General features: G+C 63.4%; 211 protein-coding genes, 1 other RNA gene and 2 pseudogenes (2 of these 214 only partly in view). 85 read left to right on the top strand and 129 right to left on the bottom strand.

Going from position 1 to position 223,323, the window contains the following annotated elements:
- The 8 genes from pcaD to pcaR form a co-directional block, all read right to left on the bottom strand.
- Positions 1-474: the 5' portion of a 3-oxoadipate enol-lactonase gene (gene pcaD, locus ACNFIC_RS17180; RefSeq protein ID WP_138219983.1), read on the bottom strand. 318 nt of this gene lie to the left of the window's left edge; the window shows 474 of its 792 coding nt (coding positions 1-474); it begins with the start codon at positions 472-474; its stop codon lies off the left edge, out of view.
- An 11-nt stretch (positions 475-485) separates the two neighbouring features.
- Positions 486-1,838, bottom strand: coding sequence for a 3-carboxy-cis,cis-muconate cycloisomerase (locus ACNFIC_RS17175; protein ID WP_138219982.1), 1,353 nt, complete (start codon positions 1,836-1,838; stop codon positions 486-488).
- Between the two features lie 9 nt (positions 1,839-1,847).
- Complete coding sequence (locus ACNFIC_RS17170; RefSeq protein WP_416781489.1) at positions 1,848-3,137, bottom strand: MFS family transporter; 1,290 nt, start codon at positions 3,135-3,137, stop codon at positions 1,848-1,850.
- A gap of 157 nt (positions 3,138-3,294) precedes the next feature.
- Positions 3,295-4,500, bottom strand: a complete 1,206-nt coding sequence (gene pcaF, locus ACNFIC_RS17165) for a 3-oxoadipyl-CoA thiolase (RefSeq protein ID WP_171030961.1) — start codon at positions 4,498-4,500, stop codon at positions 3,295-3,297.
- Positions 4,497-5,276 carry a CoA-transferase subunit beta gene (locus ACNFIC_RS17160; protein ID WP_138219979.1) on the bottom strand — a complete coding sequence of 260 codons (780 nt, stop codon included), beginning with the start codon at positions 5,274-5,276 and terminating at the stop codon, positions 4,497-4,499. Before ACNFIC_RS17160 ends, pcaF begins: the two co-directional genes overlap by 4 nt.
- A complete protein-coding gene (locus ACNFIC_RS17155; protein ID WP_138219978.1) occupies positions 5,273-6,133 on the bottom strand; it encodes a CoA transferase subunit A in 861 nt (286 codons plus the stop codon). Before ACNFIC_RS17155 ends, ACNFIC_RS17160 begins: the two co-directional genes overlap by 4 nt.
- A 164-nt stretch (positions 6,134-6,297) precedes the next feature.
- Entirely contained in the window at positions 6,298-7,644 is a 1,347-nt protein-coding gene (locus ACNFIC_RS17150; RefSeq protein ID WP_416781488.1) for an MFS transporter, read from the bottom strand.
- Positions 7,645-8,198: 554 nt separating this feature from the next.
- Positions 8,199-9,068: a pca regulon transcriptional regulator PcaR gene (pcaR, locus tag ACNFIC_RS17145; RefSeq protein WP_205884549.1), complete on the bottom strand. Its 870-nt coding sequence runs from the start codon at positions 9,066-9,068 to the stop codon at positions 8,199-8,201.
- Positions 9,069-9,595: 527 nt separating this feature from the next.
- On the opposite strand from pcaR, the gene ACNFIC_RS17140 reads away from it, so the two are divergent.
- Together ACNFIC_RS17140 and ACNFIC_RS17135 are read left to right on the top strand one after the other, a co-directional pair.
- Positions 9,596-9,796: a hypothetical protein gene (locus ACNFIC_RS17140; RefSeq protein ID WP_138219976.1), complete on the top strand. Its 201-nt coding sequence runs from the start codon at positions 9,596-9,598 to the stop codon at positions 9,794-9,796.
- Positions 9,797-10,112: 316 nt separating this feature from the next.
- Entirely contained in the window at positions 10,113-11,585 is a 1,473-nt protein-coding gene (locus tag ACNFIC_RS17135; protein WP_138219975.1) for an inorganic phosphate transporter, read from the top strand.
- Between the two features lie 81 nt (positions 11,586-11,666).
- On the opposite strand, the gene ACNFIC_RS17130 is transcribed toward ACNFIC_RS17135, so the two are convergent.
- Positions 11,667-13,142 (bottom strand): helicase HerA-like domain-containing protein, encoded by a 1,476-nt coding sequence (locus tag ACNFIC_RS17130; RefSeq protein ID WP_416781487.1) that lies wholly within the window; start codon positions 13,140-13,142, stop codon positions 11,667-11,669.
- A gap of 172 nt (positions 13,143-13,314) precedes the next feature.
- Here ACNFIC_RS17130 and ACNFIC_RS17125 point away from each other — a divergent pair.
- The 5 genes and pseudogenes from ACNFIC_RS17125 to ACNFIC_RS17105 form a co-directional block, all read left to right on the top strand.
- Positions 13,315-14,331, top strand: a pseudogene (locus tag ACNFIC_RS17125) (cache domain-containing protein); the annotation flags it as partial.
- Positions 14,332-14,424: 93 nt separating this feature from the next.
- On the top strand, positions 14,425-15,189 hold the full coding sequence (locus tag ACNFIC_RS17120) for a methyl-accepting chemotaxis protein (protein ID WP_416781538.1): 765 nt from the start codon (positions 14,425-14,427) through the stop codon (positions 15,187-15,189).
- 186 nt (positions 15,190-15,375) lie between these two features.
- The gene (locus tag ACNFIC_RS17115; RefSeq protein WP_138220048.1) at positions 15,376-16,497 is read left to right on the top strand and encodes a glycosyltransferase family 4 protein; all 1,122 of its coding nucleotides are present in this window, start codon (positions 15,376-15,378) and stop codon (positions 16,495-16,497) included.
- The gene (locus ACNFIC_RS17110) at positions 16,490-17,245 is read left to right on the top strand and encodes a DUF2334 domain-containing protein (RefSeq protein ID WP_416781486.1); all 756 of its coding nucleotides are present in this window, start codon (positions 16,490-16,492) and stop codon (positions 17,243-17,245) included. The genes ACNFIC_RS17115 and ACNFIC_RS17110 overlap by 8 nt, the downstream gene beginning before the upstream one ends.
- Positions 17,242-18,234, top strand: coding sequence for a lysylphosphatidylglycerol synthase transmembrane domain-containing protein (locus ACNFIC_RS17105; RefSeq protein WP_416781485.1), 993 nt, complete (start codon positions 17,242-17,244; stop codon positions 18,232-18,234). The genes ACNFIC_RS17110 and ACNFIC_RS17105 overlap by 4 nt, the downstream gene beginning before the upstream one ends.
- A gap of 141 nt (positions 18,235-18,375) precedes the next feature.
- Here the strand turns inward: ACNFIC_RS17105 and purU are convergent, their stop codons facing one another.
- Positions 18,376-19,227, bottom strand: coding sequence for a formyltetrahydrofolate deformylase (purU, locus tag ACNFIC_RS17100; protein ID WP_138219969.1), 852 nt, complete (start codon positions 19,225-19,227; stop codon positions 18,376-18,378).
- A gap of 301 nt (positions 19,228-19,528) precedes the next feature.
- Between purU and mvaT the strand changes: the two genes are divergently transcribed.
- Entirely contained in the window at positions 19,529-19,906 is a 378-nt protein-coding gene (mvaT, locus tag ACNFIC_RS17095; RefSeq protein ID WP_138219968.1) for a histone-like nucleoid-structuring protein MvaT, read from the top strand.
- Positions 19,907-19,983: 77 nt separating this feature from the next.
- On the opposite strand, the gene sbcB is transcribed toward mvaT, so the two are convergent.
- The 3 genes from sbcB to ACNFIC_RS17080 form a co-directional block, all read right to left on the bottom strand.
- Entirely contained in the window at positions 19,984-21,414 is a 1,431-nt protein-coding gene (sbcB, locus tag ACNFIC_RS17090; protein ID WP_416781484.1) for an exodeoxyribonuclease I, read from the bottom strand.
- Between the two features lie 62 nt (positions 21,415-21,476).
- Entirely contained in the window at positions 21,477-21,836 is a 360-nt protein-coding gene (locus ACNFIC_RS17085) for a PilZ domain-containing protein (protein WP_138219966.1), read from the bottom strand.
- A gap of 124 nt (positions 21,837-21,960) precedes the next feature.
- On the bottom strand, positions 21,961-22,347 hold the full coding sequence (locus ACNFIC_RS17080; protein ID WP_138219965.1) for a tetratricopeptide repeat protein: 387 nt from the start codon (positions 22,345-22,347) through the stop codon (positions 21,961-21,963).
- 181 nt (positions 22,348-22,528) lie between these two features.
- Between ACNFIC_RS17080 and pyk the strand changes: the two genes are divergently transcribed.
- Positions 22,529-23,983 carry a pyruvate kinase gene (gene pyk / locus ACNFIC_RS17075; RefSeq protein ID WP_138219964.1) on the top strand — a complete coding sequence of 485 codons (1,455 nt, stop codon included), beginning with the start codon at positions 22,529-22,531 and terminating at the stop codon, positions 23,981-23,983.
- Positions 23,984-24,050: 67 nt separating this feature from the next.
- Here pyk and ACNFIC_RS17070 read toward each other — a convergent pair whose 3' ends face one another.
- On the bottom strand, positions 24,051-24,971 hold the full coding sequence (locus ACNFIC_RS17070; RefSeq protein WP_138219963.1) for an iron-sulfur-binding ferredoxin reductase: 921 nt from the start codon (positions 24,969-24,971) through the stop codon (positions 24,051-24,053).
- Positions 24,972-25,325: 354 nt separating this feature from the next.
- On the opposite strand from ACNFIC_RS17070, the gene ACNFIC_RS17065 reads away from it, so the two are divergent.
- A complete protein-coding gene (locus tag ACNFIC_RS17065; protein WP_138219962.1) occupies positions 25,326-26,849 on the top strand; it encodes a fumarate hydratase in 1,524 nt (507 codons plus the stop codon).
- Positions 26,850-26,902: 53 nt separating this feature from the next.
- On the opposite strand, the gene ACNFIC_RS17060 is transcribed toward ACNFIC_RS17065, so the two are convergent.
- A complete protein-coding gene (locus ACNFIC_RS17060; RefSeq protein ID WP_416781483.1) occupies positions 26,903-27,775 on the bottom strand; it encodes a carbon-nitrogen hydrolase family protein in 873 nt (290 codons plus the stop codon).
- On the bottom strand, positions 27,772-28,362 hold the full coding sequence (locus ACNFIC_RS17055) for a GNAT family acetyltransferase (protein WP_416781482.1): 591 nt from the start codon (positions 28,360-28,362) through the stop codon (positions 27,772-27,774). The genes ACNFIC_RS17060 and ACNFIC_RS17055 overlap by 4 nt, the downstream gene beginning before the upstream one ends.
- Before the next feature lie 115 nt (positions 28,363-28,477).
- On the opposite strand from ACNFIC_RS17055, the gene ACNFIC_RS17050 reads away from it, so the two are divergent.
- Positions 28,478-28,876, top strand: coding sequence for a nuclear transport factor 2 family protein (locus ACNFIC_RS17050; RefSeq protein ID WP_138219959.1), 399 nt, complete (start codon positions 28,478-28,480; stop codon positions 28,874-28,876).
- Positions 28,877-28,921: 45 nt separating this feature from the next.
- Here ACNFIC_RS17050 and ACNFIC_RS17045 read toward each other — a convergent pair whose 3' ends face one another.
- From ACNFIC_RS17045 to ACNFIC_RS17020, 6 genes are all read right to left on the bottom strand, one after another.
- Complete coding sequence (locus ACNFIC_RS17045; protein ID WP_138219958.1) at positions 28,922-29,500, bottom strand: DJ-1/PfpI family protein; 579 nt, start codon at positions 29,498-29,500, stop codon at positions 28,922-28,924.
- A gap of 236 nt (positions 29,501-29,736) precedes the next feature.
- Positions 29,737-30,894, bottom strand: a complete 1,158-nt coding sequence (locus tag ACNFIC_RS17040) for a phospholipase D-like domain-containing protein (RefSeq protein WP_138219957.1) — start codon at positions 30,892-30,894, stop codon at positions 29,737-29,739.
- 1 nt (position 30,895) lies between these two features.
- Entirely contained in the window at positions 30,896-31,489 is a 594-nt protein-coding gene (locus ACNFIC_RS17035; protein WP_138219956.1) for a YceI family protein, read from the bottom strand.
- Between the two features lie 44 nt (positions 31,490-31,533).
- Positions 31,534-31,830: an amidase gene (locus ACNFIC_RS17030; protein WP_138219955.1), complete on the bottom strand. Its 297-nt coding sequence runs from the start codon at positions 31,828-31,830 to the stop codon at positions 31,534-31,536.
- Positions 31,827-32,903, bottom strand: coding sequence for a serine hydrolase domain-containing protein (locus ACNFIC_RS17025; protein ID WP_138219954.1), 1,077 nt, complete (start codon positions 32,901-32,903; stop codon positions 31,827-31,829). Before ACNFIC_RS17025 ends, ACNFIC_RS17030 begins: the two co-directional genes overlap by 4 nt.
- A gap of 54 nt (positions 32,904-32,957) precedes the next feature.
- Positions 32,958-33,845, bottom strand: coding sequence for an acyl-CoA dehydrogenase (locus tag ACNFIC_RS17020; RefSeq protein ID WP_138219953.1), 888 nt, complete (start codon positions 33,843-33,845; stop codon positions 32,958-32,960).
- Between the two features lie 135 nt (positions 33,846-33,980).
- On the opposite strand from ACNFIC_RS17020, the gene olsB reads away from it, so the two are divergent.
- Both olsB and ACNFIC_RS17010 read left to right on the top strand, forming a co-directional pair.
- Positions 33,981-34,736: an L-ornithine N(alpha)-acyltransferase gene (olsB, locus tag ACNFIC_RS17015; protein WP_138219952.1), complete on the top strand. Its 756-nt coding sequence runs from the start codon at positions 33,981-33,983 to the stop codon at positions 34,734-34,736.
- Positions 34,736-35,524: a lysophospholipid acyltransferase family protein gene (locus tag ACNFIC_RS17010; protein ID WP_138219951.1), complete on the top strand. Its 789-nt coding sequence runs from the start codon at positions 34,736-34,738 to the stop codon at positions 35,522-35,524. The genes olsB and ACNFIC_RS17010 overlap by 1 nt, the downstream gene beginning before the upstream one ends.
- Positions 35,525-35,575: 51 nt before the next feature.
- On the opposite strand, the gene ACNFIC_RS17005 is transcribed toward ACNFIC_RS17010, so the two are convergent.
- Positions 35,576-36,151 carry an ACP phosphodiesterase gene (locus ACNFIC_RS17005; protein ID WP_138219950.1) on the bottom strand — a complete coding sequence of 192 codons (576 nt, stop codon included), beginning with the start codon at positions 36,149-36,151 and terminating at the stop codon, positions 35,576-35,578.
- A gap of 144 nt (positions 36,152-36,295) precedes the next feature.
- On the opposite strand from ACNFIC_RS17005, the gene ACNFIC_RS17000 reads away from it, so the two are divergent.
- Together ACNFIC_RS17000 and ACNFIC_RS16995 are read left to right on the top strand one after the other, a co-directional pair.
- Entirely contained in the window at positions 36,296-36,598 is a 303-nt protein-coding gene (locus tag ACNFIC_RS17000; protein ID WP_416781481.1) for an ArsR/SmtB family transcription factor, read from the top strand.
- 17 nt (positions 36,599-36,615) lie between these two features.
- On the top strand, positions 36,616-37,665 hold the full coding sequence (locus ACNFIC_RS16995) for an alkene reductase (RefSeq protein WP_138219948.1): 1,050 nt from the start codon (positions 36,616-36,618) through the stop codon (positions 37,663-37,665).
- Between the two features lie 102 nt (positions 37,666-37,767).
- Here ACNFIC_RS16995 and ACNFIC_RS16990 read toward each other — a convergent pair whose 3' ends face one another.
- The 3 genes from ACNFIC_RS16990 to ACNFIC_RS16980 all read right to left on the bottom strand — a co-directional run bounded on the left by ACNFIC_RS16990 (position 37,768) and on the right by ACNFIC_RS16980 (position 40,610).
- Positions 37,768-38,589 carry an ATPase gene (locus ACNFIC_RS16990; protein ID WP_416781480.1) on the bottom strand — a complete coding sequence of 274 codons (822 nt, stop codon included), beginning with the start codon at positions 38,587-38,589 and terminating at the stop codon, positions 37,768-37,770.
- An 85-nt stretch (positions 38,590-38,674) separates the two neighbouring features.
- Positions 38,675-39,670 carry an NAD-dependent epimerase/dehydratase family protein gene (locus ACNFIC_RS16985; RefSeq protein ID WP_138219946.1) on the bottom strand — a complete coding sequence of 332 codons (996 nt, stop codon included), beginning with the start codon at positions 39,668-39,670 and terminating at the stop codon, positions 38,675-38,677.
- A 49-nt stretch (positions 39,671-39,719) separates the two neighbouring features.
- The gene (locus ACNFIC_RS16980; RefSeq protein WP_138219945.1) at positions 39,720-40,610 is read right to left on the bottom strand and encodes a LysR family transcriptional regulator ArgP; all 891 of its coding nucleotides are present in this window, start codon (positions 40,608-40,610) and stop codon (positions 39,720-39,722) included.
- Between the two features lie 90 nt (positions 40,611-40,700).
- On the opposite strand from ACNFIC_RS16980, the gene ACNFIC_RS16975 reads away from it, so the two are divergent.
- The 9 genes from ACNFIC_RS16975 to ACNFIC_RS16935 all read left to right on the top strand — a co-directional run bounded on the left by ACNFIC_RS16975 (position 40,701) and on the right by ACNFIC_RS16935 (position 54,073).
- Complete coding sequence (locus ACNFIC_RS16975; RefSeq protein WP_416781479.1) at positions 40,701-41,300, top strand: LysE/ArgO family amino acid transporter; 600 nt, start codon at positions 40,701-40,703, stop codon at positions 41,298-41,300.
- A 241-nt stretch (positions 41,301-41,541) separates the two neighbouring features.
- Positions 41,542-42,138, top strand: coding sequence for a superoxide dismutase (locus tag ACNFIC_RS16970; protein ID WP_012274023.1), 597 nt, complete (start codon positions 41,542-41,544; stop codon positions 42,136-42,138).
- 268 nt (positions 42,139-42,406) lie between these two features.
- Positions 42,407-44,458: a putative bifunctional diguanylate cyclase/phosphodiesterase gene (locus tag ACNFIC_RS16965; RefSeq protein ID WP_138219943.1), complete on the top strand. Its 2,052-nt coding sequence runs from the start codon at positions 42,407-42,409 to the stop codon at positions 44,456-44,458.
- Positions 44,459-44,620: 162 nt separating this feature from the next.
- Complete coding sequence (locus ACNFIC_RS16960) at positions 44,621-45,955, top strand: imelysin family protein (RefSeq protein WP_138219942.1); 1,335 nt, start codon at positions 44,621-44,623, stop codon at positions 45,953-45,955.
- 178 nt (positions 45,956-46,133) lie between these two features.
- Positions 46,134-47,555: a di-heme oxidoredictase family protein gene (locus ACNFIC_RS16955; RefSeq protein ID WP_416781478.1), complete on the top strand. Its 1,422-nt coding sequence runs from the start codon at positions 46,134-46,136 to the stop codon at positions 47,553-47,555.
- Between the two features lie 19 nt (positions 47,556-47,574).
- Positions 47,575-48,639: an imelysin family protein gene (locus ACNFIC_RS16950; RefSeq protein ID WP_138219940.1), complete on the top strand. Its 1,065-nt coding sequence runs from the start codon at positions 47,575-47,577 to the stop codon at positions 48,637-48,639.
- Between the two features lie 2 nt (positions 48,640-48,641).
- Positions 48,642-49,739, top strand: coding sequence for a DUF1513 domain-containing protein (locus ACNFIC_RS16945; protein ID WP_416781477.1), 1,098 nt, complete (start codon positions 48,642-48,644; stop codon positions 49,737-49,739).
- Between the two features lie 166 nt (positions 49,740-49,905).
- Positions 49,906-51,030, top strand: a complete 1,125-nt coding sequence (locus ACNFIC_RS16940) for an efflux RND transporter periplasmic adaptor subunit (RefSeq protein WP_416781476.1) — start codon at positions 49,906-49,908, stop codon at positions 51,028-51,030.
- Positions 51,031-51,040: 10 nt separating this feature from the next.
- On the top strand, positions 51,041-54,073 hold the full coding sequence (locus tag ACNFIC_RS16935; RefSeq protein WP_416781475.1) for a multidrug efflux RND transporter permease subunit: 3,033 nt from the start codon (positions 51,041-51,043) through the stop codon (positions 54,071-54,073).
- Positions 54,074-54,970: 897 nt separating this feature from the next.
- On the opposite strand, the gene ACNFIC_RS16930 is transcribed toward ACNFIC_RS16935, so the two are convergent.
- From ACNFIC_RS16930 to colR, 5 genes are all read right to left on the bottom strand, one after another.
- On the bottom strand, positions 54,971-55,201 hold the full coding sequence (locus tag ACNFIC_RS16930) for a hypothetical protein (protein WP_138219936.1): 231 nt from the start codon (positions 55,199-55,201) through the stop codon (positions 54,971-54,973).
- Positions 55,201-55,899, bottom strand: coding sequence for a lipopolysaccharide kinase InaA family protein (locus tag ACNFIC_RS16925; RefSeq protein WP_138219935.1), 699 nt, complete (start codon positions 55,897-55,899; stop codon positions 55,201-55,203). The genes ACNFIC_RS16930 and ACNFIC_RS16925 overlap by 1 nt, the downstream gene beginning before the upstream one ends.
- A gap of 8 nt (positions 55,900-55,907) precedes the next feature.
- Entirely contained in the window at positions 55,908-56,588 is a 681-nt protein-coding gene (locus ACNFIC_RS16920) for a class I SAM-dependent methyltransferase (protein WP_138219934.1), read from the bottom strand.
- Positions 56,589-56,695: 107 nt separating this feature from the next.
- Positions 56,696-58,024, bottom strand: coding sequence for a sensor histidine kinase (locus ACNFIC_RS16915; protein ID WP_138219933.1), 1,329 nt, complete (start codon positions 58,022-58,024; stop codon positions 56,696-56,698).
- On the bottom strand, positions 58,014-58,697 hold the full coding sequence (gene colR, locus ACNFIC_RS16910; protein ID WP_003255215.1) for a two-component system response regulator ColR: 684 nt from the start codon (positions 58,695-58,697) through the stop codon (positions 58,014-58,016). The genes ACNFIC_RS16915 and colR overlap by 11 nt, the downstream gene beginning before the upstream one ends.
- A gap of 180 nt (positions 58,698-58,877) precedes the next feature.
- Between colR and ACNFIC_RS16905 the strand changes: the two genes are divergently transcribed.
- Complete coding sequence (locus ACNFIC_RS16905) at positions 58,878-59,606, top strand: phosphatase PAP2 family protein (RefSeq protein WP_138219932.1); 729 nt, start codon at positions 58,878-58,880, stop codon at positions 59,604-59,606.
- 161 nt (positions 59,607-59,767) lie between these two features.
- Here the strand turns inward: ACNFIC_RS16905 and groL are convergent, their stop codons facing one another.
- From groL to ACNFIC_RS16880, 5 genes are all read right to left on the bottom strand, one after another.
- Complete coding sequence (groL, locus tag ACNFIC_RS16900) at positions 59,768-61,408, bottom strand: chaperonin GroEL (RefSeq protein ID WP_138219931.1); 1,641 nt, start codon at positions 61,406-61,408, stop codon at positions 59,768-59,770.
- A gap of 48 nt (positions 61,409-61,456) precedes the next feature.
- Positions 61,457-61,750, bottom strand: a complete 294-nt coding sequence (locus ACNFIC_RS16895; protein ID WP_003260750.1) for a co-chaperone GroES — start codon at positions 61,748-61,750, stop codon at positions 61,457-61,459.
- Positions 61,751-61,999: 249 nt separating this feature from the next.
- Positions 62,000-62,461, bottom strand: coding sequence for an FxsA family protein (locus tag ACNFIC_RS16890; RefSeq protein ID WP_138219930.1), 462 nt, complete (start codon positions 62,459-62,461; stop codon positions 62,000-62,002).
- Between the two features lie 66 nt (positions 62,462-62,527).
- On the bottom strand, positions 62,528-63,259 hold the full coding sequence (locus tag ACNFIC_RS16885) for a HugZ family protein (protein ID WP_138219929.1): 732 nt from the start codon (positions 63,257-63,259) through the stop codon (positions 62,528-62,530).
- A gap of 127 nt (positions 63,260-63,386) precedes the next feature.
- Positions 63,387-64,394, bottom strand: coding sequence for a DUF481 domain-containing protein (locus ACNFIC_RS16880; RefSeq protein WP_138219928.1), 1,008 nt, complete (start codon positions 64,392-64,394; stop codon positions 63,387-63,389).
- A 153-nt stretch (positions 64,395-64,547) separates the two neighbouring features.
- On the opposite strand from ACNFIC_RS16880, the gene ACNFIC_RS16875 reads away from it, so the two are divergent.
- Both ACNFIC_RS16875 and ACNFIC_RS16870 read left to right on the top strand, forming a co-directional pair.
- Positions 64,548-64,901: an MGMT family protein gene (locus tag ACNFIC_RS16875; protein WP_138219927.1), complete on the top strand. Its 354-nt coding sequence runs from the start codon at positions 64,548-64,550 to the stop codon at positions 64,899-64,901.
- A gap of 43 nt (positions 64,902-64,944) precedes the next feature.
- Entirely contained in the window at positions 64,945-66,486 is a 1,542-nt protein-coding gene (locus ACNFIC_RS16870) for an AmpG family muropeptide MFS transporter (protein WP_138219926.1), read from the top strand.
- Positions 66,487-66,585: 99 nt separating this feature from the next.
- On the opposite strand, the gene ACNFIC_RS16865 is transcribed toward ACNFIC_RS16870, so the two are convergent.
- From ACNFIC_RS16865 to ACNFIC_RS16855, 3 genes are all read right to left on the bottom strand, one after another.
- On the bottom strand, positions 66,586-67,845 hold the full coding sequence (locus ACNFIC_RS16865) for an MFS transporter (RefSeq protein ID WP_138219925.1): 1,260 nt from the start codon (positions 67,843-67,845) through the stop codon (positions 66,586-66,588).
- Between the two features lie 171 nt (positions 67,846-68,016).
- Positions 68,017-68,856: a mechanosensitive ion channel family protein gene (locus ACNFIC_RS16860; protein ID WP_138219924.1), complete on the bottom strand. Its 840-nt coding sequence runs from the start codon at positions 68,854-68,856 to the stop codon at positions 68,017-68,019.
- 116 nt (positions 68,857-68,972) lie between these two features.
- A complete protein-coding gene (locus tag ACNFIC_RS16855; RefSeq protein WP_138219923.1) occupies positions 68,973-69,458 on the bottom strand; it encodes a YajQ family cyclic di-GMP-binding protein in 486 nt (161 codons plus the stop codon).
- Positions 69,459-69,560: 102 nt separating this feature from the next.
- On the opposite strand from ACNFIC_RS16855, the gene ACNFIC_RS16850 reads away from it, so the two are divergent.
- The 3 genes from ACNFIC_RS16850 to ACNFIC_RS16840 are packed head-to-tail and all read left to right on the top strand — an operon-like array spanning position 69,561 to position 73,100.
- On the top strand, positions 69,561-70,478 hold the full coding sequence (locus ACNFIC_RS16850) for a putative 2-dehydropantoate 2-reductase (protein WP_416781474.1): 918 nt from the start codon (positions 69,561-69,563) through the stop codon (positions 70,476-70,478).
- A gap of 35 nt (positions 70,479-70,513) precedes the next feature.
- Positions 70,514-72,535, top strand: coding sequence for an ATP-binding protein (locus ACNFIC_RS16845; protein ID WP_138220047.1), 2,022 nt, complete (start codon positions 70,514-70,516; stop codon positions 72,533-72,535).
- A 1-nt stretch (position 72,536) separates the two neighbouring features.
- Complete coding sequence (locus tag ACNFIC_RS16840; protein ID WP_138219921.1) at positions 72,537-73,100, top strand: cob(I)yrinic acid a,c-diamide adenosyltransferase; 564 nt, start codon at positions 72,537-72,539, stop codon at positions 73,098-73,100.
- Between the two features lie 61 nt (positions 73,101-73,161).
- Here the strand turns inward: ACNFIC_RS16840 and ACNFIC_RS16835 are convergent, their stop codons facing one another.
- The 4 genes from ACNFIC_RS16835 to secA all read right to left on the bottom strand — a co-directional run bounded on the left by ACNFIC_RS16835 (position 73,162) and on the right by secA (position 78,954).
- Positions 73,162-74,106: a Nudix family hydrolase gene (locus ACNFIC_RS16835; RefSeq protein WP_416781473.1), complete on the bottom strand. Its 945-nt coding sequence runs from the start codon at positions 74,104-74,106 to the stop codon at positions 73,162-73,164.
- Positions 74,103-74,735 (bottom strand): glutathione S-transferase family protein, encoded by a 633-nt coding sequence (locus ACNFIC_RS16830; protein WP_138219919.1) that lies wholly within the window; start codon positions 74,733-74,735, stop codon positions 74,103-74,105. Before ACNFIC_RS16830 ends, ACNFIC_RS16835 begins: the two co-directional genes overlap by 4 nt.
- A 93-nt stretch (positions 74,736-74,828) precedes the next feature.
- Positions 74,829-76,046 (bottom strand): bifunctional glutamate N-acetyltransferase/amino-acid acetyltransferase ArgJ, encoded by a 1,218-nt coding sequence (gene argJ, locus ACNFIC_RS16825; RefSeq protein WP_138219918.1) that lies wholly within the window; start codon positions 76,044-76,046, stop codon positions 74,829-74,831.
- 172 nt (positions 76,047-76,218) lie between these two features.
- Positions 76,219-78,954: a preprotein translocase subunit SecA gene (secA, locus tag ACNFIC_RS16820; RefSeq protein WP_416781472.1), complete on the bottom strand. Its 2,736-nt coding sequence runs from the start codon at positions 78,952-78,954 to the stop codon at positions 76,219-76,221.
- Between the two features lie 318 nt (positions 78,955-79,272).
- Between secA and ACNFIC_RS16815 the strand changes: the two genes are divergently transcribed.
- Positions 79,273-79,728 (top strand): DUF721 domain-containing protein, encoded by a 456-nt coding sequence (locus ACNFIC_RS16815; RefSeq protein ID WP_416781471.1) that lies wholly within the window; start codon positions 79,273-79,275, stop codon positions 79,726-79,728.
- 61 nt (positions 79,729-79,789) lie between these two features.
- Here ACNFIC_RS16815 and lpxC read toward each other — a convergent pair whose 3' ends face one another.
- The 18 genes from lpxC to rsmI all read right to left on the bottom strand — a co-directional run bounded on the left by lpxC (position 79,790) and on the right by rsmI (position 99,227).
- Complete coding sequence (lpxC, locus tag ACNFIC_RS16810) at positions 79,790-80,701, bottom strand: UDP-3-O-acyl-N-acetylglucosamine deacetylase (protein ID WP_138219914.1); 912 nt, start codon at positions 80,699-80,701, stop codon at positions 79,790-79,792.
- A gap of 112 nt (positions 80,702-80,813) precedes the next feature.
- A complete protein-coding gene (ftsZ, locus tag ACNFIC_RS16805) occupies positions 80,814-82,010 on the bottom strand; it encodes a cell division protein FtsZ (protein ID WP_003251871.1) in 1,197 nt (398 codons plus the stop codon).
- 55 nt (positions 82,011-82,065) lie between these two features.
- Positions 82,066-83,334, bottom strand: coding sequence for a cell division protein FtsA (gene ftsA / locus ACNFIC_RS16800; protein WP_138219913.1), 1,269 nt, complete (start codon positions 83,332-83,334; stop codon positions 82,066-82,068).
- A 14-nt stretch (positions 83,335-83,348) separates the two neighbouring features.
- Positions 83,349-84,218 (bottom strand): cell division protein FtsQ/DivIB, encoded by an 870-nt coding sequence (locus tag ACNFIC_RS16795; RefSeq protein WP_138219912.1) that lies wholly within the window; start codon positions 84,216-84,218, stop codon positions 83,349-83,351.
- Positions 84,219-84,224: 6 nt separating this feature from the next.
- On the bottom strand, positions 84,225-85,181 hold the full coding sequence (locus tag ACNFIC_RS16790) for a D-alanine--D-alanine ligase (protein WP_138219911.1): 957 nt from the start codon (positions 85,179-85,181) through the stop codon (positions 84,225-84,227).
- The gene (murC, locus tag ACNFIC_RS16785) at positions 85,178-86,626 is read right to left on the bottom strand and encodes a UDP-N-acetylmuramate--L-alanine ligase (protein WP_138219910.1); all 1,449 of its coding nucleotides are present in this window, start codon (positions 86,624-86,626) and stop codon (positions 85,178-85,180) included. Before murC ends, ACNFIC_RS16790 begins: the two co-directional genes overlap by 4 nt.
- A complete protein-coding gene (gene murG / locus ACNFIC_RS16780; RefSeq protein WP_138219909.1) occupies positions 86,619-87,698 on the bottom strand; it encodes an undecaprenyldiphospho-muramoylpentapeptide beta-N-acetylglucosaminyltransferase in 1,080 nt (359 codons plus the stop codon). Before murG ends, murC begins: the two co-directional genes overlap by 8 nt.
- Positions 87,688-88,902 (bottom strand): putative lipid II flippase FtsW, encoded by a 1,215-nt coding sequence (gene ftsW, locus ACNFIC_RS16775; protein WP_138219908.1) that lies wholly within the window; start codon positions 88,900-88,902, stop codon positions 87,688-87,690. The genes murG and ftsW overlap by 11 nt, the downstream gene beginning before the upstream one ends.
- Positions 88,899-90,245 (bottom strand): UDP-N-acetylmuramoyl-L-alanine--D-glutamate ligase, encoded by a 1,347-nt coding sequence (gene murD / locus ACNFIC_RS16770; RefSeq protein ID WP_138219907.1) that lies wholly within the window; start codon positions 90,243-90,245, stop codon positions 88,899-88,901. Before murD ends, ftsW begins: the two co-directional genes overlap by 4 nt.
- Positions 90,246-90,251: 6 nt before the next feature.
- Entirely contained in the window at positions 90,252-91,334 is a 1,083-nt protein-coding gene (gene mraY / locus ACNFIC_RS16765; RefSeq protein WP_138219906.1) for a phospho-N-acetylmuramoyl-pentapeptide-transferase, read from the bottom strand.
- Positions 91,334-92,701, bottom strand: a complete 1,368-nt coding sequence (locus ACNFIC_RS16760) for a UDP-N-acetylmuramoyl-tripeptide--D-alanyl-D-alanine ligase (protein WP_138219905.1) — start codon at positions 92,699-92,701, stop codon at positions 91,334-91,336. Before ACNFIC_RS16760 ends, mraY begins: the two co-directional genes overlap by 1 nt.
- Positions 92,694-94,181, bottom strand: coding sequence for a UDP-N-acetylmuramoyl-L-alanyl-D-glutamate--2,6-diaminopimelate ligase (locus tag ACNFIC_RS16755; RefSeq protein ID WP_138219904.1), 1,488 nt, complete (start codon positions 94,179-94,181; stop codon positions 92,694-92,696). The genes ACNFIC_RS16760 and ACNFIC_RS16755 overlap by 8 nt, the downstream gene beginning before the upstream one ends.
- Positions 94,181-95,911 carry a peptidoglycan D,D-transpeptidase FtsI family protein gene (locus tag ACNFIC_RS16750; RefSeq protein WP_171030959.1) on the bottom strand — a complete coding sequence of 577 codons (1,731 nt, stop codon included), beginning with the start codon at positions 95,909-95,911 and terminating at the stop codon, positions 94,181-94,183. The genes ACNFIC_RS16755 and ACNFIC_RS16750 overlap by 1 nt, the downstream gene beginning before the upstream one ends.
- Positions 95,911-96,204 carry a cell division protein FtsL gene (gene ftsL / locus ACNFIC_RS16745; protein ID WP_054899260.1) on the bottom strand — a complete coding sequence of 98 codons (294 nt, stop codon included), beginning with the start codon at positions 96,202-96,204 and terminating at the stop codon, positions 95,911-95,913. Before ftsL ends, ACNFIC_RS16750 begins: the two co-directional genes overlap by 1 nt.
- A complete protein-coding gene (gene rsmH / locus ACNFIC_RS16740) occupies positions 96,201-97,148 on the bottom strand; it encodes a 16S rRNA (cytosine(1402)-N(4))-methyltransferase RsmH (protein WP_416781470.1) in 948 nt (315 codons plus the stop codon). Before rsmH ends, ftsL begins: the two co-directional genes overlap by 4 nt.
- On the bottom strand, positions 97,145-97,600 hold the full coding sequence (mraZ, locus tag ACNFIC_RS16735; RefSeq protein ID WP_004575120.1) for a division/cell wall cluster transcriptional repressor MraZ: 456 nt from the start codon (positions 97,598-97,600) through the stop codon (positions 97,145-97,147). Before mraZ ends, rsmH begins: the two co-directional genes overlap by 4 nt.
- A 309-nt stretch (positions 97,601-97,909) precedes the next feature.
- Positions 97,910-98,269: RNase P RNA component class A (rnpB, locus tag ACNFIC_RS16730), an RNA gene on the bottom strand.
- A 67-nt stretch (positions 98,270-98,336) separates the two neighbouring features.
- Positions 98,337-99,227, bottom strand: coding sequence for a 16S rRNA (cytidine(1402)-2'-O)-methyltransferase (gene rsmI / locus ACNFIC_RS16725; RefSeq protein WP_416781469.1), 891 nt, complete (start codon positions 99,225-99,227; stop codon positions 98,337-98,339).
- A gap of 206 nt (positions 99,228-99,433) precedes the next feature.
- Here rsmI and ACNFIC_RS16720 point away from each other — a divergent pair, with 206 nt between their 5' ends.
- The 5 genes from ACNFIC_RS16720 to ACNFIC_RS16700 all read left to right on the top strand — a co-directional run bounded on the left by ACNFIC_RS16720 (position 99,434) and on the right by ACNFIC_RS16700 (position 103,195).
- Positions 99,434-101,251, top strand: a complete 1,818-nt coding sequence (locus ACNFIC_RS16720) for a penicillin-binding protein activator (protein WP_416781468.1) — start codon at positions 99,434-99,436, stop codon at positions 101,249-101,251.
- Complete coding sequence (locus tag ACNFIC_RS16715) at positions 101,251-101,622, top strand: YraN family protein (RefSeq protein WP_416781467.1); 372 nt, start codon at positions 101,251-101,253, stop codon at positions 101,620-101,622. Before ACNFIC_RS16720 ends, ACNFIC_RS16715 begins: the two co-directional genes overlap by 1 nt.
- Before the next feature lie 88 nt (positions 101,623-101,710).
- Positions 101,711-102,304, top strand: a complete 594-nt coding sequence (locus ACNFIC_RS16710; protein ID WP_138219899.1) for a phosphoheptose isomerase — start codon at positions 101,711-101,713, stop codon at positions 102,302-102,304.
- Entirely contained in the window at positions 102,301-102,879 is a 579-nt protein-coding gene (locus tag ACNFIC_RS16705; protein WP_138219898.1) for a BON domain-containing protein, read from the top strand. The genes ACNFIC_RS16710 and ACNFIC_RS16705 overlap by 4 nt, the downstream gene beginning before the upstream one ends.
- A 100-nt stretch (positions 102,880-102,979) precedes the next feature.
- A complete protein-coding gene (locus ACNFIC_RS16700) occupies positions 102,980-103,195 on the top strand; it encodes a YgdI/YgdR family lipoprotein (protein ID WP_138219897.1) in 216 nt (71 codons plus the stop codon).
- 50 nt (positions 103,196-103,245) lie between these two features.
- On the opposite strand, the gene ACNFIC_RS16695 is transcribed toward ACNFIC_RS16700, so the two are convergent.
- The 7 genes from ACNFIC_RS16695 to rplM form a co-directional block, all read right to left on the bottom strand.
- Positions 103,246-103,662, bottom strand: a complete 417-nt coding sequence (locus ACNFIC_RS16695) for a ClpXP protease specificity-enhancing factor (protein WP_416781466.1) — start codon at positions 103,660-103,662, stop codon at positions 103,246-103,248.
- Between the two features lie 11 nt (positions 103,663-103,673).
- Complete coding sequence (locus ACNFIC_RS16690; RefSeq protein ID WP_416781465.1) at positions 103,674-104,297, bottom strand: glutathione S-transferase N-terminal domain-containing protein; 624 nt, start codon at positions 104,295-104,297, stop codon at positions 103,674-103,676.
- 119 nt (positions 104,298-104,416) lie between these two features.
- Positions 104,417-105,196 (bottom strand): cytochrome c1, encoded by a 780-nt coding sequence (locus tag ACNFIC_RS16685; RefSeq protein WP_416781464.1) that lies wholly within the window; start codon positions 105,194-105,196, stop codon positions 104,417-104,419.
- A complete protein-coding gene (locus ACNFIC_RS16680; RefSeq protein ID WP_138220045.1) occupies positions 105,196-106,407 on the bottom strand; it encodes a cytochrome b in 1,212 nt (403 codons plus the stop codon). Before ACNFIC_RS16680 ends, ACNFIC_RS16685 begins: the two co-directional genes overlap by 1 nt.
- A complete protein-coding gene (petA, locus tag ACNFIC_RS16675) occupies positions 106,407-107,000 on the bottom strand; it encodes a ubiquinol-cytochrome c reductase iron-sulfur subunit (RefSeq protein WP_138219893.1) in 594 nt (197 codons plus the stop codon). The genes ACNFIC_RS16680 and petA overlap by 1 nt, the downstream gene beginning before the upstream one ends.
- Positions 107,001-107,262: 262 nt before the next feature.
- Positions 107,263-107,655 carry a 30S ribosomal protein S9 gene (gene rpsI / locus ACNFIC_RS16670; RefSeq protein WP_003260797.1) on the bottom strand — a complete coding sequence of 131 codons (393 nt, stop codon included), beginning with the start codon at positions 107,653-107,655 and terminating at the stop codon, positions 107,263-107,265.
- Positions 107,656-107,669: 14 nt separating this feature from the next.
- Positions 107,670-108,098, bottom strand: a complete 429-nt coding sequence (gene rplM / locus ACNFIC_RS16665) for a 50S ribosomal protein L13 (protein ID WP_138219892.1) — start codon at positions 108,096-108,098, stop codon at positions 107,670-107,672.
- Between the two features lie 261 nt (positions 108,099-108,359).
- Here rplM and ACNFIC_RS16660 point away from each other — a divergent pair, with 261 nt between their 5' ends.
- Complete coding sequence (locus tag ACNFIC_RS16660; RefSeq protein WP_416781463.1) at positions 108,360-109,400, top strand: NADP(H)-dependent aldo-keto reductase; 1,041 nt, start codon at positions 108,360-108,362, stop codon at positions 109,398-109,400.
- 259 nt (positions 109,401-109,659) lie between these two features.
- Complete coding sequence (locus ACNFIC_RS16655; RefSeq protein WP_171030958.1) at positions 109,660-110,556, top strand: GlxA family transcriptional regulator; 897 nt, start codon at positions 109,660-109,662, stop codon at positions 110,554-110,556.
- 140 nt (positions 110,557-110,696) lie between these two features.
- Here ACNFIC_RS16655 and zapE read toward each other — a convergent pair whose 3' ends face one another.
- The 3 genes from zapE to ACNFIC_RS16640 all read right to left on the bottom strand — a co-directional run bounded on the left by zapE (position 110,697) and on the right by ACNFIC_RS16640 (position 113,972).
- Positions 110,697-111,791, bottom strand: coding sequence for a cell division protein ZapE (zapE, locus tag ACNFIC_RS16650; protein ID WP_138219890.1), 1,095 nt, complete (start codon positions 111,789-111,791; stop codon positions 110,697-110,699).
- 171 nt (positions 111,792-111,962) lie between these two features.
- A complete protein-coding gene (locus tag ACNFIC_RS16645; RefSeq protein ID WP_138219889.1) occupies positions 111,963-113,312 on the bottom strand; it encodes a tryptophan--tRNA ligase in 1,350 nt (449 codons plus the stop codon).
- 24 nt (positions 113,313-113,336) lie between these two features.
- Positions 113,337-113,972, bottom strand: coding sequence for an alpha/beta hydrolase (locus ACNFIC_RS16640; protein ID WP_138219888.1), 636 nt, complete (start codon positions 113,970-113,972; stop codon positions 113,337-113,339).
- Positions 113,973-114,107: 135 nt separating this feature from the next.
- Here ACNFIC_RS16640 and ACNFIC_RS16635 point away from each other — a divergent pair, with 135 nt between their 5' ends.
- A complete protein-coding gene (locus ACNFIC_RS16635) occupies positions 114,108-114,545 on the top strand; it encodes a YhcB family protein (protein ID WP_138219887.1) in 438 nt (145 codons plus the stop codon).
- Positions 114,546-114,621: 76 nt separating this feature from the next.
- Here ACNFIC_RS16635 and ACNFIC_RS16630 read toward each other — a convergent pair whose 3' ends face one another.
- Positions 114,622-115,812, bottom strand: a complete 1,191-nt coding sequence (locus ACNFIC_RS16630) for a methionine gamma-lyase (RefSeq protein WP_416781462.1) — start codon at positions 115,810-115,812, stop codon at positions 114,622-114,624.
- 127 nt (positions 115,813-115,939) lie between these two features.
- On the opposite strand from ACNFIC_RS16630, the gene ACNFIC_RS16625 reads away from it, so the two are divergent.
- Positions 115,940-116,419 (top strand): Lrp/AsnC family transcriptional regulator, encoded by a 480-nt coding sequence (locus ACNFIC_RS16625; protein WP_138219885.1) that lies wholly within the window; start codon positions 115,940-115,942, stop codon positions 116,417-116,419.
- Between the two features lie 155 nt (positions 116,420-116,574).
- Here ACNFIC_RS16625 and cysN read toward each other — a convergent pair whose 3' ends face one another.
- The 3 genes from cysN to ACNFIC_RS16610 all read right to left on the bottom strand — a co-directional run bounded on the left by cysN (position 116,575) and on the right by ACNFIC_RS16610 (position 120,319).
- Entirely contained in the window at positions 116,575-118,476 is a 1,902-nt protein-coding gene (gene cysN, locus ACNFIC_RS16620) for a sulfate adenylyltransferase subunit CysN (RefSeq protein ID WP_416781461.1), read from the bottom strand.
- 16 nt (positions 118,477-118,492) lie between these two features.
- Positions 118,493-119,410: a sulfate adenylyltransferase subunit CysD gene (gene cysD, locus ACNFIC_RS16615; protein WP_416781460.1), complete on the bottom strand. Its 918-nt coding sequence runs from the start codon at positions 119,408-119,410 to the stop codon at positions 118,493-118,495.
- A gap of 150 nt (positions 119,411-119,560) precedes the next feature.
- Positions 119,561-120,319 carry a Nif3-like dinuclear metal center hexameric protein gene (locus ACNFIC_RS16610; RefSeq protein WP_138219882.1) on the bottom strand — a complete coding sequence of 253 codons (759 nt, stop codon included), beginning with the start codon at positions 120,317-120,319 and terminating at the stop codon, positions 119,561-119,563.
- 271 nt (positions 120,320-120,590) lie between these two features.
- Between ACNFIC_RS16610 and algW the strand changes: the two genes are divergently transcribed.
- Positions 120,591-121,751, top strand: a complete 1,161-nt coding sequence (algW, locus tag ACNFIC_RS16605; protein WP_416781459.1) for a Do family serine endopeptidase AlgW — start codon at positions 120,591-120,593, stop codon at positions 121,749-121,751.
- A 393-nt stretch (positions 121,752-122,144) separates the two neighbouring features.
- Here algW and ACNFIC_RS16600 read toward each other — a convergent pair whose 3' ends face one another.
- The 4 genes from ACNFIC_RS16600 to ACNFIC_RS16585 form a co-directional block, all read right to left on the bottom strand.
- On the bottom strand, positions 122,145-122,909 hold the full coding sequence (locus ACNFIC_RS16600) for an amino acid ABC transporter ATP-binding protein (protein ID WP_138219878.1): 765 nt from the start codon (positions 122,907-122,909) through the stop codon (positions 122,145-122,147).
- Positions 122,910-122,919: 10 nt separating this feature from the next.
- The gene (locus tag ACNFIC_RS16595; protein ID WP_138219876.1) at positions 122,920-124,017 is read right to left on the bottom strand and encodes an amino acid ABC transporter permease; all 1,098 of its coding nucleotides are present in this window, start codon (positions 124,015-124,017) and stop codon (positions 122,920-122,922) included.
- Positions 124,018-124,027: 10 nt separating this feature from the next.
- Positions 124,028-125,206, bottom strand: a complete 1,179-nt coding sequence (locus tag ACNFIC_RS16590) for an amino acid ABC transporter permease (protein ID WP_138219874.1) — start codon at positions 125,204-125,206, stop codon at positions 124,028-124,030.
- Between the two features lie 67 nt (positions 125,207-125,273).
- On the bottom strand, positions 125,274-126,302 hold the full coding sequence (locus ACNFIC_RS16585; protein ID WP_138219873.1) for an amino acid ABC transporter substrate-binding protein: 1,029 nt from the start codon (positions 126,300-126,302) through the stop codon (positions 125,274-125,276).
- Positions 126,303-126,639: 337 nt separating this feature from the next.
- Here ACNFIC_RS16585 and ACNFIC_RS16580 point away from each other — a divergent pair, with 337 nt between their 5' ends.
- Both ACNFIC_RS16580 and rhlB read left to right on the top strand, forming a co-directional pair.
- Positions 126,640-127,296 carry an alpha/beta hydrolase gene (locus ACNFIC_RS16580; protein WP_138219871.1) on the top strand — a complete coding sequence of 219 codons (657 nt, stop codon included), beginning with the start codon at positions 126,640-126,642 and terminating at the stop codon, positions 127,294-127,296.
- Between the two features lie 92 nt (positions 127,297-127,388).
- Positions 127,389-128,837 (top strand): ATP-dependent RNA helicase RhlB, encoded by a 1,449-nt coding sequence (gene rhlB, locus ACNFIC_RS16575; protein WP_416781458.1) that lies wholly within the window; start codon positions 127,389-127,391, stop codon positions 128,835-128,837.
- Positions 128,838-128,893: 56 nt separating this feature from the next.
- Here rhlB and moaE read toward each other — a convergent pair whose 3' ends face one another.
- From moaE to moaC, 3 genes are read right to left on the bottom strand one after another with little or no spacing between them, the layout of a single operon-like run.
- Positions 128,894-129,340: a molybdopterin synthase catalytic subunit MoaE gene (gene moaE / locus ACNFIC_RS16570; protein ID WP_138219867.1), complete on the bottom strand. Its 447-nt coding sequence runs from the start codon at positions 129,338-129,340 to the stop codon at positions 128,894-128,896.
- 2 nt (positions 129,341-129,342) lie between these two features.
- A complete protein-coding gene (gene moaD, locus ACNFIC_RS16565) occupies positions 129,343-129,588 on the bottom strand; it encodes a molybdopterin converting factor subunit 1 (RefSeq protein ID WP_138219865.1) in 246 nt (81 codons plus the stop codon).
- Positions 129,588-130,058 (bottom strand): cyclic pyranopterin monophosphate synthase MoaC, encoded by a 471-nt coding sequence (gene moaC, locus ACNFIC_RS16560; protein WP_416781457.1) that lies wholly within the window; start codon positions 130,056-130,058, stop codon positions 129,588-129,590. The genes moaD and moaC overlap by 1 nt, the downstream gene beginning before the upstream one ends.
- Positions 130,059-130,360: 302 nt before the next feature.
- Here moaC and ACNFIC_RS16555 point away from each other — a divergent pair, with 302 nt between their 5' ends.
- Positions 130,361-132,778, top strand: coding sequence for a TonB-dependent receptor plug domain-containing protein (locus ACNFIC_RS16555; protein ID WP_416781456.1), 2,418 nt, complete (start codon positions 130,361-130,363; stop codon positions 132,776-132,778).
- Positions 132,779-132,850: 72 nt separating this feature from the next.
- On the opposite strand, the gene ACNFIC_RS16550 is transcribed toward ACNFIC_RS16555, so the two are convergent.
- Both ACNFIC_RS16550 and ACNFIC_RS16545 read right to left on the bottom strand, forming a co-directional pair.
- The gene (locus ACNFIC_RS16550; RefSeq protein ID WP_138219860.1) at positions 132,851-134,245 is read right to left on the bottom strand and encodes a PhoH family protein; all 1,395 of its coding nucleotides are present in this window, start codon (positions 134,243-134,245) and stop codon (positions 132,851-132,853) included.
- Between the two features lie 365 nt (positions 134,246-134,610).
- Positions 134,611-135,729: a polysaccharide deacetylase family protein gene (locus ACNFIC_RS16545; RefSeq protein ID WP_416781455.1), complete on the bottom strand. Its 1,119-nt coding sequence runs from the start codon at positions 135,727-135,729 to the stop codon at positions 134,611-134,613.
- A gap of 137 nt (positions 135,730-135,866) precedes the next feature.
- Here ACNFIC_RS16545 and yaaA point away from each other — a divergent pair, with 137 nt between their 5' ends.
- A complete protein-coding gene (gene yaaA / locus ACNFIC_RS16540) occupies positions 135,867-136,646 on the top strand; it encodes a peroxide stress protein YaaA (protein ID WP_416781454.1) in 780 nt (259 codons plus the stop codon).
- Between the two features lie 17 nt (positions 136,647-136,663).
- Here yaaA and ACNFIC_RS16535 read toward each other — a convergent pair whose 3' ends face one another.
- The 7 genes from ACNFIC_RS16535 to ACNFIC_RS16505 form a co-directional block, all read right to left on the bottom strand.
- On the bottom strand, positions 136,664-137,899 hold the full coding sequence (locus tag ACNFIC_RS16535; RefSeq protein WP_416781453.1) for an efflux RND transporter periplasmic adaptor subunit: 1,236 nt from the start codon (positions 137,897-137,899) through the stop codon (positions 136,664-136,666).
- Positions 137,892-139,340: a TolC family protein gene (locus ACNFIC_RS16530; RefSeq protein WP_416781452.1), complete on the bottom strand. Its 1,449-nt coding sequence runs from the start codon at positions 139,338-139,340 to the stop codon at positions 137,892-137,894. Before ACNFIC_RS16530 ends, ACNFIC_RS16535 begins: the two co-directional genes overlap by 8 nt.
- A complete protein-coding gene (locus tag ACNFIC_RS16525) occupies positions 139,333-140,508 on the bottom strand; it encodes an ABC transporter permease (protein ID WP_416781451.1) in 1,176 nt (391 codons plus the stop codon). Before ACNFIC_RS16525 ends, ACNFIC_RS16530 begins: the two co-directional genes overlap by 8 nt.
- Entirely contained in the window at positions 140,498-141,172 is a 675-nt protein-coding gene (locus ACNFIC_RS16520) for an ABC transporter ATP-binding protein (protein ID WP_138219848.1), read from the bottom strand. The genes ACNFIC_RS16525 and ACNFIC_RS16520 overlap by 11 nt, the downstream gene beginning before the upstream one ends.
- Positions 141,172-141,960 carry a hypothetical protein gene (locus tag ACNFIC_RS16515; RefSeq protein WP_416781450.1) on the bottom strand — a complete coding sequence of 263 codons (789 nt, stop codon included), beginning with the start codon at positions 141,958-141,960 and terminating at the stop codon, positions 141,172-141,174. The genes ACNFIC_RS16520 and ACNFIC_RS16515 overlap by 1 nt, the downstream gene beginning before the upstream one ends.
- Before the next feature lie 36 nt (positions 141,961-141,996).
- Positions 141,997-142,785 carry a hypothetical protein gene (locus tag ACNFIC_RS16510; RefSeq protein WP_416781449.1) on the bottom strand — a complete coding sequence of 263 codons (789 nt, stop codon included), beginning with the start codon at positions 142,783-142,785 and terminating at the stop codon, positions 141,997-141,999.
- Positions 142,786-142,874: 89 nt separating this feature from the next.
- The gene (locus ACNFIC_RS16505; RefSeq protein ID WP_416781448.1) at positions 142,875-143,306 is read right to left on the bottom strand and encodes a hypothetical protein; all 432 of its coding nucleotides are present in this window, start codon (positions 143,304-143,306) and stop codon (positions 142,875-142,877) included.
- Positions 143,307-144,213: 907 nt separating this feature from the next.
- Between ACNFIC_RS16505 and ACNFIC_RS16500 the strand changes: the two genes are divergently transcribed.
- The 14 genes from ACNFIC_RS16500 to ACNFIC_RS16435 all read left to right on the top strand — a co-directional run bounded on the left by ACNFIC_RS16500 (position 144,214) and on the right by ACNFIC_RS16435 (position 162,002).
- A complete protein-coding gene (locus ACNFIC_RS16500) occupies positions 144,214-145,530 on the top strand; it encodes a nucleotide sugar dehydrogenase (protein WP_138219843.1) in 1,317 nt (438 codons plus the stop codon).
- 71 nt (positions 145,531-145,601) lie between these two features.
- The gene (locus tag ACNFIC_RS16495) at positions 145,602-147,083 is read left to right on the top strand and encodes a glycosyltransferase family 2 protein (protein ID WP_416781447.1); all 1,482 of its coding nucleotides are present in this window, start codon (positions 145,602-145,604) and stop codon (positions 147,081-147,083) included.
- Between the two features lie 35 nt (positions 147,084-147,118).
- Complete coding sequence (locus ACNFIC_RS16490; protein WP_138219840.1) at positions 147,119-148,285, top strand: alginate biosynthesis protein Alg44; 1,167 nt, start codon at positions 147,119-147,121, stop codon at positions 148,283-148,285.
- A 147-nt stretch (positions 148,286-148,432) separates the two neighbouring features.
- A complete protein-coding gene (gene algK, locus ACNFIC_RS16485; protein ID WP_138220042.1) occupies positions 148,433-149,833 on the top strand; it encodes an alginate biosynthesis TPR repeat lipoprotein AlgK in 1,401 nt (466 codons plus the stop codon).
- Positions 149,830-151,308 (top strand): alginate export family protein, encoded by a 1,479-nt coding sequence (locus tag ACNFIC_RS16480; RefSeq protein WP_416781446.1) that lies wholly within the window; start codon positions 149,830-149,832, stop codon positions 151,306-151,308. The genes algK and ACNFIC_RS16480 overlap by 4 nt, the downstream gene beginning before the upstream one ends.
- An 18-nt stretch (positions 151,309-151,326) precedes the next feature.
- On the top strand, positions 151,327-152,886 hold the full coding sequence (algG, locus tag ACNFIC_RS16475) for a mannuronan 5-epimerase AlgG (RefSeq protein WP_138219836.1): 1,560 nt from the start codon (positions 151,327-151,329) through the stop codon (positions 152,884-152,886).
- Between the two features lie 13 nt (positions 152,887-152,899).
- Entirely contained in the window at positions 152,900-154,345 is a 1,446-nt protein-coding gene (locus ACNFIC_RS16470) for an alginate O-acetyltransferase (RefSeq protein ID WP_416781445.1), read from the top strand.
- A 7-nt stretch (positions 154,346-154,352) separates the two neighbouring features.
- Positions 154,353-155,456, top strand: coding sequence for a mannuronate-specific alginate lyase (locus ACNFIC_RS16465; protein ID WP_416781444.1), 1,104 nt, complete (start codon positions 154,353-154,355; stop codon positions 155,454-155,456).
- Positions 155,457-155,673: 217 nt separating this feature from the next.
- Positions 155,674-157,131 (top strand): MBOAT family O-acyltransferase, encoded by a 1,458-nt coding sequence (locus ACNFIC_RS16460; protein WP_138219833.1) that lies wholly within the window; start codon positions 155,674-155,676, stop codon positions 157,129-157,131.
- A gap of 10 nt (positions 157,132-157,141) precedes the next feature.
- Positions 157,142-158,299: an alginate O-acetyltransferase gene (locus ACNFIC_RS16455; RefSeq protein ID WP_138219831.1), complete on the top strand. Its 1,158-nt coding sequence runs from the start codon at positions 157,142-157,144 to the stop codon at positions 158,297-158,299.
- A 20-nt stretch (positions 158,300-158,319) separates the two neighbouring features.
- Positions 158,320-158,967, top strand: coding sequence for an alginate O-acetyltransferase AlgF (locus tag ACNFIC_RS16450; protein ID WP_416781443.1), 648 nt, complete (start codon positions 158,320-158,322; stop codon positions 158,965-158,967).
- 35 nt (positions 158,968-159,002) lie between these two features.
- Positions 159,003-160,457 carry a mannose-1-phosphate guanylyltransferase/mannose-6-phosphate isomerase gene (locus ACNFIC_RS16445; RefSeq protein WP_138220040.1) on the top strand — a complete coding sequence of 485 codons (1,455 nt, stop codon included), beginning with the start codon at positions 159,003-159,005 and terminating at the stop codon, positions 160,455-160,457.
- A 149-nt stretch (positions 160,458-160,606) separates the two neighbouring features.
- Positions 160,607-161,071, top strand: coding sequence for a multidrug transporter (locus ACNFIC_RS16440; RefSeq protein ID WP_138219828.1), 465 nt, complete (start codon positions 160,607-160,609; stop codon positions 161,069-161,071).
- A 118-nt stretch (positions 161,072-161,189) separates the two neighbouring features.
- Entirely contained in the window at positions 161,190-162,002 is an 813-nt protein-coding gene (locus tag ACNFIC_RS16435; RefSeq protein WP_138219826.1) for an SDR family oxidoreductase, read from the top strand.
- Between the two features lie 20 nt (positions 162,003-162,022).
- Here the strand turns inward: ACNFIC_RS16435 and ACNFIC_RS16430 are convergent, their stop codons facing one another.
- The 4 genes from ACNFIC_RS16430 to ACNFIC_RS16415 form a co-directional block, all read right to left on the bottom strand.
- On the bottom strand, positions 162,023-163,423 hold the full coding sequence (locus tag ACNFIC_RS16430) for an efflux transporter outer membrane subunit (RefSeq protein ID WP_416781442.1): 1,401 nt from the start codon (positions 163,421-163,423) through the stop codon (positions 162,023-162,025).
- Between the two features lie 134 nt (positions 163,424-163,557).
- Entirely contained in the window at positions 163,558-164,619 is a 1,062-nt protein-coding gene (locus ACNFIC_RS16425; RefSeq protein ID WP_138219822.1) for an HlyD family secretion protein, read from the bottom strand.
- 28 nt (positions 164,620-164,647) lie between these two features.
- Positions 164,648-166,189, bottom strand: a complete 1,542-nt coding sequence (locus ACNFIC_RS16420; protein WP_138219820.1) for an MFS transporter — start codon at positions 166,187-166,189, stop codon at positions 164,648-164,650.
- A gap of 126 nt (positions 166,190-166,315) precedes the next feature.
- The gene (locus tag ACNFIC_RS16415; RefSeq protein ID WP_138219818.1) at positions 166,316-167,221 is read right to left on the bottom strand and encodes a LysR family transcriptional regulator; all 906 of its coding nucleotides are present in this window, start codon (positions 167,219-167,221) and stop codon (positions 166,316-166,318) included.
- A gap of 231 nt (positions 167,222-167,452) precedes the next feature.
- On the opposite strand from ACNFIC_RS16415, the gene ACNFIC_RS16410 reads away from it, so the two are divergent.
- Together ACNFIC_RS16410 and ACNFIC_RS16405 are read left to right on the top strand one after the other, a co-directional pair.
- Positions 167,453-167,908 carry a universal stress protein gene (locus ACNFIC_RS16410; protein WP_416781441.1) on the top strand — a complete coding sequence of 152 codons (456 nt, stop codon included), beginning with the start codon at positions 167,453-167,455 and terminating at the stop codon, positions 167,906-167,908.
- Positions 167,909-168,012: 104 nt separating this feature from the next.
- Entirely contained in the window at positions 168,013-168,555 is a 543-nt protein-coding gene (locus ACNFIC_RS16405; RefSeq protein WP_416781440.1) for a hypothetical protein, read from the top strand.
- Here the strand turns inward: ACNFIC_RS16405 and ACNFIC_RS16400 are convergent.
- From ACNFIC_RS16400 to ACNFIC_RS16380, 5 genes are all read right to left on the bottom strand, one after another.
- On the bottom strand, positions 168,472-169,251 hold the full coding sequence (locus ACNFIC_RS16400) for an RHS repeat-associated core domain-containing protein (RefSeq protein WP_416781439.1): 780 nt from the start codon (positions 169,249-169,251) through the stop codon (positions 168,472-168,474). The genes ACNFIC_RS16405 and ACNFIC_RS16400 overlap by 84 nt on opposite strands.
- 80 nt (positions 169,252-169,331) lie before the next feature.
- Positions 169,332-170,198, bottom strand: coding sequence for an HlyD family secretion protein (locus ACNFIC_RS16395; RefSeq protein WP_138219812.1), 867 nt, complete (start codon positions 170,196-170,198; stop codon positions 169,332-169,334).
- Positions 170,199-170,208: 10 nt separating this feature from the next.
- Positions 170,209-170,409 (bottom strand): DUF1656 domain-containing protein, encoded by a 201-nt coding sequence (locus ACNFIC_RS16390; RefSeq protein WP_008097766.1) that lies wholly within the window; start codon positions 170,407-170,409, stop codon positions 170,209-170,211.
- Complete coding sequence (locus ACNFIC_RS16385) at positions 170,399-172,576, bottom strand: FUSC family protein (RefSeq protein ID WP_416781438.1); 2,178 nt, start codon at positions 172,574-172,576, stop codon at positions 170,399-170,401. The genes ACNFIC_RS16390 and ACNFIC_RS16385 overlap by 11 nt, the downstream gene beginning before the upstream one ends.
- Positions 172,573-174,099 carry an efflux transporter outer membrane subunit gene (locus tag ACNFIC_RS16380; protein ID WP_416781437.1) on the bottom strand — a complete coding sequence of 509 codons (1,527 nt, stop codon included), beginning with the start codon at positions 174,097-174,099 and terminating at the stop codon, positions 172,573-172,575. Before ACNFIC_RS16380 ends, ACNFIC_RS16385 begins: the two co-directional genes overlap by 4 nt.
- Before the next feature lie 180 nt (positions 174,100-174,279).
- On the opposite strand from ACNFIC_RS16380, the gene ACNFIC_RS16375 reads away from it, so the two are divergent.
- From ACNFIC_RS16375 to ACNFIC_RS16365, 3 genes are all read left to right on the top strand, one after another.
- On the top strand, positions 174,280-175,227 hold the full coding sequence (locus ACNFIC_RS16375; RefSeq protein WP_138219806.1) for a LysR family transcriptional regulator: 948 nt from the start codon (positions 174,280-174,282) through the stop codon (positions 175,225-175,227).
- Between the two features lie 290 nt (positions 175,228-175,517).
- Positions 175,518-176,549, top strand: a complete 1,032-nt coding sequence (locus ACNFIC_RS16370; RefSeq protein ID WP_416781436.1) for a GNAT family N-acetyltransferase — start codon at positions 175,518-175,520, stop codon at positions 176,547-176,549.
- A 306-nt stretch (positions 176,550-176,855) separates the two neighbouring features.
- On the top strand, positions 176,856-177,830 hold the full coding sequence (locus tag ACNFIC_RS16365; RefSeq protein ID WP_416781435.1) for a 2-hydroxyacid dehydrogenase: 975 nt from the start codon (positions 176,856-176,858) through the stop codon (positions 177,828-177,830).
- Between the two features lie 21 nt (positions 177,831-177,851).
- Here the strand turns inward: ACNFIC_RS16365 and ACNFIC_RS16360 are convergent, their stop codons facing one another.
- The 4 genes from ACNFIC_RS16360 to ACNFIC_RS16345 all read right to left on the bottom strand — a co-directional run bounded on the left by ACNFIC_RS16360 (position 177,852) and on the right by ACNFIC_RS16345 (position 181,656).
- Positions 177,852-178,790: a glycosyltransferase family 2 protein gene (locus ACNFIC_RS16360; RefSeq protein ID WP_416781434.1), complete on the bottom strand. Its 939-nt coding sequence runs from the start codon at positions 178,788-178,790 to the stop codon at positions 177,852-177,854.
- Positions 178,787-179,158 (bottom strand): GtrA family protein, encoded by a 372-nt coding sequence (locus ACNFIC_RS16355; protein ID WP_138219791.1) that lies wholly within the window; start codon positions 179,156-179,158, stop codon positions 178,787-178,789. Before ACNFIC_RS16355 ends, ACNFIC_RS16360 begins: the two co-directional genes overlap by 4 nt.
- The gene (locus ACNFIC_RS16350; RefSeq protein WP_416781433.1) at positions 179,152-180,657 is read right to left on the bottom strand and encodes a glucosyltransferase domain-containing protein; all 1,506 of its coding nucleotides are present in this window, start codon (positions 180,655-180,657) and stop codon (positions 179,152-179,154) included. Before ACNFIC_RS16350 ends, ACNFIC_RS16355 begins: the two co-directional genes overlap by 7 nt.
- A gap of 96 nt (positions 180,658-180,753) precedes the next feature.
- The gene (locus ACNFIC_RS16345) at positions 180,754-181,656 is read right to left on the bottom strand and encodes a DMT family transporter (RefSeq protein ID WP_416781432.1); all 903 of its coding nucleotides are present in this window, start codon (positions 181,654-181,656) and stop codon (positions 180,754-180,756) included.
- Positions 181,657-181,855: 199 nt separating this feature from the next.
- Here ACNFIC_RS16345 and ACNFIC_RS16340 point away from each other — a divergent pair, with 199 nt between their 5' ends.
- The gene (locus tag ACNFIC_RS16340) at positions 181,856-182,734 is read left to right on the top strand and encodes a helix-turn-helix domain-containing protein (protein ID WP_138219785.1); all 879 of its coding nucleotides are present in this window, start codon (positions 181,856-181,858) and stop codon (positions 182,732-182,734) included.
- 133 nt (positions 182,735-182,867) lie between these two features.
- Here the strand turns inward: ACNFIC_RS16340 and ACNFIC_RS16335 are convergent, their stop codons facing one another.
- From ACNFIC_RS16335 to ACNFIC_RS16310, 6 genes are all read right to left on the bottom strand, one after another.
- Positions 182,868-185,270 carry a TonB-dependent siderophore receptor gene (locus tag ACNFIC_RS16335; protein ID WP_416781431.1) on the bottom strand — a complete coding sequence of 801 codons (2,403 nt, stop codon included), beginning with the start codon at positions 185,268-185,270 and terminating at the stop codon, positions 182,868-182,870.
- A 126-nt stretch (positions 185,271-185,396) separates the two neighbouring features.
- The gene (locus tag ACNFIC_RS16330) at positions 185,397-186,368 is read right to left on the bottom strand and encodes a FecR family protein (RefSeq protein ID WP_416781430.1); all 972 of its coding nucleotides are present in this window, start codon (positions 186,366-186,368) and stop codon (positions 185,397-185,399) included.
- Positions 186,365-186,928, bottom strand: a complete 564-nt coding sequence (locus ACNFIC_RS16325) for an RNA polymerase sigma factor (RefSeq protein WP_416781429.1) — start codon at positions 186,926-186,928, stop codon at positions 186,365-186,367. The genes ACNFIC_RS16330 and ACNFIC_RS16325 overlap by 4 nt, the downstream gene beginning before the upstream one ends.
- A 3-nt stretch (positions 186,929-186,931) precedes the next feature.
- Positions 186,932-187,255, bottom strand: coding sequence for a DUF3325 domain-containing protein (locus ACNFIC_RS16320; protein WP_138219779.1), 324 nt, complete (start codon positions 187,253-187,255; stop codon positions 186,932-186,934).
- On the bottom strand, positions 187,255-188,829 hold the full coding sequence (locus ACNFIC_RS16315; RefSeq protein ID WP_416781428.1) for a PepSY-associated TM helix domain-containing protein: 1,575 nt from the start codon (positions 188,827-188,829) through the stop codon (positions 187,255-187,257). Before ACNFIC_RS16315 ends, ACNFIC_RS16320 begins: the two co-directional genes overlap by 1 nt.
- A complete protein-coding gene (locus ACNFIC_RS16310) occupies positions 188,826-189,131 on the bottom strand; it encodes a DUF3649 domain-containing protein (protein WP_138219775.1) in 306 nt (101 codons plus the stop codon). The genes ACNFIC_RS16315 and ACNFIC_RS16310 overlap by 4 nt, the downstream gene beginning before the upstream one ends.
- Positions 189,132-189,365: 234 nt before the next feature.
- On the opposite strand from ACNFIC_RS16310, the gene ACNFIC_RS16305 reads away from it, so the two are divergent.
- The 5 genes from ACNFIC_RS16305 to ACNFIC_RS16285 all read left to right on the top strand — a co-directional run bounded on the left by ACNFIC_RS16305 (position 189,366) and on the right by ACNFIC_RS16285 (position 194,129).
- Positions 189,366-189,860 (top strand): sigma-70 family RNA polymerase sigma factor, encoded by a 495-nt coding sequence (locus ACNFIC_RS16305; protein ID WP_138219773.1) that lies wholly within the window; start codon positions 189,366-189,368, stop codon positions 189,858-189,860.
- Complete coding sequence (locus tag ACNFIC_RS16300) at positions 189,857-190,786, top strand: FecR domain-containing protein (protein WP_416781427.1); 930 nt, start codon at positions 189,857-189,859, stop codon at positions 190,784-190,786. The genes ACNFIC_RS16305 and ACNFIC_RS16300 overlap by 4 nt, the downstream gene beginning before the upstream one ends.
- A gap of 101 nt (positions 190,787-190,887) precedes the next feature.
- Entirely contained in the window at positions 190,888-193,200 is a 2,313-nt protein-coding gene (fecA, locus tag ACNFIC_RS16295) for a TonB-dependent Fe(3+) dicitrate receptor FecA (RefSeq protein ID WP_416781426.1), read from the top strand.
- Positions 193,201-193,371: 171 nt separating this feature from the next.
- The gene (locus ACNFIC_RS16290) at positions 193,372-193,719 is read left to right on the top strand and encodes an HPF/RaiA family ribosome-associated protein (RefSeq protein WP_138219767.1); all 348 of its coding nucleotides are present in this window, start codon (positions 193,372-193,374) and stop codon (positions 193,717-193,719) included.
- Between the two features lie 125 nt (positions 193,720-193,844).
- Complete coding sequence (locus tag ACNFIC_RS16285) at positions 193,845-194,129, top strand: DUF3509 domain-containing protein (RefSeq protein WP_138219765.1); 285 nt, start codon at positions 193,845-193,847, stop codon at positions 194,127-194,129.
- Positions 194,130-194,148: 19 nt separating this feature from the next.
- Here the strand turns inward: ACNFIC_RS16285 and ACNFIC_RS16280 are convergent, their stop codons facing one another.
- Positions 194,149-194,454, bottom strand: coding sequence for a hypothetical protein (locus tag ACNFIC_RS16280; protein WP_138219763.1), 306 nt, complete (start codon positions 194,452-194,454; stop codon positions 194,149-194,151).
- Positions 194,455-194,564: 110 nt separating this feature from the next.
- On the bottom strand, positions 194,565-195,035 hold the full coding sequence (locus ACNFIC_RS16275; protein ID WP_138219762.1) for a phosphate-starvation-inducible protein PsiE: 471 nt from the start codon (positions 195,033-195,035) through the stop codon (positions 194,565-194,567).
- 241 nt (positions 195,036-195,276) lie between these two features.
- Between ACNFIC_RS16275 and ACNFIC_RS16270 the strand changes: the two genes are divergently transcribed.
- The gene (locus ACNFIC_RS16270; protein ID WP_138219761.1) at positions 195,277-195,540 is read left to right on the top strand and encodes a YebG family protein; all 264 of its coding nucleotides are present in this window, start codon (positions 195,277-195,279) and stop codon (positions 195,538-195,540) included.
- A gap of 43 nt (positions 195,541-195,583) precedes the next feature.
- Here ACNFIC_RS16270 and ACNFIC_RS16265 read toward each other — a convergent pair whose 3' ends face one another.
- Positions 195,584-196,603, bottom strand: a complete 1,020-nt coding sequence (locus ACNFIC_RS16265; protein WP_138219760.1) for a Glu/Leu/Phe/Val dehydrogenase family protein — start codon at positions 196,601-196,603, stop codon at positions 195,584-195,586.
- Positions 196,604-196,726: 123 nt separating this feature from the next.
- On the opposite strand from ACNFIC_RS16265, the gene ACNFIC_RS16260 reads away from it, so the two are divergent.
- Complete coding sequence (locus ACNFIC_RS16260) at positions 196,727-197,533, top strand: SirB1 family protein (RefSeq protein WP_138219759.1); 807 nt, start codon at positions 196,727-196,729, stop codon at positions 197,531-197,533.
- Here ACNFIC_RS16260 and maiA read toward each other — a convergent pair.
- The 3 genes from maiA to hmgA are packed head-to-tail and all read right to left on the bottom strand — an operon-like array spanning position 197,527 to position 200,770.
- The gene (gene maiA, locus ACNFIC_RS16255; RefSeq protein ID WP_138219758.1) at positions 197,527-198,159 is read right to left on the bottom strand and encodes a maleylacetoacetate isomerase; all 633 of its coding nucleotides are present in this window, start codon (positions 198,157-198,159) and stop codon (positions 197,527-197,529) included. The genes ACNFIC_RS16260 and maiA overlap by 7 nt on opposite strands.
- A 13-nt stretch (positions 198,160-198,172) precedes the next feature.
- Positions 198,173-199,465, bottom strand: coding sequence for a fumarylacetoacetase (gene fahA / locus ACNFIC_RS16250; RefSeq protein ID WP_416781425.1), 1,293 nt, complete (start codon positions 199,463-199,465; stop codon positions 198,173-198,175).
- 3 nt (positions 199,466-199,468) lie between these two features.
- Positions 199,469-200,770 carry a homogentisate 1,2-dioxygenase gene (gene hmgA / locus ACNFIC_RS16245; RefSeq protein ID WP_416781424.1) on the bottom strand — a complete coding sequence of 434 codons (1,302 nt, stop codon included), beginning with the start codon at positions 200,768-200,770 and terminating at the stop codon, positions 199,469-199,471.
- 198 nt (positions 200,771-200,968) lie between these two features.
- Between hmgA and ACNFIC_RS16240 the strand changes: the two genes are divergently transcribed.
- A complete protein-coding gene (locus ACNFIC_RS16240) occupies positions 200,969-201,751 on the top strand; it encodes an IclR family transcriptional regulator (RefSeq protein ID WP_416781423.1) in 783 nt (260 codons plus the stop codon).
- A gap of 273 nt (positions 201,752-202,024) precedes the next feature.
- Here ACNFIC_RS16240 and ACNFIC_RS16235 read toward each other — a convergent pair whose 3' ends face one another.
- The 4 genes from ACNFIC_RS16235 to ACNFIC_RS16220 form a co-directional block, all read right to left on the bottom strand.
- Entirely contained in the window at positions 202,025-202,933 is a 909-nt protein-coding gene (locus ACNFIC_RS16235) for an SDR family oxidoreductase (RefSeq protein ID WP_416781422.1), read from the bottom strand.
- 117 nt (positions 202,934-203,050) lie between these two features.
- A complete protein-coding gene (locus ACNFIC_RS16230; protein ID WP_138219753.1) occupies positions 203,051-203,956 on the bottom strand; it encodes an alpha/beta fold hydrolase in 906 nt (301 codons plus the stop codon).
- A 173-nt stretch (positions 203,957-204,129) separates the two neighbouring features.
- A complete protein-coding gene (locus tag ACNFIC_RS16225) occupies positions 204,130-204,816 on the bottom strand; it encodes an LrgB family protein (RefSeq protein WP_138219752.1) in 687 nt (228 codons plus the stop codon).
- A complete protein-coding gene (locus tag ACNFIC_RS16220) occupies positions 204,806-205,192 on the bottom strand; it encodes a CidA/LrgA family protein (protein ID WP_416781421.1) in 387 nt (128 codons plus the stop codon). Before ACNFIC_RS16220 ends, ACNFIC_RS16225 begins: the two co-directional genes overlap by 11 nt.
- Before the next feature lie 100 nt (positions 205,193-205,292).
- On the opposite strand from ACNFIC_RS16220, the gene ACNFIC_RS16215 reads away from it, so the two are divergent.
- A complete protein-coding gene (locus tag ACNFIC_RS16215) occupies positions 205,293-206,171 on the top strand; it encodes a LysR family transcriptional regulator (RefSeq protein WP_138219750.1) in 879 nt (292 codons plus the stop codon).
- A gap of 49 nt (positions 206,172-206,220) precedes the next feature.
- Here the strand turns inward: ACNFIC_RS16215 and ACNFIC_RS16210 are convergent, their stop codons facing one another.
- Positions 206,221-206,676, bottom strand: coding sequence for a flavodoxin (locus ACNFIC_RS16210; protein WP_138219749.1), 456 nt, complete (start codon positions 206,674-206,676; stop codon positions 206,221-206,223).
- Positions 206,677-206,881: 205 nt separating this feature from the next.
- Here ACNFIC_RS16210 and ACNFIC_RS16205 point away from each other — a divergent pair, with 205 nt between their 5' ends.
- The 5 genes from ACNFIC_RS16205 (at position 206,882) to ACNFIC_RS16185 (ending at position 209,598) form a co-directional block, all read left to right on the top strand.
- Positions 206,882-207,499, top strand: coding sequence for a hypothetical protein (locus tag ACNFIC_RS16205; protein WP_138219748.1), 618 nt, complete (start codon positions 206,882-206,884; stop codon positions 207,497-207,499).
- A 151-nt stretch (positions 207,500-207,650) separates the two neighbouring features.
- On the top strand, positions 207,651-208,217 hold the full coding sequence (locus ACNFIC_RS16200; protein ID WP_416781420.1) for an antibiotic biosynthesis monooxygenase: 567 nt from the start codon (positions 207,651-207,653) through the stop codon (positions 208,215-208,217).
- A gap of 7 nt (positions 208,218-208,224) precedes the next feature.
- Entirely contained in the window at positions 208,225-208,956 is a 732-nt protein-coding gene (gene folM, locus ACNFIC_RS16195) for a dihydromonapterin reductase (protein WP_416781419.1), read from the top strand.
- A gap of 10 nt (positions 208,957-208,966) precedes the next feature.
- On the top strand, positions 208,967-209,260 hold the full coding sequence (locus tag ACNFIC_RS16190) for a DUF1244 domain-containing protein (protein WP_138219745.1): 294 nt from the start codon (positions 208,967-208,969) through the stop codon (positions 209,258-209,260).
- The gene (locus tag ACNFIC_RS16185; protein ID WP_138219744.1) at positions 209,257-209,598 is read left to right on the top strand and encodes a HopJ type III effector protein; all 342 of its coding nucleotides are present in this window, start codon (positions 209,257-209,259) and stop codon (positions 209,596-209,598) included. The genes ACNFIC_RS16190 and ACNFIC_RS16185 overlap by 4 nt, the downstream gene beginning before the upstream one ends.
- 27 nt (positions 209,599-209,625) lie before the next feature.
- Here ACNFIC_RS16185 and ACNFIC_RS16180 read toward each other — a convergent pair whose 3' ends face one another.
- From ACNFIC_RS16180 to ACNFIC_RS16160, 5 genes are all read right to left on the bottom strand, one after another.
- Positions 209,626-210,534: an alpha/beta fold hydrolase gene (locus ACNFIC_RS16180; protein WP_416781418.1), complete on the bottom strand. Its 909-nt coding sequence runs from the start codon at positions 210,532-210,534 to the stop codon at positions 209,626-209,628.
- Between the two features lie 443 nt (positions 210,535-210,977).
- Positions 210,978-212,189 carry an enoyl-ACP reductase FabV gene (gene fabV, locus ACNFIC_RS16175; protein ID WP_205884548.1) on the bottom strand — a complete coding sequence of 404 codons (1,212 nt, stop codon included), beginning with the start codon at positions 212,187-212,189 and terminating at the stop codon, positions 210,978-210,980.
- 177 nt (positions 212,190-212,366) lie between these two features.
- Positions 212,367-214,043, bottom strand: a complete 1,677-nt coding sequence (locus ACNFIC_RS16170; RefSeq protein ID WP_416781417.1) for a phosphoethanolamine transferase — start codon at positions 214,041-214,043, stop codon at positions 212,367-212,369.
- Between the two features lie 16 nt (positions 214,044-214,059).
- A complete protein-coding gene (locus ACNFIC_RS16165) occupies positions 214,060-214,596 on the bottom strand; it encodes a cytochrome b/b6 domain-containing protein (RefSeq protein WP_138219740.1) in 537 nt (178 codons plus the stop codon).
- Positions 214,596-214,862: a PepSY domain-containing protein gene (locus tag ACNFIC_RS16160; RefSeq protein WP_416781416.1), complete on the bottom strand. Its 267-nt coding sequence runs from the start codon at positions 214,860-214,862 to the stop codon at positions 214,596-214,598. Before ACNFIC_RS16160 ends, ACNFIC_RS16165 begins: the two co-directional genes overlap by 1 nt.
- A 149-nt stretch (positions 214,863-215,011) precedes the next feature.
- Between ACNFIC_RS16160 and ACNFIC_RS16155 the strand changes: the two genes are divergently transcribed.
- The 4 genes from ACNFIC_RS16155 (at position 215,012) to ACNFIC_RS16140 (ending at position 219,390) form a co-directional block, all read left to right on the top strand.
- Entirely contained in the window at positions 215,012-215,677 is a 666-nt protein-coding gene (locus ACNFIC_RS16155) for a response regulator (RefSeq protein WP_416781415.1), read from the top strand.
- On the top strand, positions 215,674-217,029 hold the full coding sequence (locus tag ACNFIC_RS16150) for an ATP-binding protein (RefSeq protein WP_416781414.1): 1,356 nt from the start codon (positions 215,674-215,676) through the stop codon (positions 217,027-217,029). The genes ACNFIC_RS16155 and ACNFIC_RS16150 overlap by 4 nt, the downstream gene beginning before the upstream one ends.
- Positions 217,030-217,154: 125 nt before the next feature.
- On the top strand, positions 217,155-218,333 hold the full coding sequence (locus ACNFIC_RS16145; RefSeq protein ID WP_138219736.1) for an acetyl-CoA C-acetyltransferase: 1,179 nt from the start codon (positions 217,155-217,157) through the stop codon (positions 218,331-218,333).
- A gap of 100 nt (positions 218,334-218,433) precedes the next feature.
- Positions 218,434-219,390: an arsenic resistance protein gene (locus tag ACNFIC_RS16140; RefSeq protein WP_138219735.1), complete on the top strand. Its 957-nt coding sequence runs from the start codon at positions 218,434-218,436 to the stop codon at positions 219,388-219,390.
- A 292-nt stretch (positions 219,391-219,682) separates the two neighbouring features.
- Here the strand turns inward: ACNFIC_RS16140 and ACNFIC_RS16135 are convergent, their stop codons facing one another.
- Together ACNFIC_RS16135 and ACNFIC_RS16130 are read right to left on the bottom strand one after the other, a co-directional pair.
- On the bottom strand, positions 219,683-220,258 hold the full coding sequence (locus tag ACNFIC_RS16135; protein ID WP_416781413.1) for a histidine phosphatase family protein: 576 nt from the start codon (positions 220,256-220,258) through the stop codon (positions 219,683-219,685).
- Between the two features lie 12 nt (positions 220,259-220,270).
- On the bottom strand, positions 220,271-221,155 hold the full coding sequence (locus tag ACNFIC_RS16130) for a homocysteine S-methyltransferase family protein (RefSeq protein WP_416781412.1): 885 nt from the start codon (positions 221,153-221,155) through the stop codon (positions 220,271-220,273).
- A 118-nt stretch (positions 221,156-221,273) separates the two neighbouring features.
- Here ACNFIC_RS16130 and ACNFIC_RS16125 point away from each other — a divergent pair, with 118 nt between their 5' ends.
- Together ACNFIC_RS16125 and ACNFIC_RS16120 are read left to right on the top strand one after the other, a co-directional pair.
- Positions 221,274-222,095 carry an ABC transporter substrate-binding protein gene (locus tag ACNFIC_RS16125; RefSeq protein ID WP_138219732.1) on the top strand — a complete coding sequence of 274 codons (822 nt, stop codon included), beginning with the start codon at positions 221,274-221,276 and terminating at the stop codon, positions 222,093-222,095.
- The gene (locus ACNFIC_RS16120; RefSeq protein WP_416781411.1) at positions 222,092-222,913 is read left to right on the top strand and encodes an amino acid ABC transporter permease; all 822 of its coding nucleotides are present in this window, start codon (positions 222,092-222,094) and stop codon (positions 222,911-222,913) included. Before ACNFIC_RS16125 ends, ACNFIC_RS16120 begins: the two co-directional genes overlap by 4 nt.
- Positions 222,914-222,956: 43 nt before the next feature.
- On the opposite strand, the pseudogene ACNFIC_RS16115 reads toward ACNFIC_RS16120, so the two are convergent.
- A pseudogene (locus ACNFIC_RS16115) lies at positions 222,957-223,323 on the bottom strand (5-methyltetrahydropteroyltriglutamate--homocysteine S-methyltransferase) (its annotated part continues 677 nt past the right edge of the window); the annotation flags it as partial.

Raw genomic sequence — 223,323 nt, 5'->3', positions numbered from 1 at the left:
GGTGAACCAGCGAGCGATAGAGGCATCGCGCAGGTCGCGCATGGCCTGCTGGCCGCCCTTGAGCACAGTGTCGATACGGGTGTTCCACACCTCGTCGTTGGCGATCTTCGCGGCGGTGTTGCACAGCGTCAGGCTGTGCAGACGATCACCGGCGTTGATCCCCAGCCACTGGCCGATCAGGCCACCCATCGACAGACCAACGAAGTGCGCATGCGCGATATCCAGCGCATCAAGCAGCGCCAGGACATCGCGGCCCAGCTGTTCGATGCTGTAAGGGCCTTCGCTGACCTGCGAGCCACCATGCCCACGGGTGTCATAGCGCAGCACGCGAAAGTGCTCGCTCCAGGCGGGAATCTGCGCGTCCCACATGCCCAGGTCGGTGCCCAGGGAATTGGAAAGCACCAGTACCTGCGCATCGGCCGGGCCATCTATTTGGTAGTTCAATACGCCATCGGCCAATTGCAAAAGCGCCACAGCGGTCTCCTTCAGGCAGTCAAACGTTGATGTTCAGACACGGCCCGCGCCACCCAGACGCGGGCCTGACCGAGGTAATGAGCGGGGTCGAGCAAGCGGTCGAGTTCTTCGGCACTGAGTTCTGCGCTGACCTGCGCGTCATCGCCCAACACCGCGCGCAAATGGCGTTGTTCAGCCACCGCGCGCTGGCAACATTGCTCCAGCAGGTGGTGCGCACGATCACGCCCCAGACGCTGGGCCAGCACGATACTGACCGCTTCGGCCAGCACCAGGCCTTGGGTCAGATCGAGGTTGCGGCGCATGCGCGCAGCGTCCACCTCCATGCCCTCGGCAATCTGCTGCGCCTGTTGCAACGCGCCGGACACCAGACAGCAGATCTCCGGCAAGGTCTCCCATTCGGCATGCCACAGGCCCAGGCTGCGCTCATGCTCTTGGGGCATGGCCGCGAACAGCGTCGAGATCAGCCCAGGCACACGGGTGGCGGCGCCGATCAACACCGCCGCCCCCACTGGGTTGCGCTTGTGCGGCATGGTCGAGGAGCCGCCCTTGCCCGGTGCCGACGGCTCGAACAGCTCGCCGGCCTCGGTTTGCATCAGCAAGCTGACATCGCGGCCGAACTTGCCCAGGCTGCCGGCGATCAAGCCCAGCACCGAGGCGAATTCCACCAACCGGTCACGCTGGGTGTGCCAGGGTTGCTCGGGCAGCTTGAGCTTGAGCTGCTCGGCCAACGCCTCGGCTACCGGCAGCGCCTTGCTGCCTAACGCCGCAAGGCTGCCGGAAGCACCGCCGAACTGCAGCACCAGCAGGCGCGGGCGCAACTCGCTGAGGCGCTGGCGATGACGGGTCAGCGCGCCCAGCACACCGGCCAGCTTCATTCCCAAGGTAACGGGGGTGGCATGCTGCAGCCAGGTGCGCCCCACCAGTGGCGTGTCGGCGTGCAGCAAGGCTTGACGCGCGAGGGTATCGGCCAGCTTGGCCAGGGCGCCCTCGATCAGCCCCAAAGCATCGCGCAGTTGCAGGATCAGCCCAGTGTCCATGGCGTCCTGGCTGGTGGCGCCCAGGTGCACGTAGCGTTCGGCCTCGGGCACGCCGCTGGCGATCACCTTGCCCAGCGCCTTGACCAGCGGGATCGCCGAGTTGCCCGCCGTGGCGATGGCCTCGGCCAGGGCACGGGTATCGTAGCGCTCGGCCTTGCACCCCGCCTCGATGGCCGCCACGGCACTTTGCGGCACCAGCCCTGCGGCCGCTTCGGCGCGGGCCAGGGCTGCTTCGAAGTCGAGCATGCCCTGTAGCCGGCCACGATCGCAGAACACCTCGCGCATGGCGGGCGCGGTGAAGTAGGCGTCGAACAGTTGGTTGCTCATGCAACGTCCTTAATGGTCATGGTGCAGGTACTCGGCCTGTTTCGGCAGGCGCAGGCTGAACAGGAAGGCGATGGCCATCATGGCCGTCACGTACCAGTAGAAGGTGTTCTCCATGCCCAGGGTCTTCAAGCCCAGGGCCACGTACTCGGCCGAACCGCCGAAGGCCGCGTTGGCCACCGCATAGGCCAGACCCACCCCCAGCGCACGCACCTGCGGCGGGAACATCTCCGCCTTCACCAGGCCGCTGATCGAGGTGTAGAAGCTGACGATGCACAGCGCCACGCTGACCAGCAAGAAGGCCATGAACGGGCTGCTCACGGTCTTCAGCGCCATCAGCAACGGTACGGTGAAAAGCGTGCCCAGCGCGCCGAACAGCAGCATCGAGTTACGTCGGCCGATCCGGTCGGAGAGCATGCCGAACACCGGCTGCAAGATCATGAACAGGAACAGCGCCCCGGTCATCACGAAACTGGCGCTCTTGGCGTTCATCCCAGCAGTGTTCACCAGGTACTTCTGCATGTAGGTGGTGAAGGTGTAGAAGATCAACGAGCCGCCAGCGGTGTACCCCAGCACGGTAACGAACGCCGCTGCGTGGTTGCGGAACAACCCCTTGATGGACCCGGCCTCTTTGTCCTGGCGGGTTTCGGCGCTGCTGGTCTCGTGCAGCGAGCGGCGCAGCATCAGCGAGATCAGCGCCGCGATGGCGCCGACCACGAACGGGATGCGCCAGCCCCACGCGCGCAGCTCCTCTTCACTCAGCAATTGCTGCAGGATCACCACCACCAGCACTGCCAGCAACTGGCCGCCGATCAGGGTGACGTACTGGAACGAAGCGAAGAAACCGCGCTGGCCACGCAGCGCCACTTCACTCATGTAGGTGGCGGTGGTGCCGTACTCGCCACCCACCGACAACCCCTGGATCAGCCGCGCCAGCAACAGCAGCACCGGGGCCAGGGTGCCGATGCTCGAATAGGTCGGCAGACAGGCGATCATCAGGGAGCCGAAGCACATCATCAGCACCGAGATCATCAGGGAATTCTTACGCCCATGGCGGTCGGCCAGACGGCCGAAAATCCAGCCGCCGATGGGCCGCATCAGGAAACCTGCGGCGAACACCCCAGCGGTATTGAGCAACTGCACGGTGGGATCGTCTGAGGGGAAGAACGCCGGGGCGAAGTAAATCGCGCAGAAGGCATAGACATAGAAGTCGAACCATTCCACCAGGTTGCCCGATGAGGCACCGACGATGGCGAAGATGCGTTTGCTGCGTTCTTCGCCGGTGTAATAGCTTGAAGTCATGGGGGTTGCTCCTGGAGGGTACTAGGTAAGTCTAGACATACCTAGTAACACACTCGTTCCGCTTGGGGGCTGGCCATTAGCCTTGGGTCTAACGAGTCCGGCCTCATCGCGTGCAAGGCGCATCAGTGCGCCTTGCACGCGATGAGGCCGATACGGGTCAAACCCGTTCGATGGCCAGCGCCAAGCCTTGGCCAACGCCCACGCACATGGTCGCCAGGCCTTTACGCCCACCGCTCTTCTCCAACTGGTGCAGCGCCGTCAGTACCAGGCGCGCCCCACTCATGCCCAGCGGATGGCCAAGCGCGATGGCGCCGCCGTTGGGGTTCACTTGCGGCGCATCGTCAGCTACACCCAGCTCGCGCAGTACCGCCAGGCCCTGGCTGGCGAAGGCTTCATTGAGTTCGATCACGTCGAAGTCGCTCACCGCAACGCCCAGGCGCTCGGTCAGCTTGCGCACCGCCGGGACCGGGCCGATGCCCATCACCCGAGGCGCCACACCGGCACTGGCCATGCCCAGCACGCGGGCACGCGGGGTCAGGCCGTGCAGCTTCACCGCTTCGGCCGATGCCAAGATCAGCGCGGCGGCACCGTCGTTGACGCCCGAGGCATTGCCAGCGGTGACGGTCTTGTCAGAGCCATTGACCGGCTTGAGTTTGCTCAGCGCCTCCAGGGTCGTATCTGCGCGTAGGTGTTCGTCACGCTCAACGACGGTCTCGCCTTTCTTGTGGGCGATACGCACCGGCACGATTTCCTCGGCGAAGAACCCCGCAGCCTGTGCAGCGGCAGCCTTCTGCTGGCTGCGCAGGGCGAAAGCGTCCTGGTCGGCGCGCGAGACCTGATAGTCGTCGGCGACGTTGTCAGCGGTCTCGGGCATCGAGTCCACGCCGTACTGGGCTTTCATCAGGGGGTTGATGAAACGCCAGCCGATGGTCGTGTCTTCGAGCTTCATGTTGCGCGAATAGCCGCTTTCGGCCTTGCCCATGACGAACGGCGCGCGCGACATCGACTCGACGCCGCCGGCAATGGCCAACTCCATCTCGCCGCTGGCGATGGCGCGAAAGGCCGTGCCGATGGCATCCATGCCCGAGGCGCACAGGCGGTTGAGGGTCACCCCGGGAATGCTCTCGGGCAGGCCGGCCAGCAGCAGCGCCATGCGCGCGACGTTGCGGTTGTCTTCGCCAGCCTGGTTGGCGCAGCCGAAGAACACCTCGTCGAGCTGCGCCCATTGCACGCCTGGGTTACGTTCGATCAGCGCCTTGAGCGGCACCGCCGCCAGATCGTCGGCGCGCACGCCGGCCAGCGCACCGCCAAAGCGGCCAATCGGGGTACGGATGGCATCGCAGATGAATACGTCACGCATCAGGCTTCTCCTGCCACTTGCCCATGGGCAGCGGCGGTGCGGGCTTCGAGGTCGCGCAAGGCGGTCAGCTCGACATCGCTCGGGGCAGTGGTTTCTTGCACGTCATCGGCAAAGCGTATCGCCCAGCCGGTGGCGTTAATGATCTGCTCACGGGTCACGCCAGGGTGAATCGAGGTCACCACGAACTCGTGGGTGTCGGCTTCCGGCTCCATGATGCACAGGTCGGTGATGATGCCGACCGGCCCATCGCCCGGCAGGCCCAGGCGCTTGCGCGAATCGCCGCCCTCGCCGTGGCCAACCGAGGTGATGAAGTCGAGTTTGTCGACGAACGCACGCGGCGACTGCTTGAGGATGATCAGCACTTGCTTGGCGGAACCGGCGATCTCAGGCGCGCCACCGGCACCGGGCAAGCGGGTTTTCGGTGCGAAGTAGTCGCCCACCACGGTGGTGTTGATGTTGCCGAAGCGGTCGACCTGGGCAGCGCCAAGGAAGCCGACATCGATACGCCCACCCTGCAACCAATAGCGGAAGATCTCGCCGGTAGGCACCACGGTATCGGCGGTCTCGGCAAGCTCGCCGTCACCGATCGACAGCGGCAACACGCTCGGCTTGGCGCCAATCGGGCCGGACTCGTAGATCAGCACCACGTCGGGCGAGGACGTCAGGCGCGCCAGGTTGGCAGCCTTGGACGGCAGTCCGATACCGACGAAGCACACAGCGCCATTGCGCAAGCGACGGGCCGCCGCGACGGTCATCATTTCGGAAGTGGAGTAGCTCATTGCGCGGCCTCCGCGGTGCTGGCCAGCTTGGCCTGGAATTCGGTGAAGTCTTGGGTGCCACGGATGTAGGTATCGATCCAGGCGCTGAACGTCTCGCGGTTGCGGGCGATCGGGTCCCAGGCCTGGTAGAAGCGGTTGTCACGCTCGTAGTAGCCGTGGGCGTACGAGGGGTGAGCACCACCAGGCACCAGGCACACCGCGCTCAGGGCCCAGGTCGGCAACACGCAGGCATTCATTGGCGCGTTCAGGTCATCGACGATTTCCTCGACGGTGACGATGCAGCGCTTGGCAGCCAGGGCCGCTTCCTTCTGCACGCCCAGGATGCCCCACAGCAGCACGTTGCCCTTGCGGTCGGCTTTCTGCGCGTGGATCACAGTCACGTCCGGGCGCACCGACGGCACTGCCGCGAGCACCTCGCCGGTGAACGGGCAGGTGACGCTCTTGATCAGCGGGTTGACCTTGGGCAGGTCGGAACCTGCATAGGCGCGCAGCACCGCGAATGGCAGGCCCGAGGCGCCAGCCACATAGGCGTTGGCGAGGTCGGCGTGGCTGTGTTCTTCGATCTCGATGGCATGCGGCCAGTGTTTCTCGACCGCATCGCGCAGGCGATGCAGTGAGCCCACGCCAGGGTTGCCGCCCCAAGAGAAGATCAGCTTGCTCGCGCAGCCAGCACCGATCAGTTGGTCGTAGATCAGGTCCGGGGTCATGCGCACCAGCGTGAGGTCGCGCTTGTCCTGGCGGATGATCTCGTGGCCGGCTGCGGTCGGGATCAAGTGCGTGAAGCCTTCGAGAGCGACGCAGTCGCCATCCTGGATGAACTGCTTCACAGCCTCGTGAAGCGAGAGAATTGCTGCCATTGGAGACTCCTGGTCAGAACGAGTCGGGTCGATGAGCAGCGGGCCGATGCGTCGCTGCGATGCGTTCAGATTAAGGAGGCTGGCGGGACTCCGACAATCCGATAATCGCACTTTTGTGCGATTATCGAACCATTTGTTGCCCTGTTAACCACCCTCCCGCAGGGTCAGGTCGCGTCGGCGTGACTGACCAGCCCCTTGACCACAACCCCGACCGCAGCCAGCGCAGCCGGCACCAGCAGCGCGGTCAACACCTGCTCGAAGTTCCAGCCGAGGCCCAGCAGGGTCGCCCCGCTCCAGGCCCCGAGGATCGCACCGAAGCGTCCGATGCCGAGCATCCACGACACACCGGTGGCGCGGCCCTGGGTGGGATAGAAACGTGCCGCCAGCGAAGGCATGGCCGATTGCGCGCCGTTGACGCACATCCCTGCGACCAGCACCAAGGTTGCCAGCAGGGTGATGTTGCCCAGGCTCTGGCCTACCGCGTAGGCGAACACCCCAGCCAGCAGGTAGAACACGCCAATGACTTTGTGTGGGTTGAAGCGGTCCATCGCCCAGCCCACTGCCACCGCACTGAGCACGCCGCCAAACTGGAACAGCGCGCCGATGAACGCAGCTTGCTCCATGCTCGCGCCACTGTCGCGCATCAAGGTCGGCAGCCAGCTGGTCAGCAAATAGACGATCACCAGCCCCATGAAGTACGTCAGCCACAGCAGCAAGGTGCCCACGCCATAGGTGCCCGAGAAAATCACCGCGAACACGTTGCGCGTTGCCACCGCCTTTTGCTCGGGTACACAGAAACCCGAAGCCTGCGCCACCAGCGCTGGAGCGATCGGCGCCAGGGTCTTGCGCACTTTGTCGGTACCGCGGTTACGCACCACCAGAAAGCGCGCCGATTCCGGCAGCCAGACCAGCAGTACCACCGCCAGCAGCAACGGCAGCACACCGCCGATCACCAGCAGGCTGTGCCAGCCATAGGCCGGAATCAACTTGGCCGAAATGAAGCCACCGCCAGCCATGCCCAGGTTAAAGCCGCAGAACATGCTGGTCACCAGCAGCGACTTCAGGCGCTCAGGGGTGTATTCGGAAAGCAAGGTGGTGGCATTGGGCATACCCGCACCCAACCCCAGGCCGGTCAGAAAGCGCAACACCAGCAACTGGTCAACGTTGCTGGCGTACGCCGATGCCAGGCTGAAACCGCCAAACACCAGCACCGCGCCCACCAACACGCCTTTGCGTCCGAAACGGTCAGCCAGCGGCCCCGAGCCCAAGGCGCCGAACACCATGCCGATCAGCGCGGCGCTCATCACCGGGCCCAGACTTGCGCGATCGATACCCCACTCCTGGGACAACGCCGGCGCGATGAAGCCCATGGCAGCGGTATCCAGGCCATCGAGGAAAACGATCAGGAAACACAGGATCACCACCCGCCACTGGTAGCGGGAAAGCGGTTGGTCGTTGATCAATGACTGGACGTCGAGGTAATTACCGACAGTGGATTGCGGTTTGTTCATTGTTGTTATCCGGATGAAGGGCACAGGCAGGCAACTGCGTGCTACCGACACGCAGAAACGAGAAGTGATCAGGAATGCTTGGCCGTCGCTCAGCCGTCGTGCAGCGCGACTGTTCGCGGGTGCGGCCGCGACAGCGAATGATGTGTGTTCATCGAGAAGCCCTTGGGTGGCCTGTTGTTATTGTCGGGTCGGCAAAGCCGACACGTGACAAGACATTAATCAGCAGACCGAGGCTGTGCAATTCGTTGCAAACGAGATTGTGCGTTTATCGAACAGCAATGCTGCGCGGCGTTCGATTTCGGTGCAGGGCAACGGGGGATTCGGGCGTTGCGCGGGCCTGTAGGTTTTCCTGAGTGCCGGGCCACCGCGAAGCGGTCTACGCGGTGGGTGGCACCGGCCTTGCCGGTGTTCGCGGCTAAAGCCGCTCCCACAGCGGTACGCGGCGCGCTTACGAAATCAGTTTTCTGCGCGACAGCGCAGCCCAAAAGGCTGGGTAATCTCCCACAGGGATTGCGCCCATTTCTAAAAATGTGGCAAGACAATAATCAATGCGATCAGCCAAACAACTGATGGCAGAGGTCGCGGCTGGCCGCCAAAAGGATCGGCAAGAAGCGCTGCTCCAATTCGGTGCGGCTGACCCGGCCAACGTGAGTGCTGACGTTCAAGGCTGCCAGTACCTGCCCGGAGGCATCGTAGATCGGCACGGCAATCGAGCGCAGCCCCTGCTCCAGCTCCTGGTCCACCACGCACCAGCCCTGCTCGCGGACCTGCTGGATGCAGGCGAACAACGATGCGTGATCGTGCAAGGTACGACTGGTACGCGCCTTGAGGTCAGCGCGCTCCAGGTACTCGTGCAAGCTCGCGTCGTCCAGCGCTGCCAGCAGGATGCGGCCCATGGACGTGCAATAGGCCGGCAAGCGCCCGCCTACCGACAGGTCAACCGATATCAGCCGCTCGACCGTGGCCGAACGGGCTATATAAAGGATGTCGTCGCCTTCGAGGGTGGCCATGTTGGCAGCTTCGTGCAGTTGGTCGCTGATGCGGTCCAGGTAAGGCTGCGCCGACACCGCCAGTGGCGTGGACGATAGGTAGGCGTGCCCCAGGGTCAGCACCTTGGGCAGCAGCGAATAGGTGCGGCCATCGGTGGTGGCGTAACCCAACTTGATCAGCGTGTGCAGGCAGCGACGCACGGCAGCCCGAGGGATCTCGGTGCGGTGGCTGATCTGGGCGATGGTCAGGTGGCGTTTGCGCTCCTGGAAGGCCTGAATCACCGCCAGGCCCCGGGCCAGGGAAGTCATGAAATCCGGGTCACCGGTAAACGCCTGGATGCGCTTGGCCGGCGATGCCACGATCGGCGGGGCCAACGCAAGACTGGTGCTGCGCACCGGCTCGTTCGCCATTGGGCCAGTGGTTTCTTCGTTCATGGGCACGCCTCAAGAAATCGGGTCACTTGTGCGATTATCGAACGAACGGCCGATAATCGCAATTGACCGCCGACACTTTTACTTATACCTTTCCTCTGCCACATGTGGCTTCTTTGGAGAGACTGGTCAGGTACCCACCGTAGAAGTCCCAGGCAACGGCCTCGCCCAACCGCGAGGCCGTTTTCATTTGCATCTTCGCAACTGTAACTTTCGATCCCGCAGTTTGAACTTGTGCGTGCCCCACCGACTCTTTCAACGTATCGGGCCCGTACAACTTCACCGGCGCGCAGTTTGATGGTTTCAAGCGCATGGCCTTCGACGCGGCCATTGTTATAATCGCACACGCTGTTTGCCCCAAGCACACCACTGGCCTGGCGGCAATCAACCCTGATTCATCGCGGCACGGTCCGCGCCCGAATGTCCAGCGCCTGTTGGCGCAACGATGAGTAATCTGTCCTGGCGTCTATCGGCACACCGACGCGGTGCACCTACGCCAGTTATCAACAACAACCTGTTCAGGTATTACTGTGACGAAAGAAGAACTGCGCGCAGAACTCGAGCGCCAGGCTGAACGTTACAAGGAAGTTTACGGTGGTGAAGTCACCACCTATGCCGCACAACCCGATCCAGAGCGTAAGCCCTGGCGCAAGCGAGCGACGGTTCACGACCAGGCGTTCGCCCAAGAACTCGAGAAGATGGAAAAGGAACTGCGCCAGGACGGCGATTGAAGCAGCCCGACATCACCGTGCCATCGGCCCTGGGGCCGTTGGCGCGGACCTCTCTGGTTCCTTTAACCGTGCGGATGAAATGGAATTACACAAATTTCATACATTCGTTTGAATTCCGTCAATCCTGCAAAAACCGCAATAAATCCTTGATTTAGCTGCATTTTATAGATTTTTATCGACATTTTGAGCGCATCGCCCGGCACCGACGCGCCCTCCTGCGCACCTCATCGAGCAGCCATCGGTCTGCGGCAGGTGCATCGATTGCCATGGTTTTCTGGCATAATCTCGCCCCCCTAAGACCGCCAGAAAACCCTTCATGATCGATTTATTCAGCGGACTGGATGCCTGGGTTGTCGTGAGCCTGATGCTCGCTCTAACCTTCGTGCTCGCATTCGAGTTCATCAATGGCTTTCATGACACCGCCAACGCGGTAGCCACTGTCATCTATACCAAAGCCATGCCACCGCACCTGGCCGTGTTCTTCTCCGGCGTGTTCAATTTCCTCGGTGTCCTGCTCGGCGGTGTCGGGGTGGCCTATGCCATCGTCCACCTGCTGCCAGTCGAACTGCTGATCAATGTGAACACCGGGCACGGCCTGGCCATGGTCTTCTCGCTGCTGGCCGCGGCCATCACCTGGAACCTCGGCACCTGGTACTTCGGCATCCCGGCCTCCAGCTCGCATACCCTGATCGGCTCGATCCTCGGGGTGGGCCTGGCCAATGCCCTGATCAACGACATCCCACTGGGCGATGGCGTCAACTGGCAGAAGGCGATCGACATCGCCATGTCGCTGGTAGTCTCGCCGATGGCCGGTTTCGCCGTCGCCGCGCTGGTGCTGATCGCCCTGAAATGGTGGCGCCCACTGTCGAAGATGCACAAGACGCCAGACCAGCGCCGCAAGCTCGACGACAAGAAGCACCCGCCGTTCTGGAACCGCCTGGTCCTGGTGATTTCGGCCATGGGCGTGAGCTTCGTGCACGGTTCCAACGACGGCCAGAAAGGTATCGGCCTGATCATGCTGGTGCTGATCGGTATCGTGCCGGCCAAGTTCGTGCTGGACCTGAACAGCACTACTTACCAGATCGAACGAACCCGCGACGCCACCTTGCACATGAGCCAGTTCTACCAGCGCAACGCCGCCACCCTCGGCGAGTTCCTGGCACTGGGCAAGGCTGCGCCGACCGATTTGCCGGAGCAGTTCAGCTGCAACCCGCAGCAGACCGAGCCGACCATCGCTGCGCTGCAATCGTCGCTGCAAGGCGTGACCGACTACCGCGACCTGAGCGCCGACAAGCGCGTCGAAGTTCGCCGCTACCTGCTGTGCCTGGACGACACCGCCAAGAAAGTCGGTAAGCTGCCTGGCCTGGAAGCGCGTGAAAAGGCTGACCTCGAGAAGCTACGCAAAGACCTCACCGCCACCACCGAATACGCCCCGTTCTGGGTAATCGTGGCCGTTGCCCTGGCCTTGGGCCTGGGCACCATGGTCGGCTGGAAGCGCGTGGTACTGACCGTTGGCGAGAAGATCGGCAAGCAAGGCATGACCTATGCCCAAGGTATGTCGGCGCAGATCACCGCCGCCTGCGCCATCGGCATGGCCAACGTGTTCAGCCTGCCCGTGTCCACCACCCACGTACTGTCTTCGGGTGTGGCCGGCACCATGGTCGCCAACAAGAGCGGCCTGCAAGGCGGTACGGTGAAGACCATCCTTTTGGCCTGGGTACTGACCCTGCCGGCCTCGATGGGTCTGGCGGCTGGCCTGTTCTGGCTGGCGTCCAAGGCGATCGGCTGAGTAAAGTCGCTCAGTTGATGCGGGTCAATTGGGGTTGCAGCGCAGCTCCAATTGACTTAACCGACTGGCATTAGGTGCAGTCTACTTTTTCCTTCCCCCCAACAACGACCCCATCAGCCCACGCACCAACTGGCGCCCCAACTGATTGGCCGCCTGGCGTACCGCCGACTTGATCGCCTGCCCTGCCGCACTTTGCAAAAACTCCCCTGCCTTATCGGCAAAGCTATCCTCGTCAGCCTTGGGCTGTGGCGCGGGCTCTACCGGCTCACCCTTGCGCTGGGTAAGCATTTCATAAGCCGACTCACGGTCAATGGGTTTGTCATAGCGCCCCGCCAAGGGCGATGCGCCAATCAAAGCGCTGCGTTCGGTGGCGCTCAACGGCCCAATCCGCGACTGCGGGGGCGCAATCAGCACCCGCTGGACCATCGCCGGCGTCCCCTTGTCTTCCAGCGTGCCGACCAGCGCTTCGCCGATCCCCAGCTCAGTCAGTACCTCCAGGCTGTCGAACGCCGGGTTGGGACGAAAACCATCGGCCACTGCGCGCAGCGATTTCTGCTCCTTGGCGGTGAATGCGCGCAATCCGTGCTGAACGCGCAAGCCCAGTTGCGCCAGTACCGCATCAGGCAGATCACCGGGCGATTGGGTGACGAAATACACCCCTACCCCCTTGGAGCGAATCAACCGGACCACCTGCTCCAGCCGGTCCTGCAACGCCTTCGGCGTGCCGTTGAACAATAAGTGGGCCTCGTCGAAGAACAGCGCCAGCACCGGCTTATCGGCGTCACCGCGCTCAGGCAACTGCTCGAACAGCTCAGCCAACAGCCACAGCAAGAAGGTCGCATAGACCTTAGGGGCCTCGTGCACCAGGCGACTGGCGTCGAGCAGATGGATCCGCCCACGCCCATCACTGGCCGGCTGCAGCAGGTCTTCAAGTTGCAGGGCCGGTTCGCCGAACAGCGCTTCGGCACCCTGCTGCTCCAGCGTGGCCAAACGCCGCAGAAGAGCCTGGGTCGAAGCGCTGGTCATCAGCGCGCTGTCCTCGCCCAACAGTTGCGGATTGTCCTTGAGGTGCGCGAGCAGGGCCTTGAGGTCCTTGAGGTCGAGCAGCAACAACCCTTCGCGGTCGGCCACCTTGAATGCGGCATACAGCGCCGCCTGCTGGCTGTCGGTGAGTTCCAGCAAATTGCCCAAAAGCAGCGGCCCCATTTCGCTCAACGTGGTGCGCAAGGGGTGCCCGGACAGCCCGGCGATATCCCACAACACCAATGGGTAAGCCTGCGGCCGATGCGTCAGCCACGGCATGCTGGCGATTCGCTCGGCCACCTTACCCTGGGGGGCTCCAGCGACGCCCAGACCGCACAAGTCGCCTTTGACGTCGGCAGCAAACACCGCCACACCCGCATCGCTGAACTGCTCGGCCAAATGCTGCAACGTGACGGTCTTGCCTGTGCCGGTGGCCCCCGCCACCAGGCCGTGACGGTTGGCCAAGCGCAGGCGCTGGACAGCGGGCTGGCCGTCTGAGCACATACCTACAATCATTTCTGAATTTTCTGACATGACATTACCTCGTTCCGCTCAAGTTCTGCCCTACGACGGCCGATAGTTAGTAATGATTAATTCCTGAATTCGGTAAATACCCGTAAAGGATCGGCGGGAGCTGTTGCACGGATTATTACCCCCTGTTTGTGCGAACGACCCGATAAAAAACCTTAGCGGACGCGATCACGTCATGAATAAAAGCCTTCGTTTCAGCCACAAGATCCTTCTGGCCGCCTCACTGATCGTGATATTGGCCTTTAGCCTGTTCACCCTATACAACGACTACCTTCAGCGTAATGCGATTCGCGCCAACCTGGAGAACTACCTCGCCGAAATGGGCGACTCCACCGCCACCAACATTCGCAACCTCTTCGAAGGGCGCATCAAGCTGGTCGAGAGCGTCGCCCAGAACCTGGCGCAAAACCCACAGAACATTGGCGCCCAGTTGAACCAGAACGCCTTGACCTCAAGCTTTCTGACCATCTACCTGGGCCAGCCTGATGGCACCTTCACCGTCCGCCCTGACACCAAGATGCCCGACGGCTACGACCCGCGCGTACGCCCGTGGTACAAGGACGGCCTGAACGCCAACGGCCCGATGCTCACCGAGCCGTATATCGACATGGCCACCAACAAAATGGTGATCTCGATCATCAGCACCGCCTCGCGTTCGGTCGGTGTGGTCGGCGGCGACCTGGCCCTGGACGGCCTGGCGCAGATCGTCAACTCGCTGAACTTCGGCGGTATGGGCTACGCCTTCCTAGTCAACGACCAAGGCAAGATCCTGGTACACCCGGACCAGAACCTGGTGATGAAGTCACTGCCGGACCTGTTCCCGCAAAACACCCCGAAACTGTCCGGCAACTTGACCGAAGTCGAAGTCGACGGCCAGCCACGCCTGGTCACCTTCACCCCGGTCAAAGGGCTGCCCTCGGCCAACTGGTACATCGGCCTGTCGGTGGACAAAGACAAGGCGTTCAGCATGCTCACGGCCCTGCGCACCTCGGCGGTGATCGCCACCTTGGTGGCGGTGGTGATCATCCTCGTACTGCTCGGCCTACTAATTCGCGTGCTGCTGCAACCGCTGCACACCATGACCCGGGCCATGGAGAACATCGCCGAGGGCGAAGGCGACCTGACCCGCCGCCTGGATATCCACACCCAGGATGAATTCGGCACCTTGGGCACGGCCTTCAACCGCTTCGTCGAGCGCATCCATGGTTCGATCCGCGAAGTGTCCTCGGCCACCGAGCAGGTCAACGAAGTGGCGCAGCGGGTGATCAGCGCCTCGAACTCTTCGATGAGCAACTCCGACGAGCAGTCCAACCGCACCAACAGCGTCGCCGCTGCCATCAACCAGTTGGGGGCTGCGGCCCAGGAAATTGCCGGCAACGCAGCCCAGGCCTCGCAGCATGCCAGCTCTGCCCGTCTGCTAGCTGAAGAAGGCCAGCAGGTAGTGCAACGCAATATCGAGGCGATGAACCGCCTGTCGGATTTGATCGTCACCTCCAGCGGGCATATCGAGACCCTCAATGGCAAGACCGTGAATATCGGTCAGATCCTTGAGGTGATTACCAGCATCTCCCAGCAGACCAACCTGCTCGCGCTCAACGCCGCGATTGAGGCCGCGCGTGCCGGTGAGGCCGGGCGTGGGTTCGCGGTGGTGGCCGACGAAGTGCGCAACCTGGCCCACCGCACCCAGGAGTCGGCGCAGCAAGTGCAGAGCATGATCGAAGAATTGCAGGTCGGTGCACGCGAATCGGTCGACACCATGGGTCAAAGCCAGCGCCACAGCCAAGACAGCATGCAGATCGCCAACCAGGCCGGCGAACGACTGGGCAGCGTGACCCAGCGTATCGGCGAGATCGACGGCATGAACCAGTCGGTGGCAACCGCCACCGAGGAACAGACCGCCGTGGTCGATTCGATCAACATGGACATCAGCGAAATCAACCTGCTCAACCAGCAAGGCGTGCAGAACCTGCAAGCCACCCTGAGCGCCTGTTCAGACCTGGAGCAACAGGCCGGACGCCTGAAACACCTGGTCGGCAGCTTCCGTATCTGAGTTGTAAGCTTCAAGCTGCAAGCTACAAGAACAAGCGGATCGTGCGCGGTCTCGCTTCTTCTTGTAGCTTGTAGCTCGCAGCTGCTTCTTCCCGATCGAACAAACTATCCTTCCTCAAGGTCAACCTTCAGGCGAGTCATACCAGCCCCGTGCCGGATGACAGACCCCGAAGACGATCCCGGAGGGATGCTGATCGTGCACATTGCCGACATCACCATGTTCTACGCCCCAGCCAGCGGCGGCGTGCGAACCTACCTTGATGCCAAACACCGCCGCCTCGACGCCATACCCGAGGTGCGCCACAGTTTGCTGGTCCCCGGCGCCAGCGCCGGCCACACCGATGGCGTCTACCAGGTCCCCGCCCCACCCCTGCCCTTTGGCAACGGCTACCGCTTCCCGGTACGCCTGGCGCCCTGGTGCAACGAGCTGCGCCGCCTGCAACCGGACCTGATCGAAGTAGGCGACCCCTACCTCACCGCCTGGGCCGCCCTGGAAGCACGGCGTAAACTCGATGTCCCGGTGATCGGCTTCTACCACTCCGACCTGCCCCTTTTGGTGAGCAACCGCATGGGCAATTGGTTCACCCCGAACGTCGAAGCCTATGTCAGCAAGCTCTACGGTAACTTCGACAGGGTACTGGCGCCGAGCCAAGTGATGGCCGACAAGCTCCGACGCCTCGGAGTCAGAGCCGTGCACGTACAACGCCTGGGCGTGGACCTGGCCCTGTTCAACCCCGAGCAGCGCGACCCCGGCCTGCGCGCCGAACTCGGTATCCCCGAAAATCGCCACTTGCTGGTGTTCGCCGGGCGTGGCTCGCGCGAAAAGAACCTGCCCGTGCTGATTGAGTGCATGCGCACCCTGGGCCCGAATTACCACCTGTTGCTGGTCGGTTCGAACATGCCACTGAGCACGGCGGACAACGTCAGCGTGATCGATCACTTCTGCCCGCCTGCACAGGTAGCCCGGATACTGGCCAGCGCCGACTTGCTGGTGCATGCCGGCGATCAGGAAACCTTCGGTCTGGTGATCCTCGAAGCCATGGCCAGCGCCACACCAGTGGTGGCCGTGCGCGCCGGGGCGTTCGGCGAGATCGTGCCCCCAGACTGCGGCCGCCTGTGCCCACCCAACGACGCCCAGGCCATGGCCGATGCAGTGCGCGAAACCTTCGAAGCAGGCGTGCAGCAACTCGGTGCCCAGGCCCGCCAGCATGTCGAGCGCCATTACAGTTGGGACAACGTGGTCAACGGATTGCTCAGCCATTACCAAGCAGTGCTCGGCACATCGCCGCTGGCCCGCGCCCATGGCTGAACGACGCCCCAGCCTGATGCTGGTGCTGCACGACGTAGCACCGCAAACCTGGCCGGACTACCAACCTTTCGTGCAAGCCATCGATGCACTCGGCGGCGTGCGCATGACGTGGCTGGTGGTGCCAGACTTTCACCAGCGTAACGCGCTGGCACACTTTCCTGCCTTCTGCCGCCTGCTCGACCAGCGCTTGGCCTGCGGTGACGAACTAGCCTTGCACGGCTACTACCACGCCGACGACGGCCCGCCGCCACGCGGCCCGGTCGAGTTTTTCATGCGCCGGCTCTACACCCACGAAGGCGAGTTCTACGCCCTCGATCACGCAGCCGCCTTGCAACGCCTGCAAGCCGGGCTGGCGCTGTTCGAGCGCCAGGGATGGCCCGTGGCTGGCTTCGTCGCCCCCGCCTGGCTGATGAGCGAAGGCACCCGCCAAGCCTTGCGCCAACTGCCGCTGCGCTATACCAGCACACCCCAGTACCTGTACCGCCTGCCAGACTTCACCCCGATCGAGGCCCCAGGACTGGTATGGAGCGCGCGCAGCGCCTGGCGCCGCAGCGTCTCGAAAGTGCTCAGCGACTGGCAACGTCGGCGCTGGCAACACGCCGACACCTTGCGCCTAGGCCTGCATCCGGTGGACATGCGCCACCCCAGTGCACGTACTTACTGGCTCAACACCGTGCAAGCCTTGCTCGCCGAAGGCCGCGAGCCGCTGACCAAGTCCGCCTGGCTAGACCGCCAGATCGGTCCATGAAGCGTCTCGGCTGGCTTGGCCTGGCCCTGCTGCTGGCGCTACTGGTCCCGGCATTGCTGGGTGGCAGCGACCTGCTGGCGCGCCTGAGCAGATTCCCGCTACGCCTGCTGCTGCTGTTGCTTGGGATGATCCTGTTGTGCTGGCTGATCAACACCGCCCGCCTGCGCCTGCTGCTCGGCCAGCAAGGCACAGCACTGGGCTGGAGACGCGGCCTAGGCGTGGTCATGGCCACCGAGTTCGCCATCTGCACCACACCTGGCGGCAGTGGCGGGCCACTGACGCTGATGGCGCTGCTCGGCCGCCAACGCATCCCGGCCTCGCACAGCGGGGCGGTGTTCGCCCTGGACCAGCTCAACGATCTGCTGTTCTTCTTCTGCGCCACGCTGGCAATCGCGGGCTACGCGCTGTTCCACCACCTGGGCCACAGCCAGCAAAGCCTGCTACTGGGTAGCGCCGCGCTACTATGCACAGCCCTGGCGGGCGTGTTGCTGTCGTTGCGCCATCAGGCCCTGCTGATCCGCGCCAGCGGCCACTTGTTGCGGCGCCTGGGCGTGCCAGCGCAACGTCGTCGACGCTGGGCGCGCGCACTGCTGCGTTTCTGCCATGCCCTGGCCGAGACCTCGCGCCTCCCCAAACATACGCTTGCGCTGGTGTTCGGCCTCACCTGCGCGCACTGGGGGCTGCGCTACAGCGTGCTGTACCTGGTGTTGCAGGGCTTGGGGGGCGTGCTGGGATGGGGAGCGAGCTTTCTGGTGCAAATGCTTGCACTCAGCGCCGGCCAGTTCAGCCTGCTGCCCGGTGGCGCGGGGGCAGCGGAGCTGACTTCAGCAACCTTGCTCACGCCAATGGTAGGCAGTTCGACAGCCGCTGCCGCGATCCTGATCTGGCGCGCGGTTACCTACTACTTTTATCTGCTGGCAGGCGGGCCGGTGTTCGTGTGCCTGCTGGCGCGTCCTCTGCTGGAGCGCTGGCGGCGTCAGGCCGGTTGAGCGCCTGCCACAACGCGGCGGCACCGGGAAACTCGGTGCCATCCTCGTCGCTGAGCGCATCCGGGTCGAAACGCGCCAGGCAGCCCTCGCCCAAGGTAGGTGGCACCGAGGCGCCGGCCTTGTCACGAGGGTTGGCCATGCTCAGTCGAAAACCACGGTCTTGTTGCCGTGTACCAGCACGCGATCCTCAAGGTGGTAGCGCAGGCCACGAGCCAGCACCATCTTCTCGACATCACGGCCGAAACGCACCATGTCTTCGATGCTATCGGCATGGCTGACACGCACCACGTCCTGCTCGATGATCGGGCCGGCGTCCAGTTCTTCGGTCACGTAATGGCAGGTGGCGCCGATCAGCTTCACACCACGCAACGCGGCCTGGTGATACGGCTTGGCGCCGACGAACGACGGCAGGAAGCTGTGGTGGATGTTGATGACCTTCTCGGCGTAGTCGCGGCACAGCTGCGGCGGGAGGATCTGCATGTAGCGGGCCAGCACCACGACGTCGGCAGCGTGCGCTTCGACCAGGCGCGACACCTCGGCGAAGGCCGGGGCCTTGTCCTTGGGATCGACCGGTACATGGAAGAACGGAATGCCATGCCACTCGACCATGCTGCGCAGGTCGTCATGGTTGGAGATCACGCACGGGATCTCGCAATCCAGCTCGTCGGTGTGCCAGCGGTGCAGCAGGTCGGCCAGGCAGTGAGACTCGCGGCTGGCCATCAGCACCACGCGCTTCTTCTGCGCCGAGTCGGTGATGCGCCAGGTCATCGAGAACTCTTCGGCGATCGGCGCGAACGCTTCACGGAAGGCCTCGATACCGAACGGCAGCGACTCGGCGCGAATCTCATGGCGCATGAAGAACCAGCCGCTCTGCTCATCGGAGTGGTGGCTGGCTTCATTGATCCAGCCATTGTAGAGGGCCAGGAAATTACTGACTTTTGCCACGATGCCGACGCGGTCGGGGCAGGCAATCACCAGTCGATAGGTGCGCATGAAAAAAGGCTCCAGAACTTCGCAAAGGGGCATATTCTAACGGTCTGTCGGAAAAAACGCAGTAATGTTCGAAGCCCGGACACACGCGCCCATCGCGCGCACTCCCCCTGCACATGCCCCTGCGTCCTACAGGGACATGGCCATTGGCCGTAACACTAAGTAAATTTTTCTTAACCTAACAGCGATACGGCCATTCATTGCTATTAATTGATTCACGACTTTTTAATTGTTTACTTGAGTGTGAGGCGTGTCTATTATTGTCGGCACTGCCCCTTTTACACACGCTTTCAAGGAACTCTCCATGTCCCTGATCAACGAATACCGCGCCACCGAAGAAGCCATCAAAGAACTTCAGGCTCGCCTGACCAACCTGCAGCAAGATGGCAAACTGCAAAAAGAACTCGAGTTCGAAAAGAAGCTGCGCGAGCTGATGGCCGAAAATGGCAAGTCGCTGCGTGACGTTATCGCCCTGCTCGACCCGGAAAGCAAACTGAGCAAAGCCCCGCGCGGCGTCGCCAAGCCAGTTACTACCAAGCGTGCGCGCAAGGTCAAGCAATACAAGAACCCGCACAATGGCGAGGTTATTGAAACCAAGGGTGGCAACCACAAGACCCTGAAAGAATGGAAAGCCAAGTGGGGCGGCGACGTCGTCGAAAGCTGGGCTACCCTGCTGGACTGATCCAGGCGACTGCCGTTTCAGTTTCAACATGAAAAAACGCCGGCACTTGCCGGCGTTTTTTCATGGGTCTGCTCGCCTCACACGGCAAAGCGCGTCTTCAAATGCGCAACGTGCTCAAGCCAGGCTTGCAGCACCTGTCGTCCGGCCTCGTCGGCCTCGCCCCAGCGGCTCTGACAGGCCTGTTCGAAGTCGTCCACGGTATTCGGTGCACCCATCTGCCGATTGCTCAGGCGCTGTTCACAAAACACCTGCCAGCGTGCCTGCTCCTGTTCATTCAAGGTGTCTGCGAAGTTACGCGCGCGGTAGCGGAACAACAGTTCAGGCAAGCGCGGATCGTCGAACATCCAGTGCCCCTGACCCAATTGGGCAGGATCGGCCATACGCACTTGTTCGCACAAACGCCGGTCACGGTCCCCGATAAAACCATCATACAGCTGTTGTTCGGGGTCTTCGCTCGCGGCGCCCCCCTCTTCCTGGTAGATGATTTCCAGCTTGTCACGCCAGATGTCCTGTTGATTGGCCAATTGCTCGGCCCGTCGCTGCAGCTCGGACATATCTAGCCCCAAACGCTGCTCGTCTGCAGGACGCACCACCGATAAAGGTGCCACCACTGGGCAACGGTTGATGTGTACCAACTTCAATGGGACAGGTAATTGCCCGTCAGACATTTCCTCACGGCGCATGTACAAACGTTGACGCAGCGTTTGCGCACTTTCCTGCAACAGCGGTGAATTGTCCTGCCCAAGATCACAAACAATCAGTGCATTGCGATTACGCGGATGCCAGGCCAGCGGCAACACCACGCCGATGTACTTGCGATCCGCCGAAAAGCGCCCGGTGATATGCACCAGCGGCTGCAAAAGACGGATCTGCTCCTGCACTTTATGTTTGCTGCGCAGCTGGAACAGCCAGTCATACAACTTCGGTTGTTTGCTGCGGATCAGCCGGGCCAGGCCGATGGTCGCCCGTACGTCGGAAAGCGCCTCATGGGCATGGCCATGTTCCAGGCCATTGGCCTTGCTGAGCAGTTCCAGGCGCAGGCTGGTGCGGCCCTCCTGCTGCGGCCAGACGATACCTTCGGGGCGCAGCGCATAGGCCGTGCGTACCACATCGATCAGGTCCCAGCGGCTGTTGCCGCCCTGCCACTCGCGGGCGTAGGGGTCGAAGAAGTTGCGGTACAGGCTGTAGCGGGTGACTTCATCGTCGAAGCGCAGGGTGTTGTAACCGGCCCCGCACGTCCCCGGACGCGCCAGCTCGCTGTGCACGCGGGTCATGAACTCGGCTTCGCACAGGCCGCGCTCGACCAGTTGCTGCGGGGTGATCCCCGTCACCAGGCACGCTGCCGGGTGCGGCAGGATGTCGTCGCTGGGGCGGCAATAGAGATTGATCGGCGCCTCGATCTCATTGAGATCCAAGTCGGTGCGCACACCGGCCATTTGCAGCGGTCGGTCGCTGCGCGGATTGATGCCAGTGGTTTCGTAGTCGTGCCAGAAGATGCTGGAGCTCACGGGGTCTTCCTGTAACAAGGTCGACCAGAGTCTAGCGGCCTACCCCGGCCAGGGGCCAGCGTTCAGGCAGAGGCGTTGAGCGAATGGAAGCTGAAGAACTCGCGTAGCGAACGCACGAAGGCATCGTACTCATCAGGCGCCTGCAGCAGCATGAAGCCTGCATCGAAATGCCCAGGGTTCTCGTCTTCGCGGCACCACAGGCAACTGGCCGTCAGATTGATGAACTGCAACCCGCCACCGGCCAGCGGCACGCGCAATTGCAGCTCGAAATCCGGCCCCACCAGCACCGGCAGGTGGCTGATGATCATCAGGCCGTCTTCGGAGGCATTGCCCAAGTAACCGATCTCCTGACCGGTAAACCGGTTGAAGACCCGCAACGCGCAAGGCAATTGATGACGTTCTATTCGGCGTTCGACAAACATGGTCGTATGCACGGTCCTGTACCTGAGGCCAGGAAGACACGGTACTGGCAATGAGGATGACAACACAATCAAAGATTAGCCCACTGAAGCGGGCTGCCTACATGAAATCAATGACACCTTGGAATTAACGCCAAGGTGTAGCCTTGACCGGACTGGCGACCGCCGCCTCGCTGCCGCGCAAGTGGCCAAGCTTATCCAGGGTCTCCAGGCGCGCCTGGGCGCGGTAGGCGTATTCGTTGCCGGGGTACTGGCGGATCATGAATTGGTAGGTCTGCGCCGCGTCCACGTAGAGTTTCTGCCGCTCAAGGCACTGACCACGCAGCAACGACACTTCCGGGTGGATGAATGGCCGCGAACGGCTGGCGCGGTCGACCTGCGACAACTCCAGCATCACCCGCGCGCAGTCACCACGGTCGTAGGCACGGTAGGCGTTGTTGAGGTGGTGGTCCATGGACCAGCGAGTACAGCCGACGACACTGGCCGCCATGGTCAAAACGATCAGGGTGCGCATGGGAATTCTCCTTTGATGGGCAGTGTATCGGCCTTTTGCGTCAAATCTTCACAGCCTTTTGCAAGCATACGCCTGCCGTTCAAACGCTACCTTGGTTCAACAACAGGTAGTGCAACGGAACAATGACTACAGCGAGATTCAGGAGTAGCCTTTCGCTGCGCTTCACTATAGGAGTCTGTGCATGACCATCCGCCGTACCAAAATCGTCGCCACCCTTGGCCCCGCCAGCAACTCGCCGCAAGTGATCGAACAGCTGATCCTCGCCGGCCTGGACGTGGCACGCCTGAACTTCTCCCACGGCACCCCGGACGAGCACAAGGCCCGCGCCCGCCTGATCCGCGACATCGCCGCCAAGAACGGCCGCCACGTCGCGCTGCTGGGCGACCTGCAGGGTCCGAAGATCCGCATCGCCAAGTTCGCCAACAAGCGCATCGAACTAAAAGTCGGTGACAGGTTCACCTTCTCCACCGCGCACCCGCTGACCGAAGGCAACCAGGATATCGTCGGCATCGACTATCCCGACCTGGTCAAGGATTGCGGCGTCGGTGACGAACTGCTGCTCGACGATGGCCGCGTGGTCATGCGCGTCGAAACCGCGACCAGCGACGCCCTGCACTGCGTAGTGATCATCGGCGGCCCGCTGTCCGACCACAAAGGCATCAACCGCAAAGGTGGCGGCCTGACCGCGCCGGCGCTGACCGAAAAAGACAAGGCCGACATCAAGCTGGCTGCGGAAATGGACCTGGACTATCTGGCCGTGTCGTTCCCGCGTGACGCCAGCGACATGGAATACGCGCGCAAGCTGCGTGACGAAGCTGGCGGCAGTGCCTGGCTGGTGGCCAAGATCGAACGCGCCGAAGCGGTCGCCGACGACGAGACCCTCGACCAGCTGATCCTCGCCTCCGACGCCGTCATGGTGGCCCGTGGCGACCTGGGTGTGGAAATCGGTGACGCCGAGCTGATTGCCATCCAGAAGAAGATCATCCAGCACGCCCGCCGCAACAACAAGGCGGTGATCGTGGCGACCCAGATGATGGAGTCGATGATCCAGAACCCCATGCCGACCCGCGCCGAAGTCTCCGACGTGGCTAACGCCGTGCTGGACAACACCGATGCGGTGATGCTGTCGGCCGAAAGCGCCGCCGGCAGCTACCCAATCGAAGCTGTGCAGGCCATGGCCCGCATCTGCTCGGGCGCCGAGAAGCACCCGACCAGCCAAAAATCCAGCCACCGCCTGCACACCACTTTCGAGCGCTGCGACGAATCCATCGCCCTGGCGGCGATGTACACCGCCAACCACTTCCCCGGCGTCAAGGCGATCATCGCCCTCACCGAAAGTGGCTACACCCCGCTGATCATGTCGCGCCTGCGCTCGCACGTACCGATCTTCGCGCTGTCGCCGCACCGTGCCACCCAGGCCCGTGCCAATATGTTCCGCGGCGTCTACCCGATTGCCTTCGACCCGGCCTCGCTGCCGGCCGACAAGGTCAGCCAGGCAGCCGTCGACGAGCTGCTCAAGCGCGGTCTGGTGGAGCAAGGTGACTGGGTGATCCTGACCAAGGGCGACAGCTATCACACCATCGGTGGCACCAACGGCATGAAGATCCTGCACGTAGGTGATCCGCTGATCGGTTGATCCGCCAATCGTCACCTTCGCGGTGGTGCGGACTTGGAATGCCGCACCACCGCGATCGCTTCAGGCTTCAAACGTGCTCGGTGAACACATCCGCCAACACTTGGTTACGCGGAACCCCGGCGATGAACAGCCGCCGGGCGAAACGTTCGACACTTCCCGGTGCCCCGCACAGCAAGGCCATGGTCTGACGCGAGGTCAGGCGCAATGCGGCCAGCGCTTCATCCATCTGCTCGGCCAGCACCTGTTCCACACTCACCCCCGCCATCGACTGCAACGCTTCGGCCAGGTAGTGCCCAGCTGGCGTGCGCGCCACATGCAGCAAACGAATCTCCCCTTGGTGCCCCTGGCGCAACGCCTCGCGCAGGATGCCCCACAACGGTGCCAGCCCGGTACCGGCTGCCAGCAGCCACAGCGGCCGCGTCTGCCAATCGGGGTCATAGTGCAAGGCGCCGCCACGCAGCTCGCCAAGGCTGACCACATCCCCCAGTTGCCAATGCCGGGCCCGGTCGCAGAAAGCACCAGGACGGCTGCAATCGATGTGAAACACCAGGCAATCGTCCTCGCCCGGCAGGCTTGCCAGTGAGTACGGGCGCGCGACATCGCCACACCACAGCACCAGATGTTGGCCGGCCTGATAGCGCAACGGCCGTTGCGGCCTGAGCTGCAAGCGCAGTACGTCGCCGAACCAGTCCAAGGCGCTGACCGTGGCCGGCAGGCCATCGCGCTGCGGATCGAACACCGCCACCCGCAGGTCGCCGGCCAGTGTGCACTGGCAAGCCAGCCGCCAGCCTTCGTCGCGCTTGTCGGCGCTCAGTGCTTCGGGCTTGGCGTCCACGGGCAGGCCGTCCAGACAGCGCACCAAACAGGCGTGACAGCTGCCGGCACGGCAACTGTAGGGCACGGCGCAACCGGCATCGTTGAGCGCATCGAGCAGGTTGCTCGCGGCCGGCACCGTAAAGCGGCGCTCGCCCACGCAGAGTTCAGGCATGTTCGGGGGTTCTCCAATTTCGATTGGGGGCGCTTTGCGCCCGTTTCGCGGCACGCCGCTCCTACAGACGAACGCGATTCCCTGTAGGAGCGGCCTCGTGCCGCGAAAGGGCTGCATCGCAGCCCCAACCAGTCTAAGGGGAGTCAGGCCACCAGACAGCAAAAAGGATGCCCACCCGGCAGCCGACCATGGTCCAGACCGCCCGCAGGTGTTTCCCGCAGCGGGCCTGCGGTATACTGCCGCGCCTTTTTGCGCCGGCCGACCACCGACGCCTTGCCAGGCATGCCTGACCTAGCGGTGTGCTGCGTCGGAGTGCCTTTATACATGTTCCCGTCTTTAAGAGGAGCGCGCTGCATGACCGTGATCAAGCAAGACGACCTGATTCAGAGCGTTGCCGACGCCCTGCAATTCATCTCGTACTACCACCCCGTCGACTTCATCCAGGCGATGCACGAGGCCTACCTGCGTGAAGAGTCGCCTGCCGCGCGTGACTCGATCGCCCAGATCCTGATCAACTCGCGCATGTGCGCCACCGGCCACCGCCCGATCTGCCAGGACACTGGTATCGTCACCGTGTTCATCCGCGTCGGCATGGATGTGCGCTGGGACGGCGCGACCATGAGCGTCGACGACATGATCAACGAAGGTGTACGCCGCGCCTACAACCTGCCCGAGAACGTCCTGCGCGCCTCGATCCTGGCTGACCCGGCCGGTGCACGCAAGAACACCAAGGACAACACCCCGGCGGTGATCCACTACTCCATCGTGCCCGGCGACAAGGTCGAAGTCGACGTTGCAGCCAAGGGCGGCGGTTCGGAGAATAAGTCGAAGATGGCCATGCTCAACCCGTCCGACTCGATCGTCGACTGGGTGCTCAAGACCGTGCCGACCATGGGCGCTGGCTGGTGCCCGCCTGGCATGCTCGGCATCGGCATCGGCGGTACCGCCGAGAAAGCCGCCGTCATGGCCAAGGAAGTGTTGATGGAGTCCATCGACATCCATGAACTCAAGGCCCGCGGCCCACAGAACCGCCTCGAAGAGATCCGCCTGGAGCTGTTCGACAAGGTCAACCAACTGGGCATCGGCGCACAAGGCCTGGGCGGCCTGACCACCGTGCTCGACGTCAAGATCATGGATTACCCGACCCACGCCGCCTCGCTGCCGGTGTGCATGATCCCCAACTGCGCCGCCACCCGTCACGCCCACTTCGTACTCGATGGCAACGGCCCGGCCGAACTGGAAGCGCCGTCGCTGGACGCCTACCCGGAAATCGTCTGGGAAGCTGGCCCGAGCGCACGCCGCGTGAACCTGGACGACATCACCCCAGAAGAAGTGGCCAGCTGGAAACCGGGCGAGACCATCCTGCTCAACGGCAAGATGCTCACCGGCCGCGACGCTGCGCACAAGCGCATGGTCGAAATGCTCAACCGTGGCGAACAGCTGCCGGTGGATCTGAAAGGCCGCTTCATCTACTACGTCGGCCCGGTCGATCCGGTCGGTGACGAAGTGGTAGGCCCAGCCGGCCCGACCACTGCCACCCGCATGGACAAGTTCACCCGCCAGATCCTCGAACAAACCGGCCTGCTGGGCATGATCGGCAAGTCCGAGCGCGGCCCGACCGCCATCGAGGCGATCAAGGACAACAAGGCCGTCTACCTGATGGCTGTCGGCGGCGCGGCGTACCTGGTGGCCCAGGCCATCCGCAAGTCGAAGGTCCTGGCCTTCGCCGAGCTGGGCATGGAAGCGATCTACGAGTTCGAAGTCAAGGACATGCCGGTCACCGTCGCGGTGGACAGCCAAGGTGAGTCGGTGCACATCACCGGCCCCGCCCTGTGGCAAGGCAAGATCGCCGAGAGCCTGGCGGTCGAAGTGAAGTAACGGCGAAAAAGCTGTACGTCTTCGCGGGCTTGCCGGTGAAGACGTACAGCTGCCTACACCACTCGGTCGAACTGCTCCGGCCAGTCCCTGCGGGTGAATACCTGCCCTTGCTGTCGCACCCGCCGCACTTGCTCCAGGTCGATATCACAGACCAGCCAGCGGCTGCCCTCCGGCATCATTGACGCACTTTGCGCGATCACCCCATCCTCCGGCATGCCGTGGTCGGGCGGTACGAACAAACCTGCCTTGCCTATATTCTCATCCAACGCCGGTGACCATGCCGCCAGTCCCACGGTCGGGCTTTGCAGCACCGCGACCTGGTTCTCCAGCGCCCGCGCCTGGGCGCCGATGCGTACCCGGTGGTATCCGGCCACGGTATCGGTGCAACTGGGCGCCAGGATCAGGTCAGCGCCGCCTTCGGCCAAGGTGCGGGCCAGCAGCGGGAACTCGTTGTCGTAGCAGATCAGAATACCCAGCCGTCCCAGCGTGGTGTCGAACACTCGCACCCCCTGACCGGCACTGATGCCCCACTGCTCACGCTCGAAGCGCGTCATCATCAGCTTGTCCTGATGCCCCAGCCGCCCTTCAGGGCCAAACAGCCAGGCGCGATTGCGGTAGTAACCGTCGGCGTCCAGTACCGGTACGCTGCCCGGCTGCAGGTAGACCCCCAGACGCCGGGCAATCCCCTCGCACAGGGCCAGCCAGGGCGCGATCAACGGCTGGATGCCGGCGATGCACGCTTTGAGATCGCCGCGCTCGGCGACCGGCAACTGACCACTGAGTACCAAGCCTGCGTACTCGGGCAGCAACAGCAATTGTCCGCCCTGCTGCGCCGCCTCGGCACACAAGCCTTCCAGGTGCGCTGCATAGACGTCCCAGTGCTCATGCAGCTCGATGGCGTACTGGCAGGCCGCGACGCGGATCATACCGGCAGGGCCTTGAGCCAGAACGACATGATCTTGGGCGACTGCTCAGGCTCATCCAGATCACGCCAACTGTAGGCGGTACGCAGCGAGGGCTCATGCAGAAAGCCGCGGTTACGCCAGAAACCGTGCAGCGGCTTGTAGTCTTCGGGCCGTCGCGGATGCCCCGCCGGGCGCTCCACCGCGCAAAAGGCGCAGTAGTCGAATTCGGCGAGCTTGTGGGCATAGGATTCACGTTCGATGAAAAACCGCACCCCAAGTCCACGCCCCCGGTAGGCCGGCAGCAACACTGACTCACCGAAGTAGTAAACCGTCGCAGGGTCGCGGCCTTGGGCCAGGAACGGCTGCTGAAACTCAGGGCTTTCGTCGGCCAGCGGCAAGCAGGTGGACGCGCCGACCACCTGCTCGCCGTCCAGCGCCAGCACCACCAGGCTGCGCCCGGAGCGCGCATAGGTAGACAAGTACTCGGCCTCGTAGGCTTCGTCACCGTCGTAGAGATAGGGAAACTCGCGGAACACCGTCAGGCGCAAACGAGCGAGGTCATCGATGTAAGGCGCGATGGCAGCGCCATGCAGCAGGCGTATTTGCATGCGGGGCGGTCGTTTTGTCGATGTGGATGACGCGCTCGGCTAAGCCGGGCCTGAGGGGAAACCCTATCATCGGCTCCACATCACTCCCTTTCCCCTGCGCGACAGGTATTTCTCCATGACCGCTACCGAACTCGTCACTGCCTACTACAACGCCTTCAACGCTGGCGACATGCCCGCCTTCCTCGCGCTGCTCAGCGAAGACGTGATCCACGACATCAACCAGGGCGAACGGCAAATGGGCAAGGCCGCCTTCGCCGCCTTCATGGACAAGATGAACCGCTGCTATCGCGAACGCCTGGCCGATATCGTGGTAATGCAGAACGCCGAGGGCAACCGCGCTGCCGCCGAGTTCACCGTGCACGGCGAGTACCTGGCCGACGACGAAGGCCTGCCGCCAGCCAACGGGCAAAAGTACGTGCTGCCGGCCGGCGCATTTTTTTACATCCACTGCGGCAAGATCGCCCGGGTGAGCAACTACTACAACCTCAACGACTGGGTCGAACAGGTAGGCTGAGGCATATCGCGGGGCGCCATTGCGGCTTGCCCCGCGAAGGCGGTGTCAATGGATACGCGTCCCCAGCACCTTGAGAAACGCCGCCAGCCACGCCGGATGCGCAGGCCACGCCGGCGCAGTCACCAGGTTGCCATCGACATGCGCCTGATCCACGGCAATGTCGATGAAGCGCCCGCCTGCCAGCTTCACTTCTGGCGCACACGCCGGATACGCGCTGCACTCACGCCCCTCCAACACCCCCGCTGCGGCCAGCAACTGCGCGCCATGGCATACGGCAGCAATCGGCTTGCCGGCCTGGTCGAAGGCGCGCACCAAGTCCAGCACCTTTTCGTTCAGACGCAGGTACTCCGGCGCCCGGCCACCGGGAATCAACAGTGCGTCGTAGCTTTCGGCGCGTACCTGGACGAAGTCGTAGTTCAGGGCGAAGTTGTGACCGGGCTTCTCGCTGTAGGTCTGCTCCCCCTCGAAATCGTGAATCGCCGTGCGCACCGTTTGCCCGGCGACCTTTTCAGGACACACCGCATGCACGGTATGCCCGACCATGCTCAGCGCCTGGAACGGCACCATCGCCTCGTAGTCCTCGACGTAATCACCCACCAGCATGAGAATCTTCTTAGCCGTCATCGCATCCACTCCTTGCGTTGCAGGGGAACAATCCGAGCACAATAGTCCGCTTTGCCGGCGAGCGATATACGCCGCTAGTGCCCTGTCTCGGAAATACGTGCTCTTTTGGGGAGTGGCTTGGATGTTCGGCCAAGGCGCCGCGACGAGTCATAGCAGGGCTATGGCGAGGAGTGGCAACGCAGGCCGGGCATTCAAGACGCCGCCAAAAGTGAACAGCTTATTTCCGGGACAGGACACTAATCGCGTCGGTCCAACAGATTGGCCACCAGCCGGTCGAGCCAACCCCACACACGCTGCTTGACCCGCCGCCACAAGGGGCGTGCCTGCCACTGGAGCAGGTCGACTTCCTCGCTCAAGGCGAAGTCGCGCTCGAAGCTCGCGGCCACCGCGGCGGTCAGCGTTGGGTCGAGGGCCTCGACATTGGCTTCGAGGTTGAAACGCAGGTTCCAGTGGTCGAAGTTGCACGAGCCCACACTCACCCAATCGTCCACCAGCACCATCTTCAGGTGCAGGAAACACGGCTGGTACTCGAAAATTCGAACCCCGGCGCGCAGCAGCCTCGGGTAGTAGCGATGGCCGGCATAGCGCACTGCGGGGTGATCGGTGCGCGGGCCGGTTAGCAGCAGGCGCACGTCCAGGCCCTTTTGCGCAGCCCGGCGCAGCGAGCGGCGCACGCTGAAGGTAGGCAAGAAGTACGGCGTGGCCAGCCAGATACGCCGCTGCCCGCTGTTCAGCGCGCGCACCAGCGCATGCAGGATGTCCTTGTGCTGGCGGGCATCGGCGTAGGCTACGCGGCCCATGCCCTGCCCTTCGAGCGGGACCCGGGGCAGGCGTGGCAGGCCGAAATTCTCCGGCGGGCGCCAGGCGGTACGGCGCTGGTTGGCGTGCCACTGGCGGTCGAACAGCAACTGCCAGTCGCCGACGATCGGCCCCTCCATGCGCACCATCACCTCATGCCACTCGCTGAGCACCTCGTTCGGCTTCCAGAATTCGTCGGTTACCCCGGTGCCGCCGACCACCGCCCAGCGCTCGTCCACCAACAGCAGCTTGCGATGATCGCGGTACAGGTTGCGCAAACCCCGACGCCAACGCAGGCGGTTGTACCAGCGCAGCTCCACGCCGGCTGCCAGCAAGCGTTCGCGCAAGGCCGCAGGAAACCCCAGCGAGCCGTAGTCGTCGAACAGGCAACGCACCCGCACGCCCCGCCGCGCGGCCTGTTCCAAGGCCTCGACCACCGCCTGCGCACAGGCCCCGCCCTCGACCAGGTACAGCTCCAGGTCCACCTGGAACTCGGCACGCACGATGGCCAGGAGCATGCACGGGAAAAACTCGGGGCCGTCGATCAGCAGCTCGAACTGGTTGCCGCCGCGCCAGGGGAAGACCGGCCCCGGCATGTCAGCGGGCGTTGAAGATCAGCACCGCGCTCACCGGCACCGACGGGTTGATCGACTTGAGCCCGGCCAGCTTGCGCAGGCTTTCCAGGCCCGGCATCAAGCCAAAGTCCTCGGCACGCAGCACCAACGGTTCCAGGGTCACCACCTGGAAACGTCGCTCGTCCAGCCGAGTGGCCAGCAGCAGGGTGTTGTAGTTGTGAGTCTGCCCATGCAGGGTGACGCTCACCGGCAAGCGCAGTTCCAGTTGCGCACCGTTGGCCAGGTCGTTGATCGGGCGTAAGTCGATCTGGGCTTGCACCTTGCCCTCGGCGAAGCGCTCCACCTCGAACAGGCTATCGCGCAGGCGCTCATCACGCAGGGCGATGCCACTGCTGATCGAGTCCATCTCGATACTGACCTCGGCCGCCCCCTTGCGATCGACCGTGCCGTGCAGGACCAGGAAACGGTTGACCTCGGCGATGTTGCCGTTCTTGCCGGTGACGAAGGACAGGCGCGACGACTCGCCATCCAGGTGCCAGTTAGCCTGGGCTGGCAGGCCCACGCTGACGAGAAGGGGAAGCAGCAATGCAGGAAGCAGACGGGACGGCTTGAACATGGGAAATCCTGTAAAACAAGGCCGTCAACATTACCCGCCCGATTTCATGGCAGCAAGCGGCAGCCCTCGCGCGCACTTTGCCAGGCCGCCTCGCTGCGTCGGCCCAGGCCTTCGGCGCGAACCCGGCGCTGCGTGCTGTCCTCCTCCAGCAAGCCCAGCGGCAGGTATTGTTTTACGTAGCCACGGCAGTAGCCTTGCTCGAAGCCCATGACAAACCGGCAGGAGCAGTATTCCTTGGCCGAGTATGCCGACAGGATGCCGGGAAAGTCCGCCAGCGCCTGGCGCTCGTGCCAGGCCCAGGCCAGCAGCGCCAGCACCAGCAACAGCCCGATGCGTTTCATCGCCCCTCCTTGGCCAGCGCAGCAAGCACCTGCTTGAGCAGTGCGTTATGGCTGAAACTGGCGTCACGGTCATCGGCATAGCGCACGATCACCAGTTTCTGCGCAGGCAGCACGTACAGCGCCTGACCCCAGTGGCCCAAAGCGGCAAAGGTGTCCGCCGGGGCATCGGGCCACGGGCGCGGCTGGCCGGGCAGCGGCTGGTTGAGCCACCAATGCCCGCCGGGATTGGCCTCCCCTGGGATGGCTTCGGCGCGTGCGAACAGGGTGCGGTTGAAGGCCACCCACGCGGCGGGGACGAGCTGGCGATCACCCCAACGCCCGTCACGCTGCATCAGCAGGCCGATACGTGCCAGGTCACGGGCGCGCAGGTAAAGATAAGAAGACGCGACGTAGTTGCCGGCGCCATCGCGCTCCCAGACTGCGCCGTCGATCCCCAGCGGCGTGAACAGCGCCTGCCAGGGATAATCGGCGTACTGCTGCGGCGCAAGCATGCCGCGCAGGGCTGCACCGAGCAGGTTGCTGTCGCCGCTGGAGTAGACGAAACGTTCGCCAGGCACACGCTCGGCGGGCATGCCGGCAGCGTATGCCGCCATATCGTCACGACCACGGGTGTAGAGCATGGCCACCACCGACGACTTGAGCGGTGCGTACTCATAGTCTTCCTGCCAGACCAGGCCACTGGCCCAGTGCAGCAGGTCACGCAGGCGCAGCGCCGGGTGCGCCCGCAATGCCGGGTAAAAGCGCGAGGCAGGGTCGTCCAGCTCGAAGCGCCCTTCGCCCTGGGCCACACCCAGCAACGTGGCCAGCACACTCTTGCTCACCGACCAGGTCAGGTGCGGTGTGTCGGCGCGGGTTGGCGCGGCGTAGCGCTCGTGAACGATGCGGCCATCGCGGATGATCAGCAGTGCGTCGGTGCGAACACCGCTGCGCTCGGCGTTGCGTTCAGGGAAGGCGTAGGCGTCCACGGCTCGCCAGTCGATGGCGACGCCGTCGATTGGCCAATCCGGGGTAGGCCACTCTTCGGCGCGAACCGCGACAACTGCCAGTGCAAGCAGCAGCAACAGTATCTTCATGGTGATCGCAGGGCCCCAGGATGGGTGGTCAAATGCGCCCAATTTCTCAGGCTTTCATGACAATCCCGCTGCCGCCCAGGCCTTGGCCAGGCGTTTATCCCGCGCGGCACTGGCCAGCGCCAGCACCCCCTGGTCACGCGCCCACAACTGCCCCCACGACGCAGGGCCGGCAGCCATCGCTTTGTCGATCTCACCGCGCAGGCTATCGAACTGGGCGAACAATCCTGCCATCAACAAATGCCCCGTGGTGCTGTCGGCACACTGCCGGCTGCCCTCGGCACAGCCGGCCAGCAGGCTGATCAAACGCAGGCGCAAGGGCTGCGGCCAAGCACACTCCTGGGCAACCCCATGCAGCCACGCCACCAGGGCGGCCAGCACGTAAAGGTCTTCAAGGGTGCGGAAGGGTTTGACGTAAGCATCCCAGCCATCGCCGGCCAGCAGCTCGCAGGCTGCGCTTTCCAGTTGAACCCGCGCATGCCCGATCTCTGGCATCAGCGGCAGGATCGGCAACGCTTCAAGGGCCACACCAGGTTCGCCCGGATAGACCACCGCCAACTGCAACTGCGGCGCTTGCCCCTGCGCCTCGCTACGCGCCGCCACCAGCAACCACTCGGCCTCAAGTCCGGCGGTGACGAAATCCTTGCTGCCGGTCAGGCGCAATTGATCGAGCCGGGTGTGCATATCGGCCGGGCGCACGCTGCGCCGTTCGGTGGCGCACAGGGCGCCGAGGCTGGCCGGCGCGCTGGGCCACAGCACCCGCAACGCGGCCTGGTAGCCGACCAGGAAAGCCAGCCCAGGCGTGGCCATGGCGCGAGCCCCCAGCACGGCCAGTTCGAACGGCGAACCGGCGCCGAAGCGCTCAAGCACCGCTGCATAGGCCTCCCCCAGGCTGGCCTGGGGCGCATACCGCAAGGGGTCGTTGAGTCGTTGCAACCAGGCCATCGAGGGTCCTCCCATGGGGGCTGTCACGCAAGCATCACCAAAGATTCACGGGGGTGACACCGCACGTACCTAGGCTGACTTTGCACAACAAAGCCGACCGGCCGCAACCCTTTGGCTGGCTCATGGAGACTCGCAATGACTCGGATCGCTCGCTCTGGCGACAACAGCCCTGAACGCCGTCTGCAAGCCGAACGCCTGGTCGGCGCTGACGCCTTGCACGAAGCTCAGGCGCTGCGCTTCAAGGTGTTCAGTGGTGAATTCAAGGCCAGGCTCAAGGGCGCCGAACAGGGCCTGGACATGGACGACTACGACGTCCACTGCCGCCACATCGGCGTGCGTGACCTGGCCACCGGGCAACTGGTCGCCACCACCCGCCTGCTCGATCACCAGGCGGCCAGCAGCCTGGGGCGCTTCTACAGCGAAGAAGAATTCCGCCTGCACGGTCTGCTGCAACTGCAAGGGCCGATTCTGGAGCTGGGCCGCACCTGTGTGCACCCTGACTACCGCAATGGCGGCACCATCGCGGTACTTTGGGCAGAGCTGGCCGAGGTGCTCAACGAAGGCCGCTACCACTACCTGATGGGCTGCGCCAGCATCCCCATGCAGGATGGTGGCGTACAAGCCCACGCCATCATGCAGCGCCTGCGCGAGCGGCACCTGTGCACCGATCACCTGCGTGCCGAGCCAAAGAACCCGCTGCCCAACCTGGCCTTGCCCGGCAACGTCATCGCCCAGATGCCGCCACTGCTCAAAGCTTACATGCGCCTGGGCGCGAAGATCTGCGGTGAGCCGTGCTGGGACGAGGACTTCCAGGTCGCCGACGTGTTCATCCTGCTCAAGCGCGACGACCTTTGCCCTCGCTACGCCCGCCACTTCAAGGCGGCGGTCTGATGCTGCGGCTGCGGGCATACGCCCGCCTGTTGCGCCTTGTGCTGGTTCTGCTACTGGGCGTGGCGCTGGCCGCCAGCATCGCCCTGGCCGAACGCCTGGGCCTGCCTACCCCGCTTGAACGCCGTCAGCGCTGGACCCGCCTGTTCATGGGCCGGCTGGTGGCGGCCTTGCCGTTCGAGGTGAAAGTGATCGGCGAGGTGCCACGCCAGCCGATGCTGTGGCTGAGCAACCATGTGTCCTGGACCGACATCCCACTGCTGGGCATGCTCACCCCACTGTCGTTTCTGTCCAAGGCCGAAGTGCGCCACTGGCCGCTGGCCGGCTGGCTGGCAGAGAAAGCCGGCACCTTGTTCATCCGACGTGGCGGTGGTGATGGACAACGGCTGCGCGAGCAGATCAGTGGCCAGCTCGCCCAACAGCGCCCGCTGCTGATATTCCCCGAAGGCACCACGACCGATGGCCGCACACTGCGCACCTTCCATGGCCGCCTGTTGGCTGGGGCGATCGACCATGGCGTACCGATTCAACCGGTTGCGATCCATTACCTGCGTGACGGCCAAACTGATCCCATCGCACCGTTCATCGGCGACGACGACGTGCTCTCGCACCTGATGCGGCTGTTTGCGCAACCGCGTGGCGAGGTGCAGATCCAGCTCTTGCCGGCCATCGCCAGCCAGGGCAAAGAGCGCGCCATACTCGCCTTGCAGGCCCAACAGGCCGTGCATCTGGCGCTCTTCGGGATCGAGCACAGCGCACCGTCGGCGCAGCGCCAGGCGCGTGCTGCATGAAACGGCTCACACCGCGCGGCCAGGCGAGAGCCCCACGACAGGCCGGCTGGCCTATCCGCGCTGCGCCGCCGCGAACCTCTGCAACTGCGGATAGAACGCCCGAAAATCCGCCATCAGCGGCTCGTACAAGCGCTCAAGCTCATCCATTACCCCTGCCATGCCTTCGGGCCGCGACAAACGCCGGGCGATGCCGTTGAACACCTGTTCAAGCGTGGCGAAATCACCATAGGCGCCCAACCAATCATCCGCCGCCATGAACGGCGCGATGCGCGCCAGACGCCCAGGCAGCTCAGGTTCAGCCAACAGCACCTGGTAAAAGCGCCCGGTGAACACCGCCAGCGGTTGCTCGGCGTAATCCCCCCAATGCCGCGCCAGGCAATGGTCGAAGAACACATCCAGGACGATCCCGGCAAAACGTCGGCGCGCCTGTGGGAACCGCGCCAGCGCAGCCAGCACCAACGGGTGGCTGTCGGTGTAGCTGTCGATCTGCCGGTGCAGCCGGATAGCAGCCGCCAGCTCAGGCGCAAAACGCCCCTCCAGCGATCCTTTGACGAAATCGCCATACAGGCTGCCGAGTAGTTGTTGCGGCGCCGGGCCGCCCAGGTGCAGGTGCGCGAGGTAGTTCATGGGCGCAGTCTAGCACCGGTAAGCCCTATATCGTTATAACGCGATATAGCGATTCGCACTCAGCTCATAACGCCTTCATATTTGTATATCGCGAAATATCGATTTAAATTTCGCCCTATCGCGATACACAACGAGCCTCACCGCATGCCACTCGATCTCGACGAAATTATCAAAGCACTGGCCCACCCGGTCAGGCGAGAAATCCTCAGCTGGCTGAAAGATCCCGCCGCGCAGTTTCCCGACCAGTACCACAGCACCGAAAACGGCGTATGTGCCGGGCAGATCGACCAACGCTGCGGCCTCTCGCAGTCGACCGTCTCCGCCCACCTGGCCACCTTGCAGCGCGCGGGGTTGATCAACAGCCAGAAAATCGGCCAATGGCATTTCTTCAAACGCGACGAAGCCACCATCCAGGCGTTCCTCGAACAACTGCGCCAAGCGCTTTGACAAGGCAGGTAACCGCTATGACCACGCTTTTCGATCCGATCAAACTGGGCGACCTCGAATTGCCCAACCGCATCATCATGGCCCCGCTGACCCGTTGCCGCGCCGACGAAGGTCGCGTGCCCAACGCGCTGATGGCCGAGTACTACGTACAGCGCGCCAGCGCGGGACTGATCCTGAGCGAGGCGACCTCGGTCAGCCCGATGGGCGTCGGCTACCCCGATACCCCGGGCATCTGGAACGACGAACAGATGCGCGGCTGGCACAACGTCACCAAGGCCGTGCACGCCGCTGGCGGGCGGATTTTCCTGCAACTGTGGCACGTGGGGCGCATCTCTCACCCCTCCTACCTGAACGGTGAACTGCCGGTGGCGCCCAGCGCGATCCAGCCCAAAGGGCATGTGAGCCTGGTGCGTCCATTGAGTGACTACCCGACCCCACGCGCCCTCGAAACCGAAGAAATCGCCGACATCGTCGAGGCCTACCGCAGTGGCGCCGAGAACGCCAAGGCCGCAGGTTTCGACGGCGTGGAGATCCACGGCGCCAACGGCTACCTGCTCGACCAGTTCCTGCAAAGCAGCACCAACCAGCGCACCGACCGCTACGGCGGCTCGTTGGAAAACCGCGCACGGCTGCTGCTGGAAGTGACTGACGCAGCCATCGAAGTGTGGGGCGCCGGCCGGGTCGGCGTGCACTTGGCCCCCCGCGCCGACGCCCACGACATGGGCGACGCCGACCGCACTGAGACCTTTACCTATGTCGCGCGGGAGCTGGGCAAACGCGGCATCGCGTTCATCTGCTCGCGGGAGAAAGAAGCCGACGACAGCCTCGGGCCGCAAATCAAGGCCGCCTTCGGTGGGCCGTACATCGTCAACGAAGGCTTCGACAAGGCCAGTGCCAATGCCGCGCTGGCGGCGGGTTGGGCCGATGCCGTGGCGTTCGGCGTGCCGTTCATTGCCAACCCTGACCTGCCGGCGCGGCTGGCGGCCGATACCCCGCTGAACCCGGCGCATCCAGAGACCTTCTATGGGCGTGGCCCGGTGGGCTACATCGACTATCCGCGCCTGTGAGCGAACTCGCCGGGGCCGCGCTGCGGCCCTTCGCGGGTGAACCCGCTCCCACAGGTTTTGCGTTGACCGGTGGACGTGGGTTTAACCACGCCCGCGCCTAGTTCAGGGCCGGGCGTTGATCTGCTGTTGCAGGTTCTGGATCTGGCTTTGCAGGGTGCTGATATTACGCGTGGTCTGCCCACGGAAGGCATCGAACTCCTGCACCGAAGCGCCCCCGGAGGCTGCCGCCGGGCGGTTGTCGATCTGAGTCTTGAGCACCAGTACATCCTGCTCCAGGCTCTCGATGGCCGCGTTGGGGTTGCTCTTCTTGAGCGCCGCGACTTCCGTGCTGAGGCTCTTGAGCTCAGTCTCAAGCTTACCGCCGTCGAGCTGGCCAGACTTCAACGCCGCCAACTCACTGTTCACCGCTTTCAATTGCGCCTGCAACTGAACCTGCAATGCACTGACCGCCTGCTGCTGGGCGCGGGTATCGGCCAGCACCTGCTCCAGGCGCTTGCCCAGGTCGCCCGCCTGACCGGCGACGCCCTGTTGCTGCTTGCCCTGCTCGGCCAGGCTGGCCTGCAACTGGCGAATCTGCAACTTCAACGCTTCGCTGCCGGTATTGCTGGACGACTCGCTCGCCTCGACCTTGCCGCTGATCGCCTGCAAGCGCCCGGCGGCTTCCTCGCTGATACGCGCGAAGCTTTCCTGGGTCGCCACCAGTTGCTGCTCCATCAGCGAGATCTGCTGGAAACTCCACCAGCCAAGCCCGCCAAGGGCTATGAACGAAGCCCCCAGCAGGGCCCACAACGGGCCATTGCTGCGCGGCCGTGCAACCTTCTGCCGGCTACGCGCCACATGGGCGGGCAGTAGCTCGTCATCATCAGGGGTACCGGCGCGCAGGGGGGGCACGTCGTCGAAATCGTCGTGAGCGTCGTTACGCATGGGCATTCAACCACGGTGATAGCAAAGAGGAATGATTATAAACCGTCGAAGCGGCGCACTGGTGACCATCAGCGCCGCGTGCAGTTCAGTGATTGCCCGGTTGGGCCTGCCACCAGGCGCAAAATTCATCCAGCGCACTCCACACCTGCACACGTGGACGGTAATCCAGATACTGGCGGGCACGACTGATGTCGAGGGTGAAATCGCGACTCATCACCTGCATCGCCGTACGGCTCAGGGTCGGCTGCGGACGTCCGGGCCACAGCAGGCAGGCAGCCTCGTTGAGCGCCGCCAGGCTATAGGCCAGGCCGTAGCTGCGGTAGCGGGTCACCTGGGGCAGGTCCATGCGGCGCATCACATAGTTCACCACATCCCACAACGGCAGCGGATGGCCATTGCTGATGTTGTAGGCCTGGCCCAACGCCGCGTCATCGGCGAACAACGCATTGAACAGTGCATCATTGAGGTTGTGCACACTGGTGAAATCGACCTTGTTCAGGCCGTTGCCGATGATCGCCACACGGCCTTTGCGCTGCATTTGCATCAGGCGAGGGAAGAGGCTTGCATCGCCTGCTCCGGTGACGAAGCGCGGGCGCAGCGCCAGCACTTCGAGGCCGAACTCCTGGGCACCAAAGACCTTCTGCTCAGCCAGGTGCTTGGTCAGCGCGTAGTGATCGTGAAAACGCCGGGGCAGTTGCTCTTCGCGAATGTCCAGGCGCGAGCGGCCATTGAAGTAGACCGATGGCGAGGATAGGTGCACCAGACGGCGCACATGCTCCTTGATGCAGCCTTCGACCACATTCTCGGTCAGCACCACGTTGCCGTGATGAAAGTCCTGGTAGCGCCCCCAGGTCCCTACGGCGCCCGCACAATGCACCACCGCCTCGACGCCTTGGCACAGACGCCGCGCCAGTTCCGCGTCGCCCAAATCGCCCGGAATGAACTGCGCACCCCGCTTGACCAGATGCTCCACACCCTCGGCCCGGCGACCATTGACCCGTACTTCGAGGCCCTGCTCCAGGGCAAAGCGCGCAAAGCGCCCGCCGATGAAGCCGCTCGCGCCGGTGACCAGAATTCGCATGTGACACTCCGCCTTGCCAGATTTCAGATGCAACTGACGCTGCCCGCGCCTACAAGGGCACCAGCCAGTCGCGCGCCGCGTGGCGCAGGTGATCGGTCAGTTGGGCAAGCAGTTGCCCGCCATTGCGCCAATGATGCCAGTACAGCGGTACATCGATGGGGGTATCGGTGCAGATTTCCACCAACTGACCGCTGGCGATCTGCTCACGGGCCTGCAATTCAGGCACCAGGCCCCAGCCCAACCCGGCCTCGGTCATACGCAGGAAGCCCTCTGACGAGGGGCACAGGTGGTGCAGGAAACCGTCCTCGATGCCCAACGAAGCCAGGTAGCGATGCTGCAGGAAGTCGTCCGGGCCGTAGACGATCCCGGGAGTACGGGCCAACCGCGCCGCCTCGAAACCCTGGGGAAAATGCCGCGCCATGAATGCAGGGCTGGCGAGGGCCCGGTAGCGCATGGCCCCCAGCGCCAGGCTGCGCGCGCCGGCTACCGGCCGCTCGCTGCCGCACAGGCACGCCGCTACTTCACCGGCACGCATACGCTTGAGGCCGACCTCCTGGTCTTCGACCACCAGGTCGGTCAGCAGTCGGTGCTCGGCGCAGAATGCGCCGACCGCGCCGGCCCACCAGGTCGCCAGGCTGTCGGCGTTCAAGGCGATGCGCAAGCGTTCGGGAATGCCTTGTTCGTCCAAAGCGGGCACCTGGCGTTGCAAGTCACGCTCCAGCAGGCGCACCTGCTGCACGTGGTTGAGCAACTGACGGCCCACATCGGTGGGACTTGGCGGCGTGGCACGCACCAGCACGGGCTGGCCGACCCGCGCTTCGAGCAGTTTGATGCGCTGCGAGATCGCCGACTGCGACAGCCCCAGTACCTGAGCTGCGCGCTCGAAGCCACCCTGCTCGACCACCGCAGCCAAGGCAGCGAGCAATTTATAGTCGAACATCGATTTAACTAATGCCTGATCAGCTTTATTTGTTTTTCTTATACAGCGCGACGCCCCACACTGGCCAGCATCTTTTCGGGAGTATCGGCCATGTGGCAAAGCTATTTGAACGGCATGCTGGTCGCCTTTGGCCTGATCATGGCCATCGGTGCGCAGAACGCCTTCGTCCTGGCGCAGAGCTTGCGCCGCGAGCATCACCTGCCGGTGGCTGCGCTGTGCATTGTCTGCGACGCCATCCTGGTCGCCGCTGGGGTGTTCGGCCTGGCCACGGTGCTGGCGCACAACCCAATGTTGCTGGCGATCGCTCGCTGGGGCGGTGCGGTGTTCCTGATCTGGTACGGGGCCAAGGCGCTACGCAGTGCCTGCTCCAAACAGAGCCTGCAACACCAGCAAGACCAGGGCGCGCGCTCGCGCCGCGCGGTGCTGCTGAGCGCCCTGGCGGTGACCCTGCTCAATCCCCACGTGTACCTGGACACCGTGCTGCTGATCGGCTCGCTCGGCGCTCAGCAGGCTGCGCCTGGCGCCTACGTGGCCGGTGCGGCGAGTGCATCGTTGTTGTGGTTCTCGACCCTGGCACTGGGCGCGGCGTGGTTGGCGCCGTGGCTGGCGCGGCCAACGACCTGGCGGATGCTCGACCTGATGGTGGCGGTGATGATGTTCGCGGTGGCAGCGCAGTTGATCTTTTCTTGAGCGGCAAGTGGCGAGCTTCAAGCTGCAAGCAAAGGCGGGGGCAGCGGACACGCTTCAAACTTGCCGCTTGCAGCTCGCCGCTTGCGACTATTCCCTATAGTTGTTGCGTGGTTATGCGGCAGACCCGGTGCTATGATCGGGCCCTTGCGTCGCAAAGAGTACAAACTCGTCGACGCTTTCATACAGGCCACCCGTGAGGCCTGGCGTACACCGCAAACAGACCTGAATCAGGAGATCCACCATGGCTTTTGAATTGCCGCCGCTGCCGTATGCCCACGATGCCCTGCAGCCGCACATCTCCAAGGAAACCCTGGAGTTCCACCACGACAAGCACCACAACACCTACGTCGTGAACCTGAACAACCTGGTCCCAGGCACCGAATTCGAAGGCAAGACCCTGGAAGAGATCGTCAAGACCTCTTCGGGTGGCATCTTCAACAACGCCGCTCAAGTCTGGAACCACACCTTCTACTGGAACTGCCTGGCACCGAACGCTGGTGGCCAACCGACCGGCGCCCTGGCTGATGCCATCAACGCCGCCTTCGGTTCCTTCGACAAGTTCAAGGAAGAGTTCACCAAGACTTCGGTCGGCACCTTCGGCTCCGGCTGGGGCTGGCTGGTCAAGAAAGCCGACGGCTCCCTGGCACTGGCCAGCACCATTGGCGCCGGCTGCCCGCTGACCAGCGGCGACACCCCGCTGCTGACCTGCGACGTCTGGGAACACGCCTACTACATCGACTACCGCAACCTGCGTCCGAAGTACGTCGAGGCGTTCTGGAACCTGGTCAACTGGGCCTTCGTCGCCGAGCAGTTCGAAGGCAAGACCTTCAAGGCCTGATTTTCGCGCCTTGCAAAGAACCCGGCCTCGGCCGGGTTTTTTTTCGCCACAGATCGGTCATCCGGTGCTTGCTCAGGACGCACAGCGCGCTAACATCAATTGCTTGGAAAGCTGACGCAACGCACTCAAGTCGCATGCTCGTCCAACCGATATAGAGCCAAGGGCAACGTCGTCGACAAGCGAGTTGCCCACCACGGCAATCGGTGGATATTCTGTTGTCAAAGTTGATGGCAAAATAGTGGCATGCGCATGGATTAAGGAAACCCCATTGAAGCTGGAATTTCGCAACAGCTTGTCGGTGAAGTTGCTCAGGGTAGTGCTGCTCTCGGCGCTGGCTGTGGGCGTAGTGCTCAGCTGCGCGCAGATTGTCTACGACGTCTACAAGACCCGCCAGGCCATCAACAACGATGCCCAGCGCATCCTCGACATGTTCCGCGACCCTTCCACCCAGGCGGTGTATAGCCTCGACCGGGAAATGGGCATGCAGGTGATGGAAGGCCTGTTCCAGGACGAATCGGTGCGCATGGCCTCCATTGGCCACCCCAACGAAACCATGCTGGCGGAAAAATCCAGGCCGCTGCAGGACATGTCCATGCGCTGGCTGACCGATCCGATTCTCGGCCAGGAACGCACCTACACCACACAGCTGGTTGGCCGCGGTCCATATAGCGAGTACTACGGCGACCTCAGCATCACACTGGACACCTCCAGCTACGGCGAAGGCTTCCTGATCAATGCAGTGATCATCTTCATTTCCGGCGTGTTGCGCGCCCTGGCCATGGGCCTGGTGCTGTACCTGGTGTACCACTGGCTGCTGACCAAACCGCTGTCGAAGATCATCGAGCACCTCACCCAGATCAACCCCGACCGCCCCAGCCAACACCAGATCCCGCAGCTCAAGGGGCACGAGCGTAATGAGCTGGGGCTGTGGGTCAACACCGCCAACCAGTTGCTGGCCTCGATCGAGCGCAACACGCACCTGCGTCACGAGGCCGAGAACAGCCTGCAACGCATGGCCCAGTACGACTTCCTCACTGGCTTGCCCAACCGTCAGCAGCTGCAGCAACAACTGGACAAGATCCTGGTCGACGGTGGCCGACTGCAACATCGCGTAGCGGTACTGTGCGTCGGGCTGGACGACTTCAAGGGCGTGAACGAGCAGTTCAGCTATCAAGTCGGCGACCAACTGCTACTGGCCCTGGCCGACCGCCTGCGCGCCCACAGTGGGCGCCTGGGTGTCCTGGCACGTCTGGGCGGTGATCAGTTCGCACTGGTACAAGCCAATATCGAGCAACCTTACGAGGCCGCCGAGCTTGCCCAGAGCATCCTCGACGACCTCGAAGCACCCTTCGACCTCGACCATCAGCAGATCCGCCTACGCGCCACCATCGGCATCACCCTGTTCCCCGAGGACGGTGACAGCACCGAGAAGCTGCTGCAAAAGGCCGAGCAGACCATGACCCTGGCCAAGGCGCGCTCGCGCAATCGCTACCAGTTCTATATCGCCAGCGTCGACAGCGAGATGCGTCGTCGCCGGGAGCTGGAAAAGGATCTGCGCGAGGCGCTGCCGCGCAACCAGCTGTATCTGGTGTACCAACCGCAGATCAGCTACCGCGACCACCGCGTAGTGGGCGTCGAGGCTCTGCTGCGTTGGCAGCACCCGGAGCTGGGCATGGTTCCACCGGACCAGTTCATCCCCCTGGCCGAGCAGAATGGCAACATCATCAGCATCGGCGAATGGGTCCTGGACCAGGCCTGTCGCCAACTGCGCGAATGGCACGACCAAGGTTTCAGCGAGCTGCGCATGGCAGTCAACCTGTCCACCGTGCAACTGCACCACAGCGAGTTGCCACGTGTGGTCAACAACCTGCTGCAAGCTTACCGCCTGCCGCCGCGCAGCCTGGAACTGGAAGTGACCGAGACCGGCCTGATGGAAGACATCAGCACCGCAGCCCAGCACTTGCTGAGCCTACGCCGCTCAGGGGCATTGATCGCCATCGACGACTTCGGCACCGGCTACTCCTCGCTGAGCTACCTGAAATCGCTGCCGCTGGACAAGATCAAGATCGACAAAAGCTTTGTCCAGGACCTGCTCGACGATGACGACGATGCCACCATCGTGCGTGCCATCATCCAGCTGGGCAAGAGCCTCGGAATGCAGGTAATCGCCGAAGGTGTCGAGACCAGCGAGCAGGAAAGCTACATCATCGCCCAGGGCTGCCACGAAGGTCAGGGCTACCACTACAGCAAACCGCTGCCGGCACGCGAGCTGACCGCGTTCCTCAAGCAAGCGCAACGCAATCAGGTCTCGGCGTTGTAACGGCGGCCAGCCCATCCCCCGCATCAGGAACGGGCGTTTGCATGAAATGCACGCCCTACCCCTTTACAGCAAATGCAAATCTTTCGCATGATGTGTCGTTTTCGCGTGCCACGGCGCACGGCTCAACCATTGGTCCAACCAACACGACGCAGGAAATCCACAATGATTCGAATGCCTCTGGCCTCCGCCAGTCTGCTGGCCATTGCCATTGCCCTTGCCGGTTGCGGCGAGAAGGACGACAAGGCGAGCGCACCTCAAGCCCAGGCCCCTGCTGCCGCCAGCACCACGGCCGCCGCGCCCGGCGCTGTCGACGAAGCGGCCGGCAAGGCCGTGGTCAAGCATTACGCCGAGATGGTCTACGCCGTGTACAGCGATGCGTTGAGCACCGCCAAGCAGTTGCAGACTGCGGTCGATGCATTCCTCGCCACGCCGAACGAGCAGACCCTCGCGGCCGCCAAGCAAGCCTGGGCCGCAGCCCGCGTTCCGTACCTGCAAAGCGAGGCATTCCGCTTCGGTAACACCATCATCGACGACTGGGAAGGCCAAGTGAACGCCTGGCCACTGGACGAAGGCCTGATCGACTACGTCGACCAGAGCTACGAACACGCCTTGGGCAACCCCGCCGCCAGCGCCAACATCATCGCCAATACCGAGATCCAGGTGGGCGAAGAAAAAGTCGACGTCAAGGACATCACCCCTGAGAAACTGGCCAGCTTGAACGAGCTGGGCGGTTCCGAAGCCAACGTCGCCACCGGCTACCACGCCATCGAATTCCTGCTCTGGGGCCAGGACCTCAACGGCACTGGCCCAGGCGCAGGCGCGCGTCCGGTCTCCGACTACCTGGAAGGCAAAGGTGCCACTGGCGGTCATAACGACCGTCGCCGCGCCTACCTCAAGGCGGTTACCGAGCTGCTGGTCAAGGACCTCGAAGAGATGGTCGGCAACTGGGCGCCGAACGTCGCCGACAACTATCGCGCAACGCTTGAGAACGAGCCGGTCAACGACGGCCTGCGCAAGATGCTGTTCGGCATGGGCAGCCTGTCGCTGGGCGAACTGGCTGGCGAGCGCATGAAGGTTTCGCTGGAAGCCAACTCGCCTGAAGACGAACAGGACTGCTTCAGCGACAACACCCACTACTCGCACTTCTACGATGCCAAGGGCATCCGCAACGTCTACCTGGGCGAGTACACCCGTGTCGACGGCACCAAGATGACCGGCCCGAGCCTGTCTTCGCTGGTGGCCAAGGCCGATCCTGCAACCGACGCTACGCTCAAGGCCGACCTCGAAGCCACCGAAGCCAAGATTCAGGTCATGGTCGATCACGCCCTCAAGGGTGAGCACTACGACCAACTGATCGCCGCCGACAACGCGGCCGGCAACCAGATCGTGCGCGACGCCATCGCATCGCTGGTCAAGCAGACCGGTGCAATCGAGCAAGCCGCTGGCAAGCTGGGGATCGACAACCTGAACCCGGACACCGCCGATCACGAGTTCTGATCGTTGCGGCAGAAAACAGGCGGCCATGGCCGCCTGTTTTTTTAGCTGCAAGCTAGAAGCTAGAGCTGCGACTGGCGCGGGTTTTCTTGAGGCTTGCAGCTTGAAGCTTGCAGCTGTTTTCCCCTCCCCGGCCTGCTAAGCTTGCACGCCGGTTTTTCGCCTACGTCCAGGATTATCGATGTCCTTGCTCCGCCTAAGCCCCCTGCTACTGGCCCTCACCCTCACCGCCTGCGACGACGCGCCGCGCTTCACCCAGGCCGAGCCCGGTGAAGCCCTCTCGGGAGGCAACACAACGGTGCAACGCAACGACCGTGGTGCTTATTCGCTGCCCTCGGCCAACCTTTCGCCCGAACGACGCCTGGATTTTTCGGTGGGCAACAGCTTCTTTCGCAGCCCCTGGGTAATCGCCCCGAGCACCACCACGGCCCGCGACGGCCTCGGCCCGCTGTTCAACACCAACGCCTGCCAGAACTGCCACGTGCGCGACGGACGCGGCCACCCGCCCGCGCCAGACGACAGCAACGCGGTGTCCATGCTGGTGCGCCTGTCGATCCCCGATCAACCCTATCTCGCCGGTGAGATCGAGCGCCTCGGCGTGGTCCCGGAACCGACCTACGGCACCCAGTTACAGGACATGGCGATCCCTGGCGTTGCGCCAGAAGGCAAGGTCCGCGTGCGCTATGACAGCCACACCGTAACCTTCAAAGACGGTCATCAGGTCGAACTGCAACGCCCGACGCTGCACATCACCCAATTAGGCTATGGCCCGATGCACCCGGACACCCGCTTCTCGGCCCGGGTCGCCCCGCCGATGATCGGCCTGGGCCTGCTCGAAGCCATCCCCGAGGCCGACCTGCTGGCCCACGAAGACCCGGACGACCGCAACCGTGACGGTATCCGTGGCCGCGCCAACCGTGTCTGGGACGACGCCCAAGGCAAGACCGTGATCGGCCGCTTCGGCTGGAAAGCCGGCCAGCCCAACGTCAACCAGCAGAACGTACACGCCTTCGCCGGCGACATGGGCCTGACCAGCACGTTGCAACCGAAGGACGACTGCACCCCGGCACAAGTCGATTGTCTGGCAGCGCCCAACGGCGACGGCGTGGATGGCGAAAAGGAAGTCAGCGACAACATCCTGCGCCTGGTCACCTTCTACACCCGCAACCTGGCGGTCCCGGCCCGCCGCGACGTCGACGCCCCGCAGGTCCTGGCCGGCAAGAACCTGTTCTTCCAGGCTGGCTGCCAGGCCTGCCACACCCCCCAGTTCACCACCGCCAAGGACGCCGCCGAGCCAGAACTGGCCGGCCAGGTGATCCGCCCCTACAGCGACCTGTTGCTGCACGACATGGGGCCGGGCCTGAGCGATGAACGCACCGAGTTCGCCGCCAATGGCCAGGACTGGCGCACCCCGCCGCTGTGGGGCATTGGCTTGAGCGAGACCGTCAGCGGCCACAGCCGTTTTCTGCATGACGGCCGTGCCCGCAACCTGCTCGAAGCCGTGCTTTGGCACGGCGGCGAAGCTCAAGCGGCGCGCGACCAGGTACTGACCTTCAACGCCGAGCAGCGCGACGCGCTGCTGGCGTTCCTGAATTCCCTTTAAACCGCACAAGGAGCCGGGCATGTTCCGACCCAAACTGTTGTTCACCAGCCTTGCCGCCCTCGCCCTCGGCGCCTGCTCGCCGCAAGACCCGCAAGCGGTAACCTCTGCGGCGATCGCCAAGCAAGTGATCCTGCCCACTTACAGCCGCTGGGTCGAAGCCGACCGCAACCTGGCCGCCAGTGCATTGGCCTACTGCGAAGGCAAGACCTCGCTGGACACCGCCCGCGCCGACTTCCTCAACGCGCAGAAAGCCTGGGCAGAACTGCAACCGCTGCTGGTCGGCCCGCTGGCCGAAGGCAACCGCGCCTGGCAGGTACAGTTCTGGCCTGACAAGAAGAACCTGGTCGGGCGTCAGGTCGAGCAACTGCTCAACGGCGACAAACCGGTGGACAAGGACTCGCTGGGCAAGGCCAGCGTCGTGGTGCGTGGCCTGTCCGCCTACGAATACATCCTCTTCGACAGCAAGCCTGACGTCGCCACAGCCGAACAAAAAGCCCGCTACTGCCCGCTGCTGGTAGCCATCGCCGAGCATCAGCAAGCCCTGGCCGAGGAAATCCTCAAGAGCTGGAACAGCACCGACGGCATGCTCTCGCAGATGACCAAGTTCCCCAACCAGCGCTACGCCGACTCCCACGAGGCGATCGCCGACCTGCTGCGTGCCCAGGTCACCGCCCTGGACACCCTGAAGAAGAAGCTCGGCGCACCGATGGGCCGCCAAAGCAAAGGCATCGCGCAACCGCTGCAGGCCGAAGCCTGGCGCAGCCATTCCTCGCTCAAGAGCCTGGAGGCCTCGCTCAAGGCCGCCGAAACCGTGTGGCAGGGCGTCGACAACCAGGGCCTGCGCGCCCTGCTGGGCAAAGACCAGGCCGCCCTGGCGCAGAAGATCGACGACGCCTACGCGACCTCGCTCAAGCTGCTGGCCGACAACCAGCAGAGCCTGGGCGAGCTGTTGGCCGACCCAGCCGGCCAGCAGAAACTCAACCAGATCTACGACAGCCTCAACGTCCTCCACCGCCTGCACGAAGGCGAGTTGGCCAAAGCGTTGAACATCCAGCTGGGCTTCAATGCCAACGACGGTGACTGATCATGCTGCGACGCCAGGCCCTCAAACTCGGTAGCGTATTGCTCAGCGCCCTGACCCTAGGCGGCTGGAGCCTGTTTCGCAGCAAAGGCAACCAACCTCTGCTGCTCTCGGCGCGCGATGATGGCAACGGCAAACACTATGCCGTCGGGTTTCGCCTGGACGGCACCGAGGTGTTCAGCACCGAGGTGGCGCAGCGTTGCCACGCGATCATCAACCATCCTGAGCGGCCCATCGCCCTGTTCGTGGCACGCCGACCAGGCACCGAAAGCTACCTGATCGACCTGCGCGACGGGCGCTTGTTGCAGACCCTTGTCTCGCAGCCTGACCGGCACTTCTACGGCCATGCCGTGATCCACAAGGGCGGCGAGTGGCTGTACGCCACCGAGAACGACACCACCGACCCCGGGCGCGGGGTGCTGGGCGTGTACCGTTTCGACGGCGAGCGCCTGGTGCACACCAGCGAAATCCCGACCCACGGCATTGGCCCCCACGAAGTCGCCTGGCTGCCCGACGGCGAAACACTGGTGGTGGCCAACGGCGGCATCCGTACCGAGGCCGAAAGCCGGGTCGAGATGAACCTCGACGCCATGCAGCCGAGCCTGGTGCTGATGCAGCGTGACGGCACATTGCTGAGCAAGGAAACCCTGGCCCAGCAGATGAACAGCGTGCGTCACCTGGCCATAGGCGAGGATGGCACGATTGCCGCCTGCCAGCAGTTCATGGGTGGCGCAGAGGAAACCGCCGAGCTACTGGCGATCAAGCGTCCGGGCGAGCCGTTCAAGGCCTTTCCGGTGCCGGAATACCAGTTGCAGTCGATGGCCCAGTACACCGCCAGCGTCGCCATCCACAGCGACCTGCGCCTGGTCGCACTGACGGCGCCACGTGCCAACCGGTTGTTCATCTGGGACCTGGACAGCGGCGCGGTGAAGCTCGATGCGCCGATGCCTGACTGTGCAGGTGTAGGTGCGGTAAAAGACGGCTTCGTGGTCACCTCCGGCCAGGGGCGCTGCCGCTTCTATGACTGCCGCAAGCCGGCACTGATCGGGCAACCGATGAACCTGCCTTCCGGGTTCTGGGATAACCACCTGCATCTGGTCTGATCGCTCATGCACCTGTAGCGGCCGTGTCGCGGGGTAAGCCCGCGATACGTACGCCGGGTTTCCCTCCCCTTTTCGCAAATCTCGACAATACTTCTCCCATCGCCCATGGGCAGGATGCTCGCGCGCGTACAACCCCACCCTCACCTCGCCTCCAGGGAACCGGACCATGTTGCGCCGCCGCATGCTGATCATGTTGGCCGTCGTCCTGCTGATCGTGCTGATTCTGGGAGGCATCAAAGGCCTCTCCATCTACCGGCAGGTACAGATGTTCTCGCAGCCCAAGCCGCCGGTCAGCGTCGCCGCGGCCCACGCCGAGCTGCGCCAGTGGCAGGAACGCCTGCCAACGGTCGGCAGCCTCAAGGCCTACCAGGGCGTGGAGCTGAGCCTGGAAGTGGCCGGCACCGTCAAGGCGCTCTATTTCGAGTCCGGGCAGCCAGTCAAGGCCGGGCAGTTGCTGCTGCAACTGGACAACGACCAGGAAACCGCACAACTGGCGACCGCCGAGGCCGACCTGGGCCTGGCCAAGGTGGACTTCGGGCGCGGCAGCCAGCTGGTCGGTGACTCGGCCATCTCGCGCGGCGAATTCGACCGCCTCAGCGCACAGTACCGGCGCAATCAGGCCGTGGTCAGTCAACTCAAGGCGACCCTTGCGAAAAAGCGCATCAACGCGCCGTTCAGCGGCACCATCGGCATCCGCCAGGTGGACGTGGGGGCCTACCTGCCCAGCGGTACGGTGCTTGCGACACTGCAAGACCTTTCCAGTCTCTACGTCGACTTCAACGTGCCCGAGCAAGCCCTGCCGCAGCTTGCCTTGGGCCAGCAAGTGCAGGTACAGGTGGCGGCCTATCCGGGCCAGACCTTCCCTGCCAACATCAGCGCGATCAACCCCAAAATCGAGGAAAGCACCCGCAACCTGCTGGTACGCGCGACCCTGGCCAACCCTGATGGCAAGCTTCTGCCGGGCATGTTCGCAAGCCTGCAAGTGCTGCTGCCCGGCCCCAGCCCACAGGTGGTGGTGCCCGAAAATGCCATCACCTACACCCTCTACGGCAATTCGGTGTACGTGATCACATCGAACAAGGACGCCGCGCAAAACGCCGAAGCGCCGCTGATCGCCGAGCAGCGTACGGTGCAGACCGGCGAGCGGCGTGACGGCTGGGTCGTGGTGAGCAAAGGCCTGCATCCGGGCGACCAGGTGGTGACCGCTGGCCAGCTCAAGCTCACCCCGGGCGCCACGGTGCATATCAGCACTGACACAGCCCTCAAGCCCACTGCCTCCGGCACCGACTGAGGGACCCGGCATGGCCTTCACCGACCCGTTCATCCGTCGTCCCGTGCTCGCGTGCGTGGTCAGCCTACTGATCCTGCTACTGGGGCTGCAAGCCTGGAGCAAGTTGCAGATCCGCCAGTACCCGCAGATGGAAAACGCCCTGATCACCGTGACCACCGCCTACCCAGGAGCCAACGCCGAGACCATTCAGGGCTACATCACCCAGCCTCTGCAACAGAGCCTGGCCAGCGCCGACGGTATCGACTACATGACCTCGGTGAGCCGGCAGAACTTCTCGGTCATTTCGATCTACGCCCGCGTGGGCGCCGACAGCGACCGGCTGTTCACCCAATTGCTGGCCAAGGCCAACGAAGTGCGCAACAAGCTGCCACAGGATGCGCAAGACCCGGTGCTGAGCAAGGAAGCAGCCGATGCTTCAGCACTGATGTACGTGAGCTTCTACAGCAGCGAAATGAGCAACCCGCAAATCACCGACTACTTGTCGCGGGTGATCCAGCCCAAGCTTGCGACCCTGCCAGGCATGGCCGAGGCCGAGATCCTCGGCAATCAGGTTTTCGCCATGCGCTTGTGGCTGGACCCGGTGAAACTGGCCGGGTTCGGCCTGTCGGCCGCGGATGTGACCAGCGCGGTCCGCCGCTACAACTTCCTGTCGGCCGCCGGCGAGGTGAAAGGTGAGTATGTCGTCACCAGCGTCAATGCGCGTACCGAGCTTAAGTCCGTCGAAGACTTCGCTGCACTGCCGGTCAAGACTCGCGGTGACAGCCGGGTGCTGCTGGGCGACGTCGCACGCATCGAAATGGGCGCGGAGAACTACGACACCGTCAGCTCCTTCGACGGCACGCCGTCGGTGTACATCGGTATCAAGGCAACACCTGCGGCCAACCCGCTGGAGGTGATCAAGGAGGTGCGGCGGATCATGCCGCAGTTGGAAGAACAACTGCCCTCGACCCTCAAGGTGTCGATCGCCTACGACGCCACGCTGTTCATCCAGGCCTCCATCGACGAAGTGATCAAGACCCTCGGCGAGGCAGTGCTGATCGTTATCGTGGTGGTATTCCTGTTCCTCGGCGCGTTGCGCTCGGTGCTGATCCCGGTGGTGACCATCCCGCTGTCGATGATCGGGGTACTGTTCTTCATGCAGATGATGGGCTATTCGCTCAACCTGCTGACCCTGCTGGCGATGGTGCTGGCCATCGGCCTGGTGGTCGACGACGCCATCGTCGTGGTGGAAAACATCCACCGGCATATCGAAGAAGGCCAGTCGCCGTTCGACGCAGCGCTCGAGGGGGCCCGGGAAATCGCCTTGCCGGTGGTATCGATGACCATCACCCTGGCCGCGGTGTATGCGCCCATCGGCTTTCTGACCGGGCTGACCGGCGCACTGTTCAAGGAGTTCGCCCTGACCCTGGCAGGGGCGGTGATCATCTCCGGTATCGTCGCCCTGACCCTGTCGCCAATGATGTGCGCCCTGCTGCTGCGCCGCGAGCAAAGCGACGGCGGCCTGGCCCAGCGCCTGGACCGCGTGTTCGACCGGCTCAAACAGCGCTACCAGCGTCTGTTGCACGCCACCTTGGACAGCCGCCCGGTAGTGATGGTGCTCGCCGTGCTGATCTTGTGCCTGATCCCGGTGTTGCTGATGTTCACCCGCAACGAGCTTGCCCCGGACGAGGATCAAGGGGTGATTTTCATGATAAGCAGCTCACCGCAGACCGTCAACCTGGACTACCTGAACGCCTACACCGACCAGTTCACGCCGATCTTCAAGCGCTTCCCCGAGTACTACTCGTCGTTCCAGATCAATGGCTTCAACGGGGTGCAGAGTGGCATTGGCGGTTTCCTGCTCAAGCCCTGGAACGAGCGGGAACGCACGCAGATGCAGCTGCTGCCGCTGGTACAGGCCGAGCTTGGGAAAATCGGCGGGTTGCAGATTTTCGGCTTCAACCTGCCGTCGCTGCCGGGCACGGGTGAAGGTTTGCCGTTCCAATTCGTGATCAACACCGCAGGCGATTACCCTGCCCTGCTCGACGTGGCCCAGCGCGTCAAGACGCGCGCCCTGGCTTCGGGCAAGTTCGCCTTTCTGGACATCGACCTGGCCTTCGACAAGCCTGAGGTGATGGTCGATATCGATAGGGCCAAGGCTGCGCAGATGGGGGTTGCGATGGATACCCTGGGGAGCACGCTGGCGACCTTGCTGGGCGAGGCCGAGATCAACCGTTTTACCCTCGAAGGCCGCAGCTACAAGGTGATTGCCCAGGTCGAGCGCCCTTACCGCGCCGAACCCGGTTGGCTGAACCGCTACTACGTGAAGAACGAGCAAGGCCAGCTGCTACCGTTGTCGACCCTGGTCACCCTCACTGATCGTGCCCGGCCGCGCCAGTTGAACCAGTTCCAGCAGTTGAACTCGGCGATCATTCAGGGCTTTCCACTGGTGAGCATGGGCGAGGCCCTGGACACGGTACGCAGCATCGCCCGCGAAGAGGCGCCCGAGGGGTTCTCCATCGATTACGCAGGGACCGCCCGGCAATTCGTGCAGGAGGGCAGCGCGCTATGGGTGACCTTTGGCTTGGCGCTGGCGATGATCTTCCTGGTGCTGGCGGCGCAGTTCGAAAGTTTCCGCGATCCGTTGGTGATCCTGGTGACCGTGCCGCTGTCGATCTGTGGGGCGCTGTTGCCGCTGTTCCTGGGGGTGTCGAGCATGAACATCTATACCCAGGTGGGGCTGGTGACCTTGATTGGGCTGATTACCAAGCATGGAATCCTGATCGTCGAATTCGCCAACCAGCTACGTGAGGAAAAGGGCCTCGGGGCACGTGCAGCTATCGAAGAAGCGGCGGCGATTCGCTTGCGTCCGGTGCTGATGACCACGGCGGCCATGGTGTTCGGCATGGTGCCGTTGATACTGGCCAGTGGCGCCGGGGCGGTGAGCCGGTTCGATATCGGCGTGGTCATTGCCACAGGGATGTCAGTGGGGACGCTGTTTACGCTGTTTGTGTTGCCTTGTGTTTATACGGTTTTGGGGCATCGGGGAGGGGCCGGTTTATAAGGGTTTGTTTTTGGAGATGTATGCACATTTATTGACGATGTCGACTTTTCGGCACCTTTCCGCCCTTACGGCGGGTCCCTTTTTGAAGCATCAAAAAGGAACCAAAAAATGCTCGCTCCATCATCCGGCCCCTGCGCTGCGCTCCGGGGTTCCCTCGCTCCGGCGCCTTTCGGGCCCGCGGGCCTGCGACTTGCTACGCAAGTCTACATCTCGCGCCTTCGGCTACGCCGAAGGGTGCTGCGCACCTGGCCCTACAGACGCCTACACTCGGCCTACTGAAGTCGCAATTGGCGGCGCCTGGACTATTGCGCGCTTAGAAGCAAGAGCAAGAGCAAGAGCAAGAGCAAGAGCAAGGTCTGAAGTTTTGAGCAATTCAGGCTTTGCACAATCCTGTAGGAGCGGGCTTGTCCCGCGAGGCAAGCAACGCGGTGGATGGCCCGGCTACGCCGGTGTTCGCGGCACAAGGCCGCTCCTACAGGTGCAACGCTGGACTCAGGCTTGGCGCAGTCCTGTAACCCAGAGTTCCCACATCTGTAACTAGCGGTTAGCTGCGCAAGCCCAGGCGCCACCCGTAACTTCGCGACTTCAGTAGGCCGAGCGAAGGTGACTGGAGGGCCCAAGGTGCGCAGCACCCTTCGGCGCAGCCGAAGGCGCGAGATGTAGACTTGCGCAGCAAGTCGGAGGCCGCGCGGGCCCGCAAGTCACCGTAGCGAGGGAACCCCGGAGCGAAGCGCAGGGGCCGAATGAATGGAGCGAGGATTTTTTGGTGACTTTTTGATCCTTCAAAAAGTTACCCGCCGTAAGGGCGGAAAGGTGACTCAAAGTCAACTAAGCCAATGAGTGCGCACACAACTTTCAAACCAAACCAAACCAAACCTAGCCTAGCCTAACCAGCCATCACCCAAACGGCCGCAACCCCTGCCGCATCCCAAACAAAAACAACAAGAAATCATGATCAGGCTCGACCCGACTCTGCTCGACCTTGGCCACCCGCGGCAGCGACGCTACCCCGGGCACCTGTGCCTGACTCAACACCATCATTCTCGGCTCTTCCCAAGCCGCAAATGCGAGGGTCGTGACACCAAGCGCCGCGACCAGGAACAAACCTCGAGCGATTTCTAGTTTCATTACTCCAACCCTTTGACAGCGCTGCCAAACGCCCTCTGGTAAAAGTAGAGCAAGGTTTTCCAGTGCGCCTCGTCCAACGACGAGTGGCGACGCAACTGACGCAAATCGTTGTAGGCCGCCCGCTGACAACTGATCCGTCGACGGCACTTTTCCAGGTCCAGCAATGCCACCTCTGCCTGGGCCTGCTCACCCTCACCGATCACTTTCACGAACACGTGCTTGCCGTACAGGCAACCATGTTGCCAATGCCCCAGGTGCATGCGCGCCAGGTTATCCGCCAGATCCTTGAGCATGCGCTCGTGAACCACCGGCGCATAACGCTCGCGGGCCCCTTCGGCGAGCCAGGTTTCCAGGTCGACGAACCCATCGAGGGCTTCGCTGATCAACAGCGCATGCCACTGCTGATCGTCACTGCGCTCGGCGCCCGCGTAAACGATGCGTGGTACACGTACCCCCAATTGCTCGAAGCTGTTCAGCGCATCAAGCTCACGCAGTACCGTCGGCCGCCCGAACGGATGCCTCAGGCTGCGGTAGATATGGCCCACCTGACGCTTGGCATACAGCACTTGGCCGCTGGCGTCGCACAAGCGCTGCACGCCGCTCTCGCCGCCACGTCGCTGATTGGGCTCCTCGACCCATTCACCCTGCTGCTGCCAGTAAAACTCGAACTGCTCGGATCGTCTCTGGGCCACTGCCATCGGTTTCCTTATCCCTTTCGCAATACATAAACTCGCCACATCGCATAGAGCGGCAGAAAGTCCAGGCGCTCCTGAATTCTGAAACCTGCGGATGCGAACTCTTGCTCGACTGTGTGCGCAGGTAACACGAAGCGATTCTGGTAGCTGCCTGGCTCGCTTTTAGCGCTACGGCGCGCCTCCAGCTTACGGCGTCGCCAGGCCTTGAAGTTACCATCGACCCACAGCGACAGTATCACGCTGTCGCGGCTAACCCGTTGAAACTCCGACAAAATTTGCTTGCGGTGCTCTGCTTCGCCGATGTGGTGGAACAAGCGCATGCAGAAAATGCTGTCCACGGCGTTATCGGGCAGATCAATGGCAAAGGCTGAAGTCTGCAAAGGGCGTACCCGCGCGACCACTTCTGGCGGTTGTGCCGCGCAGGCCGTCTCGATCATCGCAGCAGAGTTGTCCGCACCGATGATCACGCGGTTAGGTTTTTCCGCCAGCAGCGGCCAGAAGCGGCCAGCGCCGCAGGGCAGGTCGAGCACTAGACCGGGCTCGCCAGCCAGCGCCAGGGCACGCCGGGCCAGCTGTTCATCACGCTTGTGCGAAAGGCGTCGGGCCAGGCCGTCCTGGTGCTTCAGAAAATACTCCTGAGCATGCTCTTGGTCGTATTTGTCTGAAAATTCAAGTTTGGTGGGGGTGCGCATAGGTATCTCCTGACTCCAGTGCGCACACCTTATTCAGGCAAGCGTTGGAATCAGGTCATGCCGATGTGAAAAAACTGTCATCCGCGCACCTTGAGTTTTACAAAAAACTACGTCAGATCCGAGGCTTGCCTGCCCCCTACGTCGCTGTGCAGCGCAGCGCGGCCTTGGCTCAAATCCACGTGGAACCGGCAGCCATGGGGCAAGGTGGTGGTCAAGGTGACCCGCCAACCCTGGTCGTCGCAGATCCGCTGTACCAATGACAGGCCCAACCCCAAACCCTCGCCACGGCGCTCGTCACCCCGTACAAAAGGCCGGAACATCGCCTCGCGCTGTTCTTCGGGGATGCCAACACCACTGTCCTCGACACTGAAACCGTCACCTTGCAAACTCAGGCGGATATAACCGCTATCGGTGTAATGCGCCGCGTTACGTAACAGGTTGCCCATGACCGACTGCAAGAACGTGGCGTTGTACAACACAGGGCTTGCACCGACCTGGCCATCGTAGTGCAGGGTCAGGCCTTTCTGCTCGATGGTGTCGCGCCACACCCCGGTCAGATCGTCGGCCACCTCGCGCAGGGTCGCCTGAGAGGCCACGGCTCCCTCGTCACGCTGCGCACGGGCCAGCATCAGGAAGGTCTTGACCAGTTCGCGCATCTCCTCGGTCGCCCGCGCGATGCGCTCCACCTGGCTGCGTGAACGGCTATCGAGGTTGGGGTTCTCGATCAGCAGTTCGCAGGAAGTGGCCAAGACCATCAGCGGCGTACGCAGCTCGTGGCTGACATCACTGGTGAACAGACGCTCACGGGTCAAGGCATCGCGCAACCGGCCCAACGTGTCGTCGAACGCCACCGCCAACTGGCCTACCTCGTCCGCCGCGTAGTCCGGCGCCAACGGAGGTGCCAAACCCAGCAACTGGTCGCGGTGGCGTACCTGCCGGGCCAGGCGAATGACCGGTGCCATGACCCGGCGCGCCAACAGCCAACCGAGAATCACCGCCAGCGCTAGGCTGAGCACGAAGCCGACCACGACCACCGCGAACAGCACCCGCTCGCGCTCTTCGAAATCGCTTTGGTCCTGCAACAGCACGTAACGGCGACCGTCGACGATCTCGACCATGGCGTGGTACGAGAGCTGGTCACGGAACACCTCATGGAAGCCCGGATTCAGGTGACGCAGGTCCTTGGGCATTTCGAACTCATCACGCCCGCCACTGAAGTAGAACAACTGGTCCGGTCGCGGACGGTGGCTCCAGTCGCTGACGCTGTCCATGCGTAGCAGACGCTGTAGGTCACCGCCGAGCACCGAGGAAATCAGGCGCTCCTCGACCAGGTGCACCGTGGCGACGATACCGAACGCGAAGGCGCCGGCTACCAGCGCGCTCATCAGCGCGAAAGCGATGATGATGCGCTGGGCAAGGCTTTGCTTAAACTCCATCGCGACCCTCGGCGAGGCGATAGCCAACGCCATGGACCGTATGCAGCAACGGTTTTTCGAACGGCTTGTCGATCACTTGGCGAAGCTGGTGGACGTGGCTGCGCAGGCTGTCGCTGTCAGGGCAGTCGTCGCCCCACAGGGCTTCCTCCAGCACCTCGCGACGCAGCACGTGGGGACTTTTCTGCATCAGGACCGCCAACAGTTTCAGGCCAACCGGGTTGAGCTTGAGCAGGCGGCCCTGACGGGTGACTTCGAGGGTGTCGAGGTCGTAGCTCAGGTCAGCGACCTGCAAGGTACGCCGTCCGCCACCCTGGGCGCGGCGCAGTACCGCCTCGATGCGCGCCGCCAACTCCGACAGCGCGAACGGCTTGAGCAGGTAGTCGTCAGCCCCGGAACGGAAGCCCTGCAGGCGATCGTCGAGTTGGTCGCGGGCGGTGAGCATGATCACTGGCGTGTCGCGCCGGGCATCTTCGCGCAGGCGCTTGCACAGCGTATAGCCATCGATGCCTGGGAGCATGATGTCGAGCACGATCAAGTCGTAGTGTTCGGTGGCAGCCAGGTGCAGGCCCGACAGGCCGTCCTGGGCGCAATCGACGGTGTAGCCTTTCATGCCGAGGTAGTCGGCAAGGTTGGCTAGAATATCGCGGTTGTCTTCAACCAAAAGAATACGCATCGAGGTCTCCTGGGCGTCGCTTCGCGCGGCGCGGCTGGCGGCAGCTTAAGGCCATCGCGCGCACTGTGCCAGTGCTGTGGAAATATCGCCGAAGTTGACAGTTTTTTCACTCATCCTTCACGGACACAGGATAGCGGCCAGACCAAAATGCCCGGTCTTTTTCTGTCCCTTGGAGTCGCCATGCAGGAAACCATCCGCCCTCGCCCGCTCAACCCATGGCTGTACCTGGGCATTCCGATCGCCACCATCCTCGCCTTGATCCTGCTTGAGTCGACCTCGATCGACATGAACATCGCCGACCTGTTCTTCGACCAGCAAGCCGGAGAGTTCATCGGACGCCACAGCTACCTGCTGGAAAACATCCTGCACGACCGGGTCAAGCAAGGTGTGATCGTGTTCGGCCTGCTGGCCGTGGTGGGCTTTATCGCCAGCTTCTTCGTTCAGCGCCTGTATGGCTGGCGTCGCGAACTGGGCTGCCTGGTACTGGCGCTGGGCCTGTCGACCGCATTCGTCACCCCGCTCAAGCAACTGACCCAGGTGCAATGCCCATGGAGCCTGACTCAGTTTGGCGGCAAGGAAACCTACAGCAAGCTGCTCGAACCGCGTCCGCCCACCGACAAGCCCGGCCTGTGCTGGCCAGGCGGCCATGCGGCCACCGGTTTCTGCCTGTTCGCATTGTTCTTCGTGCTGCGTGATCGCAAGCCACGCCTGGCCAAGGCCGCGCTGGGGCTGGCGTTCGTCGCGGGCTCGCTGCTCTCGGTGGGGCGGATGATGCAGGGCGCGCATTTCTTGTCGCACAACATCTGGACGGCGGTGTTCTGTTGGCTGATCGGGCTGGGCTGCTACTACCTGGTGCTGTATCGCCGAGGAATCGCCAAGGTGCCGGTGACCGAGCGCGGCGTGGCCTGAATACCCACGTCCCTGTAGGAGCGGCCTCGCCGGTCCGGCGCCCCGGCGAGGCCGCACCTACAGGGGGACGTGCAGCCACCGCGATTGACGGGTTGGCGCACATGAAAAAGCCCCGGCTATCACTAGCCGGGGCTTTGCTTACAACAGGGGGTAAGGCTGGCTTACATCATGCCGCCCATGCCACCCATGCCGCCCATGTCAGGCATGCCAGCAGCTGGCTTGTCTTCCGGCAGGTCGGCAACCATGGCTTCGGTGGTGATCATCAGACCACCGATCGAGGCAGCGGCTTGCAGCGCCGAACGGGTGACCTTGGCTGGGTCCAGGATACCCATCTCGATCATGTCGCCGTATTCGCCGGTAGCGGCGTTGTAGCCGTAGTTGCCCGAACCTTGCTTGACCTTGTCAGCGACAACGCTTGGCTCGTCGCCGGCGTTGGCAGTGATCTGGCGCAGCGGCGCTTCGACAGCGCGACGCAGCAGAGCGATACCGACGTTCTGGTCTTCGTTGTCGCCTTTGAGGTCAACGATAGCAGCCAGGGAGCGAACCAGGGCAACACCACCGCCAGGCACCACGCCTTCTTCAACGGCTGCACGGGTAGCGTGCAGGGCGTCTTCAACGCGGGCTTTCTTCTCTTTCATCTCGACTTCGGTGCCAGCACCGACCTTGATCACGGCAACACCGCCAGCCAGCTTGGCCAGGCGCTCTTGCAGCTTCTCACGGTCGTAGTCCGAGGAAGTCTCTTCGATCTGGGCACGGATCTGCTTGACGCGTGCTTCGATGTCGGCGTCAACGCCAGCACCGTCGATGATGGTGGTGTTTTCCTTGGACAGGATGACGCGCTTGGCGTTACCCAGGTGCTCCAGGGTGGTGGTTTCCAGGGTCAGGCCGATTTCTTCGGAGATGACCTGGCCGCCGGTCAGGACGGCGATGTCCTGCAGCATGGCCTTGCGGCGATCGCCGAAGCCCGGAGCCTTGACCGCAGCGACCTTGACGATGCCGCGCATGTTATTGACGACCAGGGTAGCCAGGGCTTCGCCTTCGACGTCTTCAGCGACGATCAGCAGCGGACGACCGGCCTTGGCAACAGCTTCCAGCACCGGCAGCAGCTCACGGATGTTGGAGATCTTCTTGTCGACCAGCAGCAGCAGCGGGCCTTCCAGCTCAGCGACCATGGTGTCTGGCTTGTTGACGAAGTACGGCGACAGGTAGCCACGGTCGAACTGCATGCCTTCGACGACGGACAGTTCGTTTTCCAGGCCCGAGCCTTCTTCAACAGTGATCACGCCTTCTTTACCGACTTTTTCCATGGCTTCGGCGATGATTTCACCGATGGAGCTGTCGGAGTTGGCGGAGATGGTGCCGACCTGGGCGATGGCCTTGGAATCGGCGCATGGCTTGGACAGGTTCTTCAGTTCGGCGACGACAGCCGCGGTGGCCTTGTCGATACCGCGCTTGAGGTCCATCGGGTTCATGCCGGCGGCAACGGCCTTGAGGCCTTCGTTGACGATGGCTTGAGCCAGAACGGTGGCGGTGGTGGTGCCGTCACCAGCAGCATCGTTGGCCTTGGAAGCAACTTCCTTGACCAGCTGGGCGCCCATGTTCTCGAAAGCGTCTTTGAGTTCGATCTCTTTGGCGACGGAAACGCCGTCCTTGGTGATGGTCGGTGCGCCGAAGCTCTTGGCCAGAACCACGTTGCGGCCTTTCGGGCCGAGGGTCGCTTTGACGGCGTCAGCCAGTACGTTGACACCAACCAGCATTTTCTTACGAGCGGAATCGCCGAATTTTACGTCTTTAGCAGCCATGATCGTTTAATCCTTGAAAATCTTTGGAGTAACGGGAAGTCGGGGAAATCAGCCTTCGATGACGGCGAGAATCTCGTTCTCGGCCATGACCAGCAGGTCTTCACCATCGACTTTCACGGTGTTGCTGCCCGAGTAAGGGCCGAAAACCACTTTGTCACCCACTTTCACGGCCAGCGCACGTACTTCGCCGTTGTCCAGGATGCGACCGGTGCCGACGGCGACGACTTCACCGCGGTTTGGTTTTTCAGCGGCCGAACCTGGCAGAACGATACCGCCAGCGGTTTTCGATTCTTCTTCGCTGCGACGGATGACGACGCGGTCATGCAGAGGACGAAGCTTCATTGTCGATCTCTCCCAAATTGTGGTTTTCATCGGCCGGTATAGACACCGGCGGGTTGATGCAATCCGGCGTTGCCGGGGGTGGCCCGCGTTGGGCGAACCACCTGAGTCATGTCTGGTGCAACCACCAGAAACCTTGCGGTGACCACTACATGAGGCCGCCTGATTCGATTACAAGGCTTGCTGCAGAAATTTTTTACTCAAGTGGGTGTCCGTGATCCAAAACCCAGACTGCCTGGCGCCCGCCAGCAATCACTGGTCGCGGCGCTCGTACTCGCCTTCGATCACGTTCGGACGCTGAGCGCCCTCGCGCGGCTGGGCCTGGAAGGGATCGTCCTGGAAGGCACGCTGGCGCATCGCTTGCGCCTCGGCACGCTGACGCAGCTTGCCGGCCACCAGGCGGCGGGTGAACGGCAGCAGGCACAACAAGCCCAGTACATCGCTGATAAAGCCCGGCACCACCAGCAGGCCGCCACCGACAGCCAACATCAGCCCTTGGAACATGTCCTCGGCAGGCAGCTCGCCACGTTGCAGGCTTTCACGCGCCCGCAGGGCCGTCGCCAGGCCGGCAAAACGCATCACCAGCACGCCCAGGGCGGAACCGGCGATGATCAGCAACAGCGCCGGGAAGAAACCGATCGCCCCTGCAACCTTGACGAAGACGAACAGCTCGAGCACAGGGAAAATCAGAAACAGCAATAGAAAGGCACGCATCAAGAATTCCTCGACGGAAGAGAATCTTCCTGTAAGACCTTCACATGGATGCGTCGTCCTGGGTTTTCAACCCTCGGTCGTCGCCGCAACCGGCCACTGTTGCGCGCGGGCCAACAAGACCAAGGCTTCGCGGACTTGTGTCGGCGTATTGCACGTTTCCGGGAAGGCCAGCCAGTAAACGGCCTGGCCGATGCGCAGGTGCATGCCTTCGCTGTCGATGCCGACCAGTTCGGCCGGCGCCGTGCGCGGCAGGCCGGTGAGTTCGACGTAGTGAGCGATGGCATTGGCATGGTCGCTGTTCATGTGCTCGACCATGCTGGCCTCAGCCTTGCCGGCGAAGGGGTTGGCCAGTGTGACCTGGTCGAGCCAGTGGATTGCGCCAAAGCCACCGATATAACGGTGGCGCACCGGCTGTAGTACCCAGAAATCGAAGTCGTGGGCCTTGTGGTAGTTGGCCGACTCAGGGAAATACCGGTAGTAACGTGCGGCAGCCGCTTCGATGGCGGCGTCCTCGGTCAGCTTGTGGGCTTCGGCCATCACGGTCAGGCGCCCCACCGCCTGAACGTCCTCGGCCTCACGCTCGCCGACCAGCAGCGAACACTTGGGGTCTTTGAGCAGGTTATGGGTGTGCTGGGCGATGCGGCTGATGAGGATCAGCGGATGGCCTTCAGCATCCAGGCAGTACGGGACCACCGAGCCGAACGGAAAACCAGGCATGGACTTGGAATGCGTCGACAGCACCCCGCGGTACTCCTTGAGCAGCAGTTCCCGGGCAGGGCGAAGGGCGTTGATACTCACGGCAAGAACCTCGAACAAGAATCAGTTGCAAGCTATAAGCTACAAGCTGCAAGAAAAAGCAAGGGCTGCGGCCCTGCAACCACCGTGCTTTTTCTTGCAGCTTGCGACTTGCAGCTCGCAGCTGCCCTTACCAGGTAACGCCGAAGCCTGCGGTGTAGCGCGTCTTGCTCAGGTCGCTGTCGTCAGTGCCCTTGATCAGGTCTTTCTCGGCCTTGAGGTTGAGCGACGCCCACTCGGTCACCTTGTAGCGCAGGCCCATTTCCGCATCCAGGGTGTAGTCGGCGACACCGCCAAATGGCTTGCCCACCTCACCGGTAGTGAAGAACTCGACACGCTTGCCGATCAGGTAACGGTTGTAATCCCACTTCAAAGACGCGGCATAGAAGTTGTCCTTGTCACCGTCGCGATATTCGAAGTCGCTGCGGTTGATCAGCGAACTCAAGGAAAATGCGCCCAACTCGTCATCCCAGAACTGGTAGCCAGGACCGGTACCGACAGTGCGTTGGCGGGCTAGGTCTTCGATCTGATCGCGCTTGTACTCCGCCCTTCCCTGCCAGAACCACTGCTCGGTAATGAAGCGGTCCAGCGCGTACTCGGCGCTCCAGTTGTTGGTGGTGGTGACATCGTCCTTGCTCTCGCGGTTGTATTCGCCTTCGGCGTTATGCCGCCAGCGCCCGTGACGCGCGGTGGTCTTGAAGCTGACGTCGTAGTCGTCGGTGTCGTTCTCGGCGCGTTTGTAGTCCATGGCCACATCGACGTTGCCCTTCCACATCAGGTCCTCGACGACCGGACGCGGCTTCATGATCTGCTGGATACTGGCCAGTTCCACGGTTTTGGGGGCCTCGCCATTGGCCAGGGTGACCTTGCCGGGCTCGGCGGCCTTGAGCGACTTGGCCTTCTCGCCGCTGTAGGCGTCCTGCTTGACCAGCAACTCCTGATCGCTTTCCAGGGTCTGCACCTGCTTCCAGTCCAGTGCGATCGAGCCGCCATACGGCGTCTGCAACACCAGCTTGCCGCCATCGAAGACCGTGATCGTGCCGGTCAGACGGTCGCCGTTCTTCATCCAGACGGTGTCGGCGAAAGCTGGGGTGCACAGGGAGGCAGCGATGAGGCACAGCAGGGTTCTGGAAGGCATAGGCGCACTACGGGTTCGATTCGGCGAAAAAAGCGGGCATTATTCGAATGCCCGGGCACTGAACATGCACAGACCCGGCCCTACCCGATGAGTTCCATTCCCATTCACTGCCACCGCCTGTCCGGTTTCATCCGCAGGCCAGGAATCGCGCCGATGCCAGCCCTCACGTCTGCGCCCACGGACAATGCCCAAGCCCGACGGATGGCACTGTATAGCGTTTTGGGCCAAGTCCCCGCAGGTAAAGTGGTCAGCTATGGCCAACTCGCCGAACTGGCAGGCCTGGGCCGCGCGGCACGCTGGGTTGGGCGAACCCTGGGGCAACTGCCAGGCGACACACGCCTGCCCTGGCACCGGGTACTGGGCGCTGGTGGGCGGCTGAGCCTGGCCGCAGGCACCCCGTCCGGCGACGAACAGCGTGCCAGGCTGCGCGCCGAAGGCGTGAATGTGTCCAATAATCGTGTGGATATAGCACGCCATGGCTGGCGTCCAATGGAGCACAGCGGTTAGAGTGCGCGCTTTGTTTTCGAAAACTTGAGGCAGATGTTGGCCCATGCCCCGTAAAACCTGGCGCGCTGCGCTCGCTGCCTATGCCAGCCCGTCAACCCTGGTGCTCTTGCTGCTTGGCTTCGCCGCCGGCCTGCCTTACATGCTGGTGTTTTCGACCCTCTCGGTATGGCTGCGCGAAGCGGGTGTGGCCCGCGAGACCATTGGCTACGCCAGCCTGATCGGTCTGGCCTATGCCTTCAAATGGGTATGGTCGCCACTGCTCGATCAATGGCGCTTGCCGCTGCTCGGCGGCATGGGCCGACGCCGCTCCTGGCTGCTGCTGTCACAGGTATTGGTGGTGCTGGGCCTGATAGGCATGGGCTTTTGCGACCCACAGAAACACTTGTCCTGGTTGATCGCCCTGGCGGTACTGGTGGCCTTCGCCTCGGCCACCCAGGACATCGCCGTCGACGCCTACCGCCTCGAAATCGCCGACGACCAGCGCCAAGCCGCACTGGCAGCCAGTTATATGGCCGGTTACCGCGTCGCCGCACTGCTGGCCACGGCTGGCGCACTGTTCTTCGCCGAGTGGTTCGGCTCGACCGGTTTCAGCTACCTGCACAAGGCCTGGACAGGCACCTACGTGCTGTTCGGCGTGCTCATGCTGCCTGCGGTCTTCACCACCTTGGTGATGCGCGAACCGCCAGTGCCGCTGCGCACCCAGCTATCTGCGGCTCGCTACGGCCTGATGCACCAGTTGGTGTCGGTGTTCGTACTGATCATCCTACTGGTGTCGGTACCGGCCAGCTTCACCCAAATGTTCAACACCGACTGGGCCAGCGTGCTGTTCGGCGATGCCACCGTGCTCGATCTGCTGCTGGAAGACCGCGCGTTCCTGCGCCTGCTGCTGTACGCCCTGTTGACCTGGGCGTGCCTGTCGTCGCTGGGCCGCCGTGGCCTGGCCCCAGTGCTGACCCCGGTCAACGACTTCATCGTGCGCTACCGCTGGCAAGCCCTGCTGTTACTAGGCTTGATCGCCACCTACAGGATGTCGGACACCGTGATGGGGGTCATGGCTAACGTCTTCTACATCGACATGGGCTTCACCAAGGATCAGATCGCCAGCGTGAGCAAGATCTTCGGCCTGATCATGACACTGCTCGGTGCCGGTGTCGGCGGCTTGCTAATCGTGCGCTTCGGCATCCTGCCAATCCTGTTCATCGGCGGTGCGGCCTCGGCAGCCACCAACATCCTGTTCGTAATGCTCGCCGACATGGGCCCGAACCTGCAGATGCTGGTGGTGACCATTTCGCTGGACAACCTCAGCTCAGGCCTGGCCACCTCGGCCTTCGTCGCCTACCTGTCGAGCCTGACCAACTTGAAGTTCTCGGCGACGCAATACGCGCTGCTGAGTTCGATCATGCTCTTGCTGCCGCGCCTGATCGGCGGCTACTCCGGGGTGATGGTAGAGAAATTCGGCTACCACAATTTCTTCCTGATCACCGCCCTGCTAGGTGTGCCGACACTGATCCTGATCGCACTGCACTGGCGCCAGCAGAGCGGTCGGGGCAAGCCGGCAGCCGCCCCGACAGCCGAGAAAAACTGACGCTGCAACCAGCGCCGCCCCTGTAGGAGCGGCCTTGTGCCGCGAAACGAGGGCGCAGCCCTCCCGGCAATCGTGCATGAGGCCGAATTCCTATGGCCGCTACGCGCCCGGTTTGCGGCGCAAGGCAGCGCCTACAGCCCGTTGCCTACCAACGACGAACCACAATGGCCAGAGTGCCAGAGCCCCGGCAAGCCCCGCAGCCACGGCGAAGTGCAGCAAGCTCGCGCCCGCCCCCACCATCGCCAGCAGCGCACCGCCCAGGCCCAACAAGGCAATGGTGATCATCCCCAACATCGCCGAAACCAGGCCCTTGCTCTGCTCGCTGGCAAACAGTGTCATGCGGTACAGCACCGCATTGGCCACCCCCAGCCCCAGGGCATACAACGACATGCCCGCCACCACGCTGACCACCGTCTGCCAGTACCAGGTAGCCACGACCATCAGGCACAGGCCCGCCAGGTAGGGCCACAGGGCACCGCGCACCAACGCCGGCAGCGGATAGCGCTCGGCAATACGGTTGATGATCAGGTTGCCGGCAATCAGCCCAGCGAACACCGGCAGTTGCCACAGCGCGTAGTCCATCGTGCTCAGGCCTTCGTCATGAATCAGCAGCACCGGCGACAGACCGATCCAGCCGATCAGCGGCAGGCCCACTAGCCCCAGCGCCGCGCTGCCAGCGACGAACTTGCGGTTGCCCAGCAACTGGCCGTAACCGGCCAGCAGCGGCAGCAGGTGGATCGGCGTGAATGCCAGGCGTGAACCATCCCGGCGCTCCACCCCCAAGGTCTCGGGCATCAGGCGCCACAACAGGAGCCAGCACAGCACCGCGCCCACCGCAAAGGCCACGAACAGCCAGCGCCAGTCGAGCCACTGCAACATCAAGGTGCCGACCAGCGGCCCAAGCAGCGGTGAAAGCAGCGCGATATTGGCCAACAGCGCCATCATGCGCACCGCATCGGCCTCGCTGAACGCCTCGTTGAGTGCTGGGTAGCTGACCGTCACCACGAAACCCAGGCCAATGCCCTGCAATAGGCGCAGCAGGTTGAACAGGCCGATATCGTGTACCCAGTAGGTCGCCAGGCAGGCGATGCCGAAGCACAGGCAACCAGCCAGCAACAGTGGACGACGCCCATAGCGGTCGGCCAGCGGGCCGATCAGCCACTGCAATACCACCCCGCCCAGCAGGTACAGGTTGAGGGCATGGGGGATGTACTCGGGGCTGGCCTGAAGGTCGCCGACCACAACCGGCATGGCAGGCATGACCGCATCGCTGGCCAGGTAGGTGAGCAGCTCGAACAAAGCCAGGGTCAGGCCGAACAGCAGGGCCCGAAGGGGGGTGATGTACAGCAGTGGTTTCATGGTGGGTATCGGGTACAGGCAGGTAGGGGCAGGTTATATGCCAGAAACAGCCGGGGTTGGCTGTGAACAAGTGTAAGGCGTGCAAATGCACGCGGGGCAAGCCTGCCCCCACGCAGCCTGTACAAGGCGTTGTGAGGGCGGGCTTGCCCCGCGATGAGCGCTACGCCGATGTTACTGCGCGGCCGTCTCCTGCACCACGCGAATCACTCGCTGCGGAAAAGGAATGTCGATGCCCTGGGCCTTGAGCCGGTCACGGGCATGCTCGTTGAGCATGAACATCACATCCCAGTAATCCGAGGTCTTGGTCCACAGGCGCAGCGACACGGTGATCGAACTGTCGCCCAGGGTGGAAATCACTGCCTGGGGCGCCGGATCCGACAGCACACGTGGGTCCTGCGCCAATTCCAGCAGGACCTGGCGCGCCTTCTGCAGGTCGGCTTCGTAATCGACACCAACGTCGAACACCACCTTGCGCGTTGGCTGACGGTTGGTGTTGGTGATGATGCCGTTGGACAGGCTGCCGTTGGGCATGATCACGGTCTTGTTGTCGCCGGTACGCAACACGGTATGGAAGATCTGGATGCTGTCTACCGTGCCGGAAACCCCCTGCGCCTCGATCCAGTCACCGATGCGAAACGGTCGGAACATCAGGATCAGCACGCCGCCAGCGAAGTTCGCCAGGCTGCCCTGCAACGCCAGGCCAATGGCAAGGCCCGCGGCACCGATGGCCGCGACGAACGAGGTGGTCTCGATGCCGATCATCGACGCCACGCTGACCAGCAGCAGTACCTTCAGCACGATGTTGGCCAGGGTGCTGATGAACCCCTGCAAGGCCGCGTCGGCACGCAGGCCGACCAGTTTGCCCAGGCGCGCACTGACCTTGTTGACGATCCACCAACCAATGGCCAGGGTGAGCAACGCCAACAGCAGCCGGCTGCCGTACTGCATGATCAAAGGGATCCAAGTCTGCGACTGGCGGACCAGCTGATCGACCTCTGCGTTCAAATCCATATTCATCTCCTGAGCCCTGCGGCACCTACACACTGAAGCAAGCCGCCAGTCTCGCCGGGCGGCCTCGAACCCACATGGACATCACTGCGCCATCAAGGTTCAAGGCCCACGGCCGATCAATCGCGGAAGTTGTTGAACTGCAGCGGCATATCGAATTCCTTGGTGCGCAGCAGGGCAATGGCTTCCTGCAGGTCGTCACGCTTCTTGCCGGTAACACGCACCTGCTCGCCCTGGATCGCGGCCTGGACCTTCAACTTGCCGTCCTTGATGGTGGCGACGATCTTCTTGGCCAGGTCCTTGTCGATGCCTTCACGGAACTTGGCTTCCTGCTTCTTTTCCTTGCCCGAGGGGTACGGGTCCTTGGTTTCCAGGCACTTGACGTCGATCTTGCGCTTGACCAGCGCCAGGCGCAGGATTTCGAGCATGGCTTCGAGCTGGAACTCCTCCTCGGCGGTCATGAGCACGGTCTGCTCCTTGTCCTTGAACTCGAACGTGCCCTTGCCCTTGAGGTCGTAGCGACGGTCGAGGTCTTTGATGGCGTTGTCCACAGCGTTCTGCACTTCGTGCTTGTCCAGTTCCGATACCACGTCGAACGAAGGCATTAGGTAATCTCCATAAATGAAACGCGCGCTCGGTCTGAAGATGGAGCACGCGGTATTAGATAGTTAAAATGCGGGCTCATTATAACGGGTTGCGAAACGCAGATGAGCAGCACCTGGCATATTCTCGGCGCCGGCAGCCTCGGCACCCTCTGGGCCTGTCGCCTGGCCCGCGCCGGCAAGGCGGTTCGCCTGATCCTGCGCGATGCTGCACGCCTGGCCGACTATCAAGCGGCCGGCGGGCTGACGTTGGTCGAACAGGACCTGCGCAGCCACTACGCGATTCCTGCCGAAACCTACGCGGCAGCTGGCCCTATCCACCGCCTGCTGGTGGCCTGCAAAGCCTACGATGCCGCCCCCGCCGTGGCACGCCTGGCACCACGCCTGGGCGCCGGTGCCGAGCTGGTACTGCTGCAAAACGGCCTGGGCAGCCAGGACGAAGTCGCCGAACAGGTGCCGCATGCGCGTTGCGTGTTTGCCTCCAGCACCGAAGGCGCGTTCCGTGAGGCCGACTGGCAGGTGCGCTTCGCCGGCCACGGCTTCAACTGGCTGGGCGACCCCGCCAATCCCAGCGTGCCGACCTGGTTCGACGATTTGCAGCAAGCCGGTATCCCGGCACAGTGGAGCCTCGACATCCTTGGCCGGCTGTGGCGCAAGCTGGCGCTAAACTGCGCGATCAACCCACTGACGGTGTTGCACGACTGCCCGAACGGCGGCCTGCTGGGTCACCTGGCCGAAGTCAATGCCCTGTGCGACGAGCTGGCCGAGCTGCTGCGCCGCTGCGGCCAGCCGGATGCCGCCAGCGGCCTGCACGAAGACGTACAACGGGTGATTCTTGCCACCGCGGCCAACTACTCTTCGATGTACCAGGACGTACGCCATGCGCGGCGCACCGAAATCCACTACCTGCTCGGCCACGCGTGCCGCGCCGGCAGACGTCATGGGCTGGCACTGCCAAAACTGGAACGTCTGCACCAGCACCTGGTCGACAGCCTGACGGCGCGCGGCTTGCCCAGCGCCTGAACCCACGTTCAACGGATACGGAAGCGGCCTTGCCCATGACCTTGCGCCAACGCCTGGAAAACCTCCCAGTCGGGCAAAAACTGCTGGCGGCCCTGCTGGTACTGCTGGTGACCATCCTGCTGGTGGCCAACCTGGCCTTCATCAGCGCCGCCTACTGGATTACCCAGGAGAGCATGGCGCCTCAAGCCTTGCAAACACTCGGCAAGCTGGTGTCCAACCCGCAGCTGTCGGCCCGCGCCGGCGACAGCCCCGAGCGCGCCGAAGCACTACTCAAGGCGCTCGACAGCTACACCCCACTGCGCGCCGCCGCAGTCTACGGCAGCGACGGACGCCAGCTCGCCCAACTCCAACATGGCGATGCACTGAGCCTGCCCAAGCGCTTTCGCAACGTCGACGCCTGGCGGCTCATGGAGTTTCGCAGCACCCAGCTGATCCGCCTGCCGCGCGACGGCAGCGCGCCGGCATACCTGCTGTTGGTGGCCAGCAGCGAACTGCCCAGTGCCTTCTACACCGGCACACTTTCCGCCAGCCTGGCAATCCTGGTGTTCAGCGTGGTGCTGTGGATCCTTATCGCCCGCCAGATCAAGCGCCTGATCACCGTGCCGATCAACCGCCTCGAAGAACTCACCCGCCAGGTCACTCGCGAAGAGAGCTACGCCCTGCGTGCCCAGCGTGGCAACGATGACGAGATCGGCAGTCTGGCCCAGGCGTTCAACACCATGCTCTCGCGCATCGAGGCGCGCGAGCAGCAACTCAAGAGCGCCCGCGACGAATTCCAGAGCGCGTACGACCAGGCCCAGGGCCTGGCCGAGGAAACTCGCCACACCAACCGCAAGCTGGAACTGGAAGTCCAGGTACGCAGCAAGATCGAGAAAAAACTCACAGGTTTTCAGAACTACCTCAACAGCATCATCGACTCGATGCCTTCGGCGCTGATCGCATTGGACGAGCAGCTCTACGTCACCCAATGGAATCAGGAGGCCACGGCACTCTCCGGCACGCCGTTGGACCAAGCCTTGAATCAGCCTATCTTCCTCGCCTTCGAGCCGCTCAAACCGTTCCTGCCGCAGCTCAAGGAGAGCGTCGAGAAGCATCGGGTGGCGAAGATCGAGCGGGTGACCTGGCCCAAAGGCGACGAAGCGCGCCACTATGCCCTGACGTTCTACCCGCTGACCGGCGGCGGTGGGCGTGGCGTGGTGATCCGCATCGACGACATCACCCAGCGTCTATCCCTGGAAGAAATGATGGTGCAGTCCGAGAAGATGCTGTCGGTGGGCGGCCTGGCGGCCGGCATGGCGCATGAGATCAACAACCCGCTGGGCGCGATCCTACACAACGTACAGAACATTCGCCGGCGCCTGTCACCGGAGCTACCGCGTAACCAGGAGCAAGCTGACGAGCAAGGCATCGATCTACTCAGCGTCAACCGCTACCTGGAAAGCCGCGAAGTACCGCAACTGCTCGACGGTATCCAGCAGGCCGGGGCACGCGCCGCGAAAATCGTCACGCACATGCTCAGCTTCAGTCGCCGCAGCAATCGCCAGCTGGCCCCCTGTGACCTGCCCGCACTGATCGACCAGGCAGTAGACATCGCCGGTAACGACTTTGACCTGACCATCGGCTTCGACTTCAAGGGCCAGGCCATCGTGCGTCAGTTCGACCCAGAGCTGGGGCCGGTGCCCTGTACCGCCAACGAGCTGGAACAAGTGCTGCTGAACCTGTTGAAGAACGCCGCCCAGGCCATTCACCAGCGCCCGCAGCCAAGTGAGCCTGGGCGCATCACCCTGCGCACCCGGCTCAACCCACCGTGGGCGGAAATCCAGATCGAGGACAATGGCATCGGCATGCCCGAGGCCGTGCGCAAGCGCACCTTCGAGCCGTTCTTCACCACCAAGGAGATCGGCCAGGGCACCGGGCTTGGGCTGTCCGTGTCGTACTTCATCATCACCAACAACCACAAAGGGCAGATGGAGGTGCACTCCACGCCCGGCCAGGGCACCTGCTTCACCCTGCGCCTGCCCCTGGGCCCAGCCCAGCCGAACAAGACGGAGACCTGACATGGGCAATCGCCTGACCAAGATCTACACCCGCACCGGAGACCAGGGCCAGACCGGCCTGGGCGACGGCCGCCGGGTACCCAAGGACCACCCGCGCATCGAGGCAATCGGCGAAGTGGACAGCCTCAACAGCCAACTGGGGGTGTTACTGGCGGGGCTGGCGCAGGCCGGCATCGATGAGGTACTGGAGGTGCTTGCCCCCTGCCAGCATCGGCTGTTCGACTTGGGCGGCGAACTGGCAATGCCCAGTTACCAGGCACTCGATGCGCGCGAGGTGGAACGCCTGGAGCAGGCAATCGATGTGTGGAATGACGAGTTGGGGCCGCTGAAGAACTTCATCCTGCCCGGCGGTTCGGCGCTGGTCGCCCAAGCCCATGTGTGCCGCAGCGTGGCGCGGGCGGCAGAACGGCGCTGCCAGCAATTGAATGCGCTCGAGCCGTTGGCCGGGGTTGGGTTGGCTTACATCAACCGGGTGTCGGATTTGCTGTTCGTCGCGGCGCGGATCATCGGGCGACGCCAAGGCGTGGACGAGGTGCTGTGGCAGCCGGCAGCGAAGCCTGACTGAGCCGCTCGCAGGGCAAGTCGCCTCGGTACGCCGAGTCGACTTGCCCTGCGAGCGGGGCGACTCAAGCGTCTGGCCAGAACGCCCGAATACCCGCCACCCCCTGTGCCCCAACCTGCCAGGCACGCTCACGCTCATCCGGCCCGACGCCACCGAGCAGATACACAGGATGCTTGAACGCGCCGATCAGCCGCTGCGCCGCATCCCACCCCAGCGGCGTGGCATCAGGATGGGTCTGGGTCGCCTGCACCGGCGACAGGGTGACGAAATCCACTCCCATCTGCTCGGCCAACGCCAGCTCTTCGGCACTGTGGCACGAAGCTGCCAACCAGCGCGAAACCGGGAATGGCCGACCGTTAGCTGCATATTTACGCAACTGCGCAGCCGTCAGGTGCCAGCCTGCCGAAGGGAAGTCGCCCAGCCATTCCAACGGCCCCTTGAGCATCAACTGCGCCTTGCCAGCGCACAGGCCCACCGCATCCACCGCCACGTCGCGGTACTTGGGATCGTACATGTCCGGGGCGCGCAGCTGGATCAGGCGAACACCACTGGCCACGGCCTTCTGAATGCCCTTGAGCAGCGCAGGAACCTCAAGCCCGTCCGGCGTGATCAGGTACTGATCCGGCAAGCGCGCGGCGGCGACGATAGGCTTGTTGGCCTCGGGAAACGCGTACTGGTCTAGCTCCCGCGCGGCCACCCAGGCCAGCGGCTGGCCTTCGGCGCCGTGGGGTTCGCCGGTAAAGGCGTCGACTTCGCGCACCTCCAGAAGTACCTGCTTGTCCGGGTAATCGTGACTGACCGTGATCAGCGGGCGCGAGCGCGTGACCTCGATGCCAAGCTCCTCGCGCAGTTCACGGGCCAGCGCCGCCTCGACGCCTTCGCCCTGCTCCACCTTGCCGCCGGGGAACTCCCACAGGCCACCCTGGTGCTGCGTGTCGGCGCGCCGTGCGATCAGGATGCGTGCGTCTGCACCGCGGATCACCGCAGCCACTACATGAATCCGCTTCACCCTTCACGCTCCGCCAAGCCCGCTTTCTGCCAGGCCTGGAAGGCCGGCCACTGATAGATTGCCTCAATGTAAGCGGCCGCCTCTGCCGGCACTTCGACGCGATAGGTGCGCAGACGCACCGCTACCGGGGCGAAGAACGCATCGGCAAGGGTCGGCCTGCCGAACAGGAACGGGCCGCTGTCCTTGGCGACCAGGCGGCATTCGGCCCACAGCGCGAGGATCCGGTCGATGTCCACCTGCACCTCCAGGGGAATGCTCTCCAGCGCCTGGTCACGCGACAGATCGAACGGCATGTTGCTGCGCAGGGCGAGAAAACCGCTGTGCATCTGCGCGCAGGCCGAACGCGCCTGGGCCCGGGCAGCCACGTCCTCGGGCCACAAACGGGCCTCTGGATGCTGTTCGGCGAGGTACTCGGCGATGGCCAGGGAATCGGCGATCAGACCGTGCGGGGACTTGAGCAGCGGGACTTTACCACTGGGAGAGAACGCCAGGATGCGCTGACGCGTGTCAGGCTGCTTGAGCTTGACCAGGGTTTCATCGTAGGAAGCACCGGCCAGTTCCAAGGCCAAGGCGCCGCGTAGAGACCAGGAAGACAGCAACTTGTCGCCGATGATCAAGTGATAATTCATGGGTCGGCTCCATTGAATGGGCAATTCAGGCCCTGCTGGCTGTCCAGCAGCCAATCGCGGGCAAGCCCGCGACAAGGCCTTTGGATCAATACATCAAGTACGGTACTCGGCGTTGATCTTCACGTACTCGTGGGACAGGTCGGTGGTCCAGATGGTTTCGCTGCACTGGCCGCGGCCCAGCTCGATACGGATGGTGATCTCTTCCTGGGCCATGACCTTGGAGCCCTGCTCTTCGGTGTAGCTGGGGCTACGACCGCCCTGACTGGCAATGCACACGTCGTCGAGATAGACGTCGATCAGGCTGACATCCAACTCGGGTACGCCCGCACGGCCAACGGCAGCCAGAATGCGGCCCCAGTTGGGATCGGAGGCGAACAGCGCGGTCTTGATCAGTGGCGAGTGGGCCACGGCGTAGCCGACGTCCAGGCACTCCTGGTGGTTGCCGCCGCCGTTCACCTGCACGGTGACGAACTTGGTGGCGCCTTCGCCGTCACGGACGATGGCTTGGGCCACTTCCATGCACACTTCGAACACCGCCTTCTTCAGCGCTTCGAACAGCTCGCCGCGCGCTTCGGTCACTTCAGGCACGTCGGCCTTGCCAGTGGCGATCAGCATGCAGCAGTCGTTGGTCGAGGTGTCGCCGTCGATGGTGATGCGGTTGAACGACTTGTTGGCGCCGTCGAGCATCAGGTCCTTGAGCACGGCCGGGGCGACCTTGGCATCGGTGGCGATGTAGCCGAGCATGGTCGCCATGTTCGGACGGATCATGCCCGCGCCCTTGCTGATACCGGTGACGGTGATGGTCTTGCCGGCGAACTGGAACTGGCGGCTGGCACCCTTGGGCAGGGTGTCGGTGGTCATGATGCCGGTAGCGGCTTCGGCCCAGTTGTTCTCGGAGAGGTTGTCCAGGGCGGCTTGCAGGGCGCCTTCGATCTTCTCGACCGGCAGCGGCTCACCGATCACGCCGGTGGAGAACGGCAGAACAGACTCGGGCGCAACACCCGTCAGCTCGGCCAGCTTGGCGCAGGTGCGCTCGGCAGCGGCCAGGCCCGGAGCGCCGGTGCCGGCGTTGGCGTTACCAGTGTTGGTCAGCAGGTAGCGCACAGTGCCTTGCACACGCTGCTTGGAGAGGATCACCGGGGCTGCACAGAAGGCGTTGAGGGTAAACACCCCTGCCACGCTGGAGCCTTCGGCGCAGCGCATCACGACCACGTCCTTGCGCCCTGGGCGCTTGATGCCGGCCGAAGCGATGCCAAGTTCGAAACCGGGAACCGGGTGCAGGGTAGGCAGGGGACCAAGACCAACAGCCATTAGAGCGCTCCTAGAAAAATCGGTTGATATCAAAAAGCGGGGCCGCTTCGCGCCCCATCGCGACACAAGGCCGCTCCTACAAGGTGGTTGCGATACCTGTAGGAGCGGCCTTGCGTCGCGAAAGGGCCGCAAAGCGGCCCCCGGTTATTTCAGTTTGCACAGCCTGCTCAGATCACTCGATCTGACCGTGGCAATGCTTGAATTTCTTGCCCGAACCACACCAGCACGGCTCGTTACGGCCCAGCTTCAGGTCGTTGCGTACAGGGGCGGAGGCGACGGCGACTTCAGCGCCCTCATCGGCCAACTGCTCGCCTTCAAGGCCCGGCGCTGCGGCGTGCTGGAACTGCATGCGGCTGGCCAGTTCCTCGGCTTCGCGGCGCAGGCGCGCCTCTTCTTCTGCCGGGTCTTCGCGACGTACCTGAACGTGCGAAAGCACACGGATGGTGTCGCGCTTGATCGACTCCAGCAACTCCTGGAACAGGGTGAACGACTCGCGCTTGTACTCCTGCTTCGGGTTCTTCTGCGCATAGCCACGCAGGTGGATACCATGGCGCAGGTGATCCATGGTCGACAGGTGGTCTTTCCACAGGTCGTCCAGCACGCGCAGCAGGATCTGTTTCTCGAAGGTACGCAGGGCGTCGAGACCGGCCTGGTCTTCCTTCTCGTTGTAGGCGTCGGTGATTTCCTTGAGCAGCTTCTCGCGCAGGGTCTCTTCGTAGAGGTGATCGTCCTCGTCGAGCCACTGCTGGATCGGCAGCTTCATGGCGAAGTCGCTGGCCAGGGAAGCTTCCAGGCCGGCCACGTCCCACTGCTCGGGCAGCGATTGCGGCGGAATGTGCTGGCTGATGGTGGCATCGAGCACTTCCTGACGGAACTCGGCGATGGTATCGCCGATGTTTTCTGCGGCCAGCAGGCTGTTGCGCATGTGGTAGATCACCTTGCGCTGTTCGTTGGCCACGTCGTCGTATTCGAGCAGTTGCTTGCGGATGTCGAAGTTGCGGCCTTCGACCTTGCGCTGGGCTTTCTCGATGGCATTGGTGACCATGCGGTGCTCGATGGCCTCGCCGGACTGCATGCCCAAGGCCTTCATGAAGTTCTTCACCCGATCAGAGGCGAAGATGCGCATCAGGCTGTCTTCCAGCGACAGGTAGAAGCGGCTGGAGCCGGCGTCGCCCTGACGGCCGGCACGGCCGCGCAACTGGTTGTCGATACGACGGGACTCGTGGCGCTCGGAGGCGATCACGTGCAGGCCACCGGCCTCCAGCACTTGCTGGTGACGCTTCTGCCAGTCGGCCTTGATCTGGGCGATCTGCTCGGGGGTCGGGTTGTCCAGGGCGGCCACTTCGGCCTCCCAGTTACCACCCAACAGGATGTCGGTACCACGGCCAGCCATGTTGGTGGCGATGGTCAGCGCACCCGGCGCACCGGCCTGGGCGATGATCTCGGCTTCTTTTTCGTGGTACTTGGCGTTCAGAACCTTGTGATCGATGCCTTCCTTCTTGAGCAGGTTGGACATGTGCTCGGAGGTTTCGATGGTCGCGGTACCGACCAGCACCGGACGACCCTGGGCCATGCTTTCCTTGATGTCGGCGATGATCGCGGCGTACTTCTCGTCGGCGGTCAGGTACACCAGGTCGTTGAAGTCCTTGCGCGCCAACGGCTTGTTTGGCGGGATGACCATCACATTGAGGTTGTAGATCTGGGCGAACTCGAACGCTTCGGTGTCAGCGGTACCGGTCATGCCGGACAGCTTGGTGTAGAGACGGAAGTAGTTCTGGAAGGTGGTCGAGGCCAGGGTCTGGCTCTCGGCCTGGATGTTCAGGTTTTCCTTCGCTTCGATGGCCTGGTGCAGACCCTCGGAGAGGCGGCGGCCCGGCATGGTCCGACCGGTGTGTTCGTCGATCAGCAGGATCTGGCCGTCCTGCACGATGTATTCGACGTTACGGTGGAACAGCTTGTGCGCACGCAGCCCGGCATAGACATGCGTTAGCAGGCCAAGGTTGTGCGCCGAGTACAGGCTTTCACCTTCGGCCAGCAGGCCCGCCTGGGTCAGCATGTCCTCGATGAACTGGTGCCCAGCTTCGTTCAGCTCGACCTGACGGCTCTTCTCGTCGATGGTGTAGTGACCCTCTTGAGTCACCTGGCCTTCGACTTCCTCGATGTGCTGGGTCAGACGCGGGATCAGGCGGTTGATCTCGATGTACAGCTTGGAGCTGTCCTCGGCCTGGCCGGAGATGATCAACGGGGTACGCGCTTCGTCGATGAGGATGGAGTCGACTTCGTCGATCACCGCGAAGTTCAGCTCACGCTGGAACTTCTCGTCCTGGCTGAACGCCATGTTGTCGCGCAGGTAGTCGAAACCGAACTCGTTGTTGGTGCCGTAGGTGATGTCGGCGGCGTAGGCCGCACGTTTTTCTTCCGGCGGCTGGAAGGCCGAGACGATGCCCACGTTCAGGCCAAGGAACTCGTACAGCGGGCGCATCCAGTTGGCGTCGCGACGGGCCAGGTAGTCGTTGACCGTGACCACATGCACGCCCTTGCCGGACAGCGCGTTGAGGTAGACGGCCAGGGTACCGACCAAGGTCTTGCCTTCACCGGTACGCATTTCTGCGATCATGCCTTCGTGCAGGGTCATGCCGCCGATCAGCTGGACGTCGAAGTGGCGCATGCCCATGACACGCTTGCCGGCCTCACGGGCCACGGCAAACGCTTCAGGCAACAGTTGGTCGAGCGTTTCGCCTTTGGCCAGACGCTCCTTGAACTCTGCGGTCTTGCCACGCAGTTGCTCGTCGGAGAGGGCGACCATCTTCTCTTCGAAGGCATTGACGGTGCTCACCGTCTTGAGCATGCGCTTGATTTCACGCTCGTTCTTGCTTCCAAAAAGTTTCTTTAACAAAGGCGCAAACATATCGGCAGGATCTTCCACACGTAGGGATGGAGGGCGGCCCCGTGAGTCGCCCGTGCAGCCCTAAGGCCGCATGCGAACGAGCATTCTACCCGGAAACGATGGTGAGGAAAGTGGTGGATTTCCACGATGCTGGCACAGCGCTTTTAGGGGGCTTGAATAACATAGGGGCTTTTTCCGCAAGTTCAAGGTGCGTAAAGATGAAACGTGCCGAGCATGACGTGCATCAAAAGCCCGCTTAGCGCAGACCGAGCACGATGCCCGCCCATACCCGGGGCTCAACTGATAGACTGCCGATCTTGTAACCGTCTGCGTACATTCATGGCCTACAAACCCTCCTCCGCCCACCAGCCTTCGGCGCTGTTGCGCAAGGCCCGCCCACTGCGCCTGCTGCTCAATCAGGCCGAACGCCTGGAACACCTACAGCGCCTGCTGGAAAGCCAGCTGCAACCGGCTGCCCGCGAGCACTGCCATGTGGCATCGTGGAAAGACGGCACGTTGCTGCTGGTGGTTACCGACGGCCACTGGGCCACGCGCCTGCGCTATCAGCAAAAGCGCCTGCAACGCCAACTGCAAGGCATGGAGGCGTTCGCCAACCTGAGCCGTATCATCTTCAAGGTCCAGCCACCTTTGGTGCCCGCCAAACGTGAAGGGCACGCTCCTGTCCTGTCGCAACAAGCGGCCAACAGTATTCACGCCTCTGCCGAAGGCATCAGCGATCCGAAGCTCAAGGCCGCGCTGGAACGCTTGGCAGCCCACGCCCAGGACAAGCCCTGAGCGAGCGCCCATAAAAAAGGCCACCCGAAGGTGGCCTCAATGAACTAGAGAGTGTTCGAACTTACACGGCCGCAACAGGGCGCATGTACGAGATCGGTGCCGTGCTGGCATCTTCGAAGGTAACCACTTCCCAGGCGTCAGTTTCTGCGATCAGCTTGCGCAGCAGCTGGTTGTTCAGCGCGTGCCCGGACTTGTAGCCCTTGAACTCGCCGATCAGGCTGTTGCCCAGCAGATAGAGGTCGCCGATGGCGTCGAGGATCTTGTGCTTGACGAACTCGTCATCGGAACGAAGGCCGTCTTCGTTGAGCACACCGGTCTCGTCCACCACGATGGCGTTCTCGACACTGCCACCCAACGCAAGGTTGTGCTTGCGCAGGTACTCGATGTCACGCATGAAGCCAAACGTACGGGCGCGGCTGACTTCCTTGACGAACGAGGTGCTCGAGAAGTCAACGACCGCACTTTGGGTCTGGCCCTTGAGGACCGGGTGATCGAAGTCGATCTCGAAGCTCACCTTGAACCCGTCGAACGGCAGGAAAGTGGCGCGCTTGTCGCCCTCTTCCACAGTCACTTCGCGCAGGATACGGATGAACTTCTTCGCGGCGTCCTGTTCTTCCAGGCCAGCCGATTGAATCAGGAATACGAAGGGACCGGCGCTGCCATCCATGATCGGCACTTCCGAGGCGGAGAGCTCGACGTAGGCGTTATCGATGCCCAGGCCCGCCATGGCGGAGAGCAAGTGCTCGACCGTATCGACTTTGACGTCACCGTTGACCAGTGTCGTGGACATGGTGGTCTCGCCGACATTGGCTGCGCGCGCCGGAATCTCCACGACAGGAGAAAGGTCGGCGCGACGGAAGACGATGCCGGTGTCGACAGGCGCAGGCTTGAGGGTCAGGTAGACCTTCTCCCCGGAGTGCAGGCCGACACCTGTGGCACGGATGGTATTCTTCAGGGTGCGTTGTCTAATCATGGCATTGGCCGCTTCAGCGCAAATTGCGAACAGGTATCAACAAAGGCTGGGGATAATAACAGACCCGGCCTTTGCTGAACACCAATCACCCTTATACCCCTGATAAATTCCATCAATCGGCCTGGCGACGCAGGAAGGCTGGGATATCGAGGTAGTCCAGATCGTCCTGAGGGTTGAGTTTAGCGGCTGCGGCGGCACCGGCGTGAGCCTGGTTGCGCATCACGGTCGGACGCTCCAGGTCGCGGTAGTTGACCGCTGGCTGCTCTTGGCGAACCGGGGCCGGGTTAGAGGCCTCGTAAGCCTGCTGGGCAGTTTGCAGGGTATTGTCGACGACTTTGACCGGCTTCTCGATGCGTGCACCCAGACCGGTGGCCACGACGGTGACGTGCAGCTCGTCGCGCATGTCCGGGTCGATCACAGTACCGACCTTGACCATGGCGTGGTCGGAGGCGAAGGCCTCGATGATGCTACCCACGTCGGAGTACTCACCCAGCGACAGGTCCGGTCCGGCGGTGATGTTCACCAGGATGCCACGGGCGCCCTGCAGGTTGACGTCTTCGAGCAGTGGGTTGCGAATCGCCGCCTCGGTAGCTTCACGCGCACGGTTCGGACCGCTGGCGCAGCCGGTACCCATCATCGCCATACCCATCTCGCCCATTACGGTACGCACGTCGGCAAAGTCGACGTTGATCATGCCCGGACGCTTGATGATGTCGGAGATGCCGCGCACGGCGCCGGCCAGCACGTCGTCAGCCTTGGCGAAAGCGGACAGCAGGCTTGCATCCTTGCCCAGGATGGTCAGCAGCTTCTCGTTGGGGATGGTGATCAGCGAGTCGACGCTCTCGGCGAGCATACGGATGCCTTCATCGGCGATCTGCATGCGCTTGCGGCCTTCGAACGGGAACGGACGGGTCACTACCGCAACAGTGAGGATACCCATCTCTTTCGCGACTTCGGCGATGATCGGCGCAGCACCGGTACCGGTACCGCCGCCCATGCCGGTGGTGATGAACACCATGTTGGTGCCTTGCAGCACTTCGGCGATGCGCTCACGGTCTTCCAGCGCGGCTTGACGGCCGACCTCTGGATTGGCCCCCGCACCCAGGCCCTTGGTCACGCCGGTGCCTAGTTGCAGGATGGTGCGTGCGCCAATGTTTTTCAGCGCTTGAGCATCGGTGTTGGCGCAGATGAACTCGACGCCTTCGATGCTGCTTTTGACCATGTGGTTGACGGCGTTGCCGCCGCCACCGCCGACGCCGATCACCTTGATGACCGGGCTTTGCGGGACGTTGTCTACGAGCTCGAACATTTTCCCTCTCCTTACAGTTCTCTAGTTGTCGCGCCTACCACTACTGCTTTGAAACTCAGAAGTTGCTCTGGACCCAACGCTTGAGTCGTTCAAGCACTGGCCCCTTGGGTTCATCGCCATAGCTGTTATTGCTGTTGCTGCTGTTGCTGATACCGGTCATGACCAGGTCTTCGGACTGCTTCTGCAAGCCGTAGGTGAGCAGGCCCACGCCGGTGGAATAGATCGGGTTGCGCACCACGTCGCTCAGGCCCCGAACGCTGTGCGGCACGCCAAGGCGTACCGGCATGTGGAAGATTTCCTCGGCCAGTTCCACGGCGCCTTCCATCTTCGCGGTACCGCCGGTGAGGACGATACCGGCGGGCACCAGGTCCTCGTAGCCGCTGCGGCGCAGCTCGGCCTGGATCAGGGTGAACAGCTCGTCGTAACGAGGCTCGACCACTTCTGCCAGGGCCTGGCGCGACAGCTCGCGCGGTGGACGATCGCCCACGCTCGGCACCTTGATGGTCTCGCCAGCGCCAGCCAGCTTGGCCAGGGCACAGGCGTAACGGATCTTGATCTCCTCGGCGTACTGCGTCGGTGTACGCAGAGCCATGGCGATGTCGTTGGTGACCTGGTCGCCCGCGATAGGGATCACCGCGGTGTGGCGAATCGCGCCTTCGGTAAAGATCGCGATGTCGGTGGTGCCACCCCCGATGTCCACCAGGCACACGCCGAGTTCTTTCTCATCGTCGGTCAGCACCGAATAGGCCGAAGCCAACTGTTCGAGGATGATGTCGTCGATTTCCAGGCCACAGCGGCGTACGCACTTCTCGATATTCTGTGCGGCATTGACGGCGCAGGTGACCACGTGGACCTTGGCTTCCAGGCGCACGCCCGACATGCCCAGCGGCTCGCGAACGCCTTCCTGGTTGTCGATCACGTAGTCCTGCGGCAGGGTGTGCAGCACGCGCTGGTCGGCCGGAATGGCCACAGCCTGGGCAGCGTCGAGCACACGTTCGAGGTCGGCCATGCTCACTTCACGGTCGCGGATGGCGACGATGCCGTGGGAGTTCAGGCTGCGGATGTGGTTGCCAGCCACGCCAACGAACGCCGAGTGGATGCGACAGCCGGCCATCAGTTGGGCCTCTTCCACAGCGCGCTGGATCGACTGCACGGTCGACTCGATGTTCACCACCACGCCTTTCTTCAGGCCGCGCGATGGGTGGGTGCCGATGCCCACGATCTCCAGGGTGCCGTCTTCGCCGACCTCGCCCACCAGCGCCACCACCTTGGAGGTGCCGATGTCCAGCCCGACGATCATTTTGCCGCTATGCGCGTTTGCCATGGTCCTGCCTCTCTCTAATTCTTCGCAACGGCGGGTTGGGCCGTCGTCGGTGCATTCGGTTCCCGCCAACCAACGGCAAGTCCGTTGGAATAACGCAGATCGATGCGGGCGATATTGGTGATCTGGTCTTTAAGCGATTTGTCGTAAATGGCAATGAAACGGCGCATCTTCTCCACCAGATGATCACGCCCCAGCAGCAATTCGATACCTGGCCCTGCGCTGCCGGCGCCAGTGGTCAGGAACCAGCTGCCGCGCTCGCGCAGCTCCAGGCGCGCAATGGAAAAGCCCATGGGGCGCAACATCTGGCTCAATACCTGATACTGCTGCATGACCTGTTGCTGAGCGCGCTGCGGCCCGAACAACTGCGGCAGGTGCTCGTAGTTGGCCAGCTCGCGCGGGGTGAAAGCCTGGCCCTGGTTGTTGAGCAGGGCCTCATCGCCCCAGCGCGCCACCGGCAGTTGCTCTTCGAGGCGCACCACGACCTCGTCCGGCCACACCCGACGCACTTCGGCATGGGCGATCCAAGGCATCTGCTCAAGCTCCATGCGCATCGCCGCCAGGTCCACGGTGAAGAAGCTCGCGGCCACGTAGGGGGCGATTCGCTGCTGTACCGCCTGCTGGCTGATGTAGCTCAGGTCGCCCTGCACAGCGATCTTGGTGATCGGACGGTCGGCATACGGCATCAGGCGAACCGCGCCTTCGTAGGCGCCGAAGCCTGCGGCCACCAGCAGCACCGGCCACAGCAGGCGCTTGAGGCCGCCGAAGCTCGGCCGTGGCAGGCGCGCCGATACGGGCTCGTCGGCCACCAGTCGGCTGGCACCACGCGGCACCGGCTTGCTTCGGCCGGTAACGGGTTGCTGCTGACGTATCATCGCGCCCTGCATGGCTGCTTAACCTCGCGTCGCTACGCTGTCGGCCAGGATCGCCAGCACCAGTTGCTGGAAGTCCAGGCCGGCCGCGCGGGCCGCCATGGGCACCAGGCTATGATCAGTCATGCCCGGTGCGGTGTTGACTTCGAGCAGCCAGAACCGGCCCTGCTCGTCCTGCATCACGTCCAGACGCCCCCAGCCCTCGATGCCAACGGCATCGCAGGCGCGCGCGGTCAGGTCGATCAGCTCTTGCTCCTTGACGCTGTCCAGGCCGCACGGAATGCGGTACTGGGTGTCATTGGCGATGTACTTGGCGTCGTAGTCGTAGAACACGTGAGGCGTGCCCAGGGCAATCGGCGGCAGCACCTGGCCACGCAGCACGGCGATGGTGAATTCCGGGCCGTGAATCCATTGTTCGACCAGGACTTGCGAATCGTAGTGGGCGGCATCTTTCCAGGCAGCGATCAATTCCTGTTCGCTGTTCACCTTGGCCATGCCGATGCTGGAACCTTCATGGGCAGGTTTGACGATCAACGGGAAGCCCAGTTCCGTACTGGCCTTTACACAATCGTGCTCGCTGGCCAGCACCGCATGACGCGGCGTGGGAATGCCCAGACTCTGCCACACCTGCTTGGTGCGCAGCTTGTCCATGGCCAGCGCCGAGGCAAGAATGCCGCTGCCGGTGTAAGGAATACCCAGGCACTCCAACAGGCCCTGCATGCTGCCGTCCTCACCGCCACGGCCGTGCAGGATAATGAAGGCGCGATCGATCTTTTCGCTCTGCAGGCGCGCCAGCAGGTCGTCGCCCACATCGATGCCGACCACGTCGACACCGGCAGCCGTCAGCGCCTCGATCACCGCCGCGCCGGACTTGAGCGACACCTCACGCTCGGCGCTTTTGCCACCGTACAGCACGGCGACGCGGCCGAAGGCCTTTATGTCGAGGGTGGAATGCAGCTTGTCATAGGCGCGGGTCATTTCGACTTCTCCTGCTTGGCGCCTGCGAACAGCGGGCTTTTCATCAGTTGCGGGGCCAACCCACCGACATCACCGGCACCCTGGCAGATCAGGATGTCGCCAGCGCGCAGCAGCGGCTTGACCAACGGCGCGAGTTCGGCGCCACGTTCGATGTAGATCGGGTCCAGCTTGCCGCGCTGGCGAATGCTGTGGCACAGCTGGCGGCTGTCGGCGCCGGGGATCGGCTCTTCGCCAGCCGGGTAGACTTCCATCAGCAGCAATACGTTGGCATCGCCCAGCACCTGCACGAAATCGTCGTACAGGTCGCGGGTACGGCTGTAGCGGTGCGGCTGGTAGACGATCACCAGGCGCCGGCTCGGCCAGCCGCCACGCACGGCCTTGATCACCGCGGCGACTTCGGTCGGATGGTGGCCGTAGTCGTCCACCAGCATCACGCTGCCGCCATCGACGGGTAGCTCGCCGTAGACCTGGAAGCGTCGACCGACCCCTTGGAAGCCCGACAGGCCCTGGATGATGGCCTCGTCGCTGATGCCCTCGTCGGTGGCGATGGCGATGGTGGCCAAGGCGTTGAGTACGTTGTGGTTGCCCGGCATGTTGACCGACACCTCCAGCGGCGCGCAGTCGCGGCGCAGTACGGTGAAGTGGGTCTGCATGCCCTGTTGACGCACGTTGATCGCGCGCACGTCGGCTTCTTCGCTAAAGCCATAGGTGACGGTCGGACGCTTGACCTGCGGCAGGATCTCGCGCACCACCGGATCGTCCAGGCACATCACGGCCAGCCCATAGAACGGCAGGTTGTGCAGGAACTCGACGAAAGTCTTCTTCAGCTTGTTGAAGTCACCTTCGTAGGTGGCCATGTGGTCGGCATCGATGTTGGTGACCACCGCGACCATAGGTTGCAAGTGCAGGAAGCTGGCGTCGCTTTCATCGGCTTCGGCGATCAGGTAACGGCTGGTGCCCAACTGCGCGTTGGTGCCGGCTGCGGTCAGGCGGCCACCGATGACGAAGGTGGGGTCCAGGCCGCCGGCAGCGAATACCGAGGCCAGCAGGCTGGTGGTAGTGGTCTTGCCGTGAGTGCCGGCCACCGCTACGCCGTGGCGATAGCGCATCAGCTCAGCGAGCATCTCGGCGCGCGGCACCACAGGAATGCGACGTTCCAGGGCGGTGGCGACTTCCGGGTTGGCCGGGTTGATCGCACTGGATACCACCAGCACATCGGCGGTGGCGGCGTTCTCGGCGCGGTGACCGACGAAGATCTCGGCGCCGAACGACTCCAGGCGTTCGGTGACCGGCGATGCCTTGAGGTCAGAGCCGGACACTTCATAGCCCAGGTTCAGCAACACCTCGGCAATCCCGCACATGCCCACTCCGCCGATCCCGACGAAGTGAATACGGCGGATACGGCCCATCTTCGGTTGCGGCATGGCTTTCTGGCTTTCAACCATGGGCCACCTCCAGGCAGATATCGACCACGGTGCTGGTTGCAGCAGGTTTGGCCAGGCGGCGGGCAGTACCAGCCATGGCGTTGAGTTTCTCGGGTTGCATCAGCACCTCGTTCAGGCGTTCAGCGAGTTGCGCTGCGCCAGTTGTCGCTTGTGGCATGAGGAAGGCAGCACCTTCACCAGCCAGGTATTGGGCGTTGTGGGTCTGGTGGTCGTCGATGGCGTGCGGCAACGGCACCAGCATCGACGGCAGGCCTGCGGCGGCCAGCTCGCTGACGGTCAGCGCACCGGCACGGCAGACGACCAGATCGGCCCAGCCATAGGCATGGGCCATGTCCTTGATGAACGGCTCGACCTGGGCCTTGACCCCGGCCTCCTGGTAACGCTCGGCGGTGACCGGCGCATGATGCTTGCCAGCCTGGTGGAATACCTCGGGGCGCAGGCTGGCCGGCACTTCGGACAGGGCCTTAGGCAACAATTTGTTCAAGGGTTCCGCACCCAGGCTGCCGCCCATGACCAAAAGCCGTGCACGGCGCTCGGCCAGCGGTGCGCGCTGCGCGTCCATGAACAGCTCAGGGCGCACCGGATTGCCGGTGGTACGCAGCTTGTCGCTCGCGCTGAACGTGCCCGGGAAGGCTTCGCACACCCGCGCGGCCAACGGCAGCAAGAGGCGGTTGGTGGTGCCGGCACGCGCATTCTGTTCGTGTATCACCAGCGGCACGCCGCACAGGCGCGCGGCCACACCGCCGGGGCCAGTCACATAGCCGCCGAAGCCGACCACACAGACAGGCTTGAGCGCACGCACGATGCGCCGCGCCTGAAGCACGGCCTTGACCAGGGTGAACGGTGCCTTGAGCAGCGACAGCTTACCCTTGCCACGCAGACCGCCAACCTGGATCAGGTGCAACTCAAGACCCGCCTGGGGCACCAGCTCATTCTCGATACCGCGCGCAGTGCCGAGCCAGTGCACGGTGTAGCCGCGGGCCTGGAACTCACGGGCGCAGGCCAGTGCCGGGAACACATGGCCACCGGTACCACCGGCCATGATCAGTACGTTCTTGCCGTCAGCGGCCATGATTGGTCTCCTCGGCAAAATCGCTTTCGTTGAATTCGTGCTCTTCGCTGCCGAAGTGCGTTCGACTTTCCCACTCGATGCGTAGCAACAACCCTACGCAGGCGCAGCAGATCACCAGTGAGCTGCCCCCGTAGCTGAGGAACGGCAGTGTCAGGCCTTTGGTCGGCAACAGCCCGACGTTCACGCCAATGTTGATCAGGAACTGGCCGATCCACAGGAACGCTAGGCCAAACGCCATGTAGGCCGCGAAGAACTGCTTGGCCTTCTCGGCCCACAGGCCGATGTACAACGCACGTACAGTGACGAACACGAACAGCGCGATGGTCAGCAATGAGCCGACCACGCCAAGCTCCTCGGCCAGCACCGAAAACACGAAGTCGGTGTGTGCCTCGGGCAGGTAGAATTGTTTCTGTACGCTGTTGCCCAGCCCCACGCCCAGCCACTCGCCGCGCCCGAACGCGATCAGGGCCTGGGTCAGCTGGTAGCCCGAGCCGAACTGATCCGACCACGGGTCGGTGAAGGTGATCAAACGCGCCATCCGGTAAGGCTGGGCCTGAACCAGGATCACCACCGAGACCACTGCGAGCACCACCATCAACGAGAACCGGAACAATCCCACCCCGCCCAGGAACAGCATGGCGGCGGCGGCGCCCATCATCACCACGGTGGCGCCAAAGTCCGGCTCCATCAGCAGCAGGCCGGCCATCGGCAGCAGCACGATGAAAGGCTTGAAGAAGCCCATCCAGCTTTCGCGCACCTCGGTTTGGCGGCGCACCAGATAACCGGCGAGATAGATCACCACGAAGACCTTGGCGATCTCCGAAGGCTGAACGTTGAAGAAACTGAAGCCGATCCAGCGCATCGAGCCGTTTACTTCGCGGCCAATACCGGGGATCAGCACCATGACCAGCAACCCGAACGCCCCCACCAGCATCATGAAGCCCATGCGCTGCCAGGTGGCGATCGGCACCAGCATGGTCATGCCACAGGCCCCCAGGCCAAGGGCCACGTAAACCAGGTGGCGGAACATGTGGTAGAGCGGGTTGCCTGACTGCACCGCAGCCACTTCCGAGGACGCCGAGGTGATCATCACCAGCCCCAGGCCCAACAGCGCCAGACAACCGGCCAGCAGCGGGAAATCGAGGTCGATGCCTCGGCCGCTGATCAGCGGCGATGGGTAAGGCTTGAGGATGCCGAAGATCATGCCAGCCCCTCCGCCGCCTGGGCGAACAGACGCCCGCGTTCTTCGAAGTTCTTAAACATGTCCAGGCTGGCGCAAGCAGGCGACAGCAGCACGGCGTCGCCGGGCTGGGCCAGTTCGGCGCAGCGTTGCACGGCCTCGTCCAGGGTCTGCACGCGCACCAGTTGCACGCCATCCTTGAGTGTTTCGGCCAGCCGCTCGGCGTCACGCCCCAGCAGCACCACGGCGCGGCAATGCTGGGCGACCGGTGCACGCAGCGCGGCAAAGTCCGCGCCCTTGCCATCGCCACCGGCGATCAGCACCAGTTGACCGTCGATATCGGCGCCCAGTCCTTCGATGGCGGCCAGTGCGGCGCCAACATTGGTAGCCTTGGAATCGTCGTACCAGTTCACCCCGTTGCGCTCGCGGATCCACTGGCAGCGATGGGCCAGACCCTTGAATTCGCGCAGCGCTTCGAGCATCGGCTCGAATGGCAGACCTGCGGCGTGACCCAGGGCAAGCGCGGCCAAGGCGTTGCTCTGGTTGTGCGCACCGCGAATCTTCAGCTCACGTACCGGCATAAGCGTCTGGAATTCGAACGCCAGGTATTTTTCACCGTCCACTTCACGCAGGCCGAAAGCCTTGAAGTCCGGTTGATTGAGACCAAAAGTCCAGCATGGACGACCTTCGACCGGCAGCGGACGGCTCAAGGCGTCCTGGCGGTTGACCACTACCTGGCGCGCACCACGGAAGATCCGGTGCTTGGCCAAGTGGTAGGCCGGCAGGCCGCTGTAGCGGTCCATATGGTCTTCGCTGATGTTCAGCACCGTCGCCACTTCGGCATTGAGCTGGTCTGTGGTTTCGAGCTGGAAGCTCGACAACTCCAGCACGTACAGCTCGACGTTGTCATCGAGCAGGTCCAGCGCCGGGGTCCCCAGGTTGCCGCCCACCGCCACACGCTTGCCAGCCTTAGCGGCCATTTCGCCGACCAGGGTGGTGACCGTGCTCTTGGCGTTGGAGCCGCTGATGGCCACGATCGGCGCCTTGGCGTGGCGGGCGAACAGTTCGATGTCGCCGGACAGCGTCACGCCACGCGCCGCAGCCTGCTGCAGGGCCGGGGTGGCCAAGGCCAGGCCGGGGCTCACATACAGCTCGTTGGCACGGCACAGGAAGTCCACGTCCAGTTCGCCACAGCGCACTTCCACCTGCGGGTAATCACGGCGCAGGGTGTCCAGTTCCGGCGGTTGCTCGCGGGTGTCGGCGACCGCAAAGGCAATGCCCCGGTTCGCCAGGAAGCGAACCAGGGACATGCCGCTCTTGCCGAGGCCGACAACGATGCGGAATTGGTCGGAAGCGATCAGTGACACGCTCGTTTACCTCAGTTTCAGGGTGGCAAGGCCGATCAGCACCAGGATCACCGTGATGATCCAGAAGCGCACGATCACGCGTGGCTCGGGCCAGCCCTTGAGTTCGAAGTGGTGGTGAATCGGCGCCATGCGGAACACGCGCTTACCGGTGAGCTTGAACGAAGCCACCTGGATCACCACCGACAGGGTTTCCATCACGAACACACCGCCCATGATGAACAACACGATTTCCTGGCGCACGATCACGGCGATGGTGCCGAGGGCTGCGCCCAGCGCCAGCGCACCGACGTCACCCATGAACACCTGGGCCGGGTAGGTGTTGAACCACAGGAAACCAAGGCCTGCGCCAATCAGTGCGCCACAGAACACGATCAACTCGCCCGAGCCTGGCACGTAAGGGATCAGCAGATACTCGGCGAACTTCACGTTGCCCGACAGGTAGCAGAAGATGCCCAGGGCACCACCGACCATCACGGTTGGCATGATCGCCAGACCGTCGAGGCCGTCAGTCAGGTTGACCGCGTTGCTCGAACCGACGATCACGAAGTAGGTCAGCACCACGAAGCCCACGCCCAGCGGGATGGTGAAATCCTTGAGCATCGGCACGATCAGCGTGGTCTCGACGCTGGTGGGGGCGGTCTTGTAGAGGAAGATCGCGGCACCCAGGCCGAACACCGACTGCCAGAAATACTTCCAGCGGCTCGGCAGGCCGCGGGAGTTCTTCTCGATCACCTTGCGGTAGTCGTCGACCCAGCCGATGGCACCGAACAGCAGCGTGACGATCAGTACCACCCACACATAGCGGTTGCTCAGGTCGGCCCACAGCAGCGTGCTGATGGCGATGGCGGAAAGAATCAGCGCACCGCCCATGGTTGGAGTACCCGATTTGGACAGGTGCGATTGCGGGCCGTCGTTACGCACGGCCTGACCGATCTGGCGGATCTGCAGGGTACGGATCATCCACGGGCCCAGCCACAGGGCCAGGGACAACGCGGTCAGCACCCCCAGAATCCCGCGCAGCGACAGGTACTGGAAGACCGCGAAGCCCTTGTAGAACTGTTGCAGATACTCAGCCAACAGCAGCAGCATTAATGTTTCTCCCCGCTAGGCCCGCACAATGCCGCCACGACGTTTTCCATCGCAGCGCTGCGCGAGCCCTTGATCAAGATAGTGGTGTCGCTGCCTGTCTCGGCGCCAACGGCGTCGATCAGCTCAGCTTGAGTAGTGAAATGGCGGCCATTGGCGCCGAACGCTTGGACCGCGTGAGCCATGTTGGTTCCCACTGCGTACACTGCGTCGACCTTGCCACGGGCGTAATCACCCACTTGGCGGTGGCCTTCCTCGGCCCATTGCCCCAACTCGCCGATATCCCCGAGCACCAGAACGGTGCGCCCGGAAAAGCCGGCGAGTATATCAATGGCCGCACACATCGAGGTGGGATTTGCGTTGTAGCTGTCGTCGATCACGCGCACGCCGTTCGGAGCGATCTGCGCCACGCTACGGCCCTTGACCGGTTGCACGGCTTCGAGGCCTGCGGCAATGCCACTCAGGCTCAGACCAACGGCATCTGCTGCGGCAGCGGCGGCCAGGGCGTTGCTAACGTTGTGCGTGCCCAGCAGGTTCAATTGGACCTTCACGCTGCCATCTCGGCCGTGCAGGATGAACGAGGGGCAACCACGCACATCGCGATCGATATCGCTGGCATGGAAATCAGCCTGCGGATTGTCCAAGGCGAAGCTGACGATCCGGTGATTGCCGGCGCGCTTGCGCCACACATCAAAGGCTTTGTCGGCCAGGTTGAGAATGGCGGTGCCCCCCTCGCCCAGGCCTTCGAGAATTTCACCCTTGGCCTCGACGATCTTCTCTGGCCCACCGAACTCGCCCACATGGGCGGTGCCGGCATTGTTGATGATCACCACCTGGGGTTGGGTGAGGCCGACGGTATAGCGGATCTCGCCAATGCGCGAAGCGCCCAGTTCAATCACTGCGGCGCTGTGCTCGGGGGCGATTTCCAGCAAGGTGAGCGGCGCGCCGAGGTCGTTGTTGAGGTTGCCACGGGTCGCGTGCACCGGGCCACGCGTACGCAGGATGCAGGCGAGCATCTCCTTGACCGTGGTCTTGCCGCTGGAACCGGTGATGGCAATCACGGGCTTGTCGAAAGCGGCGCGGTTCAACGCACCAAGCTGCCCAAGGGCCAGGCGGCAGTCGGCGACCACCAGTTGCGGCAACTCGACGCCTTCGATTTCGCGCTCGACCAGCGCAGCGACTGCTCCCTTGGCCTTCACGTCGGCCAGGTAGTCATGCCCATCGAAACGCGGGCCAGCCAGCGCGACGAACAGTTGGCCTTCACTGACGCTTCGGCTGTCGATGCTGACGCCGGTAAAGCAGGCATCAGGACCGACCAGACGCCCGGACAGGCCTGCACTGAGTTGGCTGAGTGTCATGGGCTTAAGCATGTGGAGCCTCCCAGGCTGCAAGTGCCTTATCGGCTTCGATCAGGTCGGAGAAGGCGTGCCGCTGGCCGTCGATCTCCTGATAATCCTCATGCCCCTTGCCAGCCAGCACGATCACATCGTCGGCAGCAGCGGTGGCGATCAGGTGTGCGATGGCCTCGCCGCGCCCAGCGACGAACTCGACACCGGCCGGGTTGGCGAAACCGGGACGAATGTCGTCGAAGATACGCAGCGGGTCTTCAGTACGTGGATTGTCGTCGGTGACCAGCACACGGTCGGCCAGACGCTCAGCCACTTCGGCCATCAGCGGGCGCTTGCCGCGATCACGGTCGCCGCCACAGCCGAACAGGCACAGCAGCTTGCCGTGAGCGTGAGGACGCAGGGCGCCCAGCACCTTCTCCAGGGCGTCCGGGGTGTGCGCGTAATCGACCACCACCAACGGCTTGGCACCGCCACCTAAGCGCTGCATGCGGCCAACCGGGCCCTGCAACTGCGCGGTGACCTTGAGAATTTCATCCAGTGGGTAGTCCAGCGCCAGCAGCGTGGCCACCGCAGCCAGCAGGTTGCTCAGGTTGAAACGCCCGAGCAATTGGCTGCGCAGGGTGCGCTCACCCTGGGCGGTGACGAGGATGGCGCGCACGCCATCGTCATCGAAGTGGGCTTCTCGGCAGTACAGCGACGCGTCCGGGTTTTCCAGGCTATAGCTGAGCAGCCGGGTCTCGATATGATCGGCAACAGGGCGGCGGGCGAAGTCGTCCGCCAGGCGGCAACCGAATGCGTCGTCCAGGTTCACCACCTGGCAGCGCAGGCTCGGCCAGGCAAACAGCTTGGCCTTCGCGGCCTCATAGGCCTGCATGCTGCCGTGGTAGTCGAGATGGTCGCGGGACAGGTTGGTCATCACCGCGATGTCGAACTCCAACGCCGCCACCCGTCCCTGCTCCAGTGCATGCGAGGACACCTCCATGGCCACAGCCTTGGCGCCGGCCTTTTTCAGGTCGTTCAGGGTCGCCTGCACGGCAATCGGATCCGGGGTAGTCAGCCGCCCGCTTTGCAGCTCGCCGTAGAAACCTGTGCCCAGTGTGCCGATCAGCCCGCAACGCTGTCCCAGCACATCGAGCGCCTGGGCCACCAGTTGCGTGACACTGGTCTTGCCATTGGTGCCGGTAACGCCGACCAGATTCAATTGGCGGCTCGGCTCACCATAAAAACGCCCCGCGATCTGCGACAGCTGGCCGATCAGGCCCTTGACTGGAATCAACGGCACGTCGGTGAGCGGCAGTACGGTCGCGCCCTGTTCTTCATAGGCGACCGCGGCGGCACCACGGGCCAGCGCGTCGGCGATGTGCGCACGGCCATCGACCTTGGCACCAGGCACGGCAAGGAACAAGTCGCCCTGGCGTACCTGACGGCTGTCCAGGGTGAGTTCACGAATCAACGGGTCGCGGCTGGCCTGGGCGAACAGCTTGCTCAATGGCATCGTCATTATCCACGCCCTCCGTTGGCGGGTACTGCTGCGGCTTGCTGGGTCGATGGCGGCGGCAGATTGTCTGGCGGCACATTCATCAGACGCAGGGTGCCCGACATCACTTTGCTGAATACCGGAGCCGAGACCAGGCCGCCGAAGTAACCGCCCTTGCCCGGTTCATCGATGACCACGACGATCGCGTAGCGCGGATCGCTCATCGGGCCGAAGCCTGCGAACAGCGAGCGGTAGGCGTTCTCGGTGTAGCCCTTGGAGCCCACGGTGGCCTTACGCGCCGTACCGGACTTGCCAGCGACGTGGTAGAACGGCACCTGCGCGCGGTATACGCCTCGCGGTGCCTCGATCACTTGCTGCAACATGCCCTGGATGGTTTCGGCGGTCTCCTTCGGGATCGCCTGCACGGCCTCCGGCGCCTTGTCGACCTTGAGGATCGACAGCGGCACCATCTTGCCGTCGTTGGCCAGCGCCGCGTAGGCATGCACCAGTTGCAGGGCGGTCACCGACACGCCGTAGCCGTACGACAGCGTTGCCGTCTCGGCCTTGCGCCATTCGCGGTGATTGGGCAAGTTGCCGACCCGCTCACCCGGGAAACCGAGGCCGGTGTACTGGCCCAGGCCCAGCTGGGACATGACCCGATAGATCGCCTCGCCGCCGATGTCGAAGGCGACCTTGCTCATCCCCACGTTACTGGAGTTGATCAGGATGCCGGTCAGGTCGAGGATCGGACCTTCGCTCTTGGAAACGTCCTTGATCGTGTAGCGACCGATCTGCAGGCTGCCGGGATACACCTCGACCTTGTCGGTCGGCTTCCAGCGACCGCTCTGCAATGCCGCACTCATGGAAATCGGCTTGACCGTGGAACCCGGCTCGAACACGTCGATGATCGCCCGGTTGCGCATGGCCGCCGGGAACATGCTGCGACGGTTGTTGGGGTTGTAGGTCGGCTGGTTGACCATGGCCAGGACCTCGCCGGTCTTGACGTCCATGATCACCAGGCTACCGGCCTTGGCATCCTGTTCAGCGATGGCGTTGCGCAGCTCGCGGGTCGCCAGGTATTGCAGGCGCAGGTCTATCGACAACGCCAAGGTCTTTCCGGCCTTGGCGTTCTTGGTTACCTGAATGTCCTTGATCAGCCGACCGCGCCGGTCCTTGATCACCTGGCGCTTGCCCGGCACACCGGCGAGCCATTCATCATACGCCAGCTCGACGCCTTCACGACCATGATCGTCAAGGTCGGTGAAACCGACCATATGGGCGGTGACGTCGCCGGCCGGATAAAACCGACGGAACTCTTCCAGGCCGTAAACGCCCGGTACTTTCAGCCCGAGCACATGCTGCCCCTGCTCCGGGGTCAGGCCACGGACCAGGTAGATGAACTCTTTGCTGGCCTGCTGGGTGAGGCGCTCGGTCAATTGCTGCGGGTTCTGCCCAAGCGCTGCGGCCAACTGTGGCCAACGGTCCTTGGAGGCCTGCATTTCCTTGGGGTTGGCCCACAGCGTAGTGACCGGCGTACTGACCGCCAGTGGCTCGCCGTTGCGGTCGGTGATCAACCCACGGTGCGCGGGAATGGGAATATGTCGCAAGCTGCGGGCGTCACCCTGCCCCTTGAGGAAGTCGCGGTCGACCACCTGCAAGTCGATGATGCGCCAGCAGATCGCACCGACCATCAGGGCCAGCAAGCCGATCACCACCCGGAAGCGCCAGGGGTAGAGTGCGCCTTCGAGCTTCATCATGGCGCGACCATCCGCACTTCGTCAGCCGCCGGCACACGCATTTTCAGCTGCTCGGAGGCCAGGTTCTCGATACGGCTGGAGGCTGTCCAGGTGCTTTGTTCGAGAATCAAACGGCCCCATTCGGCCTGGGCCTTGTCGCGCTCGTTCAATTCGCCATACAGGGTGTTCAGCAATTGGCGATTCCAGTGCGCGCTGTACGACACCGCAATCGCCGAAACGAGCACGCCGACGAACAGCAGAAGCATCAGGAAGCTTCCGCCTGGCAGAGGTTTGGCGAACAGCCGGCTCACCGAAGCTTCTCCGCCACCCGCATGACGGCGCTGCGCGACCGCGGGTTGGCCTTGAGTTCTTCATCGGAGGCGAACTGCGCCTTGCCGATCAGCTTGATCTTCGGCTCGAATACCTTGTGCTGCACGGGCAGGTTACGCGGCAGGTTATCGGCCTCGCCTTTGGCGAGCTTGCGCATGAACAACTTGACGATGCGGTCTTCGAGGGAGTGGAAGCTGATCACCGCCAGGCGACCGCCCACTTCAAGGGCGTCGATAGCAGCCTCAAGGCCAGCTTCGAGATCGCCCAGTTCATTGTTGACGTGGATACGCAGGCCCTGGAAAGCACGGGTAGCGGGGTTCTTACCCTTTTCCCAGGCCGGGTTGGCGACCTTGAGCACTTCCGCCAAGTCGGCGGTGCGGGTGAAAGGCTGCTGCTCGCGGCGCAACACCACGGCGCGGGCCATGCGCTTGGCGAAGCGCTCTTCACCGTACTCTTTAAAGACGCGGGCGATTTCTTCTTCCGCGGCGGTCGCGATGAACTCGGCGGCACTGATGCCTTGGTCCGGGTTCATGCGCATGTCCAACGGGCCGTCGTTGAGGAAGCTGAAACCACGCTCGGGATCATCCAACTGCGGCGAGGACACGCCCAGGTCGAGCAAGATCCCGCTGACCTTACCGTCCAGCCCGCGCGCCGCGACTTCCTGGCCCAGCTCGGCAAAGCTGCGCTGCACAATGACAAAGCGGCCGTCTTCGGCCGCCAGCGCTTGCCCCGTGGCAATCGCCTGTGGGTCCTTGTCGAACCCCAGCAGCCGACCTTGCGGCCCGAGCTTGCTGAGGATCAGGCGACTGTGGCCGCCCCGCCCGAAGGTGCCATCCAGATAGCAACCGTCGGCGCGCAGGGCCAGTGCCTCGACAGCTTCGTCGAGCAGGACGGTGATGTGGTTGAAGCCGCTATCTATGGTCACAGGATCAGGTCACGCAATTCATCGGGCATGGCACCCGGTTGTTGGATAGCTGCAAGGTCGGCTGCCGAAACCGCGTTCCAGGCATCCTCATCCCACAGCTGGAATTTGTTCAGTTGCCCCACCAGCATCGCCTTTTTGTCGAGCTTGGCGTATTCGCGCAAACGGGGCGGCACCAGAAAACGCCCACTGCCATCAAGCTCCAGGTCAACCGCGTTACCGATCAGCAAGCGCTGCAGGCGACGGTTTTCCTCACGCAAGGATGGCAAGGCGCGCAACTTGGCTTCTATCTGCTCCCACTCATCGAGGGGATAAACACACAAGCAGGGATCCACCGCGTCGATGGTCACGATCAGCTGACCGTTGCAACGCGAATCGAGCTCGTCACGGTACCGGCTCGGCATGGCGAGACGGCCCTTGGCATCGAGACTGACGGCATTGGCTCCGCGGAACACGGCTGCGATTCCCCACAATGGTAGCTTTTTTGTGTCAGAAAACCCACTTCATCCCACTTTCTGCCACTTGCGCACACTATAGGAATCCGTCCGCCACACCGTCAAGGCGCGTTCATAAGGAAAACCCTTACAGGACGGAGATTTAGCGCAACAAACGAAGACGGAACGAGTAACCGACAAGAAAAAGAGAGGGAAAAATCAAATGCACTCAAGCGGATAGAGTGTGAAGTTAAAGTGAATTATTAAGAGTAAGATTTTTTCGGTATTACGAAGGGGCCTCTGCTATCGATTCCAGCAGGGCAGGAAGAGGTGGAGAGTCGATCTGTAAGCCGGGTTTTGTCGAGGACAGTCATTCCTCTACGACGGCCATCACTGGACGCCTCTAGCAACCTACCCGGTTCCGACGCGGGCCACGCCGTATGGAACCCTATTTGGTCTTGCTCCGAGTGGGGTTTACCTAGCCACGGACTGTTGCCAGCCGTGCGGTGCGCTCTTACCGCACCTTTTCACCCTTACCGGCACCGAAGTGCTTAGGCGGTTATTTTCTGTGGCACTTTCCGTAGGCTCGCGCCTCCCAGGCGTTACCTGGCACTCTGCCCTATGGAGCCCGGACTTTCCTCCCCCGTTTTTTGCGGAACAAAAGACGGCAGCGACTGTCCGATCGACTCTCCGCCGCCAAGGTTACCGGCAGGCGCGGCCAAGAACAAGCGATGTGACAAAAGATGTCGCAATGCCATCATTCGGGCTTGTGTTTTTCCAGTGCCAGTTGATAAAGCAGGTTCTTGCGCACTCCGGTGATCTGCGCCGCCAACGCAGCCGCACGCTTGAGCGGCATTTCCGCCAACAGCAGGTCGAGCACGCGCTGTGCCTCGACACTGACCGCCTGCTCGCCTTCTGGCGCACTCCAGCCGGCGACCAACACCACGCACTCGCCACGCTGCTGGTTACTGTCGCCCTGGACGAACGCACGCAATTGCGCAAGCGGCAACCCCTTGAGCGTCTCGAAGGTCTTGGTCAGCTCGCGAGCCAATAGCGCCGGGCGCTCAGCCCCGAATACCGCCTCCATGTCCTCGAGGCATTCCAGGATACGGTGCGGGGCCTCATAGAAGATCAACGTGCGCGGCTCTTCCCGCACCTGCTCCAGGCGCGCCCTGCGCCCGGCCGTCTTGGCCGGCAGGAAGCCTTCGAAGATAAAGCGATCCGACGGCAGCCCGGCCGCCGACAATGCCGCGATCAGCGCACAGGGCCCCGGCACTGGGACTACCTGTACCCCGGCCGCGCGCGCCTGACGTACCAAGTGATAGCCAGGATCGGAAATCAGTGGCGTACCGGCATCGGACACCAGCGCAACATCGTCGCCGGCCAGCAGGCGAGTGATGAAGCGCCCGCCCTCGTCGCGTTCGTTATGTTCATGACACGCCGCCAACGGTGTATCGATGCCGAAATGCTGAAGCAGGCGCACCGAATGGCGAGTGTCTTCGGCGGCGATCAGGCTGACACTGGCGAGTACCTTGAGCGCCCGAGCGCTCATGTCGTCGAGATTGCCGATGGGCGTTGCGACGACATAAAGCGTACCCAAGGTGGATTTCGAAGCCCCTGCAACATCTGTCACTGCGCGCACCTGCATCGTGGATCAAAAGGCGCCATTGTAGCCCGGCCACCGGCAACAGGTCGCAAAGAACTTTGCCGCCCACCACGCCCAGGCCACCTATAGTGAACCCTCAACGTAACCGCTCGCCCGGACAACCCTTCGCGTGGCGCGAATTAGCCACACAGGCCACTGGTGCTTGGGTACAATTGGCGGCCAACTTGATCGAGTAACAGGACTATTACATGATCGCTTGCCTGCGGCTGATCTCAGCCCTCTGCCTCGCTGCCCTGCTGGCAGCCTGCGCCAGCTCGCCCTCATCCAGCCTTGGCGAGCTGCCACGCACCCCGGACGCCAGTATCGAGCAACTGCTCGACAAAGCGGCCTCCAGCAAGTCTGCCGAGGATGCAGCCCTGCTGCGCCTGAGCGCCGCCGACATGGCCTATAAACAGAAGGACTTCCCACGCTCGGCGCGGATCCTCGAACAGGTCCCGCTGGACGCGCTCAAACCGGCCCAGCAAGTCTTCGCGTCCACGCTGACCGCCGAGCTTGCCATGAGCCGCAACCAGCCCAAAGCCGCGCTGACCGCCCTGTCGCATCCAAGCCTGCAACGCATCGGCGAATTGCCCGCCGAGCAGCAAGTACGTACCTATAGCGTCCACGCTGCTGCCCTCGAAGCCGACGGCCAGGCCCTGGCCGCCGCCCAGCAACGCGTACTGCTTGGGGCTCTGCTCAGCGACCAGGCCGCGAGCACCAACAACGATGCCATCTGGACGCTGGTCGCTGCACTGCCGGCCGAGCAACTCCAGCAGCCCTCGAATGACGCCACCCTGGCCGGCTGGACTGGCCTTGCCTTCGCCGTCAAGAGCGCCGGCACGCTGGAGCAACAGCAGGCAGCCATCGATACCTGGCGCAACCAGCACCCCGATCATCCAGCCGCCAAGCAACTGCCTACCGCACTGATCAAGCTAAAGGAGCTGGCCAGCCAGCCGCTGACCAAGATCGCCCTGCTGCTGCCCCAGGAAGGTCCCCTGGCAGGCGTTGCCCGTGCGCTGCGCGATGGTTTCATGGCTGCCCACTTCCAGGCCCAGAAAGCTGGCCAGCCGGCTCCGGCCGTGCAGGTGTTCGACAGCTCGCGCATCACCTCGCTGGATGAGTTCTACCGCCAGGCCCAGGCCGCTGGCGTGCAACTGGTAGTTGGCCCGCTGGAAAAACCGCTGGTCAAGAAACTCGCCGCCTACCCGCAACTGCCGATTACCACCCTGGCCCTGAACTACGCCGACGCCGGCCAGAAAGCGCCGCCGCAGCTGTTCCAGTTCGGCCTTGCCGCCGAGGACGAGGCGCGTGAAGTCGCCCGCCGTGCCCGCGCCGATGGCATGGTCCGCGCCGTGGCGCTGGTGCCGAGCGGCGAATGGGGCGATCGCGTACTGGCCGCGTTCCGCCAGGACTGGCAAGCCAATGGCGGCACCCTGCTCGCCGCCGAGCGCATCGCCCAACCGGTCGCCCTGGCTCAACAGATCGCCGAGCTGTTCCAATTGCGCCAAAGCGAAGGCCGCGCCAAGAGCCTGCAAAGCACCGTCGGCGGGAATATCGCGGCGCAGCCGTCGCGCCGCCAGGACATCGACTTCCTGTTCCTCGCCGCCACCCCGCAGCAGGCTCAACAGATCAAGCCGACCCTGAACTTCCAGTACGCCGGTGACGTGCCGGTCTACGCTACCTCCAACCTGTACAGCGCCAGCGGTGACGTGAACCAGTACAACGACATGAACGGCATCCGCTTCTGCGAAACGCCGTGGCTGCTGGACAACACCAACAGCCTGCGCCAGCAGGTGGTGCAGCAGTGGCCACAGGCCGCTGGCAGCCTGGGTCGCCTGTACGCGATGGGCGTCGACGCGTACAGCCTCGCGCCACGCCTGGGCCAGCTCAAGGCACTGCCAGACAACCGTGTCGAGGGCCTGTCGGGTAGCCTGACCGTCAACGCCAACCAGCGTGTCGAGCGCCAACTGCCATGGGCCGAGTTCTCCGGCGGCCAGATCAAACGTCTGCCGGACACTGCGCGCTGATGCCACACCCCTCGCCAACCCGCGCGGGCGCAGCAGCCGAAGACCAGGCCCTGGACTTCCTCCAGGGCCAAGGTATGAAACTGCTCACGCGCAACTGGCGATGCAAGGGCGGCGAGCTTGATCTGGTCATGCTCGACGTCGATACAGTAGTATTCGCCGAGGTCCGCTACCGGCTGCACGCGGACTTCGGCGGCGCGCTCGGCAGTATCGATGGGCGCAAGAAGAAGCGTCTGGTGCTTGCCGCCAACCTTTTCCTGCAACATGAACCCCGCTGGGCCGCCCACCCCTGCCGCTTCGACGTTGTCGCCCTGCAGGGCCAAGGGCATGCTGGGCAACCGCTCCTTTGGCTCAAAAACGCCTTCGAGTGCTGAACCCATACCGATTTTTTTGCTCTATGTTTCGCGGGCTGGTCCTTGTTGCGCGTAGCAAAGGCCACCGCCCCTCTTAAGGTCACACCAGATGGACATGCAATCCCGAATTCGCCGGCTATTCCAGGCCAGCATCGACACCAAGCAACAGGCAATGGACATCCTGGCACCTCACATCGAGCAGGCCAGCCTGGTCATGGTCAACGCCCTGCTCAGCGAGGGCAAGATCCTCACCTGTGGCAACGGCGGCTCTGCCGGCGACGCTCAGCACTTTTCCTCGGAGTTGCTCAACCGCTTCGAGCGCGAGCGTCCGAGCCTGCCAGCCATCGCCCTGACCACCGACAGCGCCACCCTCACCTCGATCGCCAACGACTACAGCTACAACGAAGTCTTCTCCAAGCAGATCCGCGCCCTGGGCCAACCCGGCGACGTTCTGCTGGCGATCTCCACTAGCGGCAACTCGGCCAACGTGATTCAGGCGATCCAGGCCGCACATGACCGCGAAATGATTGTCGTAGCATTGACCGGACGTGACGGCGGCGGTATGGCTTCGCTGCTGCTGCCCGAGGACGTGGAGATTCGCGTGCCCTCTTCGGTCACTGCACGTATTCAGGAAGTCCACCTGCTGGCGATCCACTGTCTGTGCGACTTGATCGACAGCCAACTGTTCGGGAGTGAAGAATGATCCCCAAGCACCTCGGCCTGATAACCCTGACCCTATGCCTGAGCATTTCTGGCTGCAGTTCGGTACTGACGTCGGCCCGCGACTCACCCATCGAGGATGACCGTGGCACCCGCACCATCGGCAGCAAGATCGACGACTCGTTGATCGAAACCAAGGCGGCGGTCAACATCGCCAAGGCCAACCCGGACCTGGACACCGGCTCGCACATCGTTGTCAGCAGCTACAACGGCGTCGTGCTACTGGCCGGCCAAACCCCGCGCGCCGACCTCAAGGCCCTCGCCGAGCAGACAGCCAGCCAGGTTCAACGGGTCAAGAAAGTCCACAACGAACTGCAAGTCATGCAGCCCTCCTCGATCCTGGCGCGTAACAACGACGCCTGGCTGACCACCAAGATCAAGACCCAGATGCTGGCTGACGCCAATGTCCCTGGCTCGCGCGTCAAAGTGATTACCGAGAATGGCATCGTCTACCTGCTGGGCCTCGTGACCCAGCGCGAAGGCAACGCCGCCACCAGCGTGGTACAGGGTGTTTCCGGCGTGCAGAAGATCGTCCGTCTGTTCGAGTACATCGACTGATTTCATCATTGCCGTACAGGCCCGCCCTTACAATCTGTCGCAAGGGCGGGCCCACCCGCACTGATCCCGAAACACACCTTGAAACCCCAGGATACCCACCATGAACAAGCTCCTGCCTGCCCTGCTGATCGGCGCATTCGCCACCCTGGCCGGCTGCTCCACCCCGAGCATCATCACCCTCAACGATGGCCGCGAACTGCAGACCACCGACACCCCCGAGTTCGACCGCCATTCGGGCTTTTACGAGTTCAAGCAACTCGACGGCAAGCTGAACCGCGTCAACAAGGACCAGGTGCAGAGCATCAAGGACCTGTAAGCCCAAACGGCAGACACAAAAAAGGCGATCCAACTGGATCGCCTTTTTTGTTACTTGACCACCTTCAGGCTGGGTCGGCCACTTGGGCGCGGCGGCTCTGGCGGAACATCGTCACCTGGCTGCACATCATCGTCTGGCAGATCGCCTTCATCATCGGCAGGCTCAAGTTCGAAGACCATGCCCTGACCGTTCTCCCGAGCATAGATGCCCATGATCGCGCCGACAGGCACGAAGAGCGAGTGGGAAACCCCACCAAAACGCCCCTCGAAACTCACGGCGTCATTGTCCATGTGCAAGCTGCGCACGGCGCTAGGGGAGATGTTCAGGACGATCTGACCATCACTGGCGAAACCTTGGGGCACCTGGACTGCCGGAAAATCGGCATTGACCAGCATATGCGGCGTGCAATCGTTGTCGACGATCCACTCGTGCAGTGCTCGAACCAGATAGGGGCGACTGGAGTTCATCAACGGGTCCTCTATACCTTGCGCATTTCGCGTTCTGTAGCGGACAGGCTCGCCTGGAAAGGCTCGCGGGCGAACTGTCGCTCCATGTAATCCAGCAGCGGCTTGGCCTGCCGCGGCAATTCGATCCCCATCAGCGGCAATCGCCAGAGGATGGGCAGTAGACAGCAATCGACCAGGCTTTGCTCCTCGCTCATGAAACACGCCATCTCGCCAAACAATGGCGCCACGCCGGTCAGGCTTTCGCGCAGCTCCTTGCGCACCTGGACGCGCGCCGCTTCGCTGCTGCGCGCATCGAGCAGGGTATCGACCAGCCTGCACCAGTCACGCTGGATACGGTGAATCAGCAGGCGAGTGTTACCCCGCGCCACCGGGTACACCGGCATCAGGGGCGGATGTGGGTAGCGTTCTTCGAGGTACTCCATCACCACGGTCGACTCGTACAGCGCCAGGTCACGGTCGACCAGTGTCGGCACACTGCCGTAGGGGTTCACTTCCACCAGTTTGGGCGGCAGACGATTGGCGTCGACATCGATGATCTGTACTGCCACGCCCTTCTCGGCGAGCACCAGGCGTACCCGGTGGGAGTAGTGATCAGCGGGATCGGAATAGCAGGCTAACCTGTTGGTTGCGCCCATGTAGCGCCTCCTCGCACGGGATGCTTTGTAAAACTCTAAATGAAAACGCGCCCGGCTTCCCCTAGCAATGCTGCTTGGGGGAAGCCGGGCGCGTTCAACTACCAGAAACTACTGCGTGATCAGTGCACGTCCTTCCAGTATTCGCGCTTGAGCAAGTAGGCGAACACGAAGAAGAAAGCCAGGAACAGCAAGACATAGGTGCCGATGCGCTGACTTTCCAGTTTGACCGGGTTGGCCGAATAGGCCAGGAAGGTCACCAGGTTCTTGACCTTCTCGTCGAACTGCTCGGTGGTCAGGGTACCGGATTTCTCTTCCACGGTCAGCTGGTCGCACGCTTCATGGGTCAGCGGGCTCCCCGTCAGCGGATCGAACTGCTTCTTGCCATCGATCACCGTCTGCACCTGCTTGCAACCGATCACCTGGTTACCCTGCAGCCCAACCAACACGTTCGGCATGCCCACGTTCGGGAATACCTTGTTGTTCACCCCCCAGGGACGCGACTTGTCCTCGTAGAAACTGCGCAGATAGCTGTACAGCCAGTCATTGCCACGCACCCGGGCAACCAGCGTCAGATCCGGCGGCGCCGCGCCGAACCAGGTCTTGGCATCGTTGGGCTGCATGCCAATCTGCATGTGATCGCCGATCTTGGCGCCGGTGAACACCAGCTTCTCCAGCATCAGTTCATGCGGAATGCCGAGGTCATCGGCGACCCGCTCGTAACGCTGAAACTTGGCGCTGTGGCAGCCCATGCAATAGTTGGCGAAGGTGCGCGCACCGTCTTGCAGGGCGGCTTTGTCAGTCAGGTCGATATCGACCTTGTCCAGCTCCAGGCCTTGCTCGGCAGCGAAGGAAAGGCCAGGCATCAGTGCCAGCAACAGTACTGCAATCAACTTTTTCATCAGCCAGTCACCCTTTCCGGAACCGGTTTGGTCTTCTCAAGCCTTGTGTAGAACGGCATCAGCAGGAAGTAGGCGAAGTACAGCACCGTGCACACCTGCGACAGCAAGGTACGCCCAGGCGTCGGCGCCAGTACCCCCAAAATGCCCAGGATGACGAAGGCCACGCAGAACACCAACAGCCAGACCTTGCTCAGCCAGCCCTTGTAGCGCATGGAGCGCACGGGGCTACGGTCGAGCCAGGGCAACACGAACAGTACGGCGATGGCTGCACCCATTGCGATCACGCCGAACAGCTTGTCAGGCACTGCACGCAAGATCGCGTAGAACGGTGTGAAGTACCAGACCGGCGCGATGTGCTCAGGCGTCTTGAAGGCGTTGGCCTGCTCGAAGTTCGGTTTTTCCAGGAAATAACCCCCCATTTCCGGGAAGAAGAACACCACGGCACAGAACACGAAGAGGAACACCACCACACCCACGATGTCTTTTACGGTGTAGTACGGATGGAACGGAATACCGTCGAGCGGAATGCCGTTTTCGTCCTTTTTCTTCTTGATGTCGACACCATCGGGGTTGTTCGACCCCACTTCATGCAGCGCCAGGATGTGCAGGACCACCAGGCCAAGGATCACGATGGGCAGGGCGACCACGTGCAAGGCGAAGAAGCGGTTCAAGGTGATCCCCGAGATCAGGTAGTCACCGCGAATCCATTGGGTGAGGTCACCGCCAATCACCGGAATCGCACCGAACAGCGAGATGATCACCTGGGCTCCCCAGTACGACATCTGGCCCCACGGCAGCAGGTAACCCATGAACGCCTCGGCCATCAGCGCCAGGTAGATCAGCATGCCGAACAGCCACACCAACTCACGGGGCTTCTGGTAGGAGCCGTACAGCAGCCCACGGAACATGTGCAGATAGACCACGATGAAGAACGCCGAAGCACCAGTGGAGTGCAGGTAACGCAAGATCCAGCCGTATTCAACGTCACGCATGATGTACTCGACCGAGGCGAACGCCTCTTCGGCCGAAGGGGTGAAACTCATGGTCAGCCACACACCGGTGACGATCTGATTGACCAGCACCAGAAGCGCCAGAGAGCCAAAGAAGTACAGGAAGTTGAAGTTCTTGGGCGCGTAGTACTTACTCAGGTGGTCTTCCCACATCTTGGTGGCGGGGAAGCGCGCATCGATCCACTCCATGAACTTGCTCATCATGCTTTCTCCTGGTCGACGCCGATGACGATGACATCGTCCGACTCGTACGAGTGCGGCGGCACAGGCAGGTTCAGCGGTGCCGGCTGGGACTTGTAGACGCGCCCGGCCAAGTCGTAGTGCGAGCCATGGCAAGGGCAGAAGTAGCCCCCGACCCATTTCGGGCCAAGGTCGGCCGGAGCGACTTCAGGACGGAAGGTGGGCGAGCAGCCCAGGTGGGTGCACAGGCCGACGAGGATGAGGATCTCGGGTTTGATCGAACGCACTTCGGGATCGACATAGGCCGGTTGCACCGAGGCCTTGGACTGTGGATCGGAAAGATCGCCCTCGATCTTCTTGAGATTCCCGAGGATCTCCTGCGTTCGCCGCACGATGAATACAGGCTGGCCACGCCATTCGGCGACCATCTGTTGTCCCGCTTCGACCTTGGCAATGTTGACCTTCACCGGTGCACCGGCCGCCTTGGCCTTGGCACTGGGAAACCATGACCCCACGAACGGTACCGCTGCCCCCACTGCCCCCGCCGCCCCGACCACGGATGTCGCGGCTACGAGGAAGCGGCGCCGGCCTGCGTTGACGCCGTCATTGCTCATTCAGTCCTCTCCCATCAGCTTGCTTGGCCTGTTGAAACAGGCATCTCTTTAGGTACGTCTGTGGCACTAAAAATTGGCCGCCATGGTAAGAAACAAAACCACACACTGACAAGGTGATTACCCGCCAGACGAGCTACAACCCTCGCTTTGCTTGATCTGCGTCTATGTGGCAACGTGTCACGGACATGCTGACAGGTTAGTCGAAGCCATAAAAAAAGCCCGGTTCCAAGGAACCGGGCTTTTTTTGACTGCCGAAGCGGTATTAACGCTTGGAGTACTGAGGACGCTTACGCGCTTTACGCAGACCCACTTTCTTACGCTCGACTTCACGAGCGTCGCGGGTGACGTAACCAGCACGACGCAGAGCGCCACGCAGGGTTTCGTCGTATTCCATCAGAGCGCGGGTGATACCGTGACGGATCGCACCAGCTTGACCGCTAACACCACCACCGGAAACGGTGACGTAGATGTCGAACTTCTCAACGGTCTCGGTCAGTTCCAGCGGCTGGCGAACAACCATGCGAGCAGTTTCGCGGCCGAAGAACACGTCCAGAGAACGGTTGTTGATGGAGATGTTACCGGTGCCCGGACGCAGGAAAACGCGTGCGGTTGCGGTCTTGCGACGGCCAGTGCCGTAGTTTTGAGTCGCCGACATAATGAACTATCCCGTTAGATCTTCAGTTCTTGAGGCTGCTGAGCAGTGTGTGGGTGAGCTGCACCCGCGTACACTTTCAGCTTGCGGTACATGTCGCGACCCAGCGGGTTCTTCGGCAGCATGCCTTTGACCGCGGTTTCGATGACACGCTCAGGGGCCTTGGCGATCAGCTTCTCGAAGCTGATTTCCTTGATACCGCCCGGGAAGCCGGAGTGGGAGTAGTACATTTTGTCCGAGGACTTTGCACCAGTTACACGAACCTGCTCGGCGTTGATAACGACGATGTAGTCGCCGGTGTCAACGTGAGGGGTGTATTCTGCTTTGTGCTTGCCGCGCAGACGCAGAGCGATTTCGGTAGCCAGACGACCCAGGGTCTGACCAGCGGCGTCGACTACGTACCAGTCGCGCTTTACTGTTTCTGGTTTAGCAGTAAAAGTTTTCATTCTCTAAAGCCTCAGAGGCCGCCCAGCGAAAAATAGACGGCGAATCTTACTGGATAGTGCACAGCTTGCCAAGGGCGGGCGCGCAGCCTCACACGGACGCAAGTTGGGGGCTCGGGTCGGAGCGTCCAGTGTTCGACAAAGGTTTCCTCATTCGTGGTGGTGCATCACTTCCGCCACGCGAAGAGCTGCAGAATTATCCAGATTGCACGAAAAATATCAACCTGCTTTTATGGGCATCTTTGCCAAGGAGAGTCCTCCCCGATGCAAACCCGCAAGCTCGGCCGTACCGACCTCAACGTCAGCGCCCTGTGCCTCGGCACCATGACCTGGGGCGAGCAGAACACTCAAGCAGAGGCTTTCGAGCAAATCGCCCTGGCCAAGGGCCACGGCATCAATTTCATCGACACCGCCGAAATGTACCCGGTGCCGCCGCGCCCGGAGACCTACGCCGCCACCGAGCGCATCATAGGCAACTGGTTCGCCGCCAACCGCGACCGTGACGACTGGATCCTAGCCAGCAAAGTCGCTGGCCCTGGCAACGGCATCAGCCACATCCGCGACGGCCAGCTCAAGCACAACCGCCAGCACATCGTCGCAGCGCTCGACGCAAGCCTCGAGCGCCTGCAGACCGACCGCATCGACCTGTACCAGTTGCACTGGCCCGAACGCAGCACCAATTTCTTCGGCAAGCTCGGCTACCAGCACCTGTCCAACGACCTGTTCACCCCCCTGGAAGAAACCCTCGAGGTGCTCGACGAACAGGTCCGTGCCGGCAAGATCCGTCACATCGGCCTGTCCAACGAAACGCCCTGGGGCACGATGAAGTTCCTGCAACTGGCCGAGGCGCGCGGCTGGCCAAGGGCGGTGTCGATCCAGAACCCCTACAACCTGCTCAACCGGAGCTTCGAAGTAGGCCTGGCGGAGGTCGCGATCCGCGAACAATGCGGATTGCTGGCCTACTCGCCGCTGGCGTTCGGCATGCTCTCGGGCAAGTACGAAGATGGTGCCCGCCCAGAGAACGCACGACTGACCCTGTTCAGCCGCTTCGCCCGCTACTCCAACCCGCAAACGGTGGCGGCGTGCAGCCGCTACGTGCAGGTGGCCCGCGAGCATGGCCTGGACCCGGCACAGATGGCCCTGGCCTTCGTCACTCGCCAGCCGTTCGTGACCAGCAACATCATTGGCGCCACCACGCTTGCGCAGCTGCAAAGCAACCTCGACAGCCAACCGCTGAACCTCAGCGACGAGCTACTGGCGGCGATCGAGGCGATTCATCAGGCGCAACCGAATCCGGCGCCCTGAAGGCAGGCCAAGCTTCAAGCTGCAAGTGCCAAGACAGAGCGGTCGTACCAAGGCCAGCTTTTTTCTTCTCGCTTACCGCTTGAAGCTTGCAGCTCGCGCCAAAACATAAGACGATCCAGCCGGTGTTTGACCACTATCCCTTATAAGAACAATGACAATGATGTTTACCCAACCCCCCGCGTCGCTGCGGCGCGTCAGCATCCTGGCCATTGATAACGTGTTCGCTTCGACACTGATGCAGGCCAAGGACTTCTTCCACCTGGCCAGCCTGCGCTACAGCAAGCAACTGGGCCTGGGCCTGCAACCGATGTTCGAAATCGGCCTGGTGAGCCCGGACGGCCTGCCGGTGGACAGTTTCAGTCGTGTGCAGTTACCGGTGGACGGTGGCCTGGACGATGCCGATGTGATCATTCTCCCGGCGTTCTGGGACGACTTCGACAACCTGCTGCAACGCTACCCGCAGGTGCTGCCTTGGCTGCGCGCCCAGCACGCGCGTGGCGCTGTGCTGTGCGCCGAGGCCAGCGGGGTGTTCTGGCTGGCTGAGTCCGGTCTGCTCGATGGCAAGGAAGCGACCACCTACTGGCGCTTCTTCGCCAGTTTCCAGGAGCGCTTTCCCAAGGTCCGGCTGAATCAGGACAAGCACCTGACCGACGCCGACAACCTGTACTGCGCCGGTGGAACCACCTCAGCGTGCGACCTGTATATCTATTTGATCGAGCGCTTCTGTGGCGCCAACGTGGCCCGTGCCGTGGCCCGCGATATCCTCTACGAGGTGCAGCGCAGCTATACGCCGGGGCGCATGGGTTTTGGCGGGCAAAAGCTGCACCAGGACCTGATCATCCTGCAGATCCAGCATTGGCTCGAAGAGCATTTCGCCGACAAGTTCCGTTTCGAGGACGTGGCGCGCAACCACGGCATGAGCATTCGCAACTTCATGCGCCGCTTCCAGAGTGCCACCGGCGACAAGCCGCTGCACTACCTGCAACGGCTGCGGATCGAGACAGCCAAGGGCCTGCTGTCGAGCACGCGCAAGAGCATCAAGACGATCAGCTATGAGGTGGGCTACGACGACGCGAGTTTCTTCGCCCGCTTGTTCCGTCAGCATACGGAGCTGTCGCCGAACCAATATCGGCAGCAGTTCATGCAGGAGGCCTAGGGCCTCCTGAAGCTGCAAGTTGTGAGCTGCAAGAAAAAGCGAAAAGCCAGAGCAGATCGCGGTCTGCTCTGGCTTTTTCTTGTAGCTTGCAGCTTGTAGCTTGTAGCTTGTAGCTTCGAGCTTGCAGCTTCGAGCCGCCCTCAGGGCTTGTGCGCCCGCGCCAGGAACTCGTGGGACTGCATCTCCAACAAGCGGCTCAGCGTGCGCTGGAACTCGAAGCTCAGGCGCCCACCGGTATACAGGTCCTTCAACTCCACCTCGGCCGAGATGATCAGCTTGACGTTGCGGTCATAGAACTCGTCGACCATGTTGATGAAGCGGCGCGCGATATCATCGGTGGCTACGCCCATCTGTTCCACGTTGCTCAACAACACAGCATGGAAAATCTTACCCAGCTCGATGTAGTCGTTCTGGCTACGCGGCCCATCGCACAGGGCACGGAAGTCGAACCAGGCCACGTCGTCGCATGTGCGCAGGGCTTGGATCGGGCGGTTTTCGATCATCAGCACGTCGTTCTCGACCGCCTGGGTGCACTCCGGCGTCAACGCCTTGAAGCTCGCGCGCAAGCTCTGGTGCGCGGCATCGTCGAGCGGGAAATGGAACAGCTCAGCCTGCTCCAAGTGGCGCAGACGGTAATCCACGCCACTGTCCACGTTCACCACATCGGTGTACTGCTTGATCATCGCGATCGCTGGCAGGAAGCGCGCACGCTGCAGGCCATCCTTGTACAGGCCATCCGGCACGATGTTGGAAGTAGCCACCAGCGATACGCCGTTCTTGAACAGCTCTTCCATCAACGTACCGAGGATCATCGCATCGGTGATGTCCGAGACGAAGAACTCATCGAAACAGATCACCTTGGCTTCCTGGGAGAAGCGCTTGGCGATGAGGGTCAAAGGATTCTTCTCGCCCTTGAGGGTCTTCATCTCTTCGTGCACACGCTTCATGAAGCGGTGGAAGTGCGTACGCATCTTCTCTTTGAACGGCAGCGCTTCGAAGAAGGTATCGACTAGGTAGGTCTTGCCTCGCCCTACCCCACCCCAGAAGTACAAGCCCTTGACCGGGACCTGCTCTTTCTTGCCGAACAGCTTGCCGAACACGCCCGGCTTGTTGTTCTGCGCCGCGACCAGGTCGTCGTACAGGCGCTGCAAGTGACGCACCGCAGTTTCCTGCGCCGCGTCATGGAAAAAGTCGGGACGTTTCAGATCTGCTTGATAGCGTTCTAAGGGAGTCATGATTCGTTAGCGAGGCAACAAAAAACGGGCCGTCACTGTAGCGACCGGCCCGCCTTATAGCAATGATACATGCGGCCATTTGACTCATCGCCCGCAATACGCCTGCCCTGCAGGAGCGGCCTCGTGCCGCGAAAGGGCCGCAAAGCGGCCCCAGCACCTACCGCAGATGCGTCACTCCTGGGCCGGCTGCAGCGCGTCGCGCAGGCTCTGCACCGCCGCATCACGCGCATCGCTGCTGGCGAACTGCGGCCCCTCGGCCACTTGCTCGCCGCCCAGCCACAGGCTGAAGCCCAGGCCGTCGACGCGCACATCGACCTCACCGCCCTGCTGCAATTGCTTGCTCACCGCACCTGCGCTCTTGCCGTCGGCAAAACTGCGCGACAGCAGCAACTGTTCGCCGTCGGCGGCCAGCAGGCGGAAGCGGAAGCTGCCGTCGTCATCGCGGAAGCTCACGAAACGGGCGCTCTTGGCAGCCTTCTTCTTCACCTCAGCATTGGCCTGCACGCTACTGCGGAACGAGCGCAGGCCCACCGCTTCACGCAGTTGCTCGAGGAACGGGGTAGCGGTCTTGCGCGCCTTGGCGGCACCGGCCAGGAGGATGTCTTCCAGATCCGACGGGCGGGCAATCAACTGATGGTAGTGCTCGCGTTTTTCGGCGAGCTGCCCATCGAGCAGTTGGAACAGGCGCTGCTTGGCTTCACCCCAGCCCAAGCCTTGCAACAGCTCTTCGCGGAACTCCGCGCACTGCGCCGGGGTGGAGAAGGCTTGGAACAGGGTGAACAGGTGGGCGTTATCTGGATCTTTCGCCTCACCCGGGGCACGCGAATCGGTGACGATGCGCGAGATGGCGTCCTTCATGTCCTTGGCGCTGGTGAACAACGGGATCGTGTTGTCATAGCTCTTGGACATCTTGCGACCGTCCAGGCCCGGCAGCGTCGCCACGCTCTCCTCGATCACCGCCTCTGGCAGGGCGAAGAAGTCCTTGCCCTGGCCGAACAAGTGGTTGAAGCGCTGGCCGATGTCGCGGGCCATTTCCACGTGCTGGATCTGGTCGCGGCCCACCGGCACCTTGTTGGCGTTGAACATCAGGATATCGGCGGCCATCAGCACCGGGTAGCTGAACAGGCCCATGGTCACGCCCGCATCCGGGTCTTCACCGGCCTCGACGTTCTTGTCCACCGACGCCTTGTAGGCGTGGGCGCGGTTGAGCAAGCCCTTGGCGGCGACGCAGGTCAGCAGCCAGGTAAGCTCGGGGATTTCCGGGATGTCGGACTGGCGGTAGAACGTGACCTTGTCAGGATCCAGGCCGCCAGCCAGCCAGGTAGCGGCGATTTCCAGACGCGACCGCTGGATCCGCAGCGGGTCGTCGCACTTGATCAGCGCATGGTAGTCGGCCAGGAAGTAGAACGAGTCGGCACCGGGCTGCTGGCTGGCGAGAATCGCCGGACGGATGGCCCCGGCGTAGTTGCCCAGGTGCGGAGTGCCGGTGGTGGTGATACCGGTGAGGATGCGCGTGGTCATGGTGTTCGCTTATTCAGGCTTGGCTCAATTCGAAAGGCGCGGCAGCAGCAGATCCTTCAGATCGGTCAGCTTGCCATGGAAGAAGTGTCCGCATTCTGCCACTTTCAGCAGCTCGTGGGGGCGCGACAGGGCGTCAGACCAATCGTATACCAGCTGTGGATCGACGACCTCGTCGGTGTCAGGCTGAACCACGGTCAGGGTCACGCCCTCAGGCAGCGGGAACTGCTCGGTCAGGCGCATCACCGCCGGCGCGATCATGAACAACTGCTGTAGCGCGACACCCTCGGCCTCCAACTGGCCGGCCAGGCTCGCGGCGACGAAACCACCGAACGAGAAGCCCATCAGCACCAGTGGCAACTGCGGATGCTGCTCACGCAGCCAAGCCGCAGCCGCTTGGGCGTCGGCCACTTCACCGGCGCCCATGTCGTGGCTGCCAGCGCTCTGGCCAACACCGCGATAATTGAAGCGTAGCGTCACGTAGCCAGCATCGCGGGCGGTGCGTTGCAGGGTCGAGACTACCTTGTTGAGCATGGTGCCGCCCTGGACCGGGTTGGGATGGCAGATCAGCACCGCGCCACGGGCGTCGGCCACGTCCAGGTACAAGGCTTCCAGCGGGCCGCTCGGGCCATCGATGAACAAGGGTGTTTCGCGGATAAGCAAGGCACTACTCCGTGACCTCGGGAAGGGTCGACTCGTCTAGCTGAGGAATTCTGTTCTGATTTGCGATCGCTCGCGGTATACAGCGCAGGTCTGAGCCGTTAACGTAAAGCAAAGCCGTTTATAGAGGAAGGACTCGTGGAACACTCGCTCCTTGTTTGGTTGCTGCCGACCCTGGCACTGGTCGTCGGTGTCGTCGTTGGTTTCGCGCTGGCCCGCCTGCTGCCCAATGCGGCCCCCAGCAATACACAGCGCCAGCTGGATGACATCCAGCAGCGTTTCGACACGTATCAGAACGAAGTGGTCACCCACTTCAACAGCACTGCCTCGCTGGTGCGCAAACTGACCCAAAGCTATCAGGACGTTCAGGATCATCTGGCCGATGGTGCAAACCGCCTGGCCCTGGACGAACTGACTCGTCAGCGCCTGCTGGCCTCCTTGCATTCCGAAGCCGCCCAGGGTCAGCGCGACCGCCTGACGCCGCCGAAGGACACTGCCGAAGTGCCGCGCGACTACGCACCTAAGGTGCCAAACTCGCCGGGCATGCTCGACGAGAGCTACGGCCTCAAGCGTTGATGCAGCGATAGACCAAAAGGCCGCGCAAGCGGCCTTTTTCATGGGTCAAATTCACGATCAACCCGCACAACACCGCTCAACACACCTTCAGCGCCTGCCCCACATCCGCCAGCAAGTCCTCGATATCCTCCAACCCCACGGACAAGCGCACCAGCCCCTCCGAAATCCCGTGCTCAGCCCGCTGATCGGGCGTGTAACTGGAGTGGGTCATGCTCGCCGGATGCTGTGCCAGCGACTCGGCATCACCCAGGCTCACCGCCCGACTGAACAGTTGCAGCGCATTCATGAAGCGCCGCCCCGCCGCAATGCCACCCTTGAGCTCGAACGCGATCATCCCGCCTGGCAGACGCATCTGCCGCTGGGCCAGCGCATGCTGGGGGAAAGACGGCAGGCCTGGATAGCGAATCAGCTCGACCTGCGCTTGGCGTGCCAGGTAATCAGCCATCTGCTCGGCATTCTCGCAGTGGCGATCCATGCGCAGGGCGAGGGTCTTGATACCGCGCATCAACAGCGACGCATCGTGCGGCGACAGCACCGCGCCGGTCATGTCCTTGAGCCCCTCCAGGCGGATCCGGTCGATCAACGCCTTGCGCCCGACCACCAGCCCTGCGGTGATATCACCGTGGCCAGACAGGTACTTGGTCGCCGAATGCACCACCAAGTCTGCCCCAAGCTCCAGCGGCCGCTGCAGGTAAGGCGTGCAGTAGGTATTGTCGACCACCAGGGTCAGATCACAACCATGCACCGCCTCGGCCACGGCAGCGATATCCACCAGCTGCATGTTGGGGTTGGCTGGCGTTTCGAAGTAGATCACCCGTGTTTTAGGGGTAATGGCTGCCTTGAGTGCCTGTACATCGTTCAAGTCGACATGCCGGATCGTCACGCCGAACGCGCCGATACCGTGGTGCATGAATGCGAAGGTGCAGCCATACAGTGTACGCCCGACGATCAACTCATCCCCGGGACGCAGCAAGGTCCACAGGGTCGCGGTGATCGCGCCCATCCCCGAAGCCAGGGCCAGGGCAGCCTCCCCGCCTTCGAGCGAGGCCATGCGCTGCTCCAGCAGGGCCAAGGTGGGGTTGGAGATGCGGCTGTAGAAATGCCCACCCTCTTCACCAGCAAAGCACGCCGCGCCGTACTCGACACTGGGAAAGGCATAAGTCGCGGTCTGGTACACCGGCGGCACCAGAGCACCGCCGTGCGAAAGCGGGTCGTAGCCGTGGTGGATGGCCCGCGTGGAAAAACCAGTGGAGTGGGAGTCGTCCATGCCAACAGCCTCTGAGGGTTTGTTATAAGCTTATGCCACTAACCCGCCGCGATTTTTCCAATTTTGCCCCGTGAATCGCGGCTGCTCGGCAATCAAAACAATAAAAAACCCGACTGGAGGGCAAGACATGCCTTCGACCCTCGACCGTACCGACCGCGCTTTGCTCGCTGCCCTGCAAGACAACGCGCGCCTGACCATCGCCGAACTCGCCGACCAGGTCGCCCTGACCACATCGCCGTGCTGGCGGCGGGTCAAGCTGCTGGAGGACAACGGCTACATCACCGGCTACCAAGCCGTGCTCTCGCCCAAGTCGCTGGGCTTCGGCATCACGGCGTTCGTCAGCATCATGATGGAGTCGCACACCAAGGACATGGCCCTGGCGTTCGAGCAGCGGCTCATGGAAATTCCCGAAATCGTGGCCTGCCACAACATTTCAGGCCGCTATGACTTCCTGCTGGAGATCCTGGCGCGGGATCTGGAGTCGTTTGGCGAATTCACCCGGGAGGTGCTGCAGCGACTGCCGGGGGTGAAGGAGATCTATTCGAGTTTTTCGTACAAGGCAGTGAAGGAGCGGCGGGTGATTCCGGTATCGGAAAAGCATATTTGAGAAACCGATGCTTCGGACCTGATCCATCACCCGGTATCCGACACGCAACGTTGCGCCCAGGTAAGGCATTGCACAAGACCGGAGCCTCCCTACACTGGGAGTGGACACAAAACAAAAACCCCGCCGAAGCGGGGTTTTCATTACGACCCTAGCGGTTAGATCGCGCCACGCTGACGCAGCACATCCAGCACCAGCTTCACGCCTTCATCAACGCTGACCGACTGGGTGTCGATCACCAGGTCCGCATCCAGCGGCACGTCGAACGGGAAACTTTCGCCTGGGATGTTGTCGCCACCGGCAGCGTACAGACCTTGCGGATCACGCTCGCGGCAGACCAGCGGGGAAGCCTGGACGTAAACGGTCACCAGACGCTCCTTACCGATCAGCGCCTTGGCCTGCTCGCGGCCTTCGGCATCCGGGGCGACGAACGCGGCCAGGGTCAGCAGGCCGGCTTCGTTGAACTGGCGCGCCACATGCGCGGCGCGGCGCCAGTTCTCGGTGCGGCCCGCGCGATCCTGCGCCAGGCCTTTGTTCAGGTCGTGGCGCAGGTTCTGGCCATCGAGCACGTAGACCGCACGCCCCATGTCGAACAGCTTGCGCTCCACGGCGTAAGCCAAGGTGCTCTTGCCCGCGCCGGACAGGCCGCTGAACAGCACAGTGGCTGGCTGCTGGCCGAAACGCAGGGCGCGCTCTTCGGTGGAAACGTGGGCCAGTTTGCCGTGCTGACCACTGCTACCGTGCGGCAGTACCGCAGGCGCGATGATCATGCCGGCGCCAACGGTGCCGTTGGTCAGACGGTCGATGACGATGAACGCGCCCGTGGTGCGGTTGCTCTCGTAGCCGTCCAGGGCGATGGCGCTGTCCAGCGAAACCTTCACCCGGCCAATCTCGTTCAATTGCAGGGCACTGGCAGCGCCCTGCTCCAGGGTGTTCACATCGACCTTGTGGGTGATGCTGGCGATCGAGCCTGGTACATAGCTGGTAGCGCGCTTGATGTCGTACTTCTTGCCTGGGAGCATCGGCTCCTCGGCCATCCACACCAGCATGGCGTCGAACTGGTCGGCCACCTGCGGCACGTTGTCGGCATGCACCAGCAGGTCGCCACGGGAGATGTCGATCTCGTCTTCCATGGTGAGGGTGACCGCCTGGCCTGGGCCTGCGTTCTCCAGCTCGCCTTCGTAGGTGACGATCGACTTGACCCGGCTGCTCTTGCCCGACGGCAGCACGACGATTTCATCGCCCTTGTGCACCACGCCACCGGCGATGGTACCGGCGAAGCCACGGAAGTTCAGGTTCGGGCGGTTGACGTACTGCACCGGGAAACGCAGGTCGGTAACGTTGCGGTCGGCGGCGATCTCGACGGTCTCGAGGATTTCCATCAGCGCCGGCCCGGTGTACCACGGCGAACGCTCGCTGCGGTTGACCACGTTGTCGCCCTTGAGCGCCGACATCGGTACGAAGTGCAGGCTCGAAGGCTTGAGGTTGATGCCCTCGGCGAACTTCAGGTAGTCGGCCTTGATGGACTCGAACACCTGCTCGTCGAAGTTCTTCAGGTCCATCTTGTTGATGGCCACGACGATGTGCTTGATGCCCAGCAGGGACGCGATGTAGCTGTGGCGGCGGGTCTGGGTCTGCACGCCGTAGCGGGCATCGACCAGGATGATCGCCAGGTCACAGGTGGACGCACCGGTGGCCATGTTGCGGGTGTACTGCTCGTGGCCCGGGGTATCGGCGATGATGAACTTGCGTTTGGCGGTGGAGAAGTAGCGGTACGCGACATCGATGGTGATGCCCTGCTCGCGCTCGGCCTGCAGGCCGTCCACCAGCAAGGCCAGGTCGACTTCCTCGCCCGTGGTGCCGGATTTCTTGGAGTCGCGGGTGATGGCCTCGAGGTGGTCCTCGTAGATCATCTTGGAGTCATGCAGCAGGCGCCCGATCAGGGTGCTCTTGCCGTCATCCACGTTGCCGCAGGTGAGGAAACGCAGCAGTTCTTTACGCTCGTGCTGAGCCAGATAAGCGAGGATGTCTTCGCTGATCAAATCGGATTGGTGCGACATGGAGTAACCCTGAAAATTAGAAGTAGCCCTGACGTTTCTTGTCTTCCATGGAGCCTGCGCCATCGTGGTCGATGACCCGGCCCTGACGCTCGGAAGTACGCGTCAGCAGCATTTCCTGAATGATGTCGGTCAGCGTTTCGGCCTCGGACTCGACAGCGCCCGTCAACGGGTAGCAGCCGAGGGTACGGAAACGCACCTTCTTCTTGACGATGCGGGCTTTCTCTTCCTCGGAGAGGTGCTCGAGGATGCGCGCGTCGTCGATCATGATCAGGGTGCCGTTCTTCTCGATGACTTCACGCTCGGCAGCGAAGTACAGCGGCACGATCGGGATGCCTTCGAGGTAGATGTACTGCCAGATGTCCAGCTCGGTCCAGTTCGACAGCGGGAAGACGCGAATCGATTCGCCCTTGTTGACCTTGCCGTTGTAGATGTTCCACAGCTCCGGGCGCTGGTTCTTTGGGTCCCAGCGGTGCTTGCTGTCGCGGAACGAGTAGACGCGCTCCTTGGCGCGGGACTTCTCTTCATCGCGACGCGCACCACCGAAGGCGGCATCGAAGCCATGCTTGTCCAGCGCCTGCTTCAGACCCTGGGTCTTCATGATGTCAGTGTGCTTGGAACTGCCATGGGTGAACGGGTTGATGCCCTGCGCCACACCCTCAGGGTTGACGTGAGTGATCAGGTCCAGGCCCATGTCCTCGACCATCTTGTCGCGGAAACGGTACATCTCCTGGAATTTCCACTGGGTATCGACGTGCATCACCGGGAACGGCAGCTTGCCTGGGAAGAAGGCCTTGCGCGCCAGGTGCAGCATGACCGCGGAATCCTTGCCGATCGAGTACAGCATCACCGGGTTATCGAACTCGGCGGCCACCTCGCGGATGATGTGGATGCTCTCCGCCTCCAGCTGTTTCAAGTGCGTCAGATTGTCGACCATGGCTACTCACGTAAAACGATCTTATGGACGGCCTGCGGGCCGTGTTCGAGCGAGCCACTTTATCACAGCGCCTGATTCTATTTAGACGGCGAGCTAGATCGAAACAATCTAACCATATGACTGGGGGTTTGGCTCAGGCCCACGGAGGGCTTAGATAGGATTGGGACAGTCGATGAACAGATGCTCCAGGGCGAATCGGCGCGCTAGGTATTCGCCCAGCGCCTGCACGCCATAGCGCTCGGTGGCGTGGTGCCCGGCGGCGATGAAACTGATACCGTTCTCACGCGCGCTGTGGAAGGTCTGCTCGGAGGCCTCGCCGCTGATGAACAGGTCAACGCCAGCGGCGATGGCCGTATCGATATAGCCCTGCCCACCGCCTGTGCACCAGCCGACCCTGCGGATCATCTGCTCGCCTTCGATGAGCAGCGGCTCACGCCCCATCGCTTCCTGCACCCGACGGGCGAAGTCGCGCGCCGAGAGCGGTTCGGCCAGCGACCCTACCAGGCCGACGACCTTGGGATTGGCAGGATCCAACGGTCCTTCGACGGTAATCTCCAACTGCCGCGCCAGTTGCACGTTGTTACCGACGTCCGGGTGTACGTCCAGCGGCAGGTGGTAGGCCAGCAGGCTGATATCGTGCTTGAGCAGGGTTTTCAGGCGGCGCTGCTTCATGCCGGTGATGCAAGGGTTTTCGCCCTTCCAGAAATACCCGTGATGGACCAATACCAGGTCTGCATCCGCCTCGACCGCGGCATCCAGCAGTGCCTGGCTGGCGGTGACGCCGCTGACGATACGGCTGACCTGCGGACGGCCCTCGACCTGCAAGCCATTGGGGCAGTAGTCCTGGATCTTCGCGCTGCCCAGGTAGCGCTCGGCTTCCTCGACCAGGGTATTGAGGGCGACGGCCATGAAAATCTCCTCGAAATCTGCGTTTTTGCGGGTTTCAACACCCGTATAATGGCCGCCATTATGGGCCGTCGCCGACCTCGGGGGAACCGCTGCCAGGTTCTCCGTACACCGCGTACACTCGCCCCCATGCCACGCTTGCGGGCGCCGTGGGCCGGGCTTGCGCGATGATATCGCAAGCCGTCGCCGCCCGACTTTTTCAGGTGTATCATCGCGCGCGCTTGCGCCCTGGGCCGCACTGAAGCGGCCCGCGCCCTACTTCCAGGACTCGTTCATGTTCAAGGCTCTGCGTTACTTCGGCTGGCCCCTGCTTACCGGCGTACTGATCGCCATCCTGATCATCCAGCGTTTCCCGCAATGGGTCGGCCTGCCGAGCCAGGACGTCAACCTGCAGCAGGCGCCACAGACCACTCGCATCATGCAGGGCCCGGTGTCCTACGCCGATGCCGTGACACTTGCCGCCCCAGCGGTGGTCAACCTGTACACCACCAAGGTGGTGAACAAGAGCACCCATCCACTGTTCGAAGACCCCCAGTTCCGCCGCTTCTTCGGTGACAACCTGCCTAAGCAGAAACGCTGGGAGTCGAGCCTGGGTTCGGCGGTGATCATGAGCCCCGAAGGCTACCTGTTGACCAACAACCACGTTACCAGCGGCGCCGATCAGATCGTCGTTGCCCTGAAGGATGGCCGCGAAACCCTGGCTCGGGTCATCGGCAGCGACCCGGAAACCGACCTGGCGGTACTGAAGATCGACCTGAAGAACCTGCCAGCGATCACCATCGGCCGCTCCGACACTATTCATATCGGCGACGTCACCCTGGCCATCGGCAACCCATTCGGGGTTGGCCAGACCGTGACCATGGGCATCATCAGTGCCACAGGCCGCAACCAACTGGGCCTTAACAACTACGAAGACTTCATACAGACCGACGCTGCGATCAACCCGGGCAACTCGGGCGGCGCGCTGGTCGACGCCAATGGCAATCTGGTGGGCATCAACACGGCAATCTTCTCCAAGTCTGGCGGCTCCCAGGGCATCGGCTTCGCCATCCCGGTCAAGCTGGCCCTGGAGGTAATGAAGTCGATCGTCGAGCATGGCCAGGTGATACGTGGCTGGCTCGGCATCGAGGTGCAGCCGCTGAGCCAGGAACTGGCTGAGTCGTTCGGCATGCAGGGGCGTCCGGGCATCGTGGTGGCAGGGATCTTCCGCGACGGGCCGGCGGCGCGTGCGGGCCTACAGCTAGGCGATGTGATTTTGAGCATCAACGGCGAACCGGCCGGCGACGGACGTAAGTCGATGAACCAGGTAGCACGGATCAAGCCGACCGACAAAATCACCATCGAGGTGATGCGCAACGGCAAGCAGATCAAGTTGATCGCCGAGGTGGGGCTGCGTCCGCCACCGGCGCCGGTGACTGCGCAGGAAGAGAAGTAAGCACATTGCCTGGGGCTGCGGTGCAGCCCTGTAGGAGATCACCCAGCCCTTTGGGCTGCGCTGTCGCGCAGAGAACTGATTTCGCAAGCGCTCCGCGTACCCTGTGGGAGCGGCGGTTCGGCGCCCCGACTTGCCCGCGAAGCAGGCGACTCGGTGGATGGCACCGGCTTTGCCGGTGTTCGCGGGCAAGCCCGCTCCCACAGATTCCTTCTAAATCAACAAGTTATGTGTAGTTCTATGAGAGCGGCCTTGTGCCGCAATGGGGCGCGTAGCGGCCCCAAGGATTCAGCTTCGCAGCCAATACCCCCGGGGCCGCTTTGCGGCCCTTTCCGGCCGGTCCGGCGCCCCGGCAAGGCCGCTCCTACAGTTGATCGTGTCAGCTACCCATTCGCATCAATGCAGGATCTGGCTCAGGAACAGCTTGGTCCGATCACTGCGCGGCCGGTCGAAGAAATCATCCGGCGCGGCCTGCTCGACGATCTCGCCTTTGTCCATGAAGATCACCCGGTTCGCTACGGTGCGGGCAAAGCCCATCTCATGGGTCACGCAGAGCATGGTCATGCCGTCTTCGGCCAGGCTGACCATGGTGTCGAGCACCTCCTTCACCATCTCCGGGTCCAGCGCCGAGGTCGGCTCGTCGAACAGCATGATCTTCGGCTTCATGCACAGTGCCCGGGCAATCGCCACGCGCTGCTGCTGACCACCGGACAACTGCCCCGGATACTTGTTTGCCTGCTCTGGAATGCGCACGCGCTCAAGGAAGTGCATGGCGATTTCCTCGGCCTTGCGCCGCGGCATCTTGCGCACCCACATCGGCGCCAGGGTGCAGTTTTCCAGGATGGTCAGGTGCGGGAACAGGTTGAAGTGCTGGAACACCATGCCCACCTCGCGGCGGATGGCCTCGATCTGCTTGAGGTCGTTGGTCAGCTCCACGCCATCGACGACGATGCGCCCTTGTTGATGCTCCTCCAGCCGATTGAGGCAACGGATGGTGGTGGACTTGCCCGAGCCCGATGGCCCGCACAGCACGATGCGCTCGCCCTGACGCACGTTCAGGTTGATGTCCTTGAGCACGTGGAACTGGCCATACCACTTGTTCACGCCCTGCATCTGGATGATGCCTTCGGGGCCGGCAGGCTGCTTGATCGCTTCACTCATTTCGAAACTCCTAACGCTTGTGGCCAGTGTCCAGCTTGCGCTCCAGGTGCATGGAGTAGCGGGACATACCGAAACAGAAAATCCAGAACACCAGGGCCGCGAACACGTAGCCCTCGGTAGCCATGCCCAGCCAGGCCGGGTCTGCGGCGGCTTGCTTGACGCTGTTGAGCAGGTCGAACAGGCCGATGATGATCACAAGGCTGGTGTCCTTGAACAGGGCGATGAAGGTGTTGACGATACCGGGGATCACCAGCTTGAGCGCCTGGGGCAGGATGACCAGGCCCATCGCCCGCCAGTAGCCCAGCCCCATGGCAGCGGCTGCTTCGTACTGGCCCTTGGGGATGGCCTGCAAGCCACCGCGCACCACTTCGGCGATGTACGCCGACTGGAACAGGATCACGCCGATCATCGCCCGCAGCAGCTTGTCGAAGCTCATGCCTTCTGGCAGGAACAGCGGCAGCATCACCGAGGACATGAACAGCACGGTGATCAACGGCACGCCGCGCCAGAACTCGATGAAGGTCACGCAGACCACCTTCACCGCCGGCAGGTTGGAGCGCCGCCCCAGCGCCAGCAGGATACCCAGCGGCAAGGCGCCGACGATGCCCACAGTGGCGATCACCAAGGTCAGCATCAAGCCGCCCCATTGGCTGGTGGACACGTTGTCGAGCCCCAGCGCACCGCCGTGCAGCAGGGTGTAGGCGATGATCGGGTACAGCACCAGGAAACCCAGGCCGTATACCGCCTTGCGCGGGAAGCGCTTGATGAACAACGGCGCAGCACCGAGCACCGCCAGCCAGACGGTCAGATCGACCCGCCAGCGCAACTCTGCCGGGTAGTAGCCGTACATGAACTGACCGAAGCGTTGTTGCACGAACACCCAGCAGGCGCCTTCCTTGGTGCAATCGGCACGGGTGGTGCCCACCCAGTTGGCGTCGATGAACGCCCATTGCACCAGCGGCGGCACGATCAGCCACACCAGGTACAGCGCGAACAACGTCAGCAGTGTGTTGAGCCAGTTGGAGAACAGGTTCGCCCGCATCCAGGCGAGCACGCCCACGGTTTTCACCGGTGGCGGCATATCAGGTTTGAAAACATGGGCTGTCACGGTTGGACCCTCACCGCTCGATCAGCGCGATGCGCTTGTTGTACCAGTTCATCAGCAGCGAAATGCTGATGCTGATGGCGAGATAGACGCTCATGGTGATGGCGATCACCTCGATGGCCTGGCCGGTCTGGTTGAGCACGGTACCGGCGAACAGCGAGACCATCTCGGGGTAGCCGATACCGGCGGCCAGCGAGGAGTTCTTCGCCAGGTTCAGGTACTGGCTGGTCAGCGGCGGAATGATCACCCGCAGCGCCTGCGGGATGATCACCTTGCGCAGCGTCGGGCCTTCGCGCAGCCCCAGCGAGCGGGCAGCCTCGGTCTGGCCGTGACTGACCGAGCGGATGCCCGAGCGCACGATCTCAGCGATGAACGCGGCGGTATAGATGGTCAGCGCCAGGGTCAGGGCCAACAACTCGGGGATCAGCACCCAGCCGCCAACGAAGTTGAAGCCCTTGAGTTCAGGCATTTCCCAATGCACCGGGCTGCCGAACAGCGCGGCACACACCCCGGGGATACCCATGAACATCAGCAGGCCGACCCAGAACTTGTGGAATGGCTCGCCGGTCTGCTCGAAGCGTTGGTTGGCATAACGCACCATCACCGCGATGGCGACGATCGCCAGCAGCAGCGCCACCACGAACGGCCAGAAGCCCTCGGCCATCGAGGCGCCGGGCATATTCAGGCCACGGTTGCTGATGAAGAAGGTGTCGTCGATATTGATGCTGCCGCGCGGCCCCGGCAGGGTGAGGAACACCGCGAAGTACCAGAACAGGATCTGCAGCAGTGGCGGGATGTTGCGGAAGGTCTCCACGTACACCGTGGCCAGCTTGTTGATCATCCAGTTCGGGGACAGGCGTGCCACGCCGATGATGAAGCCCAGCAAAGTGGCCAGGATGATGCCGATGAAGGTGACCAGCAGCGTGTTGAGCAGGCCGATCAGGAACACCCGGGCGTAGCTGTCCGATTCCACGTAGGGGATCAGGTGCTGGGCGATGCCGAAGCCCGCGCTGCGCTCGAGGAAGTCGAAGCCGGAGGTGATGCCCCGGTGTTGCAGGTTGGTTTGCGTGTTATGGAACAGGTACCAGCCCAGGCCGACCACGAAGACCACCGTGACGATCTGGAACAGCCACGCGCGCACCCGTGGATCGCTCAGGGAAAAACCCTTTTGTGCGCCGATTCGATTTTGCATGAAGTGCCCCGGAAAGAAGGGATTCGAACGACCCGCGGCGGCAGGGTGCCGCCGCGGGGAGCAGCCATCAGCGCACAGGAGGCGCGTACTGGATGCCGCCGTTGTTCCACAGGGCGTTCAGACCACGGTCGATCTTCAGGTCGGTGCTCTGGCCCAGGTTCTTCTCGAACACTTCGCCGTAGTTGCCGACTTGCTTGACGATCTGCACGACCCAGTCCTTCGGCAGCTTCAAGTCCTTGCCATACTCGCCGTCACCACCCAGCAGACGGGCGACATCCGGGTTCTTGGTGGACTTGGCTTCAGCCTCGACGTTCTTCGAGGTGACGCCAGCCTCTTCAGCGTTGAGCATGGCGAAGAGGGTCCACTTGACGATGCTGAACCACTCCTCGTCGCCCTTGCGCACGACCGGGCCCAAAGGCTCCTTGGAGATGGTTTCCGGCAGCACGACGTACTCGGTCGGGGCGGCGAGCTTGGAGCGCTGGGCGAACAGCTGCGACTTGTCCGAGGTCAGCACGTCGCAACGGCCCGACTCCAGCGACTTGGCGCTCTCGTCGGAGGTGTCGAAGGTGATCGGGGTGTACTTGAGGTTATTGGCACGGAAGAAGTCCGAGACGTTCAGCTCGGTGGTGGTACCGGCCTGGATACAGATGGTCGCGCCGTCGAGTTCCTTGGCGCTGGAGACGCCAAGCTTCTTGTTGACCAGGAAGCCTACGCCGTCGTAGTAGGTGACGCCGGCGAACATCAGGCCCATGCCGGCATCGCGCGAGCTGGTCCAGGTGGTGTTACGCGACAGCACGTCGACTTCGCCGGACTGCAACGCAGTGAAGCGCTCCTTGGCGTTGAGCTGGCTGAACTTGACCTTGGTGGCATCCCCGAAAACGGCGGCGGCCACGGCGCGGCACACGTCGGCGTCGATGCCGACGATCTTGCCTTGGGCGTCAGGTACCGAGAAGCCCGGCAGACCATCGCTCACGCCACACTGGACGAAGCCCTTCTTCTTCACCGCATCGAGTGTGGCGCCGGCCTGGGCGAAGCTGGTGGCGCCCAGCGCGGCGGCAGCGGTCAGGACTGCCAGGGTGGTTTTCAACATCTTCATTCACAACCTCCAAATCGCTCTTGTTGTACGAGCCGGAATTGCACCGCACCCTTATGAGGCGCATCCGACCCCTTGTTGGCTTGTTCTTGGGTCAATTGGCGCAATGAGCTGTTCTGTGACAGCCTTCGAATCATACGAAGAGGTGTTACCTATACAGGTCCACCCATTCGCATGAGTCAAGACATAGCAAAGCGCGTACCACAGTCGAAGGCTTAAGCGATTAAGCGGGAGTCAAGTAGGAAAAGTTGTAGAGTTGCGACATCTTTTTCTGGCATTAACCCTCCCTGCCTTCTTTTTACGCACTTAATGTGAACGCACGCACTTTTTCGGAGCAGTGATGACCCAACCGTTGATTCTCGAACCCCAGCAAACCGCAGACGCATGTGTGATCTGGTTGCACGGCCTGGGCGCCGACCGTTACGACTTCCTACCGGTCGCCGAATTCATGCAGGAACGCTTGCCCAGCACCCGGTTCATCATGCCCCAGGCCCCTACCCGCGCAGTGACCATCAACGGCGGCTACGCCATGCCCAGTTGGTACGACATCAAGGCCATGACCCCGGCCCGGGCAATCGATGAAGCGCAACTGGACGAGTCGGCCGAGCAGGTCATCGCGCTCATCAAGGACGAGCAAGCCAAGGGCATCAGCCTGTCGCGGATCTTCCTGGCGGGCTTCTCCCAAGGCGGGGCCGTGGTCCTGCACACTGCTTATATAAAGTGGCAAGAGGCGCTGGGCGGGGTGATTGCCTTGTCGACCTACGCGCCGACCTTCAACGATGCCCAGCAACTGAGCGCCTGTCAGCAGCGCACCCCGGCGCTGTGCCTGCATGGCGTGCATGACCCGGTGGTGATTCCGTCGATGGGCCGCACCGCGTTCGAATACCTCAACACCTGGGGCGTGGCCGCGCGTTGGCACGAGTACCCGATGGAGCACGAAGTGGTGGTCGAAGAACTCAGCGACATCCACGCCTGGCTGAGCAAGCAGTTGCAGTGAGCCTGTAGTCCGTCGCGCCTGCCACTACGCCGCGCCCGTTTCTTGCATTACACTGCCCGGCGTACATTCCTTAATCAGTTGACGAGACGACCGTGCTCAAGGCACTCAAGAAAATATTCGCCAAGGGTGACGCCGCCGAGCCTGTCCCCGTGACCGCACCCACACCCGCTGCGCAACCGGCGCCAGCTGCCGCGCGCACGCCCGCCAAGCCGAAGCCACCGAGCAAGCCACGCGGCGAGGCAAAACCCACGCAGGCCGCGCCCAGCGAGCCGCCCGCCGCGCCCAAGCCGCGCCGTGAGCGCAAGCCCAAACCCCAAGCCAGCCTGTGGAAGCCCGAGGACTTCGTGGTCGAGCCTCAGGAAGGCAAGACCCGTTTCCACGACTTCAAGCTCTCCAACGAGCTGATGCACGCCATCCACGACCTGGGTTTCCCCTACTGCACGCCTATCCAGGCACAGGTGCTCGGCTATACCCTGCGTGGCCAGGACGCCATTGGCCGTGCCCAGACCGGCACCGGCAAGACCGCTGCGTTCCTGATCTCGATCATTTCGCAACTGCAGCAGGTGCCACCGCCCAAGGAACGCTACATGGGTGAACCGCGGGCGCTGATCATCGCCCCGACCCGCGAGCTGGTGGTACAGATCGCCAAGGATGCCGCCGCACTGACCAAGTACAGCGGCCTGAACGTGATGAGCTTCGTCGGCGGCATGGACTTCGACAAGCAGCTCAAGGCCCTGGAGGCGCGTCACTGCGACATCCTGGTGGCCACACCGGGCCGCCTGCTGGACTTCAACCAGCGCGGCGAGGTGCACCTGGACATGGTCGAGGTGATGGTGCTGGACGAAGCCGACCGCATGCTCGACATGGGCTTTATCCCCCAAGTCCGGCAAATCATCCGCCAGACCCCACCCAAGAGCGAACGCCAGACCCTGCTGTTCTCGGCCACTTTCACCGACGATGTGATGAACCTGGCCAAGCAGTGGACCACCAACCCGGCCATCGTCGAGATCGAGCCGGAAAACGTGGCCAGCGAGACGGTCGAGCAGCACGTCTACGCCGTGGCCGGCAGCGACAAATACAAGCTGCTGTACAACCTGGTGACGCAGCACAAGTGGGAACGGGTGATGGTCTTCGCCAACCGCAAGGACGAGGTGCGCCGCATCGAAGAGAAACTGGTGCGCGACGGCATAAACGCCGCTCAGCTGTCGGGCGATGTGCCGCAACACAAACGCATCCGCACCCTGGAAAACTTCCGCGAAGGGCGCATCACCGTGCTGGTGGCCACCGATGTCGCTGGCCGGGGTATCCACATCGATGGCATCAGCCACGTGATCAACTTCACCCTGCCGGAAGACCCGGACGACTACGTGCACCGCATCGGTCGTACCGGCCGGGCCGGCACCAGTGGGGTGTCGATCAGCTTTGCCGGCGAAGATGATTCCTACCAGTTGCCGGCAATCGAAGAGCTGCTGGGGCGCAAGATCAAATGCGAAATGCCACCGGATGAGTTGCTCACGCCGGTCCCGCGCAAACACCACTGATCGGCGCTCCGATTTACCCGCGAACCGGGGCCCAGCCCCGGCCATCGCTCAACAATCTACCACCGCTGCGCCGCATCCTGGTCACTCTGCTTGCCTTCGACCCACCGGGGCCCTTCCTGGGTATTTTCTTTCTTCCAGAACGGCGCCCGGGTCTTGAGGTAATCCATGATGAAGTTGCAGGCATCGAACGCCGCCTGCCGGTGCGCGCTGGCGACCCCGACGAAGACGATCGGCTCGCCCGGCTCCAACGCCCCGATCCGGTGCAGCACCTCGACCTTGAGCAGCGGCCAGCGCCCCTCGGCTTCGACCACGATCTTGGCCAACGCCTTCTCGGTCATGCCCGGATAGTGCTCGAGGAACATCCCTGCCACCTCGCGACCGTCGTTGAAGTCACGCACATAGCCGACAAAACCCACCACTGCCCCGACGCCGACGTTGGCGGCGTGCATGGTATTGACCTCCAACCCCGGATCGAAGGCAGATTGCTGAACCCGTACGCCCATGTTCAGCCTCCGGTCACCGGTGGGAAGAAGGCCACCTCATCGCCGTCCTCAAGCGGTTCGTCGAGCCTGCACAGCTCTTCGTTGCGCGCACACATGAGGTTCTGCTCGGCCAGTAGTGCATAGTGCCCGCCCTTGGCTACCAAGGTCTGGCGCACATCGTCGAGCACCGCGAATTCACCGTCGAGGCGTTCACCATCGAGCCCGAGTAGTTCGCGGTAGCGCGCGAAATACAGCACCTTGATCTTCATCAGCCCTGCACCTTGTAGTGGCCGCTCTTACCGCCCGTCTTCTCCAGCAGGCGCACCTGTTCGATGACCATGCCCTTGTCCACCGCCTTGCACATGTCGTAGAGAGTCAACGCGGCAACGCTGGCGGCGGTCAGCGCTTCCATCTCCACGCCAGTCTGCCCGGCCAGCTTGCAGCGCGCGGTGATATGCACCGTCTGCTCATCTTCGGCGACCAGCTCGACCTTGACGCTGGTGAGCATCAGCGGGTGACACAGCGGGATCAGGTCGCTGGTCTTCTTCGCCGCCTGGATGCCGGCGATACGCGCCACGGCGAACACATCGCCCTTGGGGTGTTGGCCATCGACGATCATACGCAGCGTGGTGGGCAACATGCGCACACGCGCCTCGGCGATCGCCTCGCGGGCGGTCACGGCCTTTTCGGTGACGTCGACCATGTTGGCGCGCCCCTGGGAATCAAGATGGGTCAGCACAGCTTTGCTCCTGGGAAGGGAGCCTGAAGTTTAAACCCGCCGGTCAAGTTCCCGCATAAAAATATTGCCGCCAGGCTGGGCCGGCACAGCGACACATAAAATGCAAAAATATAATTTCAAAACAACAATAAAATTACTATTTTCGATAATTAGCTTATTCCAAAAAAACCCTTCCAATGGTTTTTTTATGGGATTAAGTTCGCTTAACCAGCCGGTCCCACCTGCCGTCCCTTCCCTCGAACACGCTTTTCAGCTGCACCCTCGCCACGGGCCAGTGCCAGGCTTAATGAATGAGTTCTGACATGCCAGCAACCGCCTCTTCTATACATCGCCACACACTCACCCTGTCACTGCTACTGGCGGCCATCCCCACCGCCAGCCACGCCGCGAGCGAAGACACCCAGCTCGGCACGGTCACGGTGATTTCCACCGGCGTGCGCGGCCAGGAGCGCACACTGGCCGACAGCCCGGCGCCGATTGACGTGATCAACAGCGAACAACTGCTCAAGACCGGGCGCGCCGAGCTGTCTGAGGCGATTTCCAAACTGCTGCCGTCGTTCAACTTCGGCACCAACATCGCCGGCTACAACTCGGTGACCCGGCCCTTGAGCAACCGCAGCCTGGGTCCTGCCTACACCCTGGTGCTGGTCAACGGCAAACGCCGCCACAATGGCGCCACCGGCCAACGCGGGTCGATCGACAACAGTGGCGCCAATGCCGTGGATATCGACCTGATACCGGTCAGCGCGGTCGACCATATCGAAGTGCTCAAGGACAGCGCCGCCGCGCAGTATGGGTCCGATGCCGTGGCCGGGGTGATCAACATCATCCTCAAGTCCAGCAGCGTCGGCGGGCATGTCGAGAGCAGCTACGGCAAGCTGTTCTCCGGCCAGGGCGAAACCCTCAAGCTGGCAGGCGACCAAGGCTTCAGCCTCGGCGAGGGCGGTTTCCTGCATCTATCGGCCGATGCCCGCAAACGCGGCAACGCCTCGTGGAACGACAAGGCCGACGGCAGCGTACGGGCCTTCCAGGACCCCGCCAAGGAAGCGGCCTGGAACCGCGAGGCTATCAAGAACGGCGACCCCGACCTCAAGGCGTTCAACGTCGCCTACAACGCCGAGCTGCCGCTGGACGACCTGACCCTGTACTCGTTCTCCACCTATGGCGAGCGTGATGCCGAGGCGGCCAACTATTTCCGCCTGCCTACCGGCAGGGCAGCAGTCCCCGAGGTGTTTCCCGACGGCTACTATCCGCTGAACAACATCAAGGACCGGGACTACCAGTTCCTGTTCGGCGCCAAGGGCCTGGCAGCAGAGTGGAACTGGGACCTGAGCACCACCTACGGGCGCAACAACGTCCACCACTCCAGCGACCTGAACATCAACCCCTCGCTGGGCACTGCCTCGCCCACCCGCTTCGACAACCTGGCCACGTTCCGCTTCGAACAGTGGGTCAACAACCTGGACATCACTCGCCACTACGACAGCCTGTTCGACCTCACCTCGCCGGTACAGGTGTCGGCAGGCCTGGAGCATCGCTGGGAGCGCTTCAGCACCTTCGCTGGCGACCCAGCGGCCTACCTGACCGGCACCTACCCTGCCGCCTCCGGCGCGCAGGCGGCGGTGACCATCCGCCCGGAGGATGAAGTCAGCCTGATCCGCAACAACTATGCGGGCTACCTGGACCTGGGCTTCGACCTTACCGAACGCTGGTTCCTCGATGTTGCCGGGCGCGTGGAACACTACGATGACGACTCGGGCAATACCTTCGGCCTCAAAGTCAACTCGCGCTACGAACTGACCGACACGGTGGCTGTACGCGGTACCGTCGGCACAGGCTTTCGCGCCCCCTCGCTGACCCAGATCGGCTACACCGTGGCAGACAACCGAGTCGCCACTGACGTCAACGGCAACGTGTTGCCTGCGGTCACCCGCCTGACCCCCTCCGGCAGCGCACTGGCCAAGGCGCTGGGCGGCGATGACCTCAAGCCCGAAAAATCCCGCAACCTGGGCCTGGGCCTGACCTGGCAACCGGCGCCACGTACCAGCATCACCGCCGACGCTTACCTGATCGACATCGATGACCGCATCGCCCTGACCACCAATATCTACGACCAGGGCAACGGCGTCATCAATGCCATCCTTGCCGCCCAGGGCGTGGCGCCGGGGACCTGGGTCAACTACTACACCAATGCCTTCGATACCCGCACCCGTGGTCTGGACATCGTCGCCGACCACACCACCGCGCTCGGTGCCTGGGGCGATGTGCGCTGGAACCTGGCGTTCAACTGGAACAAGACCACCATCGAAGGCACCCGCGACACCCCAGCCGCACTGGCCAACTCCGGGGTGAACGTGGTGGGTCGAGACCGTGAAGGCGACTTGACCGAAGCCTCGCCCAAGACCAAGTGGATCATCGGCGCCAACTGGAAGATCGCCGACCTCGCCGTCAACCTGCAAACCACCCGCTATGGCGCGGTCAAGACCCTGGCCGTCAATCCCAGCGGCGACCGCAGCTTTGGCGCGAAATGGATCACCGACCTGGATGTGAGCTACACCTTCGGCGAGCACCTGACCGTCAGCCTGGGCGGCACCAACATCTTCAACGAGCGCCCGGACGATCATGCGGTGTACAGCGCCCTGGGCCTGGCGCCTTATGGCAACCCGCCCTTCTACCCAGGTGGGGGCTATTGGTACACCAAGCTTGCGTATGACTTCTGAGCAAACAGGGGCCGCGTTGCGGCCCCAGTTGGCTCAGGCCAGGCCGGGCGGAAACCGTCCGGCCTGGAAGGTCTACAGGTGCGACTCGGCGTACTCGGCCAGGACCGAGCGCGGCACACCCTGTAGGGTAATGTGCACGCCGTGGGGGAAGTCCTTGAAGCGCTCGGTCAGGTAGGTCAGGCCCGAGCTGGTCGCGGACAGGTAGGGGGTGTCGATCTGCGCCAGGTTGCCCAGACAGACCACTTTCGAGCCGGATCCTGCACGGGTGATGATGGTCTTCATCTGGTGAGGCGTGAGGTTCTGGCACTCGTCGATCAGGATCAGGCTCTGCTGGAAGCTACGTCCACGGATGTAGTTCAACGACTTGAACTGTAGTGGCACCCGTTCGAGGATGTACTCGACACTGCCGTGGGTGCTCTCGTCATCCATATGCAGCGCTTCGAGGTTATCGGTGATAGCGCCCAGCCAAGGCTCCATCTTCTCAGCCTCCGTGCCCGGCAGGAAGCCGATCTCCTGGTCCAGCCCCTGCACGCTACGAGTGGCGATGATACGGCGGTAACGCTTGCTGACCATGGTCTGCTCGATGGCCGCAGCCAGCGCCAGGATGGTCTTGCCGGAACCGGCGGCGCCGGTCAGGTTGACCAGGTGGATATCCGGGTCGAGCAAGGCGAACAGCGCCAGGCTCTGGTGGATATCACGCGGCTTGAGGCCCCAGGCCTCCTGGTGCAGCAGCGGCTCCTGGTGCAGGTCGAGCAGCAGCAGTTCGTTCTCGCGTACGCCCTTGATCCAGCCAACAAAGCCTTGTTCGTCGATGATGAACTCGTTGATGTGCACCGCCGGCAGGCTCTCGAGCAACTGCACGCGATGCCAGGTACGACCCCGTTCCTGGCGGGTGTCGACCTTGCTGACGCGGTCCCAGAACGAACCGCTGACCGAGTGGTAGCCCTTGGACAGCAAGGACACGTCGTCGACCAACTGGTCGGTGCTGTAGTCCTCGGCAGCGATCCCGCAGGCGCGCGCCTTCAGGCGCATGTTGATGTCCTTGGTGACCAGGATCACGTCCAGGTCGGCACGCTTGGCGCGCAAGTCCAGCAGCTGGTTGATGATGATGTTGTCGGCGAGGTTTTCCGGGAGCAGGCGATTGGGCTCGTTGCGCGTGCTCATGAGAATGGACAGGAAGCCCTTGGGCCCGCTCTTGCCACGCTGGATCGGCACGCCCTGCTCGACATCGCTGGGCGACGCATCACCGAGGGTCTGGTCGATCAGGCGGATGGCCTGGCGGCAGTCGGCGGCGATGGTGTGTTTACCGGTCTTGAGCTTGTCGAGTTCCTCCAGCACCGTCATCGGGATGGCGACGTGGTGCTCCTCGAAGTTGAGCAAGGCGTTAGGGTCGTGAATCAGGACGTTGGTATCGAGCACATACAGGATTGGCTGGGTGGAGGAAGGGTTGCGTCCTTGGTCATCCATACTCGGTCACCTTATGTGATAGCGACACGGCGCGAACTGCTGCACCGCAGAGTGACCGCCGTTCTCCCCGTATCCGCGTCGTTACGGGCGGGGAGCGCACCTGACAGGAGGGCCTGGATGACGCCACCTGTCTGCAGGATTCGGCTGTCTGACTCCTTGATACCGCAAAAAGCATGACCGAAAAAAGTCTTTTTACGCATTGGTGAAGTTTATTTTTCGGAATGACGAACAGGGCTTGGCGCGGGCGCCGGGCAGGAATAAAGTCAGAGGTCAGGCGATGGCGATGCGTATTTTCCAAATCCGATTACCAGGCCCTTGCGTGTGATGCACGTGAAGTGACCGAGGCTCGACACCCGCCGCCCGTGCTACTCCCGCTCCCCGTACGCCTTGCACTCCTCCCAGCCGATCCCGCTCTGCGCCGTGTGCTGCAACAGCCATTGCAGCGCAGGCTGCGCCTTGGGCAGGCCATCACGGAACTGGATCACCCCCTTGCGCCACAGCAGCATCAAAGTCAGCACCCGCTGCGCCGACGCCTGCGCGCTCAGCGGCCCGTCATCCTGTGCATCGATATCCCACAGCGACACACGCAGATCCTGGCTGGCCATGAACGCCTCGCCATCCGCGCGGCGTTGGCCATAGGGTGGGCGGAACAGCGGCACGTACTGTTCAGGCAGCTCGGCCTGCACCTGGGCCTGGCTGCGCCGCAGCGACTCCTGCCAGCCCTGCCACTGGGCATGCGAGCGGTACTCCCAGCCCTGGATGCCTACGCAGTGCTCGGCATACAATTGCGTCACGGGCCCTGTATCGCGGCGTTGCTGCAAGCGCTTGCCGAGCACGAAGAAAATGCCGTCGAGCTTCTGCCGACGCAGGTAGTCAGTCAGCACGTCGGTGCTGCCCCCCTCCGCGCTCGGCCCGCCCACGAACGTCAGCAGGAACATGCGGTCGTTGAGCGCTTCACCATTGCGCTCGCGGCTGGAGAGCTTTTCCACCTCGCTGCTGGTCTGCGGGAACACCGCCGCCTTGCGCAGTTGCTCGTTCAAATAGCGCACATGGAACTGATGGCTGGGTTCGACCCACCCTGTATAGAACGTGCCGACATCGCTGGCGAACGTAGCCGATTGCGTGCGCAGATCGGCCATCGACGTCACTGGATAGCAGAACGATGCATCCTGCTCGCAACTGCGCTGGGCCTGCTGGTAGCTGGTCCACAAGCGCTGCCACATGCGCGCGCGCAGCGCACGGATCACCGTCAGGTTGACCTGCTTCAAGCCAAGCCGGGTGGCCAGCGCCTGTTCGTCGAGCATCTCGCTCTCGTGCAGCACCCGCGCGAACGACAGGATCTCGGCCCGCGAGGCCACGTCGAACAACGCCGGGCTGTCGAGCTTTTCCGGCCACAGCTCGCGGTCGAAGCTGACGAAGTCCGCCGGGGCGGCCTGCGCGCCGACGCTGAGCAGCCCGGCCAGCAAGGCAATAGCGATACGCACGATGAACGATCTCCCTGAGAGGCATGGCGCGCACTATAGCGCGCCACTGCTTGATGGTCCGTGACTATCGTCGGCATAGTTTGGCGTTGCTCGGCCAGCCCCGTAGAATCGCCCTTACGATTACAGGAGCCGAACCGATGCTGACGGTGATTTCCCCCGCCAAGACCCTCGACTACGACACCCCGCCAGTCACCCAACGCCACACCCTGCCGCAATACCTGGACGATTCCCAGGCACTGATCGCGCAGCTGCGCGAGCTGTCGCCGGCGCAGATCGCCGAACTCATGCACCTGTCCGACAAGCTCGCCGGCCTGAATGCCGCGCGCTTTGGCAGCTGGACCCCGGACTTCACCCCGGCCAACGCCAAACAGGCGTTGCTGGCGTTCAAGGGTGACGTGTACACCGGGCTCAATGCCCAGACCCTGAGCGAAGACGACTTCAGCTACGCCCAGGACCACCTGCGCATGCTCTCGGGCCTGTATGGCCTGCTGCGCCCGCTGGACCTGATGCAGCCTTACCGCCTGGAAATGGGCACCAAACTGGCCAACGCCCGTGGCAAGGACTTGTACGCGTTCTGGGGCACGCGCATCAGCGAATGGCTGAACCAGGCCCTGGCCGAGCAAGGTGACGATGTGCTGCTGAACCTGGCCAGCAACGAATACTTCAGTGCCGTGAAAAAGAACGCATTGAAGGCCCGGGTGATCGACGTCGACTTCAAGGACCTGAAGAACGGCCAGTACAAGATCATCAGCTTCTACGCCAAGAAGGCGCGCGGCATGATGAGCCGCTTCGTGATCGAGCAACGCATCAACGACCCCGAGCAGCTCAAGGGCTTCGACGTGCAGGGCTACTACTACAGTGCCGAGCAGTCCAAGCCGGATCATCTGGTGTTCCTGCGCGACCACCCGGCCGAGTGACCTGCCCTGGGGCGGATTCACTGCCCCTCCGGCAACAGCACTTCACCCGCCGTCAGCCCGCTGACCTCGACGCCCTGCGCGACGCTTTGCCCCAGTTGCACGGGCACCGGCCTCGGCGCCTCGCCGGGGTGCGCACGAAACAGCACGTAGGCGCCACCGGCTGCGTCGCTGCGCAGCGCCTCGGCGGGCAAGGCGATGCCCTGTTCGTTGCGATACAGCAGCACGCTCACCTGCGCACTCATGCCCGGTCGAACGCCCTGCGCCGACAAGTCGGGCTGCGCCGGTAGCGTCACCAGCAGGTCGAACCATGCGCCCTGCCCTTCATCCTCGCGGGCCTGTAGCCCGAGGGACGCTACCTGGCCCGGCAACACCTGGCCGGCAAACCCTTCACCTGTGACCTGTACCGACATCCCTTCATGCAGCAGGCCCAAGTCGCCCTCCTGCACCGTAGCAGCCACTTGCAAGCGCTCAAGTTCCACCAACGCCAACAGCGGCATGCCCTGACTGAGCAACTGCCCCGCCTGCGCCAACTGCCCCGGTTGCTGGCCGTCGCCGACGGGCCTTGCCACCAGGCTGGCAAACGGCGCCACCAGCGTCGCGCGAGCGCGCAAGGCAAGCAGTGCAGCGTGGCGAGCCTGGGCGTTGGCCAGCTCCATTTCAGCGATCTGCAAGGCCTCACCTTGCCCGCGCGCGCGGGTCAGGCGCAGTTCATCGTCGGCGCTGGCCAGCTCCTGGGCTTGGGCACTGACCTGCTGCTCTAGGTTTTCCACCTCCAAGCGTGCGACGATGCCTTGCTCGTACAGCCTGCGCGTGGCCGCCAGGGTCGCCTGGTTGGCGCTCAAGGTGCGCCGCGCGGCCACCTGCGCACGCAGCGCCCGGGTGACCTCCGGGCCGGACGCCCAGGCCTGCAAGCTGCGTACCGCGCTACGCGCCTTGAGCCGCTCGGCCTCGGCCTGGCGCAGTTGGATGTCAAGTTGCGCGGTATCGAGCACCGCCAGCGTCTGCCCGGCCTGCACCCGCTCCCCCACCTGCACCGGCAACGCTTGCACCACGCCCTCGAACGGCGCCGCGACGGTAACCCGCTGCGCCGCCTCGATACGCCCGACCAACCCCAGCCGTCGCTCGAGCAGTTGCGGGGCGACCGGCAACCAACGCTGCTCCACCTGCCCCTGGCGTGGCGCAGGCCATGCCCACCACAAGCACAGCCCGGCCAACAGCACCAGCATCACGGCGACGATCCGGTATCTAGTCATCGAGCGTCACATCCCAGCTGTCCAACGTGGTGCCCAGCGTGAGGTCGAGGTCGGCCTGGGCGTCAAGATACGCAATCAACGCTTCAAGCCGTGCGTTCTGCGCATTGCGTAAGTCGCTTTCGAAGCTCAGCACCTGGAAATTACTCGACCTGCCGCTCTCCAGCTTTTGCTGCTCGATCTGCAACTTGCGCTGCGACAACGCTTCGGCACGCCTGGCAATCTCCAGCTGGCGCCAGCGCACCTGAAGGCTGCGCAGCGCATCGAGCACCTGGCGTTGCAGTTCCTGGCGCGCGGCATCGAGCTGTAACTGCTGACGGGCCTGGTTGACCTCGGCGCGCACCAGCTCCTGGCGGCGGGTCAAATCACCAATCGGGATGACCAGCTCTAGCCCCAGGTAGTGCTCCCAGGCCTTTTGCTCGCCGGGGCGCTCGCGCGACTGGCTGGTACCGGCCACCAGCGCCAGGTCCCAGCGCTGCGCATCGCGGGCCAGGTGCAGGTCGAGTGCGGCCTGCTGCCCGGCGATCAACTGCATCAGGTAGGTCGGTTGCAACGCCTCGGCCCGGGCCTGGGCCTGCTGCGGATCGATGTGTACCGGTTGCGCTTGCGTCGCCTCGGTGGCGCGCAGCGGCGTGCCCAGGTCCAGGGCCAGTGCCTGCAACAGCGCCAAGCGACTGGCTTGCAGTTGGTTGCGGCTGTCTTCCAGGGCCAGTTCCTGGCTGGCCACCTCGGCCTCGGTCTGCACGATATCGAAAGCGGCCATGCGTCCGGCCTCGATCATCGCGCGGTTGACCTCCAGCAAGCGGTTCGAACGCCCCAAGGCGTCGCTGGCAATGCGCAACTGTTCCTGGGCACGCAACAACTGGCGGTACAACGCGATGACGCCGGTAATGGTCCGCGCCACGCTGTCCTTGAGCGCGAGGCGGTTGCCTTGTTCGGCCAACTGCGCCTGGCGCAAGGGCGCCTCGGCAACCTGGGGGCCAGCGCCACGCAGCAGGGGCTGAATGAGCGTGAGGTTGGCGCCATCGCGATAGCGCGGACCGAGACGGTCGGCGCGATGCTGGCCGTACGCCCAGTCCAGGCTCAGGCGCGTGCCATAGCGCGTCAGCAGGCTGGCGGTAGGCGCAACTTCTGCGTCGCGATAGCGGTCCTGATGGTTACGATTGGCCAGGTAACGCGCCTTGAGTGCCAACTGCGGGGCGAAGCGGTCACGGGCGACTTTCAGGTCGAACTTCTGCGCGATGCGTTCGAGGTAATCGCTGCGAATCGTACGATTGTCACGCAACGCCAGGGCGATGGCATCGTCCAGGCCAAGCGCCACCTCCTCGCCCTGCGCCCTGGCATGGGCAAGCGCCGATACCGGGCCGGCCTGTCCCGGCGGCTCTTGAGCCAGCACCGCGACCGACACCCACAACAGCCACAGGCAGCCGCGCCGCTCAATCATCACGCAGCGCCGCCACCGGTTGCAGGCGCGCCGCCGCCAACGCGGGCTGCAAACCGAAGAACACACCGATGGCCAGCGCGCTGCCGACGCCCAACGGCAGCGCTTGCGGGTCGCTCACAAAGCGCCAACCCGATCCATGCGCGAAGCCCCACGCCGCCAGCACCCCAAGCAGCGCGCCGAGCACCGCGCCCAGCAACGCCAGGCAAATCGCCTCCAGCAGAAACAGCCAGGCGATATCCACAGGCCGTGCGCCCAATGCCATGCGCACGCCAATTTCGCGGCGGCGCTCGGCAACGCTCATCAGCATCACGTTCATCACACCGACACCGCCCACCAGCAAGGCGATAGCGCCCAACCCGGCCAACAGCCAGGTGAATACCTGCGACTGGCGCGCCATGCCCTCGAGCAATTGGCGCGGCAACAACATTTCGACCTGCATCGACTCAAGCCCCGCGCGCAACGCCTGCTCCAACGCGGCAGCGGCGGCCTGTACCTGGGTCGCGTCTTGCGCCAAGGCAATCACCACGCTGGGCTGGGCCTGTGCGACCAGGCGGCGCAGGCCAGGCAAGGGCATCAGCAGCGCATCGTCCACCGCCACCGGCAGCATCGGGTTGTAACCACGGGGCGCCAGGCGCCCCACCACCTCGAACACGTAGCGACCCAGCCGCAAGTGATCGCCGACCTGCGCGCCGAGGCGCGTCGCCAGATCCGCCCCGAGCACGACGTAAGTGCTGCCATCGTCATGCGCCGACAGCAGACGCCCGTCGGCCACCTCGAACCCCAGTACCTCGGCCAACGCCGGTGTGCTCCCCGCCACCATCACCGACGCGTCCTGCCCGCGCAGACGGGCGTCGGCCACGCTCATCGCCAGCGGCGCGGCGATGCGTATATACGGCACGCGGTCCAGTGCCGGCATCGCCTGCGCAGACCGGGCGCCGGCCTCGGCCGGGATCAGGTTGGCGACCATCAACTCGCTACCCATGCCCTGGAACAACTGCCTGGCGTGGGCCGCCGCGCTGTGGCCAACGTTGAGCAGCGCCACTACCGCCGCACAACCGACGGCGATGCCGAGCAGCGCCAACCAGGCCCGGCGCCCGGACAGACGCAAGCTGGCCAGGCTCTCGCCGATCCGTCGCGACCAGCTCGGGCCGTAGCGCTCAGGCCGCATGCAGCTCACGCACCCGCCCATCGCGCACCTCGAGGCGACGGGCCATCTGCTGCGCCATGCACGGGTCGTGGGTGACCATCAGCAAGGTGACGCCGCGCTCACGGTTGAGCGCCTTGAGCAGGCACAAGATATCGTTGGCGGTTTCGCCGTCGAGGTTGCCGGTAGGCTCGTCGGCCAGCAGCAGGCGCGGTTCGGTCACCAAGGCGCGGGCAATCGCCACCCGTTGGCGCTGCCCGCCAGACAGCTGCGCCGGTCGATGCGCCAGCCGCGCCTGCAAACCCACCGCCTGCAATTGCAGACGCGCCGCCGCCTGCGCCTGGAGCAGCCCGATGCCGCGATAGCACAGCGGCAGGGCCACGTTGTCCAGCGCCGTCAGGCGTGGCAGCAGGTTGAAGCTCTGGAACACGAAGCCCAGCAAGCGATTACGCAAGATCGCCCGCTGCGCAGCCGAGGCCGAGGTCGTGTCGTGCCCGTCGAGGACCACGCGCCCAGCGCAGGGTTGGTCCAGCAGGCCAATGAGATTGAGCAACGTGCTCTTGCCCGAGCCGGAAGGGCCGACGATCGCGCAACTTTGCCCGGCAGGGATGACCAGCGAGATATCCTCGAGCACGGCCTGATCGCCCAGGTAACGGCTGACGCCCTCCAGGGTGACGCTGTCGGCCATCAGTTAGGAGCCTTGCCGGGGTGATCGGCGACAGGATCGGGTTGTTCAGGGGTGACCGGGGGCTCAGCGGGTTTCCATTCGTTGGCGAGCATGTCGATCAGGGAGGTGTTGAAGGTGGGCCAGTCAACCTCAGTGCCGGAAAGTTGCAACCTGAGATTCGTTTCGTAATTGCCCAGCACCTGAGCCTCGTCAATAGCAGGCAAAGATTTGTAGTAGTCGATGATTTCCTGAGTTCCTTGATCGGTGCGCCCTGTTGACTGCCTCTCTACCTCCATTTTTTGAGTGATGTAACGCGTCCATTCACCGTGCTGTGCGCTCATTTCCAAATACGCGGCGCGACGCTCGTTGACCGTAAAATCACCACTTTCGTCATAGGTGATCACGCTTAATTGTTCACGTGTCAGACCGGCAAAAGGGTTAGTCGCCTTACCATTTGCAAAATCCGCTGCCTGCTGCGCACGCGCCAGCAGTTCGGGATCATCCGTGTTCGGCAAATAACTGTCATAAGACAGCTTGTTGAACATATAACTACCACCGGAAATCTGATCCAGGATTTTTTTCGCCAACGCTGAAAGCTCATCACGGGTGAGGTTTTGATCACGTTCAGCGGCACGTTGCGCAGCTGCACTCAGCTGCTGCGAGAGCGCTGAAAGTTTTAACTCGTCTGCACTCTCTTCAGGGCGAGGCCTTTCTGCCTGTACCGACCCCAACACCTCGGTACTCCGACGCACTACAGTTGCGCCCTGTACATGGCTTTGCGTTGCTGTGTTCAGATTGATACCGCTCATTCGTTCACACTCCTGCCACACCGGCGTCTGAAGCCGTTATTTATCCAGCACGTGCTCAGGCTGGCCGTTTTTCTCTTTGATATCAGTAGGCTGGGCGCCGAAGAGGTCTTTTTCCGCGCCCCACTCGTTGGCGAGCATATCGATCAAGGAGGTGTTGAATTCAGGCCACTCGACCTCATGCATGGCAAGCTGCATCTTGATATTGGCTTCGTAATTTCCGTACTGCGCCACTTCGATACGCGGGAGCGAGTTATAAAAATCAAGAATTTCATGCAGACCTTGGTCGTTGCGCCCTGTTTGCCGGTACTCAGCGCCCATTTTGTCGATGATGTATCTCGCCCATTCATTGTGCTGATCGGTTCGTTCGGCGCGCGCCGCCCTGCGCTCATTAATGGTAAATGCGCCGCTTTCGTCATAAATGATCAAGCTTAGCTGCTCACGGCTTAACCCTTTGAAGGGGTTGTCCCCTCGACCTGTTGCAAAGGCATTGGCCTGGCGCGCACGCTCAAGCAACTCGGGGTCATCCGTATCCGGCAAGAAGTTATCGAAAAAGTCCTTCGCGAGCAGATAAGCATCCCCTCCAATCTTATCGAGAACCTTCGACGCAAAATCCGCCAGTTCCTTGCGCGATAGCGAAGCATCCCTGGCCGCAGCGCGCTCCGCAGCAGCAGCCAATTGCTTGGCGAAGCTCGAAAGTTCAACCTCCGGCTGCGCACTTTCATCAAGTTCTTTGCTCTCAACCACGGCGCTGCTTTCTGGCGATCGCCTAACACCGGAAACGGAAGAAAATTGACTGCGCACATTAATATTTCCGATGTTTTCCAAAACCGAACCTCCTTGAAAGCAGAGTATGTAATGACTGCACTTCGCCACTCAGCAGCGAAGTGCAGGAGGTGCTACTTCAATACGGCGTATTACTTCATAGTGAACTCAACAGCCCACGAGCGATCAGCGTTGGTCCGGGTGATGTTCGCGGTACACGTTGCGCCGCCACTGGGTGTGGCGGTTTTGGTCCACTGCGGTTGAGTGATGCCACCAGGCAGTACCCGCATCTGGAAGGTCGTGCCAAAAGCACAGGTTTTGCTGCCGATGGTGTAGCGCAGCATTGCAGCGTTGACATCAGGGCTGACGACCCGTTGAACATCAAAATTGATGGGCACCCCAGGCGCTACCGTCTGCGCTGGTGGCGGTTTTGCAATCTGATAGGTACTCGTTTCGTTAGAGGTCACCAATTTCAGGGTCGCATTCTGTGTGCCCACATTCTTGAACGTCACATTGACGTTCGGCCCAGCCTGAGCCGCTCCCGCCACCAGCAGCAAACCCAGCGCAAAAGTCCCTTTCTTCATAGCTCTACCTCAAAAATTTCCTGTTCATGGATTGAGACACCCGGCACCAAAACCAATCCGCCCACTTCGCTCCCTCTCCCTGGACGAACCTGCCCGGCCTCTCAAACGGCTCGCTGGCATTCGGCGCGAGCCCGTTCGCATCCGGCGCCCCGTATGGGTGCACATCGCCCCCCATCCCGAACCCCGAACGCCACCAAAATAGCCAATTTTCAGGCGTCAAAAAACAAACATTGCGTTCCTTATAGCCAGCCGCCATAAGACCGTTCGTACGTTTTTTGACGAATTTTGAAAAATTTTTTCACATGATGGCGCGAAGCCATCTCGGCAGGGTTTTGCCCTTTATATACGGGGGTGAAACTAAGCAGTGCCATCAAAGTGAAAGTATTTCTCACTGAAAAAATATTTAGAAATCTTTCATGTGTGCGCAACCCAGTTCGGAACTTCTGCCTGGGCGCATCGCTCATAGCACCCGTAACGAGTTTCAAGCGTGCAACGTGAGAGATGACTTACAGATGACAAACGGCCGGTATCCACGACCGGTCCAGAAACTCAGGCAGGCACAACGGGAACCCCCGAAGACCGTGCCAAACAAGGAGAAACGCGCCCCTTACTAATCGTCCTAGTGGTTGATTTCAAAAGGTTTTTTACGTTTGAAAGAACAAGCACAGCAGGTCGCCAAGTGCCTCCTGCAATAAAGACGGCTGCATAATAGGGCACGCCTTTTTAATACTGGCCTTTAACTGCCAACTTAGAGTGCATAACGTTTTGCGCTCCAGATTTATTCATGCCTGCGCTCGGTGAAGTGTGTGTTCGCACTGGCACCGTGCGCCCGAAAACTGCTGGTCAATCAACCCGGTCGGCTCTTGCGAGCAAGGGCTGGCGTGATTAAACACACGAGGTGAATGCGATGCGAATCAGCATCTTTGGTTTGGGTTATGTGGGTGCAGTCTGTGCAGGTTGCCTGTCGGCACGTGGCCATGACGTGATCGGTGTGGATGTGTCGCGCACCAAGATCGACCTGATCAACCAGGGCAAGTCGCCCATCGTCGAACCCGGCCTGGAAGCACTGCTGCAACAAGGCCTGGCCAACGGCCGCCTGCGCGGCACCACCGACTTCGCCGAAGCCATCCGCGCCAGCGACGTCTCGATGATCTGCGTCGGCACCCCGAGCAAGAAGAACGGCGACCTGGGCCTGGAGTACATCGAATCGGTGTGCCGCGAAATCGGCTACGTGCTGCGCGACGCCACCCGCCGCCACACCATCGTGGTACGCAGCACCGTGCTGCCAGGCACCGTGAAGAACGTGGTCATCCCAATCCTGGAAGATTGCTCGGGCAAGAAGGCCGGCGTCGACTTCGGCGTGGCGGTGAACCCTGAGTTCCTGCGTGAAAGCACCGCGATCAAGGACTACGACCACCCGCCAATGACTGTCATCGGCGAGCTGGACAGCGCCAGCGGCGACGTACTGCAAAGCCTCTACGAAGAACTCGACGCTCCGGTGATCCGCAAGCCGATCGAAGTCGCCGAGATGATCAAGTACACCTGCAACGTGTGGCACGCCACCAAAGTCACCTTCGCCAACGAGATCGGCAACATCGCCAAGGCGGTCGGCGTCGATGGCCGCGACGTGATGGACGTGGTCTGCCAGGACAAGGTGCTGAACCTGTCGCAGTACTACATGCGCCCTGGCTTTGCCTTCGGCGGCTCGTGCCTGCCCAAGGACGTGCGCGCCCTCACCTACCGCGCCGCCAGCCTCGACGTGAAAGCGCCGCTGCTCGACTCGCTGATGCGCAGCAACGAGTCCCAGGTGCAGAACGCCTTCGACATCATCGAAAGCCACGACAAACGCAAGGTCGCGCTGCTCGGCCTGTCGTTCAAGGCCGGCACCGACGATTTGCGCGAAAGCCCGCTGGTCGAGCTGGCCGAGCGCCTGATCGGCAAAGGCTACGAGCTGAACATCTACGACCAGAACGTGGAATACGCCCGCGTGCATGGCGCCAACAAGGAGTACATCGAGTCGAAGATCCCGCACGTCTCGTCCTTGCTCAACGCCGACTTCGAACAGGTCGTGGGCGACGCCGACATCATCGTGCTCGGCAACCGTGACGAGAAATTCCGTGCCCTCGCCCAGCAGGCGCCGGCCGGCAAGCAAGTGATCGACCTGGTCGGCTTCATGACCAAGCCGACCTGCACCACCAGCCGTACCGAAGGCATCTGCTGGTAACCCCGGTCGGGCGGCGCGTCCTTCCCCACCGCGCCGCCCTCCCTACCCTGAATTCTCGACGGATGCCGAACATGCAAAGGTTCCAGACCCTGCTGCTGCAGTGCGCCGGGTGGCTGCTCTACATGAGCCTGCTCATGCTGATCGCCCTGGCTCTGCCCAGCGATATCTTCGACTCGCAGTCCAAGCACTTCATCTTCCTGGTCGGCGCTGTCGGCATCTGGCGCTACTCCATGGGCGCCACGCATTTCATCCGCGGCATGATCTTCCTGTACATCGTCTACCCCTACCTGCGCCGCAAGGTACAGAAGCTGGGCAAGGACGCCGATCCGTCACACGTGTTCCTGATGGTCACCAGTTTTCGGATCGACGCGTTGACCACCGCGCAGGTATACAGCTCGGTGATCCGCGAGGCGATCAACTGCGGCTACCCGACCACCGTGGTCTGCTCGCTGGTGGAGATGAGCGACGAACTGCTGATCAAAAGCCTGTGGGCCAAGTACAACCCGCCCGAGCACGTCACCCTGGACTTCGTACGCATCGCCGGCACCGGCAAGCGCGACGGCCTGGCCTACGGATTCCGCGCCATCTCGCGGATGATGCCGGACGATAACGCGGTTGCGGCAGTGATCGACGGCGACACCGTGCTGGAGCCGGGCGTGGTACGCAAGACCGTGCCGTGGTTCAAGCTCTACCCCAACGTCGGTGGCCTGACCACCAACGAATTCTGCGAAGTGCGCGGCGGCTACATCATGAGCGAGTGGCACAAGCTGCGCTTCGCCCAGCGCCACATCAACATGTGCTCGATGGCCCTGTCCAAGCGCGTGCTGACCATGACCGGGCGCATGTCGATGTTCCGCGCCACCGTGGTGACCAACCCCGAGTTCATCGCCGACGTCGAAAGCGACTCGCTGATGCACTGGCGCCTGGGCCGCTTCAAGTTCCTCACCGGCGACGACAAGTCCAGCTGGTTCAGCCTGATGCGCCTGGGCTACGACACCTTCTACGTGCCAGACGCGGCCATCAATACCGTGGAGCACCCGCCGGAGAAGAGCTTCATCAAGGCCAGTCGCAAGCTCATGTACCGCTGGTACGGCAACAACCTGCGGCAGAACTCCCGCGCCCTGGGCCTGGGCCTCAAGCGCCTGGGGCTGTTCACCAGCATCGTGCTGCTCGACCAGCGCGTGTCGATGTGGACCAGCCTGCTGGGGCTGACCGTGGCGGTGATCGCCAGCTTCAAGTTCGGCCTGCAGTTCTTGCTGGTGTACCTGCTGTGGATCGGCATCACCCGCCTGATCCTCACAGTCATGTTGCTGTGCTCGGGCCACAACATAGGCCCAGCCTACCCGCTGATTCTCTATTACAACCAGATCGTCGGCGCGCTGATGAAGATCTACGTGTTCTTCCGTCTCGACAAGCAGTCCTGGACCCGCCAGCCAACTGCCCTCAAGCGTGACCTCGCCAGCTTTCAACAATGGTTCAACACCTGGTCCTCGCGGACCATGACCTTCTCGGCCGCGAGCATCTTCGTCGCCGTGCTGTTCATGGTCGTGTGAGCCACCCCGGATCGGATAACAGGAACGAAATCGCCATGAATACCGCCGTGAACGTCAATGTCGTGCATGAGTCCGAAGCGCAGCGTCAGCACGCCCGGGTCCGTATCCCCGCCAAGCTGCGCTACCGCGACGCGAATAACGAGGCGCAAGAAGTAAAGGTCGACGACCTGTCCGCTGGCGGCCTGTCGTTCCACGCCAAGAGCGCCCTGCCGGTGGACCACGTGATGCGCGGTCGCTTGCAGTTCGTGGTGGACAACCTGGGCCTGTCGATGGACGTGGAGTTCCTGGTGCGTACCAGCAACCCACAAACCGGCCGTACCGGTGCCGAGTTCCAGAACCTCGAACCGCGCGACATCGCCACCTTGCGCCACATCATCACCACCCACCTGTCCGGTGAGCTGATCAGCGTGGGCGATGTGCTCAGCACCCTGCAACGCGACAACTTCACCAAGGCGCGCAAGCAGCGCGATTCCGGTTCGGGCCTGTCGGCGTTCGGCCGTCTGCGGGCGGTCACCGTGACTGCTGGGGTGTTCGCCCTGGGCCTGGTCGCCTTCGGGTTCGTCGCCAAATCGCTGTACGGCCTGTACTTCGTCAGCCACGCCGAAGCCGGCGTGGTAGCGGTGCCGACCACCCAAGTCACCATGCCCCGTGACGGCAGCGTGCAGAGCCTGGTGGAAAGCGGCGCGAGCGTGGCCAAAGGCGCACCGCTGGCCACCTTCAACACCAGCATGCTCGACCTGCTCAAAGGCCACCTGGACGATTCGCAGCTCGAGCCTGCGAAAGTCGAGGAACTGTTCGGCAAGCAACTCTCCGGCACCCTCACCAGCCCGTGCGATTGCGTGGTGTCGCGCCAACTGGTGGATGACGGCCAGTACGCCAGCAAAGGCCAGCCGGTGTTCGCCCTGGTGCCTCGCACCACCACCCCGACCATCGAGGCACGGTTCAGCTATCGCCAGTTCGACGAAGTCAAGCCAGGCACTCGGGTCAACTTCCAGATCGCCGGCGACGACGAAGTGCGCAGCGGCCACATCGTCGGCAGCCAGAGCCTGGACACCGAAAACCTGGCGTCCGACATCCGCGTGCAGATCAAGCCTGACGAAGGCCTGCCAGCCGAACTCGCCGGTCGCCCGGTTTCGGTCAACAGCGACCGTGGCCCTTCGCTGAACTGGCTGATCGACAAGGCCGTGGCCCGCGGGCTGTAAGAGGACCGATCGATGAAACCTTTCAACAGTGTTCCTGCTGTGGGGGCAGTGTCGCCTGGATCGCGGCACAAGACCGCGCCTGCCCTTATCGACTCGGTCCCTGTAGGAGCGGCCTTGGGCCTCGATCGAGCGCGCAGCGCTCGCCCGATGACATGGTGCGCCCTGGCCGCCGCCATCACCCTGGCCGGCTGCGCCGGCTTGCCCGACCAGCGCCTGGCCAATGAAGCGCTCAAGCGTGGCGATACCGCCACCGCCGAGCGCAACTACAAGGCCCTGGCCGACCTGGGCTACAGCGACGCGCAAGTGGGCCTGGCCGATATCAAGGTCGCCACCCGCGACCCGGCCAAGCTCAAGGAAGCCGAAGCCACCTACCGCGCCGCCGCCGCCACCTCACCGCGAGCCCAGGCACGCCTTGGGCGCCTGCTGGTGGCCAAGCCTGACAGCACCCAGGCCGAGCGCGAGGAAGCCGAAACCCTGCTCAAGCTGGCCGCCCAGCGTGGCGAGGGCAATACCTTGATCCCGCTGGCAATGCTCTACCTGCAATATCCGCAGAGCTTCCCCAACGTCAATGCCCAGCAGCAGATCGACCAGTGGCGCGCCGCCGGCAATCCCGAGGCAGGTCTGGCCCAGGTGCTGCTGTACCGCACGCAAGGCACCTACGACCAGAACCTGGCCGAGGTGGAGAGGATCTGCAAGGCAGCGCTCACCAGCACCGACATCTGCTACGTCGAGCTTGCCACCGTCTACCAGAAGCGCGCCCAGCCCGACCAGCAGGCCGCCCTGCTCGCCCAGCTCAAGTCGGCCTATGCACGAGGCACCGTACCGGCCAGCCGGGTCGACAGCGTCGCCCGCGTCCTTGCCGACCGCAGCCTTGGCCAGACCGACGAAAAAACCGCCAAGGACCTGCTCGAGCAGGTGGCCCCGGCCAACCCGGCGTCCTGGGTCAGCCTGGCGCAGTTGCTCTACGACTTCCCCGAGCTGGGTGACACCGACCAGCTGATGGCCTACATCGACAAAGGCCGCGAGGCCCAACAGCCACGCGCCGAGCTACTGCTGGGGCGGCTGTACTACGAAGGCCGCAGCGTGCCTGCCGACGCCGCCAAGGCCGAGCAGCACCTGCAAGCCGCCGCCCAGGCTGGCGAAGTGAGCGCCGATTACTACCTCGGCCAGCTCTACCGGCGTGGCTACCTGGGCAACGTCGAGCCGCAGAAAGCCGTCGACCACCTGCTGGCCGCTGCCCGTGGCGGGCAGAACAGCGCCGACTATGCGCTGGCCCAGCTGTTCAGCGAAGGCCACGGGATTCGCCCGATGCCCACCAACGCCTGGGTGTTCGCCCAGTTGTCGCAGACCAACCCGACGCCGCAGTCGACCGAGCTTGCCCAGCAGCTCGACCAGCAACTGACGCCTGAGCAACGCAACCAGGCCCAGCAGTTGCTGATGCAGGAACAGAAAGCCCGCGTGAGCCTGTTCCAGGGCGCCAACAGCACCCTGGCCCTGGAAGCCCTGCAAGACGATGAAACAGCGGTAGATGCCGAGGACTCGCTATGACGCTCAACCCCTTCGTGAAGGCCGGCATCGGCCTGAGTTTCGCCTTGTTGTGGTCGCTGCCGACCCTGGCTGCTGAAACCGCAGCGAAGAACTTCGGCCTGGAAGTGAAGATCACTGGCCAGTCCGAGGACGACCGTGACCTGGGCACCCGCTCCGGCGGCGACGTCAATGGCCTGGGCCTGGACCTGCGCCCGTGGGTGTACGGCGAGCGCGGCAACTGGAGCGCCTATGCCATGGGCCAGGCGGTCGCCGCCAGCGACATCATCGAGACCGACACCCTGCGCCAGAACGACGACGGCACCACCACCGACAGCGGCGACGACAGCCGCAAGCCGGACAAGAGCTACCTGGCCATGCGCGAGTTCTGGATCGGCTACAGCGGTCTGACCGCCTACCCCGGCGAGCAACTGCGCCTGGGCCGCCAGCGGCTGCGCAGCGACGATGGCATGTGGCGCGACACCAACATCGAGGCGCTCAACTGGACCTTCGACACCACACTGCTCAAGGCCGACCTGGGCGTGGCCCAGCGCTTTAGCGAGTACCGTACCGACCTCACCGAGCTGGCCCCGGAAGACAAGGACCGCACCCACCTCTACGGCAACGTCGCCACGCAGTGGACTCCCGGCCACTGGGTCGGCCTGCGCGCACACCACACGCATGACAGCGGCAGCCTCAAGGCCCCTGGGGAAACCGTCGACGCCCTGGACAAGACGCGCACCGGCGACCTCACCTGGCTGGGCCTGGAGGCCAACAGCGACGCCTACAACTGGCGTAACGACCACACCGTCAACTACTGGGGCAGCGTGACCTGGCTGACCGGTGATCGCGACCGCCTCAGCACCACCCAGGTCGGCAACGACCAGGTGGCCACCGGCAAGCAGAGCGGCGACGTCAACGCCTGGGCCACCGACCTGGGTCTGCGCCTGCGCCTGAATCCCAATTGGCAGGTCGGTGCAGCCTATGCCCGAGGCAGCGGTGGTGGCGGCGACGACGGCTCGAACAACTTCGAGCAGACCGGCCTTGAAAGCAACCGCTCCAACTTCACCGGCACCCGCTCACGCGTGCACCGCTTCGGCGAGGCTTTCCGTGGCGAGCTGGGCAACTTGCAGGCAGCCACCCTGTTCGCCAGCTGGCAGTTGCGCGAGGACTACGACGCCAGCTTCATCTACCACAAGTTCTGGCGTGTCGACGGCAAGCAGAACATCGGCTCCAGCGGCATCAACGCAGTGGTCGACGACGGCGGCGTGAACCGTCCGCTGATCCAGGGCGAAAAAGACCTGGGCCAGGAAATGGACGTGGTCGTCACCAAGTACTTCAAGCAAGGCCTGTTGCCGGCTTCGCTGAGCCAGTCGATCGACGAGCCGTCCGCGCTGGTGCGCCTGCGCGCCGGTGTGTTCAAGCCCGGCGATGCCTATGGCAAAGAGGCCGACTCGTACATGCACCGCGCCTTCGTCGACGTGATCTGGCGCTTCTGAAGCCGGGAGAGGACCGTTATGAACCTGCACCCGAACCTTCGCCACAGCCTGCTGGCCAGCGCCTTGCTGCTGGCCAGCGGCCTGGCCGTCGCTGCCGAGCCGGCGGTGATCGCCAAAGAGCTGCAACAGGCCAAGACCTACACGGTCGCCAGCGCGCCCATCGAGCCGCTGCAAATGGATCCGCCCAAGCTGCCTGACCTGTCCGGCTACACCGCCGAGGCGGTGCAGCAGAAGATCGACCGCAGCCACAAGGCCAAGGTCAGCGTGCGCCGCATGCTCCAGGAGGACACCCTCAAGGAGTTCATCGGCGGCGACAACAAAGGCGCCGAATGGGTACGCCGCCAGCACGGTATTCCCCAGGCGATTTTCGTCGACGACGGGCATATCGACCTGGTGGAACTGAGCAAGAAAGTGCCCAGCCAGTACCTGCGCGAAACCGCGCCGGGCGTGTACCTGGCGCGCCTGCCGATCGTGGTAGGACGCAAGGGCGTGCTGGAGATCGACGGCAAGGTCAAGGAGCTGCGCCTGTCCCAGGAAGGCGGATCGTTCATCGTCAACGACGGCAAGCTGTTCGTGCGCGACACCCAGGTCACTGGCTGGCGCGAGCAGGCCAACGGCCCGGCGACCTTCCGCTCGCCTGACGAATTCCGCCCGTTCCTGCTCAGCTGGGGCGGTACCGAGACGTACATCGTCAACAGCAAGATGGCCAGCTTTGGTTACAACAAGTCCAAGTCGTACGGTGTGAGTATTTCCCAGTACACCCCGAACATGGCCAAGCAGATGGGCCGCAGCGAGCCCACCGGCTGGATCGTCGGCTCTGAATTCAGCGACATGTGGTATGGCTTCTACTGCTACGAGACCCGCGATTTCGTGGTCAAGGACAGTACCTACCGCGACAACATCGTCTACGGCATCGACCCCCACGACCGTTCGCACCGCCTGATCATCGCCGGCAACACGGTGTACGGCACCAAGAAGAAGCACGGGATCATCGTCTCGCGCGAGGTCAACGACAGCTGGATCATCAACAACAAGAGCTTCGACAACAAGCTCTCGGGCGTGGTGATCGACCGTAACAGCGTCAACAACCTGATCGCCTACAACGAGATCTACCGCAACCACACCGACGGCATCACCCTGTACGAAAGCGGCGACAACCTGATCTGGGGCAACAAGCTGATCAACAACCGTCGTCACGGCATTCGCGTGCGCAACAGCGTGAACATTCGCCTGTACGAGAACATCGCCATGGCCAACGGCCTGGTCGGCGTGTACGGGCACATCAAGGACCTTTCCGACACCGACCGCGACATCGCCCTCGACCCGTTCGACACCAAAGTGTCGCTGATCGTGGTTGGCGGCGAGCTGGCCGCCAATGGTTCCGGCCCACTGTCGATCGACTCGCCGCTGTCGGTGGAACTGTACAAGGTGTCGATGCTGATGCCACGCAAATCCAGCGGTATCAGCCTCAATGGCGTGCTGGGCGAGCGCCAGGACGAAATCCTCGACCTGCTGGTGCGCCAGCAAAAGGCTGTGCTGATCGACCCGGTCGAACGCCAGACCGAAATGATCGACTAAGGAAGCCCAGACCATGACCATGAACATGATGAAACTGCTGGGCCTGTCCGCCGCCCTCCTGGCCATCAGCCAGGGCGTGCGTGCCGAGGACGTCAAGGCCCCGACCTTCAGCGCCGAGCCATGCTGCCAGCTGTGCCCTGAAGCACACGATGCCAGCCGCTACACCACCCGCTACCAGCAGAACTTCACCACCCTGGTGCAAGCCCAGGGCGACTGGCTGTTCCGCACCCGCGAAGACCTGCGCACCGAATTCGACACCACGGCGCTGGGCTACAAGCGCCTGCAGCAGGTACACGACGCATTCAAGAAGCGCGGCGTGGAACTGGTGGTGGTGTACCAGCCAACTCGCGGCCTGGTGAACCGCAACATGCTCAAGCCCGAAGAAAAAGCCGCCTTCAACTACCAGAAGGCACTGCACAACTACCAGGCCATGCTGCAGCGTTTCGCCAAGATGGGCTACAACGTCCCCGACCTCTCGCCGCTGACCAACGAGCAATTGGCCGCCGCCGACCAAGGCAAAGATTTCTACTTCCGCGGCGACCAACACTGGACCCCCTACGGCGCCGAGCGTGCGGCGAAGATCGTGGCCGATACGGTACACCGGATGCCGGCCTTCGAAGGCATTCCACGCAAGGAATTCGAGACCCACAGGTCTGGGCGAATGGGCAAGACCGGCACCCTGCACAACGTTGCCGGGCAACTGTGCGGCACCAGCTACGCGGTGCAGTACATGGACCAGTTCGCCACCGAACCTAAAGGCGGCGCCAGCGGCGGTGACGACCTGTTCGGCGACGCCGGCAATGCCCAGATCACCCTGGTGGGCACCAGTCACAGCGGCAAGAACTACAACTTCTCGGGCTTCCTGGAGCAGTACATCGGCGCCGATGTGCTCAACGTCGCCTTCCCCGGCGGCGGCCTGGAAGGCTCGATGATCCAGTACCTGGGCAGCGAGGAGTTCCAGAAGAACCCACCGAAGATCCTCATCTGGGAATTCTCGCCGCTGTACCGCCTGGACCAGGAAACCATCTGGCGGCAGATCCTCGCGCTGCTCGACGACGGCTGCGACGACCGCCCGGCGCAATTGAGCGCCAGCGCCACCCTCAAGCCTGGCAAGAACGAGCTGATGGTCAACGGCAAGGGCGGCGTGATCAAGGACCTGGTCAACCGCAACCACCAGATCGACATCCGCTTCGAGGACACCTCGGTGAAAGTCCTGCAGGCCACCCTCTGGTACCTCAATGGTCGTCACGAGGACATCAAGATCGAGAAGCCCGAGACCTCCGACACCGACGGGCGCTTCGTCTTCCAAATGCGCGAAGACGAGGACTGGGCAGGCCAGAACCTGCTCGCCCTGGAGGTCCAAGGGCCGGAAAGCGGCACCCAGAAAGTCGAAGCGAAACTGTGCAAACGCAACAACTTCGCCAGCCCCGCGCAGCACACCGCGCAAGCTGGCCAGTGAGGCGATCATGAACCGTTCAATCCGCTCGTTCGCACCCGCCCTGCTCGCCCTCGCCCTGTTCGGCGGAGCCGCGCAGGCCGCGCTGGTGCCCCCCCAGGGCTACTACGCCGGGATCGAAAAACCCAAGACCGGCGATGGCAATTTCAGCTGCGAGGCCGCGCCCAAGCCGTTCACCGGCCCCCTGCAATTTCGCAGCAAGTACGAGGGCTCCGACAAAGCCCGCGCCACCCTCAACGTCGCGTCGGAAAAGGCCTTTCACAATGCCACCGCCGACATCACGACCCTCGAACGGGGCGTCAGCAAGATGGTCGGCCAGTACATGCGAGACGGCCGTGCCGCGCAGCTCGACTGCGTGCTGACCTGGCTCGACACCTGGGCGCAGGCCGATGCGCTGGAGTCCACCGACTTCAACCACACCGGCAAGTCCATGCGCAAATGGGCGCTGGGCAGCATGAGTGGTTCGTGGCTGCGCCTGAAGTTCTCCAACGACAGGCCACTGGCCGCGCACCAGGCCCAGGCCAAGGAGATCGAACAGTGGTTGGCGCGCCTGGCCGAGCAAACCGTGCGCGACTGGAGCGACCTGCCGCTGGAGAAGATCAACAACCATAGCTATTGGGCTGCATGGTCGGTGATGGCCACCGCCGTGGCCACCGACCGACGCGACCTGTTCGACTGGGCGGTGAAGGAATACAAGATCGGCGCCAACCAGGTCGATGAACAAGGCTTCCTGCCCAACGAAATCAAGCGCAAGCAGCGTGCCCTGGCCTACCACAACTACGCCCTGCCGCCGCTGGCGATGATCGCCACCTTCGCCCAGGCCAACGGCGTGGACCTGCGCGCCGAAAACAACTTCGCCCTGCAACGCCTGGGCGAAGGTGTGCTGGCCGGGGCTCGCGATCCTGTGCATTTCAGCACCCGCGCTGGCGCCAGGCAGGACCTGAAGGACCTCAAGGTCCAGAGCAAGTACGCCTGGCTGGAGCCGTGGTGCGCGCTGTACCACTGCGTTGGCGATACCGCTGAACGCAAGCACGAGATGCAGCCGTTCAACAGCTTCAGGCTCGGCGGCGACATGACCCGGGTCTACGACCCGAGCGCGGAGCAAAAGAAGTAACGCAAGACCTGATGACCAGAGCAACTCTGTGGGAGCGGGCTTGCCCGCGAATGCGATCGATCTGACAACGCTGCTGCGGCGACTGACGCATTCGCGGGCAAGCCCGCTCCCACAGGGGATCGCCTGGCCATGTACTAACTAGGTGGCCTTCCACGTTTTCGTGGGGGGTTTGGGGGGCGCTGTGCCCCGGATGCTGTGCACAACAAGGAGAACCGGGATGGTCTTCTCGTCCAACGTGTTCCTGTTCCTGTTCCTGCCGGTTTTCCTCGGCTTGTACTACGTGAGCGGAAACCGCTATCGCAATCTGCTGTTGCTGGTTGCCAGCTACATCTTCTACGCCTGGTGGCGGGTGGACTTCCTCGCCCTGTTCGCCGGGGTGACCCTGTGGAACTACTGGATCGGCCTGAAAGTCGGCGCCGCCGGGGTACGCACCAAACCCGCACAACGCTGGCTGCTGCTGGGGGTGGGGGTCGACCTGTGCATCCTCGGCTACTTCAAGTACGCCAACTTCGGGGTCGACAGCCTCAACGCGATCATGACCTCGATGGGCCTTGAGCCCTTCATCCTGACCCACGTGCTGCTACCGATCGGTATCTCGTTCTACATCTTCGAGTCGATCAGCTACATCATCGACGTGTACCGCGGCGACACCCCGGCCACACGCAATCTGATCGACTTCGCGGCGTTCGTGGCGATCTTCCCGCACCTGATCGCAGGCCCCGTGCTGCGCTTCAAGGACCTGGTCGACCAGTTCAACAACCGCACCCACACCCTGGACAAGTTCTCCGAAGGCTGCACCCGCTTCATGCAGGGTTTCATCAAGAAAGTCTTCATCGCCGACACCCTGGCGGTGGTGGCCGACCACTGCTTCGCCCTGGAAAACCCCACTACTGGCGACGCCTGGCTGGGTGCGCTGGCGTACACCGCACAGCTGTACTTCGATTTTTCCGGCTACAGCGACATGGCCATCGGCCTGGGCTTGATGATGGGCTTCCGCTTCATGGAAAACTTCAAGCAGCCGTACATCAGCCAGTCGATCACCGAGTTCTGGCGGCGCTGGCACATCAGCCTGTCGACCTGGCTGCGCGACTACCTGTACATCACCCTGGGCGGTAACCGCAAAGGCACCTTCAACACCTACCGCAACCTGTTTCTGACCATGCTGCTGGGCGGGCTGTGGCACGGCGCCAACTTCACCTACATCATCTGGGGCGCCTGGCACGGCCTGTGGCTGGCCATCGAACGCGCACTGGGCATCGACACCAACCCGCAGCGTTTCAACCCGATCAAGTGGGCCTTCACCTTCCTGTTGGTGGTGGTCGGCTGGGTGATCTTCCGCGCCGAGAACCTGCACGTGGCCGCCCGTATGTACGGCGCGATGTTCAGCTTCGGTGAATGGCAATTGTCGGAACTCAACCGCGCCAACCTCACCGGGTTGCAAGTGGCCACGCTGATCGTTGCCTACCTCACCCTGGCGTTCTTCGGACTGCGCGATTTCTACCGCAATGCCACCCCGGCCCCCAAGGCCACCCCGGTGCAGGTCAACGCCGATGGGTCGGTGGGCCTGGACTGGACGCGGATCATGACCCGCGCCCTGGTCCTGCTGCTGTTCATCGCCTCGGTGCTCAAGCTCTCGGCGCAGAGCTACTCACCGTTCCTCTACTTCCAGTTCTGAGGCCCCGATCATGAACCGGACACTTCGTATCACCTATTCGCTGTCGTTCATGGGCCTGCTGGTGGGGCTGGGCGTGTGGTCGCTCGGCGGGCTGGAAAGCTTCAACCGCACCACGCAGATGACCCTGCTCGACGGCAAGCTGGCCAAGGCCGCCGAAACCCACTACGACGCAGAGTTCCCGATCAAGCGCCTGGGCACCAACCTGTGGGCAGCACTGGACTACAAACTGTTCAACGAAGGCCGCCCAGGCGTGGTCCTGGGCCGTGAGCAGTGGCTGTTCAGCGACGAGGAGTTCAAGCCCAGCGTGGCTGCCGAGCAACAGATGCGCGACAACCTGGCGCTGGTGCGCGGGGTGCGCGACACCTTGCAACGCCAAGGCGTGCAACTGGTGCTGGCGATCATTCCGGCCAAGGCGCGGGTCTATGCCGAGTACCTGGGCAAGGAAACGCCGGCCAGCCTGCACGACGACTTGTTCAACCAGTTCCACGCCCAGGTGCGCCAGGCCAATGTGCTGGCCCCCGACCTGCTGGCACCGCTGGAGCAGGCCAAGGCGCGTGGCCAGGTATTCCTGCGCACCGACACGCATTGGACGCCGATGGGCGCCGAGGTCGTCGCCCAGGCCCTGGCCGACACCGTGCAGCGTCAGCAGCTGCTCACTGGCGAACCCCAGGCCTACGTCACCCAAGCCGGCGCCAGCGCGCCGTACAAAGGCGACCTGACTAACTTCCTGCCGCTCGACCCACTGTTCAGCGACCTGCTGCCGCCCCCGGACACCCTGCAGCAACGCTCGACACAGCCGGCACAGGCCGAGGGCGACGGCGACGACGCGCTGTTCGCCGACAACCAGATCCCGGTAGCGCTGGTCGGCACCAGCTACAGCGCCAACCCGCACTGGAACTTCCTCGGCGCGTTGCAGCAGGCGCTGCACAGCGACGTCGCCAACTATGCCGAGGACGGCCACGGCCCGCTGCTGCCGATGCTCAAGTACCTGCAAAGCGACGCCTTCAAGAACGCCCCGCCACAGGTCGTGGTATGGGAGTTCCCCGAACGTTATCTGCCAATGAAAAGCGACCTCAGCCGCTTCGATCCCCAGTGGATCGCGCAGCTGAAGAACACCCGTAAATCCGAAGAAAACCTGGCCCTGTCGTCCAATCGGACGGACCACTGAAGATAGAGAGGAACACGCACATGACCACCAAGACTTCCATTGCCAAAGCCCTCACCCTCGCCGCCGGCCTGTCACTGGCCTCGATGCAGGCCTTCGCCGGTGCCGATGCCGCACTGTACGGGCCGAGCGCACCGAAAGGCTCGACCTTCGTGCGCCTGTACAACGCCACCAACGCGCCGACCGCCGCCTCGGTCGGCAACACCCAGATCAAGCAGGTCGGCGCCCAGGCAAGCAGCGACTTCAGCTTCCTGCCAGGCGGTGACTACACCGCCCAGGTCGGTGGCAAGAGCGTCCCGGTGAAGCTCGCGTCCGACAAGTACTACACCCTGGTCAACAACGCAGGCTCCAATCCGCAACTGATCGAAGAGCCGCCGTTCAAGAACAAGCAGAAAGCCCTGGTGCGCGTACAGAACCTCAGCGACCAGCCGCTGACCCTCAAGACCGCCGACGGCAAGACCGAAGTGGTCAAGGCCGTGGCTGCCAAGGGCCGTGGCGAACGTGAAATCAATCCGGTCAAGGTCAACCTTGCCCTGTATGCAGGCGACAAGAAAGTCGGCGACGTCAAACCCGTCGCCCTGGAGCGCGGCGAAGCGGCCGTGCTGTATGTCACCGGTTCCGGCAACAGCCTGTCGCCGGTGTGGGTAACTCGCCCCGTGGCTAGCAACTGATCCCCCTGCCTCTTAACGACTATTGGAGAAACATGATGATCCCGGTAATTCTTTCTGGTGGTAGCGGTTCGCGTCTGTGGCCTCTGTCGCGCAAGCAGTTCCCTAAGCAGTTCCTGGCCCTGACCGGCGAGCACACTTTGTTCCAGCAGACCATCGAGCGTCTGGTATTCGAAGGCATGGACACCCCTATCGTGGTATGCAACAAGGACCACAAGTTCATCGTCCAGGAACAACTGGCGGCGTTGCAGCTCGACACCCAGTCGATCCTGATGGAGCCGTTCGGCCGCAACACGGCCCCTGCGGTGGCCATGGCCGCCATGAAACTGGTCAACGAAGGCCGTGACGAGCTGATGCTGGTACTGCCAGCCGACCACGTGATCGAGGACCAAAAGGCCCTGCAACGCGCCTTGGCCCTGGCCACTGTGGCTGCCGAGCGCGGCGAGATGGTGCTGTTCGGCGTACCGGCCACCAAGCCTGAGACCGGCTATGGCTATATCCGCTCCAGCCAGGACGCCCTGCTGCCCGAAGGCGTGGCACGGGTAGCGCAGTTCGTCGAGAAGCCCGATGAAAAACGCGCCAACGAGTTCGTGCGCGCCGGCGGTTACTTCTGGAACAGCGGCATGTTCCTGTTCCGTGCCAGCCGCTTCCTCGAAGAGCTGAAGAAGCACGACCCGGACATCTACGACACCTGCCTGCTGGCCCTGGAGCGCAGCACCGAAGAGGCCGACGTGCTGAGCATCGACGAAGCCACCTTCGCCTGCTGCCCGGACAACTCCATCGACTACGCGGTGATGGAAAAGACCCAGCGCGCCTGCGTGGTACCGCTGTCGGCCGGCTGGAGCGACGTAGGCTGCTGGTCGTCGCTGTGGGATGTGCACGAGAAAGACGACAACGGCAACGTCACCAAAGGCGATGTGGTGGTGCAGGACAGCCACAACTGCATGATCCACGGCAACGGCAAGCTGGTGTCGGTGATCGGCCTTGAGAACATCGTGGTGGTCGAGACCAAGGACGCCATGATGATCGCCCACAAGGACAAGGTCCAAGGCGTCAAGCAACTGGTCAACACACTCGATGCGCAAGGTCGCAGCGAGACCCAGAACCACCTTGAGGTGTACCGCCCGTGGGGCTCGTACGACTCGGTGGACATGGGCGGACGTTTCCAGGTCAAGCACATCACCGTCAAGCCAGGCGCGGCACTGTCGTTGCAGATGCACCACCACCGCGCCGAGCACTGGATCGTGGTCAGCGGCACGGCCGAGGTGACCTGCGACGAGAACGTGTTCCTGCTGACCGAAAACCAGTCCACCTACATCCCGATCGCCTCGGTGCACCGCCTGCGCAACCCCGGCAAGATCCCACTGGAGATCATTGAGGTGCAGTCCGGCAGCTACCTGGGTGAAGACGACATCGAACGCTTCGAGGACGTCTATGGCCGCACGTCCACGCCAGTCGAGCGCGGGGTATCGGTGAAGACCATCGCGCAGTAAAAGCTGCGAGCTGCAAGCTGCAAGAAAAAGCGGGGCGCCGGGGGATCGAAATGCTCGATTCACCGCCGCTGCGCTTCTTCTTGTGGCTTGAAGCTTGAAGCTTGCAGCTTCAAGATGATGGAACACCCGCCACCAAGGCATGCCCCACCATGATCATCGGCGCCCTGCTCATCCTCACCTGGCTGGTTCTGCTGCTGCGCTATCCGGCCAAGGCCGTGCCGATTTCCCTCGCGGGCGTCTGTGGCCTGGGGCTGGTGGCGTTGTACGTGGTCTGGCAGGACAACCGCGAAGCGTCGCAACTGGCACGCTTGGATATCCGCCTAAGCTATGCCCCCGACCAGTGCCCTGCAGACCGTGCGCTGCATGTACGCATGAAGAATGGCAACCAGGTCCCGCTCACCGAACTGCGCTGGCGCGTGGCGGCCTATGCCCCCGGCGACACGGCCAACCTCGCCGAGAACACCTACAATGCACCGCGCTATCGTGGCCCTGGCGAATTGCAGCCGGGCAGCGAATGGACCGACTGCCTGCCGCTGCCGCCACTGCGCGCGGGGTATCGACCGCAGACCCTGGAGTTTCGGGCTGAGCATCTGCAAGGTACATTCGCCAACTGATGTGTCGGCTGTACCGGCCTCTTCGCGGGTGAACCCGCTCCCACAGGTACTGCACGCGCCTCAACGCCGGTGTAATGGCACAGGCAACCTCAACCACAGCTGACAACAGGACCCCCCCATGCCCACCGTCCTCATCACCGGTTGTTCCAGCGGCATTGGCCGCGCCCTGGCCGACGCCTTCCGCGATGCCGGATACAGCGTCTGGGCCACTGCCCGCAAACGACAGGATGTCGAGCAACTGGCGGCGGCTGGCTTCACCGCGCGGCAACTGGACGTCAACGACGCCCCCGCCCTCGCCCTGCTGGCCGATGAACTGGAGCACCTGGATATCCTCATCAACAATGCCGGCTACGGCGCCATGGGCCCGCTGCTCGACGGTGGCGTCGAGGCCATGCGCCAGCAGTTCGAAACCAACGTGTTCGCCTTGGTCGGCGTGACCCGCGCACTGTTCCCGCTGTTGCGGCGCAGTCGTGGGTTGGTGGTGAACATCGGCAGCGTGTCGGGCGTGCTGGTCACCCCGTTCGCCGGCGCCTACTGCGCCTCCAAGGCCGCCGTGCACGGGCTGAGCGACGCCCTGCGCCTGGAACTGGCGCCGTTCGGTATCCGCGTGATGGAAGTGCAACCGGGGGCGATTGCCTCGCAGTTCGCCAGCAATGCCCAGCAGCAAGCCGAGCAGGTGCTGGCTACCGACTCGCCCTGGTGGCCGCTGCGCGAGCAGATTCAAGCCCGCGCACGGGCCTCGCAGGACCGACCTACGCCCGCTGCGGCGTTCGCCCAGCAATTGCTCGCTGCTACCGGCAAGTCGCCCGTGCCGGCCTTGGTGCGTATCGGCAATGGCAGCACGGCGCTGCCGTTGCTGGCGCGCCTGCTGCCCCAGCGTTTGCTCGACTGGGTACTACGCAAGAGGTTCGGCTTGCTTCGGCCGCTCTGACCTGGCGCTCCTACACAGGCTCATCCGACTTTGTCGAACGCCTGCCAGCCGCCACCGAGCGCCTTGTATAGCCCGACCAACGCCTGCGATACCGCCGCCGAGCTGTCGATCCACTGCGCTTCGCTGGCCAGCAGCGCCGACTGCACCGTCAGCACGTTGAGAAAGTCCACCGCGCCTTCCACGTATTGGCGCTGAGCGGCCTCCAAGGCGATGCGATTCTGCCGCACCGCCTCGGCCAGGTGGTCGCGGCGCAGTTGGCTGGCGTTGTACAGGCGCAGCACATCGTCGATCTCGTGCCAGGCGCCGAGTACCACCTTGCGATAATTCAGCGCCGCTTCCTGCTGCTGCGCCTCGCGCAATTGCAGCGTGCCCTTGAGCCGTCCGCCCTCGAAAATCGGCAGCGACAGCTGCGGGCCGAAGGCGAAGCGACGCGAATCCCAAGCGCCAAAATCGGACAGTTGCAGGGCCTGGAAACCGACGCTGCCGGACAGCCGAATGCGCGGATAGAAGTCGGCCTTGGCCACGCCGATACTGGCGGTGGCCGCATGCAGACGGGCTTCGGCCTGGCGGATGTCGGGGCGGCGCTCGGCGAGTTCCGAGGGCACGCCAATGCCGAAGCGTTGCAGCGGCGCGGGCAGTTCGCCTGGCGCGCGCAACGAGTCCTGCAAGGCACGCGGCGGCTCTGCGGCGAGCAGGCTCAAGGCATTGATCAGGTCGTCGCGGCGGGCTTGCAGGGTGGGCAGGCGCGCCTCGATGGAGGCCACTTGCGCGCTTGCCTGGGCCACGTCGAGCTGGGTGGCGACGCCTTCGGCCTGGCGATCCTCGGAGAGCTTGAGGCTGTGCCGGGCCAGCTTGAGGTTGTCCTCGGTCACCTGCAAGGTGTGCTGCACGGCGCGCAGTTGGATGTAGTTGCCAGCAGTCTCCGAAAGCAGTGCCAGCAACACCGCGCGGCGGTCGTTCTCGGCCACCTCGACGCTGGCGTCGGCGGCTTCGACCTGGCGCCGCACACGGCCCCACAGGTCCAGCTCCCAGCCGGCGACCAAATCGCCCTGCCACAGGTTGTAGGCTTTTTTACCGGCGTTACCCGACGGGTCATTCAGGCCTTCGGCGCTGTTGCGTGCGCGGCTGTAGCCGGCGTTCGCATCCACCGACGGTGCTTGATCTGCCGCCAGCGTGCCGCGTAGGGCACGGCTTTGCAGCAAGCGCGCACTGGCCATCTGCAAGTCGAGGTTACGCTCGGCGACCTGCTTGATCAGCGCACTGAGCTGGGCGTCGTGGAAACTGTCCCACCAGCGCAGCTCCAGCGGTTCGGCCAGCGGCTGGCTGACTGCGGCCTCGCCTTGAAGCGCGGCCCAGTCTTGCGGCGCATCGGTAGCCGGGCGCTGGAAATCCGGGCCGAGGGTGCAACCAGCCAGAAGCATAGCCAGCAACACCGGGGCCGCTGCGCGCCCCTTTCGCGCCCCAAGGCCGCTCGCGATCCCTTGTATGAGCGGCCTTGTGCCGCGAAAGGGCTGCGCAGCAGCCCCATTGGCCTCGACTTTTTCATCCCGCCCACTCATCGCGCAGTCACCTCTTTGCCGGCCAGCGTATCGCCGTGGGTATCGATGGTCGCCTCCACCGACATGCCCACCCGCAGCCGTGCGAGCAGCGGCTGGCCGTCATCGAAGACGATCTTCACTGGAATGCGCTGCACCACCTTGGTGAAGTTGCCGGTGGCGTTGTCCGGCTTGACCGCCGCGAAGGTCACGCCGGTGGCCGGGGCGATGCTCTGGACATGGCCGTGGAGCGTTTCGCCCGAGAAGGTATCGACGCTGATGCTCACCGGCTGGCCCGGCTGCACATGGGTCAGCTGGGTTTCCTGGAAATTGCCGACGATGTAGGCCCGCGCCAACGGCACCACCGACAGCAGGCGCGCGCCGGGGTTGACGTAGGCGCCCACGCGCAGCGCACGCTCGCCAACCATGCCGTCCACCGGTGCGCTGATGCGCGTGTAGGACAGGTCGAGTTGAGCCTTTTCCAGCCCTGCTTCGGCACGTTTGAGCTGGCCGTCGGCACTGGCCACCTGGGCCGTGAGGATATCCACCTGCTTGCGTGTGGCCACCAGCGCTGCCTGGGTATTGGCCAGCCGCGCGCGGGCCTGATCAACCCGGCTGCGCGCCTGCTGGGCGTTCTGCACGGTGCCGGCGCCCTGCTCGGCCAGGCGGCTGTAGCGTCCCACTTCATGATCGGCGAACGCCGCCTCGGCCTGCGCCGCCTTCACCGCGGCCTCAGCCTGGGCGATCAGCGCCGCCTGGCGCTCCAGGGTGGCGCGGGCGTCCAGGCTCTGGGCCTTGGCCACCAGCAACTGCGCCTGGGCCGCATCAAGGGCTGCCTGATAGTCGCGATCATCGAGAATGGCCAGCAGTTGGCCTGCGCTGACCTGCTGGTTGTCCTCCACCAGCACGTCCTTGATAAAACCGGCCACCTTGGGCGCCACCACGGTGTAGTCGGCCGTGACGTAGGCGTCGTTGGTGCTCTGGCGCTGATCGCTGCCAAACATCCAGGGGCCGACGATGGCGGCCAGTACAGCCACGGCGAGCACCGAGCCGATGAAAAGCGTTTTGCGGTTGGGGGTCATTTGGCGTTTCTCGAATTCATCCACAGGCTCAAGCCACCGCACGCGGCGGATAGACCCGGGTAGGCACGAAGGGAATCAGGCAGATCAGGGCGACAGCGATGCACGCCATCACCAAGTAAAGGTCGGCACTGGTCAGCACCAGCGCCTGGTCGTGAAGACGCTTGGCAAGGCCCGCGGTGTTGTCGTCCACCAGCGGCGCGTTGCCCAGGCTGTCGACCAGGTGGTTGGAATGAAAATGCCGGCGCAGGGTGCCCAGGGCATCAAGCAGGCCCGTGGCAATCACCGCAGCCAGGCCTTTGACGGTGTTGAACCAGCTCGACGCGAACGGGCCCTCCTGCGGGCTCATGCCGTTGGTCGAGAGCATCAGCAACGGCAGCACCGCCATCGGCTGGCCGAATACCTGGAGCAGATAGAACGGGTAGAAGTCGCCGCGAATCCACTGCGAGGTGAGCAAGCTGCTGCCCACGCACGAGGCGGCCAGCATTGCCAGGCCGAGCGCCAGCACCCAGCGACAGTCCACCGCGCGGACGTTGCAAAGCGCGGCGGTGAGCGGCAGTGCGAGCAATTGCGGCATGGCCACCAGCAGCATCAGCGGGCTGATCTGCGCCGGGCGATAGCCCTGAATTTGCGCCAGATACGCCGACGGAATGCTGCCCACGCCCGAGAGCACGACCAGTACGCCGGCTAGGGTCACCAGGGCAAAGCTCAGGTTACGCCGGCCGAGCATGCGCAGTTGGAAAAACGGCAGCGGTTCGGACCACTCGTTGTACATGAACAGCGCCAGCAACAGCGCGCCGCCGCCCAACAGCCAGCAGATCAGCGGCGAGTCGAACCAGCCCCAGCGATCGCCCAGCGACAGGCCCAGCACGATGCAACTGATGGCCGGCAAGCCCAGCACCACGCCGCGCCAGTCGAACTGCTTGAAGCGCTCCAGGCGCAGCGGATCTTGCGGCAGCCCCCAACCGACACAGGCGATGGCCACCAGCGACGGCAGGATGATCTGCCAGAACGCCCATTGCCAGCCGACGTATTCCGTCCACAGGCCCGCCAGCGGCGTACCCAGGTTGGGCCCGAAGGTGGCGGTCAGGGCGTAGCAGGCCAGGCCATAGACCTTGATACCCGGCGGCAAAAAGCGCAGCGCCACGCTCATCAGCATCGGCGGCAAGGCGCCCGAGGCGAAGCCTTGCAGCACACGCAGCAGCATCAGGCTGTGCAGGTTGGGGGCGAAGGGTTGCAGCAGGCCGAGCACGGCGAACACGCCGACGGCGGTCATGGTGAAGCGGCGCAGCGAGAAGGTGGTGGCCAGCCACGGCGCGAAGGCCATGGCCGAGACCGAGGCGGCGCTGTACACCGCCAGCAGCCAGGCGCCCTCGTCGGCACCGATGCCCATGGCGCCACGAATGTCATTCAGCGAGATCTTGGTTACCGCTTCGTTGAGCCCGGCGCACAGCACCGCCAGCAACACGCCGAACAACCCTACCACCACCTGCAGGCCGAACGCCGTCTGCGCCGGGGCCGCCGGCGCAGGGGCGGCGGCCAGTGCGGCCACGGGGGCAGTCAGGGAACTCATGGGGTAGACATCTCCAGCAACAATTTTCAGCTGGAGCAAGTCTATGAAGGTCCAATGATGACGGAAAGCGACTTATTGGAAGGTTTATGTTGCGTCAGACGCAATCGGCAAAAACTCATGCACCGTTCAAGGCTTCGCATCGCAACAGGCTTTCAAGGTCCGGCGCAACCAGCGGTGCGCCGGGTCGTTGTCAAAGCGCGGATGCCACGCCTGCATCACCCGCACCTTTTCCAGCGGCACCGGGATTTCGAACGAGCGCAGGGGCAAACCGAACTTGTTCACGCTGCCGAGGATGTTCGCTGGCATCGGTAAGATCAGGTCCGACTCAGGCAGCGAGAACATCGCCGAATGGAAACTCGGGGTAATCAGCGCCACGCGCCGCTGGATCCCGTGGCTGCCTAGCTCCACATCGATCGGCCCATTGGCCCGCCCGCGCCGAGACACACTGATCTGCGGATACACAGCAAAGCGCTCCGGGGTGATCACATCGTCGAAGATCGGGTGCTCGGCCCGCGCCAGCCCGACGAACCAGGTGTCGAACAGGCTCTGTACCTTGATCTCCGGCCCCAGTTCGATGCTCGAACTGACCACCAGATCGATCTGCCCGTGGCGCAGCACCAAATCGTCATCGCCCTGATGCTCGGGCACGAAGCGCAACACCGTGTTCGGCGCCTCGGCCATCATCATGTGCAGCAATCGCGCGCCGTACAGGGCAATGAACAGGTCATTGGTGCGGATGTTGAAGGCGCGGTCGAGGTTGGCCAGGTCGACCTCGTCGCCACTGCGAAACACCACGCCGGCCTGCTCCACCAGCCCGCGCACCTGATCTCGCAGCGCCAGCGCCCGAGGCGTGGGCACCAGGCCACGGCCGGCGCGCACCAGGATCGGGTCGCCCATGGCCTCGCGAATGCGCCCCAAGGTGCGGCTCATGGCTGCCGGACTCAGGTTCATGCGCTGGGCGGCGCCGACCACGCTGCCCTCGTCGAGCAGGGCATCGAGGGCGACAAGCAGGTTCATGTCCGGGAGTTGCATGGCCGTTTTCCGTGACAGCTGTAGGAAACGCGATGGTATCAGGTTGGTGGATTGCGTCAGACGCAACGACGTCGTGCGCGGTAGGCCATTTATTCCCTAGCGTAAAAGATTCGAGAATGAGGCCTGGCGCTTCGCGGGCAAGCCCGCTCCCACAGGTTACGCGCATCCCTGCGAGAGCGGGCTTGCCCGTGAGGCGGCCAGCACTGCCCCCATCTTCTCAAAGGATTGCGCATGCCCTCCCCGGTCCTGATCGCCATCGACGCCTCCCCCGCCGCCACCTGCCTGCTCGACCTCGCACGCCGCTACTGCCGCCCCGGCGAGCACAACCTGCACGTGCTGCTGGCCATCGAAACGACCTTCGCCGTGCACGACCAACCCAAGGCCTACACCCTTGAGGAGTTGCAGGAGTACCCCGCCGCCTGCGACGAACAGCAACTGGCCGAACGCGCCGTCGCCACCGCCGTGCGCGCCCTGCGCGAAGCCGGCTTCGACAGCCTCGGCTGCATGGTCGGCGGGCAACCGGTGGACGCCATCGTCGCCAAGGCCCACGAGCTTGAGTGCGAACTGATCATCATGGGCCACCGGCACCTGTCACGGCTTGGCAGGCTGCTGGATCCCTCGATCAGCGCGAAAGTGATCGATCGCGTGCAGGTGCCGGTATTGGTAGGGGCAACCGCTGAGGTCTGACCTGGCAACGGTGCGGGACGTGCTTGAACTTAACGAATCTTAATCCCAGCCGTTTGCGCCAACTCACGATAATGCGAGGCGCCTGCAAACCTGGAGAGCCCACGGTGAGATTGCTCGCTACACGCCGATTGATCGCAGCAGTCTCCTGCCTGGCGCTGGCCGCACCAGGGCTCAGCCGCGCCGACTGCGCCAAGGCCTACTCGATCCCGTTCGACGTCGAACTCTATGTGCCTGAGCGCGAATCGACCATCGAACTGAGGGCATTCGAAAAGCGCAGCATCTCCATTGCGGCAGCCGAAGCACTCAACCCGAGTCGGTTTCCCAGCCCTGACGCCCCCCAGTACCGCCAAGGCGACACCCGGGCACTGGTTCGCGTGCGCGGTGAAGATATCTACATCGACCGCTCTGGCTGGATTCGCCAGGGCACCCGCTACGGCAAGGCTGCGCTGGCCGAGATCGAACGACAGCTGTCGCCCCCCTGCTCCGAACCCAAAGTGCCCGCTCCCAACACGCTAGACATGGGAGCGGGCTTGCCCTGCGATGGCGCCCATGCTGCTAATTGCCTATGGCTGATCAGCCAGGTAGGACTGCCTCACGATCTTCACATTCGGAGCCAACTGCTCAATATGCATCTTCACCGACCATAACCTGTCGTAGGGTGTCTTGTAATGGCCGCTATAGTTGGTCATCACAATTTTCCCTCTCTTCATCAGGAACTCCCCGGCGGCAACAACGACCGGACTAGTCCCATGCTCCTGGGCTGCAATGGCGGAAAAGCTCGCGTGAGTGGAGTAAACATTGGCATGTTGGAAACTGCCGACAATCAGTTCACCCTTGCCGGTGATCAGCCACTTGTGGGTCATCGGGAAGGATGTGCTAAGGATCCCGTCCAGGGTCCCTGCATCCTTTACGACATAGAGCTTCGCCTGCTGCCGATCCAAGTTCCTTTCGGTGGTCGCGACCTCTTCCTTGACTCGGCCAGCCTTGGTGTTCGTCAGCGCCCCCAAGGATTCGACCCGCTTCGGCCCTCCTGTCAATTTCTGCCAGGTACGCTTAAAAGAAAACTGCCCCGACGGGTCAACCTGATTCACAGGATCGCCCATGCAGTAGGCATAGGCATTCAGGCCTCCACGCCCGAAGGGGCTCAGCCTGTCCGGACCCTGAAAGCGCATCAGCCTGACGTTGTAAACCCTGTAACCATTCCCCAGCGCGTAGTTGCCAGTGAATGCATCAGCATGAATACCATTGAATCCAAGCAGCCCCTGAGTCTCGCCATGGAAGCTGGCATAGCCATAGGGCCCATAGGCCCGCCGGTCGCGTGACCTGATTGCACCTTCGTTCATCTTTGCGCCCTCCATCGACCTTCCCCGATGAAACAACCACTATCCTCGGGGTGAGCCGGCCAGGATAGCTGGCAGAATTGTCAGTTCTCCTGAGCGCCCGGCTTGACCACCACCGTACAGGTCGTCCCCGCCGCCAGCAGGTACCCCTCCGGCACCTCATCGATATGAATCCGCACCGGCACCCGCTGCGCCAGGCGCACCCAGTTGAAGGTCGGGTTCACATCGGCGACCAGTTCGCGGCTCTGTGGGTTGTCGCGGTCGTAGATACCGCGCGCAATGCTCTCCACATGCCCGCTCAGGCGCTCGCCGCTCATCATTTGCAGCTCGGCAACATCGCCCACCTTCACATGCGGCAGCTTGGTTTCCTCGAAGAAGCCATACACCCAGAACGAATGCTCATCGACCACCGCCATCACCGCTTCGCCGGTGCGCGCGTAGTCGCCCTTGTGGATGTTCAGGTTGGTCACGTAGCCATCGACCGTGGCGACGATCTCGGTACGTTTGAGGTTCAGCTCAGCGGCAGCCAGTTCGGCCTGGGCCTGTTGATAATCGGCCAGCGCGGAACTTGCGATGTTGCTGGCGTCGTCACGGTTCTCCTTGGAGATGACCAGGTTGTCCAGGTCGGCACGGCGCTTGGCGTTGACCTTGCGCATCTCCCAAGTGGCCTTGCGCGAGGCCACCAGCGCCTTGGCCTGCTCCACCGCCAGTTGGTAATGCTCGGGGTCGATGCGGATCAGCACATCGCCCTTCTTCACCGGCTGGTTATCCTTGACCGGCACGTCCACCACATAACCCGGCACGTCGGCAGCGACGTTGATGATATCGGCGCGTACCCGGCCATCACGGGTCCAGGGCGTGGTCATGTAGTGCAGCCACAACTGGCGGCCGATCACCACGGCAGCGGTCAGCACCAACAGGGTGGCGATCAGGCTGAAAAACTTTTTCATCGAGGGGTTCTCACCAGTAGAGCGACAGCGCCAAAGCGCCGAACAGGCAAACGAACAGGCTCAGGCGCAGCAGCGCCGGGTGCCAGAAAAAACGGTAGCCATCGTGGCTGGCGATGAACCGGTCCAATCCCCAGGCCAGGCCCAGGGCGAACAGGAACATCAACGTCATGGTGGGCATGTACACGCCATGGAAGGCGATTTCACGGGGCATCGTGCAGTCCTTTTGCCGGTGTCAGCGGCGACTGTGGATCGAGCAGGGAGGTACGGATGAAATGCAGGTAGCTCTGCGCGCGGCGCAGCACCGAGGTGTCGAAATGCCGGGCGAACGGTTCGTCGGTTGCCTGCACGCGACTGATGGCATGGTCCACCGCCACCAGCGCGCGCTCGTGGTTGCTGGCGCTCGGTTGCAGGAACAAGCGCGCCAGCGCGCGGCCCATCACACGGATGGCCTGGCGCCAGGGCTGGCTCTCGGCGTAGGCTGGGTGCACCGGGGCGCGGGCCTGCTCCTTGCGCAGCTCGATGACCGCGTGGCCAATCTCCAGCACCGTGAACATCCAGCCCATCAGTTCGCTCTGCACCTTCGGCTGGCCGGCCGCCAGGCCATAGGCCTGGTGCAGCAGGTCGCGGGTGCGGCTCTCGAAAGCCGAGCCCAGCCCGCGCAGGCGCCCGCTGATGGCGAACAGCACCTGCTCACGCAGTTCCTGCTCCAGGCGACTCCACAGCCAGCGGCTGTTGGGCGGCAGGATGATCGCCCCGGCAGCGGCGCAGACGAACATGCCGATGACCATGCCGATGTAGTCATTGATGAAGGTATAAGGGTCGTACAGCGTCAGGTTGTTCGGCACCGATCCGATGGCGAAGAACACCAGCAGCCCCAGCCCGTAGCCGGCGTAGGCCGGGCGTGAGGCCAGGAAGGCACCGAGCACGAACACTGGCGCGAGGACCATGCACAGCAGCGCGAAACCGTCGATCCACGGGAACACGAAAAAGGTCTCGAAAAACCCGATGAACGCGCCGACGGCAGTGCCGATGGCCATCTGGAACGACATGCGCTTGGGGTTGGGCGAGGCGGCCGACAGGCCCACGGTGACGCTGGCGATCAGGGTCATCATGGCGCCGCTGGGCCAGTCGCTCATCAGCCAATAGCTGCCCAGCAGCAACAGCACCGCCGAGGCGCGTACCCCCGCGGCCAACGACACCAGCCAGCTGGTCTGCGCCACATAGGGTTCGTCCCACTGTTCGCGCTCGTGCTTGTGCACCGCCAGCGAGGCATGGGTTTCGGCGTAGCTGTACATCTCGTCGACGAAGCGATACAGCAGCTCGAAGGCCGTGTGGAAGTCGAGCAGGTCGGCTTCGCTGGGCGCAGTTGCCAGGTAATCGGCACGCAGGCTACGCACCTGGGCCTGCAAGCCTTCCTTGTACGTCCCCAACTCCAGCGCCAGACGCAGCGCATCGGCGTCGGTCAGGGCGCGGCCCACGTAGGGTTCGAGCAACTCGGCAAGGGTCGCAAGGCCCGGTTCGATGGCGCCGACGATCTGCAACGGGCCGCGCGCGCGCAACCGTTCGAGCAGCCGGTGCAGGGCGTTGAAGCGGGTGGTGATGGCCATGAACTCGCTGTTCATGCGCACCAGCCGGCCAGAGCGCCGACGCATGTGTGGGTCTTCGAAGGCTGTGACACTGCGCAGGCTCTCCAAGCCCACCGCTTCGGCGACGAAGCGCACGTTGCTGCTCTCGTAGCGATCACGCTGGCTGTCGCCGCGCAGGGCTTCGACCACCACGCCGGCGAAGGTGCCGAAGCGCAGGTACAGGGCATTACGCATGGCCGCACTGGCCGACTGCGGCAAAATCGCTGCACTGACGAAGGTCGAGACCAGAATCCCCAGGCCGATCTCCAGCACCCGCCACACTGCCGCCATGAACGCCTGCTCAGGGTGTTGCAGTACCGGCAAGCCGATCATCGCCGCGGTGTAGCCGGCCAGCACGAAGCCATAGGCGCGGAAGGTCCGGTAGCGCATGGCACCGGCCGAGCACAGGCCCACCCACACCGCCAGGCTGGGCAGGAACAGCTCGGTGTTCTGCGGGAACAGCGCGATCAGCGCCACCATCATCGCCGAGCCGGCCAGGGTGCCGAGCACCCGGTAGAAGCTCTTGGCGAACACATGGCCGCTTTGCGGCTGCATGACGATGAACACGGTGATCATCGCCGTGCGCGGCTGTGGCAGCTCAAGGCGCATGGCCAACCAAAGGGTGATGAACGCGGCGGCCAGTACCTTGAAGATGTACACCCAGGTCACGCCATCGGTACGTGCCCAGGCAAAGAACCCCCGGCGCCACTCAAGACCCTGCAGCCAGCGCAGGGGCAAGCTCGATGCACTCATTTGGCGTGGCCCGGTGTGTCGAAGATGGCCAGGGCCGGCGGGGTTTTCGGCGCGGCCTGGCGCTGCGCGTCGGGCACGTCCTGGCCAGCGTCCAGGCCGCCGCCGAGGGCGGTGACCAGCTCGGCATGGGCCATCAGGCGGGCGGCCTGGACCTGCTGCTGGACCTGCTGCTGACGCAGTAGCAGGGTCTGGGCGTTGAGCACGTTGAGGTAATCGGTCAGGCCGCGCTGGAAGGCCACGCTGGCGATGTCGTAGGTCTTTTGCGCAGCCTGCACCGACTCGGCCGCCAAGTGCGCCTGCTGGTTCATCGACGCGCGGCGGATCAGTTGGTCGCCGATGTGCTTCAAGGCATCGATCACCGTCTGGTTGTAGCGCGCCACGGCCATGTCATAGCCGGCCGAGGCCGCGCCCAGTTGAGAGCGCAGGCGGCCGCCGTCGAAGATCGGCAAGCTGATCGCAGGGCCGACGTTGTAGTTGAACTTGCGCCCGGTCAGGAACTCGAGCGGGCCGCCACCGGTCGCCATGAAGCCGAGGCTGCCCACCAGGTCGACGTTGGGGAAGAAACCGGCGTGGGCGACATCAATGCCGCGCGCCTGGGCCGCCACCTGCCAGCGGCTGGCGACCACGTCCGGGCGCTGGCCGACCAGCTCGGCCGGCAGGTTCGACGGCAAGGCCAGGGGCGCGCCCAGACGCAGGCTTGGGCGTTGCAGTTTCGCGCCCTCCCCCGGCCCCTTGCCGGCGAGTGCGGCCAACTGGTTACGCGTCAAGGCGATGGCCTCGTTGAGGCTGTCGATCTGGCGATGGGTCTCGGGCAACGGCGCTTCGGCTTGGCTCACTTCCAGATGCGTGCCGATGCCGCCGTCCAAGCGACGCTTGGCGAGGGCGAGAATCTGCTCCTGTTGGGCAAGCTCGGCCTGGACGATATCGCGCTGGGCATAGTGCAGGCTCAGCTGGATGTAGCTGCGCACCACGTTGTTCTCAAGCTCCAGTTGCGCCTGGCGCGCCTCGGCGACGCGCATGTGCGCCTGATCCAGGGCCTGCTCGCTGGCATTGCGCTCGCGGCCCCACAAATCGAGCGCATAACTGAAGCCGATGGCCGCGTTGTTGTCCCAGGTATTGGCACCGGAAAGCGCGCCGGGGCCATAGAACTGATCCTCGGGCCAATTGTGGCGTTTGAGGGAGGCGCTGGCGTTGGCCTGGAGTTGCTCCGCCGACTCCACCACCCCGGCCAGGGCCTTGGCTTGGCGTACGCGCGCCGCCGCCATGGCCAGGCTCGGGCTGCCCGCCAGGGCCTGGGCCATCCAGGCATCCAACTGCGGATCGGCATAGGCACGCCACCACTGCTGGGCAGGCCAATGGGCATCCCGCGCGGCCTCGTCGATGGCATCGCCTGTGGCCAATTGGTTGGCCTCAAGGGTCTTGGTTTGCGGGACAATGCCCCAGGTTCCGATACAGCCGCTCAAGGTAAAGCTAAGGGCACAGGCACTGAGCGCTCGAAGCGCTCCGATGTTGCGACGCGGCACAGCTGCGATTTCCCGAGGAAGAGGTGGAGGGGCACGGCCATTCTAGGGTCGGGTTCGATTGGCGATAAGCGTGGATTCCTGCGAATCTTTGTTACCAAAACAGCGATAATCCGGCTTTAGTCGGACGTGATTTTTCGTCACTTCATGTCACAATTTTGTCCTCTAAACCGAGAGTGACCCATGGACACCCTGCAAAACATGCGTGCTTTCAGTTGCGTCGCCCAGCTCGGCAGCTTCACCGCTGCCGCCGCGCAACTGGACACGACCACCGCGAACGTGTCGCGGGCGGTCTCCAACCTGGAAGCCCATCTGCAAACCCGCCTGCTCAACCGCACCACCCGGCGCATTGCGCTGACCGAGGCAGGCAAGCGCTACCTGATGCGCTGCGAACAGATCCTGACCTTCGTCGAAGAAGCCGAAGCCGAGGCCAGCGATGCCCACGCCCGCCCTGCCGGGCAGTTGAAGGTGCATTCGATGACCGGGGTGGGCCAGCATTTCGTGGTCGATGCGATCACCCGCTACCGTGAATCGCACCCGGACGTGACGTTCGACCTGACCATGGCCAACCGCGTGCCCGACCTGCTCGAAGAGGGTTACGACGTGTCCATCGTGCTGGCCACCGAGCTGCCGGACTCGGGCTTCGTTTCGCAGCGCCTGGGCATCACCTACAGCATCGTGTGCGCCTCGCCTGCTTATGTGGCGCGCCAGGGCTTCGCGTACAAGCCGGCGGATTTGCTCAAGCACGCCTGCCTGCGCATGGTCAGCCCGGTGATTCCATTGGAGAAGTGGCTGTTCGACGGGCCGGAGGGCCAGGAGATGGTCAACATCACCAGCTCGCCCTTCCAGGTGAACTCGGCCGATGCGATGAAGACGGCGATTCGCGCCGGCATGGGCGTGGGTGTGCTGCCGATCTACTCGGCCATCGACGGGCTGCGCGATGGCAGCCTGGTGCGGATACTGCCGGAGTATCGCTTGCAGGAGCTGAACCTGTACGCGATCTACCCCTCCCGCCAGTACCTGGACGCCAAGATCAAGACCTGGGTCGAGTACCTGCGCAACTCGCTGCCGGAGATTCTTGCCGCGCACGAGGCGGACCTCAAGACCCACGAGTTGCACATCGCCAACTGACGGCAAGCGGCAAGAATGGGAAATTGCACCTGACTTGACCAAGCGTTTGTATCCCAGTTGACCAGCCATTTGCATAGGATGTGACCGGCGCACGGGTACGTTTTGACCGACAGGAATCGACCCATAGCCGCCGGTGACCAATAGCACCAACTGGCTACCCCCCCTGCCAGTAATCACTCAATTACTCTTTATTGGACTGTTCCGCCTAATAGCTTCCTGACTGTCCTTTTACTCCCGCGCCCTTTGCTGCGACCATTTTTGCACTGACCCAGCCCTGCGGATTTTTTATGATGGACCTTGCTATCGGGTTTCCCGAGTTCTTCCTGCCCAGTTGCACGCTGCGGCGGATTAATCGCAATGACGCCGAGGCGATTTTTGCCGGGCTTTCTAACCCGCAGGTTGTTGCCCACTACGGCGTGTCTTACGACAGCCTCGAAGCGACGGACGAGCAGATGCGCTGGTATGACGCTCTGCTGGAAGAGCACCGGGGCATTTGGTGGGGCATTACCTTCCCGGGACGAGACGAACTGATAGGCGCTTGTGGTTTCAACGATTGGTCACACTCCGATCGTAGCTTGGATATCGGCTATTGGCTGATGCCGGAACACTGGGGCCGAGGGCTGATGCAAGACTGCCTGCCCACCATCCTCCGCTTCGCCCTGGGCACCCTCGGCGTACATCGCATTCACGCAGATGTTGAGCCGGAGAACCCCGCCAGCATTCGTTTGCTGGAGCGGGTCGGCTTCGTGTTTGAGGGAACCCTGCGGGATGTGGAATACAAGAACGGGCGCTTCCTCAGCCTGCACCAGTACAGCCTGCTGGCCTCTGACCCGGCGGGGCGAGCTCTGCTGGAGGACGACACACCGATCCTTCGCCCATCCCGCGGTTCTGATGCGCAGGCACTCAGTGCTTTGGCTCAGCGCAGCAAGGCCCATTGGGGATACCCCGAGACTTGGATGAAGGCATGGCAGGCAGCGCTGACTTTCCGCCCCGAGCAAATGACCTTCCACTACGCAGTGCTGGTCGCAGCGGGTGGCCAACTACTGGGCTTTTATGGGCTTGAGAGCGGCGAGGATGGCTGGCAGTTGGAGCATTGCTGGGTCGACCCACAGTCGATGGGAAGCGGTTACGGACGGCGCCTGGTGGGGCATGCTCTGGCTGTGGCGCGTGGACTGGGCGTGAATACGCTAGCGGTGGAATCGGACCCATCGGCACGGGGCTTCTACGAGCTGCTCGGTGCACAGCATGTGCGCGATGTACCGCGTCCAGTATGTGGCGAGCGCCGGCATCTCCCAATACTTAAGTGGGAGTTCAGTGACTAGACCTGATTGGAGAGTAACGTGCAGATCGATTGGCTGCTGGCAGTCTACTCGCCGTTTGCTGCACCTTTACAAGTCAGCCATGTATCGTTAACCGGCCTGCGCCAAGGACTGCTATGGGTCGACTCCTGCCGGTCAAGACGTAACCGTGCGCTGGTCACATCCGATGCAAATAGCTGGTCAAGTCGAATGCAAACAGGTGGTCAAATCAGTGCAATTAACCAGCAAGAGGGAGCAAACCGGCGCACGCCCTGCTTTTTCTTGTGGCTTGTAGCTTGTAGCTTGTAGCTTCTTCCAAGGAGTAGCCCGATGAAAAAGACCGTCCTGGCCTTCAGCCGCATCACTCCGGCCATGGCCGAACGCCTGCAGCACGACTTCAACGTGATCCTGCCCAACCCCAAACTCGGCGACATCAACGCCCAGTTCAACGAAGCCCTGCCCGAGGCCCATGGCCTGATCGGCGTGGGCCGCAAGCTTGGCCGTGCGCAACTCGAAGGCGCAGGCAAGCTCGAGGTGGTGTCCAGCGTCTCGGTCGGCTACGACAACTACGACCTGGACTACTTCAACGAGCGCGGCATCGCCCTGACCAACACTCCCGACGTGCTCACCGAAAGCACCGCCGACCTGGGCTTCTCGCTGATCATGGGCTGTGCCCGACGCACCGCCGAGCTGGACGCCTGGACCAAGGCCGGCCAGTGGCAAGCCACCGTGGGCCCGGCGCACTTCGGCAGCGACGTGCACGGCAAGACCCTGGGCATCGTCGGCCTGGGCAACATCGGCGCGGCCGTGGCCCGCCGTGGGCGCCTGGGTTTCAACATGAACATTCTGTATGCCGGCAACAGCCGCAAGGCCTCGCTCGAGCAGGAACTGGGGGCGCAGTACCGCAGCCTTGAGCAGTTGCTGGCCGAGTCCGATTTCGTCTGCATCGTGGTCCCACTGTCGGACGCCACGCGCAAGCTGATCGGCGCCCGCGAACTGAAGCTGATGAAACCCAGCGCATTCCTGATCAACATCGCCCGTGGCCCGGTGGTGGACGAGGCCGCGCTGGTCGAAGCACTGCAAGCCGGCACCATTCGCGGCGCAGGCCTGGATGTGTACGAGAAAGAGCCGCTGAGCGACTCGCCACTGTTCAAGCTGCCCAACGCCCTGACCCTGCCGCACATCGGCTCGGCCACTGCCGAAACCCGCGAGGCCATGGCCAACCGGGCCCTGGAAAACCTACGCGCGGCGCTGCTCGGCGAGCGCCCGCGTGACTTGGTCAACCCACAGGTGTGGAAACACTGAAGGCCGCCACTGGCCAGCGCACTACCTGGGCTGGCGTCGCCGGCCCAGCACCTTGCGCACCACATAGCGAGGTCGGTGCTTGGTCTCCTGGTAGATGCGCCCGACGTACTCGCCCAGGATGCCAATGCCGATCAGTTGCACGCCGCCCAGGAACAGGATCGCGGCCATCAGCGACGGATACCCTGGCAAGTCGTTGCCGAACGCCAGCTTGTCGATCACCAAAAACGCCGCATACAGCAGCGCTAGCAACGACACGCCTGTGCCGATATAGGTCCATAAGCGCAGCGGCACGGTACTGAACGAAGTGATGCCGTCCAGTGCCAGGTTCCACAACCGCCAGAAGCCGAACTTGCTGTTGCCAGCCGTGCGTGGCGGGCGGTCGTACTCGATGATCTCGGTACGAAAACCCACCCACGACAGTACCCCCTTCATGAACAGCTGCTGCTCAGGCAACTGGCGGATCGCCGCGACCACCTTGCGGTCGAGCAAACGGAAGTCACCGACGTTCTCCTCAATATGGGTGGAGGCGATGCGGTTGTGCAGGCGGTAGTACAAGCGCGCAGTGAAGCGCTTGAACGGGGTGTCGGTGGCGCGGCTGCGGCGCTTGGCCAGCACTACGTCGGCACCGTCCTGCCAGCGCTCGACCATCTGCGCGATGAGTTCGATGGGGTCTTGCAGGTCCACATCGATGGGCACCACGGCATCGCCGTCGGCGTATTCGAGCCCGGCGAACAGCGCCGACTCCTTGCCAAAATTGCGCGAAAAGTTGATCACCGTGACCCACTCGTCACGCTGCGCCAGTGAAGCGCAAATGGCCTCGCTTTCATCATCGCTGCCATCGTTGACGAACAGGATCTCCACGGTCATGCCTTGTAAGCTGGGCTCCTCGCGCACCGCGCGATAGAACGCCTCGACGGTGGCCTGTTCGTTGAACAGCGGCACGATCAGGGTAATGTTCATGGCAGCCTCCGTTTGAACACGACAGTGTGTGAGTAGGCGTAGCCCAACACCAGGCTCAACCCCGAGAAGCTCAGCAAGGTCAGCCAGGGCGACAGCCCGGTACGGTCGGCCACTGCGCCGACGCCCAGGCTCAAGGCCCCCATGCCGAGCACGAACGCCAGGTAACGCCAGCGGTTGGGGGGCACGAGGAAGGTGTAGCGCGCATTCAGGTAGTAAGACAGGCTGGCCGCCAGCATGAACGCCAGCAAGTTGCTCGGCGCCTGGTTCAGGCCCAGCTCCAGGTGCGCCGCCAGGAACGCCAGCCAGTGGACCAGGGTGTTGGCGATACCGACCGTCGCGAACCGGGTAAACCGCTTGAAACTCACCATCCGACATCAACCCCAGCCTGCGGCACCTTCATCAGCACGTAGGCGTTGCCATGCGCCTGGTAGATCGAGAAGAACCGGCTCGAAACCACCGGTTCATCCTTCACTCCCAGCGCCTGCCACTGCTCGAACGCGAAGTCATGCGCGTGCACCACGCCAAACCGGGCGAGCAATTCAGGCTGCATCAGGTAATTGATGTTGAGCACATAACGCAACGCCGGCATGGCACGAAACGCGCCCTCGGCGGCCGGCAGCCACTGGTCGCGCGAGCGGGCTTTGCTCCCGACCACATAAATGGCCTGCGCGCTGGCCAATGCCGGCACGCGCATGAACTGTTCAGCGACAGAAGCCGCAAGCGACTGGTGCAGTTCTTTCTGCAAGACCAGTACCCGCCCATAAGCGAAGGCAAACGACAGCAGGAACAGGCATGGCAGCGCCAACAGCCAGGTTGGGCGCGCGGGCAGCTGCACCAGCGCCCGGTGCGCCAGCAAGCCGATCATGACCGCGAAGGGCCCGAACCCCATCAACATACGGGCGCCGTCATCGAACAAGGCGAACAGGAACATCAAGCCGTACACCAGCAGCCCGCCCCCCACCACCGCCAGCAACAGCACGCTGATCAGCCCAACCCTGTGCCACCCTGGCAGCGCTCTGCAGGCAAGCCAATGCACGTCCCTACCAAGGGCCAGCGCCGCCAGGCCCAACAGCGGCAGGAAAACCCAAAGGGTGCCGGGAGTCGCCAGCAGTTGCACATGGCCGGCGATCACCTCCAGCCGATGCAGCATCTCTGGCAGCCAGTGGCTATCGAACGCCAGCAAGTCCGTGCGCGGCACACTGATCAACGGATAGGCCGTGAGGCGGTAGAGCAGCGCCCCCGCGAGCAACTGCGCCAGCCGCCAGCCCAGTAGCCGCAAGCTCTGCCCAAGGCTCGCCCCGCCCTGGATCGCACGGATCACCTCGACGCAGCACAACCCTGCGAAGACGTTGATGCTCAGTTGGTAGAAGCCCGCGGCGACTGCCACCCACACCGCGCCAACCAGCAATTGCCGCACGCTTCCGACCCGCTGGGTGACGGCCCAGATGCTGCAAGCCAGCGCAAGCGCCATGGCGGCGCCATCATATTGGTAGGACAGGTTCTGCAAGAAGAAAGGGTTGAGCCACAGCGGCAAGACCACCAGAACGCCCGCCAGTGTGGGGCGCTCGAAATAATGCTTGGCAAGGTCTGCCAGGGCGCGCGCCGCCAGCAGCGTGGCCAACAGCAAGGGCAATGGGAACAGATTGACGGCGCCAGCGCTGAAGCCAAGCCCCGAATACAGCCAGTCCGTCAGCACCCGGCCTTGCGCCGACCAGGCACTACCGGCCTGCTCGGCGCGCCACAGGTCATCCATGTACGGATAATCGGCCAGGATCAACGGCAGGACGTAAATCCCCATCACCAGCAGGCAGACACACCAAGTCTGGCGTGGCGCAAGGGGTTTGTTGCAACGATACCAACGCAGCATGAGATCAACCTGGCAGGCCCAACACCTGGCCAAGTCTAGTCAGCCGCGCGGCATCGTCACCTCTCACTTTTACCAGTGCCAGGTGACGCAACGCCGTCAGCGGGTGAGCGCAGGCCGGCCCAAGACAGCCGCCTTGGGTTTGCGAAACACCAGCACATTGCCCGCCATCACGGCCACCAGACCGAGCAGGGCCGGTGCCGTCCACTGATAGCCTTCGGCAAACGCCGAGACGTTCAGCGCAACCAGCGGGAACAGTACCGTGCAATAGGCAGCCCGCTCCGGGCCCATGCGCCCGACCAGGGTCAGGTACGCGGTGAAGCCGATCACCGAGCCTGGGATCACCAGGTACAGCAGCGAGCCGATGTAGCGGGTGTTCCACTCCATGGCGAACGGAATCCCGCTGAGCAGGCAGTACAACGCCAGCATCGCGGCGCCGTAGGCCATGCCCCAGGCGTTGGTGGTCATCGGCTTGAGCCCGGCCTTTTGCTGCACGCTGGAGAGCATGTTACCGGCCGAGAAACACAACGTCCCGAGCAGCGCCAGCCCCAGGCCGTAGAGGGTTTCGCGGCTGGCGGCGTGGTGGCTGAGTTCGGGCCAGAACAGCAGCCCCAGCCCAAGCAGGCCCATGGCGCCGCCGCCGAGTACGTTGGCAGCAATCTTCTGGCCGAAGAAAATCCGTGCGTTCAGCGCGTTCCACAGGGTTGCGGTGGAGAACACCACGGCGATCAGGCCGGTGGCGACCCACTGGCTGGCAGTCAGAAAACACATGAAATTCACGCAGAACAGGCACAACCCCTGGGCCAGGCATACCAGATGGCCACGCCGGCTCATCGGCTGCAAGCGCCGGGTGAGCAGCAGGATGGCGAACAGGATCAGCGCCGCCAGGGCAAAGCGGTAGGCGATCGACACAGGGATGGCGACCACGCCCAGTTGCAGCTTGAGGGCGATCCAGGTGGTGCCCCAGATAAGTACGGTGAGCAGGTAGAGCGACAGGTTCATGGGGGGGCTCCTCGGGACGTTCAGATTCGGTGCCCGGCGCTTCGCGGGTAAACCCGCTCCCACAGGGGGCAGCACTCGCCAGGGCCTGCATTGTTCTTCCTGGCGACGGTCACGCGCTTGCACAAACTTGCGCTTTTGCGCACCCGGCAGCTGTCACCCGGGCAACGGCGCAGTAGGATAGGCACCAGAGGACCTGCCCATGCCCGCACTCGACCACCTGCACGTTTTCAATGCCATGCACGCCTCACCCAACGCCCGGCTGGAGCTGAGCGCGCACCTGGGCGACGGGCTGGCGGCGGCGTTGTGGAACAACCGCGACGATGCGCGCGACTACCAGGCGCCCAGCCACCACACCTTGTCGTGTTATATCGCCGATGGCACCGGCACCTTCCGCCGCCAGAAACCTGCGGACAAGGGCGCCCCGGACAAGTTGTGCATCATGCCCGCGGGCCATGAATCGAATTGGGTGATCAACGGGTCGATCCGCCTCGCCCACCTATACGTGGGCGAGGCGCAGTTCGCCTTGGGTTGCACGCGCCTGCTGGATCGCGAACCACGCGAGATGCAGTTGCACGAGGCGACCTTCATCGACGACCCGCGCCAGGCCGTGCGCTTTCGCCAGTTGATCGCCCTGGATTGGGCCGAGCCCGGCGAACGCCTGCTGGCCAGCAGCCTGGCCCACGCGATCATCGATCATGCCGTGCTGCACCAGGCCGGACTGCGTCAGGGGCTCAAGCTCAAGGGCGGGCTGGCGCCACACCAGCGCCGGCAACTGGTGGATTACCTCGAAGCCAACCTCGACCAACCGCTGACCCTCGGCGAGCTGGCGCTGCGCTGCAACCTGTCCGAGTACCACTTTGCGCGGATGTTCCGCACCAGCTTCGGCCTGCCGCCGCACCAATACCTGCTGGCGCGTCGTCTGCATAGGGCCTGCCAGCTGTTGCGCCTGGGCCAGCTACCGCTGGGGCAGGTGGCACTGCTGTGCGGGTTCGCCAGTGCCAGCCATTTCAGCAACCGTTTCCGCCAGGCGATGGGGGCGACGCCTGGGGAATACCGCGCCGCCTTCGTCGACAGCTGAACACGCGCCACCTGGAGCAGCCTCGTGCCGCGAAAGCGCCGCGCAGCGGCCCCAGGATTTCAGCCACGGCACATACCGTTGGGGCTGCTGTGCAGCCCTTTCGCGGCACAAGGCCGCGCCTACACAGGTAGCGTTAGAACTCGACGGTGCTCGACAGGCTCACCTGCCGCGCATCGCCCACCGCCACGAAGTAGCGGTTCACCGCCGAGGTGTAATACACCTTGTCGAACAGGTTCTTTACGTTCAACTGAAAGCGTACCTTGTGCGCGTCGAACTTGGTTTCATAGCTGGCGAACGCATCGGCCACGGTGTACCCCGGCAGGTCGAAATCGTTCGTGGCGTTGCCCGCGCGCGTGCCTGCATAGCGGGCTCCGGCGCCCAGGCGCAGGTTGTCGCCACCGAACAGGCTGCCGTAGTCGTAGACCGCCGACAGCGAGGCGCTGTGCTTGGCCACGTTCTGCAGACGATTGCCTTGGTATGTGGGGTCTTCGGTCACGTGGGCGTCGGTGTAGGCATAGGCGCCGATCAGGCTCCAGCGTTCGCTGAGCTGGCCGCTCAGGTCCAGCTCCAGCCCCCGCGAACGCACCTTGCCGGCAGCACTGTAGATGATGGTGCCCGCCGAGTTGTCGCCGTCGGCCACCAGCACATTGCGCTTCTCGATATCGAACAATGCCAAGGTGCCGGTGATCGCGCCTGGCACGTCGAGCTTGGCGCCCACCTCCCAGGCCTTGCCTTGTTCCGGGGCGATGGCCGAGTCGAGGGTGAGGGTCTGGTTCATGCCGATGCTGATCGGCGCGATGGTCGAGTTGGGCTTGAACGACTCGCTGTAGCTGCCATAGAACGACAACTGCTCGTCCACCTTGTACACCAGGCCCGCATGCGGCACCCAGGCCTGATCGCTGGTATCGGTGTTGGCCTTGAACGGCCGGTCGCGCCCGGCGTACTGGTCGTACTTCTGCAAGCGCGCACCGGCGACCAGGATCCAGTGGTCATCCAGGTGCCAGGCGTCTTGCAGGAACAACGAGTCGGTCCGTAGCTTGTCGGTCTGGTCGCTGTCACTGGCACGCACATTGGTGCCTTCGACTTCCTGGCCGTACACCGGGTTCTCGTAGCTGAAGATCGAGCGTGCAGTCTGGCGGATCAGGTCGCCCCGAAACACCTTGCGGTCCTCGTGATCGACACCCATCAATAGCTCATGGCGCATGCCGGCCAGTTCCACGTTGCCGGCCAGGCTGAAGGTGGCGAACTGGTCGCGGCTCATGGCATTGTGGGTGCCGTCCATGCTCCGGCTGAGGGTGCCGGCCACCTCGTTCACGCCTGTGATCCGCACCTGGCTGGCGTCATAGGTTTCGCGGTTGAAGCTGTAGCCGAAGTGCGCTTTCCAGTCGTTGCTCAGTGTGTGGTCGACTTCCAGGCGGTACAGGTCCGAGCGCCCTTCCATGTTATTGAACGGCTCATCCAGGCGCCGGGTGGCCGGGATATGCAGTGGATGGCCGGTGGCACCAAAAGCGGTACCCCGGTCGAACGGAGAGAGGAACTCTCGGTGCTCGTAGGCCAGCACCACCTGGGTGTCCTCGCCGAGCCAGGCCAGCGACGGCGCCACCAGCGATTCACGCTGGGTGCCGAAGTTACGCCAGTAGTCTTCGTCTTCGTGATCGACAATCAGGCGATAAGCCAAGTTGCTGTCACCCAGCGCGCCGGTACTGTCCAGGCCACCGCCGCTGCCGTTCTTGCCGCTGCCGTAGGTCGAGCCGCGCACGGTCAGGGCGTTGTATTGCTCCAGTTGCGGGCGCTTGCTGACCACGTTGATCACCCCGCCCGGGTCCTGGATGCCATACAGCAGCGAAGCCGGGCCCTTGAGCACCTCCACGCGCTCGGTACTGGCGTTCAGCGCGCGCCCCTGCACGATAGGCATGCCATCGCGCATGATCGAGCCGTCGCGGTTATCGCCAAAGCCGCGCTTCATCACGGTATCGGCGGTGCCACCGAAGTTGTTGCCCTGGGTGATGCCACTGACGTTGTACAGCGCATCGTCCAGGTGACGCGGGGCTTGGTCGCGGATGACCTGGGCCGGCACCACGTTGATCGCATGGGGAATTTCCAGGGTCGGGCCTTGGCCGCGCATGATCGAGGCACTGGCCGGGGGCTGGTAGCTGTAGTCATCGAGCTGCGAGGTGACGGTAATGGCTTGCAGGCTCAGGGCGCCTTGGCTGTCGGCCTGCTCCAGGGTCAGGGTGCGGGCGTCGAGGCGGCGCCAGAGCAAACCGGAACCGCCCAGCAGCTGTTGCAGTGCCTGCTCGGCGCTGAAGGTGCCATTGAGCGCCGGGGCTTGCAGGTCTGGCAGCGCCAGGGTGTAGACCACACTTTGCCCGGTGCTGCGGCTGAAGGCGTTGAGCGCCTGGGCCAGCGGCTGGCTCGGCTGGGCGAACGCATAGGCCTGGCTCTGCTGCGCGGCGACCGCCTGGGGGGCCATGGGCAAGACAGACAGGGTGCTGAGGCCGAACCAGAGCGGGACGCAACGCGGGGTGAAGTTCATGGACGCTGACCTGTGAGAGAGACCGATATTTGCGAATGAATCGCACTTTCACTCACTACACGGATGCCGCGCAAAAGTACCTCACTGTTTTTTGAAATTTTTTTTGCAGCCCTGCCGATCCATACGTCAGCGCAATACCGTCAGCCGCCCCAGCAGCGTCTGGCGCTCGAAGCCCAGCACCTGGCCCAGCGAGTCCAGCGCCGCCAGGGGCTCGTCCACCGGGAAGCTGCCGCTGACCGTGCGCTGCGCCAGGGCGGCGTCAAGCAGCACGATGCGTCCTGGGTAGTAACGACGCAGATCCTCGACCACCTGAGCCAACGGCACCTGGTAGTAGTTCAACCACCCCTGGCGCCAGGCCAGACGGCTTTCGCTGTCGACCTTGCCGATGCCACTCGCCACGCCATCGGCGTACAGCACCTGCTGGTCGGCGGTGAGTTCGCACGGCGCAGCGCCTTTCACCGGCGTGACCGCCACACGCCCGCTGCGCACGGTAACCTGGGTGCTGGGGCCTTGTTCGCGCACCTCGAACTGGGTGCCAAGCACGCGTACCTCGCCATCGTTGGCCTGGACCACGAACGGCTCGCCGGTATGCGTCACCTCGAAAAACACCGCGCCGCGTAACAGGCGCACGCGGCGCTGGCCATGCTCGAAATCCACGGCAATCGCCGTACCCGCATCCAGGGTCAACTGCGATTGATCGGCCAGGGTCACCCGGCGCGGCTGCTCACTGCTGGTGTAGTCGGCGCGCAAGTCCTGCAACCAGAACTGCGGCTGCCAACCTGCCGCCGTGCCCAAGGCCAGCACTAGACACGCGGCCACCGCGAAGCGCCGCCAGTGCGCCGGGCGGGCCGGACGCTGGAGCGCATCGAGGTAGCGCTGCAGGCTGGCCTGTTCTTCGGCGGCTAGGCGCGCGGCGGGGGCTTCGCTCAACTGCCACAAGGCTTGAGCCTCGGCATACGCGCGTCGATGCGCCGAGTCCTGCAACAGCCAGCGCTTGAAGGCCGCCGGCTCGGCCTGGCCGACCTGTTGCTGGTTCAGGCTTAGCCAGCGCAGGGCGGCCCGGGACTGTTCGGCAGTGATCGCAGGCTCATGGCTCATCGGCGGGTACTCCCTGACTGGCGCGATGCAGAGGCGGGCTCGGCGACGCTCGCCTTGCACGCTTCGAGGGCGCGCATCATATGCTTTTCCACGGCACTCTGGGACACCTGCATGGCCTTGGCGATCTCGGCGTAGGTGCAGCCGTGGATGCGGCTGAGCAGGAAGATCTGCCGGGTGCGTTCGGGCAGGGCACGCAGCGCGGCTTCGATGCGTAGCAGGTCGTGGTCCACCTCCAGGGCCTGTTCGGGTGCCTGTCCCGTAGGCGCCTCATCGGTGTTGTGCAGGCCTTCGGCAACCCGATCGCGGCTGCCTTCGCTGCGCAAGTAATCGATGGCTAGGTTGCTGGCACTGCGCAGCAGGTAGGTGTCGAGGGCTTCGACCTTGACCTCGGGTCTGCGCCAAAAACGCAGGAACAGGTCCTGCACCAGGTCCGAGGCCGTGGCGCGACAGCCGATGCGCCGGCTGACCAGCGCTTCCATGCGCGCCCGCTGGGCCAGGAACACCTGTACGAAACGCGCCCGCCCGGCGTCGCTGTCGCTCACATCCCCCGGCTCGCTCACCGCCTACCCCCACACCGCCAGCAACGGCCCGAGCAGCAAGCTGACAGCGGCCAGCCTGAGCAACAGGCGCGGCTGATAAGGCAGGCCGAACACCCACAGGATGACGCCGGCCATCAGCACGGCGGTCCATTCCACCAATCCCGATGCCCAGCCACGCACCTGCACCGCCAGCACCAGCGACAACACCAGCAACGCCCAACCGGCCAGGCGCAGCCCATGCCGTTGAACAGCCGTGGGCTTGCGTGCGAGCAACGCGCTGAAGTGCTTTTCCATGGCCAGGCACAGGCCGACGAAACCGGCATACCCCATCAGGGCGACCCCCAACATCAGTGCACCTCCACGCAATCAGCGCCAGCCTTGGTCGTCCGAGGTGCGCATTTGGCCACAACCTTCGCGGCGCGCAGCATCTTGCTGGCCGCCCAGGCCAGCAATAGACCGACGCCCAATGCAGTCAGGTCGAAACCGGCCATCACCCAGTCGCCCAGGGCGATGGCGTGATTCAGGCCATGTGCGGTGGTGACCGCGTTGAGCAACGGCAACCCGCCGAACGCCAGCGCGCCCAGCGCCAACTGCTCGCCCCAGGCCCGCCGCCCCGGGCGCAACATCGCGTGCAGCAATGCCAGCGCCCAAACGCAGAAGAAGCTGTTGATTTCCCAGTCAGCGCGGCCCTCCAGCGTCACCGGCAACAGTCGGTTGGCCCAGAAGAACGCCGCCACGCCCAGCAGCAGGCCGCTCATGCTGGCGATGTTGAGCACCTCGACCAGGCGCAGTTCGCCGGGCATGTGCCCGCTCTTGGCGTGCTTGAGCTGGCGCTTGCCCAGCCACATCACCAGGCCCGTGCCGATCAGCGCAGTACCGGCAATGCCAAAGGCGAAGTACAGCCAGCGGAGCCAGGGGCCGGCGAAGTTGCCCATGTGCAAGCCGGCAAAGGTGAACGAGGTCATCATCGCCGCGCTCTCTGGCGCGCCCTGCTGCAACAGCGCCCCCGTGCGGCCGTCGAAGGTCCAGTTGGCGCTGCGCCGGTAGGCGACATCGTCGGCGCTGGCGCGCACCAGCGTGACCCGGGCGTTGCTGTCGCCGGGATTGTGCACCTGGATCGAGCCAATCCGCGCCCCCGGCGCCATGGCCTGCACCTTGGCGTAAAGCTCAGGCAGTGGCACCAGCGGCGCCGCCACACCGGCCATCGCGGGGGCTTGGTCACGCCCGAACAGATCGCTGAAGTAACGCTCATTGTCGCCGTAGCTGGCCAGGATGCCGGCCGGCATCACCAGGTACATGAACAGCACCAGGCTGCTGTAGCTGATCATCAGGTGAAACGGCAGCACCAGAACGCCAATGGCGTTGTGGCCGTCGAGCCAGGAGCGCTGGCCCTTGCCTGGGCGGAAAGTGAAGAACTCCTTGAAGATCTTCTTGTGGGTGATGATCCCGGTAACCAAGCCCAGCAGCATGACGAAGGCGCACAGTGTCGCCAGCCAGCGGCCCCAGGGATAGGGCATTTGCAGTTCGAAGTGAAAGCGATAGAAGAACTCGCCGCCACGGCTGTCGCGGGCCACCACTTCCTGGCCGCTGGCGGCATCCAGCTGCTTGTTGACGAACCCGCGCCGGCCACCGGCATTCGGGTCGCGCCAGCCGACACGCAGGGCCACCTCGCGTTCGTTGGGCAGGCGGATGAACCAGTTGCGCGAATGCCCGGCGTTGTCTTGCAGGTAGCGCTGGGCCAGGCCCAGGCTGGCCACGGGATCGAGCGGATGGGCCTGGATTTCCGGCTGGCTCCAATGGCTGATCTCTTCCTTGAAGTAGGTCAGCGTCCCGGTCAGGAAGATGGCGAACAGCAGCCAGCCGAAGAGCAGGCCGGTCCAGGTGTGCAGCCAGGCCATGGCCTGGCGGAAGCCTTCTTTCATCCGTTGTTCATCCAGTAGGCCACGGCGTTGATCGCCCCCAGCACCACACTCGGCAGCAGCACTCCCAGCCAAGCCCGCCAGGCGCTGCGGCAGGCGAAGCACCAGAGGAAGGCCAACACCCAGAACACGAACGACAGCAGCATGCCGGTCAGCGCGGCATCGACCTGGGCCATGGGTAACAGCAGCGCGCCGGCCACGCTGACCAACGCAGCCAACAGGTAGCCGCCCAGCGAGGCAGCCAGGCAGCGCGAAGCCACCGCCAGGCGATAGCTCAGGGAAAGTCCGGCGGCGTTGCGGGTCATGGCGCAGGTCCGGGGAAAGGGGTTGCAATAATAATGATTTGGATTCTCATAAGCAAAGTTTGGCGGATGTGCGGGAGCGGTATCGAAGCGTGGAGCGCCTCCGGCACTTGACGACCAGGGGCTGCACCCGTGGGGCCCGGCATGCGAAAGGTCGATTGCCGGAGGTCGAGCGCCTGAATATAATGCGAACAATTCTTAATTCCAGTTGCGCCAGGCGGCGCTGGAGTGGCATCGGTGTCAAGCGCCCTTTCTTCCACTGTCGAAGGCCTCTATCTGGCCCATCACACCTGGCTCACCGGCTGGCTGCGGCGGCGCCTGGACTGCCCGCAGAGCGCCGCCGATCTGGCCCAGGACACTTACGTGCGCCTGCTCCAGGCCCGCGAGGCACCGCAACTGGTCGAACCCCGCGCGTTCCTCACCACGGTGGCCAAGCGGGTGCTGTGCAATCACTTTCGCCGCCAGGCGCTCGAACGCGCCTACCTCGAGGCCCTGGCCCAAGTCCCGGAGCACCTGGCCCCGAGCGAAGAAGACAAGGCCCTGATTCTCGAAACCCTGTTCGAACTGGATCGCCTGCTCGATGGCCTGGCGCCACGGGTCAAGCGCGCCTTCCTGCTGGCCCAGATCGACGGTCTGGGCCATACCGAGATCGCGCGGGAACTGGGCATCTCGCTGGCCACGGTCAAGCGCTATCTGCACAAAGCGGCTCTACGCTGCTACTTCGCCCTATGAACACCACCTTTTCCCCTCAGATCGCCCAACAAGCCGTGCACTGGCTGATCGAATCGCAAGGCGATGACTTCGACCAGCAGCAACGCCAAGCTCTGGAGCATTGGCTACAAGCCGACAGCGAACATCAACGCGCCTGGGCCCACATCCAGCACGTCAACCAACGCCTGCACAGCGTCGCCGCGCCAGTGCTGCATGCCGCCTTGCAGGCCCCGCCCTCCCCGGCTCGACGCCAGGCGCTCAAAGCGCTGCTATTGGTGGGCATCGCCAGCGCCACCGGGCTTGGCCTGCAACCGCACAACCCGCTGCCGGGGCTGATGGCCGACTACCGCAGCGCGGTCGGCCAGCGCCGTCGCCTGAGCCTGGAAGACGGCAGCCAGTTGTATCTGAATACCCGTAGCGCTGCTGACGTGCGCTTCGATGCTAGCCAGCGCCTAGTGCGGCTGGAGGAAGGCGAACTGCTGTTGGATGCGCTCAACGATACGCGTCCACTGCACCTGCGCACGGCCGAAGGCGAACTGCGTCTGGGCAACGGGCGGGTCAACGTGCGCCAGTTCGACGGTTTCAGCCTGGTCTCGGTGTTCAGTGGCAGTGTCAGCGTGGCCGGGCAATCGCTGTTGGCCGGCCACCAGGCGCGCTTCGCCCGCGGCAGTTGGCAGGCTATCGCCCCCCTGGACCCGAACCGCGCGGCGTGGGTGGATGGCATGCTGGTGGTCTCGCAGATGCGCCTGGGCGACTTCATCGCCGAGCTGTCGCGCTATCGCCTGGGCCAATTGGGATGCAGCGAGCGCGTTGCCGACCTGCGGATTTCCGGCTCCTACCCCCTGGACGACAGCGAACGCATCCTGGCGATGCTCGAAGTGGCGCTACCGGTCAAAGTGCGCCGCTTCACGCGTTACTGGGTATCGGTCGACTCGGCTACCGGGTGACCTTGGGCCAGGGCCGGAATTATTTTTTCAAAAGCCTGAGCCATTTTCCAAACCTCGCGTGACAGAGAAGGCAGAACCCCTTCTCACAGGACCTTCGTCACATGCCTCTGCGCCCCAGCAGCCTCGCCTGCGCCCTGCTGTTCGTCGCCCCCTTCGCCCTAGCGGGCGAAGCCCGCGACTACCACATCGCCCCTGGCAACCTGGAACAGGCCCTCAACCAGTTCGGCCGCGAGAGTGGCGCATTGATTTCCTTCGGCTCGGCCGTGACCCAGGGCCTGAACAGCCCAGGCATCGAAGGCCAGTACGACACTGCCCAAGGCCTTGAGGCACTGCTGCGCGGCAGCGGCCTGCAAGCTCGCCAGGAAGCCGATAACGCCTACAGCCTGCAACCGATGCAGGCGTCGGCGCCAGGTGCTGCCGTAGAGCTGGGCGCATCCAGCGTGGTCGGCGACTGGCTGGCCGAAGCACGCCAGGACAACGTTTTCGAGCACCCCGGCGCACGCGATGTGGTACGCCGGGAGGAGTTCGAGCGCAGCGGCGCAAGCTCGGCGCGCGAGGTGCTCAACCGCATCCCTGGGGTAAACGCCCCGGAAAACAATGGCACCGGCAGCCACGACTTGGCGCTGAACTTTGGCATCCGCGGTCTCAACCCACGCCTGGCCTCGCGCTCCACGGTGCTGATGGACGGCATCCCGGTGCCCTTCGCCCCGTATGGTCAGCCGCAGCTATCGCTAGCGCCGATCAGCCTGGGCAACATGGATGCGGTGGATGTGGTGCGTGGCGGCGGCGCGGTACGCTACGGCCCGCAGAACGTCGGCGGTATCGTCAACTTCGTGACTCGCGCCATCCCCGAGGAGGCGACGCTCAGGGCGGCGATGCAGAACCAGATCAGCCCCTCGTCCAGCCACGACGGCTTCAAGAACAGCGCCAACCTGCTGGTGGGCGGCACCAACGATAACGGCCTGGGCGGCGCGCTGCTGTACTCCGGCACCCGTGGCGGTGACTGGCGCGAACACAGCGACACGCAGATCGACGACTTGATTCTCAAGGGCAAGCTGCAACTCGACGAGGCCAACAGCCTGCACGCCATGGCCCAGTACTACGAGGGCGAGGCCGAAATGCCTGGTGGCCTGAGCCGCGCCGACTTCGACGCCGACCCGTACCAGTCGACCCGTCTCAAGGACAAGTTCTGGGGCCGCCGCACGCTGTTCAACTTCGGCTACGACTACAAACAGGATGACCGCCAGTTCAGCGTCAACAGCTTCTTCACCAAAACCCTGCGCAGCGGCTACCTCGACCAAGGCAGTTTCGTCTCGCTGTCGCCGCGCGAATACTGGGTACGCGGTATCGAAACCCGCTTCTCGCAAGGCCTGGCCCTGGGCGAGAGCTGGCACGAGTTGGGGGTGGGCTACCGCTACGTCAACGAGGCCGGCCACGAACTGCGCTACCGCGAACCCACTACCGCCAACCAACTGCCCACCACCGACAGTCGCAACGACCGCGACACCCGCGGCAGCACCGAGGCCCATGCGATCTACCTGGACGACCGCATCGATATCGGCCGCTGGACGATCACCCCAGGTATTCGCTACGAGATGATCGACACCGCGCAGAACAACGCCCTCAACGGCCAGCGCTACCAAGGCAGCTACAACACCGCGCTGCCGGCACTGAACGTGATGTACCACCTGACCGACACCTGGAACCTGTATGCCAACACCGAAGGCTCGTTCGGCAGCGTGCAGTACAGCCAGATGCCCAATCGGGTCAGCAGTGGCGAGGTGAAACCAGAAAAAGCGCGCACCTGGGAAATCGGCACGCGCTATGACAATGGCGACTTGCAGGCGGAGATCGGCGCGTTTCTCATTAATTTCGATAACCAGTACGAAAGCAACCAAACCAATGATTCGGTGATCGCGCGCGGCGAAACCCGTCATCAGGGTATCGAGACCAGCGTGCGCTACGCACTCGACGGTTTGAGCCCGGCGCTGACAGGTTTCGATGTGCACGCCAGCTACGCCTTCGTCGACGCCAGCATCCGCGAGGACGGGCCGAACAAAGGCAATCAGGTGCCATTCTCCTCGCGCCACAAGGGCACACTGGGGGTCGGCTACACCGAGGGCCCGTGGCAGTTGAACCTGGACACCAGCTTCCAAAGCAGCCAGTACGCCGACAACGCCAACACCGCAGCCGAAAGCGCCGACGGCAGCACCGGGCGCATCCCCGGCTACCTGCTGGTCAGCACCCGCGCCGGCTACGACTTCGGCCCAGAGCTTTCCAACCTGAAGGTTGCGGTGGGGGTGAAGAACCTGTTCAACCGCGAGTACTACACCCGCTCGTTCGACGACAACAACAAGGGCAAGTACGTGGGTGAGCCACGTACGCTCTACGTGCAGACCTCGGTGGCGTTCTGACCGATCGTGGGGCTGCCTGGCAGCCCCACTGCCCATTACATATTTATTTTCAAATTGGACTTGAAATCCGTCTCCAGTTGCCTGACCTTAGAGTCAAGAGGCGCAGAAAGACCAACGCCCTCAGTGGCTTGGAAGCGTCTCCTGCGAGCAAGCTGAATAAGGATTGAAGTCATGCAAATCCAGGTCAACAGCAGCAACCAGATCCAGGGCAACGTCCGCTTGAACGAGTGGGTCAGCAGCATCCTGCACAGCAACCTCGAACGCTACGAGGACGACCTTACCCGCATCGAAGTCCACTTGCGCGACGACAACGGCGCCAAACCCGGCCCGCACGACAAACGCTGCCAGATGGAGGCTCGCCCCAAAGGCCACCAGCCGATTTCCGTGACCCACACCGCCACGTCGCTGGATCAGGCAGTGGACGGTGCCGCCAGCAAGCTCAACCATGCGCTGGAACATTTCTACGGCAAACTGCGTAGCAAGCGCGGTGCACTGGAGCTTAGCGACCCCGAGGCCTGAGCTTCGCCAACCCGCCCAACGCCCGGCCTTGTGCCGGGCGTTTTCGTTTTCACCGATCAACGGGGCTGAACCAACCCGGCCTGCCCCCGGTCAATCGCTGCAGTCATTCATTGCAGAGCTTGCGTATGAACAACCCTTTCGACCGCATCAGCGAAGCCTTCGCGCCCGAATACCGGGTCAACCTGAGCATCGAGCGCCTGGATGGCAGCATCATGCTGACCCTATCCGATGACAGTGGCGTGGTGGCCAAGCGTCTGATCAGTCAGGCCCAGCGCAACGATCCGGTGCGCCTGCAACGGGTCATCGACAGTATCCGCCTGGGCCTGGCCATCGAGCTAGGCCAGAACCCGCTGCAAGTGCTTGCCGCGCTGACACGCGACCCGCAGCACAGCCCACGCTTGGCGGTCTAACGGCAAACCGGCGCAGCGCTCAGCGGCGCGCCCGCAACATCTGCCCCACAAAACGCTCGACATCGGGCAAGCGTAGACCGCCTACCCGCAAGGCCGGGTCGAACGTTCCGGGTTCGTGGAACACGCCGTACAGGCCTTGATCATAGGTAGGCTCCACACCCTGATCGAGGTGATGCAGCGCCTCATCGAGCAGCGAGCGAGACATCACCACCGCTTCGTCGATCACATTGTCGATTTGATTGATGTATACCGCCTCGGGGTCGATACCCAGCGGCTGGAAGGTTTCGTTCAGATGCGCGAGGACCATTTCGGGATGGGGATACATAGTGTCTCCTGGCCGCAGCAGGGCTCACGACACCTGTCGCGATGAAACCCCGCTGCCAGCGGCCATTGAACAGCCACGCTCGCCTGCAAGTGCACTACCTATTCACCACCTCACTTGCTCTCATCGACTTGCTTGCCGTTGGCGTCCAGCACCTTGGTCGAGGGGTAGCGGTACGAGGCATAGCGCACCACCAAGATGGCGAACGCCAGCAACAGAATACCGCCACACACGTACAGAAGGCCCACGTCAGGGGCCTTGTGGTGCGAGACATCGCCGATCAGCAGGCGGGTCAGCGCGGTGATGGCCACATACAGCAGAAAGCGGATCGGCATATGGTTGGTCTTGAAGTAGATCCCCACCATCGCCCCAAGCTCCAGGTAGATGAACAGCAGCAGGATGTCATCGACACTGATCCCGCCCTTGCTCAGCATGTCGATGAAGGTCGCCACGGCCGCATAGGCAGTGATCGCGCCAATCCCGAACAACGCCAGGTAGTGGAAGGCCTCCACGCACAGATTACCCAGCGAGTCGGCCGAGCCGTGCAGGCCCTTGCGCAGTTTGTCTGCCCATTTTGTGTTCACGATGTTCGATTCCCCGATACGACAGAAGGATGATGAATGGCGTACATGACGCTTGTGCCATGCAGTTAAAGGGCCAAGCCCCCTGCCTTGGAAGATGGCCGATTGCCGCAGGACACCTGTGTGCCAGGCTGTTTTTCTGCACAGATGGCCATCATGGTGGTTGCACTGCGATGGCTTGCCCATGTACTGTATAAAAACACAGTCAAAGACCCCAACCAGCAAAAAGGCACAGAGGTGATGAATGGCCGTCGAAGTGGTGTACCGCAGCAGCCGCGACCCGGAGCGCTTGTTCATGGATAAGGCCGAAGCAGACCGTCACGACAAGATGCTCGAACTGGCCGAACGCCTGGCCGAAGTGCTGCATAAGGCCGTGCCGTCGTTGAGCGAGCAACAGGTCGAGGAAGCGGGGATCTACATGGCCAAGAACCGCGATGTGTTCGCGCGGGCGTTCAAGAGCCAGCCGGATGCACTGGCAGAACTGCTCGAAGGTGACGCGGCACAGTGATTACCCTGGGCAGGCCAGGCCTGCCATCAAGGCAGCAGGCCGCTCACCCGTACAGCAAGCGCTCGGCCAGCATTTGCGCCACCCGTGCCGGTGAACGCTTTTCAGCCTGCGCATGCGCGAACACTTCGGTCAAACGGCTGGGGATACGCGCGAGGTGGGCGGTTATGGTGCCAAGGTCCGCGCCACGGTGGGTCAGCGCCACATAAATCAACCCACCGGCATTGATCACATAGTCCGGCGCATACAAGATGCCGCGCTTCTCCAACTGATCAGCCACCTGCAACTGAGTCAATTGATGATTCGCCGCACCGGCTACCGCCGCACAACGTAGCTGCATCACGCTCTGGCCATTGAGTACCGGTCCCACGCCGCAAGGCGCGAAAATATCGCATGGGGTACTGGTCAGCGCCTCATTGGCCACCGGTTGAGCGCCAAATTGCTCCACGGCAAGGCGCACCTTGCCAGCGTCCAGATCACTCACCAGCAGCTCGGCCCCCGCCGCATGCAGCTGTTCGGCCAGGGCATATCCCACATTGCCCAAGCCCTGGACCGCGACCCGCAAACCTTCGAGATTGTCGCTGCCCAGGCGGGCCATCGAGGTTGCGCGTATGCCGGCGAACACGCCCATTGCCGCATGCGGTGAAGGATCGCCCGAGGCCGTGGTGCTGGTGACATGCGGAGTCGATTGGGCGATGCAGTCCATGTCCTGCGTCGAGGTGCCGCTGTCCACTGCCGTGATGAAACGCCCTTGCAAGCTGTCGACAAAACGCCCGAAGGCTTCGAACAACGCGGCGCGGTTCTCGACATGCGCATTGCGCATGATCACCGCCTTGCCACCGCCCAGCGCCAACCCGGCCAACGCGGCCTTGTAGCTCATGCCCTGGGCGAGATGGATGGCATCGTTTACCGCGCTTTCATCATCGGCATACGGCAGGTAGCGGCAACCACCCAGCGCAGGTCCCAGCTGGTCACTGTGGATCGCCACTACGGCCTTCAACCCGGTCGGCGGGTCGATGAACAGATGCAGCGACTGGGTGCGGGTACTTTGCATGAGCGCGAACATCGACGTGCTCCCCGGAAGGTGCTGCATCCAGTATAGGCACGCGCCGGTCGAGCGCGGACTGGGCAGACCACTGGACGAAAACCTGCACTGGGGCTAAAAGTACAAGCGTGACGGAGAGTCCCCATGAACCCACGCCAAGCCTGCCTGGCCTGCCTGGATCGCGAGCCGGTCGCCCTGCTGGAAGCGGCGCTGTGCATCGCCACCGAGCATGACCGCAGCGTCGACCTCAGCGCCTGCCTCAACCAAGTGCACGCCTTGCAACGCGAGATCAGTACCCGCCTGCCCATGCTGCCCCTGAGCGAGCTGGCCCAACCATTGCTGCGCCAGCTCAATGCCTTGGGCTTCCAGCAGGACGAGTACCTGCCACTGCGCCCGCAAGCGGCATTGATGGACAAAGTGCTGCAACGCCGCCGTGGCCAACCGCTGGTGCTGGCCATCCTGGCGATGGAGTTGGCGCAACGCCTGTCGATTCCACTGGAAGGGGTCAACTTCCCCGGACACTTCCTGCTGCGCGTGCCCGGCGCCGATCACTTGCTCGATCCCTGTGGCGGGCGCCGCCTATACCCTGCCGACTGCCGTGAACTGCTGGCCCGCCAGTACGGCGCAAAGATGCAGTTGAGCGCCGAGCACATGCGCAGCGCCAGCGCGCGGCAGATGCTCCAACGCCTGTCACGTAACCTGCGCCAGTTGCACAGCAGTAACGACAACGCCCTGGCCGCGCTGGTGGACGCCGAGCGGGTCATGCAGTTGGGGCCGGTGCAGGTCAGCGACTACCTGGCCCGCGCCACCCTGTACCAGCAGCTCGAATGCCCCCAGGCCGAACGTTTCGACCTGGAGCATGCGTTACTGCTCACTGACGACCCAGCGCAGCGGGTGAAACTGAGCGAGCGCCTCGGACAACTGCCGTCGGACAAGCGCTCGCTTCACTGAACCGGTGCATCCGCCTGGCGTGCAGGATGCGCTTGGGCGAAGGCCGGATGCACCTCGGCCAGGGCCACGACCCGGCGAATACGCGGATAGTCGCTCATGTCGACGTTGAAGCGCTGAGCCGCATACACCTGCGGAATCAGATAGACATCCGCCAGCCCCGGCGCGTCGCCAAAGCAGAAGCCCTGGTCACCGATCAACTGCTCCACCGCCGCCAGTCCCAGGCCAATCCAGTGGCTGATCCACTGGTTGACCTGCCCCTCAGCATGCCCCCACTGACGCAGTTGGTTGAGCACGCTGACGTTGTGCAGTGGGTGCACGTCGCAACCGATGATCGCCGCCACACCGCGTACCTTGGCCCGTGCCTCGCTGCGGCTTGGCAGCAGCGCAGGCTGGGGATACACCTCTTCGAGGTACTCGATGATCGCCGGCGATTGCAGCAGCCGCTCACCGCTGTCCAGACGCAACGCCGGCACGCGCCCCTGGGGGTTGAACGCCACGTAGTCGGCCGCGTGCTGCTCGCCTTTGAGCAGATTCACCGGCACTGCCTGGTAATCCAGGCCTTTGAGCGCCAGGGCGATGCGCACCCGGTACGATGAGGTGGAACGGTAATAGCCGAACAGCTCCATCGCCCTGCCCTCCTCAGTTCGCCGCGACGACCGTGCCGCGACACTCGCCAAAGCCGATGCTGGCCACCCCTTCACGCACGCAACGGGCGCGCAGGATGATCTCGTCGCCGTCTTCGAGGAACCTGCGTACCTCGCCACTGGCCAGCTCGACCGGATGCTTGCCGCCTTCGGTGATCTCCAGCAGGCTGCCGAACGAATCGGCGCTGGCACCGGACAAGGTGCCGGAACCGAACAAGTCGCCCGGCTGCAACGCGCAGCCATTGACACTGTGGTGGGCGATCAACTGCGCCACGGTCCAGTACATGTTCAAGGTATTGCTCAATCCCAGGCGGTGCGCGGGCAGTTGCTGCTCGCGCATGCGCGCGGTCAGCAGCAGCACCTCCAACTCGATGTCGAAGGCGCCGTTGGCCTGATCACGGGCATCGAGCAGGTAGGGCAACGGCTGCGGGTCCCCGTCGGGACGCGGTGGCTGGGCGCAACGGAACGGCGCCAGCGCCTCGGCAGTCACCACCCAGGGGGACAGGCTAGTGATGAAGCTCTTAGACAGAAACGGGCCGAGCGGCTGGTATTCCCACGCCTGGATATCCCGCGCCGACCAATCGTTGAGCAGGCACAGGCCAGCCAGGTGCGTGTCAGCCTCGCCAATCGGGATGGCCTGACCCATCTCATTGCCCTGGCCAATCCAGATCCCCAGTTCCAGTTCATAGTCCAGCCGCGCGCACGGGCCGAAGCTTGGCTCGCTCTGCCCGGCAGGCAAGGTCTGGCCCTTGGGACGGCGTACGTCGGTGCCTGACGGACGCAAGGTGGAAGCGCGGCCATGGTAGCCGATGGGCACGTACTTGTAGTTGGGCAACAAGGGGTTGTCCGGGCGGAACAGCTTGCCGACGTTGGTCGCGTGCTGGATGCCCACGTAGAAATCGGTGTAGTCGCCGACCTTGGCCGGCAGGTGCATGTGGCATTCGCTGGCCAGGTACAACAGCGGCGCCAGCACCTGCTGGTGCTCGCTGTCCTCGCCAAGCAACGCCAGCAGACGTTCGCGCAACGCGACGCGGGCCGGACGGCCGAGCGCGAAGAAGGCATTCAGCGCACCGCCTCGGGTGGCTTCGGCGGCGGCCTTGGCGGCACCGTCGAACAGGCCAGCGGCCAGCACGGCCTCGATATCCAGGATGGCCTCACCAATGGCCACGCCACAACGCGGTGCCTGCCCCGGACGGCTGAAGATGCCGAGCGGCAGGTTCTGCAGCGGAAAGTCGCGGTGCCCGTTGGCGTGCGTAACCCAGCTAAGGGCAAGGGGTGTGGGGGTCATCGGTCATCTCCAGTTCGGGTTGAAGGTGCTCGGCAGGCTCGCCCAGCAACTGTCGTAATCGGCTTGCAACTGTGGGCTGTCCAAAGCCTGCTGACTCGCACGCAACACCTGGCTGGTCTCGAACATGAAGGCCATGGTGTTGTCGATCTTGTGCGGTGCGAGGTCGGCGGCGATGGCCTTGTCGCACGTTTCGGCGTCCGGGCCGTGGGCACTCATCACGCCATGCAACGAGGCGCCGCCCGGCAGGAAACCTTCGGCCTTGGCATCGTAGGCGCCCTGGATCAGGCCCATGAACTCGTTCATCAGGTTGCGGTGGAACCACGGTGGCCGGAACGTGTTCTCGGCCACCATCCAGCGCGGCGGGAAGATCACGAAATCCATGTTGGCCAGGCCATGCACACTGCTGGGTGAGGTCAACACGGTGAAAATCGACGGATCGGGATGGTCGAAGCTGACCGTGCCAAGGGTGTTGAAACGGCGCAGGTCGTACTTGTACGGCACGTTGCTGCCATGCCAGGCGACCACGTCCAAGGGCGAGTGCGACAACTCGCAAGCCCAGTGCTCGCCCAAAAACTTCTGCACCAGTTGCACAGGGCCGCTGGCCTCTTCGTAGTGGGCGACAGGGGTGAGGAAATCGCGCGGGTTGGCCAGGCCGTTGCTGCCGATCGGGCCCAGGTCTGGCAGGCGCAGCGGCGCGCCATGGTTCTCGGCGAGGTAGCCACGCGCCTGGCTGTCGAGCAACTCCACACGAAACTTCATGCCCCGAGGGATTACCGCAATCTCCAGCGGCTCGACCTGCAGCACCCCCAGTTCGGTCGCGATGCGCAGGCGACCGTGCTCCGGCACCAGCAGCAACTCGCCATCGGCGTTGAAGAACACCCGCTGCATCGAACGATTGGCCCGGTAGATGTACACGCTTACGCCAGCCGGCTTGTCCGCCGGGGCGTTGGCCACCATCGGCACCCAGCCTTCGATGAAGTCGGTGGGTTCGGCCGGCATGGGTTGCGGATTCCAGCGCAGGCGATTGGGGTTGGCAGGCCCCAGGGCGCCGCTCAGGGGCTGATGGGCCAGGCGCTCGAAACGCGGGTGCAGCGCCGAGGGGCGAATGCGGTACAGCCAGGTGCGTCGCAATTCGCTGCGGGCGATGGTGAATGCGGTGCCCGAGAGCAGTTCGGCGTATAGGCCGTAGGGCGCCTTTTGTGGCGAGTTCTGCCCCACCGGCAGGGCGCCGGGCAGGGCTTCGCTGGCAAATTCGTTGCCAAAGCCGCTCAGGTAGGCGAGTTCACAAGGGGTACTGCGGGTCATCGGTGCCTCCGGGCTGCGGGGAGCCTCTGCGGGCAGCTGGCTGCAAAGCCCAACCCTGTACAACCCCGAATGGGCCCAGGCTGGCAGCGCGTCTGCATTGTTTTTATCGTAATCAGATTACGAATAACGTAATTTGCTCCCACGTGGGCGTCAAGCTATAAAGGCGCCAACCCGAAACATCCCACACAGAAGTTCACCATGAGCAAAGCCAGCAGCAGCGCCGACAACGGCAAACAGAAGGTCCGCTCGGCGGAAGTCGGCACCGACATCCTCAAGGCCCTGGCCGAACTCTCGCCGTCCACTTCGCTGTCGCGTCTGGCCGAGCACGTCGACATGCCGGCCAGCAAGGTGCACCGCTACCTGCAAGCGTTGATCGCCAGCGGCTTCGCTGAACAGGACCCGGCCACCAACCATTACGGCCTGGGCCGAGAGGCGCTGCGCGTGGGCATGGCGGCGCTGGGCAGCATCGATGTGCTGAAAGTCGCCGCGCTGCCGCTGTCGGCGTTGCGCGACGCCCTCAACGAAAGCTGCTTCATCGCCGTGTGGGGTAACCAGGGCGCAACCGTGGTGAGCATCGAGCCTGCGGTGCGCGCGGTGACGGTGGTGACGCAGATTGGCTCGGTACTGCCACTGCTGAGTTCGTCCACCGGCCTGGTGTTCGCAGCGCACCTGCCGGAGCGCGAAACCGCCGAGCTGAAAGCGCGCGAGTTGGCGGCCATGGCTCAGCGTGCCGAGCACTATGCACCGCTGCTGGCCGAGATCCGCGCACGCGGCCTGCACCATGTACATGGCTTGCTGATGCCAGGGGTCGATGCCCTGTCGGCGCCGGTATTCAATGCCATGGGGCAGATTGCCGCGGTGATGACCGTGGTCGGGCCAACCTCGATCTTCCATGCCGACGCACACGGCCCGGCAGCCGAGCGCCTGCTGGCCGCCGCCCAGGCGGTCAGTTGGCGGATGGGATTTAGCGGCACCCCTTAGAAACCCTTACAAAGCATTACGCCTGTTGCGCAGCTGGAATGGCTATAGTCGCCGCCGCACTTTTACCCGAAACGTAAAGGTGAATGTCATGAGTAGGTATTTTTCCTACAGGATCAAGCGCTTATTCTGATCTCACTGGCCGGCACGAAGGGCATCTCCCCCTCGCCCTTCACGCCCGCCCAGGTTCACCGACGTTGATTTTGAAGCTCCTTGATCTAACGTCTCGATTGGCCGCTGCGTTTGCAGCGGCCTTTTTTATGCCTGTCGGCACACCTACGCATGGCGCTGTAGGTTCTCCATCATCTGCTGCAATGCCTGCACGCTGTCATCGGGGTGCACGGCGCCGTCGAAATCACCGATACGCGCCCAGTTCTGCGCCACCTGCTCCGGCGTGAAGCCTTCACGCGGATCGAACCCGACCCCCAGGCTGCGCTCCCAGCGCACCTTGCCCACCCAGCCGCCGCCGACCTCGAACAACGCGCCGCTGTCCTGGCACTGCTCGCTGCCCAGGTAGACCACCAGCGGGCTGACCAATTCGGGCTTAAGCCGCTCGAACACCTGTGCAGGAATCAAGCCCTCGGTCATGCGCGTACCGCCAGTCGGGGCAATGGCGTTGACCAAAATGCCGTGCCGGCGACCTTCGATGGCCAAGGTGCGGGTCAGCCCATAGAGGCCGAGCTTGGCCATGCTGTAGTTGGCTTGGCCGAAGTTGCCGTAGATACCCGAGGTCGAGGCGGTGAAAATCACCCGCCCCCAGTTCTGCGCACGCAGGTGTGGCCAAGCGGCATGGGTGACTTTGTAGGCGCCTTCGACATGCACCTGGTAGACCTGCTCCCAGTCGCTGTCGTCCATCTTGTGGAAGGTCTTGTCGCGCAGGATGCCAGCGTTGTTCACCAGCACATCGACACGCCCAAAGCTGTCCAGCGCCTGCTCGACGATACGCGCGCCATCGGTGACCGAGTCGTGGTTGGCCACGGCGGTGCCACCGGCCGCGCGGATCTCTTGTACCACCCGGTCGGCGGCCGATACGCTGGCGCCCTCGCCAAAGGTCGAGCCACCCAGGTCGTTGACCACCACCTGCGCGCCGTGCGCGGCGAACAGCAGCGCATGGGCCCGCCCCAGGCCACCACCGGCACCGGTGACCACCACCACTCGATCTTCAAGACGTACCGGTTCGCTCATCGACTGTGCTCCAGGCAAGGAAAGGATGCCTGGCAGTGTCCGCCAGCGACCACAAGCGGACAATCAAGCGCCACCCTGGCGAATGCCGGGTGATAACGCAGCGCGATGATCGCCGGGTCAGGACCAGGCGATTTTCTGCGGGATGTAGGCCAACGGCTGCTCGCGAAATGCCAGGTAGTGGCGCAGCACCTGCACCGGCGCCTCGGTGTGCGGGTAGTGGCCGATACCCTGCAACGCCACCGTATCCGCGCCCGGCACCGCCTGTTGGTAATGTTCGAGCATGTGCGCCCCTGACAGCGGATCGACCACGCCATTGATCAGGCGCAGCGGCACGCCATCGCGTTGCAGTGCACCGACCCAGCGCTCGCGCAGGGCAAAGCGCTCGTGCATGAAGTTGATCAGCTTGTGCATGATGCGAGAGCCGCGGTTGGCGGTGATCAGGCTCCACATGTCGTCCAGCGCACTCTCGCTGGGGTGGGTACAGGGCCCATACACCTGGCTGACATTGCGCACCAGATCGTCACGGCTGAACGAGCGCCCGACCAGCCAGCCTACGCGGCTGAGCAGCAGTTTCTGGATCAGCAACACCCGGCACAGTTCGGGAAACAGCCCACTGTTGAGGAACACGCAGCTGGCGATCTCCAGGCGCTGCTCGTGGTGCCGCGCGAGCAGTTCCTGGGCGACACTGGCGCCATAATCATGGGCCAGTAGGTGCACCGGCGCCTCGATGTTCAGGTGCGCCAGCAACGCCTGCTGCAGGTCGGCCTGCTCCAGCAGGCTGTAGTCGTGGTCTGCCGGCTTGGCCGAATCGCCAAAGCCGAGCATGTCGCAGGCCACCACGCGAAAGCGTTGGGTGAGCGGCCCCCACAGGTAGTGCCAATCCCAGCTGGCGGTGGGGAAACCGTGAAGCAATAGCAGTGGCTCTCCTTGCCCTGCTGTCCAGTATCGAATGCTCTGGCCCCGGAAGGTGAAACCCTGGCTCCGGGTGCGCCAGACGCACAGTGGAATTTCAGCCAGTGGCATCAGCGGTGTCCCGGTGTGTAAGTGTCGGAATAGGGCAAGGCTGCGTTCATTGCACGTTACCTCGGCACATGCGTGTGCTCTCTATGTCGAGGATCAGTCTAGAAGGCAATACAAAGGTATTAAGTTGCCTTGGCAGCCAGCCTAGTGACCGTGCGAGCCGGTGGCACGAACGGTCACAGCAGCTTCACCAACAGGGGCGCGGCGAACAGATTGAGCAGGCCGGTCAGGACCATGACCAGGCCGGCCACCGAGCCTTCTTCACCCCCGACTTCCCGAGCGCGGCTCACCCCGGCACCGTGGGCGCCCACGCCAAACAGCGCGCCACGGGCCAACGGGGTACGCAACGGTAGCCAGCGCAGCAGGATGCCGCCGAACAGCGCGCCGAGCACGCCTGTGACCATCACGAAGACCGCCGTCAATTCTGGCACCCCGCCCAGGTCCTGGGCTACCGGCATGGCGAACGGGGTGGTGATCGAACGCGGCAGCAGCGACACACTCACCGCCTCATCCAGTGCCAACCCATGGGCCAACGCCCAGGAGCTGCCGATCGAAGCCACGCTGCCGGCCAGCATGCCCAGCAGCAGCGCAGGCCAGTGCCGGGCGAGCAATGCACGCTGTTGCCAGATCGGCACGGCAAAGGCCACGGTCACAGGCCCCAGCACCCCCATCAGCCAATGGGTGTTGCGCGCGTACTCGGCATACGCGGTATGCAGCGGTACGGCCACGGCCAGCAACAGCGCAGGCACCAGGATCAACGGCGACAGCAGGTAACGCCCGGTACGCCGGTACAACCAACGGCTCCCCAGGTAGGCAAGCAGGGTGAAGACAAGCCAGAACAGCGACATCGGTTCAAGGTTCATGACGCAGCCTCCAACGGCACACCGCCTCGACCGTGAGCGCGGTGACCAGCATCACCAGCAGGGTGCTCAGGGCGATCACCAGCAGGATGCGCCCGCCCTCGTTGCGCAGTAGCGTGCCGTAGTCCAGCAGGCTCATCAGCGCGGGAATGAAAAACAGCAGCATCTCGGCCATCAGCCAAGCGGCGCCCAATTGCAGGGCCGCAGGCTTGAGCACGCCGCTGGCGAACAGCATCAGCAACAGCGCCAGGCCCATCACGCCACCAGGGATTGGCCAGCCGAGCCAAGCGGCGAGCTGGCCGCCGATCAGAAACAGCGCGAGCAGCACCGCCAGCTCCAGCACCAGGCGCAGGGTCTTGTTCAGTAATGTACGGTTCATGGGCGGGGCTTCCTCGGCAACGTCGCCATTGTAAAAGTCGCCCACCCACGCCAGAAGCGAATTGTTAGACTTGAAGCCATTCCACAATGGAATCGAAGCCATGGATTTCAAGCAACTGCGCAGCTTTATCGAAGTGGTCCATCGAGGCGGCTTCACCCAAGCGGCCAGCACCCTGCACATCAGCCAATCGGCAGTGAGCAAGCAGGTTGCCCAGCTCGAACACAGCATCGGCCAGCCGCTGCTGGAGCGCCACGGCTCGCAACTGCACCTGACCGCTGCCGGGCGCATCGTGCTGGAACGCGGTGAGCTGATGCTGCGCCAGCGCCAAGAGTTGCTGAACGAGCTTGACGACCTGGGCCAGATGGCCCGTGGCGAGCTGCGCCTGGGCCTGCCGCTGCTGGGCAGCGATGCGCTGTTCGCCGGGCTGTTCGCCGAGTACCGTCGGCGCTACCCCAACATCGCCATCCAGTTGCTCGAAGGCGGCAGTCGCATGGTCGAGCAGGCGGTGAACAGTGGCGAGCTGGAACTGGGCGGCAGCCTGACGCCCAGCGACCCGACCTTCGACTACCAACCGTTCTGCAACGAGCCGCTCGATGCCCTGTTGCCGGTCGATCACCCGCTGGCCGGCCTGCCCGAGGTGGCACTGGCACAGTTGGCCGACACGCCGTTCCTGCTCTATCAGCGCAGCTTCGTGCTCAATGACCGCTTGCTCAGCGCCTGTCAGCGCGAGGGCTTCACGCCCAAGGAAGGCGGCCGCAGCGGCCAGGCGGACTTTCTCGTGGCGCTGGTGGCAGCCGGCCAAGGGGTGGTGCTGTTGCCGGCTATCGTCGCGCGGGCACTAGAGCGCCCGGGGGTCGTGCGCTTGCCGTTGCGCGCGCCAGATGACCTGCGTTGGGACATCGCCTTCATCTGGCGCCGTGGGGCGTATCTGTCACGGGCGGCGCAGGCCTGGTTGGCCCTGTTGCAAGAAGCACGCTGAGGCGATGGCGCAGGGCAAGTCGGCGCGGCGCCTTGCCCTGCCACCGGCATCAGCCCTTGAGGGCTGCGGCGAACTCGGCCAACCAGGGTTCGGCATCGGTTTCCGGGGTGACGGTCTCGCTGGCGTCCAGACGCAGCATCGGCAGCACTTCCCGCACGCCCAGTTCAGCGAACAGCTCACGCAGTTGCTCGCCGCCCGCGCAGTAGGTGTCGCCGTAGCTCGCATCGCCCAGGGCGATCACCGCCCCCGGCAAGCCGCGCCAGGCGGCAGGCAGGGTGTCGCGTAGCGTGCTGTACAGCGGCATCAGGCTGTCGGGTAGCTCGCCCATGCCAGTGGTCGAGGTTACCGCCAGCAGCGCTTGCGGGGCGAAACCTTCCAGGTCCTGCTGGGTAGCACGGGCCGCGTGCCAGGCGTGCAAGCCGGCGGCGTTGAGCAGCGATTCGGCATGGCGGGCGACTTCTTCGGCGGTGCCGTACACCGAACCGGAAATAATGGCGACTTTCATCGGGAGAGCGTTCCGAAACTGAGTGAAAACGTAGGATACTAGCACTCAGCAGTGGCAAAAGGCCGCACTCCTCGAGCGCACCCGCGCCGAAGGCCTGCCATCAGCGGCGCGCGCCGCACCCGACCAATGACGGGAACCAATCGCGTTCACCGCGGTCCATCGCCGTGCCTCCATCGCCCTTTTCGATTGCCCATCGAGTTCGACCATGCAAGCAGACGCCCTTCTCTCTCAGGACGAGCTGGACTTCATCCAGGATATGCAGCACACCCCGCAGTTGAACCTGGCCGACCCAATGTCGAGCCTGTTGGTCAACGGCGACCGCCGCCTGAAAGATCTGCTCACCCGCCTGGTGGCCAACGAACACGTGACGTTGCAGGCCAACTTCAACAACCAACAAATCAGCTTCCCACTGCAATTGGTGGAAGATGAATTCCATGCCGTGCACCTGCAACTGGGCGCGCCCGATATCTACGAAGACGGCCCGATGCTGCGGCCCTGGCGCCTGTCGCTGGCGCAACCGTCGGCGCTGCTCGACGCGCATGGCCAGCCTAGCGCGCTGTGGGTGCGCGACATTTCGTTCAAAGGCGTGCGCCTGGAGCTGCGCGGTTTGTCCCAGGCGCCTTCGCGCTTCGACCTGCGCTTCGCCCCAGAAGGCATCCCGCCGATTGGCTTGAGTGGCACCCTGCGCCGACGTATCAGCAAAGACCTGGCCGCCTACGACCTGACCCCCAGCCCGGCCGAAGAGATCGAGCGCCTGCGCGACTATATCCTCCAGGCCCATCGCCAGGCCCACCCCGAGCTGCACGCGCAAGCCAACGTCTGACCCCCCCACGCCGACGAACAGCTACTGCAGCGCCGCCGAATCAGCGATAATCCTTGCCCGATTCTTGCAAGCAAGCTTGCGCCGCCCACCACCCCGGGCCGCACGCCAAAGGGGCCGGCTACCCGCCAGCCCCGTCGCCAGGAGATACACGATGTCTACCCATCCCGTCACCTTGATGGTGTCGCGCCGCGCTGCCCATGGCCGCTACCAGGACCTGCTGGCCTGGCTGCACGAAGGCGAGCAGCTGGCCACCGACTTCCCCGGCTACCTCGGCTCGGGCATCCTCGCCCCTCCCGCAGGCAGCGACGAATTCCAGATCATCTTCCGCTTTACCAGCGACCAGAGCATGCACACGTGGGAGCACTCAGCCTCGCGCCGGGCTTGGCTCAAGCGCGGTGACGGCCTGTTCGAAGGCCCCAAGACGCAGCGCGTCAGCGGTATCGACGACTGGTTCGGCACCGCTACGGTGCAAAAACCGCCACGCTGGAAGCAAGCCACGGCCATCTGGCTGGCGTTCTTCCCGGTCTCGCTGTTGTTCAACCTGCTGTTCGGCCATTGGCTGGGTGCCCTCGAACTAGTGCCACGGGTGCTGCTGAGTACGCTGGCGCTGACGCCGCTCATGGTGTACCTGTTCATCCCGCTGTCGACGCGGCTGCTGGCCGGCTGGCTGAACGCCGCACCCAAGCCACGCACGGCGCAGGCCCGCAAGGCTATCTAGTTCGGGTATGCTGGGGCATCCGCAAAAACGACAGACCGCCCCGAACATGAATAGCCCAATCCTCATCACCGGAGCCAGCCAGCGTGTCGGGCTGGCTCTGGCGCTGGAACTGGCAAACGCCGGCCATACGGTGGTCAGCGCCAGCCGTCACGTTCACGCCGACGCGGCGCACCCGAACATCCGGCAATTCCGGGCCGACCTGACCGTCGCCGCCGACCGCCAGGCCCTGATCGATCACCTGCACAGCCAGTACGACGGCCTACGCGCGGTGATCCACAACGCCTCGCTGTGGCTCGACGATGGCTTGGACAACCTGCAAACCATGTTCAGCCTGCACGTCGAAGCGCCCTACCACCTCAACCTCGCCCTGGGCGAATTGTTGAACCGCGTGGACAAGGCCGACATCATCCATATCTGCGACGAGACCTCCTCGCGCGGCAGCAAGAGCCACATCGGCTACGCCGCGACCAAGGCGGCGCTACAGAACATGGTGCTGTCGTTCGCCGAAAAGTACGCGCCGAAGGTCCGGGTCAACGGTATCCTGCCTGGCCTGCTGATCCTCAAGGAGGGCGGTGACGAGCACTACCGCCGCCAGACCTTGCAAAAAGCCCTGCTGGAATTCGAACCCGGCGCCCGCCCCCTGATCGACGCCGTGCTGTTCCTGCTCGACAGTCAGTACAGCACCGGCAGCCAGGTGGTCATCAACGGTGGCCGCCACCTGAAGAACCGCATGACCTGAGAGACGCCCCATGACTCCACAACAACAGCTCGAACTCGAAGCCGCCGCGTTCCGGCGCCTGGTCGACCACCTGCAAAAGCGCACCGACGTGCAGAACATCGACCTGATGAACCTCTCCGGCTTCTGCCGCAACTGCCTGTCCAAGTGGTACAAGGCTGCCGCCGACGAGCGCCAGCTTGAACTGAGCCTGGATGACGCCCGTGAAGCGGTGTACGGCATGCCTTACGCCGAGTGGAAAGCCCAATACCAGAAAGAAGCCAGCGCCGAGCAACAGGCGGCGTTCGAAAAAGGAAAACCTCAGTGACCGATCTGAACACCCTGCGCCGCAGCCTCGCCAGTGGCGAACACGTCTTCGCCGACACCCTGGCGTTCGTGGCCGCGCACTACAGCTACCAACCCCAGGCCTTCGACAACGGCGAAGTGCACAACGCCGCCGGGCAGAACGAAGGGTCGTGCAAGACCCTGGGCCTGGCCCTGCTGGAAGGCCTGAGCGACCAGGAAGCCCTGCTGGCGTTCGGCGAGCACTACCGCAGCGTGCTGGCCACGCCCGAGGGTAGCGACCACGGCAACATCCGTGCGCTGATCAAGCATGGGCTGGCGGGCGTGAAGTTCGCCGCGCAGCCATTGACGCGTCTGGCATAAGACGGCTGGGGCCGCTTTGCGGCCCTTTCAGCTAATCACCGTACCCGGCACATCTGCCGCCAACCTCCCCTCCCGCAACCAGCCCAGCGCAATCGGCCACAAACGGTCGCGAAAGCGATCGTGGAAAAACGCGAAGTGCCCGATCTCGCCGACCGAGATATCCACAGGCGCCACGCGCAAATGCCTGCGCTGAGCCCCGTGCACATAGGCCAGCAGACGCTCGGTCGCCGCCACCGTACCGAAGGGATCGTCAGTCAGGCTAAGCGCCAGGGTTGCCGCGCGCACCTGTGAAAACGGCAAGTGCTCAAGCTGCCGCCCGCTGGGCCGGTGTTCGTAGCGCGGCGTGGGCGTGCTCCAGTCGCGCACAACGCCCGCAGGCGTGTCCTCCAGCCAGCCCAGGCGCTTGCCGGGAAAATACCCGAACATGCGGGTCAGCAACGGCATCAGCACGTGCCATTTGCCCACCAGGCGCCAACGCTGGTTCGCCGCGTAGTCGCGCCAGTAAGCGAACTGCGCCCCCACCAGCACCGCATGCTCGACCCGCGCCGCCGACGGCGCCAGCCCCAGCGCCCAGCCACCGAAGCTGTGCCCCACCACGTGCACGGGCTGGCCTGGGTATTGGGCAGCGGCCAGTTGCAGCATGGCTTCGAAATCCAACCGGCCCCAGTCGCTCCAGGACGCCTGGAAACCGCGCAACGACGCCGGACGCGACTCGCCAATGCCACGGTAGTCGTAGGTCAGCACATCGAAGCCTTGGGCGAACAGGTAGTCGGCGAAACGCGCGTAGTAACGGCAGCGCACCGAGGTGGCGGCGTTGATGATCACCAGCGGGCGCTGGGGCGCGGGGGCAGTATGGCGCCAACGGAAACCGGCGAGGCTGTAGCCGTCGGCTGCGGTGTGGCGAAAGGGGGTGGCAGGCTGGGTATGGCTGCTCATGGCGCGCTCCCTGCGGGTATGCGCCTACGCTAGCAAAATTACTCTTGGCTGTACCGGCCAGACCGGCCAATGCTGTACCTGTAGGAGATTACCCAGCCCTTTGGGCCGCGCTGTCGCGCAGAGAACTGATTTCGCAAGCGCGCCGCGTACCCTGTGGGAGCGGCGGTTCGGCGCCCCGACTTGCCCGCGAAGAAGGTGACTCGGTGTATGGCACCGGCTTCGCCGGTGTTCGCGGGCAAGCCCGCTCCCACGCCCCCTGCTAAATCAAAAAGTTATGTGTAGTTCTATGAGAGCGGCCTTGTGCCGCGAAAGGGCTGCGAAGCGGCCCCGAGATCCCTGCCATGGCGTAGATCCTGGGCCTGCTGCGCAGCCCTTTCGCGGCACGAGGCCGCTCCTACACCGGCCGCGTTGCCTGAGGCAGCGGGCCGGTACAGGCCTCGGGCTTACAGCTCGATGCAGTCGAACTTCACGTCGGTGGCCACGTCTTCGTCGTAGTTGACGTCAGCGCGCTCGAAGCCGAACAGGTTGAGGAACTGCTTCTTGTAACCGGCGTAGTCGGTCAGCTCGAACAGGTTCTCGGTGGTCACCTGTGGCCACATGGCCTTGCAGGCGTCCTGCACGTCGTCACGCAGTTCCCAGTCGTCCAGGCGCAGGCGCGCCTTCTCGTCGACTTCGGCCGGGGCGCCGTCGGCGCGGTACATGCGGTCGCGGAACATGCGGTCGAGCTGGTCCTGGGTGCCTTCGTGGACACCCTTCTCCTGCATGATCTTGAACACCATCGACAGGTACAGCGGCATCACCGGAATGGCCGAGCTGGCCTGGGTGACCACCGACTTGAGCACCGCTACGTTGGCGCCACCCTTGATTTCGCCGGCCAGTTTCCGGTCCAGGCGCAGGGCGGTCTCGTCCAGGTCCTGCTTGGCCTGACCCAGGGCGCCGTGCCAGTAGATCGGCCAGGTGATTTCAGTGCCGATGTAGCTGAAGGCCACGGTGCGGGCGCCTTCGGCCAGCACGTCGGCGCCGGCCAGGGCATCGATCCACAGCTGCCAGTCCTGACCACCCATGACGGTGACGGTGTCGGCGATTTCCTGCTCGGTGGCCGGCTCGATGCTGGCCTCGATGATGGTGTCCTTGTTGGTGTCGATGGCGGTCGACTTGTACGGCTGACCGATCGGCTTGAGCGAGGAACGGATCAGTTCACCGGTCTGCGGCAGCTTGCGCACCGGCGAGGCCAGCGAGTAGATGACTAGGTCGACCTTGCCGCCCATTTCGTTCTTGATCAGCTCGATGACCTTGGCGCGGGCTTCGTCGGAGAACGCGTCGCCGTTGATCGACTTGCTGTACAGGCCTTCAGCCTTGGCGAACTTGTCGAAAGCTGCGGCGTTGTACCAGCCGGCGGTACCGGCTTTGGTCTCGGTGCCCGGCTTTTCGAAGAACACGCCCAGGGTGTCGGCCTTGAAGCCGAACGCGGCGGTGATACGTGCAGCCAGGCCGTAGCCGCTGGAAGCACCGATCACCAGGACTTTCTTCGGACCATCTTCGCGCACGCCCAGCTTGCGGGTGGCTTCGATCTGGTCACGGACGTTGAGCTCGCAGCCCTTCGGGTGAGTCGTGGTGCAGATGAAACCGCGAACCTTGGGATGAATGATGGCCAATGTCTGTACCTCGTCAGGTTTAGGCTGAGCAAGCGCCCGCATAAGGGGCGTTTGCGTTTGATCTGGAGGGTGAGACTACCCCCGGACGTTATCCGACACATATTACGGGGTGAGGCCTGCGATGCAAAACCGCCCTGCGCTATGCGCCTGCCGGGCGGCGCACCCCAGGCGCCCGACTCAACCGCCACAGCCGGCAGGTCTCTCCCCGCCCAGCCACGCGCTCAACTGCACCGGCGCCAGGTGCACCAAGCCCGTGGCGGTCTCGCACACCGGCTGAATGAAGTTGTCACTGAACAACAGCTTGCCCTGGACGAAGTGCTCATCCTTGCGCAGGTTGGGGTTGTCGATGCGCGTGCCCAGGCGCGCCGCCAGCCACTTGCCAATTTCGTAATGGCTGACCCAGCGCTCGGCGCTCAGCGCCGCCATTGCCTGGCCCGGAGCGTCACGGCTGAGGACGATCACCGGCACGTCGCTGACCTCAGGCACCAGGTCGTTGTGGCCCCACTTGCCGTCCTCGCCCAGGCGCTGACCGTGGTCACCGGTGATCACCAGGTAGCGCTCGCCTTCGAGCCGGTCGAAACGTGCGATCACCTCCTCCAGCAGGCCGTCCAGGTAGTGGATCGAATTGTCGTAGGCATTGGCCTGCCCTTGAGGGCCTTGGTCCGGCCAGGGCGCCTGGCCCGGCTGATGGGTGTAGTTCTGCGCGTAGGGCAGGTGCGCGGTACGCAGGTTGAGCACCACGAAATTGCGCGCGGCAAAGCGCTGCTGGTCGAGGATATCCAGCAAGGCGTGGTCCTGGCGCTTGAGAAAGCGCAGCGGATGATCCTCGCGGGTAATCGACACATCCAGGTAGCGGCTGCCCAGGTGCGCCAGCAGGCGCGATTCCTGGGACGAAATCCAGTAAGTGCGCAGGCCGGCCTGACGGGCGAAGCGGAACAGGTTGACGTGACCGTCGCGCAACAGATGGTCCTGACCCGGCTCACGGATCGGGTTCAGCAGGTACGGCAGGCTCACGTCAGTCGCCACACCGGCCGCCACGCCAGGGCGCACCAAGGCGCTGGGGTGACGGCTCAGGTACTGCGACAGGCGTGGCGTGGTCTGCCGGGCATAGCCATACACCCCCATGCGCTCGCTGCGCAGCGAATCGGCCACCACCAGCCAGACATGCCGCGCACTGCTGGGGATGGAGTTGAGCCGGTAGGCGGCGAACGGCGCTGCGGGCAACGCTGGCGGCGCACGCCAGGCCAGGCGCACGGCCCAGGCCGAGAAGGCGTTGAGGCTGTTGTGCAGCCCGCTACGGCTGGGGCCGGGGGTGAAGGAATCCAGATTGCGATACGTGGCGCGGTAGGGCTTGGCCAACAGCACCACGGCGATCAGCACCAACGCCCAGCGGCTGGCCGGCAGCACCACCCGACCAGGCAAGTGCCAGTGCAGCCCGATCAGCACGGTGTAGGGCAGCAACACGCTCAGGGCTGCGTGCCAGTGCATGCCCAGGCTGTGCCGGGCGGTCTGCATCACCTCGCCCGGCTCGCGCAGCAGGCTGTGGATATCCAGGGCGCTGAGCGGCTCACCGAAGAAGCTGATATTGCCCAACTGCAACAACTGCATGCCGGCGAACCCCAGCAGCACAGCCACGACCACGCCGCGCAGGTTGCACAGCCACAGGGCCAGGCAAAATGCCCACAGCCCGGCGACCCAACCGGCCTCCAACTCGGCGCGGTTGTTGCCGCCGAACAGTTGCTGGATGAAGTCGTCGGCCAGCAGCAACACGCAGCTCAGGCTGGCCAGCGCGCACAGGCGCAACCAGGCCGCGCCGCGCGCAGGGGCCGGGCGCGAGATGAGGGACAGCAACATGGGGATTTCTCGCAGGTCAGGGGTCGTCGCGGTGGCGGCGCCGGCCAGTCATCATCGACAGCGGTAGGTTCTCGCGCAGGCGCAGGCTCTCTACCACGGCTGCCAGCAGGTGCACGCCGGCCAGCGCCAGCAAGCTATTGGCCAGCAGGCTGTGCAGGTCCATCGGCCAGTCGGCGCCCCACAGGGCATCGACTTCTTCAGCCAAAAAGCCGGTCAGTCCCAGGCCTGCGATGCAGACGAGCATCAGCACCATCACCAGGGCGCCCAGGGGCGAATGGCCTAGCCGATGATAAGGCTGGTTATGCAGCAACGCCTTGCAGTGAGCCGCCAGCCGCGCAGGGGTGGGCCAGAAGTCGGACCAGCGCGCACTGCGCGGCCCGACGAAACCCCAGACCACCCGCACCAGCAGGCAGCCCACGGCGTAGTAACCCAGCCACTGGTGCCAGTCCTCGCCTTCTTCATTGATGAAGTAGTTGGCGATGAACACACCGGCGAACGACCAGTGGCACACCCGCACCAGCGGGTCCCACAGGCGTACCGTGGCGGGCTGCATCAGTCTTCGATCTCAGTCTTCACGGCCTTGCCGCTGACCGGGTCGTGGTAGATCTCGACCTTGCGGCCATCCTTGTCCAAGCCGTAGATCTCGTAGCAGTTGCCCTGGGTGACCTTGAACTTTTTGATCTTGTAGCCTTGCTCCTTGAGCTTGGCCTGGAAGGCCTGCGAGTCTTGCCAGGTGCTTTTGTCAGCCGTGGTGCACTGGGTCGCGGCGAAGGCGCCCGTGCTGCCCAGCAGCAGGGCCAAAGCGAGGAATGTACGCATAGCGATGAACTCCGATTCAAACAGGTGGACCTGCACGATGCGTGGCCAGGCTTAATGGCAGCTTAGTAGGTCATGCCTGGTTACATTTCCCTTGGCGACAGGCTGCAAACTGGCCCCATCATGGCGCCTTCGACTGGAGGCCCCGAGGCATGCGCGTACTGTTGGTGGAAGATGACAAGGCCCTGGCGCAGGGTATCCGCACGGCCCTGCGCGGCGAGGGCTACACCCTGGACTGGCTGGTCGACGGCCTGGACGCACAGCGCGCCCTGAACGACGAGAACTTCGACCTGGTACTGCTTGACCTCGGCCTGCCCCGGCGCGACGGCCTCGACCTGTTGCGAACCCTGCGCGCCAGCCCCAGGCCCGATGTGCCAGTGCTGGTCCTGACAGCCCGCGACGCCACCCAGGACCGTATCCTGGGGCTGGATGCCGGCGCCGACGATTACCTGGTGAAACCCTTCGATGTGGACGAGTTGAAGGCGCGCATCCGCGCCCTTCTGCGGCGCAGCCAGGGCCGCGCGCAACCGCTGCTGGAGCATGCCGGGGTGAGCCTGGATCCGGCGCGTTTCGAAGTGCGCCACCATGGCCAGCCGGTGGCCCTGACGCCCATGGAATTCCAATTGCTGCACCAACTGCTGGCACGCCCCGGCACGGTGCTGACCCGCGAACGGCTGGGCGAGATGCTATACGGCTGGCACGAGAGCGGCCCCGGCAACACCCTCGAGGTGCTGGTACACAACCTGCGGCGCAAGCTGCACAGCGGGCTGATTCGCACCGTACGAGGCGTCGGCTATCTGGTCGAGGACACCCCATGAGCGCCATCCGCACGCGCATCCTGCTGCCGACCCTGCTGCTAGTGCTGGTGGGGAGCCTGGGTTTGGTGCTGAGCGTGCTGCGCGACAGCCACCGCGACATCGAGAACGTCTACGACGCCCAATTGGTGCAAGCGGCACGTGTGCTACAGGGGCTGTTCCGGGAGCTGCCCGCCACGCAGGACTGGCAGACCGTGCGCCAGGCGCTGGAGCAGGCCCTGGATCTGTCCAGCGGCGAGCTACTCAGCCACCCCTACGAGATCAACCTGGCATTCCAGGTGTGGCACAGCGACGGCCAGTTGCTGATGCGCTCAGCCGACGCGCCACCACTGGAGACGCCGCCTGCCGCCGGTGTGCACGACTTGATGTACCAGGGCCAGGACTGGTGCGGCGTGCTGCTCGAAGACCGCCAGCGCGGCCTGCTGATTTGGGTGGGCGAGCGCGACGACCTGCGCCAGGACCTGATCCAGCGCATCGCCGAGCAGGCCTTGACCCCAGCGCTGGTGGGCATCCCGCTGCTGGCGCTGGCCATCTGGCTGCTGCTGGGATGGGGCCTGCGGCCCCTGCGACGCCTGGCCCGGCACCTGCGCGCACGGCCGGTGGACAGCCTGGAGCCGCTGGCCTGCAGCGACCTGCCAGCGGAACTGGCGCCCATGGCCCAGGCCCTGAACCATCAATTGCTGCAATTGACCCGCCTGCTGGAACGCGAGCGGCGTTTCATCGCCGATGCCGCGCATGAGCTACGCACACCGCTGGCGGTACTGGCGATCCACGCCGGCAATGCGCGCCACGCCGCCAGCGATGCCGAGCGCGACGAATCGCTGGGGTTTCTCGAACAGGGCGTGGCGCGCGCCACCCGTCTGGCCAGCCAGTTGCTGACCATGGCCCGCTTGGAGCCCCAGGCCCTGACCCGCCAACGCGTATGCCTGGATGCCCTGGCCCGCGAGGAACTGGCGCAACTGACGCCGCTGGCGCTGCGCCGCGAGGTCGAGCTGGTGTTGGACGCGCCCGGCCCCTGCCCGCTGGATGCCGACCCCACAGCCGTGACCGTGATGCTGCAAAACCTGGTGGGCAATGCCTTGCAGTTCAGCCCGGCCGGCAGCGAGGTGAGCGTGGTGCTGCGCCGCCACGCGCAGTGGTTACACGTGCAGGTGCTGGACCAAGGTCCCGGGGTCGAAGCCGAACGCCTGGCGCGCCTGAGCGATCGTTTCTACAGCGCCAACAACCCACAGGGCGCCGGGCTGGGGCTGGCGGTCGTGGCGCTGGTGGTGGAGCAACTGGGCGGTGGGCTGGAATGCTTCAACCGCCGCGAAGGGGGCTTTGGCGTGCAGGTTCGCCTGCCGACCCGTGGCTGAGCGCGGCCCGTCCACAGGCCGGGATTGATTTGCAAATCCGATCAATCGCAAAGAAAAACAAACTTCTCAAATGAGCGCGGCACAGCGATGCTGTGCCGATCACGCTCGTATCCCGGAGAACAACCATGCACGAAGTCGTCATCGTCGCCGCCACCCGCACCGCCATCGGCAGCTTTCAAGGGGCCCTGGCCAACGTGTCGGCGGTAGACCTGGGCGCTGCGGTCATACGCCAACTGCTGGCCCAGACCCAACTGGACCCCGCCCAGGTTGACGAGGTGATCCTCGGCCAGGTGCTGACCGCCGGTGCCGGCCAGAACCCCGCGCGCCAGGCCGCCGTGAAGGCTGGCCTGCCGTTCGCAGTACCCGCACTGACCCTGAACAAGGTTTGCGGTTCGGGCCTCAAGGCCCTGCACCTGGCGGCCCAGGCGATTCGCTGCGGTGACGCCGAGGTGGTGATTGCTGGCGGCCAGGAGAACATGAGCCTGGCCCCCTACGTGATGCCCTCGGCGCGCAGCGGCCAGCGCATGGGCCACGGCCAGTTGGTCGACAGCATGATCAGCGATGGCCTGTGGGACGCGTTCAACGACTACCACATGGGCATCACCGCCGAAAACCTGGTAGACCAGTACCAGCTCACCCGCGAGCAGCAGGACGCCTTCGCCGCCGAGTCGCAACGCAAGGCGCTGGCGGCCATCGAGGGCGGGCGATTCAAAGCCGAGATCACCCCGATTCACATTGCGCAGAAAAAAGGCCAGACGCTGGTGTTCGACACCGACGAACAGCCACGCCCCGGCACCACCACAGAGTCCCTCGGCAAGCTGCGCGCCGCCTTCAAGCAAGACGGCAGCGTCACCGCTGGCAACGCTTCCAGCCTCAACGATGGCGCCGCCGCCGTGCTGCTGATGAGCGCCAGCAAGGCCAAGGCCCTGGGCCTGCCGGTACTGGCGAAGATCGCCGCCTACGCCAGCGCCGGGGTGGACCCGGCGATCATGGGCATCGGCCCGGTCTCGGCGACCCAGCGTTGCCTGGCCAAGGCGGGCTGGCAACTCGACGAGCTGGACCTGATCGAAGCCAACGAAGCCTTCGCCGCCCAGGCCCTGGCCGTGGGCAAGGCACTGCAATGGGATCCGAGCAAGGTCAACGTCAACGGCGGCGCGATTGCCCTGGGGCATCCGATTGGCGCGTCGGGCTGCCGGGTACTGGTGACCTTGCTGCACGAGATGATTCAGCGTGACGCGAAAAAAGGCCTGGCGACGCTGTGCATCGGTGGCGGTCAAGGAGTGGCGTTGGCAATCGAGCGCTGACCACTGCGGCCCTGTCGTGCGCCAACGACAGGGCCGATGCAGTGAAACGTCCAAGGTAGTACCCTGCCCGGCCTTGCCAGCTGCACTATCAGGCCTTGCCGTGGACAGAACGCAACTCGAACACCAGCAGATCCCCGTGTACTTCGCCGCCGTGGCCCTGGCCGCCGCCGTCGGCCTGCTAGCCCCAGCGGTGGCACAACCACTGGAGCGGCTGGTGACACCGGCAATCGCGGTACTGATGTACGCGATGTTCTTGCAGATCCCCTTCCTCGACCTGCGCGCAGGGCTGGGCAACCGGCGCTTCATGGGCGCGTTGCTGCTGGCCAACTTCGTGCTGGTGCCCGTGCTGGTCTGGGCAGGCACCCGCGTCTTGGTGGAGCACCCGGCGATCCTGCTGGGCGCGCTGCTGGTGCTGCTGACGCCGTGCATCGACTACGTGGTGGTGTTCACCCATATCGGCAAAGGCGCATCGCACCTGACCCTGGCGGCGACCCCGGTGTTACTGCTTATGCAACTGGCCCTGCTGCCGCTGTACCTGGCATGGATGCTCGGTGACGCTGGCCAGGTCGAGCTCTCGGTGGCGCCGTTCGTGGAAGCCTTCGTGCTGCTGATCGTGCTGCCGCTGCTGTTGGCCGTCGCCAGCAGCGCCGGGGCACGGCGCTCGACATGGGTAGCGCGGTGGAACGATGCCTGGGCCTGGCTGCCGGTGCCGGCCATGGCGCTGGTGCTGATGCTGGTGATCGGTTCACAGATCGGCGTGGTCGCCAGCCGCCTGGACGCGTTGCTGCCGGTGTTGCCGGTGTATGTGGGCTTCGCGTTGCTGGCACCATGGCTCGGGCTACTGGCGGCGCGGCTATTCGGGTTATCCACAGGCGAGGCGCGGGCCGTGACCTTCAGCGCTGCCACGCGTAATTCGCTGGTGGTGCTGCCATTGGCCTTGGCGCTGCCGGAGTCGGTTCGCGCGCTGGCGGCGGCGGCGGTCATTACCCAGACGCTGGTGGAGTTGGTGAGCGAGCTGGTCTACATCCGCGCGGTGCCGAGGTTGATTCGGCGCTAGGCGCTGCGCTCTCTGGGGGGGGGCGTGGTGCATAAGCAGGCGACGCGGTGTTTGCGGGACAAGCCCGCCCTCATAGAGCTACACATAACTTGTTGATTTAGAAGGAATTTGTTGGAGCGAGCTTGCCGGAGTGCCGGACCACCGCGAACACCGGCAAAGCCGGTGCCATACACCGAGTCGCCTGCTTCGCGGGCAAGTCGGGGCGCCGAACCGCCGCTCCCACAGGGTACGCGGAGCGCTTGCGAAATCAGTTCTCTGCGCGACAGCGCAGCCCAAAGGGCTGGGTGATCTCCTACAGGGGTGGTGTTGGATTTGGGCTTTGCTCGGCGGGTTCAGTGGCGCAGAGTTGCACGCGCCACTGGCCGTAATGGCTGAAACGCACCTGCGCCAGCGGCCTGACATCAATGCGATGAAAGCTCTCCAGCGCTGCGCCGAGGGCATGCAGCATGGCGGCGCGCATGACCATCGGGTGGGTCACCGCAATCCACTCACCCGGCGCCAACGCGCTGTCCATCCAATGCGCAACCCGCACGCACAATGCCGCCACGGACTCTCCACCATGGGGCGCGGCATGCGGGTCGCTCATCCAGGCCTGCAACGCCGCCTGCGGCAACTGCTTGAGCGCCAGCCCTCGCCAACGCCCCAGGTCACAATCACGCAGCCGCTCATCGACACTCGCCTGGAGCTGCAAGCCCTGGGCCGTGGCCTGGGTGCGCAGCTCCGGGGCACACAGCCCCTGCGCCCTGGTGGATAACCCAGGCAACGGCATGACCGCTTCGTGCAACGGCTCAGCGTCGAGGGCAAAACGCCCAAGCCGCTGCGCCTCGGTCATGCCATGGCAGACGAGCGTCAGCTGGATCGCTTTCACGGTCGCGGCGGCTTAGCCCAGATGCCGCTTGAGTTCGGCGATGTGCTCCGGGCCAATGCCGCAGCAACCGCCAACCAAACTCGCACCACGCTGCTGCCAGTCACGCGCCCACGCCAGGTAGCCCGGTGGGTCGAGGTCTTCGCGCAGGGCATCCAAGCCATCGTTGGCGGTGGCTTCCTTGGGCTGCGGCGGGAAAGCGTTGGCGTAGGCGCCAATGGCGATATCGGCCGAGTGCTGTTCGATCACCGCGCGGGCAACCTCTACCGCGCCACCGATCACCTCCGGTTGGCTACAGTTGAACAGCACGGCATCAACACCCAGCTCGACCACCGCAGCGATGGCCTCGGCCACCGGCTCACCGGAGCGCAGGCGCGGCGTGGCATCGACTTCTTCGTCTTGCAGGGTGAACGAGACCCAGAACGGCTTACCGTCCGCCGGCAGATGGGCGTGAATCGCACGCACCTCGGCAATCGAACTTTGCGTCTCGGCCAGCCACAGGTCGACGCTTGGCGCCAGGCCCTGCACCAGCGGCGTCACAACCTCGGTGACCCGCTCCGGCTCGAATAGATCGGGGCGATACGAGCCGAACAGCGGCGGCAACGACCCGGCAACCCGTACCGGCTGCGCGGCAGCATCGGCGGCTTTACGCGCCAGCTTGCCAGCCACATCCGCCAGTTGCCGCCCTTCGCGGGCAAAGCGCTCTTCGCCAATGTGAAACGGCACCACTGCGTAACTGTTGCTGGTAATGACCTCGGCACCGGCTGCGATAAACGCCGAATGCACGCCCACCACCGCCTCAGGCGCCTCGCTCAGGGCAAGCGCCGACCACTCGGGCTGGCGGAAAGGCGCACCGCTGCGTTGCAGCTCGCGCCCCATGCCGCCGTCTAGAATTACCATCGCTTGCTTTTCCATATAACCACTCTGAAGGGACTTATAACTAATATTTACTATCTGCAAAACAGTTATAACTATTAAATACTCTTATTCTACGTTGGCCAACTTTTCAGGTATTTAAATGCGTTTACCCTCCTTGCTGGGCGCGGGTCTGGTTGTTCTCGCCACTGCCACTCAGGCGTTTGCCGGTGCCACCCTGGAGCGCGTCGAATCGCGCAAGGAGCTGGTCAACGTGCTGATGGAAAGCTATCCGCCGTTCTCGTTCCTCAACGCGCAGAACCAGCTCGACGGCTTCGACGTCGACGTGGCCAAGGCCGTCGCGGAAAAACTCGGCGTCAAGCTGCGCCTGGAAACCCCCTCGTGGGATGTGATCGCCGCCGGCCGCTGGAGCGGGCGCTACGACATCTGCATCTGCTCGATGACCCCGAGCAAGGCCCGCGCCGAGGTGTTCGACTTCCCGGTGGAATATTACGCCTCGCCTGCGGTGATCGTGGTCAACGCCGCCGACGACCGCATCCATTCGGCCAAGGACCTGGACGGGCGCAAAGTCGGCCTGACAGCCGCCTCCAGCTACGAAAGCTACCTGAACAAGAACCTGGTGATCGAAGGTGCCGAAGACACGCGCATCGACTACCCGTTCGACTTCGTGCAAATCGCCCCGTACGACACCGACAACGTCGCCTTCCAGGACCTGGGGCTAGGCGCTGGCAAGCGCCTGGACGCCATCCTCACCAACCTGGTGACCGCCCAGCCACGCCTGGACCAGGACAAACGCTTCAAGCTGGTAGGCGCGCCGCTGTACGAAGAGCCTAACTCGGTGGCCATCGAAAAAGGCGACCCCGAATGGGATGCCAAGGTGCGCCAGGTGTTCGCCGAACTCAAGGCTGACGGCACGCTGGCGAAGCTGTCGCAAAAATGGATCGGCGCCGACATCAGCAAATGAGTGCTTTCCCTCCTTCGCACAAACCCGCCGCCGCAACGGCGGGCGCGCGGCTGTTAGGCTTTCGTACCCGGCTGTACCTGACCTGGTTGGTGATGTTCACGCTGTTCGTGGCGTTCTTCCTGAGCTTTGACCTGAAGTTCGCCATCATCCTGGAGAAGTTCCCCAACCTGGCCGGCTTCAAGCTAGGCCCGAATGGCTTCTTGCAAGGCGCGGCGCTGACCTTGTTCCTGTGCCTGTGCTCGATGGTGGTGTCGGTGGCGTTCGGCTTTGCCGCCGCCCTGGCGCGGCTGTCGGGCAGCGCGGTGCTGGTGGGCATCGCCAGCTTCTATACGTCGTTCTTTCGCGGCACACCGCTGCTGATCCAGATCCTGCTGATTTACCTGGGCCTGCCGCAACTGGGGCTGGTGCCGGGGGCGATCAGCGCCGGGATCATCGCGCTGTCGCTGAACTACGGTGCGTACCTGAGCGAGATTTTCCGCGCCGGCATTCTGGGCGTCGCCCGGGGTCAGCGCGAGGCCGCCCTGGCGCTGGGCATGCGGCCTGCGCAGATCTTCTGGAGCATCACCCTGCCCCAGGCGATGCGCGTGATCATCCCGCCGACCGCCAACCAGTTCATCTCGATGCTCAAAGACTCGTCGCTGATCTCGGTGATGGGGGTGTGGGAAGTGATGTTCCTGGCCCAGTCCTATGGGCGCTCCAGCTATCGCTACCTGGAGATGCTGACCACGGCGGCGGTGATCTACTGGGTACTGTCGATTCTGCTGGAGTTGGTACAGGCACGGCTTGAGCGGCATTTTGGTAAGGCTTATCAGCGGTGATCTAGGGCCGCACAGCGGCCCCAAACTCTCACACCGCCATGCGCAATTCCTGCACGATTTCAGCCTGCTTCAGTGCCTCGGCCAGCAACACCACTTCCTGGCAAGTCTGCTCCGTAAAGGCCTCATCGACCGGGCTCGCAGGCGCCACCCACAGGCGCTCGCCCAGGCGCTCATGGGCGTGGCGCAGGATGTTCAGGTTTGCTTCCAGGTCGCCGCGCTGCACAGCACTGGCGTTGACCACGCCCAGCGACAGCACCTTGTAGGCCGGCAGGCGATCAAGAATGGTCGGGTACTGCGCCGGGGCGCGGACCAGGTCGATGTGCAGGCCATCGACCGGCAGGTTGGCGGCCAGGCCCAGGTTGGCGTCGAGGCCGCCGAAGTAGGTGGCCACCAGCTTTTTCAGCGGCGCA

Origin of the sequence: Pseudomonas sp. NY15463 (genome assembly GCF_048068415.1) — a bacterium.
In the GTDB taxonomy this organism is placed as follows: Bacteria; Pseudomonadota; Gammaproteobacteria; order Pseudomonadales; family Pseudomonadaceae; genus Aquipseudomonas; species Aquipseudomonas mosselii_C.
The sequence above is the reverse complement of the archived record's forward strand: the minus strand, read 5'-3'. Positions and strand labels throughout refer to the sequence as shown.

What these genes read in the sequence shown, in the direction of transcription:
- ACNFIC_RS16385 (WP_416781438.1), bottom strand. Translation starts at nt 172,576, where the DNA reads ATGAGTGCATCGAGCTTGCCCCTGCGCTGGCTGCAGGGTCTTGAGTGG.
- ACNFIC_RS16860 (WP_138219924.1), bottom strand. Translation starts at nt 68,856, where the DNA reads ATGGATTTGAACGCAGAGGTCGATCAGCTGGTCCGCCAGTCGCAGACT.
- ACNFIC_RS16505 (WP_416781448.1), bottom strand. Translation starts at nt 143,306, where the DNA reads ATGAAGAAAGGGACTTTTGCGCTGGGTTTGCTGCTGGTGGCGGGAGCG.
- colR (WP_003255215.1), bottom strand. Translation starts at nt 58,697, where the DNA reads ATGCGTATTCTTTTGGTTGAAGACAACCGCGATATTCTAGCCAACCTT.
- ACNFIC_RS16445 (WP_138220040.1), top strand. Translation starts at nt 159,003, where the DNA reads ATGATCCCGGTAATTCTTTCTGGTGGTAGCGGTTCGCGTCTGTGGCCT.
- ACNFIC_RS17150 (WP_416781488.1), bottom strand. Translation starts at nt 7,644, where the DNA reads ATGAACAAACCGCAATCCACTGTCGGTAATTACCTCGACGTCCAGTCA.
- ACNFIC_RS16320 (WP_138219779.1), bottom strand. Translation starts at nt 187,255, where the DNA reads ATGTTGGGGGTCGCCCTGATGGGGTATGCCGGTTTCGTCGGCCTGTGC.
- ACNFIC_RS16790 (WP_138219911.1), bottom strand. Translation starts at nt 85,181, where the DNA reads ATGACCCGCGCCTATGACAAGCTGCATTCCACCCTCGACATAAAGGCC.
- ACNFIC_RS16920 (WP_138219934.1), bottom strand. Translation starts at nt 56,588, where the DNA reads ATGCGCACCCCCACCAAACTTGAATTTTCAGACAAATACGACCAAGAG.
- mvaT (WP_138219968.1), top strand. Translation starts at nt 19,529, where the DNA reads ATGTCCCTGATCAACGAATACCGCGCCACCGAAGAAGCCATCAAAGAA.
- ACNFIC_RS16710 (WP_138219899.1), top strand. Translation starts at nt 101,711, where the DNA reads ATGGACATGCAATCCCGAATTCGCCGGCTATTCCAGGCCAGCATCGAC.
- ACNFIC_RS16715 (WP_416781467.1), top strand. Translation starts at nt 101,251, where the DNA reads ATGCCACACCCCTCGCCAACCCGCGCGGGCGCAGCAGCCGAAGACCAG.
- ACNFIC_RS16450 (WP_416781443.1), top strand. Translation starts at nt 158,320, where the DNA reads ATGACCACCAAGACTTCCATTGCCAAAGCCCTCACCCTCGCCGCCGGC.
- ACNFIC_RS16470 (WP_416781445.1), top strand. Translation starts at nt 152,900, where the DNA reads ATGACCATGAACATGATGAAACTGCTGGGCCTGTCCGCCGCCCTCCTG.
- ACNFIC_RS17040 (WP_138219957.1), bottom strand. Translation starts at nt 30,894, where the DNA reads ATGCCGGGGCCGGTCTTCCCCTGGCGCGGCGGCAACCAGTTCGAGCTG.
- argJ (WP_138219918.1), bottom strand. Translation starts at nt 76,046, where the DNA reads ATGGCTGTTGGTCTTGGTCCCCTGCCTACCCTGCACCCGGTTCCCGGT.
- ACNFIC_RS17065 (WP_138219962.1), top strand. Translation starts at nt 25,326, where the DNA reads ATGACCGTGATCAAGCAAGACGACCTGATTCAGAGCGTTGCCGACGCC.
- ACNFIC_RS16415 (WP_138219818.1), bottom strand. Translation starts at nt 167,221, where the DNA reads ATGCAACTCCCGGACATGAACCTGCTTGTCGCCCTCGATGCCCTGCTC.
- algG (WP_138219836.1), top strand. Translation starts at nt 151,327, where the DNA reads ATGAACCTGCACCCGAACCTTCGCCACAGCCTGCTGGCCAGCGCCTTG.
- hmgA (WP_416781424.1), bottom strand. Translation starts at nt 200,770, where the DNA reads ATGACCCGCAGTACCCCTTGTGAACTCGCCTACCTGAGCGGCTTTGGC.
- moaD (WP_138219865.1), bottom strand. Translation starts at nt 129,588, where the DNA reads ATGAAGATCAAGGTGCTGTATTTCGCGCGCTACCGCGAACTACTCGGG.
- ACNFIC_RS16160 (WP_416781416.1), bottom strand. Translation starts at nt 214,862, where the DNA reads ATGCGTACATTCCTCGCTTTGGCCCTGCTGCTGGGCAGCACGGGCGCC.
- ACNFIC_RS16535 (WP_416781453.1), bottom strand. Translation starts at nt 137,899, where the DNA reads ATGACTAGATACCGGATCGTCGCCGTGATGCTGGTGCTGTTGGCCGGG.
- ACNFIC_RS16720 (WP_416781468.1), top strand. Translation starts at nt 99,434, where the DNA reads ATGATCGCTTGCCTGCGGCTGATCTCAGCCCTCTGCCTCGCTGCCCTG.
- ACNFIC_RS17115 (WP_138220048.1), top strand. Translation starts at nt 15,376, where the DNA reads ATGCTGATCGTGCACATTGCCGACATCACCATGTTCTACGCCCCAGCC.
- ACNFIC_RS16435 (WP_138219826.1), top strand. Translation starts at nt 161,190, where the DNA reads ATGCCCACCGTCCTCATCACCGGTTGTTCCAGCGGCATTGGCCGCGCC.
- ACNFIC_RS16990 (WP_416781480.1), bottom strand. Translation starts at nt 38,589, where the DNA reads ATGCGTAACGACGCTCACGACGATTTCGACGACGTGCCCCCCCTGCGC.
- petA (WP_138219893.1), bottom strand. Translation starts at nt 107,000, where the DNA reads ATGAGCAATGACGGCGTCAACGCAGGCCGGCGCCGCTTCCTCGTAGCC.
- ACNFIC_RS16905 (WP_138219932.1), top strand. Translation starts at nt 58,878, where the DNA reads ATGCAGGAAACCATCCGCCCTCGCCCGCTCAACCCATGGCTGTACCTG.
- ACNFIC_RS16345 (WP_416781432.1), bottom strand. Translation starts at nt 181,656, where the DNA reads ATGAACCTGTCGCTCTACCTGCTCACCGTACTTATCTGGGGCACCACC.
- ACNFIC_RS16235 (WP_416781422.1), bottom strand. Translation starts at nt 202,933, where the DNA reads ATGAGCGAACCGGTACGTCTTGAAGATCGAGTGGTGGTGGTCACCGGT.
- ACNFIC_RS16875 (WP_138219927.1), top strand. Translation starts at nt 64,548, where the DNA reads ATGCCAGCCCTCACGTCTGCGCCCACGGACAATGCCCAAGCCCGACGG.
- ACNFIC_RS16200 (WP_416781420.1), top strand. Translation starts at nt 207,651, where the DNA reads ATGTCTACCCATCCCGTCACCTTGATGGTGTCGCGCCGCGCTGCCCAT.
- ACNFIC_RS16240 (WP_416781423.1), top strand. Translation starts at nt 200,969, where the DNA reads ATGAGCAAAGCCAGCAGCAGCGCCGACAACGGCAAACAGAAGGTCCGC.
- ACNFIC_RS16425 (WP_138219822.1), bottom strand. Translation starts at nt 164,619, where the DNA reads ATGACCCCCAACCGCAAAACGCTTTTCATCGGCTCGGTGCTCGCCGTG.
- ACNFIC_RS16370 (WP_416781436.1), top strand. Translation starts at nt 175,518, where the DNA reads ATGGACCTTGCTATCGGGTTTCCCGAGTTCTTCCTGCCCAGTTGCACG.
- fecA (WP_416781426.1), top strand. Translation starts at nt 190,888, where the DNA reads ATGCCTCTGCGCCCCAGCAGCCTCGCCTGCGCCCTGCTGTTCGTCGCC.
- ACNFIC_RS16895 (WP_003260750.1), bottom strand. Translation starts at nt 61,750, where the DNA reads ATGAAGCTTCGTCCTCTGCATGACCGCGTCGTCATCCGTCGCAGCGAA.
- ACNFIC_RS16165 (WP_138219740.1), bottom strand. Translation starts at nt 214,596, where the DNA reads ATGCAGCCCGCCACGGTACGCCTGTGGGACCCGCTGGTGCGGGTGTGC.
- murG (WP_138219909.1), bottom strand. Translation starts at nt 87,698, where the DNA reads ATGGCCGCTGACGGCAAGAACGTACTGATCATGGCCGGTGGTACCGGT.
- ACNFIC_RS16840 (WP_138219921.1), top strand. Translation starts at nt 72,537, where the DNA reads ATGGGCAATCGCCTGACCAAGATCTACACCCGCACCGGAGACCAGGGC.
- ACNFIC_RS16170 (WP_416781417.1), bottom strand. Translation starts at nt 214,043, where the DNA reads ATGTTGCTGTCCCTCATCTCGCGCCCGGCCCCTGCGCGCGGCGCGGCC.
- ACNFIC_RS17130 (WP_416781487.1), bottom strand. Translation starts at nt 13,142, where the DNA reads ATGTCAGAAAATTCAGAAATGATTGTAGGTATGTGCTCAGACGGCCAG.
- ACNFIC_RS16455 (WP_138219831.1), top strand. Translation starts at nt 157,142, where the DNA reads ATGAACCGGACACTTCGTATCACCTATTCGCTGTCGTTCATGGGCCTG.
- ACNFIC_RS16230 (WP_138219753.1), bottom strand. Translation starts at nt 203,956, where the DNA reads ATGCCACTGGCTGAAATTCCACTGTGCGTCTGGCGCACCCGGAGCCAG.
- murC (WP_138219910.1), bottom strand. Translation starts at nt 86,626, where the DNA reads ATGGTTGAAAGCCAGAAAGCCATGCCGCAACCGAAGATGGGCCGTATC.
- ACNFIC_RS16865 (WP_138219925.1), bottom strand. Translation starts at nt 67,845, where the DNA reads ATGAAACCACTGCTGTACATCACCCCCCTTCGGGCCCTGCTGTTCGGC.
- ACNFIC_RS16890 (WP_138219930.1), bottom strand. Translation starts at nt 62,461, where the DNA reads ATGCGTGCCTTTCTATTGCTGTTTCTGATTTTCCCTGTGCTCGAGCTG.
- ACNFIC_RS16125 (WP_138219732.1), top strand. Translation starts at nt 221,274, where the DNA reads ATGCGTTTACCCTCCTTGCTGGGCGCGGGTCTGGTTGTTCTCGCCACT.
- ACNFIC_RS17025 (WP_138219954.1), bottom strand. Translation starts at nt 32,903, where the DNA reads ATGAAGATACTGTTGCTGCTGCTTGCACTGGCAGTTGTCGCGGTTCGC.
- ACNFIC_RS16390 (WP_008097766.1), bottom strand. Translation starts at nt 170,409, where the DNA reads ATGCCCCGTGAAATCGCCTTCCATGGCGTGTACATGCCCACCATGACG.
- ACNFIC_RS16410 (WP_416781441.1), top strand. Translation starts at nt 167,453, where the DNA reads ATGCCCTCCCCGGTCCTGATCGCCATCGACGCCTCCCCCGCCGCCACC.
- ACNFIC_RS16215 (WP_138219750.1), top strand. Translation starts at nt 205,293, where the DNA reads ATGGATTTCAAGCAACTGCGCAGCTTTATCGAAGTGGTCCATCGAGGC.
- folM (WP_416781419.1), top strand. Translation starts at nt 208,225, where the DNA reads ATGCTGGGGCATCCGCAAAAACGACAGACCGCCCCGAACATGAATAGC.
- pyk (WP_138219964.1), top strand. Translation starts at nt 22,529, where the DNA reads ATGACCATCCGCCGTACCAAAATCGTCGCCACCCTTGGCCCCGCCAGC.
- ACNFIC_RS16930 (WP_138219936.1), bottom strand. Translation starts at nt 55,201, where the DNA reads ATGAAACTAGAAATCGCTCGAGGTTTGTTCCTGGTCGCGGCGCTTGGT.
- ACNFIC_RS16685 (WP_416781464.1), bottom strand. Translation starts at nt 105,196, where the DNA reads ATGAAAAAGTTGATTGCAGTACTGTTGCTGGCACTGATGCCTGGCCTT.
- ACNFIC_RS16925 (WP_138219935.1), bottom strand. Translation starts at nt 55,899, where the DNA reads ATGGCAGTGGCCCAGAGACGATCCGAGCAGTTCGAGTTTTACTGGCAG.
- ACNFIC_RS16755 (WP_138219904.1), bottom strand. Translation starts at nt 94,181, where the DNA reads ATGACGATGCCATTGAGCAAGCTGTTCGCCCAGGCCAGCCGCGACCCG.
- ACNFIC_RS17110 (WP_416781486.1), top strand. Translation starts at nt 16,490, where the DNA reads ATGGCTGAACGACGCCCCAGCCTGATGCTGGTGCTGCACGACGTAGCA.
- ACNFIC_RS16590 (WP_138219874.1), bottom strand. Translation starts at nt 125,206, where the DNA reads ATGCAAAATCGAATCGGCGCACAAAAGGGTTTTTCCCTGAGCGATCCA.
- mraY (WP_138219906.1), bottom strand. Translation starts at nt 91,334, where the DNA reads ATGCTGCTGCTGTTGGCTGAGTATCTGCAACAGTTCTACAAGGGCTTC.
- ACNFIC_RS17055 (WP_416781482.1), bottom strand. Translation starts at nt 28,362, where the DNA reads ATGCAAATACGCCTGCTGCATGGCGCTGCCATCGCGCCTTACATCGAT.
- ACNFIC_RS16155 (WP_416781415.1), top strand. Translation starts at nt 215,012, where the DNA reads ATGCGCGTACTGTTGGTGGAAGATGACAAGGCCCTGGCGCAGGGTATC.
- ACNFIC_RS16555 (WP_416781456.1), top strand. Translation starts at nt 130,361, where the DNA reads ATGCCAGCAACCGCCTCTTCTATACATCGCCACACACTCACCCTGTCA.
- ACNFIC_RS16315 (WP_416781428.1), bottom strand. Translation starts at nt 188,829, where the DNA reads ATGAAAGAAGGCTTCCGCCAGGCCATGGCCTGGCTGCACACCTGGACC.
- ACNFIC_RS16340 (WP_138219785.1), top strand. Translation starts at nt 181,856, where the DNA reads ATGCCCGCACTCGACCACCTGCACGTTTTCAATGCCATGCACGCCTCA.
- ACNFIC_RS17135 (WP_138219975.1), top strand. Translation starts at nt 10,113, where the DNA reads ATGATCGATTTATTCAGCGGACTGGATGCCTGGGTTGTCGTGAGCCTG.
- ACNFIC_RS16995 (WP_138219948.1), top strand. Translation starts at nt 36,616, where the DNA reads ATGACCACGCTTTTCGATCCGATCAAACTGGGCGACCTCGAATTGCCC.
- ACNFIC_RS16335 (WP_416781431.1), bottom strand. Translation starts at nt 185,270, where the DNA reads ATGAACTTCACCCCGCGTTGCGTCCCGCTCTGGTTCGGCCTCAGCACC.
- ACNFIC_RS16355 (WP_138219791.1), bottom strand. Translation starts at nt 179,158, where the DNA reads ATGGTGAGTTTCAAGCGGTTTACCCGGTTCGCGACGGTCGGTATCGCC.
- ACNFIC_RS16815 (WP_416781471.1), top strand. Translation starts at nt 79,273, where the DNA reads ATGGCCTACAAACCCTCCTCCGCCCACCAGCCTTCGGCGCTGTTGCGC.
- olsB (WP_138219952.1), top strand. Translation starts at nt 33,981, where the DNA reads ATGACTCGGATCGCTCGCTCTGGCGACAACAGCCCTGAACGCCGTCTG.
- ACNFIC_RS17175 (WP_138219982.1), bottom strand. Translation starts at nt 1,838, where the DNA reads ATGAGCAACCAACTGTTCGACGCCTACTTCACCGCGCCCGCCATGCGC.
- ACNFIC_RS16955 (WP_416781478.1), top strand. Translation starts at nt 46,134, where the DNA reads ATGTCCTTGCTCCGCCTAAGCCCCCTGCTACTGGCCCTCACCCTCACC.
- ACNFIC_RS16430 (WP_416781442.1), bottom strand. Translation starts at nt 163,423, where the DNA reads ATGCTTCTGGCTGGTTGCACCCTCGGCCCGGATTTCCAGCGCCCGGCT.
- ACNFIC_RS16855 (WP_138219923.1), bottom strand. Translation starts at nt 69,458, where the DNA reads ATGCCTTCGTTCGACGTGGTATCGGAACTGGACAAGCACGAAGTGCAG.
- cysN (WP_416781461.1), bottom strand. Translation starts at nt 118,476, where the DNA reads ATGTCGCACCAATCCGATTTGATCAGCGAAGACATCCTCGCTTATCTG.
- ACNFIC_RS16280 (WP_138219763.1), bottom strand. Translation starts at nt 194,454, where the DNA reads ATGTATCCCCATCCCGAAATGGTCCTCGCGCATCTGAACGAAACCTTC.
- ACNFIC_RS16145 (WP_138219736.1), top strand. Translation starts at nt 217,155, where the DNA reads ATGCACGAAGTCGTCATCGTCGCCGCCACCCGCACCGCCATCGGCAGC.
- ACNFIC_RS16330 (WP_416781430.1), bottom strand. Translation starts at nt 186,368, where the DNA reads ATGAGCCATGAGCCTGCGATCACTGCCGAACAGTCCCGGGCCGCCCTG.
- cysD (WP_416781460.1), bottom strand. Translation starts at nt 119,410, where the DNA reads ATGGTCGACAATCTGACGCACTTGAAACAGCTGGAGGCGGAGAGCATC.
- ftsA (WP_138219913.1), bottom strand. Translation starts at nt 83,334, where the DNA reads ATGGCAAACGCGCATAGCGGCAAAATGATCGTCGGGCTGGACATCGGC.
- ACNFIC_RS17000 (WP_416781481.1), top strand. Translation starts at nt 36,296, where the DNA reads ATGCCACTCGATCTCGACGAAATTATCAAAGCACTGGCCCACCCGGTC.
- ACNFIC_RS16580 (WP_138219871.1), top strand. Translation starts at nt 126,640, where the DNA reads ATGACCCAACCGTTGATTCTCGAACCCCAGCAAACCGCAGACGCATGT.
- ACNFIC_RS16495 (WP_416781447.1), top strand. Translation starts at nt 145,602, where the DNA reads ATGCAAAGGTTCCAGACCCTGCTGCTGCAGTGCGCCGGGTGGCTGCTC.
- ACNFIC_RS17160 (WP_138219979.1), bottom strand. Translation starts at nt 5,276, where the DNA reads ATGAGCTACTCCACTTCCGAAATGATGACCGTCGCGGCGGCCCGTCGC.
- algW (WP_416781459.1), top strand. Translation starts at nt 120,591, where the DNA reads ATGTTCAAGGCTCTGCGTTACTTCGGCTGGCCCCTGCTTACCGGCGTA.
- maiA (WP_138219758.1), bottom strand. Translation starts at nt 198,159, where the DNA reads ATGGAGCTGTTCGGCTATTACCGTTCCACCTCATCGTACCGGGTGCGC.
- secA (WP_416781472.1), bottom strand. Translation starts at nt 78,954, where the DNA reads ATGTTTGCGCCTTTGTTAAAGAAACTTTTTGGAAGCAAGAACGAGCGT.
- ACNFIC_RS16285 (WP_138219765.1), top strand. Translation starts at nt 193,845, where the DNA reads ATGAACAACCCTTTCGACCGCATCAGCGAAGCCTTCGCGCCCGAATAC.
- ACNFIC_RS16960 (WP_138219942.1), top strand. Translation starts at nt 44,621, where the DNA reads ATGATTCGAATGCCTCTGGCCTCCGCCAGTCTGCTGGCCATTGCCATT.
- ACNFIC_RS16880 (WP_138219928.1), bottom strand. Translation starts at nt 64,394, where the DNA reads ATGCCTTCCAGAACCCTGCTGTGCCTCATCGCTGCCTCCCTGTGCACC.
- ACNFIC_RS16940 (WP_416781476.1), top strand. Translation starts at nt 49,906, where the DNA reads ATGTTGCGCCGCCGCATGCTGATCATGTTGGCCGTCGTCCTGCTGATC.
- ACNFIC_RS16945 (WP_416781477.1), top strand. Translation starts at nt 48,642, where the DNA reads ATGCTGCGACGCCAGGCCCTCAAACTCGGTAGCGTATTGCTCAGCGCC.
- ACNFIC_RS17010 (WP_138219951.1), top strand. Translation starts at nt 34,736, where the DNA reads ATGCTGCGGCTGCGGGCATACGCCCGCCTGTTGCGCCTTGTGCTGGTT.
- ACNFIC_RS16935 (WP_416781475.1), top strand. Translation starts at nt 51,041, where the DNA reads ATGGCCTTCACCGACCCGTTCATCCGTCGTCCCGTGCTCGCGTGCGTG.
- ACNFIC_RS16985 (WP_138219946.1), bottom strand. Translation starts at nt 39,670, where the DNA reads ATGCGAATTCTGGTCACCGGCGCGAGCGGCTTCATCGGCGGGCGCTTT.
- ACNFIC_RS16120 (WP_416781411.1), top strand. Translation starts at nt 222,092, where the DNA reads ATGAGTGCTTTCCCTCCTTCGCACAAACCCGCCGCCGCAACGGCGGGC.
- ACNFIC_RS17020 (WP_138219953.1), bottom strand. Translation starts at nt 33,845, where the DNA reads ATGGCCTGGTTGCAACGACTCAACGACCCCTTGCGGTATGCGCCCCAG.
- ACNFIC_RS16520 (WP_138219848.1), bottom strand. Translation starts at nt 141,172, where the DNA reads ATGGCCGACAGCGTCACCCTGGAGGGCGTCAGCCGTTACCTGGGCGAT.
- rplM (WP_138219892.1), bottom strand. Translation starts at nt 108,098, where the DNA reads ATGAAAACTTTTACTGCTAAACCAGAAACAGTAAAGCGCGACTGGTAC.
- fahA (WP_416781425.1), bottom strand. Translation starts at nt 199,465, where the DNA reads ATGACCCCCACACCCCTTGCCCTTAGCTGGGTTACGCACGCCAACGGG.
- ACNFIC_RS16830 (WP_138219919.1), bottom strand. Translation starts at nt 74,735, where the DNA reads ATGAATTATCACTTGATCATCGGCGACAAGTTGCTGTCTTCCTGGTCT.
- ACNFIC_RS16375 (WP_138219806.1), top strand. Translation starts at nt 174,280, where the DNA reads ATGGACACCCTGCAAAACATGCGTGCTTTCAGTTGCGTCGCCCAGCTC.
- ftsZ (WP_003251871.1), bottom strand. Translation starts at nt 82,010, where the DNA reads ATGTTCGAGCTCGTAGACAACGTCCCGCAAAGCCCGGTCATCAAGGTG.
- ACNFIC_RS16420 (WP_138219820.1), bottom strand. Translation starts at nt 166,189, where the DNA reads ATGAGTTCCCTGACTGCCCCCGTGGCCGCACTGGCCGCCGCCCCTGCG.
- ACNFIC_RS16260 (WP_138219759.1), top strand. Translation starts at nt 196,727, where the DNA reads ATGAACCCACGCCAAGCCTGCCTGGCCTGCCTGGATCGCGAGCCGGTC.
- ACNFIC_RS16600 (WP_138219878.1), bottom strand. Translation starts at nt 122,909, where the DNA reads ATGAGTGAAGCGATCAAGCAGCCTGCCGGCCCCGAAGGCATCATCCAG.
- groL (WP_138219931.1), bottom strand. Translation starts at nt 61,408, where the DNA reads ATGGCTGCTAAAGACGTAAAATTCGGCGATTCCGCTCGTAAGAAAATG.
- ACNFIC_RS16400 (WP_416781439.1), bottom strand. Translation starts at nt 169,251, where the DNA reads ATGAACGAAGGTGCAATCAGGTCACGCGACCGGCGGGCCTATGGGCCC.
- ACNFIC_RS16310 (WP_138219775.1), bottom strand. Translation starts at nt 189,131, where the DNA reads ATGACCCGCAACGCCGCCGGACTTTCCCTGAGCTATCGCCTGGCGGTG.
- ACNFIC_RS17050 (WP_138219959.1), top strand. Translation starts at nt 28,478, where the DNA reads ATGACCGCTACCGAACTCGTCACTGCCTACTACAACGCCTTCAACGCT.
- ACNFIC_RS16220 (WP_416781421.1), bottom strand. Translation starts at nt 205,192, where the DNA reads ATGAACCGTACATTACTGAACAAGACCCTGCGCCTGGTGCTGGAGCTG.
- ACNFIC_RS16190 (WP_138219745.1), top strand. Translation starts at nt 208,967, where the DNA reads ATGACTCCACAACAACAGCTCGAACTCGAAGCCGCCGCGTTCCGGCGC.
- ACNFIC_RS16695 (WP_416781466.1), bottom strand. Translation starts at nt 103,662, where the DNA reads ATGAACTCCAGTCGCCCCTATCTGGTTCGAGCACTGCACGAGTGGATC.
- ACNFIC_RS16680 (WP_138220045.1), bottom strand. Translation starts at nt 106,407, where the DNA reads ATGAGCAAGTTCATGGAGTGGATCGATGCGCGCTTCCCCGCCACCAAG.
- ACNFIC_RS16205 (WP_138219748.1), top strand. Translation starts at nt 206,882, where the DNA reads ATGCAAGCAGACGCCCTTCTCTCTCAGGACGAGCTGGACTTCATCCAG.
- ACNFIC_RS16395 (WP_138219812.1), bottom strand. Translation starts at nt 170,198, where the DNA reads ATGAAAAAGTTTTTCAGCCTGATCGCCACCCTGTTGGTGCTGACCGCT.
- ACNFIC_RS16660 (WP_416781463.1), top strand. Translation starts at nt 108,360, where the DNA reads ATGCAAACCCGCAAGCTCGGCCGTACCGACCTCAACGTCAGCGCCCTG.
- ACNFIC_RS16500 (WP_138219843.1), top strand. Translation starts at nt 144,214, where the DNA reads ATGCGAATCAGCATCTTTGGTTTGGGTTATGTGGGTGCAGTCTGTGCA.
- ACNFIC_RS16360 (WP_416781434.1), bottom strand. Translation starts at nt 178,790, where the DNA reads ATGAACATTACCCTGATCGTGCCGCTGTTCAACGAACAGGCCACCGTC.
- ACNFIC_RS16750 (WP_171030959.1), bottom strand. Translation starts at nt 95,911, where the DNA reads ATGAAGCTCGAAGGCGCACTCTACCCCTGGCGCTTCCGGGTGGTGATC.
- ACNFIC_RS16440 (WP_138219828.1), top strand. Translation starts at nt 160,607, where the DNA reads ATGATCATCGGCGCCCTGCTCATCCTCACCTGGCTGGTTCTGCTGCTG.
- ACNFIC_RS16350 (WP_416781433.1), bottom strand. Translation starts at nt 180,657, where the DNA reads ATGCTGCGTTGGTATCGTTGCAACAAACCCCTTGCGCCACGCCAGACT.
- ACNFIC_RS17080 (WP_138219965.1), bottom strand. Translation starts at nt 22,347, where the DNA reads ATGCGCACCCTGATCGTTTTGACCATGGCGGCCAGTGTCGTCGGCTGT.
- ACNFIC_RS16870 (WP_138219926.1), top strand. Translation starts at nt 64,945, where the DNA reads ATGCCCCGTAAAACCTGGCGCGCTGCGCTCGCTGCCTATGCCAGCCCG.
- ACNFIC_RS17120 (WP_416781538.1), top strand. Translation starts at nt 14,425, where the DNA reads ATGAGCAACTCCGACGAGCAGTCCAACCGCACCAACAGCGTCGCCGCT.
- ACNFIC_RS17030 (WP_138219955.1), bottom strand. Translation starts at nt 31,830, where the DNA reads ATGAAACGCATCGGGCTGTTGCTGGTGCTGGCGCTGCTGGCCTGGGCC.
- ACNFIC_RS16625 (WP_138219885.1), top strand. Translation starts at nt 115,940, where the DNA reads ATGCCTTCGACCCTCGACCGTACCGACCGCGCTTTGCTCGCTGCCCTG.
- ACNFIC_RS16550 (WP_138219860.1), bottom strand. Translation starts at nt 134,245, where the DNA reads ATGGATGACCAAGGACGCAACCCTTCCTCCACCCAGCCAATCCTGTAT.
- ACNFIC_RS16365 (WP_416781435.1), top strand. Translation starts at nt 176,856, where the DNA reads ATGAAAAAGACCGTCCTGGCCTTCAGCCGCATCACTCCGGCCATGGCC.
- ACNFIC_RS17155 (WP_138219978.1), bottom strand. Translation starts at nt 6,133, where the DNA reads ATGGCAGCAATTCTCTCGCTTCACGAGGCTGTGAAGCAGTTCATCCAG.
- ACNFIC_RS16130 (WP_416781412.1), bottom strand. Translation starts at nt 221,155, where the DNA reads ATGGTAATTCTAGACGGCGGCATGGGGCGCGAGCTGCAACGCAGCGGT.
- ACNFIC_RS16630 (WP_416781462.1), bottom strand. Translation starts at nt 115,812, where the DNA reads ATGGACGACTCCCACTCCACTGGTTTTTCCACGCGGGCCATCCACCAC.
- ACNFIC_RS16225 (WP_138219752.1), bottom strand. Translation starts at nt 204,816, where the DNA reads ATGAACCTTGAACCGATGTCGCTGTTCTGGCTTGTCTTCACCCTGCTT.
- ACNFIC_RS16530 (WP_416781452.1), bottom strand. Translation starts at nt 139,340, where the DNA reads ATGATTGAGCGGCGCGGCTGCCTGTGGCTGTTGTGGGTGTCGGTCGCG.
- ftsW (WP_138219908.1), bottom strand. Translation starts at nt 88,902, where the DNA reads ATGATCTTCGGCATCCTCAAGCCTTACCCATCGCCGCTGATCAGCGGC.
- ACNFIC_RS16975 (WP_416781479.1), top strand. Translation starts at nt 40,701, where the DNA reads ATGTGGCAAAGCTATTTGAACGGCATGCTGGTCGCCTTTGGCCTGATC.
- ACNFIC_RS16515 (WP_416781450.1), bottom strand. Translation starts at nt 141,960, where the DNA reads ATGAGCGGTATCAATCTGAACACAGCAACGCAAAGCCATGTACAGGGC.
- ACNFIC_RS16460 (WP_138219833.1), top strand. Translation starts at nt 155,674, where the DNA reads ATGGTCTTCTCGTCCAACGTGTTCCTGTTCCTGTTCCTGCCGGTTTTC.
- ACNFIC_RS16300 (WP_416781427.1), top strand. Translation starts at nt 189,857, where the DNA reads ATGAACACCACCTTTTCCCCTCAGATCGCCCAACAAGCCGTGCACTGG.
- ACNFIC_RS17070 (WP_138219963.1), bottom strand. Translation starts at nt 24,971, where the DNA reads ATGCCTGAACTCTGCGTGGGCGAGCGCCGCTTTACGGTGCCGGCCGCG.
- yaaA (WP_416781454.1), top strand. Translation starts at nt 135,867, where the DNA reads ATGCTGACGGTGATTTCCCCCGCCAAGACCCTCGACTACGACACCCCG.
- ACNFIC_RS17085 (WP_138219966.1), bottom strand. Translation starts at nt 21,836, where the DNA reads ATGTTTGTCGAACGCCGAATAGAACGTCATCAATTGCCTTGCGCGTTG.
- ACNFIC_RS16760 (WP_138219905.1), bottom strand. Translation starts at nt 92,701, where the DNA reads ATGCTTAAGCCCATGACACTCAGCCAACTCAGTGCAGGCCTGTCCGGG.
- ACNFIC_RS16180 (WP_416781418.1), bottom strand. Translation starts at nt 210,534, where the DNA reads ATGAGCAGCCATACCCAGCCTGCCACCCCCTTTCGCCACACCGCAGCC.
- ACNFIC_RS16850 (WP_416781474.1), top strand. Translation starts at nt 69,561, where the DNA reads ATGAGCAGCACCTGGCATATTCTCGGCGCCGGCAGCCTCGGCACCCTC.
- algK (WP_138220042.1), top strand. Translation starts at nt 148,433, where the DNA reads ATGACATGGTGCGCCCTGGCCGCCGCCATCACCCTGGCCGGCTGCGCC.
- rpsI (WP_003260797.1), bottom strand. Translation starts at nt 107,655, where the DNA reads ATGTCGGCGACTCAAAACTACGGCACTGGCCGTCGCAAGACCGCAACC.
- moaE (WP_138219867.1), bottom strand. Translation starts at nt 129,340, where the DNA reads ATGGGCGTACGGGTTCAGCAATCTGCCTTCGATCCGGGGTTGGAGGTC.
- ACNFIC_RS16290 (WP_138219767.1), top strand. Translation starts at nt 193,372, where the DNA reads ATGCAAATCCAGGTCAACAGCAGCAACCAGATCCAGGGCAACGTCCGC.
- ACNFIC_RS17060 (WP_416781483.1), bottom strand. Translation starts at nt 27,775, where the DNA reads ATGATCCGCGTCGCGGCCTGCCAGTACGCCATCGAGCTGCATGAGCAC.
- ACNFIC_RS17170 (WP_416781489.1), bottom strand. Translation starts at nt 3,137, where the DNA reads ATGACTTCAAGCTATTACACCGGCGAAGAACGCAGCAAACGCATCTTC.
- ACNFIC_RS16210 (WP_138219749.1), bottom strand. Translation starts at nt 206,676, where the DNA reads ATGAAAGTCGCCATTATTTCCGGTTCGGTGTACGGCACCGCCGAAGAA.
- ACNFIC_RS16490 (WP_138219840.1), top strand. Translation starts at nt 147,119, where the DNA reads ATGAATACCGCCGTGAACGTCAATGTCGTGCATGAGTCCGAAGCGCAG.
- ACNFIC_RS16690 (WP_416781465.1), bottom strand. Translation starts at nt 104,297, where the DNA reads ATGGGCGCAACCAACAGGTTAGCCTGCTATTCCGATCCCGCTGATCAC.
- lpxC (WP_138219914.1), bottom strand. Translation starts at nt 80,701, where the DNA reads ATGATTAGACAACGCACCCTGAAGAATACCATCCGTGCCACAGGTGTC.
- ACNFIC_RS16950 (WP_138219940.1), top strand. Translation starts at nt 47,575, where the DNA reads ATGTTCCGACCCAAACTGTTGTTCACCAGCCTTGCCGCCCTCGCCCTC.
- ACNFIC_RS16970 (WP_012274023.1), top strand. Translation starts at nt 41,542, where the DNA reads ATGGCTTTTGAATTGCCGCCGCTGCCGTATGCCCACGATGCCCTGCAG.
- ACNFIC_RS16700 (WP_138219897.1), top strand. Translation starts at nt 102,980, where the DNA reads ATGAACAAGCTCCTGCCTGCCCTGCTGATCGGCGCATTCGCCACCCTG.
- purU (WP_138219969.1), bottom strand. Translation starts at nt 19,227, where the DNA reads ATGCGCACCTATCGACTGGTGATTGCCTGCCCCGACCGCGTCGGCATC.
- ACNFIC_RS16150 (WP_416781414.1), top strand. Translation starts at nt 215,674, where the DNA reads ATGAGCGCCATCCGCACGCGCATCCTGCTGCCGACCCTGCTGCTAGTG.
- ACNFIC_RS16845 (WP_138220047.1), top strand. Translation starts at nt 70,514, where the DNA reads ATGACCTTGCGCCAACGCCTGGAAAACCTCCCAGTCGGGCAAAAACTG.
- ACNFIC_RS16270 (WP_138219761.1), top strand. Translation starts at nt 195,277, where the DNA reads ATGGCCGTCGAAGTGGTGTACCGCAGCAGCCGCGACCCGGAGCGCTTG.
- ACNFIC_RS16705 (WP_138219898.1), top strand. Translation starts at nt 102,301, where the DNA reads ATGATCCCCAAGCACCTCGGCCTGATAACCCTGACCCTATGCCTGAGC.
- ACNFIC_RS16480 (WP_416781446.1), top strand. Translation starts at nt 149,830, where the DNA reads ATGACGCTCAACCCCTTCGTGAAGGCCGGCATCGGCCTGAGTTTCGCC.
- pcaR (WP_205884549.1), bottom strand. Translation starts at nt 9,068, where the DNA reads ATGAACGAAGAAACCACTGGCCCAATGGCGAACGAGCCGGTGCGCAGC.
- ACNFIC_RS16585 (WP_138219873.1), bottom strand. Translation starts at nt 126,302, where the DNA reads ATGAAGATGTTGAAAACCACCCTGGCAGTCCTGACCGCTGCCGCCGCG.
- ACNFIC_RS17035 (WP_138219956.1), bottom strand. Translation starts at nt 31,489, where the DNA reads ATGTTCAAGCCGTCCCGTCTGCTTCCTGCATTGCTGCTTCCCCTTCTC.
- ACNFIC_RS16610 (WP_138219882.1), bottom strand. Translation starts at nt 120,319, where the DNA reads ATGGCCGTCGCCCTCAATACCCTGGTCGAGGAAGCCGAGCGCTACCTG.
- ACNFIC_RS16915 (WP_138219933.1), bottom strand. Translation starts at nt 58,024, where the DNA reads ATGGAGTTTAAGCAAAGCCTTGCCCAGCGCATCATCATCGCTTTCGCG.
- ACNFIC_RS16265 (WP_138219760.1), bottom strand. Translation starts at nt 196,603, where the DNA reads ATGTTCGCGCTCATGCAAAGTACCCGCACCCAGTCGCTGCATCTGTTC.
- rsmI (WP_416781469.1), bottom strand. Translation starts at nt 99,227, where the DNA reads ATGCAGGTGCGCGCAGTGACAGATGTTGCAGGGGCTTCGAAATCCACC.
- ACNFIC_RS16465 (WP_416781444.1), top strand. Translation starts at nt 154,353, where the DNA reads ATGAACCGTTCAATCCGCTCGTTCGCACCCGCCCTGCTCGCCCTCGCC.
- ACNFIC_RS17005 (WP_138219950.1), bottom strand. Translation starts at nt 36,151, where the DNA reads ATGAACTACCTCGCGCACCTGCACCTGGGCGGCCCGGCGCCGCAACAA.
- ACNFIC_RS16795 (WP_138219912.1), bottom strand. Translation starts at nt 84,218, where the DNA reads ATGCAGGGCGCGATGATACGTCAGCAGCAACCCGTTACCGGCCGAAGC.
- ACNFIC_RS17045 (WP_138219958.1), bottom strand. Translation starts at nt 29,500, where the DNA reads ATGACGGCTAAGAAGATTCTCATGCTGGTGGGTGATTACGTCGAGGAC.
- zapE (WP_138219890.1), bottom strand. Translation starts at nt 111,791, where the DNA reads ATGACTCCCTTAGAACGCTATCAAGCAGATCTGAAACGTCCCGACTTT.
- ACNFIC_RS16980 (WP_138219945.1), bottom strand. Translation starts at nt 40,610, where the DNA reads ATGTTCGACTATAAATTGCTCGCTGCCTTGGCTGCGGTGGTCGAGCAG.
- ACNFIC_RS16645 (WP_138219889.1), bottom strand. Translation starts at nt 113,312, where the DNA reads ATGACCACGCGCATCCTCACCGGTATCACCACCACCGGCACTCCGCAC.
- ACNFIC_RS17105 (WP_416781485.1), top strand. Translation starts at nt 17,242, where the DNA reads ATGAAGCGTCTCGGCTGGCTTGGCCTGGCCCTGCTGCTGGCGCTACTG.
- ACNFIC_RS16525 (WP_416781451.1), bottom strand. Translation starts at nt 140,508, where the DNA reads ATGCGGCCTGAGCGCTACGGCCCGAGCTGGTCGCGACGGATCGGCGAG.